The sequence below is a fragment of the Agromyces salentinus genome (genome assembly GCF_009749395.1).
GTDB classification, from domain to species: Bacteria; Actinomycetota; Actinomycetes; order Actinomycetales; family Microbacteriaceae; genus Agromyces; species Agromyces salentinus.
In genome coordinates, this window is record NZ_WBIR01000001.1 from 166967 (window position 1) to 389966 (window position 223000).

The 223000-nt window shown below is 71.7% G+C and carries 222 protein-coding genes (2 of these 222 cut by a window edge); 91 read left to right on the forward strand and 131 right to left on the reverse strand.

Going from position 1 to position 223000, the window contains the following annotated elements; all coding sequences use genetic code 11:
- Both GQQ95_RS00775 and GQQ95_RS00780 read left to right on the forward strand, forming a co-directional pair.
- Positions 1-550: the 3' portion of an aldehyde dehydrogenase (NADP(+)) gene (locus GQQ95_RS00775; protein WP_281352020.1), read on the forward strand. The gene continues 986 nt to the left of window position 1, outside the view; only the last 550 of its 1536 coding nucleotides appear in the window; the start codon falls outside the window, past its left edge; its stop codon occupies positions 548-550.
- A gap of 176 nt (positions 551-726) precedes the next feature.
- A complete protein-coding gene (locus tag GQQ95_RS00780; RefSeq protein ID WP_157425728.1) occupies positions 727-1887 on the forward strand; it encodes an MFS transporter in 1161 nt (386 codons plus the stop codon).
- A gap of 47 nt (positions 1888-1934) precedes the next feature.
- Here the strand turns inward: GQQ95_RS00780 and GQQ95_RS00785 are convergent, their stop codons facing one another.
- Entirely contained in the window at positions 1935-3278 is a 1344-nt protein-coding gene (locus tag GQQ95_RS00785) for a Gfo/Idh/MocA family protein (protein WP_246205120.1), read from the reverse strand.
- Positions 3279-3517: 239 nt separating this feature from the next.
- On the opposite strand from GQQ95_RS00785, the gene GQQ95_RS00790 reads away from it, so the two are divergent.
- The 4 genes from GQQ95_RS00790 to GQQ95_RS00805 all read left to right on the forward strand — a co-directional run bounded on the left by GQQ95_RS00790 (position 3518) and on the right by GQQ95_RS00805 (position 8321).
- Positions 3518-4585 (forward strand): LacI family DNA-binding transcriptional regulator, encoded by a 1068-nt coding sequence (locus tag GQQ95_RS00790; RefSeq protein WP_157425730.1) that lies wholly within the window; start codon positions 3518-3520, stop codon positions 4583-4585.
- Between the two features lie 249 nt (positions 4586-4834).
- The gene (locus tag GQQ95_RS00795) at positions 4835-6097 is read left to right on the forward strand and encodes a Gfo/Idh/MocA family protein (protein WP_157426114.1); all 1263 of its coding nucleotides are present in this window, start codon (positions 4835-4837) and stop codon (positions 6095-6097) included.
- Between the two features lie 2 nt (positions 6098-6099).
- On the forward strand, positions 6100-7446 hold the full coding sequence (locus tag GQQ95_RS00800) for a dihydrodipicolinate synthase family protein (RefSeq protein ID WP_157425731.1): 1347 nt from the start codon (positions 6100-6102) through the stop codon (positions 7444-7446).
- Complete coding sequence (locus GQQ95_RS00805) at positions 7443-8321, forward strand: sugar phosphate isomerase/epimerase family protein (RefSeq protein ID WP_246205121.1); 879 nt, start codon at positions 7443-7445, stop codon at positions 8319-8321. The genes GQQ95_RS00800 and GQQ95_RS00805 overlap by 4 nt, the downstream gene beginning before the upstream one ends.
- 457 nt (positions 8322-8778) lie before the next feature.
- On the opposite strand, the gene GQQ95_RS00810 is transcribed toward GQQ95_RS00805, so the two are convergent.
- The gene (locus GQQ95_RS00810; protein ID WP_157425732.1) at positions 8779-10545 is read right to left on the reverse strand and encodes an ABC transporter ATP-binding protein; all 1767 of its coding nucleotides are present in this window, start codon (positions 10543-10545) and stop codon (positions 8779-8781) included.
- A gap of 45 nt (positions 10546-10590) precedes the next feature.
- On the opposite strand from GQQ95_RS00810, the gene GQQ95_RS00815 reads away from it, so the two are divergent.
- Together GQQ95_RS00815 and GQQ95_RS00820 are read left to right on the forward strand one after the other, a co-directional pair.
- Complete coding sequence (locus tag GQQ95_RS00815) at positions 10591-11949, forward strand: GNAT family N-acetyltransferase (protein WP_170296918.1); 1359 nt, start codon at positions 10591-10593, stop codon at positions 11947-11949.
- Between the two features lie 189 nt (positions 11950-12138).
- Positions 12139-13731, forward strand: a complete 1593-nt coding sequence (locus GQQ95_RS00820; RefSeq protein ID WP_157425734.1) for a peroxidase family protein — start codon at positions 12139-12141, stop codon at positions 13729-13731.
- Positions 13732-13833: 102 nt separating this feature from the next.
- On the opposite strand, the gene GQQ95_RS00825 is transcribed toward GQQ95_RS00820, so the two are convergent.
- Positions 13834-15597 carry a SulP family inorganic anion transporter gene (locus tag GQQ95_RS00825; RefSeq protein ID WP_157425735.1) on the reverse strand — a complete coding sequence of 588 codons (1764 nt, stop codon included), beginning with the start codon at positions 15595-15597 and terminating at the stop codon, positions 13834-13836.
- Positions 15587-16714 carry an AI-2E family transporter gene (locus GQQ95_RS00830; protein ID WP_157425736.1) on the reverse strand — a complete coding sequence of 376 codons (1128 nt, stop codon included), beginning with the start codon at positions 16712-16714 and terminating at the stop codon, positions 15587-15589. Before GQQ95_RS00830 ends, GQQ95_RS00825 begins: the two co-directional genes overlap by 11 nt.
- A gap of 174 nt (positions 16715-16888) precedes the next feature.
- Here GQQ95_RS00830 and GQQ95_RS00835 point away from each other — a divergent pair, with 174 nt between their 5' ends.
- Positions 16889-18331, forward strand: coding sequence for an MDR family MFS transporter (locus tag GQQ95_RS00835; protein ID WP_425482536.1), 1443 nt, complete (start codon positions 16889-16891; stop codon positions 18329-18331).
- A gap of 181 nt (positions 18332-18512) precedes the next feature.
- On the opposite strand, the gene GQQ95_RS00840 is transcribed toward GQQ95_RS00835, so the two are convergent.
- The 3 genes from GQQ95_RS00840 to GQQ95_RS00850 all read right to left on the reverse strand — a co-directional run bounded on the left by GQQ95_RS00840 (position 18513) and on the right by GQQ95_RS00850 (position 22472).
- A complete protein-coding gene (locus GQQ95_RS00840) occupies positions 18513-19994 on the reverse strand; it encodes a lipase maturation factor family protein (RefSeq protein ID WP_157425737.1) in 1482 nt (493 codons plus the stop codon).
- Between the two features lie 252 nt (positions 19995-20246).
- On the reverse strand, positions 20247-21683 hold the full coding sequence (locus GQQ95_RS00845; protein ID WP_157425738.1) for a phytoene desaturase family protein: 1437 nt from the start codon (positions 21681-21683) through the stop codon (positions 20247-20249).
- A gap of 66 nt (positions 21684-21749) precedes the next feature.
- Positions 21750-22472: an NUDIX hydrolase gene (locus GQQ95_RS00850; protein WP_170296919.1), complete on the reverse strand. Its 723-nt coding sequence runs from the start codon at positions 22470-22472 to the stop codon at positions 21750-21752.
- Between the two features lie 77 nt (positions 22473-22549).
- On the opposite strand from GQQ95_RS00850, the gene GQQ95_RS00855 reads away from it, so the two are divergent.
- Positions 22550-23383, forward strand: coding sequence for an MBL fold metallo-hydrolase (locus GQQ95_RS00855; RefSeq protein WP_157425740.1), 834 nt, complete (start codon positions 22550-22552; stop codon positions 23381-23383).
- A gap of 153 nt (positions 23384-23536) precedes the next feature.
- Here GQQ95_RS00855 and GQQ95_RS00860 read toward each other — a convergent pair whose 3' ends face one another.
- Both GQQ95_RS00860 and GQQ95_RS00865 read right to left on the reverse strand, forming a co-directional pair.
- A complete protein-coding gene (locus tag GQQ95_RS00860; RefSeq protein WP_157425741.1) occupies positions 23537-23839 on the reverse strand; it encodes a DUF1540 domain-containing protein in 303 nt (100 codons plus the stop codon).
- A 386-nt stretch (positions 23840-24225) separates the two neighbouring features.
- Positions 24226-24633 (reverse strand): DoxX family protein, encoded by a 408-nt coding sequence (locus tag GQQ95_RS00865; RefSeq protein ID WP_157425742.1) that lies wholly within the window; start codon positions 24631-24633, stop codon positions 24226-24228.
- Between the two features lie 187 nt (positions 24634-24820).
- Here GQQ95_RS00865 and GQQ95_RS00870 point away from each other — a divergent pair, with 187 nt between their 5' ends.
- A complete protein-coding gene (locus GQQ95_RS00870; protein ID WP_157425743.1) occupies positions 24821-25906 on the forward strand; it encodes a trans-sulfuration enzyme family protein in 1086 nt (361 codons plus the stop codon).
- Here GQQ95_RS00870 and GQQ95_RS00875 read toward each other — a convergent pair.
- Both GQQ95_RS00875 and GQQ95_RS00880 read right to left on the reverse strand, forming a co-directional pair.
- Positions 25903-26286, reverse strand: a complete 384-nt coding sequence (locus GQQ95_RS00875; protein WP_157425744.1) for a DUF2834 domain-containing protein — start codon at positions 26284-26286, stop codon at positions 25903-25905. The two genes, GQQ95_RS00870 and GQQ95_RS00875, sit on opposite strands and share 4 nt — an antisense overlap.
- A 31-nt stretch (positions 26287-26317) precedes the next feature.
- Positions 26318-27151, reverse strand: coding sequence for an alpha/beta fold hydrolase (locus GQQ95_RS00880; RefSeq protein ID WP_246205122.1), 834 nt, complete (start codon positions 27149-27151; stop codon positions 26318-26320).
- A gap of 98 nt (positions 27152-27249) precedes the next feature.
- On the opposite strand from GQQ95_RS00880, the gene GQQ95_RS00885 reads away from it, so the two are divergent.
- Positions 27250-28029, forward strand: a complete 780-nt coding sequence (locus GQQ95_RS00885; RefSeq protein ID WP_246205123.1) for an EI24 domain-containing protein — start codon at positions 27250-27252, stop codon at positions 28027-28029.
- Positions 28030-28240: 211 nt separating this feature from the next.
- On the opposite strand, the gene GQQ95_RS19270 is transcribed toward GQQ95_RS00885, so the two are convergent.
- From GQQ95_RS19270 to GQQ95_RS00900, 3 genes are all read right to left on the reverse strand, one after another.
- Entirely contained in the window at positions 28241-28831 is a 591-nt protein-coding gene (locus GQQ95_RS19270; RefSeq protein ID WP_170296920.1) for a class I SAM-dependent methyltransferase, read from the reverse strand.
- A gap of 32 nt (positions 28832-28863) precedes the next feature.
- Entirely contained in the window at positions 28864-29805 is a 942-nt protein-coding gene (locus GQQ95_RS00895) for a cytochrome b/b6 domain-containing protein (protein ID WP_157425746.1), read from the reverse strand.
- 265 nt (positions 29806-30070) lie between these two features.
- Positions 30071-30652: a TetR/AcrR family transcriptional regulator gene (locus tag GQQ95_RS00900; RefSeq protein WP_157425747.1), complete on the reverse strand. Its 582-nt coding sequence runs from the start codon at positions 30650-30652 to the stop codon at positions 30071-30073.
- 115 nt (positions 30653-30767) lie between these two features.
- Here GQQ95_RS00900 and GQQ95_RS00905 point away from each other — a divergent pair, with 115 nt between their 5' ends.
- Positions 30768-31610, forward strand: coding sequence for an alpha/beta hydrolase (locus GQQ95_RS00905; RefSeq protein WP_157425748.1), 843 nt, complete (start codon positions 30768-30770; stop codon positions 31608-31610).
- 223 nt (positions 31611-31833) lie between these two features.
- Here the strand turns inward: GQQ95_RS00905 and GQQ95_RS00910 are convergent, their stop codons facing one another.
- Positions 31834-32520: a ScbR family autoregulator-binding transcription factor gene (locus GQQ95_RS00910; RefSeq protein WP_157425749.1), complete on the reverse strand. Its 687-nt coding sequence runs from the start codon at positions 32518-32520 to the stop codon at positions 31834-31836.
- A gap of 176 nt (positions 32521-32696) precedes the next feature.
- Between GQQ95_RS00910 and GQQ95_RS00915 the strand changes: the two genes are divergently transcribed.
- The 5 genes from GQQ95_RS00915 (at position 32697) to GQQ95_RS00935 (ending at position 37680) form a co-directional block, all read left to right on the forward strand.
- Positions 32697-33671: an epimerase gene (locus GQQ95_RS00915; protein WP_157425750.1), complete on the forward strand. Its 975-nt coding sequence runs from the start codon at positions 32697-32699 to the stop codon at positions 33669-33671.
- Positions 33672-33864: 193 nt separating this feature from the next.
- Positions 33865-34791 carry an ATP-binding cassette domain-containing protein gene (locus GQQ95_RS00920; protein ID WP_157425751.1) on the forward strand — a complete coding sequence of 309 codons (927 nt, stop codon included), beginning with the start codon at positions 33865-33867 and terminating at the stop codon, positions 34789-34791.
- A complete protein-coding gene (locus tag GQQ95_RS00925) occupies positions 34788-35615 on the forward strand; it encodes an ABC transporter permease (RefSeq protein ID WP_157425752.1) in 828 nt (275 codons plus the stop codon). The genes GQQ95_RS00920 and GQQ95_RS00925 overlap by 4 nt, the downstream gene beginning before the upstream one ends.
- Before the next feature lie 125 nt (positions 35616-35740).
- On the forward strand, positions 35741-37012 hold the full coding sequence (locus GQQ95_RS00930) for a sensor histidine kinase (protein WP_157425753.1): 1272 nt from the start codon (positions 35741-35743) through the stop codon (positions 37010-37012).
- A complete protein-coding gene (locus GQQ95_RS00935) occupies positions 37009-37680 on the forward strand; it encodes a response regulator (RefSeq protein ID WP_157425754.1) in 672 nt (223 codons plus the stop codon). Before GQQ95_RS00930 ends, GQQ95_RS00935 begins: the two co-directional genes overlap by 4 nt.
- A 122-nt stretch (positions 37681-37802) precedes the next feature.
- On the opposite strand, the gene GQQ95_RS00940 is transcribed toward GQQ95_RS00935, so the two are convergent.
- From GQQ95_RS00940 to GQQ95_RS00980, 9 genes are all read right to left on the reverse strand, one after another.
- Positions 37803-38522 carry an alpha/beta fold hydrolase gene (locus GQQ95_RS00940; RefSeq protein ID WP_157425755.1) on the reverse strand — a complete coding sequence of 240 codons (720 nt, stop codon included), beginning with the start codon at positions 38520-38522 and terminating at the stop codon, positions 37803-37805.
- A gap of 26 nt (positions 38523-38548) precedes the next feature.
- Entirely contained in the window at positions 38549-39013 is a 465-nt protein-coding gene (locus GQQ95_RS00945) for a RidA family protein (protein ID WP_157425756.1), read from the reverse strand.
- On the reverse strand, positions 39013-39834 hold the full coding sequence (locus tag GQQ95_RS00950) for an alpha/beta fold hydrolase (RefSeq protein ID WP_157425757.1): 822 nt from the start codon (positions 39832-39834) through the stop codon (positions 39013-39015). Before GQQ95_RS00950 ends, GQQ95_RS00945 begins: the two co-directional genes overlap by 1 nt.
- 180 nt (positions 39835-40014) lie before the next feature.
- Positions 40015-40839: an arginase family protein gene (locus GQQ95_RS00955; RefSeq protein WP_157425758.1), complete on the reverse strand. Its 825-nt coding sequence runs from the start codon at positions 40837-40839 to the stop codon at positions 40015-40017.
- Between the two features lie 7 nt (positions 40840-40846).
- A complete protein-coding gene (locus GQQ95_RS00960; protein WP_157425759.1) occupies positions 40847-41386 on the reverse strand; it encodes a hypothetical protein in 540 nt (179 codons plus the stop codon).
- 96 nt (positions 41387-41482) lie between these two features.
- On the reverse strand, positions 41483-42094 hold the full coding sequence (locus GQQ95_RS00965; RefSeq protein ID WP_157425760.1) for a histidine phosphatase family protein: 612 nt from the start codon (positions 42092-42094) through the stop codon (positions 41483-41485).
- 74 nt (positions 42095-42168) lie between these two features.
- Positions 42169-42609 carry a VOC family protein gene (locus GQQ95_RS00970; RefSeq protein ID WP_157425761.1) on the reverse strand — a complete coding sequence of 147 codons (441 nt, stop codon included), beginning with the start codon at positions 42607-42609 and terminating at the stop codon, positions 42169-42171.
- A gap of 145 nt (positions 42610-42754) precedes the next feature.
- Complete coding sequence (locus GQQ95_RS00975) at positions 42755-43156, reverse strand: VOC family protein (protein ID WP_157425762.1); 402 nt, start codon at positions 43154-43156, stop codon at positions 42755-42757.
- On the reverse strand, positions 43153-44700 hold the full coding sequence (locus GQQ95_RS00980; protein WP_157425763.1) for an ATP-dependent DNA ligase: 1548 nt from the start codon (positions 44698-44700) through the stop codon (positions 43153-43155). Before GQQ95_RS00980 ends, GQQ95_RS00975 begins: the two co-directional genes overlap by 4 nt.
- 154 nt (positions 44701-44854) lie before the next feature.
- Between GQQ95_RS00980 and GQQ95_RS00985 the strand changes: the two genes are divergently transcribed.
- Positions 44855-45322, forward strand: coding sequence for a heme-degrading domain-containing protein (locus GQQ95_RS00985; RefSeq protein ID WP_157425764.1), 468 nt, complete (start codon positions 44855-44857; stop codon positions 45320-45322).
- 129 nt (positions 45323-45451) lie between these two features.
- Entirely contained in the window at positions 45452-46060 is a 609-nt protein-coding gene (locus tag GQQ95_RS00990) for a dihydrofolate reductase family protein (protein ID WP_157425765.1), read from the forward strand.
- On the opposite strand, the gene GQQ95_RS00995 is transcribed toward GQQ95_RS00990, so the two are convergent.
- Positions 46042-46206 (reverse strand): hypothetical protein, encoded by a 165-nt coding sequence (locus GQQ95_RS00995; RefSeq protein WP_157425766.1) that lies wholly within the window; start codon positions 46204-46206, stop codon positions 46042-46044. The two genes, GQQ95_RS00990 and GQQ95_RS00995, sit on opposite strands and share 19 nt — an antisense overlap.
- Here GQQ95_RS00995 and GQQ95_RS01000 point away from each other — a divergent pair.
- Positions 46198-46623 carry a GNAT family N-acetyltransferase gene (locus GQQ95_RS01000; protein WP_157425767.1) on the forward strand — a complete coding sequence of 142 codons (426 nt, stop codon included), beginning with the start codon at positions 46198-46200 and terminating at the stop codon, positions 46621-46623. The genes GQQ95_RS00995 and GQQ95_RS01000 overlap by 9 nt on opposite strands.
- A 69-nt stretch (positions 46624-46692) precedes the next feature.
- Here GQQ95_RS01000 and GQQ95_RS01005 read toward each other — a convergent pair whose 3' ends face one another.
- The 3 genes from GQQ95_RS01005 to GQQ95_RS01015 all read right to left on the reverse strand — a co-directional run bounded on the left by GQQ95_RS01005 (position 46693) and on the right by GQQ95_RS01015 (position 49022).
- Positions 46693-47451 carry an SDR family oxidoreductase gene (locus GQQ95_RS01005; RefSeq protein ID WP_157425768.1) on the reverse strand — a complete coding sequence of 253 codons (759 nt, stop codon included), beginning with the start codon at positions 47449-47451 and terminating at the stop codon, positions 46693-46695.
- Between the two features lie 88 nt (positions 47452-47539).
- The gene (locus GQQ95_RS01010; RefSeq protein WP_157425769.1) at positions 47540-48247 is read right to left on the reverse strand and encodes an NUDIX hydrolase; all 708 of its coding nucleotides are present in this window, start codon (positions 48245-48247) and stop codon (positions 47540-47542) included.
- Between the two features lie 70 nt (positions 48248-48317).
- Entirely contained in the window at positions 48318-49022 is a 705-nt protein-coding gene (locus GQQ95_RS01015; protein ID WP_157425770.1) for a helix-turn-helix domain-containing protein, read from the reverse strand.
- An 80-nt stretch (positions 49023-49102) separates the two neighbouring features.
- Here GQQ95_RS01015 and GQQ95_RS01020 point away from each other — a divergent pair, with 80 nt between their 5' ends.
- On the forward strand, positions 49103-50140 hold the full coding sequence (locus tag GQQ95_RS01020) for an NAD(P)/FAD-dependent oxidoreductase (RefSeq protein ID WP_157425771.1): 1038 nt from the start codon (positions 49103-49105) through the stop codon (positions 50138-50140).
- A 51-nt stretch (positions 50141-50191) separates the two neighbouring features.
- On the forward strand, positions 50192-50923 hold the full coding sequence (locus tag GQQ95_RS01025; protein ID WP_157425772.1) for an endonuclease/exonuclease/phosphatase family protein: 732 nt from the start codon (positions 50192-50194) through the stop codon (positions 50921-50923).
- A 19-nt stretch (positions 50924-50942) separates the two neighbouring features.
- On the opposite strand, the gene GQQ95_RS01030 is transcribed toward GQQ95_RS01025, so the two are convergent.
- Positions 50943-51758, reverse strand: a complete 816-nt coding sequence (locus tag GQQ95_RS01030) for a siderophore-interacting protein (protein WP_246205124.1) — start codon at positions 51756-51758, stop codon at positions 50943-50945.
- Positions 51759-51893: 135 nt separating this feature from the next.
- Here GQQ95_RS01030 and GQQ95_RS01035 point away from each other — a divergent pair, with 135 nt between their 5' ends.
- Complete coding sequence (locus GQQ95_RS01035; protein ID WP_157425773.1) at positions 51894-52292, forward strand: iron chaperone; 399 nt, start codon at positions 51894-51896, stop codon at positions 52290-52292.
- 42 nt (positions 52293-52334) lie between these two features.
- Here the strand turns inward: GQQ95_RS01035 and GQQ95_RS01040 are convergent, their stop codons facing one another.
- Positions 52335-52835: an NlpC/P60 family protein gene (locus GQQ95_RS01040; RefSeq protein ID WP_157425774.1), complete on the reverse strand. Its 501-nt coding sequence runs from the start codon at positions 52833-52835 to the stop codon at positions 52335-52337.
- Positions 52836-52941: 106 nt separating this feature from the next.
- On the reverse strand, positions 52942-55608 hold the full coding sequence (locus tag GQQ95_RS01045) for a fibronectin type III domain-containing protein (protein ID WP_246205125.1): 2667 nt from the start codon (positions 55606-55608) through the stop codon (positions 52942-52944).
- Positions 55609-55903: 295 nt separating this feature from the next.
- On the opposite strand from GQQ95_RS01045, the gene GQQ95_RS01050 reads away from it, so the two are divergent.
- Genes GQQ95_RS01050 through GQQ95_RS01060 form a run of 3 tightly spaced genes read left to right on the forward strand, consistent with a single transcriptional unit; the run spans position 55904 to position 58459 of the window.
- Positions 55904-56605, forward strand: a complete 702-nt coding sequence (locus GQQ95_RS01050; RefSeq protein WP_157425775.1) for a DUF2306 domain-containing protein — start codon at positions 55904-55906, stop codon at positions 56603-56605.
- Between the two features lie 4 nt (positions 56606-56609).
- Complete coding sequence (locus tag GQQ95_RS01055) at positions 56610-57773, forward strand: sensor histidine kinase (RefSeq protein WP_157425776.1); 1164 nt, start codon at positions 56610-56612, stop codon at positions 57771-57773.
- On the forward strand, positions 57770-58459 hold the full coding sequence (locus GQQ95_RS01060) for a response regulator (protein ID WP_157425777.1): 690 nt from the start codon (positions 57770-57772) through the stop codon (positions 58457-58459). The genes GQQ95_RS01055 and GQQ95_RS01060 overlap by 4 nt, the downstream gene beginning before the upstream one ends.
- 315 nt (positions 58460-58774) lie before the next feature.
- Here the strand turns inward: GQQ95_RS01060 and GQQ95_RS01065 are convergent, their stop codons facing one another.
- Positions 58775-60136, reverse strand: a complete 1362-nt coding sequence (locus tag GQQ95_RS01065; protein ID WP_157425778.1) for a serine hydrolase domain-containing protein — start codon at positions 60134-60136, stop codon at positions 58775-58777.
- Positions 60137-60367: 231 nt separating this feature from the next.
- Between GQQ95_RS01065 and GQQ95_RS01070 the strand changes: the two genes are divergently transcribed.
- Both GQQ95_RS01070 and GQQ95_RS01075 read left to right on the forward strand, forming a co-directional pair.
- Positions 60368-61675 (forward strand): endonuclease/exonuclease/phosphatase family protein, encoded by a 1308-nt coding sequence (locus GQQ95_RS01070; protein ID WP_157425779.1) that lies wholly within the window; start codon positions 60368-60370, stop codon positions 61673-61675.
- Positions 61676-61785: 110 nt separating this feature from the next.
- Positions 61786-62346, forward strand: coding sequence for a hypothetical protein (locus tag GQQ95_RS01075; protein ID WP_157425780.1), 561 nt, complete (start codon positions 61786-61788; stop codon positions 62344-62346).
- A gap of 194 nt (positions 62347-62540) precedes the next feature.
- Here the strand turns inward: GQQ95_RS01075 and fosX are convergent, their stop codons facing one another.
- The 3 genes from fosX to GQQ95_RS01090 all read right to left on the reverse strand — a co-directional run bounded on the left by fosX (position 62541) and on the right by GQQ95_RS01090 (position 64640).
- Positions 62541-62960 (reverse strand): FosX/FosE/FosI family fosfomycin resistance hydrolase, encoded by a 420-nt coding sequence (gene fosX / locus GQQ95_RS01080; protein WP_281352017.1) that lies wholly within the window; start codon positions 62958-62960, stop codon positions 62541-62543.
- A gap of 184 nt (positions 62961-63144) precedes the next feature.
- Positions 63145-63780 carry a VOC family protein gene (locus tag GQQ95_RS01085; protein WP_246205126.1) on the reverse strand — a complete coding sequence of 212 codons (636 nt, stop codon included), beginning with the start codon at positions 63778-63780 and terminating at the stop codon, positions 63145-63147.
- Positions 63781-63992: 212 nt separating this feature from the next.
- A complete protein-coding gene (locus GQQ95_RS01090) occupies positions 63993-64640 on the reverse strand; it encodes a hypothetical protein (RefSeq protein WP_157425781.1) in 648 nt (215 codons plus the stop codon).
- A gap of 373 nt (positions 64641-65013) precedes the next feature.
- Between GQQ95_RS01090 and GQQ95_RS01095 the strand changes: the two genes are divergently transcribed.
- Both GQQ95_RS01095 and GQQ95_RS01100 read left to right on the forward strand, forming a co-directional pair.
- Positions 65014-65229 carry a DUF2188 domain-containing protein gene (locus tag GQQ95_RS01095; RefSeq protein ID WP_157425782.1) on the forward strand — a complete coding sequence of 72 codons (216 nt, stop codon included), beginning with the start codon at positions 65014-65016 and terminating at the stop codon, positions 65227-65229.
- On the forward strand, positions 65226-65723 hold the full coding sequence (locus GQQ95_RS01100; protein ID WP_157426123.1) for a DUF427 domain-containing protein: 498 nt from the start codon (positions 65226-65228) through the stop codon (positions 65721-65723). Before GQQ95_RS01095 ends, GQQ95_RS01100 begins: the two co-directional genes overlap by 4 nt.
- Here the strand turns inward: GQQ95_RS01100 and GQQ95_RS01105 are convergent.
- The gene (locus GQQ95_RS01105; protein ID WP_157425783.1) at positions 65692-67962 is read right to left on the reverse strand and encodes a catalase; all 2271 of its coding nucleotides are present in this window, start codon (positions 67960-67962) and stop codon (positions 65692-65694) included. The two genes, GQQ95_RS01100 and GQQ95_RS01105, sit on opposite strands and share 32 nt — an antisense overlap.
- Positions 67963-68264: 302 nt before the next feature.
- Here GQQ95_RS01105 and GQQ95_RS01110 point away from each other — a divergent pair, with 302 nt between their 5' ends.
- Both GQQ95_RS01110 and GQQ95_RS01115 read left to right on the forward strand, forming a co-directional pair.
- Positions 68265-68972, forward strand: a complete 708-nt coding sequence (locus tag GQQ95_RS01110) for a class I SAM-dependent methyltransferase (protein WP_157425784.1) — start codon at positions 68265-68267, stop codon at positions 68970-68972.
- Positions 68973-69498: 526 nt separating this feature from the next.
- On the forward strand, positions 69499-69894 hold the full coding sequence (locus GQQ95_RS01115; RefSeq protein WP_157425785.1) for a DUF4440 domain-containing protein: 396 nt from the start codon (positions 69499-69501) through the stop codon (positions 69892-69894).
- A 249-nt stretch (positions 69895-70143) separates the two neighbouring features.
- On the opposite strand, the gene GQQ95_RS01120 is transcribed toward GQQ95_RS01115, so the two are convergent.
- The 5 genes from GQQ95_RS01120 to GQQ95_RS01140 all read right to left on the reverse strand — a co-directional run bounded on the left by GQQ95_RS01120 (position 70144) and on the right by GQQ95_RS01140 (position 76497).
- Entirely contained in the window at positions 70144-70386 is a 243-nt protein-coding gene (locus GQQ95_RS01120; protein WP_157425786.1) for a hypothetical protein, read from the reverse strand.
- 134 nt (positions 70387-70520) lie between these two features.
- Positions 70521-71318, reverse strand: coding sequence for an MBL fold metallo-hydrolase (locus GQQ95_RS01125; protein WP_157425787.1), 798 nt, complete (start codon positions 71316-71318; stop codon positions 70521-70523).
- Between the two features lie 37 nt (positions 71319-71355).
- The gene (locus tag GQQ95_RS01130) at positions 71356-72240 is read right to left on the reverse strand and encodes a hypothetical protein (protein ID WP_157425788.1); all 885 of its coding nucleotides are present in this window, start codon (positions 72238-72240) and stop codon (positions 71356-71358) included.
- 166 nt (positions 72241-72406) lie between these two features.
- Positions 72407-73441: a hypothetical protein gene (locus GQQ95_RS01135; RefSeq protein WP_157425789.1), complete on the reverse strand. Its 1035-nt coding sequence runs from the start codon at positions 73439-73441 to the stop codon at positions 72407-72409.
- Positions 73442-73842: 401 nt separating this feature from the next.
- Complete coding sequence (locus GQQ95_RS01140) at positions 73843-76497, reverse strand: ATP-dependent Clp protease ATP-binding subunit (RefSeq protein WP_157425790.1); 2655 nt, start codon at positions 76495-76497, stop codon at positions 73843-73845.
- A gap of 502 nt (positions 76498-76999) precedes the next feature.
- On the opposite strand from GQQ95_RS01140, the gene GQQ95_RS01145 reads away from it, so the two are divergent.
- The 4 genes from GQQ95_RS01145 to GQQ95_RS01155 all read left to right on the forward strand — a co-directional run bounded on the left by GQQ95_RS01145 (position 77000) and on the right by GQQ95_RS01155 (position 79270).
- Entirely contained in the window at positions 77000-77662 is a 663-nt protein-coding gene (locus tag GQQ95_RS01145; RefSeq protein ID WP_157425791.1) for a PIN domain-containing protein, read from the forward strand.
- A 257-nt stretch (positions 77663-77919) separates the two neighbouring features.
- A complete protein-coding gene (locus GQQ95_RS01150; protein ID WP_157425792.1) occupies positions 77920-78705 on the forward strand; it encodes a DUF6414 family protein in 786 nt (261 codons plus the stop codon).
- A 167-nt stretch (positions 78706-78872) separates the two neighbouring features.
- A complete protein-coding gene (locus tag GQQ95_RS19560; protein ID WP_246205127.1) occupies positions 78873-79010 on the forward strand; it encodes a hypothetical protein in 138 nt (45 codons plus the stop codon).
- The gene (locus GQQ95_RS01155) at positions 79007-79270 is read left to right on the forward strand and encodes an NAD(P)H-binding protein (protein ID WP_246205128.1); all 264 of its coding nucleotides are present in this window, start codon (positions 79007-79009) and stop codon (positions 79268-79270) included. Before GQQ95_RS19560 ends, GQQ95_RS01155 begins: the two co-directional genes overlap by 4 nt.
- 119 nt (positions 79271-79389) lie before the next feature.
- On the opposite strand, the gene GQQ95_RS01160 is transcribed toward GQQ95_RS01155, so the two are convergent.
- The gene (locus GQQ95_RS01160; protein WP_157425793.1) at positions 79390-80550 is read right to left on the reverse strand and encodes a N(5)-(carboxyethyl)ornithine synthase; all 1161 of its coding nucleotides are present in this window, start codon (positions 80548-80550) and stop codon (positions 79390-79392) included.
- 523 nt (positions 80551-81073) lie between these two features.
- On the opposite strand from GQQ95_RS01160, the gene GQQ95_RS01165 reads away from it, so the two are divergent.
- Positions 81074-81634: a hypothetical protein gene (locus GQQ95_RS01165; protein ID WP_157425794.1), complete on the forward strand. Its 561-nt coding sequence runs from the start codon at positions 81074-81076 to the stop codon at positions 81632-81634.
- Between the two features lie 69 nt (positions 81635-81703).
- The gene (locus GQQ95_RS01170; RefSeq protein ID WP_157425795.1) at positions 81704-82294 is read left to right on the forward strand and encodes a hypothetical protein; all 591 of its coding nucleotides are present in this window, start codon (positions 81704-81706) and stop codon (positions 82292-82294) included.
- A gap of 48 nt (positions 82295-82342) precedes the next feature.
- Here GQQ95_RS01170 and GQQ95_RS01175 read toward each other — a convergent pair whose 3' ends face one another.
- Positions 82343-83311, reverse strand: a complete 969-nt coding sequence (locus tag GQQ95_RS01175) for an NAD(P)/FAD-dependent oxidoreductase (RefSeq protein WP_246205129.1) — start codon at positions 83309-83311, stop codon at positions 82343-82345.
- Between the two features lie 83 nt (positions 83312-83394).
- On the opposite strand from GQQ95_RS01175, the gene GQQ95_RS01180 reads away from it, so the two are divergent.
- Complete coding sequence (locus GQQ95_RS01180) at positions 83395-83961, forward strand: helix-turn-helix domain-containing protein (protein WP_157425796.1); 567 nt, start codon at positions 83395-83397, stop codon at positions 83959-83961.
- A 104-nt stretch (positions 83962-84065) separates the two neighbouring features.
- Positions 84066-84812, forward strand: coding sequence for a hypothetical protein (locus GQQ95_RS01185; protein WP_157425797.1), 747 nt, complete (start codon positions 84066-84068; stop codon positions 84810-84812).
- Positions 84813-84821: 9 nt separating this feature from the next.
- Here the strand turns inward: GQQ95_RS01185 and GQQ95_RS01190 are convergent, their stop codons facing one another.
- The 5 genes from GQQ95_RS01190 to GQQ95_RS01210 form a co-directional block, all read right to left on the reverse strand.
- The gene (locus GQQ95_RS01190) at positions 84822-85631 is read right to left on the reverse strand and encodes a hypothetical protein (RefSeq protein WP_157425798.1); all 810 of its coding nucleotides are present in this window, start codon (positions 85629-85631) and stop codon (positions 84822-84824) included.
- Positions 85632-85730: 99 nt separating this feature from the next.
- Positions 85731-86606 (reverse strand): RNA polymerase sigma-70 factor, encoded by an 876-nt coding sequence (locus GQQ95_RS01195; RefSeq protein ID WP_157425799.1) that lies wholly within the window; start codon positions 86604-86606, stop codon positions 85731-85733.
- Positions 86603-87211, reverse strand: coding sequence for a carboxymuconolactone decarboxylase family protein (locus GQQ95_RS01200; RefSeq protein ID WP_157425800.1), 609 nt, complete (start codon positions 87209-87211; stop codon positions 86603-86605). The genes GQQ95_RS01195 and GQQ95_RS01200 overlap by 4 nt, the downstream gene beginning before the upstream one ends.
- 102 nt (positions 87212-87313) lie before the next feature.
- On the reverse strand, positions 87314-88552 hold the full coding sequence (locus GQQ95_RS01205) for an NAD(P)/FAD-dependent oxidoreductase (RefSeq protein WP_157425801.1): 1239 nt from the start codon (positions 88550-88552) through the stop codon (positions 87314-87316).
- A 142-nt stretch (positions 88553-88694) separates the two neighbouring features.
- A complete protein-coding gene (locus tag GQQ95_RS01210; protein WP_157425802.1) occupies positions 88695-90872 on the reverse strand; it encodes a hypothetical protein in 2178 nt (725 codons plus the stop codon).
- Here GQQ95_RS01210 and GQQ95_RS01215 point away from each other — a divergent pair.
- Complete coding sequence (locus tag GQQ95_RS01215; RefSeq protein ID WP_157425803.1) at positions 90871-91023, forward strand: hypothetical protein; 153 nt, start codon at positions 90871-90873, stop codon at positions 91021-91023. The genes GQQ95_RS01210 and GQQ95_RS01215 overlap by 2 nt on opposite strands.
- 197 nt (positions 91024-91220) lie before the next feature.
- Here GQQ95_RS01215 and GQQ95_RS01220 read toward each other — a convergent pair whose 3' ends face one another.
- The gene (locus GQQ95_RS01220; protein ID WP_157425804.1) at positions 91221-91583 is read right to left on the reverse strand and encodes a hypothetical protein; all 363 of its coding nucleotides are present in this window, start codon (positions 91581-91583) and stop codon (positions 91221-91223) included.
- A gap of 244 nt (positions 91584-91827) precedes the next feature.
- A complete protein-coding gene (locus GQQ95_RS01225; protein WP_157425805.1) occupies positions 91828-92769 on the reverse strand; it encodes a LysR family transcriptional regulator in 942 nt (313 codons plus the stop codon).
- Positions 92770-92841: 72 nt separating this feature from the next.
- Here GQQ95_RS01225 and GQQ95_RS01230 point away from each other — a divergent pair, with 72 nt between their 5' ends.
- The 4 genes from GQQ95_RS01230 to GQQ95_RS01245 all read left to right on the forward strand — a co-directional run bounded on the left by GQQ95_RS01230 (position 92842) and on the right by GQQ95_RS01245 (position 96064).
- Positions 92842-93759, forward strand: a complete 918-nt coding sequence (locus GQQ95_RS01230; protein ID WP_157425806.1) for an EamA family transporter — start codon at positions 92842-92844, stop codon at positions 93757-93759.
- 132 nt (positions 93760-93891) lie between these two features.
- Positions 93892-94203: a hypothetical protein gene (locus tag GQQ95_RS01235; protein ID WP_157425807.1), complete on the forward strand. Its 312-nt coding sequence runs from the start codon at positions 93892-93894 to the stop codon at positions 94201-94203.
- Positions 94204-94237: 34 nt separating this feature from the next.
- Positions 94238-94621 carry a hypothetical protein gene (locus GQQ95_RS01240; protein WP_157425808.1) on the forward strand — a complete coding sequence of 128 codons (384 nt, stop codon included), beginning with the start codon at positions 94238-94240 and terminating at the stop codon, positions 94619-94621.
- A gap of 102 nt (positions 94622-94723) precedes the next feature.
- Positions 94724-96064 carry an APC family permease gene (locus GQQ95_RS01245; protein ID WP_157425809.1) on the forward strand — a complete coding sequence of 447 codons (1341 nt, stop codon included), beginning with the start codon at positions 94724-94726 and terminating at the stop codon, positions 96062-96064.
- Between the two features lie 72 nt (positions 96065-96136).
- Here the strand turns inward: GQQ95_RS01245 and GQQ95_RS01250 are convergent, their stop codons facing one another.
- Genes GQQ95_RS01250 through GQQ95_RS01265 form a run of 4 tightly spaced genes read right to left on the reverse strand, consistent with a single transcriptional unit; the run spans position 96137 to position 98546 of the window.
- On the reverse strand, positions 96137-97645 hold the full coding sequence (locus tag GQQ95_RS01250) for a dihydrolipoyl dehydrogenase family protein (RefSeq protein ID WP_157425810.1): 1509 nt from the start codon (positions 97643-97645) through the stop codon (positions 96137-96139).
- 5 nt (positions 97646-97650) lie between these two features.
- Entirely contained in the window at positions 97651-97800 is a 150-nt protein-coding gene (locus tag GQQ95_RS01255) for a hypothetical protein (protein ID WP_157425811.1), read from the reverse strand.
- A gap of 17 nt (positions 97801-97817) precedes the next feature.
- Complete coding sequence (locus GQQ95_RS01260) at positions 97818-98102, reverse strand: hypothetical protein (RefSeq protein WP_157425812.1); 285 nt, start codon at positions 98100-98102, stop codon at positions 97818-97820.
- A 3-nt stretch (positions 98103-98105) separates the two neighbouring features.
- Entirely contained in the window at positions 98106-98546 is a 441-nt protein-coding gene (locus tag GQQ95_RS01265; protein WP_157425813.1) for a VOC family protein, read from the reverse strand.
- Positions 98547-98621: 75 nt separating this feature from the next.
- On the opposite strand from GQQ95_RS01265, the gene GQQ95_RS01270 reads away from it, so the two are divergent.
- Positions 98622-99311 carry a winged helix-turn-helix transcriptional regulator gene (locus GQQ95_RS01270; protein ID WP_157425814.1) on the forward strand — a complete coding sequence of 230 codons (690 nt, stop codon included), beginning with the start codon at positions 98622-98624 and terminating at the stop codon, positions 99309-99311.
- Here the strand turns inward: GQQ95_RS01270 and GQQ95_RS01275 are convergent.
- Complete coding sequence (locus tag GQQ95_RS01275; RefSeq protein WP_157425815.1) at positions 99308-99679, reverse strand: DUF1048 domain-containing protein; 372 nt, start codon at positions 99677-99679, stop codon at positions 99308-99310. The genes GQQ95_RS01270 and GQQ95_RS01275 overlap by 4 nt on opposite strands.
- 145 nt (positions 99680-99824) lie before the next feature.
- Between GQQ95_RS01275 and GQQ95_RS01280 the strand changes: the two genes are divergently transcribed.
- Positions 99825-100421: a TetR/AcrR family transcriptional regulator gene (locus tag GQQ95_RS01280; protein WP_157425816.1), complete on the forward strand. Its 597-nt coding sequence runs from the start codon at positions 99825-99827 to the stop codon at positions 100419-100421.
- A 30-nt stretch (positions 100422-100451) separates the two neighbouring features.
- Here GQQ95_RS01280 and GQQ95_RS19415 read toward each other — a convergent pair whose 3' ends face one another.
- The 3 genes from GQQ95_RS19415 to GQQ95_RS19565 all read right to left on the reverse strand — a co-directional run bounded on the left by GQQ95_RS19415 (position 100452) and on the right by GQQ95_RS19565 (position 101962).
- Entirely contained in the window at positions 100452-101036 is a 585-nt protein-coding gene (locus GQQ95_RS19415) for a DUF6036 family nucleotidyltransferase (protein WP_212275210.1), read from the reverse strand.
- A complete protein-coding gene (locus GQQ95_RS01290; protein WP_157425817.1) occupies positions 101033-101611 on the reverse strand; it encodes a helix-turn-helix domain-containing protein in 579 nt (192 codons plus the stop codon). Before GQQ95_RS01290 ends, GQQ95_RS19415 begins: the two co-directional genes overlap by 4 nt.
- Before the next feature lie 96 nt (positions 101612-101707).
- Positions 101708-101962 carry a metallopeptidase family protein gene (locus GQQ95_RS19565; protein ID WP_343032755.1) on the reverse strand — a complete coding sequence of 85 codons (255 nt, stop codon included), beginning with the start codon at positions 101960-101962 and terminating at the stop codon, positions 101708-101710.
- A gap of 261 nt (positions 101963-102223) precedes the next feature.
- On the opposite strand from GQQ95_RS19565, the gene GQQ95_RS01300 reads away from it, so the two are divergent.
- Complete coding sequence (locus GQQ95_RS01300) at positions 102224-102664, forward strand: VOC family protein (RefSeq protein WP_212275212.1); 441 nt, start codon at positions 102224-102226, stop codon at positions 102662-102664.
- Positions 102665-102740: 76 nt separating this feature from the next.
- Here GQQ95_RS01300 and GQQ95_RS01305 read toward each other — a convergent pair whose 3' ends face one another.
- Positions 102741-103184: a MarR family winged helix-turn-helix transcriptional regulator gene (locus GQQ95_RS01305; protein WP_157425818.1), complete on the reverse strand. Its 444-nt coding sequence runs from the start codon at positions 103182-103184 to the stop codon at positions 102741-102743.
- 84 nt (positions 103185-103268) lie between these two features.
- Here GQQ95_RS01305 and GQQ95_RS01310 point away from each other — a divergent pair, with 84 nt between their 5' ends.
- The 4 genes from GQQ95_RS01310 to GQQ95_RS01325 all read left to right on the forward strand — a co-directional run bounded on the left by GQQ95_RS01310 (position 103269) and on the right by GQQ95_RS01325 (position 107162).
- Complete coding sequence (locus tag GQQ95_RS01310) at positions 103269-104132, forward strand: haloalkane dehalogenase (protein ID WP_157425819.1); 864 nt, start codon at positions 103269-103271, stop codon at positions 104130-104132.
- A 61-nt stretch (positions 104133-104193) separates the two neighbouring features.
- A complete protein-coding gene (locus GQQ95_RS01315) occupies positions 104194-104871 on the forward strand; it encodes a response regulator transcription factor (RefSeq protein WP_157425820.1) in 678 nt (225 codons plus the stop codon).
- Complete coding sequence (locus GQQ95_RS01320; protein ID WP_246205130.1) at positions 104864-106231, forward strand: sensor histidine kinase; 1368 nt, start codon at positions 104864-104866, stop codon at positions 106229-106231. The genes GQQ95_RS01315 and GQQ95_RS01320 overlap by 8 nt, the downstream gene beginning before the upstream one ends.
- Before the next feature lie 97 nt (positions 106232-106328).
- The gene (locus tag GQQ95_RS01325) at positions 106329-107162 is read left to right on the forward strand and encodes a PepSY domain-containing protein (RefSeq protein ID WP_157425821.1); all 834 of its coding nucleotides are present in this window, start codon (positions 106329-106331) and stop codon (positions 107160-107162) included.
- Positions 107163-107266: 104 nt separating this feature from the next.
- Here GQQ95_RS01325 and GQQ95_RS01330 read toward each other — a convergent pair whose 3' ends face one another.
- Positions 107267-108061: an SDR family NAD(P)-dependent oxidoreductase gene (locus GQQ95_RS01330; RefSeq protein WP_157425822.1), complete on the reverse strand. Its 795-nt coding sequence runs from the start codon at positions 108059-108061 to the stop codon at positions 107267-107269.
- A gap of 234 nt (positions 108062-108295) precedes the next feature.
- On the opposite strand from GQQ95_RS01330, the gene GQQ95_RS01335 reads away from it, so the two are divergent.
- Genes GQQ95_RS01335 through GQQ95_RS01345 form a run of 3 tightly spaced genes read left to right on the forward strand, consistent with a single transcriptional unit; the run spans position 108296 to position 110855 of the window.
- Positions 108296-109171 (forward strand): alpha/beta fold hydrolase, encoded by an 876-nt coding sequence (locus GQQ95_RS01335; protein WP_157425823.1) that lies wholly within the window; start codon positions 108296-108298, stop codon positions 109169-109171.
- A 47-nt stretch (positions 109172-109218) separates the two neighbouring features.
- The gene (locus GQQ95_RS01340; protein WP_157426127.1) at positions 109219-110214 is read left to right on the forward strand and encodes an NADP-dependent oxidoreductase; all 996 of its coding nucleotides are present in this window, start codon (positions 109219-109221) and stop codon (positions 110212-110214) included.
- Positions 110215-110249: 35 nt separating this feature from the next.
- Complete coding sequence (locus GQQ95_RS01345; protein WP_246205131.1) at positions 110250-110855, forward strand: TetR/AcrR family transcriptional regulator; 606 nt, start codon at positions 110250-110252, stop codon at positions 110853-110855.
- 25 nt (positions 110856-110880) lie between these two features.
- Here GQQ95_RS01345 and GQQ95_RS01350 read toward each other — a convergent pair whose 3' ends face one another.
- From GQQ95_RS01350 to GQQ95_RS01360, 3 genes are all read right to left on the reverse strand, one after another.
- Complete coding sequence (locus tag GQQ95_RS01350; RefSeq protein ID WP_157425825.1) at positions 110881-111534, reverse strand: dihydrofolate reductase family protein; 654 nt, start codon at positions 111532-111534, stop codon at positions 110881-110883.
- A 171-nt stretch (positions 111535-111705) separates the two neighbouring features.
- Positions 111706-111993 (reverse strand): hypothetical protein, encoded by a 288-nt coding sequence (locus tag GQQ95_RS01355; RefSeq protein ID WP_157425826.1) that lies wholly within the window; start codon positions 111991-111993, stop codon positions 111706-111708.
- 53 nt (positions 111994-112046) lie between these two features.
- Positions 112047-112730 carry an SGNH/GDSL hydrolase family protein gene (locus tag GQQ95_RS01360; RefSeq protein ID WP_157425827.1) on the reverse strand — a complete coding sequence of 228 codons (684 nt, stop codon included), beginning with the start codon at positions 112728-112730 and terminating at the stop codon, positions 112047-112049.
- Between the two features lie 154 nt (positions 112731-112884).
- On the opposite strand from GQQ95_RS01360, the gene GQQ95_RS01365 reads away from it, so the two are divergent.
- Positions 112885-113256 carry a hypothetical protein gene (locus GQQ95_RS01365; RefSeq protein ID WP_246205132.1) on the forward strand — a complete coding sequence of 124 codons (372 nt, stop codon included), beginning with the start codon at positions 112885-112887 and terminating at the stop codon, positions 113254-113256.
- A gap of 57 nt (positions 113257-113313) precedes the next feature.
- On the opposite strand, the gene GQQ95_RS01370 is transcribed toward GQQ95_RS01365, so the two are convergent.
- Positions 113314-113814, reverse strand: a complete 501-nt coding sequence (locus GQQ95_RS01370) for a hypothetical protein (protein WP_212275214.1) — start codon at positions 113812-113814, stop codon at positions 113314-113316.
- A 115-nt stretch (positions 113815-113929) separates the two neighbouring features.
- On the opposite strand from GQQ95_RS01370, the gene GQQ95_RS01375 reads away from it, so the two are divergent.
- A complete protein-coding gene (locus tag GQQ95_RS01375) occupies positions 113930-114505 on the forward strand; it encodes a dienelactone hydrolase family protein (RefSeq protein WP_157425829.1) in 576 nt (191 codons plus the stop codon).
- Between the two features lie 94 nt (positions 114506-114599).
- Here the strand turns inward: GQQ95_RS01375 and budA are convergent, their stop codons facing one another.
- The 4 genes from budA to GQQ95_RS01395 form a co-directional block, all read right to left on the reverse strand.
- The gene (budA, locus tag GQQ95_RS01380; RefSeq protein ID WP_157426129.1) at positions 114600-115337 is read right to left on the reverse strand and encodes an acetolactate decarboxylase; all 738 of its coding nucleotides are present in this window, start codon (positions 115335-115337) and stop codon (positions 114600-114602) included.
- A 91-nt stretch (positions 115338-115428) separates the two neighbouring features.
- Positions 115429-116325, reverse strand: coding sequence for a TerC family protein (locus tag GQQ95_RS01385; protein WP_157425830.1), 897 nt, complete (start codon positions 116323-116325; stop codon positions 115429-115431).
- A 78-nt stretch (positions 116326-116403) separates the two neighbouring features.
- The gene (locus GQQ95_RS01390) at positions 116404-116952 is read right to left on the reverse strand and encodes a dihydrofolate reductase family protein (RefSeq protein ID WP_170296921.1); all 549 of its coding nucleotides are present in this window, start codon (positions 116950-116952) and stop codon (positions 116404-116406) included.
- Positions 116953-117005: 53 nt separating this feature from the next.
- Entirely contained in the window at positions 117006-117890 is an 885-nt protein-coding gene (locus tag GQQ95_RS01395) for an alpha/beta fold hydrolase (RefSeq protein ID WP_170296922.1), read from the reverse strand.
- Between the two features lie 143 nt (positions 117891-118033).
- Between GQQ95_RS01395 and GQQ95_RS01400 the strand changes: the two genes are divergently transcribed.
- Both GQQ95_RS01400 and GQQ95_RS01405 read left to right on the forward strand, forming a co-directional pair.
- Positions 118034-118558: a DUF2243 domain-containing protein gene (locus GQQ95_RS01400; protein ID WP_157425833.1), complete on the forward strand. Its 525-nt coding sequence runs from the start codon at positions 118034-118036 to the stop codon at positions 118556-118558.
- A complete protein-coding gene (locus GQQ95_RS01405; protein ID WP_157425834.1) occupies positions 118558-119403 on the forward strand; it encodes a cytochrome c oxidase assembly protein in 846 nt (281 codons plus the stop codon). Before GQQ95_RS01400 ends, GQQ95_RS01405 begins: the two co-directional genes overlap by 1 nt.
- Here GQQ95_RS01405 and GQQ95_RS01410 read toward each other — a convergent pair.
- On the reverse strand, positions 119387-120451 hold the full coding sequence (locus tag GQQ95_RS01410) for a winged helix DNA-binding domain-containing protein (protein ID WP_157425835.1): 1065 nt from the start codon (positions 120449-120451) through the stop codon (positions 119387-119389). The genes GQQ95_RS01405 and GQQ95_RS01410 overlap by 17 nt on opposite strands.
- 63 nt (positions 120452-120514) lie before the next feature.
- On the opposite strand from GQQ95_RS01410, the gene GQQ95_RS01415 reads away from it, so the two are divergent.
- The 3 genes from GQQ95_RS01415 (at position 120515) to GQQ95_RS01425 (ending at position 121944) form a co-directional block, all read left to right on the forward strand.
- The gene (locus tag GQQ95_RS01415) at positions 120515-120829 is read left to right on the forward strand and encodes a hypothetical protein (RefSeq protein ID WP_157425836.1); all 315 of its coding nucleotides are present in this window, start codon (positions 120515-120517) and stop codon (positions 120827-120829) included.
- Between the two features lie 79 nt (positions 120830-120908).
- A complete protein-coding gene (locus tag GQQ95_RS01420; protein WP_157425837.1) occupies positions 120909-121412 on the forward strand; it encodes a hypothetical protein in 504 nt (167 codons plus the stop codon).
- Positions 121413-121434: 22 nt separating this feature from the next.
- Positions 121435-121944, forward strand: a complete 510-nt coding sequence (locus GQQ95_RS01425; protein WP_157425838.1) for an ASCH domain-containing protein — start codon at positions 121435-121437, stop codon at positions 121942-121944.
- A 76-nt stretch (positions 121945-122020) separates the two neighbouring features.
- Here the strand turns inward: GQQ95_RS01425 and GQQ95_RS01430 are convergent, their stop codons facing one another.
- Positions 122021-122494 (reverse strand): cupin domain-containing protein, encoded by a 474-nt coding sequence (locus tag GQQ95_RS01430; protein WP_157425839.1) that lies wholly within the window; start codon positions 122492-122494, stop codon positions 122021-122023.
- 103 nt (positions 122495-122597) lie between these two features.
- Here GQQ95_RS01430 and GQQ95_RS01435 point away from each other — a divergent pair, with 103 nt between their 5' ends.
- A complete protein-coding gene (locus GQQ95_RS01435; protein ID WP_157425840.1) occupies positions 122598-123056 on the forward strand; it encodes a hypothetical protein in 459 nt (152 codons plus the stop codon).
- On the opposite strand, the gene GQQ95_RS01440 is transcribed toward GQQ95_RS01435, so the two are convergent.
- Together GQQ95_RS01440 and GQQ95_RS01445 are read right to left on the reverse strand one after the other, a co-directional pair.
- The gene (locus tag GQQ95_RS01440; protein WP_157425841.1) at positions 122989-125421 is read right to left on the reverse strand and encodes an HAD-IC family P-type ATPase; all 2433 of its coding nucleotides are present in this window, start codon (positions 125419-125421) and stop codon (positions 122989-122991) included. The two genes, GQQ95_RS01435 and GQQ95_RS01440, sit on opposite strands and share 68 nt — an antisense overlap.
- A gap of 38 nt (positions 125422-125459) precedes the next feature.
- Positions 125460-126632 (reverse strand): ROK family protein, encoded by a 1173-nt coding sequence (locus GQQ95_RS01445; RefSeq protein WP_157425842.1) that lies wholly within the window; start codon positions 126630-126632, stop codon positions 125460-125462.
- Positions 126633-126778: 146 nt separating this feature from the next.
- Between GQQ95_RS01445 and GQQ95_RS01450 the strand changes: the two genes are divergently transcribed.
- Genes GQQ95_RS01450 through GQQ95_RS01460 form a run of 3 tightly spaced genes read left to right on the forward strand, consistent with a single transcriptional unit; the run spans position 126779 to position 130517 of the window.
- Positions 126779-127819 (forward strand): hydroxyacid dehydrogenase, encoded by a 1041-nt coding sequence (locus tag GQQ95_RS01450; protein ID WP_157425843.1) that lies wholly within the window; start codon positions 126779-126781, stop codon positions 127817-127819.
- 2 nt (positions 127820-127821) lie between these two features.
- On the forward strand, positions 127822-129186 hold the full coding sequence (locus GQQ95_RS01455; RefSeq protein ID WP_157425844.1) for a sulfatase family protein: 1365 nt from the start codon (positions 127822-127824) through the stop codon (positions 129184-129186).
- Positions 129187-129245: 59 nt separating this feature from the next.
- Positions 129246-130517: an extracellular solute-binding protein gene (locus tag GQQ95_RS01460; protein ID WP_157425845.1), complete on the forward strand. Its 1272-nt coding sequence runs from the start codon at positions 129246-129248 to the stop codon at positions 130515-130517.
- A 284-nt stretch (positions 130518-130801) separates the two neighbouring features.
- Here the strand turns inward: GQQ95_RS01460 and GQQ95_RS01470 are convergent, their stop codons facing one another.
- The 7 genes from GQQ95_RS01470 to GQQ95_RS01500 form a co-directional block, all read right to left on the reverse strand.
- Positions 130802-131695: a hypothetical protein gene (locus GQQ95_RS01470; protein ID WP_157425846.1), complete on the reverse strand. Its 894-nt coding sequence runs from the start codon at positions 131693-131695 to the stop codon at positions 130802-130804.
- 157 nt (positions 131696-131852) lie between these two features.
- Positions 131853-132329, reverse strand: a complete 477-nt coding sequence (locus GQQ95_RS01475; protein WP_246205133.1) for a GNAT family N-acetyltransferase — start codon at positions 132327-132329, stop codon at positions 131853-131855.
- Positions 132330-132458: 129 nt separating this feature from the next.
- Positions 132459-133256: an MBL fold metallo-hydrolase gene (locus GQQ95_RS01480; RefSeq protein ID WP_157425847.1), complete on the reverse strand. Its 798-nt coding sequence runs from the start codon at positions 133254-133256 to the stop codon at positions 132459-132461.
- A 34-nt stretch (positions 133257-133290) separates the two neighbouring features.
- Positions 133291-134145, reverse strand: a complete 855-nt coding sequence (locus GQQ95_RS01485; protein WP_157425848.1) for an alpha/beta hydrolase — start codon at positions 134143-134145, stop codon at positions 133291-133293.
- 83 nt (positions 134146-134228) lie between these two features.
- Positions 134229-135053, reverse strand: a complete 825-nt coding sequence (locus GQQ95_RS01490; RefSeq protein ID WP_157425849.1) for an alpha/beta fold hydrolase — start codon at positions 135051-135053, stop codon at positions 134229-134231.
- A 108-nt stretch (positions 135054-135161) separates the two neighbouring features.
- Positions 135162-137909 carry a helix-turn-helix transcriptional regulator gene (locus tag GQQ95_RS01495; protein WP_246205134.1) on the reverse strand — a complete coding sequence of 916 codons (2748 nt, stop codon included), beginning with the start codon at positions 137907-137909 and terminating at the stop codon, positions 135162-135164.
- 71 nt (positions 137910-137980) lie between these two features.
- Positions 137981-139573, reverse strand: coding sequence for an ABC-F family ATP-binding cassette domain-containing protein (locus GQQ95_RS01500; protein ID WP_157425850.1), 1593 nt, complete (start codon positions 139571-139573; stop codon positions 137981-137983).
- A gap of 313 nt (positions 139574-139886) precedes the next feature.
- On the opposite strand from GQQ95_RS01500, the gene GQQ95_RS01505 reads away from it, so the two are divergent.
- From GQQ95_RS01505 to GQQ95_RS01515, 3 genes are all read left to right on the forward strand, one after another.
- Positions 139887-143390 (forward strand): glycosyl hydrolase family 95 catalytic domain-containing protein, encoded by a 3504-nt coding sequence (locus tag GQQ95_RS01505; protein ID WP_157425851.1) that lies wholly within the window; start codon positions 139887-139889, stop codon positions 143388-143390.
- A 362-nt stretch (positions 143391-143752) separates the two neighbouring features.
- Positions 143753-145447: a ribosomal protection-like ABC-F family protein gene (abc-f, locus tag GQQ95_RS01510; protein WP_157425852.1), complete on the forward strand. Its 1695-nt coding sequence runs from the start codon at positions 143753-143755 to the stop codon at positions 145445-145447.
- A 52-nt stretch (positions 145448-145499) separates the two neighbouring features.
- Positions 145500-146867: an FAD-binding oxidoreductase gene (locus GQQ95_RS01515; RefSeq protein ID WP_170296923.1), complete on the forward strand. Its 1368-nt coding sequence runs from the start codon at positions 145500-145502 to the stop codon at positions 146865-146867.
- A gap of 13 nt (positions 146868-146880) precedes the next feature.
- Here GQQ95_RS01515 and GQQ95_RS01520 read toward each other — a convergent pair whose 3' ends face one another.
- From GQQ95_RS01520 to GQQ95_RS01540, 5 genes are all read right to left on the reverse strand, one after another.
- Positions 146881-147678 (reverse strand): alpha/beta fold hydrolase, encoded by a 798-nt coding sequence (locus tag GQQ95_RS01520; protein ID WP_157425854.1) that lies wholly within the window; start codon positions 147676-147678, stop codon positions 146881-146883.
- A 213-nt stretch (positions 147679-147891) separates the two neighbouring features.
- Positions 147892-148215 (reverse strand): L-rhamnose mutarotase, encoded by a 324-nt coding sequence (locus GQQ95_RS01525; protein WP_157425855.1) that lies wholly within the window; start codon positions 148213-148215, stop codon positions 147892-147894.
- Positions 148212-148982, reverse strand: coding sequence for an SDR family NAD(P)-dependent oxidoreductase (locus tag GQQ95_RS01530; RefSeq protein WP_157425856.1), 771 nt, complete (start codon positions 148980-148982; stop codon positions 148212-148214). Before GQQ95_RS01530 ends, GQQ95_RS01525 begins: the two co-directional genes overlap by 4 nt.
- The gene (locus GQQ95_RS01535) at positions 148979-149839 is read right to left on the reverse strand and encodes a fumarylacetoacetate hydrolase family protein (protein WP_157425857.1); all 861 of its coding nucleotides are present in this window, start codon (positions 149837-149839) and stop codon (positions 148979-148981) included. Before GQQ95_RS01535 ends, GQQ95_RS01530 begins: the two co-directional genes overlap by 4 nt.
- Entirely contained in the window at positions 149832-150713 is an 882-nt protein-coding gene (locus GQQ95_RS01540) for an amidohydrolase family protein (protein WP_157425858.1), read from the reverse strand. Before GQQ95_RS01540 ends, GQQ95_RS01535 begins: the two co-directional genes overlap by 8 nt.
- A 65-nt stretch (positions 150714-150778) precedes the next feature.
- On the opposite strand from GQQ95_RS01540, the gene GQQ95_RS01545 reads away from it, so the two are divergent.
- A complete protein-coding gene (locus GQQ95_RS01545) occupies positions 150779-151621 on the forward strand; it encodes a FadR/GntR family transcriptional regulator (protein ID WP_157425859.1) in 843 nt (280 codons plus the stop codon).
- A gap of 4 nt (positions 151622-151625) precedes the next feature.
- Here the strand turns inward: GQQ95_RS01545 and GQQ95_RS01550 are convergent, their stop codons facing one another.
- Positions 151626-152600, reverse strand: coding sequence for an aldo/keto reductase (locus GQQ95_RS01550; RefSeq protein ID WP_157425860.1), 975 nt, complete (start codon positions 152598-152600; stop codon positions 151626-151628).
- 135 nt (positions 152601-152735) lie between these two features.
- On the opposite strand from GQQ95_RS01550, the gene GQQ95_RS01555 reads away from it, so the two are divergent.
- Together GQQ95_RS01555 and GQQ95_RS01560 are read left to right on the forward strand one after the other, a co-directional pair.
- A complete protein-coding gene (locus tag GQQ95_RS01555) occupies positions 152736-153770 on the forward strand; it encodes a zinc-dependent alcohol dehydrogenase (RefSeq protein ID WP_157425861.1) in 1035 nt (344 codons plus the stop codon).
- The gene (locus GQQ95_RS01560; RefSeq protein ID WP_157425862.1) at positions 153767-154525 is read left to right on the forward strand and encodes an SDR family oxidoreductase; all 759 of its coding nucleotides are present in this window, start codon (positions 153767-153769) and stop codon (positions 154523-154525) included. The genes GQQ95_RS01555 and GQQ95_RS01560 overlap by 4 nt, the downstream gene beginning before the upstream one ends.
- A gap of 50 nt (positions 154526-154575) precedes the next feature.
- On the opposite strand, the gene GQQ95_RS01565 is transcribed toward GQQ95_RS01560, so the two are convergent.
- The 11 genes from GQQ95_RS01565 to GQQ95_RS01615 form a co-directional block, all read right to left on the reverse strand.
- Positions 154576-156078, reverse strand: a complete 1503-nt coding sequence (locus GQQ95_RS01565) for an aldehyde dehydrogenase (NADP(+)) (protein WP_157425863.1) — start codon at positions 156076-156078, stop codon at positions 154576-154578.
- Between the two features lie 35 nt (positions 156079-156113).
- A complete protein-coding gene (locus GQQ95_RS01570) occupies positions 156114-157364 on the reverse strand; it encodes a fumarylacetoacetate hydrolase family protein (RefSeq protein ID WP_157425864.1) in 1251 nt (416 codons plus the stop codon).
- 112 nt (positions 157365-157476) lie between these two features.
- Complete coding sequence (locus GQQ95_RS01575; RefSeq protein ID WP_157425865.1) at positions 157477-158271, reverse strand: enoyl-CoA hydratase/isomerase family protein; 795 nt, start codon at positions 158269-158271, stop codon at positions 157477-157479.
- Positions 158268-159440, reverse strand: a complete 1173-nt coding sequence (locus GQQ95_RS01580; protein ID WP_157425866.1) for an extracellular solute-binding protein — start codon at positions 159438-159440, stop codon at positions 158268-158270. Before GQQ95_RS01580 ends, GQQ95_RS01575 begins: the two co-directional genes overlap by 4 nt.
- Entirely contained in the window at positions 159437-160672 is a 1236-nt protein-coding gene (locus GQQ95_RS01585; RefSeq protein ID WP_157425867.1) for a CaiB/BaiF CoA transferase family protein, read from the reverse strand. The genes GQQ95_RS01580 and GQQ95_RS01585 overlap by 4 nt, the downstream gene beginning before the upstream one ends.
- On the reverse strand, positions 160669-161742 hold the full coding sequence (locus GQQ95_RS01590; RefSeq protein WP_157425868.1) for a Gfo/Idh/MocA family protein: 1074 nt from the start codon (positions 161740-161742) through the stop codon (positions 160669-160671). The genes GQQ95_RS01585 and GQQ95_RS01590 overlap by 4 nt, the downstream gene beginning before the upstream one ends.
- A complete protein-coding gene (locus GQQ95_RS01595) occupies positions 161739-162701 on the reverse strand; it encodes an MBL fold metallo-hydrolase (protein WP_157425869.1) in 963 nt (320 codons plus the stop codon). The genes GQQ95_RS01590 and GQQ95_RS01595 overlap by 4 nt, the downstream gene beginning before the upstream one ends.
- A gap of 13 nt (positions 162702-162714) precedes the next feature.
- Positions 162715-163866 carry a mandelate racemase/muconate lactonizing enzyme family protein gene (locus GQQ95_RS01600; RefSeq protein WP_157425870.1) on the reverse strand — a complete coding sequence of 384 codons (1152 nt, stop codon included), beginning with the start codon at positions 163864-163866 and terminating at the stop codon, positions 162715-162717.
- 13 nt (positions 163867-163879) lie between these two features.
- Positions 163880-164788 carry a carbohydrate ABC transporter permease gene (locus tag GQQ95_RS01605; protein WP_157425871.1) on the reverse strand — a complete coding sequence of 303 codons (909 nt, stop codon included), beginning with the start codon at positions 164786-164788 and terminating at the stop codon, positions 163880-163882.
- Positions 164781-165644, reverse strand: a complete 864-nt coding sequence (locus tag GQQ95_RS01610) for a carbohydrate ABC transporter permease (RefSeq protein WP_157425872.1) — start codon at positions 165642-165644, stop codon at positions 164781-164783. The genes GQQ95_RS01605 and GQQ95_RS01610 overlap by 8 nt, the downstream gene beginning before the upstream one ends.
- 82 nt (positions 165645-165726) lie before the next feature.
- The gene (locus tag GQQ95_RS01615) at positions 165727-167097 is read right to left on the reverse strand and encodes an ABC transporter substrate-binding protein (protein ID WP_157425873.1); all 1371 of its coding nucleotides are present in this window, start codon (positions 167095-167097) and stop codon (positions 165727-165729) included.
- Positions 167098-167236: 139 nt separating this feature from the next.
- Here GQQ95_RS01615 and GQQ95_RS01620 point away from each other — a divergent pair, with 139 nt between their 5' ends.
- Positions 167237-167986, forward strand: a complete 750-nt coding sequence (locus GQQ95_RS01620; RefSeq protein ID WP_157425874.1) for a FadR/GntR family transcriptional regulator — start codon at positions 167237-167239, stop codon at positions 167984-167986.
- Positions 167987-168088: 102 nt separating this feature from the next.
- On the opposite strand, the gene GQQ95_RS01625 is transcribed toward GQQ95_RS01620, so the two are convergent.
- A complete protein-coding gene (locus tag GQQ95_RS01625) occupies positions 168089-170149 on the reverse strand; it encodes a right-handed parallel beta-helix repeat-containing protein (protein ID WP_157425875.1) in 2061 nt (686 codons plus the stop codon).
- A 195-nt stretch (positions 170150-170344) separates the two neighbouring features.
- On the reverse strand, positions 170345-171334 hold the full coding sequence (locus GQQ95_RS01630) for an ArsR/SmtB family transcription factor (protein ID WP_157425876.1): 990 nt from the start codon (positions 171332-171334) through the stop codon (positions 170345-170347).
- Between the two features lie 78 nt (positions 171335-171412).
- Here GQQ95_RS01630 and GQQ95_RS01635 point away from each other — a divergent pair, with 78 nt between their 5' ends.
- The 8 genes from GQQ95_RS01635 (at position 171413) to ectB (ending at position 177953) form a co-directional block, all read left to right on the forward strand.
- Positions 171413-171814 carry a cupin domain-containing protein gene (locus tag GQQ95_RS01635; protein WP_157425877.1) on the forward strand — a complete coding sequence of 134 codons (402 nt, stop codon included), beginning with the start codon at positions 171413-171415 and terminating at the stop codon, positions 171812-171814.
- A 111-nt stretch (positions 171815-171925) separates the two neighbouring features.
- A complete protein-coding gene (locus GQQ95_RS01640; RefSeq protein WP_157425878.1) occupies positions 171926-172216 on the forward strand; it encodes a DUF4287 domain-containing protein in 291 nt (96 codons plus the stop codon).
- 41 nt (positions 172217-172257) lie between these two features.
- Entirely contained in the window at positions 172258-172833 is a 576-nt protein-coding gene (locus tag GQQ95_RS01645) for a GNAT family N-acetyltransferase (protein WP_157425879.1), read from the forward strand.
- A 47-nt stretch (positions 172834-172880) separates the two neighbouring features.
- A complete protein-coding gene (locus GQQ95_RS01650) occupies positions 172881-173849 on the forward strand; it encodes a prenyltransferase/squalene oxidase repeat-containing protein (protein WP_157425880.1) in 969 nt (322 codons plus the stop codon).
- 44 nt (positions 173850-173893) lie between these two features.
- Positions 173894-174700, forward strand: coding sequence for an SGNH/GDSL hydrolase family protein (locus GQQ95_RS01655; protein ID WP_170296924.1), 807 nt, complete (start codon positions 173894-173896; stop codon positions 174698-174700).
- A gap of 140 nt (positions 174701-174840) precedes the next feature.
- Positions 174841-176130 (forward strand): SufS family cysteine desulfurase, encoded by a 1290-nt coding sequence (locus tag GQQ95_RS01660; RefSeq protein ID WP_157426132.1) that lies wholly within the window; start codon positions 174841-174843, stop codon positions 176128-176130.
- Positions 176127-176642 carry a Fe-S cluster assembly sulfur transfer protein SufU gene (gene sufU, locus GQQ95_RS01665; protein WP_157425882.1) on the forward strand — a complete coding sequence of 172 codons (516 nt, stop codon included), beginning with the start codon at positions 176127-176129 and terminating at the stop codon, positions 176640-176642. The genes GQQ95_RS01660 and sufU overlap by 4 nt, the downstream gene beginning before the upstream one ends.
- 42 nt (positions 176643-176684) lie before the next feature.
- Positions 176685-177953, forward strand: a complete 1269-nt coding sequence (gene ectB / locus GQQ95_RS01670; protein ID WP_157425883.1) for a diaminobutyrate--2-oxoglutarate transaminase — start codon at positions 176685-176687, stop codon at positions 177951-177953.
- A 333-nt stretch (positions 177954-178286) separates the two neighbouring features.
- Here the strand turns inward: ectB and GQQ95_RS01675 are convergent, their stop codons facing one another.
- The 3 genes from GQQ95_RS01675 to GQQ95_RS01685 form a co-directional block, all read right to left on the reverse strand.
- Positions 178287-178763, reverse strand: a complete 477-nt coding sequence (locus GQQ95_RS01675; RefSeq protein WP_157425884.1) for a recombinase family protein — start codon at positions 178761-178763, stop codon at positions 178287-178289.
- Positions 178764-178835: 72 nt separating this feature from the next.
- Positions 178836-179348, reverse strand: a complete 513-nt coding sequence (locus GQQ95_RS01680) for a MarR family winged helix-turn-helix transcriptional regulator (protein ID WP_246205135.1) — start codon at positions 179346-179348, stop codon at positions 178836-178838.
- A 149-nt stretch (positions 179349-179497) separates the two neighbouring features.
- On the reverse strand, positions 179498-180502 hold the full coding sequence (locus GQQ95_RS01685; RefSeq protein ID WP_157425886.1) for an SDR family NAD(P)-dependent oxidoreductase: 1005 nt from the start codon (positions 180500-180502) through the stop codon (positions 179498-179500).
- Positions 180503-180720: 218 nt separating this feature from the next.
- On the opposite strand from GQQ95_RS01685, the gene GQQ95_RS01690 reads away from it, so the two are divergent.
- Positions 180721-181383 (forward strand): TetR/AcrR family transcriptional regulator, encoded by a 663-nt coding sequence (locus tag GQQ95_RS01690; RefSeq protein ID WP_170296925.1) that lies wholly within the window; start codon positions 180721-180723, stop codon positions 181381-181383.
- Here GQQ95_RS01690 and GQQ95_RS01695 read toward each other — a convergent pair.
- From GQQ95_RS01695 to GQQ95_RS01715, 5 genes are all read right to left on the reverse strand, one after another.
- Entirely contained in the window at positions 181368-181880 is a 513-nt protein-coding gene (locus GQQ95_RS01695; RefSeq protein WP_157425888.1) for a DUF3237 domain-containing protein, read from the reverse strand. The two genes, GQQ95_RS01690 and GQQ95_RS01695, sit on opposite strands and share 16 nt — an antisense overlap.
- Positions 181877-182398: a MarR family winged helix-turn-helix transcriptional regulator gene (locus GQQ95_RS01700; RefSeq protein ID WP_157425889.1), complete on the reverse strand. Its 522-nt coding sequence runs from the start codon at positions 182396-182398 to the stop codon at positions 181877-181879. The genes GQQ95_RS01695 and GQQ95_RS01700 overlap by 4 nt, the downstream gene beginning before the upstream one ends.
- Positions 182395-183768: an FAD-dependent monooxygenase gene (locus GQQ95_RS01705; RefSeq protein WP_157425890.1), complete on the reverse strand. Its 1374-nt coding sequence runs from the start codon at positions 183766-183768 to the stop codon at positions 182395-182397. Before GQQ95_RS01705 ends, GQQ95_RS01700 begins: the two co-directional genes overlap by 4 nt.
- A gap of 116 nt (positions 183769-183884) precedes the next feature.
- Positions 183885-185111 (reverse strand): glycosyltransferase, encoded by a 1227-nt coding sequence (locus tag GQQ95_RS01710; protein WP_170296926.1) that lies wholly within the window; start codon positions 185109-185111, stop codon positions 183885-183887.
- Between the two features lie 114 nt (positions 185112-185225).
- On the reverse strand, positions 185226-185747 hold the full coding sequence (locus GQQ95_RS01715; RefSeq protein ID WP_157425892.1) for a MarR family winged helix-turn-helix transcriptional regulator: 522 nt from the start codon (positions 185745-185747) through the stop codon (positions 185226-185228).
- A gap of 109 nt (positions 185748-185856) precedes the next feature.
- On the opposite strand from GQQ95_RS01715, the gene GQQ95_RS01720 reads away from it, so the two are divergent.
- The gene (locus tag GQQ95_RS01720) at positions 185857-186426 is read left to right on the forward strand and encodes an NADPH-dependent F420 reductase (protein WP_157425893.1); all 570 of its coding nucleotides are present in this window, start codon (positions 185857-185859) and stop codon (positions 186424-186426) included.
- A 221-nt stretch (positions 186427-186647) separates the two neighbouring features.
- Positions 186648-187316: a GAP family protein gene (locus GQQ95_RS01725; protein ID WP_157425894.1), complete on the forward strand. Its 669-nt coding sequence runs from the start codon at positions 186648-186650 to the stop codon at positions 187314-187316.
- Between the two features lie 113 nt (positions 187317-187429).
- Here the strand turns inward: GQQ95_RS01725 and GQQ95_RS01730 are convergent, their stop codons facing one another.
- Positions 187430-187639 (reverse strand): three-helix bundle dimerization domain-containing protein, encoded by a 210-nt coding sequence (locus GQQ95_RS01730; RefSeq protein WP_157425895.1) that lies wholly within the window; start codon positions 187637-187639, stop codon positions 187430-187432.
- 90 nt (positions 187640-187729) lie between these two features.
- Positions 187730-188629, reverse strand: a complete 900-nt coding sequence (prpB, locus tag GQQ95_RS01735; RefSeq protein WP_157425896.1) for a methylisocitrate lyase — start codon at positions 188627-188629, stop codon at positions 187730-187732.
- A 99-nt stretch (positions 188630-188728) separates the two neighbouring features.
- On the opposite strand from prpB, the gene GQQ95_RS01740 reads away from it, so the two are divergent.
- Complete coding sequence (locus GQQ95_RS01740; RefSeq protein ID WP_157425897.1) at positions 188729-189739, forward strand: LLM class flavin-dependent oxidoreductase; 1011 nt, start codon at positions 188729-188731, stop codon at positions 189737-189739.
- A gap of 160 nt (positions 189740-189899) precedes the next feature.
- On the opposite strand, the gene GQQ95_RS01745 is transcribed toward GQQ95_RS01740, so the two are convergent.
- The 6 genes from GQQ95_RS01745 to GQQ95_RS01770 form a co-directional block, all read right to left on the reverse strand.
- Entirely contained in the window at positions 189900-190814 is a 915-nt protein-coding gene (locus GQQ95_RS01745) for an aldose 1-epimerase family protein (protein ID WP_157425898.1), read from the reverse strand.
- 2 nt (positions 190815-190816) lie between these two features.
- On the reverse strand, positions 190817-192340 hold the full coding sequence (gene araA, locus GQQ95_RS01750) for an L-arabinose isomerase (RefSeq protein ID WP_157425899.1): 1524 nt from the start codon (positions 192338-192340) through the stop codon (positions 190817-190819).
- A gap of 109 nt (positions 192341-192449) precedes the next feature.
- Positions 192450-194105 (reverse strand): xylulokinase, encoded by a 1656-nt coding sequence (locus tag GQQ95_RS01755; RefSeq protein WP_157425900.1) that lies wholly within the window; start codon positions 194103-194105, stop codon positions 192450-192452.
- Positions 194102-194848: an L-ribulose-5-phosphate 4-epimerase gene (locus GQQ95_RS01760; RefSeq protein ID WP_157425901.1), complete on the reverse strand. Its 747-nt coding sequence runs from the start codon at positions 194846-194848 to the stop codon at positions 194102-194104. Before GQQ95_RS01760 ends, GQQ95_RS01755 begins: the two co-directional genes overlap by 4 nt.
- Positions 194849-195427: 579 nt before the next feature.
- Entirely contained in the window at positions 195428-196546 is a 1119-nt protein-coding gene (locus GQQ95_RS01765) for a LacI family DNA-binding transcriptional regulator (RefSeq protein ID WP_157425902.1), read from the reverse strand.
- Positions 196547-196662: 116 nt separating this feature from the next.
- Positions 196663-197859, reverse strand: a complete 1197-nt coding sequence (locus tag GQQ95_RS01770; protein WP_157425903.1) for an MFS transporter — start codon at positions 197857-197859, stop codon at positions 196663-196665.
- Positions 197860-198039: 180 nt separating this feature from the next.
- On the opposite strand from GQQ95_RS01770, the gene GQQ95_RS01775 reads away from it, so the two are divergent.
- Positions 198040-198729: a DNA alkylation repair protein gene (locus GQQ95_RS01775; RefSeq protein ID WP_281352021.1), complete on the forward strand. Its 690-nt coding sequence runs from the start codon at positions 198040-198042 to the stop codon at positions 198727-198729.
- A gap of 15 nt (positions 198730-198744) precedes the next feature.
- On the opposite strand, the gene GQQ95_RS01780 is transcribed toward GQQ95_RS01775, so the two are convergent.
- From GQQ95_RS01780 to GQQ95_RS01800, 5 genes are all read right to left on the reverse strand, one after another.
- Positions 198745-199503 (reverse strand): hypothetical protein, encoded by a 759-nt coding sequence (locus tag GQQ95_RS01780; protein ID WP_157425904.1) that lies wholly within the window; start codon positions 199501-199503, stop codon positions 198745-198747.
- A gap of 85 nt (positions 199504-199588) precedes the next feature.
- Complete coding sequence (locus GQQ95_RS01785) at positions 199589-200359, reverse strand: PspA/IM30 family protein (RefSeq protein WP_157425905.1); 771 nt, start codon at positions 200357-200359, stop codon at positions 199589-199591.
- Complete coding sequence (locus GQQ95_RS01790; protein ID WP_157425906.1) at positions 200356-200973, reverse strand: hypothetical protein; 618 nt, start codon at positions 200971-200973, stop codon at positions 200356-200358. Before GQQ95_RS01790 ends, GQQ95_RS01785 begins: the two co-directional genes overlap by 4 nt.
- Positions 200974-201119: 146 nt before the next feature.
- A complete protein-coding gene (locus tag GQQ95_RS01795; RefSeq protein WP_157425907.1) occupies positions 201120-201728 on the reverse strand; it encodes a hypothetical protein in 609 nt (202 codons plus the stop codon).
- Between the two features lie 57 nt (positions 201729-201785).
- Entirely contained in the window at positions 201786-202058 is a 273-nt protein-coding gene (locus tag GQQ95_RS01800; RefSeq protein WP_157425908.1) for a hypothetical protein, read from the reverse strand.
- Positions 202059-202301: 243 nt separating this feature from the next.
- On the opposite strand from GQQ95_RS01800, the gene GQQ95_RS01805 reads away from it, so the two are divergent.
- Complete coding sequence (locus tag GQQ95_RS01805; protein WP_246205136.1) at positions 202302-203012, forward strand: DUF2238 domain-containing protein; 711 nt, start codon at positions 202302-202304, stop codon at positions 203010-203012.
- Here the strand turns inward: GQQ95_RS01805 and GQQ95_RS01810 are convergent.
- The 4 genes from GQQ95_RS01810 to GQQ95_RS01825 form a co-directional block, all read right to left on the reverse strand.
- The gene (locus GQQ95_RS01810) at positions 202998-203945 is read right to left on the reverse strand and encodes an oxygenase MpaB family protein (RefSeq protein WP_157425909.1); all 948 of its coding nucleotides are present in this window, start codon (positions 203943-203945) and stop codon (positions 202998-203000) included. The two genes, GQQ95_RS01805 and GQQ95_RS01810, sit on opposite strands and share 15 nt — an antisense overlap.
- A gap of 8 nt (positions 203946-203953) precedes the next feature.
- Complete coding sequence (locus GQQ95_RS01815; protein WP_157425910.1) at positions 203954-204880, reverse strand: lytic transglycosylase domain-containing protein; 927 nt, start codon at positions 204878-204880, stop codon at positions 203954-203956.
- 176 nt (positions 204881-205056) lie between these two features.
- On the reverse strand, positions 205057-205551 hold the full coding sequence (locus tag GQQ95_RS01820; RefSeq protein WP_157425911.1) for a nucleoside deaminase: 495 nt from the start codon (positions 205549-205551) through the stop codon (positions 205057-205059).
- Between the two features lie 54 nt (positions 205552-205605).
- On the reverse strand, positions 205606-207900 hold the full coding sequence (locus GQQ95_RS01825; RefSeq protein WP_157425912.1) for a HelD family protein: 2295 nt from the start codon (positions 207898-207900) through the stop codon (positions 205606-205608).
- A 107-nt stretch (positions 207901-208007) separates the two neighbouring features.
- On the opposite strand from GQQ95_RS01825, the gene GQQ95_RS01830 reads away from it, so the two are divergent.
- The gene (locus GQQ95_RS01830) at positions 208008-208856 is read left to right on the forward strand and encodes a CPBP family intramembrane glutamic endopeptidase (RefSeq protein ID WP_157425913.1); all 849 of its coding nucleotides are present in this window, start codon (positions 208008-208010) and stop codon (positions 208854-208856) included.
- A 171-nt stretch (positions 208857-209027) separates the two neighbouring features.
- Positions 209028-209507, forward strand: coding sequence for a pyridoxamine 5'-phosphate oxidase family protein (locus tag GQQ95_RS01835; RefSeq protein ID WP_157425914.1), 480 nt, complete (start codon positions 209028-209030; stop codon positions 209505-209507).
- 78 nt (positions 209508-209585) lie between these two features.
- Here GQQ95_RS01835 and GQQ95_RS01840 read toward each other — a convergent pair whose 3' ends face one another.
- The 4 genes from GQQ95_RS01840 to GQQ95_RS01855 form a co-directional block, all read right to left on the reverse strand.
- On the reverse strand, positions 209586-210500 hold the full coding sequence (locus GQQ95_RS01840; protein ID WP_157425915.1) for an SDR family oxidoreductase: 915 nt from the start codon (positions 210498-210500) through the stop codon (positions 209586-209588).
- A gap of 97 nt (positions 210501-210597) precedes the next feature.
- The gene (locus tag GQQ95_RS01845; protein WP_157425916.1) at positions 210598-211977 is read right to left on the reverse strand and encodes a class I SAM-dependent methyltransferase; all 1380 of its coding nucleotides are present in this window, start codon (positions 211975-211977) and stop codon (positions 210598-210600) included.
- Positions 211974-213353, reverse strand: coding sequence for an FAD-binding oxidoreductase (locus GQQ95_RS01850; RefSeq protein ID WP_157425917.1), 1380 nt, complete (start codon positions 213351-213353; stop codon positions 211974-211976). The genes GQQ95_RS01845 and GQQ95_RS01850 overlap by 4 nt, the downstream gene beginning before the upstream one ends.
- 53 nt (positions 213354-213406) lie before the next feature.
- Positions 213407-214333 (reverse strand): LysR family transcriptional regulator, encoded by a 927-nt coding sequence (locus GQQ95_RS01855; protein WP_157425918.1) that lies wholly within the window; start codon positions 214331-214333, stop codon positions 213407-213409.
- A gap of 77 nt (positions 214334-214410) precedes the next feature.
- On the opposite strand from GQQ95_RS01855, the gene GQQ95_RS01860 reads away from it, so the two are divergent.
- A complete protein-coding gene (locus GQQ95_RS01860) occupies positions 214411-216156 on the forward strand; it encodes an L-aspartate oxidase (RefSeq protein ID WP_157425919.1) in 1746 nt (581 codons plus the stop codon).
- A gap of 46 nt (positions 216157-216202) precedes the next feature.
- On the opposite strand, the gene GQQ95_RS01865 is transcribed toward GQQ95_RS01860, so the two are convergent.
- The 4 genes in view from GQQ95_RS01865 to GQQ95_RS01880 are tightly spaced (at most 41 nt apart) and all read right to left on the reverse strand, a layout consistent with a single transcriptional unit that may run on beyond the window.
- Entirely contained in the window at positions 216203-217306 is a 1104-nt protein-coding gene (locus GQQ95_RS01865; protein ID WP_157425920.1) for a glycosyl hydrolase, read from the reverse strand.
- A complete protein-coding gene (locus GQQ95_RS01870) occupies positions 217303-220815 on the reverse strand; it encodes a carbohydrate binding domain-containing protein (protein WP_157425921.1) in 3513 nt (1170 codons plus the stop codon). Before GQQ95_RS01870 ends, GQQ95_RS01865 begins: the two co-directional genes overlap by 4 nt.
- Positions 220816-220856: 41 nt before the next feature.
- Positions 220857-221765 carry an ROK family protein gene (locus GQQ95_RS01875; RefSeq protein WP_170296927.1) on the reverse strand — a complete coding sequence of 303 codons (909 nt, stop codon included), beginning with the start codon at positions 221763-221765 and terminating at the stop codon, positions 220857-220859.
- Positions 221762-223000, reverse strand: partial view of a glycoside hydrolase family 2 protein gene (locus GQQ95_RS01880; protein ID WP_157425923.1) — the 3' portion only. The gene runs 1353 nt beyond the window's last position; 1239 of the gene's 2592 nt are visible here — the last part of the coding sequence; its start codon lies off the right edge, out of view — the gene reads right to left on this strand; it ends in the stop codon at positions 221762-221764. The genes GQQ95_RS01875 and GQQ95_RS01880 overlap by 4 nt, the downstream gene beginning before the upstream one ends.

The window sequence follows — 223000 nt, forward strand, 5'->3', positions numbered from 1 at the left end:
CGACGACGTGCGCGTCGTCGCGGGCAGGGCGGGCAACGGCTCGAACGCGGCCTCCGCACCCGGAACCGGGTCGCCCGTCGTGCTCGCGACCACCGCCGCGGCCGTCATCGCCGACCCGCAGGCGCTCTTCGCCGAGTGCTTCGGCCCCTCGACGCTCGTCGTCGAGTACGCCTCGATCGAGGAGGCCCTCACCGCGATCCGCGCCGTCGGCGGCAGCCTCACCGCGACCGTGCACGCCGAACCCGGCGAGGACCTCGCCGACATCCTCGCCGTGCTCACCGAGATCGCCGGGCGCGTGCTCTTCGCCGGCTGGCCCACCGGCGTCGCGGTGAGCTGGGCGCAGCAGCACGGCGGCCCCTGGCCCGCGACGACCACGATCCACACGTCGGTCGGCGTGACCGCGATGCGCCGCTTCCTGCGCCCGGTCGCCTACCAGCAGGCCCCGGATGCCGCGCTGCCCGCCGAGCTCCGCGAGGACAACCCGCTCGGCATCCCCCGCCGGGTCGACGGCGTGCTCGTCGTCCCCGGCGCCGAGGCGCGACCGGCCTGACCCGCACGGGCAACCCGACCGGCCCGGACCGGGACGGCGTGCCCGGATCGTGACGGCGTGCCGAGATCGTGACGGCGTGCCCGGATCGTGACGGCGTGCCCGGCGGGTTCGGGCGCGACGCCGCGAACCCGCGGGTACGCTCGAATCCTCGTGTCCCTTCGCAACCTCCCCACCGCATGAGCACCATCGCCTACCTCGCCGCAGCGACACCCCCGCGCCTCGCGGTCGGCGGCATCACGGTCGCGATCCCGATCCTCGCGGTCGAGCAACTGGGCGACGTCGCGCTCGGCGGGCTCCTCGCGGCCGCGGCCCTCGGGCCGAGCATCGTGGCCGCCCCGATCGTCGGCGCGACGCTCGACCGCACGCGCCGCCCGGGCGCCCTCGTCGCGGGCGCGGGGCTGGTCACGGCCGTGGCGTTCACCGTCGCGGCCTTCCTGGGCCCCCTCTCCCCCGGCCTCGTCGCGATCGCCCTCGTCGTGGGCGGCATCGCCACCCCGTTCGTCATGGGCGGCCTCTCGAGCTTCGTCACCGAGGCCATTCCCGACGAGCGTCGCGCCTACGCGATCGACGCGCTCGCCTACAACCTCGGCTCGGTCATCGGCCCGGCAGCGGTCGCCGCGGCCGCCGCCTTCGGCTCCGCCCGACTCGCCACGCTGCTCATGGCCGGCAGCGCGCTGCTCGGCGCGATCGGGACCATCCCCCTGCGGCTGCGGCCCGTCGCCGCCGAACCGCACGGATCGATGCTGCGCACCATCGCCGCGGGGTTCCGGCACATCGCGACCCACCGGCCGCTCGCCGTCATCACCTCGAGCGGCACCATCAGCCAGTTCGGCGCCGGCGGCCTCGCGGTAGCCGCCGTCGCCCTCTCGGTGCAGCGCGGCGGCGATGCCGGCGGCGGTGCGCTCATCGTCACGGCCTTCGCGATCGGGGGCCTCCTCGGCGCCCTCTGGAACTCGGCGAAGGCGCCAGCCCTTCCTCCCGAGGTCACGATGGGCGCCGGGTTCGCCGCGACCGGGGTGTTCACCGTGCTCGCCGCACTCGACATCGGGACGCCGTGGACGATCGCCATGATCGGTGCGTCCGGACTCTTCACCGCCGCGAGCTCGGCCGCGATGCTCCTCATCCGCAAGCAGCAGAGCCCGCCGCCGCTGCGCTCGCAGGTGTTCACGGTCGGCGCGGGCCTGCGTGCCGCCTCGGCCGCGGCCGGTGCAGCGGTCGCGGGCCTCGCCGCCGGGCTCGGCGCCGAGGCGCTCCTCGTCGCGATCGGCCTCGTCTGGGTCGCCTCCGGGGCGATGCTGTTCGCCTACCCGCGGGCTGCTGCGCCGATCGATCGCTGAACGCACACTTGGGGCGCTCGCGCGCGGCATCCGCTCGGATCGGATCGTCAGATGCCGAGCTCGAGGTCGCGGATCAGCACCGGCTGCCCGGTCTCCAGGGAGCGGTTGCCGGCGATGCCGACCGACACGGCGCGCACGCCGTCGGCGTAGCCGGCCACCCGGCCGAGCGGAGCGTCATCCGTCACGCGCCGGAACAGGTGGTCGAGCAGGTAGGCGTCGCCGCCGCCGTGGCTGCCGATGCCCTCGGGGACCGGCACGACCTCGGCGCCCTCCCAGTGCCGCTGCACGACGAGGCGCTCCGAGTGCGGGCGCACCTCGTCGACGACCGACGCGTCCGGATGCATCGAGGGGTCCACGACGACGCGGCCGTCCTCGCCGATGAGCACGGCGCCGCGCTCGACGACCTCGAGTTCGGCGCGGCCCTCGGTGCCGTTCACCGTCACCCGGTAGCCCTCCCAGGGCGCATGGGCGTTGAGTGAGTAGCTGAGCGTGGCGCCCGAGTCGTAGTCGACGAGGGCCGCCAGGTTGTCCTCGATCGTGATGCCGGCGTCGAAGACGTCGCGGTCGCGGAGGTACCCGTCGTGGTGCTCCTGGTCGAGGTAGAGCTCCTTCATGCGCGGGTCGCCCGCGAGGTCGAGCGCGAACGGGTCGCCGCTCGTGCCGGTGCCCCGCTCGGGGCGGTCGCCGAGTCCGCGCGCCTCGGCGTTCTCGGCGCCGTAGAACCGCAGGCCGCCGCTCGCGAAGACGCGCACGGGCACGGCCTGGATCCACCAGTTCACGAGGTCGAAGTGGTGCGACGCCTTGTGGATGAACAGCCCGCCGGAGTTCTCCTTCTGGCGGTGCCAGCGGCGGAAGTAGTCGGCCCCGTGCACCGTGTCGAGGGCCCACTCGAAGTGCACGCTCGTGACGCGGCCGATGCGCCCGTCGGCGATGACCTGCCGCAGCGTGGAGTTGCGCGGGCTGTAGCGGTAGTTGAACGTCGTGATGACCTCGCGGCCCGTCTCGGCGATCGCCTCGCCGATGCGGCGCACGCTCTCGGCGTCGATCGTGAGCGGCTTCTCGACCACGACATCGGCACCCGCGCGAAGGGCACGCACCACGTACTCCGCGTGCGTGAAGTCGGGGGTCGTGATGACGACGCGGTCGATGCGCTCCTCGGAGATCATCCGCTCGAGGTCGTCGACGCCGTAGCGCACGGGGCCCGGATGTCCCGTCTCGACGACCTCCCGCTCGTAGACGTCGAGGCGACCCGGGTTCACGTCGCACCACGCGACGAGGTCGGCGATGCCGTCGACGTGCTCGGCGCCCAGGACCGTGCCGGACATCGCCGAGATGTACATGCCGGCCCTGCTGCCCGTGCCGATGAGTGCGTACCGTTCGTGCTGCGCCATCCTGTGCTCCATCGCGTCGTCGGTCGGTGCCGGTCTGGTTCCGGGGTGATGGCGGCTGGTGCGTTCGTCGTGTGGGAAAGCGCTATCTCAGCCGTCATCACCTTTGTAGCAGCAACACGTGGCGATGCAAAACGCCGGCGAACGACGCCCGCGGTAGAGTCGAGGCGCTCGGCCGAGACGCGACCTCGCGACGTCCGCGAACTCCACGCGACGCGGCCGACCTGCGACCAGGAGGACCCATGGCTGAGGGCGGCCCCCAGACCCGGCGATCGACGCCGGCCACGCTGCACGACGTCGCCCGCGAGGCCGGCGTGTCGCTCGCCACCGCGTCCCGTTCGCTGAACGGCAGCGTCCGCAAGGTCAACGAGGAGTACCGCGAGCGCGTGCTCGCCGCCGCCGCGAAGCTCGGCTACACCCCCAACCTCTCGGCCCAGGCCGTGGCCCGCGGCACGTCGACGACCGTCGCACTGCTCGTCGCCGACATCGCCGACCCGTACTTCTCCTCGATCGCCGCGGGCGTCGTGGGCGCCGCCGGCGACGACCGCCTCATCGTCACCATGGCCGAGACCAAGCGCGACGCCGAGCGCGAGCTCGAACTCGTCCGGGCGATGCGCGGGCAGCGTCCGCGCGTGATGATCCTCTCGGGGTCCCGGACGATCGGCGATCCGAACGCCGTCGCCCTCGAGGCCGAGCTCACCGCCTACGAGCAGACCGGCGGCCGCGCGGTCTTCATCAGCGAGAGCGACCTGCCGTTCCGCACCCTGCCGCTCGCGAACCGCTCGGGCGCCCGTGACCTCGCGGTCGAGCTGCACGGCCTCGGCTACCGACGGTTCGCCGCCCTGACCGGTCCCGAGACGCTGCGCACGACGCACGACCGCGTCGCCGGCTTCGCCGAGGGCCTCGCCTCCGTCGGCATCCGCGTGCCCGACGACCGGCTCGTGCGCACCGCCTTCACGCGCGACGGCGGCTACGACGGCATGCGCCGCTTCATCGAGGCCGGGCTCGGCGACACCCAGGTCGTGTTCGCGCTGAACGACGTCATGGCCATGGGCGCGATGTCCGCGATGCGCGACGCCGGGCTCGAGCCGGGCCGTGACCTCGCCGTCGCCGGCTTCGACGACATCCCGACCGTGCGCGACGTGACGCCGCGCCTCACGAGCGTGCGCATGCCGCTCGAGCGCATCGGCGAGCAGGCGCTGCGCCTCGCGCTCGATGACGAGGCGGATGCCGCATCCGCCCGTGCCGCGTCGGCGGATGTCTCGACCGAGGTCGTCATCCGCGAGAGCACGCCCCGCGTCGAGGCCTAACCGCTCGACCGCGTCCAGCGCGACCCACGGCCCGCCGACCGACCGGCCCAGTCCGGACCGACTCTTGCGCGAGCCCACACCGTGTGGCACACTCGGGTAAACGCTTTCCCAGCGCAGGGCGCGGCACCGGTCGCCTCCTGCCCCGTCCGAACAGGAACCACCGTGGCAGACACCGTAGACACCACTTCGGCAGGCATCGCCGCCTCCGCCCCGCAGACCGCCCAGGCCCCGCAGACCATCGGCATCATCATGAACGGCGTCTCGGGCCGCATGGGCTACCGCCAGCACCTCGTGCGCTCCATCCTCGCGATCCGCGAGCAGGGCGGCGTGCTCCTCGCCGACGGCGAGACCCGCGTACAGGTCGAGCCGATCCTCGTCGGTCGCAGCGAGAAGAAGCTCGCCGACCTGGCCGCCAAGCACGGCATCGAGCACTACACGACGAACCTCGACGAGGCGCTCGCCGACGACCGCTGGCAGATCTACGCCGACTTCCTCGTCACCAAGGCTCGCGCGGTCGCGATCAAGAAGGCCATCGCGGCCGGCAAGGCGATCTACACCGAGAAGCCCACGGCCGAGAGCTTCGAGGAGGCCCTCGAGCTCGCCCGCCTCGCCGACGAGGCCGGCATCAAGAACGGCGTCGTCCACGACAAGCTCTACCTCCCGGGCCTGCAGAAGCTCAAGCGCCTCATCGACTCGGGCTTCTTCGGCCGCATCCTGAGCGTGCGCGGCGAGTTCGGCTACTGGGTCTTCGAGGGCGACTGGCAGCCCGCGCAGCGCCCGAGCTGGAACTACCGTTCCGAGGACGGCGGCGGCATCATCGTCGACATGTTCCCCCACTGGAACTACGTGCTCGAGAACCTCTTCGGTCGCGTCGAGTCGGTCTACGCCAAGGCGGTCACCGAGATCCCCGAGCGCGTCGACGAGAAGGGCGACCGCTACCCCGCCACCGCCGACGACGCCGCATACGCGATCTTCGAGCTCGAGGGCGGCGTCGTCGCACAGCTCAACTCCAGCTGGACCACGCGCGTCAACCGCGACGAGCTCGTCGAATTCCAGGTCGACGGAACGCACGGCTCGGCCGTGGTGGGCCTCTTCGGCTGCAAGATCCAGCCGCGCAACGCGACTCCGAAGCCCGTCTGGAACCCCGACCTCGCCGACGCGCACGACTACGCCGGCGACTGGATCGAGAGCCCCGGCAACCGCGAGTTCGAGAACGGCTTCAAGACGCAGTGGGAGGAGTTCATCCGCCACGTCGTCGAGGACGCCCCGAACGAGTTCGACTTCCTCGCCGGCGCGCGCGGCGTGCTCCTCGCCGAGCGGGGCCTCGCCTCGAGCCGCGAGGGACGTCGCATCGAGCTCCCCGTCGTGACGCTGGCCTCCGGCGCGCAGGGCCAGGGCACGAGCCCCGCGGATGCCGCAGCAGCCGGCTCCGCGACCGTCGACGCCGCGGCATCCGACGCCAGTGCCGACGGTGCCCAGGCCGACGCCGCCGAGTTCGCGGGAGTCCGCTGACCATGACCACGCTCACCCTCCTCGACGCCGACGGGGCCCTGCGCTCCACGGGCCTCGCCGAGGCGCCGACGTTCGCGAAGCCGCGGCATCCGCTCGCCAGTCGCGTCGCGTACGCGGCCGCGCACGTCGTGCCGAAGTCGCACGCCGACAACACGCCGGGCCGGCCGGCCGAGATCGACTGGGACGCGACGCTCGCGTTCCGGCACCACGTGTGGTCGTGGGGTCTCGGCGTCGCCGACGCCATGGACACCGCCCAGCGCAACATGGGCCTCGACGCCGTCGCGACACGGGAGCTCATCACGCGAAGCGCCGCGGAGGCGGCATCCGTCGGGGGCAAGCTGGTCGTGGGCGTGAACACCGACCACGTCGACGAGGAGCTCATCTCGCTCGAGCAGGTCATCGACGCGTACAAGGAACAGCTGCACCACACCGAGGATGCCGGCGCGGGCGTCGTGCTCATGGCGAGCCGCCACCTCGCGCGGGCCGCGAAGACCGCCGACGACTACCGGCGCGTGTACCGCGAGGTGCTCGCCGCGGCCGGCACGCCGGTCGTGCTGCACTGGCTCGGTACGGCGTTCGACCCGGCGCTCGCCGGCTACTTCGGCTCCGACGACACGGATGCCGCCGCCGAGACGCTCCTGCAGATCATCGGCTACAACGCCGACAAGGTGCAGGGCGTGAAGATGAGCCTGCTCGACGCCGACGCCGAGATCGCCGTGCGCCGCCGCCTGCCAGAGTCGGCGCGCATGTTCACGGGCGACGACTTCCACTACGTCGGGCTCATCGAGGGCGACGAGCAGGGGCACTCCGACGCGCTGCTCGGCGCGTTCTCGTGCCTCGCACCGAACGCGTCGGCCGCGATCCAGGCGCTCGATCGAGGGGATGCCGCCGCGTACCGCGAGATCCTCGCGCCGACCGAGCCGCTCTCGCAGCAGGTCTTCGCCGCGCCCACGTACTACTACAAGACCGGCGTCGCGTTCCTCGCGTGGCTGAACGGGCACCAGGCCGCGTTCCAGATGGTGGGCGGCCTGCACGCGGCCCGCAGCCTGCCGCACCTGTCGCGCATCGTCGAGCTCGCGAACGCGTCGGGCGCCCTCGAACGCCCCGAGCTCGCGGCGGCTCGCTGGCACTCGCTGCTCACGCTGAACGGCGTCGACGTCACGGCAGCGGCGACGACGGATGCCGCGACCGAGGCGGATGCCGCAGCGGGAGCGGATGCCGCCACGGCCGCGCCCGCGGCTCCGGCCGGTCATGCCGCCCATGCCGCCCCCGCGGCCCCCGCCGCAGGGGACTCCGCGTCGACGGACGCCGCCGACGCGGCATCCGCCGACGAGGAGGTGCTCGCGTGAGCGCCCACGCCCGCCTGTCGATGAACCAGGCGACCATCAAGTACGCGAACCTCGACGACGCCCTGCGGGTCACCGCCGAGGGCGGGTACGAGTCGATCGGACTGTGGCGCGAGCCCGTGCTGGAGGTCGGCCTCGACGAGGCCGCCCGCCGCCTCGCGGACTCCGGACTGCGCCTGTCGACGTACTGCCGCGGCGGCTTCTTCACGATGCCCGAGGGCGCCGAGCGGCGGGCGTCGATCGACGACAACCGTCGCGGCATCGACGAGACGGCCACGCTCGCGGCAGCCGGCGCACCGGGCAGCACGCCCGTGTTCGTGCTCGTCGCGGGCGGGCTGCCGGCCGGGTCGACCGACCTCGTGGGCGCGCGCTCGCGCGTGGCCGACGCCCTCGCCGAGCTCGCCCCGCACGCGGCATCCGCCGGGGTCACGCTCGCGATCGAGCCGCTGCATCCGATGTACGCGTCCGACCGCGCGGTGGTCTCGACCCTCGGCCAGGCGCTCGACCTCGCGGAGCCCTTCGAGCCGTCGGTCGTCGGCGTCACGGTCGACACGTTCCACGTCTGGTGGGACCCCGACGTCCTCGCGCAGATCGCGCGCGCCGGGGCATCCGGCCGCATCGCGACGTACCAGGTGTGCGACTGGAGCACGCCGCTCGCGGCCGACGTGCTGCTCTCGCGGCACGAGCCCGGTGACGGCGTCATCGACTTCGCGAGCCTGACGGCGGCCGTCGAGGCGACCGGCTATGACCGCGACATCGAGGTCGAGATCTTCAACCAGGAGATCTGGGATGCCGCGTGGCCCGACGTCGTCGAGCGGACCGCGCGCGCGTTCGAGTCCGCCGTGGCGCCGCACCTGCGCGCCTCGGTGTCGGTCTAGCCGCGCCGCCGGCCGTCGGTCGGCGGTCGCTACCACCACGCACGCGCTCAGGCAACCGGAAGCTGCTCAGGCGGATTCCGGATGTTTCGGCCTGAGCAGCCTCCGAATGCCGGACGCCGATCCCCTTCCGCCAGCTCGGCGGGAGGGGATCGTCGCATCGGGAGGACGTTCTCGCGCCGACCATCCTCCCGATCGCGCGAACTCCTCCCGGCAGGAGGCGGTCGAGCCGCCGGAACGGTCGGCACGCGCGCGGCTCGGGTACGGCGCACGCCGCGCGGGCGCCGCCGCGCACCACCACGCACGCTGCTCAGGCGAACGGACGCGGGTCAGGCCGATCACGGGCATGTCAGCCTGAGCAGCCTGCGAATGCCTGACGCTGATTCGAGACACGGGCGCACCTTGCCCGCGGGCCGCAGGCCGCAGGCCGCGGCGCCGCAGGCCTCAGGGCCGGGCAACCCTACGCCGACTGCACCCGGTCGAGCTCCGCGTAGCGCCCGTTCGCGGCGAGCAGCTCAGCATGCGATCCGATCTCGACGACGCGCCCCTGCTCGAGCACGACGATGCGGTCGGCGGAGCGGATCGTCGAGAGCCGGTGCGCGACCACGAGGGTCGTGCGCCCGCGCATGAGGTGCTCGAGGGCGACCTTGATCTTCGCCTCGGACTCGGGGTCGAGGGCGCTCGTCGCCTCGTCGAGGAGCAGCACGCGCGGGTCGCGCACGAGTGCCCGCGCGATCGAGAGGCGCTGCCGCTGGCCGCCCGAGAGCCGGGCGCCGCGTTCTCCGACGACGGTGTCCCATCCGTCGGGCTGCGCCTCGACGATCTCGAGGGCGTTGGCGTCGCGCAGCGCGGCGAGCACGCGGTCGTCGTCGACCTCGCCGAGGCCGTAGACGATGTTCTCTCGGATGCTGCCCTCGAAGAGGACCGACTCCTGCGGCACGACGGAGACGAAGCTGCGGAAGGTGCGCAGGTCGAGCTGCTCCATGTCGGCGCCGTCGAGCAGCACGCGGCCGCTCGTCGGACGGAGGAACCCGAGCACGAGGTTCAGGAGGGTCGACTTGCCCGACCCCGACGAGCCTACGAAGGCGACCGTCTCCCCTGCACGGATGTCGAGGGTGATGTCCGAGAGCGCCGGCCGGCCCTCGTCGTACCGGTAGCCGACCCGGTCGAGCGCGATCTCCCCGCGCACCTCGGTCACACGGCGCTTGCCCTCGTTGCGCTCGAGGTCGGGCTCCTGCATGACCTCGCCGATCGAGCGGATCGACTCGGTGCCGCGCGCGATGATCGGCAGCAGCATCAGCAGGTTCGTGGCGGCGCCCGTGAGCAGCGCGAAGTAGGAGCTCAGGAGCACGACCTGCCCGGGCGTGATCGGGATGAGCCCGGTGATCGAGACCCAGGCGGCGAGCACGAGGCATCCGACGCCCAGCAGCTGCAGGCTCACCCACGAGAGCGACGCGAAGCGGCCGTTCAGCAGGTCGAGCTGGTACCCGGCCTCGCGCACGCCCTCCGCTCCGCGCGCGACGCGGTTGACCGCCGTCTGCTCGAGGCCGTGAGCCCGCGTGATCGGCAGGAGCGTGGCCATCTCGCCGACGCGGGCGGAGAACTGCTCGACCTCGCGTCGGAAGCTCGCGTTGCGCATGGCGCTCCGGCGGTTCAGGATGGCACGGAGCAGCACGGCGAGCGGGATCGCGAGCGCGTAGACGGGCAGGAAGGCGGGCACGTTGATCGCCGTCATCACCACCGCGCCGAGGAGCACCATGGTCGCCGAGAGCAGCGGATGCGCCGTCTGCTGGAGCATGACCTCGACGTTCTCGACGTCGCGCACGACCTTCGTCTGCACCACGGCCGAGTTCGCCCGGGAGTGGAATCCGATCGAGAGCGACTGCAGGCGAGCGGCGAGCGCGTTGCGGAGGTCGGCGCCGATCGAGCGCACCGCGCCCATGTAGAGGCGCGTGTACTGCACGTGGTTGGGATAGTTCTGCGCGAGGGCGACGACCGCGACGCCCGCCCAGATGGCGAGGGTCGAGAGCGGCCCGCCCGCGACCACGACGTCGATGATGGCGGCCGTGATGACGGGCAGCAGCCAGAGCGGGGTGTCCTTCAGCGTGAAGAACGCCACGGCACCGACCACCCGGCCGCGATGCAGGTCGAGCAGCCGGAACACGGATCGAACCGGATGCCGCCCGTCGATCGCCTGCTCGATTCGGGAAAGCGCTTGCCCACTCATGGTTCCATTCTGCCCGGGATCCGCGCCGATGGGTACGCTGGGATGATGTTCGATCCGCACAGCATCCCGGCAGACCCCACCGCGGTGAACGTCCTCGCCGGACGCGGATTCGAGTACCGTCAGATCGACCCCGCCGACGAAGCCGGCCTGCAGGCGTGGGTCCAGGCCGAGACGCGCGGCTTCCACCACGCGCGGCCCGAGGCCCCCGAGATGCGGCGGGCGCTCCAGGTCGCGCGCCAGCGGAACGTGCGCGGCGTCTACGACCTCTCCGCGCATGACGCGCACCTCCCGGTCGCGACGATCGACGGCTGGCCCTCGGGCCTCAGCGTGCCCGGCGGACGCAGCGTCGATGCGTGGGCGGTGAGTGGCGTCACCGTCTCGCCGACGCACCGGCGCCGCGGCATCGCCCGCGCCCTGCTCGAGGCCCAGCTCCGCTACGCGAAGGAGGCCGGCGCGGCGCTCGCCATGCTCACCGCCACCGAGGCGACGATCTACGGCCGGTTCGGGTTCAGCCCCGCGGCATCCGCTGCGACCGTGCACGTCGACCGGCGCCGCGCGCACTGGATCGGGCCCGAGTCGCCCGGCCGCGTGCAGTTCGTCGAGCCGGCAGACCTCATCGGCAAGGCGCCGGCCATCGCCCGCCGCGCCGTCGCGCGCACGCCCGGCGAGATCGATCGCTGGCCCGGCATGCTCGAGCGCCACCTCGGGCTCGTCGATCCGAGCACCCGCGAGTCCCGGGCCGTTCGCGTGGCGAGGTACGACGACGTCGCCGGGCAGACGCAGGGCTTCGTCGCCTTCCGCGTGGTCCGCCAGCCCGACGAGCCGGGCGCCGTCGAGTGCGACCTGTTCGTCGCCGCCAGCGATGACGCGGAGCGCGCACTCTGGCGCTTCCTCGTCGAGCAGGACTTTGTCACCGAGATCCGCGTGCGGCTCCGCAGCGTCGACGAGCCGCTGCCCTGGCTCCTCGAGGACCCGCGCGCGGTGAGCCTGCACGAGGTCGGCGACCACCTCTGGCTGCGCATCATCGACCCGGTCGCGGCCCTCTCGGCGCGCGAGTACGGTGCGAGCGGCACCCTGACCCTCGAGGTGGGCGACCCGCTCCGGCACGCGGCGGGGACGTTCGTGCTCGATGTCGCGGGCGACGGGCGCGCCGAGGTGCGCCCGGCCGAGGAGACGACGGATGCCGCGGCCGGCCAGTTCCGCAGCGGTCGGCGCTCTCGCCCCCAGGCCGCCCACGGCCTGCGGCTCGACGCGCGCGAGCTCGCCTCGATCTACCTCGGCGGCACCCGCGCATCGGTACTCGCCCGCGCCGGGCGCATCACCGAGCTGGCGCCCGGGTCGCTCGCCCTGGCCGACCGGCTCTTCCACGCGCCGCGCACTCCGCACCTCAGCATCTGGTTCTGATCGCACCGACGCCGGAACATCCGCAACCGGGCGACGCCGGTGCGTGGCATCCGCTCGACCCACGTCAGTGACAGCCCTGATGAGCATTCCTCAGTCGGATCGTACGCTCGCGGTGTCCACCCCGTCACCGCCGCGACGACGACGCCGAGCCGTCACGGCGCGCGGGCCCCACAGCTGGAGGCGAAAGCCATGCAACACGCGACCAAGCACTCGATCGTGCCACTCAACGTCCCGCATTCCCGCAGTCACGAGGGGCGCTTCGGCCGCCTCTTCGGGCGCGGATTCTCCACCTGGTCGCCGCCCGGTGCGGGCGACGCCGAGAAGTCGCTGGCGATCCACGACTTCGCCGTCAACGAGATGTTCTCAGACGACACCCCGCCCGACAGCGCGACGCCCGTCGGCTACACGTACTTCGGGCAGTTCATCGACCACGACATCACGTTCGACCCCCAATCGAGCCTGACGAAGCACAACGATCCCGACGGGCTGCAGAACTTCCGCTCGCCGCGCCTCGACCTCGACAGCCTGTACGGTCGCGGGCCCGACGACCAGCCGTACCTCTACGACAACGCACGCCGGCTGCACGACGGCTTCGCGGGCTTCCTCAGGATCGGCACCGGCGAGAACCCGACGGGGCTCGAGCCCGACCTGCAGCGCAACGACGACGGCGTCGCCATCATTGGGGATCCGCGCAACGACGAGAACATCATCGTCTCCCAACTGCAGCTCGCGGTCGCCCTCGCACACAATGCGACGCTGCAGAAGCTGGCGGATGCCCCGACCGCGTCCGAGCGCAGCGGTCGCGAGCTCTTCGAGGACGCGCAGCGCATCACCGTCTGGTTCTACCAGTACCTGGTCTGGAACGACTTCGTCTCGCGCATCGTCGACCCGAAGGTGTTCGCGAAGGCGATCGCGTTCGACGAGGACGGCGGTGACGAGGGCGGTCCGATCTACGACGTGAAGTACGGGCTCGAGGACGTCTACGACTGGAGCGAGAATCCGTTCATGCCGGTCGAGTTCTCGACCGCCGCCTACCGCTTCGGCCACTCGATGATCCGCGCGGAGTACCAGTTGAACTTCCCACTCCAGGGTGGTGTCGGCATCCAGTTCGGCAAGCCGATCTTCGCGGCCCCTGACGCGGTGCCCGGGCCGGGCGGTCCGCCCGACCTTCGCGGCGGGTCGCGACTCGCGGCGAAGCACTCGCTGCAGTGGGACTGGTTCTTCGACTTCCCGTCCTCGATCAAGCCGATCTTCCCGCAGATGGCGCACAAGATCGACACGCACCTCAGCCGGTCGGTGTTCCACATCCCGGCCGGCCCGAACTCGTCGAATCCGCTCGCGGAGCTCAACATCCGTCGCGGCTGGAAGATGGAGCTGCCGCCCGCCACCGAGGTGGCGCACGCCCTGCACATCCGACCGCTCGAGGGCCTCTCCCCCATGGAGGAGTCGCTCTGGGTCTACATCCTCAAGGAGGCGGGCGAGCAGGCCGACGGCGAGCACCTCGGTGCCGTCGGCTCGACGATCGTCGCGGCGGTGTTCTCCGGGCTGCTGCGCGGCGACCCGTTCTCGTACCTGAACCGGCGCCCGCACTGGACCCCGGCGCACGAGCTCGTCGACGGTCAGCCCCTGTTCGAGAAGGTCTCGGGCGGCGACGCCGACCACTGGGAGATCATCGACCTGCTGACGCACTCGGGCGTGCCGATCGACCTCGACCAGATCCAGGCGATGCTGGCGGACGCCGAGCCGGAGCCCGAACCCGAACCCGAACCCGTGCCGGCCTGAGCGGGCCCGAGCGGCCCGCCCGCCCGCGCGGGCCTGCGCCTGCCCGAGCGGCCCCCCTGCCTGCCCGAATCGAAATCGGCTGAGCGCCCCGAGATGGGGTGCTCAGCCGCGGTCGGGCTCGGCCCGCACCCACTTGCGCGCGTCCCGCACGGCGTCGCGCACCCCGGCGCCGACCCACTCGGTCCCGCGAACGATGCCGTCCTCGCCCAACTCCTCCGCGAGGCCGGCGAGCTCGAGCTGCCGCATGACGCGCTCGCTGGAGACCACCAGCACGAGCCGCGACCGACGCTCGTCGAGGTCGCGTGCGTAGCGCTTCAGCACCTCGATCGCGGCGAACCCGAGCTGGTCGATGCCGCGCAGGCGCATCACGACCACGGCGCGCCGGGTGCGCTCGTCGACGGTCGGCAACTGCGCCTCGAAGTGCGGCGCGCTCGCGAAGAACAGGCTGCCGTAGGGCTGGAGCACGAGCACCCGGTTCGCTCCGACGTGATCGACGGGCGGGAGCTCGCGCATGCGCCCGTCCTCGACGAGTTCGAGCTGGCGCAGCCGCACCGAGTTCGACTGGTCGGCGACGAAGAGCACGATGCCGAGCGCCACGCCCACGAGCACCGCGAACTGGAGCGGGATGATCAGGGTGAGCACGAAGGTGACCGCCATGATCGTCAGCGGGAAGGCCCCGGACCGGGCCACCGAGTACACCTGCGCCGGCTTGATGGTGCCGAAGCCGACCACGATCAGCAGCGCCGCGAGCGCGGGCATCGCGACGTACCCGACGATGCCGGAGAAGAGCAGCAGGGTGATCGCCATCACGGCGCCCGCGATGAAGAGCGACAGCCGGGTCCTCGCGCCACCCGCGACGGCGAGCGCGGAGGCAGACATCGACCCGCCGACGGGCATGCCCTGGAACAGCCCGGCCACGAGGTTGCCGGCGCCCTGCCCGATGAAGTCGCGCGAGGCGGGCACGGGCCGGCCGTCGGGGTTCGGGAACGCGGCCGAGACCGCCGCACCCTGCACGAGCCCGACGAAGGCGAGCGAGAGCGCCGGCACGAGCAGGAACAGCACGTCGTCGAGCACCGGCAGCACCGGTCCGGGCAGCCCGCGGGGCACGTCGACCATCTGCTGGATCGTCATGACCGGTGCATCGAACCAGGCGTCGAACGCCGCGGCGAGCGCCGACCCGATGATGATCGCCGCCACGAGCCCGAGCGACTTGAGCCTCGTGCGCTGGAGCCACAGGATGAGCCCAACCGTCACGAGGCCGACGAGCGTGGTCGGCACGTCGACGCGCCAGATGTGGGTGACGAGGTCGAGCGTTCGCACGACGCGGTTGGCGCCCTGGGCGTCGTACCCCGTGAAGTTCGACAACTGCCCGAGGATGATGTTCACGCCCACGGCGGTGATGAAGCCGGTCATGACCGCCGTCGGCACGAACCTCAGCAGGCGGCCGAGGCGCAGCACCCCGGCGGCCACCATGATGACGCCCGTCAGGATCGCGAGCGTGTAGAGCGCGCGATCGGGGTCGGGCCGGGTGTCGAGGCCGCTGTCCGCGACCACGAGGGACATCGCTCCGGTCGCCTGGACCGCCATGAACGCACTGCCGGTGGCGAACGCGGCGCCCACCATGCCGAACATGTAGCCGTAGAGGCCGGCGAGCGGGTTGACCCCCGCGAGCAGCCCGGAGGCCAGCCCGTCGGGCACGCTCTCGAGTCCGAGCACGAGGCCCGACGAGACATCCGACTTCAGCGTGCGCCGGTCGAACAGCCATCGAGCACGACGGATGCCGCCGGTGAGCGAGTCCCGGATGCCGGACCAGGGCGTTCGGCCCGACCCGGATGACTCGGGCGAGCCGTCGCCGTCAGTGGCCATCCTGCCTGGGGAAGATGACCTTCTCGACGATGATGATGAGCGAGGCGGCCACGGGGATCGCGACGAGCGCGCCGAGCACGCCGCCGAGCGTGCCGCCCGCGACGGCGGCGATGACGACGAGCGCGCCCGGCACCGCGACCGCGCGGTTCATGATGCGCGGGCTCAGCACGTACGCCTCGACCTGCATGTAGACGAGGTAGTAGATCGCGGCGACGAGGGCCGTGAGGGGCGACGCGGCGAGGCAGACGAGCGAGATGATCACCGCGCCGGTGAGCGTTCCGACGAGCGGCACCAGCGAGAAGAGGAAGGCGATGAAGGCGAGCAGGATGGGCGCGGGGGCCCCGATGATCGTCAGGAAGATGAGGCTCAGCACGCCGTTCACCGCCCCGAGCGAGAACTGGCCGATCACGTAGCGCCCGACCGAGCCGGTGATCTCCTCGGTGACCTCGCGGTAGCTGCCGCGCGAGCTCGCCGGGACGAACCGCACCGAGTAGCGCTTCATCGAGTCGAGCGAGGCGAGGAAGTACAGCGTCAGGATCAGCACGATGGTCGCGCCGGTGAACCCGCCCGCGATGCCCGCCCCGACCGCGAGGATGCCACCGCCGAGGGTGCCGAGGTTCGCAGGGTCGGCGAGCCAGTCGCCGGCCGACGCGATCGCGTCGTCGATGGCGTGGTCGCCGCCGCCGAGCTGGTTCAGCCAGGCGACGAAGTCGCTGTTGAGCACGTTCGCGACGATGTCGTCCCAGTTGTCGACGATGATCTTCGTCTGCGAGACCACGATCGGCACGATCGTCGCGATGAGCCCGACGAAGATTCCGATGACGACAGCGATCACGATCAGGATCGCCGCCCACCTCGGGAGGCTCCGCCGCTGCAGCCAGCTGACCACCGGGTCGAGGCCGAGGGCGAGGAAGAGCGCGAGGGCGACGTAGAGGATGACCGTGCCGAGTTCTGCGACGATGCCGCCGAGCAGCAGGGCGAGCAGCACCCCGAGCGCGCCGACGAACCCGATGCGGAAGGAGCGGATCTTCACCTCTGGCGCCTGCACGGTGCTGTCGGTCGTGATCTCGGCAGCCGGCGCCACCTGGCGCGGGCGGGGGCGCGGTCGTCTCCACATGGATGCGACGCTACGCGGTGGCGCGCCCGGGCGGAAGGATGCCGCGCCGTCGACTGGTTCCTCACCTGGTTAGCGATCTCGGGGCCGCGCCCCGACACGCCGATGGAATGAATCCCGCCGGGTCGCGTTGGCCTCTGGTGTGGCGGTCGAACGCGCCCGCACGAGAGGGGGAACGTGACCGAGACGGCTGCCGTTGGATTCCGGTCGGAGCGCGGGCCCGTGCTCATCGCGGTGATGCTCGCGACGGGCCTCATCGCGATCGACTCGACGATCCTCGCCACCGCGGTGCCGTCGATCGTCGCCGACCTCGGCGGGTTCACCCAGTTCCCCTGGCTGTTCTCGATCTACCTGCTGGCGCAGGCCGTGTCCGTGCCCATCTACTCCAAGCTCGCCGACACCGTCGGGCGAAAGCCGATCATGCTCATCGGCATCGGCCTGTTCCTCGTCGGCTCGGTGCTCTGCGGCTTCGCCTGGGACATGACCTCCCTCATCGTCTTCCGCGCGGTGCAGGGGCTCGGCGCCGGTGCCGTGCTCCCCGTGTCGATCACCATCACGGGCGACATCTACACCGTGCGCGAACGCGCGAGGGTGCAGGGCTACGTCGCGAGCGTCTGGGCCGTCTCCTCGGTCGTGGGCCCGACCCTCGGCGGCCTGTTCGCCGAGTTCGCCTCGTGGCGCTGGATCTTCTTCGTCAACATCCCACTCTGCCTCCTGGCCGCGTGGATGCTCCTGCGCGCCTACCACGAGTCGGTCACGCGCGAGCGGCACCGCATCGACTTCGCGGGCGCGAGCGTGCTGACGGTCGCCTCGACCCTGCTGATCCTGGCGGTGCTCGAGGGCGGCCAGGCGTGGGCATGGCTGTCGTGGCAGTCGATCGGCGCCTTCGCGGTCGGCGCGCTGCTCCTCGTGGCGTTCGTGTTCATCGAACGACGGGCCGCCGAGCCGGTGCTGCCGCTGTGGGTGTTCTCCCGACGGCTGATCGTCACGACCTCGCTCATCTCGCTCGGCGTCGGCGCCGTGCTCATCGGGCTGACCTCCTACGTGCCCACGTTCCTCGAGGCGACCGCCGGAGCGAGCCCGCTCGTGTCGGGCCTCGCGGTCGCCGCGCTGACGCTCGGGTGGCCGATCGCCGCGAGCCAGTCGGGCCGGCTGTTCCTGCGCATCGGCTTCCGGCGCACCGCGCTCATCGGCCTCGCCGTGTCCGTCCTCGGGTCGGCGGCGCTCGTCGCGGCCTCCCTGACGCCGAACGTCTGGACCACGGCGATCGCGTGCTTCATCGTCGGGCTCGGGCTGGGCCTCGTGGCCTCCCCCACCCTCATCGCCGCCCAGTCGTCGGTGCCGTGGACCGAGCGCGGCGTGGTGACGGGCGCGAACATGTTCCTCCGCTCCATGGGCAGCGCCATCGGCGTCGCCATCTTCGGCGCCGTCGCGAACGGCGTCATCGCGCGCTCGGGGCTCGGCGAGCAGTCCCCGGTCGCGATCCACGGCGCGTCGACCGCTGTGTTCGTCGCCGTCCTCGTCGCCGCCGTGGCCACGATCGCGGGCGGCATCGCCATGCCGCAGGCGAACGTGGACGACATCGAGCACCGCCCGGTCGACCAGGCCGCGCAGGCCTGAGCGCAGCGCGCGACGGACCCCAGCGGTCGAGAAACCCCCGGACGGAGGAGGCCGCGCAGGCCTGAGCGCAGCGCGCGACGGACCCCAGCGGTCGAGGAGCGCCCGACGGAGGAGGCCGCGTATCGAGACCGGCTGCGCAGGAGGTCTCGATACGCTCGCTGCGCTCGCTCCTCGACCACCGTCAGCGCAGGGCCGCGGGCGGCATGACCTCGCCCTCGAGGGTGCGCATCCATCGCACCCGGTGCTCGCGATACTCCGACCGCGTCGCGAACCGGTAGTGGTACGCGCGCACGCGCACCCTGGCCGGCGCCCGCCCGTCGAACGGATCATGGGCGAGCAGGCGCAGCGTCGCGGCATCCGCCTGCAGCAGCCGCAGCAGGAACATCTCGAACCACGGTTCCCACAGGCGACCGAGCGGCAGGAACCACATGAGCCAGTCGAGGCGCAGGTGGTACGGCGCCCACTGCCGCGGAATCGCCCGCACGTCGCCCGGCTTCCCCTTGAACCCGTACTCGTGCCAGTCCTCGTCGAGCTCGACGCCGCCCTCGCCGCCCGGCACCTCGGTCGCCGTGCCCTCGACGACGATCTCGATGCGGCGCTTGGTCACCGTGCCGAACGCGCCGTAGGCGTTCACGAGCATCCACCGGTTGAAGCTCGCGTTCATGAGCTGCTGCCGCGAGACGAGGTTCACGAGCGGGCGCCAGCTGAGCACGAGGAGCAGGGCGGATGCCCCGAGCACGACGACGACCCACCACAGGGGGCTGCTCGCGGCATCCGCGCCCCCGCCGGCGGCGATCTCGGTCGGGATGACGGGGAGCATCGCGTGCCAGACCGAGTCGGGGATCGCCGCGGCGGCCAGCACCACCGTGATCCAGTTGAGCCACGCGAAGTTGCCCGTGACGATGAGCCACAGCTGCGTGAGGATCACGACGGCCGAGGCGATCGCGCCGACGGGGACCGGCCCGATCCACGGCACGAACTGGAGGAACGGCACGACGAGCTGCGCCACGTGGTTGCCGAGCACCTCGGCGCGGTGGAACCAGGGCGGCAAGAGGTGCGCCTGCCGGCTGAGCGGCCCGGGCATCGGCTGGGTCTCGTGGTGGTACATGAGCGCGGTGAGGTCCCGCCACTCGCGCCCGCCGCGGATCTTGATCATGCCCGCGCCGAACTCGAGGCGGAACACGAGCCACCACACGGCGACGATGATCGTGAGCGGCGGCGGCACCTGCTGCGAGCCGAGCAGCGCGACGGTGAAGAGCGCCTCGCAGAGCAGCATCTCCCAGCCGAAGCCGTAGAAGGTCTGGCCGACGTTCACGATCGAGAGGTACAGGAGCCAGGTCGCGAGCAGCACGACGAGCGGAACCCACGGCGGTCCGAGTTGCGGCAGGCCGAGCACGACGGATGCCGCGAGCACGGCGCCGGTCGCGGCGACGACGATGAGACGGCGATCCGTGTAGCCCCAGCGGAACACGCTCGGGCCGCGCAGGCGCGACGCACGACGGAGCAGGTCGGGCACGGGGAGCAGCCCGTGCTCGCCGAGCAGCGGCCGGAACTGGTTCAGCGTCGAGATGAAGGCCACGAGCGCGAGCGCGGCCACCCCGCGCTGGAGCACCTCGCGGGCGACCTCGTAGTCGCGAGCATCGAACCAGCCGAACCAGTCCACCCGTTCAGGCTACGCCGCCCGGGAACAGGAAGACATGCCGCGCGCGTCGCCAGGACAGGCAGCGGCGCGGCGCGGCGTGCGGCGGTGCCTGTTCTCGCGCAATTTGGGCGCACCGGCACGGGGCCACAGCCCGGGCTGCCTGTTCTCGGGCAACGGTGCGCGCACCGGCACGGCGCCGCACGTACCCGGCGCCGCCGTGACCGACCGCCCGACCGGCCGACCGACCGGGCGGCCGACCCACCGGCCGACCGCTCAGCGGATCCCGAACCGTTCGCGCAGCGCGAGCCTCGCCGCCCACCAGCCGTTCATGCCGTGCACGGCCGGCCCGGGCGGCGTCGCGCTCGAGCAGAGGTAGACCCCTGGCAGCGGCGTGCGCCAGGGCGCGGGCGAGACCACGGGCCGCTTGACGAGCTGCGTCAGCGTGAGCGCCCCGGCGGAGATGTCGCCGCCGACGTGGTTCGCGTTGCGCACCGCCATCTCGGACGCCGACACGGACGCCGACGCGAGCACGAGGTCGCGGAATCCGGGGGCGAACCGCTCGACCTCGGCGGTGATGAGCTCGGTCGCGTCGAACGTCGATCCGGCGGGCACGTGCGTGTAGGCCCAGAGCACGTGCTTGCCCGCGGGCGCGCGGGTCGGATCGAGCACGCTCGGCTGCGTCACGAGCACGTACGGATGCCGCGGCCCGTCGCCGACCCCGGGCTGGACGCCGCGGTGCACGGCGTTCTCGGCGGCCGCGATCTCGGCCCGGGTGCCGCCGAGGTGCACGGTCGGCGCCTCGCCGACCAGCGGGTTCGTCCATGGCACCGGCCCGTCGAGCGCGAAGTCGACCTTGGCGACGCCCGACCCGTACCGGTAGCGTTCGAGCGCCCGCCGGTAGCCGGGCGGGAGGTCGGCCTCGCCGAGCAGCAGCTGCGGCGTCGTGTCGAGCAGCACCACGCGCGCGTCGCGCACCTCGGCGAGTCGCTCGACCGGGGCATCCGTCACGATCTCGGCGCCCCGTTCGCGGAGTTCGTCGAGCAGGGCGTCGGCGATGGCCTGCGACCCGCCGCGCGGGAACCCCCAGCCGGCGCCGTGCGCGTGCATGGCGAGCAGCAGGCCGGCACCCGCCGACGCGAGCGAGGGCATCGGCCCGGCCAGGTGCGCGATGACGCCCGTCAGGAGCGCCGCGGCGCCCTCGGTCTCGAAGCGCCGGTCCCAGAGCAGCGGGACGCCCTGCTCGAGCGACCGCAGGCCGAACCGCATCGCGGCGACGGGGTCGCGCGGCACGCGCAGCAGCTGCGAGCCGGTGAACGCGACGACGCCCCGCTTCCGGTCGAGGAGGGGCTCGATGAGCCGGCGCCAGGCGGGGCCGTCGGCGCCGAGCCCCTCGACGGTGGGATCGAGGTCGCGCCACGCGATGGCCGCGCGCCCGCCGTCGAGCGGATGCGCGTACGAGGCCTCCGGCACGATCCAGTCGACGCGGTCGAGCAGGCCGAGGCGCCGGAACACGGGTGAGGCGAGGCCAGCCGGATGCACCGCCGACCCGACGTCGTGCCGGAATCCGGGGAGCGTGAGCTCGGCCGTGCGCACGCCGCCGCCGAGCGTCGAGGCGGCCTCGAACACCCGCACCGAGAGTCCGGCCCGCGCCGCGACGACCGCCGCGACGAGCCCGTTGGGTCCGCTGCCCACCACCGTGACATCGGTCATGCGCTCACCGCCCGTTCATCGCCCCGCGCGGCAGGAGACCTGCCCGAGCCGCATCTCGTCGTCACCTCAGAACGTCTTCACGTAGACCCACGGCAGCCGGTCGACCGTGAGCCGATGGCGCACGCCCTGCACCTCGGATGCCTCGCTCGACACGGCGGGTGCGCCGTCGGCCTCGACGACGGGCGCGAACGCCTCGTCCTCCTGCCAGAGCACCGCCGTGCGGTCGTCGGTGTACCTCGAGACGAACGGGCGGATCTCCCCGGAGCGCAACTCGTCGAGCGCCTCGTCGACGGATGCCGCGTGCGCGAGTCCGTGCAGCGTGACCCAGGTCGGCGGCCAGAGCGTGAGGTCGCCGGCCGCATGGCGCTCGAGCACCTCGCCCGGGCGGATCCACTGCACCGCGACCACCTCGTCGGGCGCGAGCGTCAGGTCACCCTCGGGCACCCGAGCCGCGAAGAACCACGTGCGCAGGCGCTTCGGCGAACCGGGCGGCGGGGTCCAGTGCGAGAAGGGCACGAGTTCGTCGGCGTCGACGTCGAGGCCGACCTCCTCGCGGGTCTCGCGCACGGCCGCACGTCGCGCGGTCTCCTCACCGTCGAGGGCGTCGCCCGCGACATCCGCCGCATCGACCGCCCCGCCGGGGAACACCCAGGCGTCCGCGAAGGACCCGCGCTGGGGGCGCCGGGCGAGCAGCACCTCGACCCCGAGTTCGCCGTCGCGGAGGAGGACCACGGTGGCGGCGTATCCGTCGACCGGGTCGGCTTCGAGGGCATCCAGCTCGCCGGGCATGTCCTCCACAGTAGAACGGTCACCGCGGATGCGCACCCGCATGGTCGCCCGGGCGGGCGCGCCGTATGCTTCGGAGCATGAGCGATCGGCTTCGGCGTCACCTGCGCGTTCCGACTCCCCCGGCAATCGTCTCGCAGCTCGCCACGTGCGTGCTCGCGCCGAACCCGGGGCCGATGACCCTCGACGGCACGAACTCCTACGTCCTCAGGGCGCCGGATGCCGCGGGCGTCGTCGTCGTCGATCCCGGCCCGGCCGATGAGGAGCACCTCGCCCGCCTGGCGGGCTTCGGTCCCGTCGAGCTCGTCCTGCTCACCCACCACCACGGCGACCACCGCGACGGGCTCGTGCGCTTCGCCGAGCTGGCGTCGGCGCCGGTGCGCGCCGTCGATCCGAGCTACTGCATCGGCGGCGAGCCCCTCCGCGACGGCGAGCGCATCCAGGCCGCGGGCGTCTCGATCGACGTGCTGCGCACCCCCGGCCACACCGCCGACTCCGCCTGCTTCTCGCTGCCCGAGGACGAGCCAGGTGGCTCGGTGCTCACGGGTGACACGATCCTCGGCCGGGGCACGACGATCATCGCCGATCCCGACGGTGCGCTCGGTCCCTACCTCGACTCCCTCGAACGACTCCGCACCCTCGGCCGGTCGACCGGTGGGCACGTCGCGGCACTGCCCGGACACGGCCCCGTGCTGCGGGACCTCGGCGACATCTGCGACGAGTACCTCGCCCATCGCGCCGAGCGCCTCGACCAGGTGCGTGCGGTGCTCGCCGAGCTCGGAACGGATCCGGCCGACCCGGCGACGGTCGGCCGCGTCGTCGACACGGTGTACGCCGGCACGGATGCCGCGGTGCGGCCGGCGGCCGAGGCCTCCGTGCGGGCGCAGCTGGCGTACCTGCTCGAGCGCGGCTGACTGGACGCGACGGCGGACGCACGAAGCCCGGTGCGTGCAGCACCGGGCTCCGGGAGTCCGTGCGGCCGCTCTGGCGGCCGACAGCGGCGATCAGCGGTCAGGCCGTCACGCGGTCACGCCGTCACGCGGTCACGCCGTCACGCGGTCACGCGGTCACGCGGTCTCGTACGTGAGGCAGTCGGCGCTCTCGGCGCCCGGGCCCACGCGCACGGATGCCGCGGTGCACTCGAGCGACTCGTTGTGCACGCACTCTGAGCGCTGGCAGGCGCCGACGTGCGAGACGACCTTGTCGAGGCCTCCGCGGGTGCCGAGCGGGATGAACGTCGCGCACTCGGCGTCGCCGACGACGCCCGCGATCGTGACCGCGGCGGCATGGCAGTGGGAGTGGTCGTTGTACGAACAGCCGCTCACCGAGCACTCGGACACGGCGGGCAGTTCATCGAGGGTCATGCTCATGGGGAACCTCCACGTCGGTTGCGTATCGCGATGGTACGCCCGGCCCCGCGGCATCCGCCATGCGTTCTAGCCGGATTTGCCCAGATCAATCGGCATTTTCTTCTTAGGTGAGGCTCACCTTCAGGCTCGTCGTCGGCGCCCGGAGGCGCGCTGTCCGCGCCGATCCGGCCCGGAACTGGAGCCCGGACGGCGAACCCGGCAGAATGAGGAGACCACCGACGAAAGGGCGCACCATGTCGATCGAGGCCACCATCTGGACGGTCTTCGCCGTCATCGCCACCGTCGGCGGCGTCGGCCTGCTCGCCGCGCTCTGGTCGTTGGTGAAGGCACCCAAGTAGGCCCAGCCACGCAGGCGCCGTCGAGGACGTCGAGCGAGCGGATGCCGCTCAGCGGCGCTTCGGCGAGGTCGCCCAGAGCGCGAGCGCGATGAGCAGCGGCTGGAAGAACAGCCGCACGAAGCGCGCCCGGTCGGTGCTGAGCCCGAAGGCGTCACGGCGTTCGCGCCACTGCGCGATGTTGCCCGGGAAGACGGCCGCGAAGAACGCCGCCACGATCCAGCCGATGCGCCGCCGCTCCTTCGGCAGCACGACGAGCGCGGCGCCGAGGCCGACCTCGACGACGCCCGAGGCGACGACGACGCCGTCGGGGTCCATCGGCGCCCAGGTCGGGACCTGTGCCCGGAACTCCTTGCGCGCGAACGTGAGGTGGCTGACGCCGGCGAACACCAGCGCCGAGGCGAGGAACCAGCGTCCGATCGTGCGGGGAACGGTGGAGGTGCGCGCGTCGTCGGTCATGCTCCGACGCTAGGCGAGCGCGACCGAACTGTCACGACCTTGACCCCCGGGGTCCCGTGCCCTAGGCCCGCCAGGGCTGCGCCGTCATGCCCGGTCACCGAGTCGGGTGCGCCTCGAACTGCGGGTTACGCTGGCTGGGCCCGTGCGTGCGGCACGTGGCATCCGCTCGCCCCCTGGAGGTTCCCCCGTGCCCGATTCGACCACGGCTGCGTCGGAGCTCCACCCCGAGACGCGCCTCATCATCGCCGGTCGCCCGCCGCACGTGCCCGACCAGCCCATGAACGTGCCCGTGCACCTGACCTCGACGTACGTCGCGGGCGGCGACCTCGAGTACGCCCGCTACGGCAACCCGTCGTGGACGGCCTTCGAAGACGCCCTCGGCGGGCTGGAAGGCGGTCGCTGCACCGCCTTCGCGTCGGGCATGGCCGCGATCACCGCGGTGCTCGACCTCGTCCCGGAGGGCGGCACCGTCGTCGCGCCCCGGCATTCCTACACCGGCACCGTCGCGCAGCTCGACCAGCTGGCGGCGAAGGGCCGGCTGCGGGTCGACTACGTCGACATCAGCGACACCGCGGCCGTCGCCGCCGCCATGGCGGGAGCCTCGCTCGTCTGGATCGAGTCGCCCACGAACCCGGCGCTCGAACTCGCCGAGATCCCGGCCCTCGTGGCGGCGGCGCACGAGCACGGCGCCCTCGTGGCGGTCGACAACACGTTCGCGACCCCGCTCCTGCAGCGCCCGCTCGAGTCGGGCGCCGACCTCGTCGTGCACTCGGCCACGAAGTACATCTCGGGCCACAGCGACGTGCTCATGGGCGCCGTGGTCGCGGCCACCGACGAGCTCTCCGCGAAGGTCGTCGCGCACCGCTCGCTGTTCGGCGCGATCCCCGGCCCGTTCGAGACCTACCTCGCCCTGCGCGGACTGCGTACCCTGCCCGTGCGCCTCGAGCGCGCACAGGCCTCGGCGAAGGAGCTGGCCGCGCGACTCGCCGGCCACCCCGCCCTCGAGGAGGTGCGCTACCCGGGCTTCGGCGGCATCATCTCGATCGTGGTGGCCGGCGGCAAGGAGCCCGCCGACCTGCTCGTGCAGCGCACGACCCTGTGGGTGCACGCGACGAGCCTCGGCGGCGTCGAGTCGACGTTCGAGCGCCGACGCCGGTGGCAGCTCGAGCAGCCCACCATCCCCGACGGGCTCGTGCGGCTCTCGGTCGGCCTCGAGCACGTCGACGACCTGCACCGCGACCTCGTGTCGGCGCTGGACTCGCTGGGCGCCTAGGCTCCCTCGCTCCCACGGGCGGAGTCGGGCGCGACGACCGTCGCGGCATCCGTCGCCCGGCCCGCGAGGTGGCGTTCGCGCATCGCGAGGAACAGCGGGAACGTGAACGTGAACGCCGTGACCACGGAGGCGACCACGTAGAGCCAGCCGAAGCGCATGCCGAGGCGCCTGGCCTCCACGATGATCAGGATGCTGCCGGCCACCGCGACGCCGAGCAAGTCGACGGTGAGCGAGGAGACCGCGGGGCCGCCGCCGAACCACGCCGCGAGGTAGTCCTGCATCTGCACGACGGCGAGGACGTTGAAGGCCATCGCGCCGACGAGCCCGGCGATGCTGATGACGAGGTAGGTGATCGCGAGCGGCGTCCATCGGGGTCTCATGGGCCCAGTCTGGTCGAACGCCCGCCCGTCGTCACCGTTCGAGCAGCCAGTCCATCGCGTCGGGCACGACGTCCAGCACCGAGACGTGCCCGTCGTCGAGGCGCATCCAGAGGGTCGCGTCGGGCAGGTGCGCGAGCAACCAGGACGCGTGCGTCCGCGGCACGACCCGGTCGCCCTCGCCCTGCACGACGAGCACGGGCACCCGGACCTCGGCGAGGTCGAATCCCCACGGGTTCACGAAGGCGACGTCGTCGTCGATGAGGCCGTCGTCGCCGAACTCCGCCGAGCGCGCGACATCCGCGCCGAGGCCCGACCACCGTCCTTCGAGCGCCGCGAAGTCCGCCGGGAGGAACTGCTCCGGATCGAACTCGTCGATCTCGGCGAACCGCGCTCGGGCCGCGCGCCCCTGCTGCGCGGCCTGCAGGCCGCCCGGAGCCCGCATGCCATCGAACCAGTCGAACCGGTCGGTGAGTGGTGCGATGCCCGCGAGCGTCACGACCCCGGTGATGCGCTCGGGATGCCGCGCCGCGACGGCCAGCGCGTGCGGTCCGCCGCCCGAGGCGCCCATGGTCGCGAAGCGGTCGACGCCCACGGCATCGGCGACGGCCGCCGCGTCGTCGCCCGCGGCGGCCACGTCCCGACCCGGGTTCGGCGACGAGCCGCCGTACGACGGCCGCCCGTACGAGATGACCCGGATGCCGCGCTCCGCGGCCGCAGACACGACGGGCTCGAGCGGGGCGCCGGTCTGCGGCGAGCCGTGATGCCACATGAGCACCGGGCCCGTCGCGTCATCCGTCACCGGGCCGGTGTCGTGGGCCCGGAGCATCCGGCCGTCGGGCAGGTGCACGTCGAAGGAAGCGGTCACGGGTCTCCTCGAGCATCGAGCTGGACGGCATCGCGCGTCGTCGGGTGCCGGGCGGCAGCGGGCGGCGCCGCCGGAGCCACCAGCCTAGGCTGTGAGGGATGGTTCGACGGTTCTTCCTCGGGGTGCGGATGCTCCTGCGCGGCTTCGGCTTCTGGCGCCGGCAGCCGGGTGCGATGCTGCTCGGGCTCGTGCCCGCCGCGATCGTCTGGGTCGTGGTGCTCGCCGGGCTCGTGGCCCTCGGCGTGAGCCTGCCCGGCCTCACCGTCTGGGCGACGCCCTTCGCCGCAGAGTGGGTCGAGCCGTGGACCACCGTCGTGCGCACCGCCGTCGTGGCGATCGTGCTCGGCGGCGCGATCGTGCTCGCCGCCGTGACGTTCACCGGTCTCACGCTCCTCGTCGGCGATCCCTTCTACGAGCGCATCTGGCGCGCCGTCGAGGCCGACCTCGGCGGCGAGCCGACCGGCGACGGCCTCGGGTTCTGGCGCTCGGCCCGCGATGCGGTCGGCTTCATCGGGCTCGGCATCCTCGTCTCGCTCGGCGTCGGGCTCAGCGGGTTCATCCCGGTCATCGGCGGCGTGCTCGCGCCCGTGCTCGGCGTGGTGCTCTCCGGGCGCCTGCTCGCCTGGGAGCTCACCGGCCGCGCCTTCGAGTCCCGCGGCATCAGCAGCCACGACCGCGCAGCGCTGCTCCGCGGGCATCGGGTGCGGCTGCTCGGCTTCGGCATCGCCACCCAGCTCTGCTTCATGGTGCCCCTCGGCGCGATCTTCACCATGCCGGCCGCCGTCGCCGGGGCGACGATGCTCGCCCGCACCGTGCTCGACGACGTCGCGGCCCGCGCCGCTCGGTCGACGGCGCCGCCGCCGCCCGCCGTCGAGTAGCGCCCCGGCGCACCTCGGCGGACGCGTCCCCCCGGCGCTCCTCGGCGGTCGAGGAGGCGCCCCGGCGCCCCTCGGCGGTCGAGTAGGCGCCCCGGCGCCGTATCGAGACCCCCCGGCGCTCCTCGGCGGTCGAGTAGGCGCCCCTCCTCGGCGGTCGAGTAGGCGCCCCGGCGCCGTACCGAGACCCGGCTCGCGGTCTCGAGACGCTGCGCTACTCGACCGACGACGGCGCGACGCCCTCGTAGAGCAGGACCGGCACGGGGCCGAACGGCATCGATCGCACCCGCAGGCGCCGCACCTCGACCCCCGTGAAGCCGGCCGCCTCGAGCACGGGCTGGGGGTCCCGGTTCCAGTGGCACCCGTGATCGAGCCGCCTCGAGAACGGCGACGCGACATCCTGGATCACGCGCTTCACGGAGCCGCGTGGGGCCGCGACGTGGTCGACGAAGACCACGCGGCCGCCCGGGACGAGCACCCGCCGCACCTCGGCGAGCGCGGCCGCGACATCCGTCACCGAGCAGAGCACGTAGGTGCCGACGACGGCGTCGACCGAGCCGTCGGGCAGCGGGATGTGCTCGGCGGTCGCGCCCAGCGGCGTCGAGGCGTGCCGCCACTCCCGCGCGCGGGTCGCCAGTTCGGCACGGCGAGCGGCGTCGGGTTCGAGGCCCGTCCACGCGACCTCCGGGTGGAACGCGCCGAAGTTCTCGCCGTCGCCGGCGCCGATCTCGAGAACGCGCCCGCGCACCCGGCCGATGAGCTCGCGTTCGAGGTCGTCGAGGTCGTCGTTCGTGATCAGGTCCACCCGCGGCACGATACCCCGAGGGGCCGACGACGTCAGCCGCGGACCGTGCCGCCCTTGGCCGCGATGCGCTTCAGGAGCGGCGGCTTCGCGAGCACCCACGCGACGGCGATGACGACCACGGATGCCGCGAACACGACGAGCCCGATCCAGTCGTCGGCGTCGCGGGCCGTGTACATCTGGTTGAGCTTCCGGAGCGCGCCGGTGGTGAAGACGAGCACCACGTGCACGAACGTGAAGGCGATGAAGAAGAGCATCACGGGGTAGTGCACGGCGCGCGCGAGGCGCTCGGGCACGGCGCGGGCGAGCCGTCCTTCCGGCGGCCACACCGAGGACAGCCGGAGACCGGTGAGGATCGCGAGGGGCGCCGCGATGAAGGTGACCGCGAAGTACGCGAGCTGCTGGAGCGCGTTGTAGACGACCCACGAGTTCTCCGTCGGCCACTCGAGCGACGCGTACTGCAGCGCCGCCGAGATCGCGTTCGGCACGACGACCCAATCGGTGGGGACGATGCGCAGCCACTGGCCGGTCGCGAACAGCAGCACGACGTAGAGCACGCCGTTCAGCACCCAGAAGGCGTCGAGCCAGAGGTGCAGCCACAGGAAGATGCCGAGCCGGCGCGGTGCGCGCTTCGTGCGCGGCCACCGCGAGTTGTCGCGCGTGAAGAAGCCGGGCGGGCGCTGCTTGGACCGCAGCTGAAACCCCGTGCGCACGATGAGCACGAGGAAGAACGTGTTCAGGAAGTGCTGCCAGCCGAGCCAGGCCGGGATGCCGACGGGCGTGCCCTCGGGCGGCGGCACGATGCCCGGGTAGGTCGCGATGAAGTCCTCGCCGGCGGGGCTCTGCCGCAGCCATCGGGCGAGCAGCACCACCACGACCACCGCCACGACGGAGAGGAGCGCGGTCCAGCCGACGAGACGGCGGCGCGCCTTCAGCCACTCCGCGGCGCGCGAGGTCTTCGAGGCGGTCTCGGTCATCGCGCGGCGGGGTCCTTCCGGAGGGCAGAGGCGATCGGCGGGTGCGGCCGGTCGCTGCGGGGGTCATCACGTCGTGCAGCCTCGAGGGCGATGACGACGGATGCCTCGACGATAGCGCCGACACCTGAGCGGTGCGAGTCGGCGCGAAACAGGTCGCCACAGTCAGGCCGGGCGGGGCCACTCCCGATGCAGGAGTCCCGTTCGATCGGGACTCCATCGCGCGAACGGGACTCCGCCCGAGAGGCTCCGCTGCGGCATCCCTCGATCAGCCCGCGAGGCCCGCCGCCCGCCGCGCCGCGGTGACGAACGCGGGTCGCACCCGCTCCCACCCGTCGAGGTACCCGCCGACCATCGCGGCGTCCCGGAGCAGCACGAGCTGACCGGCCGCGATCTCGGCGTCGGGGTTGCCCGCGGCGGTGAGGAGCGCCTCGAGCGTTCCGCGGAACCAGTCCCGGTGCTGTCCGACCGCGACGCGGACGTCGCTGTCGGCGTCGGGATACTCGGCCGCCGCGTTGATGAACGGGCAGCCGCGGGTGTGCAGGCGCGCGACGTCGTCGGCGAGGCCCTCGATCACGAGCTCGAGCAACTGCTGCGGATCGTCGGTCGCCTCGCCCGCCCGCTCGAACGCCCCCCGAATGTTCGCGTCCTCGACGCCGAGGTACGCCTCGACGAGGTCCTCCTTGCCCGGGAAGTGGCGGTAGAACGTGGCGCGCGTGACGCCGGCCTCGCCGATGATGCGGTCGACGCCGACGGCGTGGATGCCCTCTCGATAGAAGAGATCGGATGCCGAGGCGACGAGCTTCTCGCGTGCGACCGAGGTGCCTGCAGGTGTGGTTCGTGTTGCCATGAAGTAAATGATAGAACGATCTTTCTCTTTTTGCTTGACAGAACGAGAACGAGGGGTCTACCTTGAACTCAACAGCAAAACAAGACCAATCGTTCTACTTCAAGGAGACGGCATCATGACCAGCACCGACAAGACCCCCATCGTCCTCGTCCACGGCCTCTGGATGACCCCGAAGAGCTGGAACACCTGGGCCGAGGCCTACCGGGCCCTCGGCCACGAGGTGCTCACCCCCGGGTGGCCCGGCATCGACGACCGCGAGGTCGCCGACATCCGCTCGAACCCCGAAGCGCTCAAGGGCGTCGGCCTGAAGCAGATCGCCGACCACCTCGAATCCGTCATCCGCACCCTGCCCGTGAAGCCCATCATCATGGGCCACTCCTTCGGCGGCGTACTGATCCAGATGCTCGCCGACCGCGACCTCGGCGCCGCCTACGTCGCCGTCACGCCCGGCCAGACGGCCGGCATCACGACGCTCCCGCCGTCGACGCTCCGCACCGGCTTCCCGATCCTCGCCAACCCGTTCGGCAGGAACGGCGCCAAGCCGATCTCGAAGGCCCACTTCCACTTCACGTTCGGCAACGACCTCAGCCGCGAGGCATCCGACGCGATCTGGGAGGAGTACGCGGTGAACTCGTACAACCGGGTCTTCTTCGAGGGCGTCGCCGCCGCCTTCAACGAGAAGGGCGGGGTCACCCACGTGAACTACGCCAAGCCCGACCGCGCTCCCCTGCTCATCATCACCGGCGAGATCGACCACGTCGTGCCGCCGGCCATCGGCAAGGCGATCCTCAAGAAGTACCGGGACTCGGGCAGCTCCGCGCTCGTCGAGTACCGCGAGTACGCGGGCCGTACGCACCGCATCGTCTCGCAGGACGGCTGGGAAGAGGTCGCCGGGTACGCCCTCACCTGGGCGCTCGAGCACGCGGTCGACGCCCCGACCGCCGCACCCCTCGTCTGAGCGGATGCCGCAACAGCACTCGCGCGACGCACCACATGACGCCCGCACCGGCCGAGAGCCGGGGCGGGCGTCGGCGCGTGGAGGACCCCTAGGCGGTGGGCTCGTCCATCGGATCCGGGAGGTAGTCCGCGATGTCGATCAGGCTGGTCGGCGGCAGCGAGATGGCGGCCGGATCGATGGATGCTGCGGTCATGGTGCGTTCCCCTCGGGTCGATGCGGGTGGTCAGTCGTGGAGTTGCCCGGCGGCCGGGACGGGCCAGTTCGATGCGCCCGTGAAGACCACCTCGGCCAGCGCGAGCGCCTCGGTCGTCGCGGCCGACGGCACCGTGGCGCAGATCAGCACCCGCCACATGTCGTGCACCCGCTCGACGACGTCGGCCCGGCTCGTGAACGTATCGGAGACGAGTTGCACGCCGGTGAACGCCGGGATGACGAATCGCGCGAACGTCGCGGCATCGATCGCCGTCGTCATCTCGCCGGCCTCGCCCGCGCGGCGCGCGAGGGCCTCGAAGGTCGCCATCCAGTCCAGGTACGGGGACTGCAGCGGCGACTGGAACGTGGATGAATCCGTCGTGAGGCGGATGCCGGCCTGCACGACGCGATCGTCGCGGATTCGAACGGCGAGGTCGGCGCACAGCCGCATCATGGTCTCGAGCGGCGTCAGCTCGGCCCCGACGATCTCCTCGGCCGCGGTGCGTGCGATCGAATGCTGGGCCTCGACCACCGCGTGGGCGACGTCCTCCTTCGACTGGAAGTGGAAGTAGAGGGCGCCCTTGGTGACGCCGGCCTCCGCGGTGATGTCCGCGAGGGTCGAGCTGCCGTAGCCGACCCGCTCGAACACCTCCGCCGCGCCGGCGACGATCCGCTCGTGCGTGGCCCGTGCCCGCGCCTGCTTCACCTGATCGCCCATCTCGTCTCGGAAGGGACATCGGCGCCGCGGCGCCCCCCAACAACGCCGCGACGCGATGTCACTAGGAATCATACCGTTCGCCCGGTTTTTTTTGCACCTTCGATAGGGTCGACTCGGCCGGAGAACCCGGTCGGAGAGCTCCGGCTGAAGAAGTCAGTTGGAGAGAAGGAGGCGGCATGTCGGACGCAGCGGTCGCGGTCGTCGCCGGGGCGAGCGGGTTCGTGGGCCGCGCCCTCATCCGGTCGCTCGTCGACGAGGGCTATGCCGTGCGGCGCATCGGACGACGGGAAGCCGTCACCTGGCACGATCCCGCCGCGGTCGCCCGGGCCGTGGACGGGGCATCCGTGCTCGTGAACCTGGCCGGCAAGTCCGTGAACTGCCGGTACACCGACGCGAACCGCGACGAGATCCTCCGGTCGAGGATCGAGACGACGCGGGCGCTCGCCGAGGCGGTACGGAGCGCGGCGTCGCCGCCGGCCGTCTGGTTCAACGCATCGACCGCGACCATCTACCGGCACGCCATGGACCGGCCGAACACCGAGGCCGACGGCCGGCTCGGGGCGGGCTTCTCCGTCGACGTGGCGCGCAACTGGGAGCGGGAGTTCTTCGAGCCCGACGTGCCGGGCACCCGGCGCGTGGCGCTCAGGATGGCGATCGTCCTCGGCGACGGCCCCGCGACGAACACGTTGGTGAAGCTCGCGCGCCTGGGGCTCGGGGGCCCGCAGATCGACAGCCCCTGGTTCCCGCACCGTCGCTACCGCGGCATCGGGCCTTCGCCGACGGGCAGCGGCCGATCCGAGTGGCACCGGACCCGGGGTCACCAGAAGTTCAGCTGGATCCACCTCGACGACGTCATCGGCGCCATCCGGTTCCTCCGCGATCGCGACGACCTCTCGGGGCCCGTGAACCTCGCGAGCCCGACCCCGAGCGACAACGCCGAACTGATGCGGACGCTCCGGGAGACGGTCGGCGCGCGCGTCGGGCTGCCGGCCTGGCGCTGGATGCTCGAACCCGCGATGTGGGCGCTCCGCACCGAGCCCGAGCTCATCCTCAAGAGCCGATGGGTGCTGCCCGAGACGCTCACCGCGGCGGGGTTCGCGTTCCGGTACCCCGACCTGCGAGCCGCGATCGAGGACGTGGCGGCCCGCTGAGGCCGGCGGGTCAGGCGCTCGCCACCCGGGGCGTGATGGGCGGCAGGCGGTAGCCGCCGTCTGCCTCATGCTCGAACGTGGTCGACCTCATCACCCAGAGGTATCCCACCCACGCGAGATACCCCGGCCGGAGGGCGAGGGGCGCGGCCCCGCGAATCTACCTTCGAATCACACCCCGACGAAGGAGATCATGATGATCGAGGCACGCGGCCTCACCAAGAGATACGGCGACCGGGTCGCCGTCGACGACATCAGCTTCACCGTGCGGCCGGGGGCGGTCACCGGCTTCCTCGGACCGAACGGCGCCGGCAAGTCGACCACGATGCGGATGATCCTCGGGCTCGCCCGTCCGAGCGCGGGCACCGTGACCATCGACGGCCGCCGCTTCGTCGACGGCCCCTCGCCGCTCACGCAGGCCGGTGCGCTGCTCGACGCGAAGGGCGTGCACCCCGGCCGTTCCGCCTATCACCACCTGGCCGCGCTCGCAGCGACGCACGGCATCCCGAAGCGGCGCATCCTCGAGGTCATCGATCTGACCGGCCTCAGCGCGGTCGCCGACCGGCGCGTCGGCGGGTTCTCGCTGGGCATGGGCCAGCGCCTCGGCATCGCGGCCGCACTGCTCGGCGACCCCCAGGTGCTGATCCTCGATGAGCCCGTCAACGGGCTCGATCCCGAGGGCGTGCGCTGGGTGCGCACCCTCGCCAGGCACTACGCCGGCGAGGGACGCACGGTGTTCCTCTCCAGCCACCTCATGAGCGAGGTCGCCCTGACGGCCGACCACGTGATCGTCATCGGCCGCGGGCGGATCCTCGCCGACGCATCCGTCGCCGAACTCGTGGGCGACCCGAAGGAGGCGACCCGGGTGCGCACAACCAGGCCGGCCGACCTCGCCGCACTGCTCGGCCGTGACGGCGTGAGCATCTCGAGCGAGGCCCCCGGAGTGCTCGAGATCACCGGGGCGGATGCCGCGACCATCGCCGCGGAGGCGGCGTCGGCAGGTATCGTCCTGCTCGAACTGACGCCGCTCGCGTCGACCCTGGAGGATGCGTACCTGGCGCTCACGCGCGATGAGGTCGAGTACCGTAGCGATGCCCGCATGGCAGAGGAGGCCACCCGATGACCGCCGTCACCGAGCAGCGAACCATCGGTTCGCGCCCGCGCCTGACGTACCCCCACCTGGTGCGGTCGGAGTGGATCAAGCTCCGCACCGTGCGCTCGACCGTGTGGATCGGCACGACGACGCTCGGCGTCATGGTCGGCATCGCGGCGCTCCTGGCCTGGGGCATCAAGGGCATCGCGGACACGAGCGAGCAGCCGATCCCGTCGGCGACCATCCTGACGGCTGGCGTCACCCTCGCCCAGCTCGCCCTCGGCGTGCTCGGCGCGATCGCCGTCACCTCCGAGTACGCCAACGGCTCCATGCGCTCGACGCTGGCGGCGGCACCCCGGCGGTCGGGCGTGCTGGGCGCGAAGGCGTTCGTCGTCGGCGTCACCACACTCGCCATCGCGACGGTGTCGACCGTGCTCGCGTTCCTCGTCTCCCAGCCCATCCTCACCTCGGAGGGCACGGCGATCGACCTCGCCGACGGCGAGCAGGTGCGCGCCGTCCTGGGCGGTGCGCTCTACCTGACCCTCGTCGCACTGTTCTCCGTCGGCATCGGCGCGATCGTGCGGCACACGGCCGGTGCGATCTGCGTCGTGGTCGGCGTGTTCTTCGCCCTGCCGGTCCTGTTCCAGATCGTCCAGGCGATCCTCGGGCTCGACTGGCTGGCTCGGATCTACGGGTACCTCCCGAGCGTCGCCGGCCAGCAGGTCATGACGGTCGGCGGCAGCGGCGGCTTCGGCAGCTCCCTCGACCCGTGGGCGGGCCTGGCCGTGCTCGCCGGGTACACGGCGCTCTCGCTCACCGCGGCGTTCATCGTCTTCGGCAGGCGGGACGACTGATCTCCGAGCGGCACGAACCGGCGTCGCCGGGACCCGAACGGGTTCCGGCGGCGCCGTCGCGCGTCCGCGCATCCGCCCGCACGCCCGCCCTCCTCGATCCGACGCCCACAAGTCCCTTCACCGCAGTGGATGCCCGGAGACTGGGGCCCTTCCGCCGGTATCTCGCGCAGCATCCGCGTGCTGCCGACGTCGCGCTCGCGCTGTGCTTCCTCATCCCGTCGCTGACGAACGGCCTGCTCGTCCTGGCCGGCGCGACGCAGGGGCCGGCGTGGCGCGGATGGGGTCTCGTCGCCGTCGCGCTCGCCGGCGGCGCGCTGCTGCTCCGCCGCCGATACGAACCGCTGCTCGTCGCCGCGGGGGTCACCGCCCTCGGCGTCGCGTCGATCGCGCTCTTCCACGACTCGGGCAGCCTCGAGTTGGCCGCCGCATTCACCATCTACGCGGTGGCCGCCACGCGGCCGCCCTGGCTCGCGTGGTCGGTGCTCGGCGCCCAAGCCATGGCGCTGCTCGTCGCGGCGACGTTGTTCCTCTCGGAGGTCCCGGTGCCATCGGCCCGTCCGGCCGAGTTCGACTCCTCCACCTCCGTCGGCCCGCTCAGCTCGGTGCTGATCGTGGGCCAGCTCATCGCCATCGCCCTCGGCACCGGGGTCCGCGGACGGCGCCAGCACATCGCCGACCTCGTCGACCGGGCCAATGCCCTCGCCCGGGATCGGGAACGCCGGTCGCAGCTCGCCGTCGCGGCGGAACGCGAACGGATCGCCCACGAGATGCACGACGTCGTCGCACACTCGCTCACGGTGATGGTCGCCCTCGCCGAGGGGGCCCGCGCGGCGTCGGGCAAGGACCCGGCCCGGTCGGAGGAGGCGCTCAGCGCCCTCACCGAGACCGGCAGGTTTGCACTCGGCGACATGCGCCGGGTGCTCGGCGTGCTCCGGGACCCCGAAGAGGAGGCACCGCTGGCCCCGGCTCGTGCGATCGCGCTCGACGACCTGCTGGGCCGGTTCCGCGCCGCGGGGCTTCCGGTCCGACTCGTCCTGAGCGGCGAGGTGCCACCGCCGTCGGTGCCCGCCCGCTGCACGGCGGATCGCATCGTGCAGGAGGCGCTCACCAACGCCCTGCGCTACGCCCCCGACGCGGCGGTGGTCGTGGTCGAGCTCCGCCGCCGCGACGAACGCGCGCGCGGGGGCCGGGACTGGCTCGACGTGGTGATCGCAGACCAGGGTTCGCCGCGCGGCGGGCCCTCACGGCGCGGGATCGGCACCGGCCGCGGCATCATCGGCATGCGGGAGCGCGCCGCGATCCATGGGGGAAGCCTCACGGCCGGGCCGGACGGTGACGGCTGGCGCGTGCATGCGGCACTGCGCCTCGACGACGACACGGAGGACACGACACGATGACCGACCAGCCGATTCGAGTGCTGCTCGTCGACGACCAGTCGATGCTGCGGCTCGGCTTCCGCCTGGTGCTGGACGCCGAGGACGACATCGAGGTCGTCGGCGAGGCCGGCGACGGTGCCGCCGGCATCTCCATGGCCAAGGCGCTGCAGCCCGACGTCGTGCTCATGGACGTGCGCATGCCGGGACTGGACGGCATCGCGGCCACGCGACGGGTCGTGCAGGAGGCGCCGGCGAGCCGGGTGATCATCCTCACGACCTTCGACCTCGACGAGTACGCCTTCGCCGCGCTGCGCGCCGGAGCGAGCGGGTTCCTGCTGAAGGACGCGAGGGGTGCCGAGCTCGTGGACGCCGTGCGGGCGGTCGCCCGCGGTGATGCGGCGGTGGCGCCGCGGGTCACGCGCCGCATGCTCGAACTCTTCGCGCAGCAGCTCCCCGACGCACGCGAGGCCGAGGATCCCGATGCCCGCCTGGAGGTGCTCACGCCCCGGGAGTCCGACGTGTTCGGCGCGCTCGGCCTCGGGCTCAGCAATGCCGAGATCGCGGCTCGCTTCGTGCTCTCGGAGGCGACCGTGAAGACGCATGTCGCGCACGTCCTGCGCAAGCTGGGGCTGCGCGACCGCGTGCAGGCCGTCGTGCTCGCCTACGAGACCGGGGTCGTCGGACGCTGAGACGCCGGCGTCGCGGCATCCGCCGGGTCCGGAGCATCCGCCGCGTCTGCTGAAAAGCCGACATCCCAGCGCCTCCGAGGAGGGCTGGGATGTCGGCCGGGGTGGTGTCGTCGCGCTGCGACCTAGCGGGCGAGGTGCGCGAGCGCCTCGGTGATGACGGCGACGACCGCATCGGGCTGGGACACCATGATCGAGTGCGAGGCGCCGGGGACCTCGGTGATCGTCAGTCCGCCCGCGCGCTCGGCCATGAACCGAAGGCCCTCGACGGGGATGTTCTTGTCGGCGTCGCCGAAGACGAACCACGAGGGCAGCGTCTTCCACGCGGGCGTCTCGGCCGGCTGCCCCTCGCCCAGGGCGAAGTCGCGGATCGGGCGCTGGGTGCGCGCCTGGACAGCGGCCTCCTCGGGCGCGACGTCGGCGGCGAACTGGTTCGGGAACAGGTCGCGGTCCACGTACAGGTCGTTCGTGCCGTCGCCGAGCGGGTACGCGCGGACGGTCTCGCCGAGGGTGCTGCCCGGGAACTTCCCGGTCAGCTCGAGCGCGTTCTCGCCGTGGTCGGGCGCGAACGCCGCGACGTAGACGAGGCCGACGACCCCGGGGTTCTCGACCGCGGCCTCGGTGATGACCGCGCCGCCGTACGAGTGGCCGACGAGGAGCACGGGGCCCTCGACGCCCTCGACCGCACGGCGCACGTTCTCGGCGTCGGTGGTCACGCTTCGCAGCGGGTTCGGGGTCGCGATGACCGGGACGCCGGCCTCGGTCAGGCGCGGGATGACGCCCGACCAGCTCGCGGACTCGGCGAACGCGCCGTGGACGAGGACGACGGTGATGGCTTCTGACATTGCATGCTCCTTGAGTGTGGTGTGGTTCACGCGAATTCGACGGTGAGCTCGACCTCGACGGGCGAGTCCAAGGGGAGGACGGCCACGCCGACGGCGCTGCGCGCGTGGACGCCGGCATCCCCGAAGATGGCGCCGAGGACCTCCGACGCGCCGTTGAGCACGCCCGGCTGCGCCGTGAACCCGGGATCGGAGGCGACGAAGCCCGTGACCTTGACGATCCGGGTGACCCGGTCGAGCGAGCCGAGCACCTCGGCGACCGCCGAGAGCGCGTTGAGGGCGCTGGTCCGGGCGCACGCGGCGGCATCGTCGAGGGTGACCTCCGCGCCGACCTTGCCGGTGACGGGAAGGACACCGTCGACGAACGGCAGCTGTCCGGCGGTGAAGACGTGGTTGCCACTGATCACGGCGGGAACGTAGGTGCCCGCCGGTGACGGCGAGCGGCGCGGGATGGTGATGCCCAGCTCGGCCAGGCGCGCGTCGATGCCGGCCATCAGCGGGCGATGAAGTCGAGGATGTCGGCGTGCAGCGCCGTGCGGAACGAACCCGAGACGCCGTGCGGGGCGCCGGGATAGACCTTCAGCGTGCCGTGCTTGACGAGTTCGGCCGCCTTGGCGGATGCCGCGCCGATCGGCACGATCTGGTCGTCGTCGCCGTGGGCGAGCATGATCGGCACGTCGAGCGCCTTCAGGTCCTCGGTGAAGTCCGTCTCGGAGAAGGCCTTGATGCAGTCGTAGGCGGCGGCGAGGTTGACCAGCATGCCCTGACGCCAGAAATCGTCCTTCTCGCCCTGCGAGACGGACGAGCCTTCGCGGTTCGCACCGAAGAAGGGCTCGGTGAGGTCCTGGTAGAACTGCGAGGCGTCCTTCAGCACGCCGGCGCGGATCCCGTCGAAGACCTCGATCGGGAGGCCGTCGGGGTTGGCGTCGTTCGCGACCATGACCGGCGGCACGGCGCCGATGGTGATGACCTTCGACACGCGGTCGCCGCCGTGCTGCGCGGCGTAGCGCACGACCTCGCCGCCGCCGGTCGAGTGGCCGATGAGCACGAGGTCGCGGAGGTCGAGCGCCTCGACGAGCTCGGCGAGGTCCCGAGCGTAGGTGTCCATGTCGTTGCCCGTGTAGGTCTTCGACGAACGGCCGTGGCCGCGGCGGTCGTGGGCGATGGCCCGGTACCCGGCGTCGGCGAGCACCTTCAGCTCCACCTGCCAGGCGTCCGAGCTCAGCGGCCAGCCGTGGCTCAGCAGCACCGGCTGCCCGGTCCCCTGCTCGGTGTAGTAGATCTCGGTGCCGTCGGAGGTGGTGATGAAGGGCATGTGTGGAGCTGTCCTGTTCTGAAGGTGGGGGTGATCCTGCGCTCCGAAACTAGTGCGGGGCACCGCCGACCGGCCGCCCCCGTCGGAGGTATCTCCGACGAGGGGCCTACCTCTGAAGGATGAGGCGGGCGGATCCGCTCCCCCGTGCTCCCGGCGGGCGGACAGCTCGTGCTCAGTCCGTCATCGGGCGCTCGAGAGCGCGTTCAGGATCGGCTCCAGCGCCGCGACGATCGACCGAGCGGGACCGAGCGGATCGGCATCGTCGTCGGATGTCTCGAGCTCGCCCACCTCGATGCCGACGACCTCGACCTCGGCGAGCACCTCGGCGCACGCGGTGAGCTGGCCGAGCGACATCCCATGCGGAACCCGGTAGTCGGTCGGTACGGCCCCCGGCTCGAGGACATCGCAGTCGATGTGCAGGTAGACGGGCCGACCGGCGAGCAGGCGGCGAAGCTCCAGGGCCATCTCCGGGCCCACGCCGACGAGTCGGATGGTCCCGTCGTCGACGAGCTCCTGTTCGGCCGGGTCGAGGTCCCGGGTCCCGACGAGGACCGCGTTCGCGGGGTCGAGCCCGCCTCCCAGGCCCGAATCCCAGAGCCCGAGCGGTCCGGACAGCGCCAGGCCGCCGAGGTACCCGGTGCCCGTGTTCTCGGGCGTGTTCAGGTCGGCGTGCGCGTCGAACCAGAGCACGACCGCGTCGGGCCGGTGCGCCGCCACGACCGGAAGTGTCGCGAGCGCGACGGCGCACCGGCTGAGCGCGGTGACGGGCACGTCCCCAGCGCCGAGGATCGCATCGAGGCGGGAGGCGATGTCACGCAGCGCGGGCATGGCGGATGCCAGCTCCCGGTCCCAGTTCGCGGGCTCCGGGGGCTGAGGTTCGCCGATCACGGTCGTGCTCGTCGCGAACCGTTCGCCGAGGACCGTCGCGAGGTGCCCTGATGCGACCATGGCCCGGTCGTTGTGATCGCCGGCGCGCGCGGCGAAGCGGGTGAGTGAGATCGGCATACCGCAACTATGCCGCGGAACCTCCCAGACCGACACGGTCGGGCACCGACATCGGCACGCGCGGCAGCCAGGTCTGCACCTCGGGCCAGGCGCGACCGGTCGGGAGACGGCGCAGCAGTGCGGCCAGCGATGTGTCGGCCGACGGCCACGGGATGACGCGCGTCGGCGACTCCGCGGCGAGGACGCCGAGCCACCAGTGCTTCCACGTGGCCGACAGCTCCTCGGGATGCAACACCACGTAGTAGTCGGGCACGCTCATCTCGTGCCGGGTCGCGGCATCCAGTGCCCGTTCGATCTCGAGCTCGAGCACCCCGAAGGTCGCCTGGTCGTCGAAGAACTCGACCCAGGCGGCGGCCACGTGGGCGAGCGGATCGTGGTCGTGCACGACGTACGGCGCGCTCGTGCCGGTCGACCAGCGGGTGACCTCGTCATCGGATGCGTCCGCGAGGCTCGCGGCCTGCACGTTGGGGAAGCGCTCGAGCGAGCGGATGGCCTGCGACGCCTCGTCGCCGACCACGACCAGGGTGGTGCTGACCGGTGGCTCCATTTTCGGAGTCTACGTCGGTGCCGCGCGGGTTCGACCGGCGGCGCGCGAACCGATTCCGAACCGAAATCGGCGCTCGGCAGCGGGTCGGCGGCGGTGTTACGCGGCGCGCGCGTCCTCCGCGGCACGGGCGTCGATCTCGAGGCGCACCTCGTCGAACGGGCGTCCGCCGATGCTCTGCACGACCCAGGCGGCATCCTGCGCGCGCAGGTGCGAGGCGGACAGGTTGTCGAAGCGCGGGTAGTGCCGGGCGTCGTGACCGGTGAGGCCCGCGAGCGTGTGCCGGATGAGGGTCCCGTGCGCGACGGCGAGCACGGGGGCGCCCTCGTAGTCGGCGGAGATGCGCACGACGCCGGCCGCGCCGCGGCGCGCGACCTCCTCGTCGGGCTCCTTGCCGGGGAAGTCGCGGTCGGGCCAGCGGGTCGCGAGCTCGGACACCGCCACGCCCTCGGCCGCGCCGAAGTCCTGTTCGAGGAGCTCCTCGTACGTTGCGCCGAGCGGCAGCGCAAGCGCATCGGCCAGGATCCGCGCCGTCTCGCGGGCCCGCCCGAGCGGTGAGCTCACGACGGCCTGCCACATGCCCCCGGCATAGGCGGATGCCGCGGCTCGCGCCTGCGCGCGCCCGACGTCGTTCAGCGGGATGTCGGTGCGACCCTGGAGTCGGCCGGCGAAGTTCCAGTCGGTCTGGCCGTGGCGGATGAGGGCGAGCATGACCCCCAGCCTAGGCAGGCGCGGCTGGACGACCGCTGCGCGAGCGGCGGTCGCGGCCTCCGATCGCGCCGCGCTCAGTCGGCGCCGGGACCCATCGCCGTGGTGCCATCGGAGAGCACCGGCGAGAGCACGCCGAAGAGGTTGTTGTCGGGGTCGAGCAGGTAGCCGCCCCGGCCGACGCCCTCCATGTCCTCGAGCGGGGAGGCCTCGACCGCCCCGAGCTCGAGGGCCTTGGCGAAGGCGGCCTCGACGTCGTCGACGCCGACCACGAAGTTCGCCCCCACGACCGGTGCGCCGGCCTCGGGCTTCGGGCCCTGACGCTGCGTGAGCCCGCCGTTGATGCCGTGCCCCGGCTGGCCCTCGACATTGCCGATGGCTCCCTCGCCGGTGTCGATCATCCAGTAGGGCGTGTCGCCGAACTGCACGAAGCTCCAGCCGAACAGGCCGGAGTAGAAGTCGACGAGCTTCTCGGGCTCGGTTGCGTGGATCTCGAAGTGCACGACGAGATTGGCCATCATCTCCCCCTTGATCGGATGCCGCGCGGCAGCGGCCGACGGGCCACGGCGCCCGTCCGCGGCACAGGCTACCGGCCGGGCCGGTCGGCCACCACCCCCGGCCGCGCCCCGCACGGCGACGGCTCGTCACGGGTGGAGGCGCGGCTCAGTCGAGCTCCTCGAACAGGGTGAGCTGCAGTGCGGCGGGCCCGCGGAGGCGCGAGTTCATCGAGCGCCACGGCGTCTCGCGGGCCTCGGCGATGAGCTCCGCGCCGGCGTCGACGAGCCGCGCGGTCACCGTGACGGCGTCGCCGACCTCGAGGGCGACGCGCAGCCGATCGCTGGGCTGCCCCTCGGCCTCGACCCGGTCGATGAAGCGCACCTGGGCGGGGTTCGAGAGCTCGAGGGTCGCGCGGCCCGCGTCGAGGATCACGACCTCCGCCCCGTCGTCGCCGCTGTAGGCCTCCTGCTGCGGCATGCCGAGCACGTCGCGGTAGAACGCCAGCGCCGCCTCGAAGTCCTCTGCCTCCACGACGAGCCGCAGCTGTCGCACCCCGCCCTCGGTCATCTCGTGCCCTCTCTCTCGTCGCGCAGCAGCCCGCGCAGCGTCTGGATCGTGTCGGCCTCGGCGGGCGGCTTGTCGTCGCGGTAGCGCTTCACGCGCGCGAAGCGCAGCGCGACGCCACCGGGGTAGCGGCTCGAGCGCTGCACGCCGTCGATCGCGATCTCGACCACCGTGATCGGTTCGACGAACACCGTGTTGGCGGTGCGCCTCGTCTCGATCTCGGGGAAGCGCTCGGTCTGCCAGCGCAGCAGCTCGTCGGTGAGGCCCTTGAACGTCTTGCCCACCATGACGAACCCGCCCGGTTCGCCGAACTCGCCGGCGGGGTCGAGCGCGCCGAGGTGCAGGTTGGACAGCAGGCCGGTGCGCCGGCCCGACCCCCACTCGCACGCGAGCACGACGAGGTCGTAGGTGTGCACGGGCTTCACCTTGATCCAGCTCGCGCCCCGACGGCCGGCGGCGTACGGTGCGTCGATCGCCTTGACGACGACGCCCTCCTGACCCGCGGCGAGCGCCTCGCGGGACACGCGCTCGGCGACCTCGGGATCATCCGTGACCTCGCCCGGGATGCGGTGATCGGCGGCGATGCGCTCGAGTTCGGCGATGCGCACCCGCAGCGGCTCGTCGAGCAGGTCGCGGCCGTCGACGTGCAGCACGTCGAAGAACCACGGATGCAGCAGCGTCTCGCGCGCGGCATCCGCTCCGAAGCGCGACATCGTCTCCTGGAAGGGGCGCGGGGCGCCGTCTTCATCGAGGGCGAGGGTCTCGCCGTCGAGGATCACGTCGCGCACGGGCAGCCCGCGCACGACCTCGACGACCTCGGGCAGGCGGTGCGTGACGTCGGCGAGGTTGCGGGTGAAGACGCGCACGTCGTCGCCGTTGCGGTGCACCTGGATGCGCGCGCCGTCGAGCTTGTACTCGACGGATGCCTCGCCGGTGGTCTCGAGGGCGGCCGCCGCACTCGACGCGGTCGAGGCGAGCATCGGCTGGACGGGCCGGCCGACGACGAGTCCGACGGCGTCGAGCTCGTCGGCCGTGCCGGTCAGCGCGAGCCGGGCCGTGGCGCCGAGGTCGCCCTGCAGCATCGCCGCGCGGCGGACGCTCGCGACCGGGCGGTCGGCGGCCTTCGCTATCGCGTCGGTGAGCACGCCCTCGAGCGCGCCCGTACGCATCTCGCCGAGCAGGGCCCGCGCGATGAAGTCCTGCTCGCGGGCGGTCGCCGACGCGATGAGGTCGTGCAGCTCACGGCTGCGCTCGAGGCTCGATCCAGCGCCGGATGCCGCGGCCAGCCGGTCGAGCACCGCATCGAGCTCGCCGATGGTGAGCGATGGCTCCGTGGCGGTCTCGGCCGCGGCGAGCACGGTCTGCATGCCGCGCCATCCGACCCCGAGCCGGCCCTGGCGCGGCTTGCCCACGAGGAGCCCGACGGCGGGCTCGACCTCGTCGGGCTCGAGCCGCACGAGCAGCGCGGCGAGCGCCTCGATCTTCGCCAGTCGCGAGCGGGTCGCGGTGACGGCGTCGGTGGTGGTGACGATCTCGTCAAGCAGCACGTGCCAAGTCTGGCATCGACCACCGACCCCGGCCAGGCCGGCGGGCCGGGCCAGGATCGGGCCGGCCGCCGGGCGGAACGTGCACCCTCGACCGGGCGTTCACGGCATTCACCTCGCCCGGTTACTCTGGGCGGACCGCACGTCAGGAGCCGATATGCCAGAACTTCCCGTCTTCACCGTCGCCGATCTCGAGGCGCAGCCCCAGCTCGACGTCCCCTCGTTCGTCAACGACGACGCCGTCGACCTCGGCGTCACGGCGATCGAGGTCATCCGCTCCCGCCGCCTGAACCTCGCCGTGCGCATCGTGCTCCGCGGCGACGTGGTGTTCCTCGCCAAGCTGCGCGACACCGGGGCGGAGAACGATCCGTGGCTGGCCGGCAAGGCCGCCGTCGTCGAGCGCTTCGGCGAGCCGTCGCTGCTCGTGCGCCGCCGCCACGAGGAGGCGGGCACGCCGTTCGACCAGCGCGACGACGTCGACCCCGACGTGTTCCGCGCGCACGGCGGCTCGCTGCCGATCCGCGTCGACGGCGAGCTCGTGGGCACGATCACCGTCTCGGGCGAGCCCGACGTCATCGACCACGAGGTGGCCGCCGAGGCCGTGCGGCGGTTCCTGACCCGCTGACGCCGGACGCGGCATCCGATCGCCTGACGCCGCGTCGCGGCATCCGATCACCTCGACGTGACCGGCCGGTGCGGTTCGCCGAGGTCGTTCCTATGATGGTCGCGCCGGCGGATTGCGAGGGAGCACACCATGGGAATCATCTCGGTCGACCTGTTCATCACGCTCGACGGGGTCTACCAGGGCCCGGGCGGGCCCGACGAGGACGAGTCGGGCGGGTTCGAGCTCGGCGGCTGGCAGGGCCATTACCTCGACGACGAGAACGGCGCGGTCATCGGCGAGGGCATCGAGCGCATGGACGCGCTGCTCCTCGGCCGCCGCACGTACGACATCTTCGCCGCGTTCTGGCCGTACCGGGGCGACGAGCCCATCGCCGTGAAGTTCAACGCGATGCCGAAGTTCGTCGTCTCGCGCACGCTCCGCGAGCCCGCGTGGGCGGGCACGACCGCGTTGTCGGATGTCGCGGACGTGCGCTCGCTCAAGGAGCGCTTCGACGACATCCACGTGGTGGGCAGTGGCGACCTGGCCCGGTCGCTGCTCGAGGCGGGCCTCGTCGACCGCCTGAACCTGTACGTGTATCCGATCGCGCTCGGGCAGGGCAAGCGGCTCTTCGAGGGGCCGACCGGCGTGCCCTCGGCCTTCGCGCTGGCCGAGCCGCCGAGGGTGTTCTCGACCGGGGCGATGCTGCTCGTGTACGAGCCCGCCGGGCGGGCGGTCACGGGCTACGACATGTCGAAGTAGGCGGCGTCGGCGCCGTGCGGCGGCGTCTCCTGCGGCGGAGTCCCGATCTTGCGGTGGAACGCCGTTCGCGCCGGACTCCACCGCAAGATCGGGACTCCGCCGTGCATGAGGCGCTCCTCGTGTCCGAGGATGGAGGGATGCAGCATGGCTTCCGCTTCTCCACCGACCGCGACGAGATCGACCGCGCTCTCGTGCACCGCTGGCTCTCGATCGACGCGTACTGGGCGCTCGGGCGTCCCCGCGAGCGACAGGATGCCGCGATCGACGGATCCCGCAACTACGGCGTCTTCGATGAGGCATCCGGGCAGCAGGTCGCGTACGCCCGCGTCATCACCGACGGCGTCACGTTCGCCTGGCTCTGCGACGTGTACGTCCACCCGTCGGTTCGCGGGCGCGGGGTGGGCGTGGCACTCATCGAGGGCGTCGTTGCCGACCTCGAGCCGCTCGGCCTCCGCCGCACGATGCTCGCGACCGCCGACGCGCACGGCCTGTACGAGCGGTTCGGCTTCGAGCCGCTGGCTGAGCCCGCCCGGTGGATGGTGCGGCTCGCGCCGACGACGTAGCGATCGAGATCACGGCGTAGGGATCGGGATCACGGCGTCGCGCTCGAGATCACGGCGTAGCGCTCGAGATCAGGCCGTGGCGCGCGCCCCGTGCTCGCCCAGCCACTGCTCGAACGTCTGCGAGCCGAGCACGGCGTCGGGGCCGGGCAGTGCTTCGCCACGACGCATGGCGGAGAACTGCTTGCCCGGCAGCGCGACCGGCACGACCGGGCCGCGCAGGCCGCGGGCCCGGACGAGGCGCGCGACCATGTCGGCGATGTCCTCCTGGCGCGGCCCGGCGAAGTCGGCGCTGCGGCCGGCGGGCTCCTGTTCGGCGAGCAGCACGAGCCGCTCCCCGACCTCGCGGGCCGCGACCGGCTGCGACGGGATCCTCGGTGCGAGGTGCAGCCCCGCGAACGAGAGCATGCCGAGCATCTGCTCCGCGAACTCGTGGAACTGGGTCGCCCGCATGATCGTGTACGGCACGGAACTTGCCTCGACGGCCCGCTCCTGCGCCACCTTGCCGGCGTAGTAGCCGTGGGGCGCGCGGTCGACGCCGACGATCGAGAGCACGACGTGGTGGCCGACCCCGGTCGCCCGTTCGGCGTCGAGCAGGGTCTTCGCGACCATCGAGAAGAACGCGGTCGCGGCCCCGGCCGAGGTGGTGTTCGCGTTCGCCGTGTCGATCACGGCGTCAACCCCCGCGAGCGCGGCCGCCACCCCGGTGCCCGAGATCAGGTCGATGCCGTTCGAGCGGGTCAGCACGACGACCTCGTGCCCGCGCTCGCGTGCGGCCTCGACGACGTGGTGTCCGACGGTGCCGGTTCCCCCGGCGACGGCGATCCTCATGTGCTCTCCTCTTCCTCAGCAACTCCGACCGCGGAGCCGCGCGAGATGTGACACGACGGGCCGGCGCGGCCGCCGTCGTCGGTGCGGCTCACTGCGCCAGGTCGTCGCGTTCCACGATGCGATCCTCGTCCCACGGCTCCGACCAGCCGAGCTCGTCGAACATGCGGGCGAGCACGAGCGCGGTGAAGCCCCACACCACGCGGCCCCCGACGGTGAAGGCGGCGCCGCGGTAGACCGTGCCGCCGAAGGTCATCTCGGTGTTGCCCCGGTTGGCGGGGTCGAGCAGGTCGGCGACCGGCACCCGGAACACGTCGACCGACTCGTCGTGGTCGACCGCGGCGACCTTCGACGGCGTGGTCCACCAGGCCGGGACCGGCGTCACGAGGTGGTTGCTCACGGGCACGGGCAGCGGCGGGAGCGTGCCGAGCGGCTCGATGTCGGCCGGGTCGACCCCGGTCTCCTCGGCCGCCTCGCGCAGGGCACCGGCGATGGGGCCGTCGTCGCTCTCCTCGATGCGTCCGCCGGGGAACGCGATCTGCCCGGGGTGGCTGCCGAGCGTCGACGCCCGGCGCAGGAGCAGCACGTCGAGGTCGCGGGCGACCCTCGCGACCGGGGCGGCGTCGCGCTCGCCCCTCGCCTGCGCGGGCAGGTCGTCGAGCACGCCGAAGAGCACGAGCACCGCGGCCGGGCGCCTCGCCTCGGCATCCGTCGCCCACTTCGGCAGGTCGGCATGCCAGGCGAGGCCCCGTTCGCAGAGTGCAGCGAGTTCGGCGCGCGCGTCGGAGGCGGCGGCCATCAGCGGTTCCCGACCTCGCGACGCAGCATGCTGCCATCCTGCCACTCCGGCTGGCGCCCCCGCCAAGACCTCACGAGTCGCCGCTGCCGGCGGTCCCGCGCAGGTGCACCCGCTCGCCCTGCGTGCTCAGCAGGTTCAGCACCTCGGCGGGCTGTGTGCCCGAGGCGCTCGCGTGGCCGTGCAGCGTGCGCGTGTCGAACTCGGCCGCCTCGCCTGCCTCGAGCACGATCTCCTCGTCGCCGAGCGCGAGCCGCACGCGCCCGCTCAGCACGTAGATCCAGTCGTAGCCCTCATGGGCGCTCTGCTCCACCGGCTGCTCGGGCGGATGCCCCGGGAGCACCATCTTGTACGCGTGCACGTCGGGGTTGCTCCGCGTCAGCGGGATGATCGCGCGCCCGTTGCGGAAGAACGGCTTCGGGTGCACGCGAGGATCGGCGATCTGCGGAGCGCCGACCAGGTCGTCGAGGCTCGCGCGGTAGACGGCCGCGAGCCGCACGAGCAGGTCGAGCGTCGGCCGGCGCCCTCCCGACTCGAGCCTCGACAGCGTGCTGACCGAGACACCGGTCTGCTCCGACAGCTCCGACAGGGTGAGCCCGCGCCGTGCCCGCAGGGCGCGGAGCCGGGCGCCGACGCCGTCGAGCAAGCGGTCGAAGCCCGCGTCGAGGTCGGTCGCGGCGGCGCCGGCGGTTCCGGCGGATGCCCGGTCGCCACCGCGTTCAGGAGCAGCGGATGCCGCGGCATCCGTCTCGAACTCCTCCGGGTTCCACCTGGCCATCTCGACTCCTCGCACTCGCGACCTTGCCGTTCCGGCAAACGACGTTGCCATTCCACCATGCCGTCGGCACGATGGGAAGCATGCAGCAGAACTCCTGGGACGTCATCATCGCCGGCGGCGGCAGCGCCGGCCTCAGCGCCGCGCTCATGCTCGGACGGTCGCGACGGCGCGTGCTCGTCGTCGACGAGGGCCGGCCGCGCAACCGCTTCGCCGGGCACATGCACGGCGTCATCGGGCGCGACCACACGTCGCCGCTCGACCTGCTCGCCGATGCCCGCGCCGAGCTCGGCCGCTACGACGGCGTCGAGCTGCGCGAGGGGCGCATCGCCGCGGCATCCGTCATCGAGGACCCTGAGCCGGATGCCGCGGCCGACCGCGCCGACCGCGGCATCGAGATCGTGCTGGGCGACGGAACCCGGCACCTCGCCCGGCGCCTGCTCGTGGCATCCGGCGTCCGGGATGAACTCCCCGCCATCGCTGGACTCGCCGAACAGTGGGGCCGAAGTGCGTTCATCTGCCCGTACTGCGACGGATGGGAGCACCGCGACGAGCGCATCGGCGTGCTCGCGACGAGCGCCATGAACGTGCACCAGGCGCAGCTCATGCGCCAGCTCTCGCCGGACGTGACGTTCTTCGGCCACGGCATCGAGCTGCCCGGCGCCGACCGGGCGGGGCTGGCCGCACGCGGCATCCGGGTCGAGGAGCGGGCCGTCGTCGAGGTGCTCGCCGACGCCGAGGGACGACTCACCGGCATCCGCCTCGAGGACGGCACGGAGGTCGCGATCGACGCGCTCTTCGTGGGGCCGCGCCAGGTGCCGAACGACGACCTGCTGCGCGCCCTCGGCGCCGAGCGCGCCGTACACCCCATGGGCGGGGAGTTCGTCGCCGTCGACCCGATGGGCCGCACGAGCGTGCCCGGCGTCTGGGGTGCGGGCAACGTCACCGACCCGCGCTCCTCGGTGCCGTTCGCGATGAGCGCGGGCAACGCCGCGGGCGCCGCGATCAACGCGGACCTGGTCGCGGCCGAAGTCGCGGCGGCGGTTGCGATGGCGAGCTCGGCGGGCCGACCGGGCCGCCGACGCGGGGACGGACGCGGCAGAACCGTGAACACGCAGTGAAACCCCGCGCAAGCCCCGCATGAAGACGCGCCGTGGCCGTATTCTGAACGGATGCTGGTGATCAGCTACAACCTCCGCAAGCATCGCGCGATCTCCGAACTCGCGGCGCTCGATGAGCGCTACTCGCCGGACGTCGTCTGCCTGCAGGAGTGCGACACCCTCGACCTCGCCGAGCACGTCGGCCGCCTGCGCCTCGCGCATTCGACGGTGGGCAGCCGGCTCGGCCTCGCGGTGTACTACCGACCCGATCGCATCCACGTGCGCAGCCTCCGTACGGTGGCGCTCAAGAAGTCGATGCACGACCGCGTGCTGCGCCCGGCGCACGAGCGCCTGCTCGGCGCCCGCGTGCACGACCTCGAGCACGACCGCGAGGCCATCGTCGCGTCCTTCCACGCCGCGCCGCTGACCGCGCTCAACTCGCTGCGCCGCCACCAGATCAAGGCCGCCCTCGGCGAGCTGCAACTGCTCGGACCGAACCTGCCGACGCTCATGGTCGGCGATTACAACTACCCGATCTTCAAGGACAACCTGGCCGAGAAGGTGCGCGAGGCCGGGTACGACCTGACGCTGAGCGACAGCCGCACCTACACGCGGTACAAGTTCTTCCGCGGGCACTTCGACCTCGCGACCTCGGCCGGCTTCGACATCCGCAAGGTCGAGACCCTGCCCCGCGGGTCGAGCGACCACCTGCCGATCCTCGTCGACGCGGTGTACTCCGACACCCAGGCCGGGCACGCATCCGCACACGACGAGCCGCTCGGCGGCACGCCGATCGTCGCCTGAGCAGTCGCGCCGCCGGCCGTCAGTGCCCGGGCTTGGCGGCCTTCCAGTAGCCGCAGAACACGACGTGCGTCTTCGGCACGCCACGCTCGTTGACGAGGTGACGGCGAGCGCCGGTCGCGAGCGCCGACTCCCCCGCGGCGAACGCGGTGACGGTGCCGGCCGGGAACTCGAGGCCCTTCACGAACTCGAGGGCCGCGACGCCGGCCTGCTCGCCGTGGTCACGGACGATCCAGTGCACCGTCACACCGGCGGGCTCGCCGCAGGGCTGGCGGTCCGCGGCATCCGGGATCTCGATGACCGCGTGGCCCCGAGCGTCGCGCGGCAGGTCCCGCAGGATCCCGGCGACGGCGGGCAGGGCGCTCTCGTCGCCGATGAGCAGGTTCCAGTCGGCGTCGACGGCCTTGTAGCCGCAGCCCTGGTCGATGAGGCCCACCGAGATGCCGACCGGGAGGGTCTCGGCCCACGGACCGGCGACGCCCTCGTCGCCGTGGACCACGAAGTCGATGTCGAGCTCGGCCGAGGCGTCGAGCGTGGCGGCACGGAACTCGCGCACCGTGTAGTTGCGGATCACGGGCCGCGTGGCCTTCGGGAGCGTGAGGTACTTGAGGTACCCGCCCATGTCGTACTTGTCCGAGAGGTTGTCGAAGCGCGTGTGGTCGGAGGTCGGCACCGCGAGGCGGAACCACTGGTCGAAGCCGATGTGACGCCAGTCGTCGAGCTCGGGCCCGCTCAGCGTGAGGCGCACGAAGTGCGGGGAGATGCGCTCGGCACGAACGACCTCGGCGGTGACGACGCCGGTGTCGGCGTGGGTGATCTCGAGGTTGCTGATGGCCACGGGGCCTCCGTTGTCGTCGCGATAAGGGCAGCCTCACCTTACCTGATCGAGGCGCACGTTGCCGGACCGAGGCATCCGCCCGGCCATCGACCCGGCCGCCGTCGCCCGATATCGTGACCACCGGAGGGGGAACCGATGCCAGCAGAGAAGCCGACCACCGTCGACGAGTACCTCGCGACCTTCGAGGGCGAGCCCGCCGAGCGCCTCGCCGCCGTGCGCGCGGCGATCCACGAGGTGCTTCCGGATGCCGAGGAGCGGCTCCGCTACGACATCCCGGGCATCGCGATCCGAGGCCGCTACTGGCTGCACTTCGCCGGCTGGAAGAAGCACATCGGCCTCTACCCCGTGCCGCACGCCGCCGACGAGGAGCTCGAGGCGCGCATCGCGCCGTGGCGCGCCGCCAAGGACACCGTGAACCTGCCGTACACCAAGCCGCTGCCGCTCGATCTGGTGCGCGACATCGCGCGGCTCGTGCTCGAGTTGCACGGCGGGGATGACGACGGCGGGGACGTCGCGCGCGTCGCGCACGGCTGAGCCCGCGCCGTCGGCCGGCGCCGAGCAAGGATCAGATCCGGGTCACGAGCCGGAGAATCGGTCGGCCTGCTGACGCACGGCTTCCGAGACGGCGTCGGTGGACCAGGCCCTCACCCGACTGCCCTCGAGCACGCGCGCGAGCGGCACCCGGCCGAGGAGACGGAGCGGTTCCCAGCCTGCGGCGGGAGCGAGCGCCCCGAGACTCCGATAGTCGTCGATGCGGACCTCGTCCCACGCATGGATGACCTCCCCACCGCCGAGACCGAGACCCACATGGCCCCAGTCCCGTCTCGAGCCGAACAGTTCCCCGACGCTCTCGTAGAACACCAGGTCGCCGGGCCCGGGCTCGCCCGAGGTCCTCCCGGCGTCGTAGAGGCGAGCCGATTCCGCGGCGTCGTCGCCCCCGAAGATCTCAATCCCGTTCCCGCGCTCGATCGCGTCCTCGACGAACGCCAGACAGCGGGTCGAGTATGCGGAGGAACCCAGGTGCTGCCTCGCCCAGTGGATCGCGTTCCCGGCGATCGCCACGGTGTCGTCATTCATCGATGCGAGCCTATCCAGCCGTGACCCCGGGGAGGGAACGGCGGATGCCGCGACAGCTGGGTGCTGCCGCGGCATCCGCGGTGCCCTGGCGGGCGCATGCGCCGACCTAGCCGAGCGTGAAGGTCCTCGTCGTGGTGTTGCCCGCGACGTCGTGGACGACGAGCGTGTTGACGCCCGCGACCGCGCCGAACATGCCGGGCCTGACGAAGTTCAGGTCGGACCAGGCGTTGTTCGAGAGGTCCTTGACCGTGCCGTTGAGCTCGATGCGATCGATCCTGCCCGCGTCGTACAGCTTGAAGCTGACGAGCGAGAACGCCTCGCCCTTCGCGACCGTGTACGCCGCACCGTCCTTGACGGTCACGGTCGGCTTGACCGAGTCGACGGTGAACGCGAAGGTGCTCGTCCTGGAGATGTTGCCGGCGACGTCCTGCGCGTTGTACTTGACCGTGTACTCGCCCGACGCGAGGGCCACGGTCGCCGTGTGCGATCCGGCCTTCGCGCCGCCCTCGACCTTGGACTGCGTGCTCTTGACGAGCTTGCCGTCCCGGTAGACGTTCGCGACGATGCGGGCCAGGCCGCGGTCATCGGTCGCGTCGACCTGCACCGAGAGCTCGCGGAACGGGCCGGATGCCGCGGGCGAGACGAGGGCGACCTCGGGGCGGGTCGTGTCGGGCTCTTCGACGGGCGGCTCGACGCCGGCCTCGGTGACCCACTTCTCGCCGGCATCCGTCTTGGTGACCGTGAACTCGTCGTAGACCGCGCCCACGGGAAGGTCGGTCGTGACATCCGCCGTCTTCTCCGCGAGGTAGGAGCGGTAGCGGAGCTGGTCGTTCGAGACGTCGATGACCTGGTAGGTCGTGACGCCGGCACCGCGCAGCACCTGGGTGGCGCCGTTGTTCGTCCAGACGTTCTTCTCGTCGGTCTCGAGCTCGTAGTGCTTGGCGCCGGAGTTGGAGACGATGTAGACCGGGCCGTCGGTGACGCCGGGCGTCTCGGTGACGTCGTCATCGTTGTAGCCGCGTGCGTAGGTGTGGTCGTGGCCCATCATGACGAGGTCGATGTCGTGCTTCTGGAACACGGGCACCCAGAACTCGCGCAACACGGGCTCATTGCGACCGGCCGACGTGGAGTACACCGGCTGGTGGAAGGTCACGACGTTCCACTTCGACGGGCTCTGCTCGAGCACGTGGTCGAGCCAGGCGGCCTGGAACTGGGTCCAGAGCGAGGCGACCTTCGTCGACGGGCAGTCGGCCGTCCCGCAGGCCGGGAGGCCGTCGGGCGTGAGGAACGTGGTGTCGCGCGTCGCGTTCAGCGTGATGAAGCGCACGCCCTGGTAGTCGGTGAAGTACACCGTCTCCGAGGCGAACTGGGTCCAGTGGGCGAAGTACGCGGCGTACTGCCTCGCAGCGTCGGTGTCGCCGTCGGCGAGGTCGGCGAGGGCACCGACGGTCTCGGTCGTCGGGTTGTTGTGCGGGTACTCGAAGTTCGCCTTCCACGACTTCAGGAGCTTGTCGCCCGAGTACTCGTGGTTGCCGGGCGCAGCCATCACGTTCGTCGTGGCCGCCGACGTCTGCATCCCCTTGAACCAGTTGACCCACTGCGTCTCGTTGCTCGCCGTGTCGATGAGGTCGCCGGCGTGGACCGAGCCGATCGAGTCCGGAGCGGATGCCTCGGCCATGGCCACGACCTTCGGCCACGTGGTGTCCAAGCCGATCTGCGCGTCGCCGTAGTACACGAACTGGAACTCGTCGTCGGCCGGGTCGGCGGTGGTGAACTCGGTCCACGGGCTCCAGCCCGTGTCCGTGCCGACGCGGTAGGTGTACGCGGTGCCCGCGGTGAGGCCGTCGACGGTGGCCGAGAAGTGCTGGAGCGGATTCCCGTTCACGGCACCGGCCGCGTACGCGTCGATCGAGCGGATGTCGCCGCCCGCGGTCGGGCGGATCTCGACGCGCCCCGTGGTCTGCGAGGCGTCGCCCGCGAGCCACGAGAACGACTGCGACGTCTCGGGCGTCGCGGTGGGCGTGAGGATCACGCGCGACGGCGGTGCGTCGACGGGCTGACCCGGGTCGGTCGCCTCGACGAGGCGGATGGAGGGGATGTCGAGGTAGATGTCGCTGCTCGTGGCGCGGTCCTGGTAGAGCGCGACGGCGACCGTGTTGACGCCGTCGACGAGCACGTCGCCGGCGGCCTCGAAGCTCGCCGAGGCGGGGTCGGAGGCGCCGGACCCGGCGTACTGCACGTTCGTCGTGCCGGTGACCCGCTCGTCGCTGAGCCCGGCGACCTTCTCGCCGTTGATCCAGACGATGGCGCCGTCGTCGTAGACGACGTCGCCGAGCACCTGGCCGACCTGGTCGGCGACGCCGGCCTCGAGCGTGAAGCTCGTGCGGAAGAAGAAGGTGGGCACGTCGGGCGCGGCCACGCCGTCAAGGTACTGGTTCAGCAGGGTCTGCGGCATGCGCGGGCCGACGGCGGCGAGCTTGCCGGCCTTGGCGCCGAAGCTGCCGGCGGCGGACTTCCACGCCGAGTCGTCGAATGCCCCCGTCGTCCACGCCCGGAGGTTCGCGTCGCCCTTCACGGGATCGGTGCCGTCGTCGAGGTAGCGCCAGGTGGTCGCGCTGGTCACGACCGGCGCGGTGGGCACCTCGGCTGCGGCGTCGTCGACCGCGAACGCCGCCGCGGGTGCCGCGATCGCGCCGCCGACGAGGGCGAGCATGAGCGCGGATGCCGCGGCTCGCCTCCCCCGTCGCGTCGGTGTCGTCTTCGTCATCGTCATCGTCATTCCTTCGTCGCTGCGGAGGGCGCGCGTGCGGCGTCGCCCGCTCGTCCGCGAGGAGCACCACCTGCCGCCGGAGGCCGTGCTCCATCTCATCCGGGACGGATGACCTTCCCCTTGCCCCGTCGTGGCGGCCCGGTGAACCTGCGGTGACGCCGCTCGTCACGTCGGGCTGCTACGCTCCGGACCCGCCCGAGGCGAGGCCGGTGCCGGCTCGGCACCTCGGCCGATCGGCCGATGCGGTTCGGCCCCGACGGCCGATGTCCGGGAACGCGCCGCCCGCGAGCATCGAGTCATGACCCAGATCGAACGCCCGTCCCGGCGCGGAGTCGGCGCCAACCGCCCCGCCTCACGACCGTCCCGCCGCACCGGATGGCTCGCCCCGGTCGGCCTCATCGCGCTCTCCCTCGTGCCGATGGCCGCGGGCGCGAGCCGGCTCGCCCAGCTCGGGACCGGCGCGAGCGTCACCGCCGAGAACGCCCGGTTCTTCGACTCGCCCGTACCGGTCATCGCGCACATCGTCGGCTCGTCGGCGTTCCTCCTGCTCGGCGCACTGCAGTTCGCCCCCTCACTGCGCCGGTACGCCTGGCATCGCCGGTCGGGTCGCATCGTCGCGATCGCCGGGCTCGTGTCCGCGGCATCCGGACTCTGGATGGCGGTCGCGTACGACCTGCCCGCGAACAGCGGGCTCGGGCTCATGGTCATCCGCGTGGTGCTCGCACCCGCGATGGCGGCGGCCATCGTCGCCGCGTTCCTGGCGATCCGGCGAGGGGATGTCGCCACGCACAGCGCGTGGATGACGCGCGCCTACGCGATCGGCCTCGCCGCCGGGACGCAGGTGCTCACGCTCATGCCGTGGGTGCTCCTCGTGGGCGAGCCCGGCGAGCTGGAGTACACCGTGCTCATGGCGCTCGGCTGGGCGATCAACCTCGTGGTCGCGGAGCTCGTCATCCGGCGACGGGCCCGGCGGAGCGGCCGCGGCCGAGCCCTATCATGAGGGCATGACGAGCCCCGTGCGGTCGCTGTGGGATTCGCCGCCCGCGGTGCCGCCGCCCCCGCGACGGGTCTGGCGCGACTGGGCACTCATCGGCGTCCTCGCCCCGCTCGCCCTTTTCGAGGCGGCCCTGCGGATCGACGTGCCGTGGCGCTGGCTCTGGGCGGTCGTGCTCGTCGCGCTCCTGCCGACGCTCCTGTGGCGACGCATCCGCCCGTTCACGATGCTGGCCATCGCGTTCACGACCGGCACGGTGCTCGGCCTCGCACTCGGCGGCGATCCGCAGCTGTTCACGACCGGGTACTTCCTCGTGCTCGTGTACGCGGTGACGCGGTGGGGCTCGGGGCGGGCGATGCTCGGCGGCGTCGCGCTGGTCATCGCGGGCACGCTCCTCCCGCTCGCGGTCGAGACGCCCACGCTCGGCGACGTGATCGGCGGCATCGCGGTGGTGATCACGACGTTCACGCTCGGGCTCGCCTTCCGGTGGCGGGCCGGCGCCCGGGCTCGTGAGCTCGAACGGCTGCGACTCGTCGAACGCGAGCAGTTCGCCCGCGACCTCCACGACACGGTCGCGCACCACGTCTCCGCGATCGCCATCCAGGCGCAGGCCGGGTCCGCGGTCATCGAGGCGAATCCGGATGCCGCGGCCGACGTGCTCCGCACGATCGAGGTCGAGGCGTCCCGCACGCTCGACGAGATGCGCGCGATGGTGCGGGTGCTGCGACGCGACGAGGATCCTGCGAGCCTGAGCCCGGCGCCCGGGCTCGCCGATCTCGGCCGGCTCGCGACCTCCGGCGATCCCGCCTCCGCGGGCGATCGGCGCCCGACGGTCGCGATCGACGCGGCCGGCGACCTCGAGTCCGTGCCGCCGGCGGTCGCCGCCGCCGCGTACCGGATCGCGCAGGAGGCCGTGACGAACGCGCGGCGGCACGCGACGGGCGCGACGCGCATCGACGTGCGGCTGCGGGTCGACGCGTCGGGCGTGCGACTCGAGGTTCGCGACGACGGCACGCCCGCGGCATCCGCTCGACCGGGGTACGGCGTCAGGGGCATGGTCGAGCGCGCGACGCTCGTCGGAGGCACGTGCGAGGCGGGCCCCGCCGCGGGCGCCGGCTGGACCGTCACCGCGGTGCTGCCGCGAACGGGGTGGACGAGGGGAGGCGCGGCATGACCGTGCGCGTGCTGATCGCCGATGACCAGGAGCTCGTACGGGCGGGGCTGCGGATGATCCTCGACGCCCAGCCCGACCTCGAGGTGGCCGGCGAAGCCGCCGACGGCGTCGAGGCCGTCGCGATGGCGCGCGCGCTGCGGCCCGACGTGTGCCTCTTCGACATCCGGATGCCCCGGGCCGACGGGCTCGCCGCGACCCGCGAGCTCGCCGGGCCGGGCGTCGCCGACCCGATGGCCGTCGTCGTGATCACGACGTTCGACCTCGACGAGTACGTGTACGAGGCGCTGCGCTCGGGCGCGCGCGGCTTTCTGCTGAAGAACGCCGGGCCAGTCCTGCTCCGCGAGGCGGTGCTCGCCGCCGCCCGCGGCGACGCGCTCATCGACCCGAACGTGACCGTACGGCTCATCGAGGCGTTCGCCGGGTCGGCGCCCCACCGCGGAGCAGAGCCCTCGACCCCGCTGACCGACCGTGAGGAGGATGTCCTCGACGCCGTCGCACGAGGGCTCGGCAACGCCGAGGTCGGCCGTGAGCTGCACATCTCGCTCAGCACGGTGAAGACGCACATCGCGAGCATCATGGCCAAGATCGGGGCGCGCAACCGCGTGGAGATGGCGATCTGGGCCGTCGAGGCACGAGCGGCGCGGGAGCCGCGGGAGCCGCGGCGCGACGGTCGCCGACCGAGCTGAGAGGGACGCCCGGCTCCACGCGATTGGGGGGTGCGTCGAAACCGGGCGTCCGATCGGCCGGGATGAGACCCGAACCTGTCACGCGACCGGGGGGCTGGTCGCGAGGTACAGCGACGCTACGCCGCCCGACCGACAACCGCGAGGGAACTCGGCGCTCTGGAAGCGAAGTCCCAGCGGGCTGTCGGGATCGGCCGCCGGGCGGGTCCGCGGCGGATGCTGCGCCGCGCTGCGGGAGCCGTCAACCGGCACCGGTCAGCCGTCAGCCGGCGCCCGTCATCCGTCAGCCGCCACCCGTCAGCCGTTCGCAATCAGCCGTCAGCCGAGCGCGGCGATCGCGTCCTCGACGAGCTGCACCTCCGACGCCTCGTCATTGTAGGCGGGCGTGAAGCCCATGCGCACGACGACGAGCCCTTCGGAGGGCACCATGATGACCTTCTGGCCGTCGTGTCCGCTCATGTGGAAGGTGTCCGCGGGCAGGTCCGGCCAGCGCAGGCTGCCGTCGGGCAGCTCGTTGACGCGGAAGCCCATGCCATAGCCGGGGTCGTCGGTCTTCTCGACGTCGGTGACGGTGAGGCTCTCGTCCATCCAGCCCTCCGGCAGCAGCTGCTCGCCGTTCCACTCGCCGTCCTGGAGGGCGAACTGGCCGATCGCGGCCCAGTCGCGGGGCGTCGCCCAGAGGTACGAGGAGCAGACGGGCGTGCCCGCGGCATCCGCCTCGAAGACTGCCGAGGAGATGCCGAGCGGCCCGAGCAGGGACTGACGCGGCAGGTCGGCACCGAGCCCGGTGCGCTCGGTCAGGACCGAGCAGAGCAGGGTCGTGCTGCCGCTGGAGTACTGCTGGACGGTTCCGGGCTCGTGCAGCAGCGGCAGGCTCGCCACGTACGCGCCCATGTCGGGCTCGAGGTAGAGCATGCGCGTGATGGGCGTGCCGAGGTCGTAGGTCTCGTCCCATTCGAGGCCGCTCTGCATGCGCAGCAGGTCCTCGACGGTGATGTCGGCGCGCTCATCGGACCACTCGGGCCGCAGGTGGTCGTCGTCGAGCGCGACGACGCCCTGCTGCACGAGCACGCCGGTCATGAGGTCGGTGACGCTCTTGGACATCGACCAGCCGAGCTGCGGCGTGGTCGCGTCGAAGCCGTCGGCGTAGCGCTCGGCGACGAGTTCGCCGTCCTTCGCGATGACGACCGCACGCGTGCCGAGGGCCTCGGTCTCGGATGCCGCGAGGTCGTCGCCGAACGCGCCGGCCATCGCCTGCTCGAGCGCCGCATCGGCCTCGGGCGAGGGTGCCTCGGGTGCCGCCGTGCCCGCGAACGGGTTGCCCGCGTCGTCGATCGGCGTGGGGTCGCCGAGTTCGGGACGCTGGTCGGCGAGCGTGCAGCCGAAGCCCTCGGTGAACCAGGCGCGCTGGTGCGCGATGAGGCCGAGCACGGACCCCGTGGTCTCGCCCGCCTGCTCGTCGGAGGCGACCTCCAGGTACGGCACGAGCGGGTTCGGCGGCAGGTCGGTGGCGGGGTCGTCGCGACCGGCGACCTCCGTGACCGCGCAGGCGTTGTGGGCGGCGTACCCGGTCCCGGTGAGCAGGATCGGCTTCTGCCAGAGGTAGACCCCGGTGAACGCGGCGATGAGGACGAGGGCGGTGACGGCGACGATGACGATCACCCGACGGAGGATGTGCACCAGCGGATGCTAGCAAGCGGCGCACCCGCCACCGAATCGTGCTCGGTTTCGGCGAGCGCGGACACACCTCGGCCTGGGCCGGTGGGTTGGCGAGCCGAGCGGATGCCGCGTGCGGGCGACATCCGGACGCCCCGATGAACTCGGGACGAACGTCCGATGAAGCCCCCCGAACGGGGGCCGGTCGTCGTAGCGTGGGAGCATCCGACCCACCCTCCGATGAAGGAGCTGCGCATGCTCGCGAGACGCCGCCACACCCTCACCCTCGCCGCCACGGCACTCGGCGCCGTCGCCGCCCTCGGCCTGGGGGCCTCCCCGGCGGCGGCGGTCGTCGCCACCGGAGACCCCTCCGACGACCGGCACTCCCGCATCGGGCAGTTGCTGCAGCGCGGTTCCACGGACCTCCGGGTCGCCACATACAACCTCTCGTTGAACCGCGCGGTCGCCGGCGAGCTCGAGGCCGACCTCTCGAACGGCGACGACGTGCAGGCGCAGACCGTGGCCGAGGTGATCCAGCGGGCGGATCCCGACATCGTGCTGCTGAACGAGTTCGACTACGTGCCCGACGGGCGGGCCGCGGACCTGTTCCGCGAGAACTACCTCGAGGTGTCGCAGGGCGGCGCCGACCCCGTCGAGTACCCGTACGCCTTCGTCGCCCCCTCGAACACCGGCATCCCGAGCGGGTTCGACCTGAACAACAACGGCGTCGTGTCCGGTGGCGACGACGCGTTCGGCTTCGGCCTCTTCGAGGGGCAGTACGGCATGCTCGTGCTCTCGAAGTTCCCGATCGTGACCGACGAGGTGCGCACCTTCCAGAACTTCCTCTGGAAGGACATGCCCGGCGCGCTGCTTCCCGACGACCCCGCCACGCCGGCGGCCGCCGACTGGTACAGCCCCGAGGAGCTCGAGGTCGTGCGGCTGTCGAGCAAGTCGCACTGGGACGTGCCGATCGAGGTCGGGCGTTCGACGGTGCACGTGCTGGCGTCGCATCCGACCCCGCCGACCTTCGACGGCCCCGAGGACCGCAACGGCCTGCGCAACCACGACGAGATCCGGTTCTGGGCCGACTACGTCTCGCCCGGCAAGGGCCGGTACATCGTCGACGACGAGGGCGGCCGGGGCGGACTGCACCCCACCGAGCCGTTCGTCATCATGGGCGACCAGAACGCCGACCCGCTCGACGGCGACTCCGTCGACCAGGCGATCGACCAGCTGCTCGACCACCGTCGCATCACCGACCCGCTGCCCACCTCGGAGGGTGCCGTCGAGGCCGCCGCGCTGCAGGGCGGCGCGAGCGCCGCGCACGTCGGCGACCCGGCCTACGACACCGCCGACTTCGCCGACACGGCGCCCGGCAACCTGCGGGCCGACTACGTGCTGCCCTCCCGCGTGCTGCTGAAGGTGAGGGATGCCGGCGTGTTCTGGCCCGAGCAGGCCGACCCGCTCTCGCGGCTCACCGGGGTCTTCCCCTTCCCGAGCAGCGACCACCGTCTCACCTGGGTCGACCTGCGCGTGCCCGGCTGGACCGGCTGGATCAGCTGAGTCGTGCTTCGCGCGACGCCGCCGGGTGGGCACTCCTGCCCGTCGCCCACCCGACGGAGGCCGCGGTAGCCTGACCGGCGAGCCGGGAGTTCCGGCCGAGAGGAGCTCCCTTGTCCACGAACACCGCATCCCGTCGGCGACGCCTCGTCGGCACCTCCACGGCGATCGCCGCCTCGATCGCGCTCGTGCTCGGCACGCCGTCGATCGCCCAGGCCGCACCGCTCGCGCAGGGGCTGTACAAGGCACCGTGGGAGTCGTGCGTCTTCGAGGTTGACGCGGCCTCCAATGGCGGAGGCGTGAGCTACGTCTCGGCAGACCGGTGGAAGGCGCTCGGGTATCCGGCGGTCACCGCGAGCCAGCAGTTCGCCCTCGAGAAGTCGTACATCTTCAAGAACGGCACGTCGTCGCACGAGATCTTCGCCGATACGTCGCGGTTCACGAGCACCCCGTGCGGCGTGCACAAGCTCACGTTCGCCGAGTGGCAGGCGATGGGTTCGCCGACTCCCGTCGCGATGAACCCGCAGTTCTACAAGCTCAACGGCAGCGCGACGATCTACGGCCGCATGTTCACGCTCGGTTCGACCTACGTGCCCTCGCTGCGCGCGATCACCTACGCCGAATGGACCGAGCTCGGGTTCCCGACACCGCAGGTCGTCTCGAAGCTGCCCTGATCGAGTACCCACTGACTGGGAGCGAGCGGATGACGCGGCCGCTCGCCGCGCCGATCGGCGATCGGCGATCGGCGATCGGCGATCGGCGAAGGCCCGGCCTCTCTCGGGGCCGGGCCTTCGCTCCGAAATCCAGCGCTACATCGCCACATCGCCACATCGCCACATCGCCACATCGCCACAGGATTCTGGCAGCGTCACCCCTGCGCGTACGCCACGAGTCGTTCGCGCAGCGAGCCGGCGTGCAGCTCGAAGAGGTGCCCGTCGTCATCATGGAAGTAGATCGACTCCCCCTCGCCCGCGACCCGTGACCGCGGCGGCCGGATGTCGAGGCCGAGCCCGGTGATCGTCTCGCGGAGCCGTGGCAGGTCTGCCTGCTCGACCTGGAAGGCGACATGGTTGTAGCTGCGCGGCAGTCCGCCGTCGCCGAGCATGATCGCCACCCAGGTCCCCCCCGTCCCCTCGCCGACGAGGAAGAACCGCTCCTCCGAGAGCGAGAAGGTGTCGCGGCCGCTGTCGTACACCCGGACGGCACCGAGCACGCTCGTGAGCATGTCCTCCATGCGGTCGAGGTCCCGCACGACGAAGGTCACATGGCTGAGTCCGCTGCTGGTCACCGGGACAGGGTACCGGGCTGTGTCGGGCGGTACCCGGCACGACCGGGCGGTACCGGGCACGACCGGGCACGACCTGGCGGGACGGGGCACGACCGGGCACGACCTGGCGGGACGGGGCACGACCGGGCACGACCTGGCGGGACGGGGCACGACCGGGCGGGACGGGCGGGGGCGGGTCTGTGCGTCAGCGCGCCGACGGCTCCCAGGCGAACCCGTCGGGGTCCGTGAAGACCCCGCCGTCCGAGTTGATCCGGATGCGGTGCGAGCCCGTGCCCTCGGGCGCGACGCCGGCCTGCTTGGCCAGGGCCCGGCGCTTGTAGAGGCCGAGGCCGATGGGGCTCGATCCGGTCGCGAAGTCGACGTAGCTGCCGAAGCTCTTGCCGACCGCGAGCCCGCGGTCCGTGTAGAACCGCTTGCTCGCCGACACGTCCTCGGCGCCGAGCAGCAGCACGAGGTTCTCGTACTCGCGCGTGGCCGGACCGGTGTCCTTCCTGGCCGAGGTCGCGAGGGTCCAGATCGAGCCGTCGGGCGCCTGCACGACGCCGCCGATGCCCCAGAGGGACTTCTCGACGGGCTTCAGCACCGTCGCTCCCGCGGCGATCGCGGCCTGGTACAGCGCGTGCACGTTCGCCGGCTGCGCGACCACGATCGACATCGTGAATCCGCGGAAGCCGCTCGTCGCGGCATCCGCTGCGGTGGTGCGCACCTGGCGGTCGAGGCTGAACGCCTCCCGGTAGAACCGGGCGGCGGCCTCGGGGTCTGCGGCCTCGATCGTGATCGAGTCGATGGTCGTGATGGTGGTGAGGTCTGTGGTTTCCATGACTGAGAAAGTACGCCCGGGCGTGCGGGGGCGGCTTCTCGATTCCTGCTCGATCGGCGTCGCCCGACCCGGCCGGGTCACGAACACAGGAAGACACGCCGCCCCGTGCCCGAAAACAGGCAGCGGGACGGCGTGGCGGCTCCGACGTTCCTGCGCTCGAGCGAGCGAGCGCGCGCGGCGGGCGCACGTCGCTGCGCCCGCCGCGGCCCCGGTCACTCGAAGAGCGAGAGGGTGAGCGTCGAGGTGTAGCTTCCGGGCGCGACGTCGCTCGGGGTGCGGAGGAACAGGTCGGCGTCGGCGGTCCAGGCGCCGTCGGGCGCGACATCCTCGGAGTCCCACGCGGAGGCGAAGAGCTCCTGGTCGACGAGGCCGACGTTGTTGCCTCCCTGCGTGGGCGCGTCGATCACGGTCACGACCTCGTCGCCGACCGCGACGAGGCCGGAGTCGCCCCCGTCGATGAGGTTCGGCCGCCAGCCGAGGTGGCCGGCACCGATCGGCTCCTGGCCGGCGTCGCCGACGAAGTCGCTCGTCGTGCCGAGCACGTACCAGGCCGCCGCGTCGCCGATCTCGTCGGACGTGCGCGTGTCGGTGACGGTCACCGTCGGCAGTTGCCCGGTGAACTCGCGCACGGTGGGCTCGCCCGACTCGCCCTCGGTCAGCGCGACACCGGAGCCGGCGACGCTCATCGCGAGCACGCCGGGCTCGGTCACGGGCGCGACCTCGACGCTGACGTCGACGGTGCTGTCGGCGCCGATCGACTCGTCCGCGTTGGCGGCGGCCGCGGCACCGACCGCGAGCAGCATCGCGCCGACGGTCACCGCCGTCGCGCGGGCCGCAGCGGTCTTCGTGATGCTCTTCATCTGGGTTCTCTCTTCTGTCTCGTGGGCGAGCCGTTCCGGTTCCGGCGCACAGGGCGGCCGAAGCTCGCGATGCGGTGCCGGCGCAACGCTCGCGACGCTACGCACGGGCCTGCTCGCCTCGGCCGACGGTTCCTCGCCGACTGGCGAACGTCGCGTGAACTCCGGCAGCAGTCGTTCGGACAAGGCGGGCGGGTTCGAATGGTGAACGATGGCCGAGAGTCCGCTCGACCCCCCTGACAGGGGCTTCCGAGGGGCGTACCGTGAATGGTCACGACCGGCTGGTCATGGCATGGGCGCGATTCCGTACGCGGCACGCGAGACATGCGAACCGGCACGACCGACCATCGAGACGAACGAGATGTGAGGGCCGCACATGGCTGAGGGCGACGTCGAGACCCACTCGAACCGTGGGCAGTGGGAGAACCGGGTCGAGGGGCATCCGGAGCTCTCGCAGAGCTACGCGAGCCGCGACGAGGCGATCGAGGCCGGCCGCAGGTTCGCCGAGGAACGCGGCACGGCGCACACCGTCGTCGACAGCGACCCGACCGGCGTCATCACCGATCCAGCGCCGACGGACGTGCCCGACTGATGCAGCCGACCCCGCTGCCGGCCGCGCCCGGCCAGGAGTCCGTCTGGGACTACCCGCGCCCGCCGCGCCTCGAGGTCGTCGACGCCCGGGTCACCATCACCCTGGACGGGCAGGTCATCGCGAGCACGCGCGACGTGATGCGCGTGCTGGAGACGAGTCATCCGCCCGTCTACTACGTGCCCATCGAGGAGTTCGTGCCGGGCACGGTCGTGCCGACCGGCGGTTCCTCGTTCTGCGAGTTCAAGGGCAGCGCGAGGTACTACGACCTGCTCTCGGGGCCCACGAGGGCGGCCCGCGCGGCGTGGGAGTATCCATCGCCCGCGCCGGGCTACGAGCCGCTCGCCGGACGCGTCGCGGTCTACGCGGGCCTCGTCGATGCGTGCACCGTCGACGGCGAACGGGTCGAACCGCAGCCCGGCGGCTTCTACGGCGGCTGGATCACGTCGAACGTCGTCGGCCCGTTCAAGGGCGGTCCGGGCTCGATGGGCTGGTAGGCCGGGCGGGCGCGGGCGTCACGGCGGGTTCGCCGCCGAGTTCGAGTCGCTCCCAGACGCGGTGCCGCGGCAGCAGGCCGAGCAGGCCGGCCGCGACGACCTGCAGTGCGCCGGTCAGCACGCCGGGCGCCTGCGTGTCGAGCCCGGAAGCCTCGACCCCGGCCACCGCCTCGTCGACGACGCCGATCGCCTTGCCGTGCCGGAACGCCTCGGCCAGCAGTTGCGCCGAGCGAGGATCAGCGGATGCCGCGAGCACGAGCACCCCGTCGAGCTCGACGCTCGTCGCGGTGTGGAAGCTGCGCTGCACCGGGATCTCGCCGAGGCGCCCGCCCGTCGGTGCGATCACGATCGGCAGCGCGCCGGCGTCGGCGATCGCCTCGCGAACGCCCTCGAGCGCCGCGACGTCGGTCGCGGCATCCGCCACGATGCCGACCATGCGACCGGCGATCGGCCACTCCTCGCCGACCATGCGCAGCGCCGGGCTCGGGTCGAGGTCGAGCACCTCGACGTCGGCATCGGCGTCGGGCACTGGCACGCCGAGCGCGGCGGCGACCGTCGCGCACAGGTCGGCGTCGATGCTCGCGAGGGCACGCAGCTGGCGCAGCTTGATGTTCTCCTCGAAGCACTTGCCGAGCTCGAACGCGTAGGCGTCGGCGACGTGCTGCTGCTCGATCGGGGTCAGCGAGCGGTAGAAGAGCCGCACCTGCGAGAAGTGGTCGTCGAAGCTCGCAGGCTTCGCCCGCTCCTTGACGGACTCGGCGACGGGCGCGGGCACCTCGATGAAGGCTCCCTCTGCGGCACCGGCCTCGAAGGGGCATCCGCCGTCGAGCGAGTTCGGGTGGTACGGCGCGACGCCGGAGTGCACCGCGGTCTGGTGCATGCCGTCGCGGAGCATGTCGTTCACGTCGGCGTGCGGCCGGTTGATCGGCAGTTGCGCGAAGTTCGGCCCGCCGAGCCGCGAGATCTGGGTGTCGAGGTACGAGAACAGGCGGCCCTGCAGCAGCGGGTCGTTCGTGACGTCGATGCCGGGCACGAGGTGGCCCGGGTGGAAGGCCACCTGCTCGGTCTCGGCGAAGTAGTTCGACGGGTTGGCGTCGAGCGTCATCGTGCCGATGACCTGCAGCGGGCAGAGCTCCTCGGGCACGATCTTCGTCGGGTCGAGCAGGTCGATGCCCTCGAAGGTCTCGTCCGGGGTGTCCGGCATGACCTGCAGCGCGAGGTCCCACTGCGGGTGCGCGCCGGCCTCGATCGCGTCCGCGAGGTCGCGGCGGTGGAAGTCGGGGTCCTTGCCGCCGAGCAGCTGCGCCTCCTCCCACGTGAGCCCGTGCGTGCCGAGCCTCGGCCGCCAGTGGATCTTCACGAGCGAGGTCTCCCCCGCCTCGTTCTCGAAGCGGAACGTGTGTACCCCGAAGCCCTGCATCATGCGGTACGAGCGGGGGATGCCGCGGTCGGACATGTTCCAGATCGTGTGGTGCTGCGCCTCGGTGTGCAGCGACACGAAGTCCCAGAAGGTGTCGTGCGCGGACTGCGCCTGAGGGATCTCGCGGTCGGGATGCGGCTTGCCGGCGTGGATGACGTCGGGGAACTTGATCGCGTCCTGGATGAAGAACACCGGGATGTTGTTCGCGACGAGGTCGTAGACGCCCTCCTGCGTGTAGAACTTCGTGGCGAAGCCTCGCGTGTCGCGCACGGTGTCGGCCGAGCCGCGCGATCCGAGCACGGTCGAGAACCGCGTGAACACGCGCGTGCGCACCCCCGCCCGCAGGAATGCGGCCTTCGTGATGCCCTCGGCCGCGCCGTTCGCCTCGAAGACGCCGTGCGCGGCCGCGCCGCGGGCGTGCACGACGCGCTCGGGGATGCGTTCGTGGTCGAAGTGCGTGATCTTCTCGCGCAGGTGGTGGTCCTGGAGCAGCACGGGTCCGCGCGGACCCGCCTTCAGCGAGTGGTCGGTGTCGGGCAGGCGAGCGCCCTGCGCGGTGGTGAGGTACTGCCCCTGCTGGGCGACGGCCTGCGGGGGCAGGTCGGTGGCCGCGCCGGTCGGCGTGCGGCGGTCGGGCCCGGTCTGGTCCGGCTTCGGCGGCAGCGGATGCCGCGGGGTCGTCGGTTCCTCGAGTGCGGGCGGCTCGGGCGCCGGGGCACCCGGAAGGAAGACCTCCCCCGAGGCCTGCGTCCCGCCGGTGCGGTTCTCGTCGGTGCGGTTCTTCGTGCGCTTCTCGTCGGAATCTCGCGTGTCGCCCATGTCGGCCTCCCCGTCGCTCAACGTCGTCGTCGTGGTGTGCTTGGCAGGCTAGGGGCTGGGCGCGCGCCCGGGGAACGGGCTTGACTCCGCCCCGCGGTTCGACCAGACTCGCGCCTCCCGCGCTCCGGCGGCGATCGGCCGGCGGTCGAGTCCAGCCGGCGGTCGAGCTCAGCCGGCGGTCGAGTAGGGAGCGCCAGCGACCGTATCGAGACCCCGGCACCCACCCGAACTTGCCGGAACGGCAAGCGGGCATGCCATTCGCGCGCGGCATCCGTACGCTCTGATGCAGCGAAAGGAACCCCATGAACGCACCCGAGCACGGCTCTGGCCACGATCACGAGCACAGCGATCGAGCCCCCGACGACCGGGGCCACGACGATCGAGGCCACGATGCAGGCGAGATGTTCGAGGCGCCCAGCTGGGAGGAGCGCTACTCCGGCGAGCAGACCGTGTGGAGCGGCAACCCCAACGCGCAGCTCGTCGCCGAGGCGTCGGCGCTGACGCCGGGCACGGCGCTCGATGTCGGATGCGGCGAGGGCGGCGACGTGATCTGGCTGGCCCAGCGGGGCTGGCGGGTGACCGGCGCTGACTTCTCGGCGAACGGCCTCGCCCGAGCCGCCGGCCACGCCGAGGCTGCCGGCGTCGCCGACCGGACGGCCTGGTGGCAGGTCGACGCCCGCGAGTTCACGGCCGAGGGCCGGTCGTACGACCTCGTCACGACGCACTTCCTGCATCCGCCGGACCACGGCATGGTCGAGGTGACGCGGCGCCTGGCCGAGGCGGTCACGCCCGGCGGCCACCTGCTGGTCGTCGGCCACGCGCCTGATGCGACCTTCACGCACCTGGCCGAGAGCCACCGGTCGGCGATGTTCCTGGCCGAGGAGCTGCTGCCCGCCCTGCCCGAGGACTTCGACGCGCTCGTCGTCGAGCAGCGGCCGCGCACGATGACGCGCGACGGCGTCACGATGGACGTGCACGACTCGACGCTGCTGGCTCGCCGCCGCGCCTGAACTCGCCCTGGGTCGGCGGTCGCCGGTCGGCCGTCGCCTGTCGGCGGCCGGCGGTCGGCGGTCGCCGGTTGGCGGTCGGACGGTTGGCGGATGAGCGGTCCCCCGCCGGCGCTCGGTCAGGCCGGCAGGTCGGCCCTGTCGGCTCGGGAGCTCGATCGGCCGTCGCGCGCCACTTCGCCACTTCACCACTTCGCGACTTCGCCACTTCGCTACTTCGCGACTTCGCTACTTCGCGACTTCGCCACTTCGCGACTTCGCCACTTCGCTACTTCGCCACTTCGCGACTTCGCCACTTCGCCACTTCGCTACTTCGCCACTTCGCTACTTCGCCACTTCGCGACTTCGCTACTTCGCTACTTCGCCACCGGATCCTGAGACGGAACTCTCCCTCCCCGAGCGCGCCCGCCGGACCGGGCCGCCGAGCCGTCGGGAAGCCGGGCAGCCGGCCGCCGCAACACCGGCTTTCCGGCGCGACCCGGCGCATCTCGTGATTGTGCCCGGCCGCCGACCGGAGGATCCTGAACCCATGAGCGACCGCGAAGAGTTCCTGGTGTGGCTGCAGAGCGAGTTCGTGCGTGCCGAGCGGGCGATGTTCGACGGCGACGACGGCCCGCGCCGTGCGATCTGGTCTGCCGACGAGCCCGTGAGCGTGCTCGGCGCGTGGCGCAACGCCACGAACCGCGCCGAACTCGTCGAGGCGTTCGAGGTGCTCTCGACGACGTTCTCGAACTGCACCGACTACGCCTTCGACCTGATCGCGTTCGACGTGCGCGGGTCGATGGCCTACACCGTCGGCTACGAGCGCGTGGCCACCTCGATCAACGGCCAGCCGCGCGCGTTCTCGCTGCGCGCGACGCAGGTGTACCGCCTCGAGGCCGACGGATGGCGCGTGGTGCACCGCCACGCCGACCACGTCGGGTAGCTCGCGCGCCGACCCGCCCTCCGTCGGCGATCACCATCCGGCGGTCGAGTAGGCGCGCCAGCGCCGTATCGAGACCCTGGCGGGTGCGGGGTCTCGATACGCTCCGCTACTCGACCGCCGAGAGGTTCCGGCGGTCGAGTAGGCGCGCCAGCGCCGTATCGAGGCCCTGGCGGGTGCGGGGTCTCGATACGCTCCGCTACTCGACCACCGAGGGGGGCTCCGCTACTCGACCACCCGGACGGTCTGGGCTCAGGCGGCGTGGCGGCCGCGCGGGGCTCGCACGGCCAGCGACCGCATCGAGACCGCACGGCGGCGGTGCCCGGTCGCGTGCCCGGCACCAGCGCCGGCCCCGACCCCGAGCTCCAGCCCAGCGGATGCCGCGGCGAGCCCCGTCGACCCGAGACGCGGGTGGTCGGCGACCCGCGCGCACGCGCAGGGCAGCGCGGCGAGCTCGCCGAGCGATCCGGTCACGAATTCCAGGTGCGTGGTCATGGCACGGGTCCCTCCTCGGTCGTGAACGGGCGATCGCCCCTCACCCCTAGAGATGCAGGATGCCCCGGATCATGACGCCGCGGCATCCGGATCAACCCTGAAACCGCGAAGATCCGGCGACGCGGGCCCGGATCTCACCAGGGGGCGCCCGCCTGCCGAGCGGCTTCGGCCGCCGCGCGTGCCGGGCCGATCCACGCCTCGCCGTGCCCGGGCAGCACGACGCGGGCGGTCGACCAGCCGATGGCGCCGACCGATTCGCGCGCGCGCTCGGCGTCGCTGTGGAACATCGAGGGCAGCAGGTGCGGCCCGAGCAGGCGCGTGGTGCGGTGGCGGGTGACGAGCGCATCGCCGACGACGAGCACGCCCTCATCGTCGAACTCGAACACGGCGTGCCCGGTGGTGTGGCCGTCGACGAGTCGCATGCGCGGGCGTCCGGGCACGTCGACGCGCTCACCGCGCAGGGGTGCGGCCGTCGCGGCCGGAACCCCGAGGCCGGCTCGGCCGTCGAGGAGCGGCAGGATCGCGAGCGCCCAGGCGAGGACGCCGGGCCGCCAGGCGTTGCGCAGCACCCCTCCGGGCCCGGCCTGCTCGAGCACGTCGCGCCGCACGTTCGCGAGCTCGAGCGGGTGCGTGTGCACGGGCGTGCCGAACTCGGCGGCGAGCCACGCGGCACCGCCGAGGTGGTCGGCGTGGCCGTGCGTGATGAGGACCGCTGCGACATCCGCGGGCCTGGTACCGACCGCGTCGAGGGATGCCTCGAGCTGCGCGCGCTGCCCGATGTAGCCGGAGTCGACGAGCGTGACGCCGTCGGGGCCCGAGTAGATGACCCAGTTGACGTGCTCGGTGTGGGCGAAGTGGATGCGCTCGCTCACGCGGTCGACGCGCACGTGCGCGCCGTCGCGCTCCCCGCTGCCGCCAGCCGTGCCGACCATGCGCCCTCCCCGGGCCCAACCGTACGCCCGCGGGGCGCTATCCGCCGATGCAGTTCGGATCCCCCTCGCCCATGCAGCCTCCGCCGCCGCGCTCTGTGGGCGCGGGAGGCGGGGCGGGAGCGAACCGGTCGGAGGGAACCGGCACGGCGAACGCGATGATCAGGCCGAGGCATCCGACGATGCAGGAGGCGACGATGAGCCCGCGCCGCCGGCTGATCGCGGCGAACACGATGGCGCCGGCGAGCGCGCCGAGCGTGATCGAGGCGGTGACGACGTAGCGGTCGCCGTCGGCGGCGGTGACGACCGGCACGACGCCGAAGAGCGTGAAGTACGTCTCGAACGCCTGCCAGACGAGCACCATCGTGAGCAGCCCGCCGAGCGCGAGCAGCGTGCCCGCGATCCGTGCGGAGGTGCGCCGTTCCCGGCCGAGCGCCGCCGTGGTGAACGCGATGCCGAGCGCGACGACGAGGGTGAGGATGCCGGCGTCGATCCACGCGATGCCGCTGCCGAGGAACGCGCCGAGGCTCGCGCTCGCGAGGCTCGGCAGGGTCCGCACGGCGGTCGCGACGAGGGCCGCGACGGGCGCGGCGAGGAGGATCAGCGCCCACCGCCCGGGCCGGGGCATCGTGCGGAAGCCGAACTGCACGGCGACCGTGAGTGCGACCCAGACGAGCAGGTTCGGGTCCGCGACCATGGCGACGAGCGGACCGAACGCGTCGAACGAACCGAGCCCGTACGACGAAGACACGAGCAGCAGCAGGCCCAACAGCCGCAGCACCAGCACGGATGCCACGAGCACGACCGTCTCGACGACGCGCGCCCGCACGTCGAACGTCGGCCGGCGGGGCGCGACCTCCGCGGACGCGCCGGGGTCGTCGTGGGCGTCATGGGAGTCGTGGGCGTCGGTCGGGGCTCCGCTCATCGGGTCAGTCTCCCCCGGATCCGACGCCCGCACTTCAGTGACATCCCTGAATGCGACGACGTTGGGGGTCTCGATACGCTGCGCTACTCGACCGCCGAGGCGGAGAGTTCGGTGGTCGAGTAGGCGCGTCAGCGCCGTATCGAGACCCGGCTGCGAGGGCGACTGCCTAGGAGTTGCACGCGAGGACGTTGATGCGGTCGCTGAGCCACTCGTGGCTCCACGGGCTCGACATGCCCGATTCGAGTCCGTTGCCGAAGTCGTACGTGGGGAACGACTTCACCACGCGCGGGGTGCCGCACTGGTCGATCGGCCGCCAGTACTCGTTCCAGAGGAGGGGCCAGACGTCACTCACGGGCGGCGAGTTCACGATCGGGTCCTCGGGTGGCGGACTGCTCGGCGGGCCCACGACGGCGATCGGGATGTCGGCCATCCAGTCGGGCGCCGGGCTCTCCGTGGCGGTCCAGCCCGTCTCGACATCCTCGTACTCGAGGGCTCGCTCGGCCTCCTGCTGCTCGAGGGCGAGGCGGGCAGCGGCCTCGGCCGTCGACGCTTCGAGCGCGGCGACCGCGGCGATCCAGTCCCGAAGGCCGTCTGCGGTCCACTCCTCGCCGAGGCCGGCCACGACGGTACGGACTCGATCCGAGGTCTCGACAGATGCGACGGCGTTCGCGACGAGCAGGGTCTCGGTGCTGCCGATCACCCCGTCGACCAGCGTCTTCGCCGAGGTGCGAGCCGCGGTCACCGCGTCGGCGAGGCCGGTCTGCAGACCGGCGAACTCCGCAGCCCGGTCGTCCAGTGCGTCGATCGCGTCGGCCAGGTTCTTCTTGGCGGATCGCAACTCGTCGGCCGTGGCCTCGTCACTCACCACCGGTACGGTCGTCGCAGTCGACACAGGGAGCGGCGACGAGGTCTCGAGCTGCTCGAGCGATCGCTGGACCTCCGTCCAGGCGGACGCGTCGAATCGCTGCGACGGCAGCTCCAACGCGGCGGAGAGTTCGGCGGCCAACTCGTCGGCCTCCGCGAGATCTGCTTCGTACCCGGCTTCGGCCGCGCTGACGGCAGCCAGCTCCGATTCGTAGGCGGTTGCCGCCGCTTCGACGTCTGCGAGCAGCGCCAGCCGCTGCTGTTCCTGAGCACCGAGTACGGCACCGACCGATGCCCCGGCGCCGAGGACGACGATGGCCGTCACGCCGATCACCATCGCTCGTCTGTTCGCGACCCTGCGCAGCATCACCGAGAGGCGTGCGGGCACGCCCGTCACGAAGGGGTCACACGGGCGCGCGGGTCGAACCCGTGGGCGATCATCATGGCTCGAAGGTAGCAAATGCACGACGAAGGCCCGGCCCCTGGGGAGGGACCGGGCCTTCAGCGGGGTCTCGATACGCTTCGCTACTCGACCACCGGAAGTTCGGCGGTCGAGTAGGCGCTCCAGCGCCGTATCGAGACCCGGCAGTGTGGGGTCTCGATACGCTTCGCTACTCGACCACCAGATCGGGCTGCGCTACTCGACCGCCGGGGAGCGTCGGTGGTCGAGTCGGCGCTCCAGCGCCGTATCGAGACCGGCAGGGGTCTCGATACGCTTCGCTACTCGACCACCGGCGGCTACGCCGCCTGCGGCAGCACGACCGTCGCGCGGGGTACCGGCGTGACGACGAACTCGCCGTCTGCGGCATCCACTCGCACGCCCTCGCCGTCGCCGAGCGCGCCCGAGACGAAGAGGTCCGCGATGCGGTCGTCGACCTCGCGCTGGATCACGCGACGCAGCGGGCGGGCACCGTACTCGGGCTCGTACCCGCGCTCGGCGAGCAGCGCGACCGCGGCATCCGTCACCTCGAAGGCGACCTCGCGGGCCTCCAGTCGAGCGGACGTCGCGCCGAGCATGAGGCGAACGATCTGCGACAGCTCCGAGGCGCCGAGCTTCTGGAACAGCACGATCTCGTCGATGCGGTTCAGGAACTCGGGGCGCATGGCCTCGCGCACCTTGCCCATGACGCGGTTGCGCACGTCGGCGGCGGAACTGAAGCCCGAGCCATCGGTCGACGCGACGAACCCGAGCGCACCCGAGCGCGACGCGAGGAACTCCGAACCGAGGTTCGAGGTCATCACGATCACCGTGTTGCGGAAGTCGACCGTGCGACCCTGGCCGTCGGTCAGGCGTCCGTCGTCGAGCACCTGCAGCAGCAGGTTGAACACGTCGGGGTGCGCCTTCTCGATCTCGTCGAACAGCACGATCGAGTACGGGTTGCGCCGCACGCGTTCGGTGAGCTGTCCGGCCTCGTCGTAGCCGACGTATCCGGGAGGGGCGCCGACGAGGCGCGACACGGTGTGCCGCTCGCCGAACTCGCTCATGTCGAAGCGGATGATCGCGCCCTCGTCGTCGAACAGCCGGTCGGCCAGCGCACGCGCCAGCTCCGTCTTGCCGACGCCCGTGGGGCCGAGGAAGAGGAACGACCCGACCGGTCGACGGGCGTCGCCCATGCCGGTGCGGCTGCGGCGCACGGCCTTCGCGACCGCGGTGACCGCGTCGTCCTGGCCGATGACGCGCGCGTGCAGCTCGCCCTCGAGATCGCCGAGACGCTCGCGCTCGGTCTCGGTGAGGCGGTTCACCGGGATGCCGGTGGCCCGCGAGATCACCGCGGCGATCTCGGCCTCGTCGATGAAGGTGCTCCCGGCGGTCGAGTAGGGCGCCCCAGCGCCCGTATCGAGACCTTCGGGGGTGGTGGTCTCGATACGCTCCGCTACTCGACCACCGGGGGCGGAGGTGGCCGCATCCAGTCGGGCCTGCACCTTCGAGATCTCGTCGCGGATGCGCGAGGCCTCCTCGTAGTGCTCGGCGCTCACGGCCGCGTTCTTGTCGGCCTCGAGCGAGCCGAGGCGCGCGATGAGCGCGGAGACATCCGTCTTCATGCCGAGCTTGAGGCGCAGCCGCGCCCCGGCCTGGTCGATGAGGTCGATGGCCTTGTCGGGCAGCACGCGGTCGGTGAGGTACCTGGCCGAGAGCTCGACGGAGGCGCGCAGCGCGGCATCCGTGTACTCGACGCCGTGGTGCTCCTCGTATGCCGGGCGCAGGCCCTGCAGGATCAGCACCGCGTCTTCGATCGAGGGCTCGCCGACGCGAACCGGCTGGAACCGGCGCTCGAGGGCGGGGTCCTTCTCAATGGTGCGGTACTCCTTGAGCGTGGTCGCGCCCACGAGGTGCAGGTCGCCGCGCGCGAGGCGGGGCTTCAGGATGTTGCCCGCGTCGGTGCCGCCGTCGCCGGAGCCGCCCGCGCCGACCACGGTGTGGATCTCATCGATGAAGATGATGAGCTCGCCCTTGTGCGCGGCGATCTCGTCCATGGTCTTGGTGAGGCGCTCCTCGAAGTCGCCGCGGTAGCGGGTGCCGGCGAGCATGCCGGGCAGGTCGAGCGAGATGACGCGCTTCTCGAGCAGCGCCTCGGGCACCGACTCCTCGACGATCGCGCGGGCCAAGCCCTCGACGATCGCCGTCTTGCCGACGCCGGCCTCGCCGATCAGCACGGGGTTGTTCTTCGTGCGGCGGCTGAGGATCTCGATGGTCTGCTCGATCTCGTCGGCGCGCCCGATCACGGGGTCGAGCTCGCCGTTCTCGGCGAGGGCCGTGAGGTCGGTGCCGAACTTGTCGAGCATCGGGGTCGCGGATGCCTCGGAGCCGGCGCCGTTCGCACCGTATCGAGACCCGTCGCCGTCCTCGTCGGTCTCGAACCCGCCGTCGACGGTCTCGCGCATGCCCTGCGTGAGGGCCTCGGCGGTGACGCCGGCGCGCGCCAGCACCTGGCCGGCGGGGGCGTCCTGCCCCAGCACGAGGGCGAAGAAGAGGTGCTCGGGGTCGATGTAGGTCGAGCCGGCCGAGCGCGCCACCTGGTAGCTGTGGAACAGCGCGCGGGAAGCGCTCGGCGTGATCGTGGCCGCGTTGATGTCAGCAGCATCGGATGCCGCGGGCAGGCGCGCCTCGGTCGCCGTGATGAGTCGCTCGGGGGCGACCCCGATGCGGGCGACGGCCTGCTTCACGCTGTCGTCCTCGACGATCACGCGCAGGATGTGCAGGGCGTCGAGCTCGGTCTGGCCGCGCTCGAGCGCGAAGCGTCCTGCGCGCTGCAGGATGCCTTGCGTGCGGGCGGTCAGGAACCGGCTGAGGTCGATCGACCGAGCCTGGCGAGCCTGCTCACCCGCGAGGTACCGGCTGAGGAACTCGTCGAACGAGCTCGCACCGGCTTCGGGGTTGAAGTCTTCGGGCACCAATCCTCCTGGGAACTTGAGTGGCGTACGCTCAAGTTCAACGCGGAGGGGGCTGGGGTATTCCCGCGCGTCCAGCATGCGATTACGGAAGGGCGTGCATCACATCTGCGAGCGGCAACCGACGTCACCGCGGGGAATCGTCGTCGTAGCGTTGAGGCCTCGACTCGACCCATAAGCCAGCCTCGGCGGCGATAGATTTAGTCCCTTCATCGAAGCCCCTTCGACGTGATCATTGCCAGGGACTTGGTCTCCGAGAGGCAGCGCGCACAACGAACGCGAACTAGGCGCTGGACCCGGTCCGCACGCTTGATCCCATGGTTCGCGACAAGATTCTCGGAGCCGCAGATATCGAGGCATGCAAAGCCTGTCAATCCCCCGGAATGGGGCGGTCTGCCAGAGGGAATGAGTTTGCGATCGATGCGTCAGCGTGCAAGTATGAGACACATAACTCCCCACCGTCCTCCGGGACTGGTGGGGCTTTTTTTACCCATTTGGAGCGCCGATGCCCGACCTCAGAGCTGCTGTGATCATCGACTATCAGAATGTGCATCTCACCGGCAGGGGGCTTTTCGAGCCATTTCAGCCTCCACATGAGCACCTTGTGCACCCCCTCCACTTCGCAAACCAACTAGTTTCCCGGCGCAACGCGAATCAACGAGCGGGAATGGCGCACGCTGTCCTCACCAAGGTCCTCGTCTATCGCGGGTTGCCGTCCGTAGATGTGGACCCCAAGGCCTACGCACGAAACCTCGCCCAGAAAGCAAACTGGGAACTGGACCCCCGGGTGAACGTGACGCTGAGACCGCTCAAGTACCGTTACCAACGCACGGCGGATGGGCGAAAAGCAACCGATGCGCGCGGGCATTTCATGATCGACGGCAAGCCGCAGGAGAAAGGCGTAGACGTACTCTGTGCACTAGCACTCGTGCGTGAAGCAAGCGATCCGAACGTCGATCTCGTAGTCCTCGCCTCGCAGGATTCTGACTTGGAGCCCGCGCTCGATGAGGCGTGCGCGCTGGGAAGTGCAAAAGTTGAGACAGTCTCCTGGTTTGACCATGGTCAATGGCACAGCCGCGAAATACGCCCTGCGACACAAAAGATCTGGAATACGCGGCTGAATGCTAACGCCTTCTCCGCCTGCCGGGATGTTGAGGACTACAGCTAACGAACCGTGGCGCCATCTGGCCCAACAGCAGGGGCGAGCGATCCGTCATCATCTCGCGCCGCACCGGCGTCGACCAGTGACGTCGACGCTCTGGCGCGAGTGTCCTAGTCTTTGGCCGCGATCGAACATCGGAACCTCGAGCGGAATGCGGTGGTGTCAGAGAAACACGAGGGAGGTGTGCCCGTGAACTGGGGGTTCCATGTCCGGTGCGCACAGTACGTTCGAAGGAACTGTCTCCTAGGTCGAATGGATTAATCTTGCTCCGCAATTTCCTGTATCTGAACGAACCGCAGCTCGACCAGTACATCGCCCAAGTGGAGGACGGGCTGCGCAAGGCGATGAGTCGTTCTGAGAAGGATGGGACTCGCGCAGGTGGGGCCCTTGGAACGAAGGTCCTCGGGGTGAGCGGTGAGAAATCTGGCGAGCAGACCGTCACTGAGGAACTTGCCGACACTAGTCCGGCGAAATTCGAACGACTGCAGCAACTCGTTGATGGCGCAGAGGAGCAGTTCGGGTGGGTCACGATTCTGCAGGAGGCGGATCTCGAAGGGGTCCGTCTCGGCAACCTCGTCGATGTCACATGCGAGCTCTACGAAGCAGATGCTTCCAAGATCGCGAGCCCTGGGGGCCTGCTCGACGCCATTCCGCTGATGAAGATGATGGCGAAACTTTCAAAAGGGCAGGGAATGAACCCGCTCGCCGGGATGCCGGACAACGAGTCATTGGACACTATGGCGGCATTCGGCGCGGCCATGCCGACCAGCATCGTCTTGGGCGATGTCGTGGATTCTGCTTGGCGCATCGTGGGCTCGTTGAAGGGCGAGCCTCTCGACGAGATCGACGGAGACGCTCGAGTTGTCGGCAAGGTCTCGAAACTGTGGGGAGCGTCGGCATGGCGTCCGCTGCCTGGGCTGCCAATCATTTCTCAGATGCCCCGTGATCAGCGTCGGGAGTTCGAGCGGAAGGGGCCGACGCCCGGGCAGGAGATGTTCTGGGTTGAAGGTCCCGCGCTCCAACTAGATGTCCTTGCGATCTACCGCTAAGCAGCGTCCGGCCGAAATGACGAAACCCCTCTCGCCGGTGTGGTCCTGGTCTTGGTCAGCATCCATACCGAGGTCGGATGCGCGCTCGATGTCGGCCAAAGTGAGTCGCCAAGGCCGACGAGGTACCGCTCCGATCCGCTGAGCCGCCCGCATCCTATGGTCGCCACATGACCCACCACCCACGCACCGCGATCACCGGCGGCACCGGCTTCGTCGGACGACGCCGTGGCCCACAGCTCAGGCCCGAGGCATCCGTCACCACCTCGGAGCGCACTGGCGTCGACGCCAGTGGGTCGAAGGGTTGACGCGAGCGTTCGAGGGGTGCGAGGTCGTCGCGCACTGCGGGGGCATCAAGCGCGAGATCGACGACCAGATCTACAAGCGCGTGCACATAGAGGGCACCGCGAACGTGATCGAGGCAGCCAAGCGCGCCGGGGTGCGCAAGGTCATCGTGCTGACCTTCCTGCGGGCGCGCCCGGACTGCGGGTCCGCGTACCACGCGTCGAAGTGGGCGGCCGGGTCTCGATATGCGTCGCTTCGCGGCGCTACTCGACCACCGGGGTAGCGACTCGGGCCTCGACTTCACGATCCTCAAGGCCGGCATGCCGCTGCCACGGCGCCGCCGTGCACGCCACGAGAATGGCCAACGCCAACCAAGTGGGTGCCGCCATCACCCGGTGACGCTCACACGAGCGCGGGATACGGGTACTCGGCCGAGCGCCCCTGGAACTGCAGGATCGCCTCGTTGCGGACGCGACCGCCCTCGATCTCGATCGCACGGCTGATGGTGTCCGATTCGGCCCACGCCCCAGGGCCCTCCATCACGGTGCGGAGGAACGGCATCAGGGCTTCGCTGATCTCCCACGTGGCCGAGTTCCACAGGAACGACGGGCTGTGGTCGACCGCGTAGTAGTTGGTCGAATCACCGACCATGAACATCGGGTCGGCGAACGAGGTGGGCCGCGCCCACTCGAATCCCATGCCCTCGTCGATCGAGACGTCGACGATGAGGCTGCCGGGGCGGAAGGCCCCGAGGTCCTCGGTGCGCAGGTAGGTGAGCGGTGCGTTCGGATCCTGCAGGGTGCAGTTGACGACGATGTCGTGCGCGGCGAGGAACGGGGCGAGTGCGACGGGGCCGTCCTCCGTGTTCACGGTGCTCGCGAACGGCGCCTCCGGGTCGTGTTCGAACTGGATGATGTCGACGGACGGGATCGGGGAGCCGACGGCAGCCGTGTCGCGGTTGGTCAGTACGCGCACGTCGTGGATGCCGTGCGCGTTCAACACGGTGACGGCGCCGCGCGCGGTCGCGCCGAAGCCGATGACCACCGCGTTGAGCCGCCGCCCGTAGTCCCCCGTCGAGCCGCACAGTTGCAGGGCGTGCAGCACGCAGCAGTACCCCGCGATCTCGTTGTTCTTGTGGAACACGTGCAGCCCGAACCCGCCGTCGGCCTTCCAGTGGTTCATGGCTTCCCACGCGATGAGCGTGAGGCCCTTGTCGATGGCATATTGGGTCATGTCCCGGTCCTGGACGCAGTGCGGCCAGCCCCACAGCACCTGTCCGTCTCGGAATTCGGCGAGGTCGGATGCGAGCGGCTTCGGCAGGGCGATGACGTCGGCCTCGGCGATGATGGCCTCGCGGCTGGCCATCGCGCCCACCAGCGGAGCGAGCTGTTCGTCCGAGAATCCGAAACGCTCGCCGTAGCCGTGCTCGAGGATCATGTTCGCCCGTAGGTCAGCGGGGATCCGCTCGAGGTGCGAGGGATGGATCGGCAGTCGCCGCTCGTCGGTCTTGCGCGAGGTGACCAACACCCCGAGTGTGAGGAGAGCGGATGTCGGCGTGTTCATGTGAGCTCCAGTTGTGCGGCTGCCGGTGTCGGCTCGAGCTCGCTCACCGGCATCCGTCATGGCAGGTGTAGACCACGGGTGAACCGCCGTCCGTCGAACCGGCGTCCTTCCCTGAGGGTACGTCACGGATGTTCGCCCGATCGCTGATCGCGGCGCAGGCTCACGGCCGAGCAGATCCGCGGGAGCCTGCCGAGCCGGGCGGGTTCGGGCGGAAGGACCTGCGGGTCAGCGGCTGAGCGCCGCATCAGTGGAAGCCCTGAACTGCCGGAGCACAGATCGGCAGTAGTGTGTGGCGATCAGTTTCGCTCATCGCCCGAAGTGGAGCCCCATGAACGTCGCTACTCGCCGCTCCACCATCCTCGTGTCCGTTGCGGCTGCGCTCGCACTTTCGGGGTGCACGATCGGCGCCGCTCCGGCGGCGGCGCCGACGCCGTCGGCTGAGGTGAGCGCATCATCGGCTCCGACGCCGACGCCGACACCCGAGCCGATCGAGTCGACCGAGCCCGCCGACCCGCTCACCACGGTGGCGGCGATCGTGGTTCGCCCAGAGCACCTCGATCTGGTCGACTCGGCGGGCGCCGTCGTGACGACGCTCTCCTACGACGCCGAAAGTGCCGAGTTCATCGACACCCTTTCGACGGTGCTCGGCGCAGAACCCACCCCCAGCGAGCACGGTGGCAGCTTGGAGACCCCGCCGAGAACCGAGTACGACTGGGATGGCGTGCGCGTCACCGACGACCTCGACGCCAAGGTTCCGACGGAGAACGGGCCGATCTACGGCGAAATCGATATGAACCTGAGCGTGCTGTTCACAGCACCGACCGTGGGCGATGGCGTGGCCGTACGCACGGTGAACGGATTCCAGCCCGGCGGTGATGCGCATGCGCTCGCCATCGAACTGGGTGAGCCGTGGTACGGCAACGGATACGACCAGGTGCGGGTCGAAACCGGCGAGCCGATCGGTGAGCAGCAGCCGTACAACGAGTACGAGAACGCCTATTCGGTCGCGGTCAACACCTGGGAGTGGCAGGGCGCGTCGAACACGGTGTTCGCGCCGTGGAACTTCGGCGTCGGACACGTGTAGCGGCGCTCCACGGTCACGGGATCTCGACCTCGTCACCTGCGGGTCAGCGCTCGATCGTAGGCTGGAACGGTGCCCCGACTCCACGCCGAACCCGATCGCACCACGTGGGTGCCCGTCACCGACTCGCTCGGGTTCCGCGGCCGCCGTGCCCGCAAGACGGCGATCGCGATGCTGCTCTCACAGCTCAAGGGACCGGGTGCAGCTCCCTCGAAGCCCGGTGGTGGCGTCAGCGCCTGGGCCATGAGCCAAGCCGTCCCGTTCCTGATGCGCAAGGCCGCAGGCCGAGTGCTCGCCTGGGTCTGGAAGGCCGAGCCCGACCTGCTCGTCGTGCTGGCGCAGGTGCAGGCGGCGACCCCGGAGATGCGCATTGCCCGGGCGTCGATGCCGATCGAGTACGACGACACCGAGGAGTTCCGCGGCACCTACCTCGGCGTCGGCGAGAAGCTCGTCATGCCGCTCCCGCCCGGCGGCCGGCCGCCGTTCGCGACGTACACGTGGGTTCTCGGCACGCATCTGGTGAGCGTGACCGCGGTGTGCAGCGATCGCGAGCGGTTCGGCACCGTCATCGCGGACGTCGACGAACTCGCCCGCGGCATCCGCGTGATCGACGATCTGACGGTCGGCGAGTCGGAGCCGGTACTGCGGATCGACCCGGCCTGATCGGCGGGCCGGGCGTTCTCAGCGCGGTCCGGCCAATGCATTGCCGTCTCACGCGTCAACCAGCGCGTCGATGTCGTCGGCCACGAGGTCGGCGTTCAGCGCACCGGCCACGAGCGAGCCGAGGCCGAGCGAGACGGAGACGTTGGCGCGCACGTTCACGACGTTGCCGACCGCCCACACCCCGGGCACCGAGGTGCGACCGTCGTCGTCGATGTCGACCCACGAGCCGAGTTCGCTCTCGGTCGTCGTCGCGCCGAGCGAGCGCAACAGGGCATCGCGTGGGCGCAGCGTCGGGCCGGTGAAGACCACCTCCACGTCGACCACGCGCCCATCGACCTCGACGCCCGTGACCCGTTCCCCTTCAACGCGCAAAGAGGTCACCGCACCGGATTCCACGCGGATGCCACGGCGCGCGAGCCGGTCGAGGTCGGCAGCGGATGCCTCGCCGACGACGTTCTCGAAGTAGACGACGCGATCCGACCACTGCCGGAGCAACTGCGCCTGCTCGACGCTGCGTGCGGAGGTCGCCACGACGCCGATGACGTTATTGCGGTGCTCCCACCCGTCGCAGTAGGGGCAGACGACGACGCCTCGGCCCCACTGCTCGCGGAAGCCGGGGATATCCGGCAGTACATCTTCGAGGCCGGACGCGACCAAGAGCCGGCGCGTTCGGAGGGTGCCGTGCGCGGTGTCGACCTCGATGACGCCATCCTCGACCCGTGCAGACGCGACCTCACCCTGGAGGAACCGCACGCCGTACCCATTGGCCTCCGCGCGCCCCCGCTCGAGCAGCACGAGCGGCGACAGCCCATCGTGGCCGAGTACCCCGTGCATGTGCGCTGCCGTCCGGTTGCGGGGTTCGCCCGAGTCGATGACGGTCACGCGTCGACGTGCCCGACCGAGAGAGAGAGCCGCGCTGAGGCCGGCCGGGCCGCCGCCGACGATCACGACGTCCATCGGCGCTGCGGCATCAGCTCGCGCTGCGGCATCCGCTCGCGCTTCTGCGCTCTCCACCATGCGCCTCATGCTGGCGCTGGCCGCTCCACGCGGCAATACTTGTTGCCACCTCAGCAACAGGAGCCTCAGCAACGAGGAGCAGGATGGAGCAGCGCGACGAACTGGCCGGCATCGGCGATCGGCTGCGTGCCATCCGCGAGTCCCGGGGCATGACCCTGCGGGCCGTCAGCGAGGCCAGCGGCATCTCGACGAGCACGCTGTCGCGGCTCGAATCGGGTTCGCGGCGCGCACAGCTCGACCTGCTCATGCCGCTCGCGCGGCTGTACCGCCTGCCGCTCGACGACCTCGTCGGGGCGCCGCCGCTCGGCGATCCGCGCATCCACCCCCGGCCGCGGCTGAGGAACGGCGTCGTGACGGTGCCGCTCTCGGGCGGACCCGGCGCGTGGGAGGCGTTCAAGCAGGTGCATCCGCCGTCGCCCGAGAAGCCGATCACGCAGTTCGTGCACCCCGGCTGGGACTGGATCTACGTGATCGCGGGGCGGATGCGGCTGCTCCTCGCCGACGACGACCTCATCATCGAGGCGGGCGAGGCCGCCGAGTTCGACACCCGCGTGCCGCACGGGTTCGGCAACCCCGGCCCCGACGTGCTCGAGGTGCTCTGCCTGTTCAACGCGCAGGGCGCGAAGGTGCACACGCGGGCGTCGGTCTGAGGCTGAGTCCAGGCTCTGGCCACGCGATCGTCGGCCGAGGCACCTGCGGTGTCGGTCTGGTTGGATTGGGCAGCATGAGTGGAGAAGCCCCGAGCGGTCGACTGATGCATCGCCTGGTGCGGGCGGGCGTGCTGCTCAGTGCCGGGGCGGGCATCGTCCTGTTGGTGCTCATGGCCTCCGGGATCTCACGCATCGACGTGGACCAGGGCATTCCCGCGATGGTGGGAATCGGCTTCATCGGCGGTGCCATGTCGAGCGTCCGGTTCTTCACCGTACGCCTCCCTGTCGGCGACGATGCGACCTCGATCGCGGTGGCGAGCACCACCTGGGGTCAGCTCCGCGGCCTGTTCGGTGATATCGGGTTCTCGGCTCTCCTCGGGACTGCCGGCTGGATCATCGCAAGCATCGTCGGCGCCGTCGCGTCGGGTCCTGCGCAGTCGACGTGGGGCAACGTGCTGGCGTTCTTCGCGATCGGGGCCCTGTGGTCGGCGGGCTGGCTGCTGGTGACGATAGCCGTGTTCCTGGTGTGGATGCCGGCGGCCATCTTCGTCGCGACCTTCTCCGCGCGTCGGCATGGCCGCATCGTGGAAGGCAGTTGGCCGGTGCTGGCGTGGTGCCTGATCGGCCTCGACGCGTTCATCCTGCTCATGGTCGCCACCGCCGTGTTCGTTCCCACTGGGCCTGCCCATGAGGAGTGGGCGCCGTGGCAGACGGCGCTGTTCGTCGTCAACAGCTCCGTGCTGGTGCTCATCTCGTTCGCCGTCGCCGGCGAGCTGGTCTCGAGACTCCTGCCCCGGAAGTGGCGGCGGCGGCGTGTGAGCAGTGCACAGCGTGCCGACCATCATCGGTGAGGGTCGTCACTACCAGGGCACGATCTCGGGGACCGCCATGCACACCGCGTGGTACGTCAGCTCGTGCGTTCCGCGCGTCGGCACGTGGGGTGCGACCATGATCTCCGTGTACGAGTCCTCGAGCGGCACGCCCGTGATGTACGTGGTCCCCTTGGAGTCCGTGATCGGGTCGTAGCCCTCGGCCCGCCAGAACGACAGGGCCAACCGTGGAAGATCCTCAGCCCGGACGCCCCCTGCCTCCGCCTGGATGGTGACGACGGGCGCCACGCCCCGTACTCCGCCGGTGCGGATGCAGGACTCGTGCCTGACCTCCGGTTCGCCGAGTGGGATGAGCTGGAGCCGCTCCGTCATCCACTCGAGGTGGGCGATGCCGTCGGCTTCGACGGCCGTGACATCGAGCGACTCCTCGAAGGCGGTGACGGCATCCTGCTCGACGATCTTGACGACATTCGCGACGGAGTACATCGATGGCGAGCCGATTACCAGGCACACCAGCGCGGTCACGAGCGGAGCCCGGCGAAGCCTTCGGCCCGTCTTGGCGAGCTGGCGTCGGCGGATGATCCAGCCGACGATCACCGCGATCGGCACGCCCACCGCGAAGCACATCGCGGCGATCATGCCCGCGAGGTACGCCGAGGAGTCCAAGCCCTGGAAGATGTAGCGTCCCGCGGTGCTCACGAAGATCACGCAGCCCACGAGCAGCGACGCCACGACCCCGAGCGAGATCCACAGCGCGGCGGCTCCTCCGCCCTTCGGCGGCGGGGTGCGGTCGTCGTGCTGCTCCGATGCCTCGCTCGACTCGACGCGGTGGTCCGTCACGGCGCTCCCTCTCGACGCCGAGCCCGGCGCCCGTGCGGTGGCTCGACGGTAGCAGTCGGCGCGGTCCCGCGGTGCGACTCTCCTGTCGCCGCGCGGCGCCTACCGCACCAGCTGCGCCGCCTCGTCGAGCCGCCCGAGCTTGTTCGGGTTGGCGATCGAGAAGATGCGCGTGATGCGCCCGCCCTCGACCTCGAAGCAGATCGCACCGGCGAGTTCGCCGTCGACCTCGCCGCGGATCGCGGGATGTCCGTTCACCCAGGTCGGCCTCGCCTCGAACGGCAGCCCGAGCTTCGCGAGACCGCCGAGCAGGTAGCGGGCGATCTTGTCGGCGCCGTGGATCGGCCGGAGCGCGGCGCCCTTCACGAGGCCACCACCGTCGGCGACGGAGACCACGTCGGGCGCGAGCACGTCCATCAGCCCCTGCAGGTCGCCGGAGTTGACCGCCGCGAGGAACCTCCCGACGACCGCCTCCTGCTCGGCCCGGTCGACCGTGATGCGCGGGCGCCGGGCGGCGACGTGCTCCTTCGCCCGGTGGGCGATCTGCCGCACCGCGGCCGGAGACTTGTCGACCGCCGCCGCGATCTCGTCGTACGGCACGTCGAACACCTCTCGCAGCACGAAGACCGCGCGCTCGGTCGGCCCGAGCGTCTCGAGCACGGTCAGCATCGCGATCGACACGCTCTCGGCGAGCTCGACGTCGTCCGCGACATCCGGAGTCGTGAGCAGCGGCTCGGGCAGCCACTCCCCCACGTAGGACTCGCGCCGCCGCGACATCGTGCGCAGGTGGTTCAACGCCTGCCTGGTCACGATGCGCACCAGGTACGCGCGCTCGTCGCGCACCTCGCTGCGGTCGACCTGGTCCCACCGGAGCCAGGACTCCTGCAGCACGTCCTCGGCGTCGGCCGCGGAGCCGAGCATCTCGTACGCGACGGTGAAGAGCAGGCCCCGATGGGTGACGAATGGATCGTCGGTCATGACGCCGAGCCTAGAACGGCGGCCGTGGCATCCGCCCGGGTGGCGAGCGGCGGCATCTCGCAGGCATCCGCGTAGCCCTCGGAGTGGATGCCGAGCGCCACGTTCATGCGCGAGCTCATGTTCATGAACGCGACCTTGGCGGTGAGCTCGATGAGCGCGGCCGGGCCGAGCGCGTCGAGCAGCGCGGCCGAGAGTTCGTCGGTGACGGCGGGCGGGGTCTGGCTCATCGCCTCCGAATACTCCATGACCTGCCGTTCGAGGGGCGTGAAGACGGATGCCTCGCGCCAGACCGGCACCTGCCGCGCCTTCTCCTCGTCGAGGCCCTTGTTGCGCGTCTTGTAGTAGTTGAAGTCGAGGCACCAGCTGCACCCGATGTAGGCGGCCGTCGCCATCACGGCGTAGCTCGCGAGGTTCTCGTCGAGCTCGTCGAGCGCCTCGATCTTGCGGCCCATGCCCATCGAGGCGCGCATCAGCGCGGGGTGGTGCGCGAGCACGCCCATCGAGTCGGGCACCCGGCCGATCATGCGCTTCGCGGCGACCTTCACGACGGCTCCGAAGACACCCGTGAGCTCGGTCGGCGGGATGCGGGTCTGGGTGGTGGTCATCATGTCCTCCTGTGGGTCGACGGCCCCGGTTCGGTTCCGGGATGATCCGTCGACATGAAGACACCGGATGTCGCGTGGGTGTGACATCCGACCGGATCGCGATCAGGCGCGCCCCTTGAGGATCATGTGCCAGTACACCCAGGGCAGGATGTGCCGGTCGAAGAGCCATGAGAGGCGACGCTCCCGCGACAGGGACGTCCAGAACGGGATCGTGGGCTTCAGCCGGTACGCGTCGTCGAACTCGGCGAAGACGACCGTCGAGCGCGAGACCGTGAACGGGCACACGGTGTAGCCGTCGTAGCGGGTCGCGGGCTCCCTGCCGTCGAGCAGGGTCAGCACGTTCTCGGCGACGACCTTGGTCTGCTTGCGCAGCGCACCGCCCGACTTGGAATTGCGGGTCGCCGCGGCATCACCGAGCGCCCAGACATTGTCGTAGCGCACGTGGCGCAGCGTCTCTGGGTCGACCTCGACGAACCCTCCGGAATCCCCGGCGGCCGGGAGGCTCGTCGACTTCAGCCAATCGGGCGCCGATTGGGGCGGCACGACGTTCAGCACGTCGTAGTGCAGCTGCTCGACGGAGCCGGAGCCGGAGCCGGCGCTGAAGCCGGCGCCCGCGCCCGGGCCGCCACTCACGGGGCCGATCTCGACCGTGTTGTTCGCGCCGTCGACCGAGCGCAGCTCAATTCCGTACCGGACCTCGATGCCGTACTCGGCGATCTTGCGCTCGAGCTCCCGATCGATCTCGGGGATCCCGAAGATGGTCGGGTCGGGCACGACCATCACGACGCGGATGTCGCCCAGCACGCCCGTCGCACGCCAGTAGTCGCAGGCGAGGTACATCGGCTTCTGCGACGCACCGGCGCATTTCGCCGGCCCCGGCGGCTGGGTGAAGACCACGGTTCCGCTGCGCAGGTCGCGGAGGAGGCGAGACGCCTTCGGCACCAGATCGAACTCGTAGTGCGAGGCGACCGACGGGGTGCCGAGCGCGGCGGTGAGGCCGGGCACCGCGTCCCAGTCGAGTTGCATGCCCGGGCAGACGATCAGCTGGTCGTACGTGACGCGCGCGCCCGACGCGAGCACGACGGCGTCGGCGTCGGGTTCGAGATCCATGACGGTCTCCTGGAGCCATCCGACGCCCTCGGGCATCACGGAGGCCTGCGGTCGCACGGCCATGCTCGCGCGGGCGACGCCACCGGCCACATGCGAGAACAACGGCTGGAAACGATGCTGTCCACGTGGTTCGATGACCACCACGTCGTCGATGCCCTTCCGTTGCAGTCGTCCGGCGACCGAGAGTCCCGCGTTGCCTCCGCCGATGATCACGATGCGGTGATGCGTCATGGCTCGCCTCCTTGGCACGTCGATGGGCAGCTTGCAGCCGAACCTACGTGCCGCCTCGCGGCGACGCGACGGCTTGACGCGACGGGCTTCGAGTGCATCGCGCGGCAGCCCCGGAGTGACGCGGGACGGCCATGCGAGGCCGTTACCGGCCGGCGTCCGACCCGGCGTCGGACCCGGTGTCGCGCGTCGCGATCCAGTACACGGTGTAGCTGTACCCCGCGACCAGCACCGTGCCGACCACGATCTCGGCACCGAGCTGCGCGGCCTGGGCGACGGTCGACACCTTCAGGTAGCCGTTCTTGATCGGGAACATGATGCCGGTGGGAATGCCCTTGATCCCGTTCACGCGAAGTTGCGCGACCGTCTCGGCCAGCGCCTCCTCGATCCCGCGCATGAGGTACGACTTCTGGTAGAGCGTCAGGCCGACGTTCGCCCGGAAGTTGCGCAACGCCATCAGCTTCGGGCTCAGGATCGAGTGGACCTGCTCGTGGAACTTGGCGAGGTTCTGCTCAGCGGCCGTGCCCTGGGTGGAGTACCAGTAGTCGCCGAACTTCCCGGTGCCGCCGGTTCCGGCGCGTTTCGCCGAATCGCCGGTGACCGAGGGCTTGTGGAACCGGGCGCGCTCCCCCGCCGAGGCGGCATCGCCTGCGGCATTCGCCGCCGTGCTGTCAGCGGATGCCGCGGCATCCGTCGCGACGCCGAAGCGGGTCGCGGCCTTGCGGCTGAGCTCACCCGCCGCCTCTTCGCCGACCTCGGCGACCGCGCGGGCCCGAAAGGCCGCGAGCGCCTCAGGACTGCGGAGCGCCGCGAGCGCTCGAGCGCTCGGACGAACGGCTCGCGCGAGGGGACCGAGCTCGAGGCCGAGTGCCAGTGCGTCGATCATCACCCACGCGAGCGTCGGCTCCTTCAGGGAGATGTCGGCCTCGGATTCCTCGAGCGCGACGTTCTCGGCGGCCGTCTCGGTGCGGTACTCCGAGATGCTGCCCGCGAGGTTGCCGACGCCCCACGCCGCGGCGACGGCCATGCCCGCCGCGGGAGTGAAGACGAGGCCCGCGACCACGGAGGTCACGATCGCGAGCGCGACCTTCACCCAGCTGAGGAACGTCTCGTCGGACTCGATCTCCGTGATGCGGCGCTGCACGGCCGCGATGAGCACCGGGTCGTCGACGTTCAGTCGCTGCAACGTGATCTGCAGCACGTTGAGGAGGTTCCAGACCTTGAGTTCGTCGTCGGCGATCGCGCCGCGCACCCTCGTGATGTTCTCGAGGATGTCGGCCACCGGTCCGCGCACGACCTCGCCGAGCTGGTCGTAGGAGGCCATCGAGAACATGCCCGGTCGATAGGTGGAGTTCAGCAGGATCGGGTACTCCCGCCCGAAGCCGAACCGGGCCGCGTCGTAGACCGCGCGCTGCTTCGGTGCGAGGCTGCGATTCCTGTCGAGGTTCGCGATGTCGACCATCACGCTCTGCTCGTGCTCCGGGATCATCGCCGCGAACTCTTCGGGCGTCGGCACGCCGGCTGCGGGCGCGAACCGGCGCAGCGCCTCCTCCGCGACCCGGACCGAGAGCTCGGTGGGGTGGGGATCGACCTGGGCGAGCGTGCGGTCGGCCTCGAGCAGCCCCTCGATGTCGGGGCTGCAGACGTTCTGCGAGTACCGCTGCTGCTCCGCCCGCGCCTCCTGCTCATTGGCCGTCAGCATGCCGTCGGCCACGAGCCGTGCCTCCCGGAGGAACATTCGCGGGAACTCGTCGTTCACCAGCCGCAGCAGCGCCTCCTCGTCGGCGACGCCGAGTTGCGCGAGCCGCTCGCCGATGCGTCGGGTGAGGTCCTCCTCGTAGCTGTGGGCCGCGGCGTACTCCTCGAACAGGCCGCCCTGGTCGCCGCCGGCCGTACGACCCCGCGCCTCCATGTCGGCGAGCGACCGGCGTGCGGCGTCGCGCTGCTCGATCATGCCGACGAGGCTGCTGCCGCCGGTCGCGCGGCGGAGCCGGTCGGCATCCGCGTCGCTGAGCGCCGGACGCAGCAGTGACGAATACCGGGTGGGAAGCGGCCGGCCGTCGGCGCCCACGGGCACCGGCTTCGGTGCGGCATCGCCACCCGTCACCGCCCATGGCGCCATGCTCATGTTCGGATTCGGCGGCGTCGTCGGCTTGAGCGTGAGCTCTGGTGGCACGGTGACAGCTTGGCGAGCGATGACGAGCGGTGCGACGCCGCCCATTGCTCCCTGAGCGGATGCCCCGACCGCGGATGCCGCGACCAGCGATGCGGTGGCGGCGTTTCCGGCCGTGCGCTGGAGCGCCATCAGGTCGAGGCCGGGCATGCGCCCGACTCCGGATGCCCCGCTCGCGAAGAGCCTCGGCGCCGCCGGCATGGTGGCGCGCGCGGTCGCCGGTGCCGCACGGCCTCGACCCTTCGCCGTGGGCAGCGCCGAAGACGCCCTCGGCGATCGCAGCATGCCGGGGCCGCTCTGAATCCTGCCAGGGGCCGGTGGTGCCGCACCTCGCATGTTCGGACACTACCCACGCGAGGTCCGCTGCATTCGTCCGCCGCCCCTTCAGGCATGCGATGTGCCCGAAGGGGCAGTGCTGCTCAGCGCCTCACTGCTCGACGATCGGGTGCCCCACGACCTCGGCAGCCGCGAGGCGACCGTCGGATGGTTCCCGCTCGATCAGGCGACGCGGCCACGAGCCGCGAGGATCGCCTCGGCGAAGCGCGCCGCGCCGTAGCAGCGCACCTTCAGCACCGACTCGGGCGTCGTGATCGCCACGATCTTCGTGAAGAACCCCCAGAGCACGCTCACGTCGGTGATCTGCATAAGCGGGACGCTGACGTCGAGCGCCCCCGACTGCATGACGCGGTTGAGCCCGTTCGGCGAGAACCTCACGGCCTCCGTGGTGAGGGTCACCCAGCCGCCCACCCACAATCCGCCCATCGCCGCGCAGAGCATCGGAATCGACGGGATCGTCATATTGACGCTCACGTCTTCGATGAGCGCGTTGGCGATCTTCCTCTCGAGCACTTCCTCGTGCATATGGCCATTGTCATGTCGGGCGGCGGCCGGGTCCAGCGCGAGACCGGTCGGCGGCGGTGATCTCCACACGGCCACGACCACCTCGCCCCGGGCTCGGGATTCGGTTGCTCGGATCGGCGTATGCCAGTTCCCCCTCAACCGATGAGGGGGAACTGGCATATCGCGATCGCGAACCCGGCCGGTCGCCGACCAGGGTGCGAGCTTCGCGAGCCGAGTGAGCCGGACGAGCGTCAGGCGGCGCGCGTCAGGATGTACGGCCGGACGTCGCCTCGCGCACCGCGTCGAGCACCGCCTGCAGTGCGGGCGAGTCCGCCTGGCTGCGGCGATGCACCGCCGAGATGTCGCGGGTCGACGCCGGGCGCACCGTCGGGATCGCCATGAGGTCGGGATGCAGCGGCGGCCGCCCCATCCGCGGTACGAGCGCGACCCCGAGGCCCGCGCGCACGAGCTCGAGGTGGTTCTCGAACTCCATCGACTCGTGCACGATGCGCGGCGCGTTCGAGACGCCGTCGAACAGTCGTCGCAGCCACTGCCGGCAGATCGTCGAGTCGAAGGTCGCGATCCACTCCTCCTGGGCGAGATCGAGCGGCGTCAGTTCGGGCCGACGGGCCAGGGCGTGGTCACGACGCAGGACGACGTCCGCGACATCCGTGAAGAGAGGTGTCTCGACGACATGCTCGGGCATCGCGAGGGCGAGCCCGCCCCAGCGGTGCACGATGCCGAGGTCGCGCTGACCGGATGCGACGAGCGCGACGGTCTCCCACGGCTCACTCTCGCGGAGGGGCACGCGCAGCTCCGGATGCCGGGCGCGCAGGCCGGGCAGCACGTCGACGAGGATGCCGCGCACGGCGGTCGAGAACGCGCCGATGCGCACCTCTCCGGTGACCTGACGTGCAGGGCCGCCGTCGCCGGTCGCGGCGGGGCCGCCGGTGAGGTGCAGGTCGGCCTCGATGCGCTCGAGGTCGGCGAGCACCGTCGCCGAGGAGGTCACCAGCTGGCGGCCGGCATCCGTCAGCACGACACCGCGACCCACGCGTTCGAGCAGCGCGACGCGGGTGCCGCGCTCGAGGCGCTTGATCTGCTGCGACACCGCCGAGGGCGTGAAGCCGAGCGCGTCGGCCGCCGCGGCGACGCTGCCGCTGGTGGCCACCGCCCGCAGTGCGAGGACCGCTTCGAGATCGATCATGCAGCGATGCTACCGAATCAGGCAAGCAAATGGTCGCTGGTGTTTCCGGATGCCGCGCGCCATCGTTGATCCATGACGAGACGCGACATGCTGCTGGCCGCCATGGTGGCAACCCTGTGGGGCTTCAACTTCGTCGTGATCGACTGGGGCATGGAGGGCATCCCACCGCTCTTCTTCGTCGCGGTGCGCTTCGCCGTCGTCGCTCTCGCTGTCGTCGTGGTGCCGCGCCCGCTCGCGAGCTGGAAGACCGTCGTCGGCGTCGGGCTGTTCATGAGCCTCGGCCAGTTCGCCCTGCTCTACACGTCGATCGCGCTCGGGCTCCAGCCCGGCGTCGCAGCCCTGCTGCTGCAGGCGCAGGTCGTGCTGACGATCGTGGTCGCGGCGCTCGCGCTGCGCGAGCGGCCGAGCCGCCTGCAGACGGTCGGCGTGCTGGTCGGCACGATCGGCCTCGGGGTCGTGGCGCTCGGTCGCGGCGGCGACGCCCCGGCGCTCGCGGTCGTGCTATGCCTGCTCGCCGCCCTCTCGTGGGCGATCGGCAATGTCATCTCGCGCCGCGCCGGGATCGTCGCGCCGGCCAAGCGGCTCGGGGCGCTCTCCCTCACGGTGTGGTCGTCGCTCGTCGTGCCGCTCCCAGCCCTCGCACTGTCGGCCCTCATCGAGGGGCCGGATGCGATCGCCGCCGGCATCGAGGCGTTCGGCTGGCGCCCGATCGTCTCGACGCTGTACACGGCGGGCCTCTGCACGCTGGTCGGCTATGCCATCTTCAACGCGCTGCTCGCGCGCAACCGCTCAGCCTCGGTCGTGCCGTGGGTGCTGCTCGCCCCCGTCGTGGCGATGGCATCCGCCGCCCTGCTGCTCGGCCAGGTGCCGAACCTCTGGGAGACGATCGGCGGAGCGGTGCTCGTCGGCGGCGTCTTCATCGCGAACGCCCCGGCACGCACGCGCGCCCGGCCCGCGGCATCCGTGGTCGAACCGGTACCTCAGCGATAACCGGGATGGGGGAACCCCACCAGCCCTTTAGATCCACCTCATCTCCCGCTATTAGCAGGGGACGGGTACGGATGCCGCGACGTGGCGGCATCCGGGCCCGCGATCACTCGGCGCATCGCGAGGACGACGGGGATGAGCGAGACTGAATCGATGCTGACCCTCGACGACGCCCGCGCTACGTTCACGCAGTACCTCGCGGTTCACCCGCTCCCCATCGTCGGCACCTTCCATATCGACGGTTGGTACGAGGACGACGACGACTACCTTCCGGTGTGGGGCGCGCGCGAGTTCCACGTCAACCACCAGCGCGAGTTCGGGCGCACGGACAGCCTCGTCGTGTTCATCGACAAGCGCACCGGCGAGGTGCGACGTGACCACCGATCGGGACACGTCGAGAAGCTTCGTGCGATGACCCCCGTCGAACGTGGCGACGTCGTCCGGTGAGGCGCACCCCGACAACGCCGCAAGGAGGGCGAACGTGACCACTACCCCGAATGCCGACGTCCAGGCCTTCCTGGCCTCGGTGCAGACGTTGTCAGCCGAACAGTTCGCGAAGGTCGGTGCGGCAGCACTCGAGATCGGTGCGTCGGCGCGGGTCGCAGCCCGCAAGACGGCGAAGTCGTCCGCGGCCGACGCCCGTGCGCTCGAGAAGGCCGTCCGCGACGCGCTGGAGCCGGCGCATGACCGACTCTCGACCCTCGAGCCGGGTTCGATTCGAAACGCGGTGACCGACACCCTCTCCGCGGCACGCGCGATCACGCACCGCGCCGACCTGACCGCGGTCCAGTACGACGCGCTCGTCGGACCCTTCGTCGGAGTCGGCGTCGCGGTCCCACCGCACCCGAACGCCGGAAGGCGCTGACCGCGCAGGCTCTGACCGCGCACGCACGGACCCCGCTGGCACAGGCACTCGCGCGCTCGCAAGGGGTTGCACCGCCCGTGCGAAACGCGGTCCAGTAGTGCGATGACGAAGAACCTCGAGGTGACGGAGCCGGCCCCCGGAGTCGGGCTCAAGCGAGCGGTCGGAACCTGGCTGCTGTTCGCGTTCATCGTGGGCGACACGCTCGGAGCGGGCATCTACACGCTCGTCGGCACGATGGCGGCCGACGTGGGCGGCGTCATCTGGCTGCCGCTGCTCATCGCGCTGGTCGTCGCCCTGCTCACCGCCGGAACCTACGCCGAGCTCATCACGAAGTACCCGCACGCCGGCGGCGCGGCCAGGTACGTCGACAAGGCGTTCAACATCCCGTACCTGTCGTTCCTCGTCGGGTTCCTGATGATGGCCTCGGGCATCACGACGGCCGCGGCACTCGCGAACGCCTTCGCCGGCGACTACCTTGGCGCGCTCATCGAGGTGCCGCCGGGCATCACCGCCGTGGTCTTCATCGTCCTGCTGACGCTCATCAACCTCCGCGGCGTCCGCGAGTCGCTCACCGCGAACCTCATCGCATCGGTCATCGAGGTGACCGGGCTCGTCATCGTCATCGTGCTCGCGGCCGTCGTCTTCGGCAGCGGCGGCGGCGACCCCGGCCGCATCTTCGAGTTCGCACCCGACGTGCCGCCACTGCAGGGCGCGTTCGCGGCATCCATCGTCGCCTTCTTCTCGTTCCTCGGGTTCGAGGCCGCCGCCAACATGGCCGAGGAGGTCAAGGACCCCTCGCGCGCCTACCCCCGCGCGCTCTTCGGCGCGATCGGCGTCGCCGCGGCGGTCTACCTCCTCATCGCGATCGGCGCGGTCATCGTCGTTCCGCCGACCGAGCTCGCCGAGTCGAGTGGGCCGCTCCTCGACGTCGTGACCGCCAGCGGCGCCGGCATCCCGCCGTGGCTGTTCAGCCTGATCGCCCTGGTCGCGATCGCCAACGGCGCGCTGCTGTTCATGGTCATGGCGAGCCGAGTCGGCTACGGCCTCGCCGAGGCGCGCCTGCTCCCCCGCGCCTTCGGCCGGGTGCTGCCGAACCGCCGCACGCCGTGGGTGTCGATCGTCGTCGTCGCCGCGGTCACCATCGGCCTGGCCCTGCTCGGCGATGTCGCGACCCTCGCCGAGACCACCGTCCTGCTGCTCCTCCTGGTCTTCCTCTCGGCGAACGTCAGCGTGCTCGTGCTCAAGAAGGACAAGGTCGACCACGACCACTTCACGGTGCCGCGCATCGTGCCGGTGCTCGCGATCATCGCCAGCATCGTCCTGCTCGCCCAGCAGTCGGGCATCGTCTGGCTCGGGGCGGCGGCCTACGTCGTGGTGGGGTCGGTGCTCTTCCTCATCGCCCGCATCGGCATCAAGCGCGAGGACCGCGCCACGACGCACTAGTGCTGCGGCGCACGAACGGCCGTCGCCGCGCTGGGTCTCCCCCTGCGCGGCGACGGCCGTTCGACTCACTGATCAGATGACGGATGCCACGTCCAGCCACGGGTACTCGACCGTGCGACGAGGTGCGGGCTCGGCGCTCTCGCGACCGTAGGTCTCGAGCAGCCGCAGCCAGATCTCGCTGATCGTCGGGTAGGCGGGTACGGCGTGCCAGAGGCGGTCGAGCGGCACCTCGCCGACGATCGCGATCGTGGCGGCCTGCACCAGCTCCGCGACATCCGGCCCGACGAAGGTCGCCCCGACGATGACCGAGCGGTCCTCGTCGACGACCATGCGTGCACGGCCCTGATAGCCCTCGGCGTGCAGGGTCGCGCCGGCGACCCAGCCGATCTCGTAGTCGACGGCGCGGGTGCGGATGCCGGCGGCGCGAGCCGCGGCCTCCGTGAGCCCGACCGAGGCGACCTCGGGGTCGGTGAAGGTCACCTGCGGCACCGCGCGGTGGTCGGCGGTCGCGACGTGGGATCCCCACGCGGCATCCGACACCGGCTGCCCGTTGGCGCGGGCGGCGATCACGTCGCCCGCGGCACGCGCCTGGTACTTGCCCTGGTGCGTGAGAAGGGCACGGCCGTTGACGTCGCCGACGGCATAGAGCCAGTCGAAGCCCGGCACGCGCAGCGTGTCGTCGGTCTCGATCCACGAGCCCGGTTCGAGCCCGATCGTCTCGAGGCCGATACCCGTGCTGCGCGGCACCCGCCCGGCGGCGACGAGCACCTCGTCGGCGAGGATGAGCTCGCCGGTCGAGGTCTCGAGCGTGACGCCGGAGTCGTCGCGGTCGACCCGCGTCGTGCCGGTGTGCAGGAGCAGCCGGACGCCGCGTTCGCGGAGCGAATCGGCCACCTGCTCACCGGCGAAGGGCTCCATGCCGTCGAGGAGGCCGCCGCGGGCGACGAGCGTGACCGCGCTGCCGAACCCCGCGTAGGCGGTCGCCATCTCGGCCGCGACGACGCCGCCGCCGATGATCACGAGGCGCCCGGGCACGTGCTTCGCGCTCGTGGCCTCGCGGCTCGCCCACGGTGCGGCCTCGCGGAGGCCCGGGATGTCGGGCATGCGCGGGTCGGATCCGGTGGCGATCGCGACGGCACGACGGGCGATGAGCAGCGTCGTCGAGCCGTCAGCATCCGTCACCGTCACCTGGCGGATGCCGCTGAGCCGGCCGTGCCCGCGGACCAGGTCGATGCCCGCCCCGCGAACCCACTCGGCCTGACCGGCATCCGACCAGTCGTTGACGACCCGATCGCGGCGCGCGAGCACCGCATCGACGTCGAGCTCGCCGGCGACGGCCTGGGCGGCACCGGGGACCCGGCGCGCGGCGGTCAGCACGGCCTGCGAGCGGAGCAGCGCCTTCGAGGGCATGCACGCCCAGTACGAGCACTCGCCGCCGACCAACTCGTGCTCGACGATGACGGCGCTGAGCCCGCCGCGCACGGCCCGGTCGGCGATGTTCTCGCCGACCGCTCCGCCGCCGAGGACGATGAGGTCGTAGGTCTCGACCAGGGTGGTGCCGGTTTCGGGGATGCTGCTCATGTCGATCAGTGCTCCTTCGAGGAGGTGGCCGCCGAGGGCGACCGGTGGGTCGCTTCGGGAAGGCCCGACGGGGTCGTGCGAGCACGACGCGAGGCGGATTCCCGGAGCAGGGCGAGTTCGGGGCGTTGCCCCGCGAGGTACCAGAGGAGCTGCATGACGTTCATCGGATGCCTCACGCGAACTCGTGGACCAGGCGGTAGCCCTCGGCGAGGAACGCGTCGGTCATGTGCGACGAGTACCAATCGGGCCATTCGTTGTCGAACTCGCCGCCGAGCACGTCGGCCTCGAAGGCGCCGTGCGCCGCCGCGGCCCCCAGCAGGAGGTGCAGGAACACCTCGCGCGTGGTCGGGCCGTCGCCGGGCTCGGATGCCGCGGGCTCGGATGCCGCGGAGCCGGAGGGTGCGGCCGTGGTGCCCTGATCTGCCGGGCGTTCGGGTCGTGCGGTCGTGGCGCTCATGGTTCAGCGCCCCGGGAGGCGGTTCGTGATCTCCTGCAGCAGCCACCCGTTGCCGTCGGGGTCGCTGAAGGAGGCGAACGACGCGTAGTCGGCCCGCTCGGGATGTGCTCCGCTGAGGCGGTGGTCGGTGCCGGGGTGCACGAAGATGCCGGCCTCGTGGAAGACCTCCGACACGTCGACGCCGCGCTCGACGAGCTCGGCGCGCGTCTGCACGACATCGCGGACGACGAGGATCATGCGGTCGACCGAACCCGCGGGTGCGGTCGTGAGCCCGGTGCCGAAGATGATCGACGCCTGCGACCCGGGCGGGGTGAGCTGCACGACCCGGAACCCGTCGTCGACCGAGAAGTCGGCGTCGAGGCGGAAGTCGAGTCGCTCGTAGAAGGCCTTCGCGCGGTCCACGTCGGTGACGGGGAGAACGATGACCTCGAGCTTGAGTTCCATGATGACTTACTCCTTAGTTAGGACTGGATCGTCCTGATGTGAGAGTAAAGCGTGCGAAGGGCGTACTCTATTCCCGTGGCAGCGAGAACATATGAAGATGCCTGCGGCATCGCCAGGTCCCTCGACGTGATCGGCGAGCGATGGGCCCTGCTCGTCGTGCGCGAGCTCGTGTTCGGACCCAAACGCTTCACCGACCTGCGGGCCGGCCTGCACGGCATCAGCCAGAACGTGCTCAGCCAGCGCCTGCGCGACCTCGAGGCATCCGGCATCGTGCGCCGCATCCTCCTCGGCCCGCCCGCCAGCACGCACGCCTATGAGCTGACCGACCTCGGCCGCCAGCTCGAGCCCGTGCTCATCGCGATGTCGCGGTGGGGCGCGCTCACCCCGCCACCACCCGAGGCGGAGATGAGCAACGACGCGTTCGCGCTCGCCCTGAAGGCGCTGTTCACGCCGTCGACCGACGGATTCGTAGGGCGCGCACGGCTGGAGCTCGTGCGCGACGCGTTCGACGTCGAGCTCGGGCATGACACGATCGAGGTCGCGCGCGCCGCGGGCGGCTCGGGCGCCGCGGGCGGCCCGGGGGGCTCGGGCGGCCCGGGCTCCGGCCCCGAGCTCGTCATCGAGGGAGCGGAGTCGGCACTGCGGTCGGTCATCTTCGGGCGGCGCACGTTGCCGGCGGCAGCGCGCGCTGGCGACATCCGCCTCGAAGGGAGCGCCGACGCGGCATCCGCCTTCCTGGGGCGGTTCCGCCGCCCCGGGTCCTAGTCCGTCGCGCTCAAGATTCCGGCGATCGCCTGGTCAAGGCGGCGCCGCTCCTTCGCGATCCACTGCCCCTCGGCGTGGTTGTCCAGCAGCGACTCCGCGAAGGCCACCGGCTCATCGCCGACGATCGCCCGCACGGGGGTGCCGTCGGCGGCACACTCCTCGAAGAGGATCATGAGGTCGTCGAGCAGGGTGAGCAGGATGTCGCCGCTCGTGATGACGCCTCGGTAGACGAGGTACCGCTCGACGGCATCGACCGCCGCTCGGTGCTCCTGGGGCAACTGCTGCTTGCGCAGCTTGTACTGCTGGTATCGCTGCTTCTCCTCGGATGATGCGGCGATCACGTCGATCCAGGTCGCGACGACGGTCATGGTGGTCCTCCTGCTCTTGGCCGCCGCATCGGGAGAATCTGGGCGGCTCGACTGGTAACGACACGCTACGTGTCGTGTTGATCGGCAAGCTAGCACTGCCCGGCCGACCTGCGCAACACGACACGTATCGTGTAGCCTTGTGCGAATGAATGCAGCGCCCGATCCAAGCCGCCGCAGCGAGCGCGCTCGCGTGGCCGTCCTCGAGGCGGCCATGGCGCTCTGCCGTGAAACGGGGTTCGCCGGACTCACCATCGAGGCGATCGCCGAGCGGGCCGGCGTCAGCAAGAAGACCATCTACCGCTGGTGGCCGTCGAAGGGTGCCGTGCTCCTGGAGGCCGTCTTCGACGCCGCGGCATCCATAGCGCCGCACGGAGACACCGGCGACCTGGCTCGAGACATGACCGCCCAGATGATGGGCGTCGTCGCGTTGCTGACCCCGCAAGACGCCTCCCCCGTCGCCGCGATCATCGTCGAGGCCCAGCGCGACGCCGCCATCGCGGACGCCCTGCGCGAGCAGGTGATCGAGCCCAACATCGCGCACTTCGAGGAGCGCATGCGCTCGGCGCAGCGGGCCGGAGAGATCCCCGAGGACGCCGACCTCGGCGCCGCGCTCGACCTCTTCTACGGTCCGATCTACCACCGTCTCGTGTTCCACCTCGGCCTGCCCGACGGCGACGAGATGCGCGCACGGGTCGACCTCGTGATCGCCGCGCTACGGGCGATGGGTTCGGCGCAGGGCTGAGCTGGCTCGGCTCCGACGAAGCCGGCCCCGTTACGGCCGAGGCGTCAGGTCGGCCGGGGGCGGTGACGCCGGAGGCTCGAGCCGGCCGTCGGCGAGGAGCCGCTCGACCGTCGCCCAGGTCCGGTCGGTGATCGCGTCTCCGGGATAGAACTCGCCGAACAGCTCGTCTGCGGCCTCAACCGACTCGATTCCGCACAGCGCCAGCAGTTGACGGATGTCGTCGGTGTCACGGCCCGGTCGACCCGCCTTCAGCTTCATGGCGAGCAGTCCGTCGGCGGGCGCGACCTCGATCGTCACGAGGTCGTCGTCGTGGATCGACGCCCATCGGATGTCGCGTCCCCACCACGGTGCGAGCTGGGCGGCCTTGAAGTTGAGCCAATCGAGCTGCCACCCGCGCCGCTCGGCCACGCGCTCGGCAGCCGCGACCACCTCCGACTCGTCGCCCGGGCTCACCTGCACCGCATCAACGTCGACCGTGGTGCGGCGGTCGAAGTATCGAAGCGCGAGCGCTCCGCCGCCGATGATGCGCAGCCCCACCGGATGACCGGCCTCGTGGAGTTCCGCGACGAGGTCTCGGAGCCCGTCGATCAGGTCGTCTCGACCGAGGAGGATCACACGCTCTCCAGGGAGTCCCGCCAGACGAGCACGCCGTGCTCGAGGAACTCATCGGGCACGGCCGAACGCGGCGGCACCGGATCGGCGGCATCGACGAACAGCGGTCGGGCTCGCCCGAGATGCCGCTCGGGCGAGCCGGTCCACTCGGGCGTCGGAACGCTCACTTGACCGAGGCGATAGTCGACGAGGGCGGCGATGGCGGCGTCCCAGGTCTTCGAGCCCGTGGATTCCGGCTCGGCGATTGCGAGCACCCCCCGCAGCAGCCCCTGCTCGGCGGTGAGGTTGTCGTTCATCTGGATGAAGGCACGAAAGGCAGAACCGAGGTCGTCCCGCGCGAGCGCATGCCGGATGTCAGCCGCGACCGTTGCGACGTCGTCGCGCGTCGTGGGTGCCGAGTACAAGCGGTGGCCGGCGCCGGCGAGCAGCCGCGTCGCGGTATCGAACCGCGGATCTTCGCCAGCCCCCTCAGCAACCGCCACCCGACTCTGCGAGAGCCCGGCGCGCCGGGCGAGTTCTCGCTGCGTATAGCGGCGAGCGCGCCGCGCGGAACGCACCAAGGTAGCGATGTCAGCCATGTTCACCTCACGCATAAGTCGGTTAACCCGATCATAGTACGGATATCGCCCGCTGTGCCGACGAAGGCGACCCGCCGCCGCCCGTGCGGAGCGCCCCTACGCCCAGCCGAGCTCCCCGAGCCGCGCGTCGTCAAGCCCGAAGTAGTGCCCGATCTCGTGCACGAGCGTGATGCGCACCCGCGCGCGCAGCGCCTCGAGGTCCGCGCTGTGCTCGGCCATCGTGTTCTTGAAGAGCGTGATGCGATCGGGCAGTTCGCCGTAGCCGTAGACGCCCCGCGTCTTCAGCGGTCGGCCGCTGTAGAGCCCGTACAGCCGAGGCCGCTCCCCCGCCGGCTGGTTCGCGGTGAGGATCGCGACGTTCTCGAGGCCCGCACCATCTCGTCGGGCAGTTCGTCGAACGCGTCGGCGACCATGCGCTCGAAGTCATCATCCGAGATCTCGACCATGGGCCCAGTCTGCGCCCTCGAGGAGCGCCCGCAGCCGCCCATCGCTGAGGGCGAACGCCGGCCGGCGGCAGGTCAGTCGGCGAGCCAGCCGGTCGCCGACGGACCCGCGGCGTCAGCGCAGGTCCGCCCTGCGGGCATGTGGGCGGTGCGGCGTAGGGTCGGCGCCATGAGCATCCAGCGCATGGACAACGTGGCCATCGTCGTCGACGACCTCGACGCGGCCGTCGCCTTCTACACGGCGCTCGGCATGGAGGTCGAGGGTCGCGCCAGCATCGAGGGCGGCTTCGCCGACCAGACCGTCGGCCTCGACGGCGTGCGGAGCGAGATCGCGATGATGCGCACCCCCGACGGCCACGGCCGGCTCGAGCTGACGAAGTACGTCGCGCCCGAGGCATCCGCTCCCGTGCCGGCAGTGCCACCACCCAACACCCTCGGGCTGCACCGGGTCATGTTCGCGGTCGATGACCTCGACGACACCCTCACCCGGCTCCGCCCGCTCGGCGGCGAGATCCTGCGCGAGGTCGCGAACTACGAGGACGTGTACCGGCTCTGCTATCTGCGCGGCCCTGGCGGCATCATCCTCGCGTTGGCCGAGGAGGTCGGCTGACGCGGTCGGGCGGTGGGGTCGCGATGAGCGGATGCCGCGGCCGGCCCGCGCGCGCAGGCGGCGCCGTGCGCCCGGTTCACCGCCCGTCGGAGGCGTCGGCCAGCGTGTCCAACATCTCGGCGAGACGTTCCCGCTGCACCACGCTGAGCGGCGACAGCAGCGCGGCCTCTGCCTCGTCGATCGCGGCGTCGAGCTCGCCGAGCGTCGCTCGGCCGGCCGCGGTGATCGCGATGACCATGCGTCGTCGGTCCTCGTCGCTCGCGCGGCGGACGACGTCGCCCGCCGCCTCCAGGTCGCGCACCGTCTGGGTCACGTCGCTCGGGTCGAGGCCGGTATGGCGGCCCACCGCCGCCTGATGCAGGTCGCCGAACTCGTCGAGCGCGGCGAGCACGCGGGCGTCGTACCCACGCCGACCGCGCTCGGCGAATGCCGCGGCGAGCAGTCGATGCGAGCGTTGCGCCACCGTCGAGAGCTGCCAGGTGGCCCGCCGCGCGAAGCGGGGAGCGAGTTCGTCGATCATCCGCACACCCTACCAATTCGTTGACACGGCCAACGTTTCGGTTTATCGTTGGCCGCGCCAACGTTATTGTGAACAGGAGTCCCCATGCCGACGATCCAGGTCCTCGACTCGACCGTCCACCACGAAGCGCATGGGGAGGGCGACGGCCCGACCTTCGTGTTCCTGCACGGCAACCCCGGGTCGTCCCACCAGTGGCGCGGCGTCATCGAGCGCTTCGGCGGCGGGCGCCTGCTCGCGCCCGACCTCATCGGCATGGGCCGGTCCGGCAAACCGGACCTCGCCTACGACTTCGCCGACCACGCCCGCTACCTCGACGCGTGGTTCGACGCCGTCGGGGTCGAGCGCGTCGTGCTCGTCGGCCACGACTGGGGCGGTGCGCTCGCGTTCGACTGGGCCTCGCGACATCCGGAGCGGGTGCTCGGCATCGCGTTCTTCGAGAGCATCGTGAAGCCCATGGAGTGGGGCGACCTGTCGCCCCAGGCGCGTGAGCGGTCCGAGCTCGTGCGCACGCCGGGCCCCGGCGAGGAGCGGGTGCTCACCACCGACGCGTTCATCCGCCAGGCCTATACCGGTGGCGTGCTTACGCCGGTCGAGGGGGCCGACCTCGACGCGTACCTGGCGCCGTTCCCGACGCCCGCGAGCCGTCGGCCCGTGCTCGCCTGGGCCAGGCAGATGCCGCTCGGCGGCGAGCCGAGGGCGCTCGTCGACCGCATCGAGGCCTACGACCGCTGGCTCGCGACGAGCGACGGGGTGCCCAAGCTGCTGCTGACGTTCACGGGATCACCGACGCTGCTCATCGACGAGGCCATGGCGGCCTGGTGCGCGGCCTCGATCGCCGCCCTCGAGATCGTCGACGGCGGCCCGGCCGGACACCACGCGCAGGAGGACCGGCCCGACGCGATCGCCGCCGAGATCGGGCGCTGGGCCGACCGGCACGCGCTGCGCTGACGGGGCGCCGCGCGGCGCGCGCTTCAGCCCCGCTTCAGCATCCGCGACGAGAATGGCGTGGATGCGAATCCTGGTGGTCGACGACGAGGTGCGCCTCGCTGACGGCGTTCGACGCGGCCTCGAGGCCGAGGGCTTCGCCGTCGACGTCGCGCACAACGGCATCGACGGGCTGTGGCGGGCACGCGAGAACAGGTACGACGCCATCGTGCTCGACCTGATGATGCCCGGCATGAGCGGCTGGAAGGTCTGCGAGGCGCTGCGCGCCGAGGAGAACTGGACCCCCGTCCTCATGCTCACCGCGAAGGACGGCGAGTGGGACCAGGTCGAGGCCCTCGAGACCGGCGCCGACGACTACGTCACGAAGCCGTTCTCGTTCGCGGTGCTCGTCGCGCGGCTGCGCGCCCTCATCCGGCGCGGCGGCGTCGAGCGACCGGTCGTGCTCGAGGCCGGCGACCTCCGCCTCGACCCGGCCGGCAGGAAGGTCTGGCGCGGCGACGAGCAGGTCGCGCTCACCGCTCGCGAGTTCGCGGTGCTCGAGCACCTGATGCGCCACCGCGGCCAGGTGATCTCCAAGCGCGACCTCATCGCGGGCGTCTGGAACGACGACTTCGAGGGCGACCCGAACATCGTCGAGGTGTACGTCGGCCACCTGCGCCGCAAGCTCGACCGCCCGTACGGGCGCGAGGCCATCGAGACCGTGCGCGGCGCCGGATACCGGCTGGCGGCCGACGGTGGCTGAGCGTCGGCAGCGGCCGCGGCCGACGGGGTCGGTGGGGTCGGCGCGGTCGGCGCGGTCGGCGCGGTCTCGGTGGCGGTCGGTCCGGGCTCGCGCGACCCTCGGCGCGACCCTCGTCATCGCGGTCGTGCTGCTCGTCGGCGCCTTCGCCTTCCTCGAGATCCTGCGCGGCACCGTGCTCGGGGCCTCGACTCGCGCCGGCGAGCTGCGCGCCGAGGAGCTCGCCACCCAGGTCGCCGACCGGGGTCCGGCCGCGATCGACGGGCTCGAGGACGAGCTCGTGCAGCTCCGGTCGCCGGGCGGTGACGTCGTCGCGGCATCCGACGAGGCTCCGGATGCCCCGCTGCCGGTCGCCGACGAACCGGAGCTGCGCACCGTCGACGGCGAACCGGTGCTGATGTTCGCCGAGGAGCTCGAGAGCGGCGACACCCTCGTGCTCGGCGTGCCCGTCGAGGACGACCTCGAGACGCTCGGCACCGTGGCGCTGCTCCTCGCCGTGTCGGTCCCCCTCGTCGTGCTGCTCGTCGCGGGCATCACGTGGGTCGTGATGGGGAGGGCGCTCCGCCCGGTCGCCCGCATCACGGCGGAGGTCGAGGACATCACCGCCGACCGCCTCGACCGGCGCGTGCCCGTGCCCGACTCGGGCGACGAGATCGCCGCCCTGGCCGAGACCATGAACGCGATGCTCGGCCGCCTCGACGCCGCGGCGAGCGCGCAACGGCGCTTCGTCTCCGACGCGTCGCACGAGCTGCGGTCGCCGCTGGCCACGATCCGCCAGCACGCCGAGCTCGCGCAGGCGCATCCCGAGGTCACCTCGCTGGAGGAGCTGTCGGATGTCGCGCTCGGCGAGGGCCTCCGCCTGCAGGGCCTCGTCGACTCGCTGCTGCTGCTCGCACGGCTCGACGAGGGCGCGCCGAACGCCGACGAGTCGGTGGACCTCGACGACCTCGCCTTCGCCGAGGCCTCGCGCCTGCGTGCCGGCGGCATCGCGGTCGACGAGTCGGGCATCGGCCCCGCGCGCGTGCACGGCAGCCCGCAACTGCTCGGCCAGTTGCTGCGCAACCTGGCCGACAACGCCGCACGTCATTCCCGAGGCCGTGTGGCCATCGGCCTCGCCGAACGCGACGGGCGGGCGATCCTCGTGGTGGACGACGACGGCGACGGCATCCCCGAGGCCGAACGCGAGCGCGTGTTCGACCGCTTCGTTCGCCTCGACGACGCCCGCGACCGAGACGCAGGCGGCAGCGGCCTCGGGCTCGCCATCGTGCAGGGCGTCGCACGTGCCGCGCACGGCGTCGTGCGCATCGAGGACTCCCCGCTCGGCGGGGCCCGGTTCGTCGTGAGCCTGCCCGCGGCATCCTGAGCCGGGTTCTCGGCCGCGGCGGCACTCGTCCCGCTTCCTGAACGCCGCTTCAGGAAGCTTCAGGGTCGCTTCAGCGCCCTTTCGACACCATCGAGGCATGAGCGAAACGACGAACACCCCGAACCTGCCCGACCCGAAGAAGGCGGATGCCGCGACGCCCGACCACTCGACCACCGAGCGCCTCTCGACGACGCCGGTCACGCCGACGCACGCAGCAACGGCCGCCCCCGCCGCGACCGCTCCGGCGCCGGTCGAGCCGACCTCGCGCAAGCGCAAGGCGCTCGTCGCCGGCGGCTCGGTGCTCGCCGCCCTGCTCCTCGCCGGAGGCGGCATCGCCGTGGGCGCGGCGATCGCCGACGAGAACGACGACGACTCCGACGAGGTCTCGGCCGCGTCGGTCTCCGACCAGGACGACGCGAACGACGCCGCTGACACCGACGACGGCGACGACACCACCGACGCCGACGACGCCACGAGCGGCAGCGCCGGCGGCGCGAGCGCCGTCGACCTCGGCGCCACGTCGGCCGATGAGCTCACCGAGATCGTCGCGACCGCGTCGTCCGAGGCCGAGGGCACGCCCGTGAGCATGGACGCCGGTGCCGACGGCAGCTGGGACGTCGAGTTCCGGACCGACGCCGGCGACGAGACCGAGGTCCGCGTGGCATCCGATGGGACCGCGAAGGCGATCTCCACCGAGCCCGCCGACGCGAACGACGCGGATGCCGCACCGCTGGGCGCCCTCGACGCGAAGACGCTGGACGCACTGGTCGCCGCCGCGCTCGGCGAGGCCGACGGCCGGATCGTCGACGCGGAGGTCGACGACGACACCACCTCGCCGTACGACGTGTCGGTGCTCACCGGCGAGGGCACCACGGTCGATGTCTCGCTCGACGCCGACTTCACCGTGGTCGCCTCGGGCGGCGACGACTGATCGGCGCGCACGACTCGACCTGCTCGAGCTGACGGCCCGGACGGCATCGCCGTCCGGGCCTTCGTGTCGCGCACCGGCAGCCCGCCCACCGGGGAGCCGGCGGCTCAGTCGACAAGCGCCCCCGCCGTGAGGTTCGCGATCGCCCCGGTCATCGAGCGCGCACGATCGGATGCCGCGAACGCGAGGTACTCCGCGACCTCGTCGAGCACGGGGAGCCGGCCGAGCAGGGTCATGTCGGCGAGGCCCGCGAACCACTCGTCGAACGGGACGCCGCCGGCCTCGGCCGAGCGGCCGAACATCGCCCGCGTGTACGACGTCGCGAGCGCGTCGGGCATGGCGTGCGGGCGCACGCACACGACCCGCACCCCGTCAGGTCCGAGCTCTCCGGCGAGCGCGCGCGAGAACCCCTCGAGCGCCGCCGATTGGGCCGCGTTGCCGAGGAGCCCGCGGCCGGTCAGGCGCGCTCCGGGCGTCGAGACGGTGAGGATCACGCCGCTCCCCTGCGCGATCATGTGCCGCGACACCGCCTTCGCGGTCACGAAGTTCGTCCGCAGGTAGCCGACGACGGGGTGGAGGTAGTCCTCGAGGCTCGTCTCGCCGATGGCGAGGCCCTGCACGTGGTCGAAGCCGACGGCGTTCAGGGCGATGTCGATGCGGCCCACGGCATCCGCCACCTCGTCGACGTGGCGCGCGACCGCCGTCTCGTCCATCGCGTCGACCAGCGCGACCGAGACGTCGGCGCCCTCGGCCCGAGCCGCGTCGGCTGCGGCCTCGAGCCGTGGCCGACTGCGGCCGACGAGGAAGAGCCTCGCTCCCTCCCGAGCGAACACCCGCGCTGCTGCGCCCCCGATCGAACCGCCTCCGCCGTGGATCACGGCCACCTTGTCCTTGAGCAGCATGTCGCCGCCTGCCTTTCGCGTCGGAATGAGTGCAACCCTATGGTTGCATCTGAGCCTCACAAACGCAACCGATAAGTTGCACTTGCAGGTGACCAGGACGTGCATGCGAAGCTCGTTCAGAGTTTCTGAACGAACTCATTCTTGAGTTCGCTCAGTTTTCACGTACACTGGTCCCAGGTGCACCGAGACGGCTCCTCCCGAGACCGCGAGAGCGCACCGATATGGAGACATCCCATGCACAGCACCACCACGGACCATCCCGGCTCTTCCGCCGCCGCCGTCTCGTTCGCGACCACGCCGACCCGCACGGTCACCGCGAATGGCGTCGACTACGCCTACCGCGAGCTCGGCCCGTCGGTCGGCGTGCCGCTGGTCCTGCTCACCCACCTCGCCGCGACCCTCGACAACTGGGACCCGCGCGTCGTCGACGGCCTCGCCGCCAACCGCCGCGTCATCGTGTTCGACAACCGCGGCGTCGGCGCGAGCACCGGCACGCCGTCATCGAGCATCGAGGACATGGCGCGTGACGCCGTGTCGTTCATCGCCGCGCTCGGGTTCGACCGCGTCGACCTGCTCGGCCTCTCGATGGGCGGCATGGTGGCCCAGGTCATCGCCGTCACGAATCCGGCCCTCGTTCGCAAGATCGTCCTCGCGGGCACCGGCCCGGCCGGCGGCGTGGGCATCGACCGGGTCAGCCGCGTCTCGAACGCGGCGGTGCTCCGCGGCATCCTGACGTTCAGCGACCCGAAGACCACCCTCTTCTTCACCCGCACCGCGAACGGCAAGCGGGCGGCCCGCGAGTTCCTCGCCCGCATCGCCGAGCGCACCGTCGACCGCGACGCGAAGATCTCGACGCGCGCGTATCGCGCCCAGCTGGCCGCGGTGCACGACTGGGGCACCCGCTCGCCCGCCGACCTGTCGAAGATCACCCAGCCCGTACTCGTCGCCAACGGCGAGCACGACACGATGGTCCCGACCGAGAACTCGGTCGACCTGGTCGAGCGCCTGCCAGACGCCGAACTCGTGCTCTACCCCGACGCCGGCCACGCCGGGATCTTCCAGTTCCACGCGCAGTTCGTCGCCACGACCCTCGAATTCCTCGCCCGATGAGCGCGCAGCAGAACGGGCAGGCCGGCTCGCAGCCGGGGCCGGGCACCATGAAGGCGTTCCTCATCGACGCCTACAAGCAGCCCCTGCACGAGGCGGATGTCCCGGTGCCGACCGTCGGCGACCACGACGTGCTCGTGCGCGTGAAGGCCGCCGGCGTCAACCAGCTCGACGCCGGCATCCGCGATGCGGGGTTCCGGCAGATCCTCCCGTACCGCCTGCCGCTGATCCTCGGCAACGACGTCGCCGGCATCGTCGAGCGCGTGGGCACGGGCGTCGACCGCTTCTCGCCCGGCGACGAGGTCTACGCCCGGCCCGACAAGGACCGCATCGGCACCTTCGCCGAGTTCATCGCCGTCGACCAGCAGGACCTCGCGCTGAAGCCGGCGTCGATCACCATGGAGGAGGCGGCCTCGCTGCCCCTGGTCGCCCTGACCGCCTGGCAGGCGCTCGTCGAGCGCGGAAACGTGCAACCGGGCCAGACGGTGCTCATCCACGGCGGAGCCGGTGGCGTCGGCTCGATCGCCATCCAGCTCGCGAAGCACCTCGGCGCGGTCGTCGCGACCACCGCGAGCGCGGCGAACGCCGACTACGTGCGCGCCCTCGGCGCCGACCGGGTGATCGACTACAAAACCCAGGACTTCGAGCGGGAGCTGCACGACGTGGACTTCGTGCTCGACAGCCTCAGCGGCGAGAACCTCGAGAAGTCCATCCGCGTCACCCGCCCCGGCGGACGCGTCGTCGGCATCTTCGGCCCGCCCGACCCTGCCTTCGCCCGCGAGCTCGGCGCAGGCCTGCCGCTCCGCGTCGCGATGCGGGCGCTGAGCAGCGGCGTGCGACGACGTGCCCGCCGCCGTGACGTCGACTACTCGTTCCTGTTCATGCGGGCCGACGGCGCCCAGCTCGAGCGCATCACCGAACTCGTCGAGGCCGGGGTCCTGACCCCGCAGGTCGACCGCGTGCTCCCGTTCGCGCGGACCCCCGAGGCACTGGCCCTGCTCGAACGCGGCGGCATCCGCGGCAAGGTGGTGGTCAGCCTCGCATGACCCTCCCGTACCATCGGAGCGGAGAGGACCGACCCGTGCACCCTGACGCACCGCCCATCGGCCGCCGTGAGCGCAACAAGCAGCAGAAGCTCGAACGCATCACGGCCGCCGCGACCGAGCTCTTCAGCGCGCACGGCGTCGACGAGGTCACCACGCAGCAGATCGCCGACCGCGCCGACGTGGGAGCCGGCACCCTCTTCCTCTACGCCCGCTCGAAGGCCGAACTGCTGCTGCTCGTGCACAACGTCAAGTTCGCCGACGCCATCGAGACCGGCGTCGCCGCGGCATCCGGCCTCTCCGACCCGATCGACGCGCTCATGGCCATCGTGCGGCCGATCGTCGAGTGCAACCGCGTGCAGATCGAGAACGGGCGCACCTACCTGCGCGAACTCGTCTTCGGCGATCCGGAGGAGCCGCACCGCCGTGAGGGCCTCGCCCTGAGCCTGCGGGTCGAGGCCGCCTTCGTCGACGTGCTGCGACGCGACGGGCTCAGCGAAGCGGATGCCGCGGAGCTGGCCCGTGCGATCTCGGCGGTCATGTTCATCAGCATCACCGCGACGATCCATCGCGACCTCAGCGACGACGGCGTCGTCGACGTCATCCGGCGCCAGGTCGCGGTGATGCTCGCTCGGCGGGCCTGACCGGCCGGCCGCGCCGGGCCGTCACTCAGCCCGAGGCGGCGGAGCCGGTGGAGTCCGTCGAGTCCTCGCCCAGCATCCAGCTGCCGTGCCGCACCGGCCCCGCCGGCCGGTAGAGGCAGAGCACCACACCCGAGGGCGACGTGGAGCCCTCGACGAGCTCGAGCCCGGTCGGCACCGTGCCGTCGCCGAAGAGCCGCTTGCCGCTGCCGAGCAGCACCGGCGCGACCGCGAGGCGGAGTTCGTCGACCAGGTCGGCCGAGAGCAGCGTCTGGATCAGCCCCGGCGACCCCTGCACGAGCAGGTCGCGCCCGGGCATCTCCTTCAGGCGCCGCACCTCGTCGACCGCATCGCCGTCGAGGACCGTCGTGCCCGCCCACTCGACCGGCTTCGAGGGCGTGCCGACGACGTAGCGCGGCAGCGAGTTCATGAGCACCGAGCCCGGGTCCTCCTCGGGCGTGAGCTTCGGCCAGTGGTCGGCGAGCAGGTCGAACGTGCCGCGCCCGACCAGCAGGGCGTCGGCCGTGGCGAAGCCGGCGCCGATGAAGGCTCCGACCTCGTCGTCGAAGACCGGCACGAGCCATCCGCCTTCGCCGAAGCCGTTCGACCGGTCCTCGCCCGGCCCGGCCGGACTCTGGACGACTCCGTCGAGCGACATCGAGACGGCGACGACGAGCTTCATGATGCGACCTCCTCCGAGCACGGTCGTGCCCTCACCATGACGTCGAATGCGAACGACCGGAATCGACACCCGCACCGGAAGGCCAATCGCGAGCGTAACCCAGAGAGGCGGTCGGCCGCAGGCATCCTCCGGTTCCGCGCCTCTCCGCCCGGCCCGGGGCGTGCGGCCACCTCAGGACTCGCGGCCGGCACGCTCCCGCCGGGCCATGGCGACGCCGAGCATGATGAGCAGGATCCCGAGCCCCGTGAGCAGGGCGGACCCGATGATGAGCCCCGACTGCAGCAGCCCGTCGGCGGTGCCCTCGCCCTCCGCGGGCGTGTTCCGCGGCATGAGCGCGTAGGTCAGGACGCCGATCAACCCGATCACGGTCAGCGCGATGCCGAGGCCGAATCGAAGGCCCCGACGTGCGGGCGTGGGTGCCGGGGCGTCGCGGTCCACCCGTTCGTCATGATGTTCCATGCCGGCGACGTTAGGCGCGCGGCGGAATGCCGGGCAGGGGCTTGACCATTCGCTCACTCCTCCCCCAGTTCCTCGGCGATCGCCTCCCCGAGCACCTTCGCTCCCGCCTCCGAGGGGTGCAGGCCGTCGGAGGACATGCCCTCCCGGAACGTGCCGTCGCCGGTGCGCAGCCCCGCCGAGCCGTCGACGAATCGCCAGCCCCGATCGCGGGCCACGGCCTCCAGCCGATCGTTGAAGGCGTCGGCGCCATCGGGATCCGCATCGATCGGCGGGATCGACACGACGACCACCTCCGTGATGCCGGCCGTGTCGACGATGCGCTCGAGGTTCGACGTCGTCTCCGCGAACGGCACGCCGAAGGCGACGTCGTTCGTGCCCGCGAGCACCACGAGCACGTCGGCCTCGTACGCAGCCACCTCATCGAGCATGCGGGCCGTCGTCGCGCCCCACTCGGCCCAACCGCCGGCGAATCCGAAGCCCGCGTCGCGCACGTACGTCGCCCAGGATGCCGCGCCGAGGTCGCCGGCCATGAAGTCGGGGCTGTCCGCGTCGGTGATCGAGTCCCCCACCGCCGCGAACGTGAGCCCGCCGGATGCGTCGGGCACGGCCGGTTCGGCGGCGGAGGTCTCGGACGGCCGGGGCTGCTCCGCGGCACCGGGCACGGAGCAGCCGGCGAGCACGGCGCACACGGCCGCGACCGCGGCGAGTCCGAGCGTCGACGCCCCGCGCAGTCCCATGCCTCCAGCATCGCCCGAACCGGTCGCGATGTCACCGCCATGCGGCGGTCACGGCCGTTCACACCGGTCGAACGGCGGACGCGGCATCCGCTCGGACGCCTCGTCAGGCCATGCGGCGGACGGGGCCGGCGCGGCCGCCGCTATGCTGGCGCCCGTGCTCGCCGCCATCGCCCTCACCGTCGTCCTCGGGGTCCTCGCCCTGTTCCAGCTCGCCCTGGCCCTCGGAGCGCCGATCGGGCGATTCGCCTGGGGCGGGGCGCACCGCGTACTGCCCGCGCGGCTCCGCATCGGCAGCGTCGTCTCCATCCTGATCTACGCGGTGATCGCCCTCCTCGCACTCGACTGCGCGGGCGTCATCGACGTCGTCCCCGACGTGGTCTCGACCGTCGGCATGTGGGTGGTCTTCGGCTACTTCGTGCTCGGCATCGGCCTGAACGCGATCTCGCGCAGCAAACCCGAGCGGTACACCATGGCCCCGCTCTCGGCGGTGCTCGCCGTGCTCAGCCTGCTCGTCGTGCTCGGCTGACGCGCGAGCCCCCGGCGCGGCCCGTGCCCGCGCACCGACGACCGCTGGAGATCCGGTTCACCTGGCCCCCACGGCGCCGTGGAGGTCCTGCACGAGCCTCGGCGTGCGCCACTCGCGCACCGTCGCGAACCAGCGGCTGAACGGGTACGACAGCCGAACCCAGAAGTAGTTCACGTACTCGATCACGCCGAACAGCCACACCGTGAGCACGAGCAGCACCGAGCCGAAGGAGTCGGGCCACCACGCGATCACGCCCGCGAGGCCCGCCGCCAGCAGCGCGACATCCGCGATCCTGAAGACCCGGTACGTGCCCGCCCAGCCGGCCGGCATCGGCCGCAGCTCCACCCAGGTGCGGGCGCCGAGCCAGTAGGCGCCGGCCTGCACGAGCACGACGAGCAGTGGGATGAGGGCCGACCAGAGCGCGGCGGCCGCCGATGCGGTGCCGAGGCGCGGGACGAGCGTCCAGGCGATGAGGGCGAAGACCAGTGCGGCCACGAGCTCGCCCGCGCCGAGGCTCAGGTACTTCCGGCGCAGGATCGATCGGCGCTCCGCAGACATCAGGCCAGCGTATCGAGACGCGCGAGGCGGGCATCGCGAATGGGTCGACGCCGTCGGAGGGAGCGAGTATCGTCCCGTGCGATCGCACCGGATCCACCGTCGGACGGGAGTCGCCATGTCAGAGGTCCTGCTCTTCCACCACGCCCTCGGCCCGACCGCGGGCCTGCACGCCTTCGCGGAGGAACTCCGCCGAGCGGGGCACACCGTGCACGAACCCGACCTCTTCGAGGGGCGCACCTTCGGCTCCATCGAGGAGGGCGTCGGCTACGCCAAGGAGGTCGGCTGGGACGAGATCATGGCGAGGGGCGAGCGCGCGGCCGAGGCTCTGCCCGACGGGCTCGTCTACGCCGGGTTCTCGCTGGGCGTCGTGCCCGCGCAGATGCTCGCGCAGACCCGCCCCGGCGCGAACGGCGCGCTGTTCTTCTACTCCTGCCTTCCGCCCTCGGAGTTCGGAAGCTGGCCCGGGGGTGTCCCCGTCCAGATCCACGGGGCCGACGCCGACCCCTTCTTCATGGAGGAGGGCGACGTGGACGCCGCCCGCGAGCTCGTCGCGACGGCCGACGACGCCGAGCTCTTCCTCTACCCGAGCGACCAGCACTACTTCGCCGACTCGAGCCTCCCGAGCTACGACGCCGAGGCGACCGCACTGCTCATGGAACGGGTCCTCGCCTTCCTCGCGAAGCGGCCCTGAGGTCTGCGCGAGCCCGGTCGCAACCGGCGCGGCATCCGCATCCGCATCCGCATCCGCATCCGCATCCGCATCCTGAGCGACTGCGCGCCGGACGTCAGGCCGCGCCGGCACCACCGCCCTCGACCGCGACGATGCGGTGATCGTCGGCGTGCGTGAGCTCGGTGCGGAGGAACAGGTCGTCGGTGGGCAGCCGCAGCTCGAAGCGGGCGAAGGGCGCCACGCGCAGGTCGCCGTGCTCGACGGCGAGGTCGAGCACGTGCCCGCCGACGCTGCGGTCCTCGCTCAGGAAGTGCAGATGCAGGCCCGCGACCGCGATGCCCTGGTAGATGGCGGGCGTCCAGAACCCGACGAGGGTTCCGCGGATGTCGCGCACGTGCGTCTCCACCTGGTGGTCGGTCACGACGCTCAGGGGAGGCAGCGGATGGTGCTGCCGCGGCGTCACACGCACGAGCACTCGCGAGAGCACGCCGTCGAACCGCACCGCGTGGAACAGGTTGCGGCTCACGAGCCCGGCCTCGACGGATGCCGCGAAGCCGGTGAGATCCCGGTCGCGCACGGTGGTGCCCGCGAGCACCGGGAAGCGGCAGGCGATGGCGAAGGGCAGCACCTCGTCGTCGAGCATTGACGCCGGCGCGTCGTCGACGGTGCACTCGACGACCGCGCCGTCGAGGATGACGACCTCGCCGCCCAGGTGGTCGACGCAGCCGAGACCGAAGTCGCCGAGCCGGCGGACCTCCGAGACCCGGATGCCGGATTCGTAGGCCCCGGCGAGCAACGCGTCGAGCACCGCGAACTGCGTCACGGCTGAACCAGGCACGAGCGACGGAGTCATCACGCTCGGAGCGTACTCCCCGGCATCACGCGCGGCGGGGACCTCCGGTCGGTGACGCCGCGCCGCATCGGATGCGGCCGACGACCGAAGCTCAACCGAGCCCGGCACGCTCCTCCGCGGCATCCGCGTCGCCCTGCACCGGTCGGCTCGACAGGCCGACCGAGCCCGCGCCCGCCTCGCCCTTCGAGAGCGCCGCGGAGACCGCGATCGACTCGTCGGCGTCGGGGTACTGCGGGCGCAGCTGCACCGCCTGCTGACGACGGTGCTCGCGCTTGGCCTTGCGGCCGGACGCGATGAGGTTCAGTGCCTCGACGAGGATGGCGAACGCCATCGGCGCGTAGATGAGCGCCTTGTCGATCTTGATGCCGAAGCCCTCGGCGATGAGGAAGACGCCGATGAGCAGGAGGAACGAGAGCGCGAGCATCTTCACCGTGGGGTGGCGGTTGACGAACGTGAAGATGTACCGCGACGCGAAGAGCATGATGCCGAACGAGAGCACCACGACGGTGACGATGACGACGAGGTTCTCGGTCATGCCGACGGCCGTGATGACCGAGTCGAGCGAGAAGACGATGTCGAGCAAGAGGATCTGGATGAGCACCGAGCTGAACGTGATGCGCTTGGGTGCGGCGCCGTGCTCCTCCTCGGCCCCCTCGAGCTTGTGGTGGATCTCGGTGACGGCCTTGTAGACGAGGAAGAGTCCACCGGCGATCAGGATGAAGTCCTTCACCGAGAAGCCCATGCCGAACCAGACGACGACATCCTCCTTCAGGGTGATGATCCAGCCGGCGAAGAACACGAGCACGACGCGGATCACCATGGCCAGGGTGAGGCCGAGGTTGCGCGCGCGGGCCTGCTGCTCCTTCGGCAGCTTGGACGCCAGGATCGAGATGAAGATGACGTTGTCGACACCCAGCACGATCTCGAGCACGAACAGGGTCACGAAGACGGCGATGAGGTCGGGGGTGAAGGCGAAGGAGAAGTCCACCCGCCCATCGTACGGGCGACCGGCGGCGGGCGGATGTCGCGTGGCCGGCCGAACGGCGCGGCTGTCGGTGGGTGACGCCTAGGTCGACGGATGTCGCGGGGCCGGCGCGTACCGGGCGGCGATGATGCCCGACTCGTATGCCTCGACGCCGAGCAGGGTGAACCCGACCGGGTGCGGCGAGCGCAGCCGGATCTCGCTCCCGTCCCCGCCGACCATGAACGGGTGGATGCCGGCGTGTACCTCGTCGACGAGGCCGGCGTCGACGAATTCGGCGGCGAGACCGCCGTACCCGTGCGAGATGATCGAGTCGTACCGGTCGCGAAGGCCGCGCACCGCCTCGGCGACGTCGCCCTCGATGAGCGTCGCATTCCAGTCGAGCGGCCCCGTCAGCGTCGTCGACGCGACGTACTTCGGCAGCGCGTTGTAGTGCGCCGCGAAGCCGCGGTCATCGGTCTGCTTCGGCCAGTACTCGCGGAAGAACTCGTAGCTCTCCCGGCCGAGCAGCACGGCGTCGGCGCCGAACACGAGCCGGTCGCTCGCCCGCTGCAGGCCCGGGTCGTTCTCGTCGAACCAGTGCTCCATCTGGTCGAACACCCCGTCGAGCGTCATCTCGAATGAGATCGTCACGGTTCCCATGCCTTCCAGCATGCGCCTCAGGAAGGCCGGATGTCACGCATCCCTTACTCCGTCGACGCGATGGCCTCGACGACCCTGCCCCAGGCCGCAGGCGGCAGCTCGTGCCCGCCACCGGGGATCGAGACGAACGAGGACCCGCGGATGTCGCGCGCGAGCGCCTCCCCGTTGGGCATCGGGAACACGGGGTCCGCGGTGCCGTGCACGACGGTGGTCGGCACGTCGATGTCACCCAGTCGCTCGCGCCAGCGGGGGCCGGGATCGACGGTGTCCGGGCCGCCCTCGTCGCGGTGCATGTCGGGTGAGCGGCGCACGGTGTCGTCCCAGATTGCGCGATCGTGCTCCTCGTCGAACTCGTCGCCGGCGTAGTCGCGATCGACGGCGACGTGGTACTCGACGATCGCGGACGGATCGCCCCAGTCGGGCTCGGGCAGCGGGTTCGCCCAAGCCTCCTGCATGCGGTCGACCGCGCCGGGCAGGTCGGGATCGGCCTCGAACATCGTGGGGCTCGTCGAGACGAGCGTGAGCGCCCGGACCCGGTCGGGGTGGTCGAGGGCCGCCAGCTGGCAGACCCACCCGCCGGCCGAGAAGCCGACCCAGTGCGCATCGCGGGCGCCGTCATCGGCGGCATGGGCAGCGTCGAGCACCGCGATCGCGTCGTCGAGGGCGACCGGCAACCCGTCGCGCCGCGGTGGCGGGCCCAACGTGGTCTCCCCCATGCCGCGCTGGTCGTAGCGCACCACCCGGAACCCGCGAGCGACGATCAGGTCGCAGAACCCGGGCCGCCACCAGTCCATCGACGACTCCCCGCCGGCGACGAGCAGCACGAGCGGATGCCCCGCCTCGCCGATCACCTCGGCGGCGAGCACGGCCCCGTCGGGTCGTGCGACCCGCAACGGGCGCACGTCGGGTCGCGACATCCGATCGGCCATGCGTCCAGCATGCCCCCGGATGGAACCCTCGCCAAAGGCCCTGTGGCCCCGGGACGGGCCGGAGCCACTCGCCGCGGGTAGCAGATGTCGTCGCGGCAGTCCACTCCATTCACGGATGCCGCGGAGACGGCGAGACTCCCGCCATGGCTTCCATCGAGTCCCGCGCATCCGTGTCCGTCGTGCATCCGTCATGGTCGGCGCGCGCCGATCGGTCCGCCGTGAACGCGTGGTCGGGCGTGCTCTTCGGGGTGGGCGCCGTCGCGTTCATCGACGAGACCGTGTTCCACCAACTGCTGCACTGGCATCACTTCTACGACCTCGGCACGCCCGACCTCGGACTGGTCTCCGACGGGTTCTTCCACGCCCTCAGCTGGTTCGCGACGATCGGCGGCCTGTTCCTCCTCGCCGACCTCCGGCGGCGGCGCGCCCTCTGGTGGACGCGATGGGCGGGCGGGGTGCTGCTCGGCGCCGGCGCGTTCCAGCTCTACGACGGCACCGTGCAGCACAAGCTGCTCGGCATCCACCAGATCCGGTACGTGGAGGACCTGCTCCCCTACGACGTGACCTGGAACCTGCTCGCCGTCGCCATTATCGTCGCCGGCGCAGCGATGCTGGTCGCCACCCGTGCGAGCCGAGCGCGCGCCCGAGACAACGCGAGCGAGGCCTGATGCTCGTGCCGGCCGAGGCGGTCGCCCCCGTCACGCCGCACGACCTGCACGGCTCCGGCGGCGGCCCGACCCTCGAGCTCATCGTCGTCATCGCGGCCGCCGCGGCGATCGCGGCCTATGCCGGCGCGGTCGTGGTCTCCCGCCGGCGCGGGCGCCCGTGGCCCCTGTCGCGGATGGTGCTCTGGTCGGCCGGTGTCGTGGCGGCCACGGTCGCCGTCGTCGGCCCGCTGGCGTCGGCCACCCACGAGAGCTTCGTCGCGCACATGTGGTCGCACCTGCTGGGCGGCATGCTCGCTCCACTGCTCCTCGTGCTCGCGGCCCCGGTCACGCTCGCCCTCCGCACCCTCGACGTCACGCCGGCGCGGCGTCTCTCCCGGCTGCTGCGCAGCCTTCCCGCGAGGTTCGTCGCGCATCCGGTGACCGCGCTCGCGCTCAGCGCCGGGGGCCTGTGGCTGCTCTACGTCACGCCGCTGTTCGAGGCGATGCGAGCCGACCCGCTGCTGCACCTCATCGTGCACGCGCACCTGCTCGCGGCCGGAGCGATCTTCACGGCGGCGATCGTGGGACTCGATCCCCGGCCGCATCCGTACGGCCCGGTGCTCCTCGCGGTCGTGCTCGCCGCATCCCTCGCCTCGCACGGGATCCTCGCCAAGTTCCTGGCCGCGCACCCTCCCGGCTCGGTCACGCCGGCCGAGGCCCAGGCGGGTGCGCAGCTCATGTTCACCGCGGGCGCCTGGATCGAGGCCGCGATCATCGTGATCTTCTGCGCCCGCTGGTACCGCGCCGCCGCCCCGGACCGGTCGCCACGGCGCGTACGACCCTCGTCGCTCAGCCGTCGAACGTGACCTTCGCCTCGAGGCCGAGGAACTCGCCGTAGCGATCCGCCGCATCGCGGATCGCGCCGGTCTCCCGAGCGGTCAGGGAGCGGTACGGCCGCACCGAGAACCTGACCGAGGCCGCCGTGAGCGACCGCTTCATTGCGGCGACGAGCTGCGCGTCGACGAGGGCCATGCCGATCGCCGTCTCGCGCGCCCTCGGCACCACGCCGTCGGCGTCGAGGACCCAGCGGGAATCCTGGTAGCCCCGATACATCTCGTCGAGCACCTGCAGCAGGTGTCCTTCTGGCTCGGCGGATGCCGTTACCTCGCCGCCCGCGTGCCAGTAGGTGCGCCCGTCGTGCTCGAAGGACTCGAGACGGTCTTCGACCGCCGCGATGCCGCGACGCACGTCGGTCACGGTCAGGGTGGCCCAGTACGCGAGGTCGCGATCGGTCGCCGGCCCGTGCGAGGTGAAGTACCGCAGGGCGATCTCGGCGAGCGCCTCGTCCCGCTCGGGACGTCGTGGTTTCGGCACGCGATCCGCGAACAGGGCATAGGTGTGCTCGCCGTCGCGCGGGGCGCCGCTGCACACGATGCCGAGCACCTCGAGCCGGCCGAGCACCAGCATGAGCTGGTGGCCGGTGAGCTCCTCCCCGCGCTCGGCGAGCGCCGCGGCCAGGTCCGAACGCGTGCGGTCGGGCGATTCGGCGAGCGTCGACGCGACCACGTCTCCGAGCGCGCCCAGCCGATCGGCGATGGGCTGGAGCTGCTGCTCGAACACCGGCATCACGCGGGGCCCCGTGAGGTCCTGCAGCCACTGCACGTCATCGGCGCCGACGTAGTGCCAGGTCGAACGCAGCACGTGGGTGCGCAGCACCCGACCCTCGGCGAGCGCCTGCGCGAGATCGTCGGGTCCGGGCACGGCGCTCCGCGTCGCGACGGCCCATGCCGACTGCGACGGGTTCTCGGCCTGGACGGCCGTGAGCGCGCGAACGACCTGCTCGGCGGAGCCGGTGGGCGCGGCGAGCCGTTGCGAGTGCAGGCGCCAGCGGGCGACGTCGCGATCGGTGATCATGCCTCGAGCGTATGACGGCGGGCACTAGCCTTGGCCGAGGCGAATCACGAGAGGCAGTGCTGAGTGAGTGGAGATCGGGCGACGCGTCGCATCGAGCTGACCCTGCATCGACCGTGGTACGCGCTCCACTGGGGCGTGCGGCCCACGCTCGTGATCGCCGAACGCGGCCAGCCGGCGCAATGGGGCATCGGCACCTGGCAGGTGCCGGCCGACGAGCCGGTGCGCGTCGGCGTGTACCTGTTCAACCGGGTCTGGCGCTTCGGGCAGGCGGAGTTCGACCTCGAGCCGCAGCATCCGCCCGCGCTCGTCTACCGAGCCCCCGCGCTGCCCTTCCTGCCCGGCCGGCTTCGCACGCCGCAGGCTCCGACGGCGCCGTAGGGCGGCTCACTCCGGTCGACTCTTGTGTCCGACCCGCGCGGGCTGGCACCATGGCGGCATCCCTACGCCTGGAGGCCGCATGTCCGAGACCCTCGACCGCGCACCGGGCACGGAGCTCGCGACGCTTCCGGGCGCGGCCGTGATCCGGCGCATCCGCCGCCTGCTGATCTGGGCGGGCGTCACCGCGCTGGTCTACGGCACGGTGGTGACGGCGTCGAAGGGCGGATGCCCCGGTGGCGTGACGAGCGACGGCGGATACCTCGACGGCAACGGCGAGCCGACGAGTGTCGTGCCGCAGTGCGTGACCATGACGCTCAAGCCCACGGGGCTCGTCTTCGTCTTCATCGGGCTCATGGTGATCTGGTCGATCACGCGGGTGCTCCGCACGTCCGAGCAGGCGGCGGCGATCAGGATCCTCGATCGTGCGGCAGTCGTCATCGTGGCGGTGACGGTGGCGTGGGCCGTCATCAGCATGGTGTCGTTCCTGTCGGTCCCGCTCCAGCAGTGGGACGGCACTGAGCCGTTCACTCCCGGCTTCATCTTCGGGAACGTCGAGATCGTGCGCACGCCGCTGCAGCCGTAGTCACTCCTGCGAGACTTGCTCCATGGAGAATCCCGCCGCCGAGAACGCCCCCGTCGATCGTGCTGCGGCCGAGCAACTCTGGGAGGCGTACCGCGCAGCGCACCCCGATCGAGCGACCGACGCCGAGCCGCCGTCGATCGAGCAGTTCGGCGACCATCCCGAGCTCACCGATGAACTCCTCGACCTCGTGGTCGCGGGCACCAAGCGGGCGACCGCCGGGCTCGTCGCCGAGTTCGAGGCGGAGGCGCAACCCCTGCCGCGCGTCGGAAGCCACTGGATCGCCTGCGACTCGACCGGCCGCCCTCGCGCGATCCTCCGCAGCACCGAGCTCCGCATTGCGGTGCTCGACGAGGTCGACGAGTCGTTCGCCTACGACGAGGGCGAGGACGACCGCACGCTCAGCTCATGGCGCGACGGCCACACCCGCTACTGGATGCGGTCCGCCGCGCGACTCGGCTTCGAGTGGACGCCGGAGCACGAGATCGTGCTGGAGCGATTCGCCGTGGTCTGGCCCGCGGAGGTCGCCGACTGAGCCCCCGCGACCCCGTGGGCGGGAGGCGCGCCGTCCACAGGGCGGTCCTGAACCGCAGCGGCCTCCAGGGCACGGCTCAGGCGTGCTGGTCGGGCTGCCCCTCTTCGGGCTCGACCGCCCAGGCGGGCGGCTCGTCGACGCCCGACTCCTCGTCGCGGTCGGCGTCCTCCTTCGTGGCCTGCACGATGCCGGCCGCGTGGTGCACGGGCGCGTAGACGACGTAGAGCCGCATCGGCTCATCACCGATGTTCTCCACGTCGTGCCACGTGCCGGCGGGCACCTGGATGCTCCAGCCGTCGGAGACCTCCTGCTGGATGGGGAGGTCGTCCTCCGACGGCCCCATCTTCACCCGGCCGCGGCCGGCATCGAGACGCAGGAACTGGTCGGTCTCGGGGTGCGCCTCGAGCCCGATCGACTCGCCCACGGGAATCGACATGAGCGTCACCTGCAGGTACTTGCCGCTCCATGCGACGGTGCGGTACGTGTCGTTCTGCTTCGTGGCCGACTCGAGGTCGAACACGTTCGGCTTGGGTCCGTTGTCGATGCTCATGCCTTGAAACTATGCCCGGATGCCACGCGGCGGCCAGCCCTTGCGCACCCCGAACGCCTCATGCAATGCCCTGCCCGGCATCACCTCGGCTAGGGTCGCCGGTATGAGCGACGCGTCCGACGCCACAGCCCCGGAGCCCGGGGGAACCCGCCGCGGAACGCGCCGTCCCCCGCCGGAACTCGTCGTCGCCGTCGTGCTCGGGTACCTCAACGGCGTCGCGTTGATCCTGTCGGGCATCGTGCTGATGTTCAGCCGCTACCTGCCCGACGCGACCGAGACCGAGCGGTTCGTCATCACCATCATCGGCGCCTGCATCGTGCTGCTCGGCCTGTTCATGATCACCATCGCCGCCGGGCTGACCCGCGCCCGGCGCGACGCTCGGGTGCTCGTCACCGTGCTGCTCGGCATCGCGATCGCGCTCGACGCCGCGGCGCTGGTCGCCTCGCCCGATCAGTGGTTCGTCATCGCACAGGTCGTGCTCGCGGCATCCGCCGTCACGGTGTTGTGGACGGGTCGAACCGCGCGGTTCTTCTCACATACCGAAGGTGCACGAACCGGATGACCTCGATCGCCGCGATGCTCACGACCGAGACGACGAGCACGAGCGCGGCAGTGACGATCGACGGGTCGACGAACACCAGGAACTGCGTCGCTATGGGCACGGAGTAGACGAGGATCAGGCCGAGCATCATCGAGCCGATGATGAGGATCTTCCACCCGTCGATCGGGCGCGAGAGCACCGTGAGGATCCAGAGGCCGATGATCGTCAGCAGCAGGGTCGACCCGGTTCGCAGCTCGTCCTCTCCGATGCCCGCCTGCGTCGCGAGCCAGCTGTAGGCGAACACCGCGAGCGCAACGACCACGCCGGCGGGGATCGCGAAGCTCAGCGAGCGACGCAGGAACCCGGGCACGTAGCGCCGGGCATTCGGCATGAGGGCGAGGAAGAAGGCGGGCAGGCCGATCGTGAGGCCGTCGACGATCGAGAGCTGGCGCGGCAGGAATGGGAACTCGAGCACGAACGCCCCGAACAGGACCGCGAGTCCGGTGGCCCAGACGGTCTTCGTGAGGAACAGCATCGAGACGCGTTCGATGTTCGCGATGACCTGGCGCCCCTCGGCGACGACGCGCGGCAGGTGCGAGAACCGTCCGTCGAGCAGCACGATGCGGGCGACCGCCTTCGTCGCCGCGGCACCCGACTCCATCGCGATGCCGATGTCGGCCTCCTTGATCGCGAGCGCGTCGTTGACGCCGTCGCCGGTCATCGCGACGGTGCGCCCGGCCTCCTTCAGCGCGATGACGATGGCCTTCTTCTGCTGCGGCGTCACGCGGCCGAACACGAGATGCCGCTCGAGGACCTCGGCGAGCGCGGCCGGATCCTCGGGCAGCTGCCTCGCGTCGAATCCGGTAGGCGCGTCGAGGCCGACGCTGCGCGCGATCGCCGCGACGGTGTCGGGGTTGTCCCCCGAGATGATGCGCACCGCGACGCCCTGGGCGGCGAAGTACGCGAGCGTCTCGGCGGCATCCGATCGGATGCGCTCGCGGAAGGTCACGAGCGCGACCGGCTCGAGGTCGCCGGGCAGGGATTCGGCGTCCTCGTCGAGCGGCTCGCGACCGTGCGCGAGCACGAGGGTCCGCAGTCCGGATGCCGCGAGCGCGCGAACCTCGCCCGCGAGCCGGTCGTCGGGGAAGACCATCTCGGGCCCGCCGAGCACCCAGCTGCCCGCGGCATCCGTGCCCGCGGCATCCGTGCCCTCGGCGAAGGCGACGGCGCTCCACTTGCGTGCCGACGAGAACGGGATGCGCGCGACGGGCGCCGCGGACGGCGTCTCGTCGTAGGGCTCGGCGAGGCAGCGGGCGGTGGCGTTCGCGTCGGGATCGCTGCCGTACCAAGCCAGGACGCGGCGCCATCCGGCCGGCCCGCCGTCGATCGCGGCCGCAGCGCCGAGCGGATGCTCCGCGTCGAAGACGATGCTGCCCTCGGTCAGCGTGCCCGTCTTGTCGAGGCAGATGAGGTCGACACGGGCGAGGCCCTCGACCGCCGCGAGTTCCTGCACGAGCACCTGCTGGCGGGCGAGCTTCACCGCGCCGACGGCGAACGCGATGCTCGTCATGAGCACGAGCCCGAGCGGGATCATCGCGACGAGCGCCGCGATCGTGTTGACCGCCGCCTGGCGCCAATCGCCCGACTCGATGGCCTGCTCCCACCCGCCGAACACGAACATCTGCGCGTTGAATACGAGCAGCGCGATCGGGCCGACGATCCAGCTCACGACCTTCAGCACCTTGTCGATCGAGGAGCGCAGCTCGCTCGCCACGAGCGAGAACTTCTTCGCCTCGACGGCCAGCTTGTTCGCGAAGGAGTCGGCGCCGACCCGCACGACGACCGCATCCGCCTCGCCGGCCATGACCACCGACCCCGAGAGCACCTCGTCGCCCGCCAGCTTGTCGACCGCGTCGGACTCGCCGGTGAGCATCGACTCGTCGAGCTGCAGGTGAGCGGATGCCACGACGCGCGCGTCCGCCGGAACCTGGTCGCCCGCGCGGAGCACGAGCACGTCGTCGAGCACGACCTCGGCGACCGCGATCTCCGACACGTCGCCGTCGCGACGGACCCTGGCGCGCGGCGCATGCAGGAGGGCCAGCTTGTCCAGCGCCGCCTTCGCCCGGAACTCCTGCACCGACCCGATGATCGTGTTCGCGACGGCGCTGATGCCGAAGAGGGCGTCCTGCCAGCGGCCGAGCAGCAGCAGCACGAGGAAGCAGGCCGCGATGATGCCGTTGAACAGCGTGAGCACGTTGGCCCGCACGATGCTCGACACGCTGCGGCTGGACTGCTGGACGAAGGCGTTCGAGCGGCCGTCGGCGGCGCGCTCGGCCACCTCGGCGCTCGTGAGTCCGGTGGGGGTCGCGAGATCCGTGGCCGTCATGTCGGGAGACTACCGCGCGCGCCCGGGTGAGCAGGCGATCAGGCGAGCGCGATCTCGAGGTCGGCTTCGCCGGGCTGCGCGACCTCGGCGGCGAACATCGGCGCCAGGACCTCGTACGCGGCTCCCTTGGCCACCTCCGCCTCGCTGGCCACGACCACGTCGAGCACGGGTGCGGCCGTGTTGCCGTGCTCGAACTCGGATCGGTAGGCGTCGACGACGCCCGTGGAGAGCGCCGGCAGGTCGAGCTCGGGCGCGAACGCGATGATGACCCCCTCCGGGCCGAAGAGCTTGCTCGCATTCGCCACCGCGATGCCGAGTTCTCGCGCGGCATCGTCGAGGACCTGACCGACGATCGCGGAGTCACCGGCGAGCCCCGGCACGCCCCTCCGGGACAGCTCGCGCTCGATGCCCCAGCGGCTTCCCCAGGTCTCCAGGCAGCCGCGGGCTCCGCAGTGACATGGCCGCTCCTCGCCGCCTGCGGCATGCCAGTGGGCGAAGCCTCCGGCCGAGCCGCTGAAGCCGCGGTGGATGCGCCCCTGCACGACCACGGACGCACCGAGGCTCTGCCCGAAGCTGAAGACGACGAGGTCGCGACCCTCGAGCCGTCCGTCGTAAAGCAGGCCCGCCGACGCGAACGCGTTGACGTGGCTGTCGATCACCACGCGGGCGCCGAGCGCGCGAGCGAGCTCCGACCTCAGCGCGACGTCCTCCCACCCGAGGGTGCCGCTATGTCGCACCACGCCGCCGGACTGGTCGACCACGCCGGACACGGCGACGCCGACCCCGACGACCTCGCCGGTGGAATGGCGCTCGGTGACGGCCTCGACGGACCGCACGACGGCGGCGACGGCATCCGGCAGCGCAGTGGAGGCGAGCGGCTCCCGGTGGTCGGCGACGATCTCGCCGGCGAGGTCCACGAGCGCGACGTACGCCTGGCGGGCCGTGAGCCGGACGCCGATGGCGAAGACGGCCGTCCGGCCGAGCGCCAACAGTCGCGCCGGGCGACCCCCGGTACCACGGACGACATCGGTCTCGACGAGCAGTCCGGCCTGGAGGAGTCGCCCGGCGATGCCGGTGATGGTCGCGGCGCTCAGCCCGGTCTGCGCCGCGATGAGGGCCCGGGCGACCGGTCCTCGGGCGCGGACGACGTCGAGCACCAGCGCCTCGTTGATCTCGCGGATCAGCGCCTTGCTTCCCGCACGCAGCTTCATCGCCGTGGTCCTGTCGTATGCCGGGTCATCGTCGCACCCCATTCTGTCGAGTCTGTCGCCCTGTACGGCGAACCCGTCCGTCGGATCACCACATCCTATTACTTCGGTCATTGACAAAACACATTTCTCCGACCTACGCTGCTCGCATGACCGACGACGAAGGCGTTGCCGCCACCGCGCAACCCGTTTCCACCGAACGCGTGCGCATCCTGCTCAGCGTGCCGACGCTCGAGCAGGAGGCCATGTTCCCGGCCGAGACCCGCGCCGCGCTCGCCGACCTCGGCGAGGTCGTCGAACACCAGCCGGGGGAACTCCTCGACCCGTCCCGGTTCCGCGCCGCGCTCGCGGGTGTCGACATCGCCGTCACCGCCTGGGGATTCCCGACCCTGGGCGCCGGTCGGCTCGCCGACGCCCCCGAGCTCCGGTTCGTCATGCACGCGGCATCCTCGATCCGCACCCTGACTTGCGACGACTTCTGGGCCGCCGGCATCCCCGTCTCCCAGGCCGGAGCGGCGATGGCGCCCGCGGTCGCCGAACTGTCGCTCGCCTTCACGATGGCACTTCTTCGTCGCACGCAACGCACCGACCACGCCCTGCGCGGCGGAGGCGACTGGTCGACGGCCCGAAGCATCCCCCGTGCCCGCGAGATCCGGGGAAGCCGAATCGGCGTCATCGGCGCGAGTCGCACCGGTCGCGAGTACATCCGACTCGTCACGGCCCTCGGCGCCGAGGTCCTCGTGCACGACCCGTACCTCCCCGAAGGCGATCCGCTCCGGGCCGCCCAGCGCGACCTCCACGTACTCCTCCGGGAATGCGAAGTGCTCGCCTTGCACGCCCCGGCTACGGCCGAGACCAGGGGCATGCTCGGCGCGGCCGAGTTCGCGCTCATTCGCGACGGAGCGCTCGTGGTCAACACGGCCCGGGCCGAGCTGCTCGACGCCGACGCCCTCTACGAGGAGGTCGCCTCGGGAAGGCTCGACGCCGCGCTCGACGTCTTCGAGGTCGAGCCGCTCGCGGACCGGTGGCGGGCGCTGCCCAACGTCCTCGTCACGCCGCACCTCGGCGGTGCCACGGTCGAGTCGCGCGCCCGGGCAGGCCGGATCGTCGTCGACGAGATCCGCCGGTTCCTCGACGGCGCTCCCCTCCAGTACGCGCTCACGCGAGCCGACCTCGAGCGGATGGGCTGAGCATGCACCGCAACGTCCTGATCATCCACTGCCACGACCTCGGCCGCTTCCTCGGGACCTACGGGGTCGAAACGGTCTCGACCCCGAACCTGGACGCGCTCGCCGCCGAGTCCACCGTGTTCGAGCAGGCCTTCTCGACCGCACCGCACTGCAGTCCCGCGCGGGCGTCGTTGTTCACCGGCACCTACCCGCAGCAGAACGGCGTGCTCGGACTGACCCACGAGCCCTTCGGATGGGATCTCCACGACCCCTCCACCCATGTCGCCCACCGGCTGCGCACGGTCGGATACCGCACCGAACTCGTCGGCGTGCATCACGAATCCAGGACCCTGCCCGATCACGAGGTCGCCGCACGACTCGGCTTCGACCGGGTCCGCACCGGCGGTGACCGCGACATCGTCGCCGAACGGGCCGTCGACGCCCTCGAGGCAGCGGCCGCCGCAGGAACGCCGTTCTACCTGCAGGTCGGCTTCACCGAACCGCACCGCTCGCCGTCGGAGCGCGACCCCGTCGGCGTCATGGGTTTCCTCGGAGACCACGTCGAACCCGACCGCAGCCGCGGCATCACCGTGCCGCCCTTCCTCAGGGACGACGAGGGTGCGCGAACGGAGATCGCCGAACTCCAGGGCGCGGTCCGCGCCATGGACGAGGGGGTCGGCCGCGTGCTCCGCCGGCTCACCGCACTCGGCCTCGACGACAGCACCGTGGTCGTCTTCACCACCGACCACGGGCTCGCCCTTCCGCGTGCCAAGTGCACGCTCTACGACGCGGGAACGGGCGTCGCCCTGCTCGTCCGGGTGCCTGGACGCGAGGGATGGGCCGCACGCCGGATCGATGAACTCGTGAGCCATGTCGACGTCCTGCCCACGCTCTTCGAACTGCTCGGCCTTCCGGACCAGGCCTCCGTCGCCGGCAACAGCCTCGTGCCGGTCGTCGAGACCGGAGCGCATGCCAGGGCGCACGCGTTCGGCCAGCTCAGCTATCACACCTACTACGACCCGAAACGGTCGGTACGATCCCGGACGCACAAGCTGATCGTGAACTTCTCGAACGCTCCTCGGGCGATGGATCCGACGCAGTCGTGGGTGCACCGGAGCCTGCCCGCGGATCTCACCGGACCGACGATCGGCACGAGTGCGGTCGTCGAGCTCTACGACCTCCGTACCGATCCCGAGGAAACGGCCAATGTCGTCGACGACGCGGCGCAACGTGCGGCCTTCTCCGCGCTGGCCGCGGCCCTGCTGGGCTGGATGCGCGACACCCGCGATCCGCTGCTCGACCCGACCCCCGAACCCAGCCGCCACCGGCTCGCGATCGCCACGCTCGAGGAGGCCGCCGCGATCGAGCTGGAACCCGTACTCCCCTGACCCACGAACCCGACCCGGAACCGACGAGGCTTCCGGACCACCAAGAAAGCGAGAACAGCATGACCAGACGACACCTCCGGCTCGCGGCGGTCGCCGCCGCCGGCGCGCTCGCGCTCACCGCCTGCTCCTCGGGCAACGCCTCGACCGCCCCTGCCGCCGACGGCGAGGTCACCGGCGAGGTGACGATGTGGATGTACCCCGTGATCAAGGACGAGGCCGCCAGCAAGGCGTTCTGGGCCGACGCCGAGAAGGACTTCGAGGCCGAGAACCCGGGTGTCGACCTCACGATCGAACTGCAGCCGTTCGCCAAGCGGGACGAGCAGATCTCCGCGGCACTCGCCGCGAACTCTGGCCCCGACATCGCCCTCGTCACCCCCGACATGGCCGCCACCTACCTCAACGTGGGCGGCGTGCTGCCGGTCGACGACGCGATCGAGGACGCCGACGTCTTCTACCCGTCGACGATCGAGGCCGGCACCTTCGACGGCGAGGTCTACGGCGTCCCGATCTTCCAGAACATCGCCACCAACGTCGTCAACACGAAGGTGTTCGCCGACGCCGGACTCGATATCCCCACGACGTGGGACCAGGTGCTCGATGCGGCACCCGTGCTGGCCGAGCAGGGCATCGCCGTGATGGACTACGCCGGCACGACCGAGCAGACGTTGAACCTCTCGTTCTACCCCTTCCTGTGGCAGGCCGGCGGCACCGTCTTCACCGAGGACGGCACCGACGTCGCCTTCGACTCGAAGGAGGGCGTGAACGCGCTCGAGTTCCTCGTCGACCTGCAGGAGATGGGCGGCCTGCCCGCCGACTCGGCGACCGCGTCGATCACGATCGAGGGCTCGCCGTGGGCCGCCGGGAAGGTCGGCATCCACACCAACGGCCTGCCCGCCGAGATCGAGCCCCTGCGCACCGCAGTCGGTGGCGAGGGCGTCGAGGTCGCGCTCCCGTTCGAGGACGAGATCCAGGCGACGTTCGGCAACCCCGGCCTGATGGCACTCACGTCGATCAACAAGCAGGAGAACCGCGAGGCCGCCTACGCCGTGCTGTCGTATCTCTCCTCCAAGGCGTTCCAGACGGAGCTCAGCGTTGCGTCGGGCAACTTCTCGAGCCGCACCGACGTGCCGGCCCCGGGTGAGGGCGCCGACTACGAGACGCTCGAAGCGGCGCTCGAGTTCGCCATCCCGGGCGAGCCGAACCCCGCGGCACGACAGGTCATGGCCGCGCTCGCGCCGTACGTCCAGTCGGCGCTGCGCGGCGAACTCTCCGCCGAGGAGGCCCTCTCGAAGGCGGCCGACGAAGCCCGCGGCATCCTCGACCGGAACTGACACATCCTGGGTCGGGGGGGGGGGCCCCCCGGCCCCCCCCCCCCCCCCCCCCCCCCGGCCCCCCCCCCACCCCCCCCCCCCCCCCCCCCCCCCCCCCCCCCCGCCGCCGGCCCCGGGCGCCCCCCCCCCCCCCCCGGCCCCCCCCCCCCCCCCCCCCCCTCGGTGGTGCGCCCACGGCGCGTCGCCTCGGCGGGGCGGCGCCGCGCGGGCGACGCGTCGCCCCGGCGGGGTAGAACAGCGCAGGTCGGGGCAGGACGAGGCGGGCGCGACGCCGACAGCACCCGTCAGGCGAACAGCAGCGGCAGCAGCTGGATGCCGATGGCGCTCGCCATGAGGCGGTTCCGGCGGTCGCTCGTGAGCTGCCCGACCCAGTCGAAGCGGCCGAGATCGACGAGTTCGACGAACGTGGCCGAATCACCGCCGCGGCGGTGCACGCCGTACCCGACGCGAAGGCCGTCGTAGTAGGCGGCGTTCGCGAGGGCCTCGCGCACGATCTCGACCCCCGGCCAGGCAGCTGCGATCGCGGCGGCCACCCGATCGCCGAGCACGGCGTGTCCGTCGTCGGCGCGCACGATCGCCCGCGGCCGATCGCCGGCGCCGAGACCCGCTGCGGCCGCCGCCTCGAGCAGCCGCCGGTAGGCACCGAGCTGGCGCATGACGGCCGCGACCTCGAAGCCGTCGTCGGCACGCGCGCGGCCGGCGTCGGCCATCGCGAACATCCGGAAGTGGCGCGTTCGGGCACGGCCGGCCGGCGCCGGCTGCATCCGCAGCGTCTGGTGCACGGTGCAGAGGCGCACCTCCTCGTCGGGCGAGCGCCGAATCCGTGCCGCCGCCTCGAGCGCCAGGACGTTCGTGGGATCCGACACCACCTCGACCGGCCGGATCGTCGACAGCACGCGGTCCTGCGAGGTCGGCCCCAGCACGGAGGTCGCCCCGAGCGGCGCGACCGGCGAGAGGAGCAGCGCCTCGTGGTCGGATGCCGCGGCGAGCGCGAGCGCGTCGAGCGCCACGCTCGTGCGCAGGTCCACGGCCGACGGGACGACGAGCGAGTCGTCCGCCCACTGCGCGAGCAGCTGCGCCGGGCGGCGGCGGGACGCGGCATCCCTCGCCTCGACGAGCAGCTCTCCTCGTCGGTCGTGCACGGGAGGGTCGGATGCCGCGGAACGGTCGTCGTCCATCGCCCCATCATGCCGCGCGTCGGGCTCGCCATCTCGCCCGGATCGGCGCCCGAGTGCCGAATCGGCCGCCACGTGCCGAATCGGCGCTCGGGAATCCGCACTCCGGCGCCGAATCGGCACTCAGGGGCCGACGCGAACGCCCGCACGCGACGACAGCTCAGTCGCGCGCGGCGAGCTCCAGCGTGTAGAAGACGCTGTTCGGATCGAGCGCGTAGTCGCCGAAGGGCGGGCACTCGACGAAGCCGGCCTTCTCGTAGAGCGAGCGGGCGGGAGCGAAGAACGGCTCGGTGCCCGTCTCGAGGCTGATGCGCGCGTACCCTCGGGCTCTCGCTTCGTCGAGCACGTGCTCGAGCAGGCGTCGTCCGAGGCCACGACCGCGGGCCGCGGCATCCGCTCGCATCGACTTGAGCTCGCCGTGGTCGGGCGCGAGCTCCTTGAGCGCGACGCAGCCGAGCACGTCCTCACCGTCGGACACCGCCCAGAACGTGACGGCGGAGTCCGACAGGCCCGACACGTCGAGGGCGTGCACGCTCTCGGCGGGCGAGGTGGCGTGCATGTCCGCGAGGTGGTCCTCGAGCAGGCGCAGCACGCGCGGGTCGGCGAGGTCTCCGGGGGCGATCACGAGTTCGGGCACCGGAGAATTCTCACAGCCGGATGAGTCGGCCAGGTTACGCCTCGCCTGCGAGCGCACTCCTCCGCTCCAATGACGGAGCCGACGCCCCGCCCGCCGCCACCGCCGCCACCACCGCCGCCGCCGCCGAGCTCACACCTCGACGGCCACCCCGTCGGTGAGCCACCTGGCTCGATCGTGCACGGATGCCTCGGCCCCATCGATCGCGTCGCGGAGCCCCTGCTCGCCGTCGACGAAGTGCGACCACCCGTCGTAGTGCGCGAACACGGCGACCCGAGGGGCCGCGACGCCGACGAGCTCGACGGCCTCGCGACCGGTCATCGTGAAGCGCAGCGGGCCGGTGATGCCGAATCGCACGCCGCCGACGTTCGCGAGCAGCACGTCGACGTCGAGTTCCTCCGCCGTGCGGTGCAGCGCTGCGAAGGGCACGGTGTCCCCCGTGATCCAGAGCGCCACGCGCTCCTCTCCCTGCCGGCGCACGGCGAACCCGACGACGTCGCCGACGATCGCGCGGGTCAGCGGCGGACCGTGCCGGCACGGCGTCGCCGAGATCACGAGCGTGGGCAGGCCCGGCCGAGGCGGCGGGAGGGTCACCGACTCCCCCGGCACGAGGCCGTGCAGCCGCGCGGCCTCCAGCGAGGGGGCCAGCCGGCCGGCGCCGCTCTTCGTGGTGAGCACGGCGCCGGCCGACGGCAGCATGGCCCGACCGGCGTCGTCGAGGTTGTCGGCATGATGGTCGTGGCTGACGAGGGCCACGTCGATCGGCCCCAGCTCGTCGACGGTGAGCGCGGGGTCGCCGGTCTTCGTGGAGCCCGTGCCCCAGCCGAACTCGTAGTGACGCCCGGCGCGGTCGAAGGTCGGGTCGACGAGCAGCCGCCACCCATCGAGGTCCACGAGCACAGTCGGCCCGCCGATGCGCGTCAGCTTCATGGTCGCGAGACTATGCCCCGCCCGGCTCGCCCCGCTACGCTCCGGCCGCGACGGAGGATCGCGCGTGGGCGAGCGCCCAGTCGAGGGCGTGGTCGGCGACCTCCTCCCAGCCGGGCTCGGCGCAGATCCAGTGCGAGCGGCCCGGGAACTCGACGTACTCGGTGAGCGCGGGCGACTTCGCGTAGTGCTTGGCGTTCGACCTGTTCACCGACGGCGGCATGATGTGGTCCTTCTCGCCGCCGATGAACAGCAGCGGCGCGCGGTCGGCGGCGTAGTCCACCCAGGTCTCCTGCTTGCCCGGCGTGAAGTTCGCGAGCAGTCCGTAGGCCCAGATCCAATTGCCCGGGGCGGGGATCGTGAACTCCTGCCACGCGGCATCCGAGTCCTCGCGCGAGAGCGTGTTCGCGAACGCGTAGTGGAACTCCTCCGGGGTGAAGGCGACGGCCCGGTGGAGGTTCGCGGGGTTCTTCAATGCCGGGAACAGCGACTTCGCCTGCGAGAGCGGCGTGACCCGCACCCCCTCCGTCGGCGCCGAGTCGACGACCACGCCCGCCGCGCCGAGCCCGCGGGCGAGCAGCAGCTGGGTGAGCGTGCCGCCGAACGAGTGCCCCATGATGATGGGCGGCGTCGGCAGCGCCTCGATCTGCGCGGCGAGGTGGTCGACGGTCTCGGGTACGGTGAGCTTCGCGATGACGTCTGGGTCCTCGCGCAGCGCCTCCACCTCGACCTCGAAGCCCGGGTAGGCGGGCGTGAGCACGGTGTAGCCCTGCGCCTCGAAGCGCTCCTTCCAGCCCCGCCAGCTGCGCGGGGTCATCCAGAGGCCGTGCACGAGCACGATCGTGTCGGGGGCGGCGGGGTCGGGCGCAGGGGGTGGTGTCTGGTCGGTCATGGCGTGGTCCTTTCGTCGAGGTGGGCGGTGCGAACGAGCAGGGCGAGCGGATGCGGCGAGGCGGGCCCGCGGCATCCGCTCGGTCAGGAATCGATGAACGCGAGCAGGTCGGCGTGGAGTCGCTCGCGGTCGGTGTCGGGCAGGCCGTGGGCCCCGCCCTCGTAGACGAGCAGCGTGGCCCCGTCGATGAGGTCGGCCGAGCGCTCCCCGCCCACCGCGAAGGGGACGATCTGGTCGTCGTCGCCATGGATCACGAGCGTCGGCACGTCGATCTTCGCGAGGTCGGGCCGGAAGTCGGTGGCCGAGAAGGCGGCGATGCACTCGTAAGCCGCTCGGTGCCCGCACGCCATGCTCTGCAGCCAGAACGCGTCGCGCACGCCCTGCGAGATGTCGTTGTTGCGGTTGTGGCCGAAGAACGGCCCGTCGGCGAGGTCGCGGTAGAGCTGTGAGCGGTCGGATGCCTCGCCGGCACGGATGCCGTCGAACACGGCGATCGGCAGCCCGCCCGGGTTGTCCTCGGTCGCGAGCATCAGCGGCGGCACCGCCGAGACGAGCACGAGCCTCGCGACGCGGGCGGAACCGTGGCGGCCCACGTAGTGCGCGATCTCGCCGCCGCCGGTGGAGTGGCCGACGAGCGTGAGCTCGGTGAGGTCGAGGTGGTCGATGAGGCACGCGAGGTCGTCGGCGTAGGTGTCCATCTCGTTGCCGTTCCACGTCTGGCTCGATCGGCCGTGGCCGCGCCGGTCATGGGCGATCGCGCGGTGGCCCTGCTCGGCGAGGAAGAGCGCCGCGGCCTCCCAGGCGTCGGCGTTCAGCGGCCAGCCGTGGCTCAGCAGCACGGGCGTGCCGCTCGTGCCCCAGTCCTTGTAGAAGATCTGCGCGCCGTCATCGGCGGTGACGTAGGGCATGGGCGCCTCCCGGGAGCGGGCGAGTCGCGCGGTTCGCGATTCGCGGATGCCTCGATGCTCGCGCCAGGCGCCCCCGAGCCGAACCACGTGGTGCGCGTAGTCGCGAGGTCAGCCCTCGGAGGTGTGCTCGGCGAGCTGCCGTCGGGAGGTGATGCCGAGCTTCCGGAACACCTTGCGCAGGTGGTAGTCGACGGTGTTCGCACTGATGAACAGCTCGGCGCCGATCTCGGCGTTGGTGCGGCCCGCGGCGGCGAGCCGGGCGACCGTCTCCTCCTGCGGGGTGAGGCCGTCGTCGGCCGCGCCGCCCGGCTGGCGGGGCGCGACGCGCTCACCGGTCGCCTCGAGTTCACGGCGGGCCCTGGCGGCGAACGCGGGGGCGGCCACGCGCTCGAAGATGTCCAGCGCGGCACGGAGCTCCTGGCGTGCCTCCCGCCGTCGCTTCATGCGCCGCAACCACTCGCCGTAGAGGAGGTGGGCGCGCCCGAGTTCGCCGATCACGGTGGACTCCGCGAGGTGCCCGATCGATTCGACGTAGAGGGCTTCCGCCTCCTCGTCGGCTGCCAGCAGTGCTGAGCCACGCGCGGCCAGGCCGCGGATCCAAGGCGTGCCCGAGTGGGCGGCGAACTCCGCCAGCCGCGCGTGCGAGGCCCTCACGTCGTCGGCCCTTCCGCTGCGGACCCCCGCTTCGATGTACTCGGGCATCTGCTGGTACGTCACCTGGAGGAACGGTCGCTCGATCATCGGTCGCAGGCGTTCGAAGGCATCGCGGTAGTGCCCGTCCGCGATCGCGCGGACGCTCAGGCCCATCATCGCGATCGTCCAGGCCCCCGCGAACCCGGTGCCGAGCACGGCCTCGGCGATCGCCTCCACCTGCGGGACGGGCGCGCCGGCCCACGCGAGGTAGGAGCCGTTCACGACCTGCTCGGCGTCGTAGCCGATGGCGTGCCGCAGTTCCCGGACGTCGTCGATGTACCGACCGGATGCCGCAGGGTCGCCCCTGACCAGTTCGATGAGCCCGAGCAGCCACAGCACCGTGTCGAGGTCGCGCAGACGTCCTCGCGAACGGGCCGCCCCGGCGATGCGTTCGAGGAGCCTCACGCACGCCTGTTCGTCCCAGAGCGCCATGCTCAATGCGACGCCGAAGGTGCCGATCTCCAGCAGCGCCTCCTCGTCGAGCTCGAACAGCATGTCCAGGGCGTCGCGCATGACGGGCACGGCCTGCTCGTAGGGCAGGAGGATGTGAGCGCTGAGTCCGCGGAGGGCGATGGAGAGCGGACCGCCGGCCACGTCGACGCCGGCCGCGAGACGCTGCCCGAGTTCCGGAAGCGTGACCCCCTCGATCGCCCACTCGACCGTCAGCGTGAGGTCGAACGCCCAGACGAGGGCCCGCTGCTCGAGCGCGGGCACGATGCCGTGGAAGAGCTCGGCCGCCCGGAGCATCGTCGAGGGTCCGGTGAGGATGCGCTCCCGATCGGCGACGAAGATGGCGATGAGCGCTCGGAGCTGGGCGACCCGCCCGGCGCTGACGGGGTCGAGGGCGTCGCCTTCGAGGCGATCCAGGAGCTCGCGCGCCAGTTGGGCGGCGCCCGCGCTCGCCGCGGCCTCGGCCGCCGCGAGGAGTCGCCCCGAGCGGACGGGACCGGCCGGTGACAGCTCGGCCGCCCTGGCGAGGAGGCGCGCACGGGACGCGGTGCCGCCGCGCCCGCCCGCGGCATCCGCCACCGCTTCCAACCGGTCGGCGACCTCGCCGTCGATGCCGACCGTGGCCTCCGCGGCATGCCAGACGGCGAGGTCATGGCGGCCCGCGGCATCGGCGACGCCGCCGAGCGCCGCGTGCACGGCCCGGCGCTCCCCGGCGGGGATGGCGTTGTAGACGGCGGCGCGAACGAGCGGATGCCGGAAGCGCACGCGGTCCCGCACCGTGGCGAGGCCCGCCCGCTCCGCGGGCCCCGGGGCGTCGACCGTGACCCCGAGCACACGGGCGGCACCGTCGATCAGCGTCGGATCGCCGGTGGACTCCGCGGCGGCGATGTCGAGCCAGCGCCGCGTCTCGGTCGGCAGCGCGTCGACGGCCCGGAGGTACACGGACTCCAGCCGCAGCCCGATGGGCACCGGGCCGACGGCGAGCGAGTGGTCGGTGAGCTGTTGCGCCGAGAACTCGAGGGCGAGGTCGATCAGTGCGAGCGGGTTGCCGCCGGTCTCCTCGGCGAACCGGGTGGCGAGGTACGGGTCGACCGGGTCGGCGGCCGAACGGTTGAGCAGGGCGACGGCGGTCGGCGCGTCGAGCCCGGCGAGGTCGAGCACGGGCACGCCGGCGGCCGCCACATCGGCTCTCGGCTCCGGCCGCATGCCGAGCAGGAGCGCGACGGACTCGGCCTCGAGGCGACGTGCGACGAACGCGAGGACCTCGAGCGACTCCGGGTCGAGGAGGTGCGCGTCGTCCACCACGCAGACGACGGGCTCGCGTTCGGCCGCCGCGGCGAGGAGCGAGAGCATGCCGAGGCCGACCAGGTAGCGGTCGGGCGGCGGCCCCGCATCGAGTCCCGCAGCGATGCGCAGGGCGGAGGCCTGCGGGCCGGGCAGGTCGCGGATGAGCGCGGCGAACGGGGTGCCGAGCCGTTGCAGGGCCGCGTACGGCATCGCCGACTCCGCCTCGAAGCCGTCGGCACGGACGACCCTCACCCCGGCGGCCGCGCGCGTTGCCTCGTCGAGCAGCGCCGTCTTGCCGATGCCGGGCTCGCCGCGCACCACGAGCGCGGCGCCCCTGCGGTTGCGCGCACCGCCGACGAGCTCGGCGAGACGTTCGAGTTCGCCGGCACGGCCGAGGAGTGCGGAGGGCGACGTGTCGATGGACAACACGGTAGTGGAGCGCTCTCACGCGGCGCTATGCCCACGTTCGGGTCAGTCTCCCGCCGACGATCCCAGGGTCAGAGCGCTCCGGTCGCCGGCGTCTCGCGCACGCGTCCGCCGCCCTCGAAGACGAGCAGCCGGTCGGCGAGCTTGTCGACGAAGAAGCGGTCGTGGCTGACGACGATGACGGCGCCAGGGAAGTGGGTCAGCGCCCGCTCCATGACCTGCGTCGAGGTGATGTCGAGGTGGTTCGTGGGCTCGTCGAGCACGATCACGGCGGCGCCCGACAGCAGGCACTGCGCGATCGCGACCCTCGCCCGCTGGCCGCCCGAGAGTGTTCCGATCTTCTGCTTCAGGTCGGCCTCGGAGAACTGCAGCATCGCGAGGAACCGGTTCACGCTCTTCTTCGTCGCGGTGAAGGCGAGGGAGTCGGGGTAGGCGTTCACCGCGTGCCCCACGGTGTCCTCGAGGTCGAGCTCGGCGTAGACCCGGTTGTACGAGACGTACCGCGCCCCCTTCGCCCAGCGCACGCTCCCGGCATCCGCCTCGGTCTCCTCGGTGAGCACGTCGAGCAGCGTCGACTTGCCGGAGCCGTTCGAGCCGAGCACGGCGACCCGGTCGCCGCGGTGCACGTCGAAGGTCAGGTTCTCGAACAGCGGCGAGCCGCCGAACCCCTTCGAGAGCCCGGTGACGGTGAGCAGGTCGTTGCTGACCCGCAGCCCCTCGTAGATGCCCGTGATGATCTGGTCGATCGGCCGCGGCGCCTGCCGCTTCTTGATGTCGGCGAGCCGGCGGGCGACGGCGTTCGAGGGATTGCGTGCGGCCTCCCGACGGGCGGCCGAGGCGGCCTGCTCGTAGGCCAGCAGCTCCTCCTCATGGGCGAACTGCTTCTCGAGCATCTTCAGCCGCGACTGCTTCGCGTGCACGTAGGCCGAGTAGTCGCCCTCGTACTCCTGGAGGCGGTAGTTCTCGATCTCGACGATGCGGGTGACGACCCCGTCGAGGAACTGCCGGTCGTGGGAGACGACGAGCACCGCGCCGGCGAACGAGGCGAGCCAGTTCTCGACCCACTTCACGCCGTCGAGGTCGAGGAAGTTCGTCGGCTCGTCGAGCAGGAGCACGTCGGGCGCCTGCACGAGGATCTGCGCGAGCGCGGCGCGGTTGCGCCATCCGCCCGACAACCGGCCGACCGGCAGGGTGCGACGCTCCTCGTCGAAGCCGAGGCGCGTGAGCACGGTGTCGATCGTGGTCTCGTAGGTCCAGCCGCCGACGTGGTCCATGCGCTCGAAGAGCTCGCCCTGCTCGGTGAGCAGGCGGGTCATCTCGGCCTCGTCCACGGGTTCGGCGAGCGCCGTCCCGATCTCGTCGAGGCGGGCCTGCGTCTCGTGGACGTCGGTGAAGTGCGCGCTCAGCGTCTCCTGGATGCTCTGCTCGCCGTCGAGCTCGGAGAACTGCGAGAAGTACCCGATGGTCGTGCCGAGGGTGACGTCGCGGGTGCCGGCGCTCGGGTCGCGGCGGCCGAGCACGACCTCGAGGAAGCTGGTCTTGCCGGTGCCGTTCTTGCCGATGAGTCCGACGCGGTCGCCCTGCTTGAGCTTGAGGAAGGCCTCCTTCAGCACCGTGCGCCCGTCGAACTCGATGCTCACGTCGTTCAGGCGGATCAGGCTCACGGGGGTCCTCTCGGGCGACGACGAGCGGATGCCGCGCGTCGGGGATCTGGCGCCCCAAGCGTACGTGGCTCGCCTGAGCCCGCTCGCCGCGCGAGCCGCCGAGCAACCGCCGGACCGGCCGCCCTGCGGGCCGCCGCGTCCGTCGGCGCCGACGTCGTGAGCGGATGCCGCACGCGCACGCCGACCCGAGCAACGAGGTCTATACATCCGATGTTTAATGCGGCAGGATGGCACCGAATCGGCGAATACCGGCAAACCTACCGTCCGGAGACCCGAGACACCAGACCAAAGACGTCCTGGAGGTTCTTGTCAGATGCTCGATCACCAACTCGACCGGCGCAGTGTGCTGCAACTGGGCAGCGTCGCCGCCCTCGCCCCATTCGTGCCAGGCCTGCTGGGCGGAGCCTCGCCCGCCGCGGCCGCGCCCCTGCGTGCCGGCGGCCTCCGCACCGCGGCCGGCACGCTCGCCCTGCCGGAGATCTCGCGCAAGGCGCTCTGGTACGGGATCCCGGCCACGAACTGGGAGACGCAGGCCCTGCCGATCGGCAATGCGCGCATGGGCGCGATGCTCTTCGGCAACCCCGACCAGGAGGTCGTGCAGTTCAGCGAGATCAGCTTCTGGGGCGGCATCAACGACTACGACAACGCGCTCGCGGGTCAGGGCGACGGCGCCTACGACACGAGCGAGACCGGCTTCGGCTCGTTCCGGGACTTCGGCACGCTGAAGATCACCTTCGCCGCCGGACCGCAGGTGGGTTCGCCCGGCGGCCCGTACACGATCTCGGGCGGCGAGGGCGTGCAGAACACGGTCGACGGCCGGTCGAACACGAAGTGGTGCATCATCGGGCCGCCGTCGCATGTGCTCTGGCAGGCCGACCTCACCGCGCCCGTCGCCCTGACGAGCTACAGCATCACGAGCGCGAACGACGTGCCGGACCGCGACCCGCAGCAGTGGGTGCTCCAGGGCTCGAACGACGGCTCGACCTGGGTCGCGCTCGACACCCGCTCCGGCCCGCCGTTCGAGCAGCGCCAGCAGACGAAGACGTACACGTTCGCGAACACCGCCGCCTTCACGCACTACCGCTTCGACTTCGTGCCGAAGGCGGGCATCAGCCACTTCCAGCTCTCGGAGATCTCGCTCGGCGGGGTCGACCTCGTACAGGGCGACCTCGTCTACGTCACCTCGCCGAGCGGGCACTCGGGCGACGACGACCGCGACCTCGCCCGCAGCATCGACGGCGACCCCGCGACCGCATGGCACGTCAGCGGCGCCGGTGCGGGGTCCGGTGCCCGCTGGCAACTGCAGCTCCCGGCGAAGCGCGCGCTCACGGGATACGTGATCACGAGCGCCGCCGACGGCGCAACCGCCGATCCGCGCGACTGGGTGCTCGAGGGCTCGAACGACGGCGCGACGTGGCAGCAGCTCGACGCCCGCAGCGGCACGGCGTTCGCCGCGCGAGGCGAGGCCAAGACGTTCTCCTTCGCGAACGCCGTCGAGTACACGAGGTACCGGCTCACCTTCACGGCGCCCGGCGACTTCCACCTGGCCGGCATCGCGTTCACCGGCGCGGGCTTCGACACCCGCACGCGCCGCATCGCCGCCGACTACCGCCGCTCGCTCGACACCGCGGTCGGCCTGCACCACACCAGGTACGCCCTGCGCACCGGTCGCGTGCTCCGGGAGGCGTTCGCGAGCCGTGGGGCCGACCTCGTCGTGCTCCGCTACACGACCGACGACCCCGCCGGCTTCAGCGGGACCATCGGCATCGCGTCCGGGCAGGCGAACATCCCCGTCGTCGCGAGCGCCGGCGAGCGCCGCATCGGCTTCGAGGGAGCGCTGCTGAACGGGCTGCGCTACGCCGCGGTCGCCCAGGTCGCCGACACCGACGGTCGGGTCACCGGGGATGCGACGACGCTGCGCGTCACCGGGGCGACGACCCTCACGCTCCTGCTCGATGCGCGGACCGACTACAAGATGAGCGCAGCCGACGGATGGCGCGGCGACGCGCCACGACCCCGCATCGACGCGGCCCTCGCCGCGGCATCCGCCCGCTCCTTCGACGACCTGCACGACGAGCACACCGCGCAGGTCGCGGAGCTCATGTCGGCCGCCGTCGTGACCTGGGGCGACACGGATGTCTCGGTGCTCGAGCTCTCGACCGTCGAGCGGCTGAGCCGCTACAAGGCGGGCGCCGCCGACCCGACGCTCGAGCAGGCGATGTTCGACTACGGCCGCTACCTGCTCCTGAGCGCCTCGAAGTCCGACGGACTTCCCGCAAACCTGCAGGGGCTCTGGAACAACCAGAACCAGCCGGCGTGGGCGTCGGACTACCACACGAACATCAACATCCAGATGAACTACTGGGCCGCCGAGACGGGCAACCTGAGCGACTCGCACCTCGGCCTCGCGCGGTTCATCGAGCAGGTCGCCGTGCCGAGCCGGGTGGCCACCCGCAACGCCTTCGGACAGGACACGCCAGGCTGGACCGCCCGCACCTCGCAGTCGCCGTTCGGCGGCAACGCCTGGGAGTGGAACACGGTGGCCAGCGCCTGGTACGCCCTCCACCTCTACGAGCACTGGGCGTTCACGCAGGACCGCGACTACCTCGAGAACCTCGCGTACCCGATGATCAAGGAGATCTGCCAGTTCTGGGAGCACGAGCTCAAGGAACTCGCCGACGGCACCCTCGTGGCCCCGAACGGCTGGTCGCCCGAGCACGGCCCCCGTGAGGACGGCGTCATGCACGACCAGCAGATGGTGTGGGACCTCTTCGAGAACTACCGGGAGTGCGCGGCGGCCCTCGACGTCGACGCCGAGTACCGGGCTCGCGTCACCGACATGCAGTCGCGCCTCGCGCCGAACAAGATCGGCAGCTGGGGGCAGCTGCAGGAATGGCAGGCCGACCGCGACAGCCCGACGGACCTGCACCGGCACACGTCGCACCTCTTCGCGGTGTACCCGGGGCGCCAGATCACCCCCGAGACACCCGAGTTCGCCGCGGCGGCGCTCGTCTCCCTGAAGGCACGATGCGGCGAGCAGGAGGGCGTCCCGTTCACGGCGGGCACCGTCTCGGGCGACAGCCGGCGGTCGTGGACGTGGGCCTGGCGCACCGCGCTGTTCGCGCGCCTCGGCGACGCGACCCGGGCCCAGGTCATGCTCCGCGGGCTGCTCACCTACAACACGCTCGAGAACCTGTTCTGCAACCACCCTCCCTTCCAGCTCGACGGCAACTTCGGCATCCCGGGCGGCATCATCGAGATGGTCCTCCAGAGCCACGGCCGCATCATCTCGCTGCTGCCGGCGACGCCCGAGGACTGGGCGACCGGGTCGTTCACCGGCCTCCGCGCCCGCGGCGGCTACGGGGTGAGCGCCACCTGGGCCGACGGCGTGGTCACCTCGTACGACATCGTCGCCGACCGTGCGCCGAACGCGGAGCCCGTCATCGTGCGGGTGAACGGAGAGGATCGCCGCGTCCGCCCGGCGAACCCCGCCACCGGCCAGCCGATGAAGGACCTCGGCCCGGCCGTGGCGCTGGAGTTCGAGCCGCTCGTGACGACCCGCGTGGTCGCGGGCAAGGTGCAGCTCGGCGTCAAGGCGACGAACGAGGCCGACGCGCCGGTCTCGTTCGAGTTCGAGACGCCGTACGGCATCACCACGGTCGCGGCGGTGAAGCCCGGGAAGAACGCGTTCCACTCGTTCTCGACCCGGCTCGCGTCGATGCCCGCCGGCAGCGTCAGGATCACTGCGACGGGCCTGGTCGGCGGCGAGCCCGTCACGACCGTGCGCGACGTGGCGTACGACGCCGCGGGCGCCTGACCGCTCGTCCTGTTCCGGCCGGGTGCCCGACGAGGGTGCCCGGCCGGACCGATGTCCGGGCCTGCCACGGGCGACCGCCCCGGCGCGGCATGTCCTGCACTGCGGGCGTCCGACCATTGCGCCCCGCACCGGCACTCGGGTAACCTCCTCGGCATGGGTACCCTGATCTTCCAGTAGGTGGCGACCGCGTCGAGCTCCGCTCCACGGTCATCTCTCGCGATTCCCTCGCGCAATCCACCTCCGTGGCCCACGCCACCAGATCATCGACCCGTCGCCGCATCGGCGCACCCGGGGCGCCCACCACCGGCGCATCCGTCCCGGCGTGCCGACCCAGCCGGCGACAGGCGGGAAGGCCGGTCCCCTTGACCACCGCACAACTGACCCTTCGATCCGTCACGCGACGCTTCGCCGACCACGTCGTGCTCGATCGCGTCGACCTCACCGCGCGACCGGGCGAGCGCATCGGCCTCATCGGCGACAACGGCGCCGGCAAGTCGACCCTGCTTCGCCTCATCGCGGGTGAACTCGAGCCCGACGACGGCGAGGCGCTCGTCGTCTCGCCCGGTGGTCGCAGCGTGCTTCCGCAGTCCGTCGAACTCCCCGACGGGGCGACCGTCCAGGACGCCGTCGACCTGTGCTGGCGCGAGTTGCGCGCCCTCGAGCACGAGCTCCACGACGCCGAGCTCGCCCTCGGCACGCTCGCGACGACGCCCGACCCGAGTCCCGCGGAGGCCGCCGCGCTCGACGCCGGCCTCGAGCACTACGCGGAACTGCGGGACCGCTACGACGCCCGCGACGGCTTCGGCGCGCCTGCACGCCTGGATGCCGCGCTCCACGAGCTCGGCGTCGGGCACCTCGGGCGCGAGCGGACGTGGACGTCGCTGTCGGGCGGTGAGCGGAGCCGCACGGCGCTGGCCGCGATCCTCGCCGCCGACGCCGAACTCCTGCTCCTCGACGAGCCGACGAACGACCTCGACGACGACGCGTGGGACTGGCTCCTGGGCCAGCTCCGCGGCCACCGCGGCACGGTCGTCGCCGTCACGCACGACCGCGCCTTCCTCGAGGCGTTCACGCAGACGATCTGGGAAGTCGATGCCGGCTCGGTCGCCCGATACGGCGACGGCTACGCCGGGTACCGCGCCGCCAAGGCAGCCGAGCGCGAGCGGCGCAGGCTCGCCCACGAGGAGTGGGCGGCGGAACTGGCACGACATCGCTCGCTCGTCGAATCGAATGCCGGGCGGCTCGACGCGATTCCGCGCAAGCTCGACAAGGCGGGCATGGGTGCGGGGCAGTTCCGGGCGCGCGGACGCGACCACGGCGCGATGGGCCGCATCCGCAATGCGAAGGAGCGCATCGCCCGACTCGAGGATCATCCGGTCGCGCCTCCGCCGGAGCCGCTGACGTTCGTGCACGAGTTCGAGCGCGGAGCCCCCACCTCCGTCCCGCTCGAGGCGTCCTCCGCGACGCCGGATGCCGCGATGCCACCGCTCGTCGCCCTCCTCGACGTCCGGGTCGCCGCGGTGCGCGTGGAGCGCCTCGAACTGCGCGCCGGCGAGCGGCTGCTGATCACCGGCCCGAACGGCGTCGGCAAGACGAGCCTGCTCCGCACGATCGCCGGCGAGGCCGCGCCCGACTCGGGGTCGGTGCGCGTCCACGGCCGGGTCGGCCACCTTCGGCAGCAGGCCCCGAGCACCGATCGGCGGCGTTCCCTGCTCGAGGCGTACGCCCGCGGCATCCGCACCGACGAGGCGAGCGCGGCGGACCGCCTGATGGGGCTGGGGCTGTTCCACGGGCGCGAACTGGGGGTTCCGGTCGGTGGCCTCTCGTACGGGCAGCGCCGGCGGCTCGAACTCGCGCTCCTCGTGAGCTCACCGCACGACGTGCTGCTGCTCGACGAACCGACGAACCACCTCGCACCCGAACTCGTCGACGAACTCGAGCAGGCGCTCGCGGGCTTCGAGGGTGCGGTCGTCCTGGTCACCCACGACCGGCTGATGCGCGAGCGCTTCGCCGGCCGGCGCCTCGAGGTCGGGCAGGAGGCGGCCCTGACCACGTGACCATGTCGGATGCCGCGAGTAGCGTGGTCGACGGATGAGAGGGGCTCCACCCATGACCGATGCTCGCGCAACCGTGCTCGACGGCCTTCGACCGAACCTCACCGGCACGATCGTGCTGCCGGGCGACGCCGAGTACGACGCCGCACGCGCACCGTGGAACCTCAGCATCGACCAGCGTCCGGCTGCGGTCGCGGTGCCGGCGGATGTCGCGGACGTGCAGGCGATCCTCGCGGCGGCCGCAGCCGCCGGGCTCGGCGTCACGACCCAGCCCAACGGGCACGGCGCCGCCGACGACCTCGAGGGGGTCATCGTGATCCGCCCGTCGGCCTTCGACGAGCTCGAGGTCGACGTCGAGAATCGGGTGCTGCGGGTCGGCGCCGGCGTCAACTGGGGCCCCGTGCTGCAGGCGCTCGACGGCACCGGCCTCGTCGGCCTCGCCGGGTCGAACCCCGAGGTCAACGTCGTCGGCCTCGCACTGAACGGCGGTCACTCGCTGTTCAGCCGGCGTCATGGGCTGACGGCCCGGTCGATCCTCGCGGTCGAGTTCGTCGACGCGTCCGGCGAGCTGCAGCGCGTGTCCGACGTCGACGACGACGTGTCGCTCATCTGGGCCCTGCGCGGCGGCGGCGGCCTCTTCGGGGTGGTCACGGCGATCGAGCTCGCGCTGCATCCGGCGGACACCCTTTTCGGCGGCAGCCTGGTCTACGCCGAAGAGGCCGCCGTACCCGTCATCTCCGCGGCGTTCGCACTCGCGCGCGACGAGCCGGAATTGGGACTCGACATCGGCATGATGCGCTTCCCCGACCTCCCCGTCATGCCGCCGCACCTGCGGGGCCGCACCGTGGCATCGGTCATGCTCGTGCACGTGGGCGACGAGGCGAGCGGCTCGGCCATCGCCGAGCGACTGCTCTCGGTGGCCGAGCCCATCACGAACGCACTCACGACGTTCACCGTCGGCCAATTGGCGGCCGTCGCCGGCGAACCCGTCGAGCCGATGCCGACGGCCGACTTCGGCGCGACCATCGGCACCGACGACGACGCGTTCGCGGCGGAGTTCGTCGAGGCGTTCCTGGCGGGCGCCGAGCACGGGCTCATGCGCTGCGGGCTCCGTGCGATGGGCGGCGCGACCGCCGACCAGCACGAGGCCGAGCGTGCCGCCGTCGGTGCGATCACTGCGCCGCTGCTGCTCAACGCCGGAGTGCTGCTCATGAACCCGGCCATCGACCCCGTCGCGGCGCTGCAGCCGCTGCGCGAGCTCGCCGATCGCCACGGCGTCGTCGGCGGCGTGCCCTCGATGCTCGGCGCCGGGCCGCTCGCCGACGCGTACCCGCCCGCCGTGCTCGAGCGCCTCGCCGCCGTGAAGCGACGCGTCGACCCGAACGGCCTCATCCGGAGCAACCGGACCATCCACGCCGTCTGAGCGGTCGGCGGGCTCAGGCGTCGCCGAGGAACTCCAGGGCGCCGTGCCGGAACTCGCGCGAGACCGGGGCGTTGAAGTGGTGCCGCCCCGGCAGCTCGATGAAGCGGCTGCCGGGCGTCGCCTCCGCCAGGGCGCGTGAGCGCTCGAGGATCGCGTCCTCGCTGCCCGTGGCGAACAGCACGGGCTGCGTCGGCGGGTTCGCGACATCCGGATCCGCATCGCCCAGCCGCATGCCCTCGGCGAGGGCGATGAGCGCCCTGAGGTCGTTGCCCGGCACGCGCTCGGTGAGCGTCACGTAGTTCTGCGTGACCTTGTCCTCGACGGGTGTTCCGTGGTCGGCGTACGCGCGAGCCTGGTCGATCTGCAGGCGTGCGAGCGGCCGACCGTCGGGGATGCCGCCGAGCACGGCCCGCTGCACGCGCTCGGGGTGGGCGACGGCGACCTGCCAGCCCACGCGGGCGCCGAGCGAGTACCCGACGTAGTGCGCGCTGTCGAGCAGGTAGGTGTCGAGCACGGTGACGATGTCCTCGACGAAGAGGTCCATGGCGTAGGCCAGGTCGAGGTACGGCTTGTCGCTCGCCCCGTGGCCGCGTTGGTCGATCGCGAGCACCCGGTAGCCGGCCCGCGAGAGGTCGCGCACCCAGCCGGTGTTGACCCAGTTGTCGCGCGCGCTCGAGGCGAAGCCGTGCACGAGCAGCACGGGCGTCGCATCGTCCGCGCCCCACGAGTAGGTCGCGATGCGCCGCCCGTTGGTGCTCATGACGAACTGGGGGGCGGGCATCACGGTCATGCCGGGGATGTCGGTGGCCATACCCACATCATGCCGTGCCGGCCGCCCGGGCCGGCCCCCTCCGGAGAGCGGTATTCCGGAGATCACGCGCGACACGCCGCGAGAGCGCCGACGAACGCGGCGCGTCGCCGCGAGTCTCCGGAATTCGGCCGACCGCGCACGCGGCGCGACCTCGGGCACTTCCTGCCCGCGAGCGCCGCACCGATGCGTCGCCACGGGCGCAGAGGCATCCGCTCAGTCGAGGTGGAAGACCTCGGGGAGCTCCATCCACCACTCGCCTGCGGCCCGTTCGGCGAAGGGCCGCTGCAGCGGCTCGCACACCGACCACCAGCGCTGCGTCTCGGGGTCCGCGGCGATCGCCGCCATGTCGGCCTCGAGGTCGTCGCCGACGTACTCCATGTACGAGAACAGCACCTCGCCGTGCCGGTAGATCGAGTAGTTGCGGACGTTGCTGGCGGTGAGGCGCTCGAGCACCGCCGGCCACACCTCGGCGTGCAGGCGCTCGTACTCCTCGCGGTGCTCGGCAGGCAGGCCGATGACCGAGGCGAGCCGCTTCACGAGCGCGCTCCCGCGGGTCGCGGACGCAGGTGCGAGACGCCGCCGTCGACGTCGAGCGCTGTGCCCGTCGTGGAGACCGAGCGCGGGCTCGCGAGGTAGGCGATCGCCGCCGCGACCTCCTCGGGCGCGACCATCCGGCCGGTGGCCTGACGGGCGTCGAGCGCCGCCCGCTCGGCGACGGGATCGGCGAAGCCCTGCAGCATCCGGTCGACGAAGGGGGTGTGCACCGTACCCGGGCACACGCAGTTGACGCGGATGCCCTCGGCGACGTGGTCGGTGGCCATCGCGTAGGTCAACGCGAGCACCGCGCCCTTCGACGCCGAGTACAGGGCCCGCTGGGGCAGCCCGTTCAACGCCGCGATCGAGCTGACGTTGACGACGGATGCCGCCTCCGAGCGTCGCAGCCACGGGAGTGCCGCGGCCGTCACGCGCGCCATGCCGATGACGTTGACGTCGAGCACGCGCGCCCACTCGGCGTCGTCGTTCTCGGCGACGGTGCCGACCGCGCTGATGCCCGCGTTGTTCACGACGACGTCGATGCCGCCCAGGCGTTCGGCGACCTCGGCAACGGCCCGCTCGATCGAGGCCCGGTCCGTGACATCCGCCGTGAATCCGTGCAGCGGCTCGGGCAGTCCGTCGAGAGTGCGGTCGAGCACGGCCACGGTGGCGCCGCGCTCGACGAACTCCTTCGCCGTCGCGAGGCCGATGCCGGATGCCCCGCCCGTCACGATCGCGACGAGGCCGTCGAACTCGGCGGCGGCGCTCATGCCTGCACCATGGACTGGCTCGCCCGGCCGAGGCCGTCGATCTCGAGCTCGACCGTATCGCCGGCTCGCAGGTACGGGTTGCCCTCGATGCCGAGCGCGACGCCCGCGGGCGTGCCGGTGTTGATGAGGTCGCCCGGGCGCAGCACCATGAACTGGCTGAGGTACCAGATCACGTGCGCGACGGAGAAGAGCATGTCGGCGCTCGTGCCGTTCTGCCGGATCTCGCCGTTGACCCAGAGGCGCAGGCCGAGCGCCTGCGGGTCGGCGACGTCGGAAGCGGGCACCAGCACGGGGCCGAGCGGGTTGAACGTCTCGCAGCTCTTGCCCTTGTCCCACTGGCCGCCGCGCTCGAGCTGGAACTCGCGCTCCGACACGTCGTGCGAGACCGCATAGCCGGCGACATGGGCGAGCGCCTCGTCGGGCGATGCGAGGTAGCGCGCCGTCGTGCCGATGACGACGCCGAGCTCGACCTCCCAGTCGGTCTTCGTCGAGTTGCGCGGAATCAGCACGTCGTCGAAGGGGCCGACCACGGTCGACGGGTCCTTCATGAAGACGACCGGCTCGGCCGGCAGCGCGGCACCGGTCTCCTCGGCGTGGTCGCGGTAGTTCAGCCCGATGCAGACGACCTTGCCCGGCGCCGCGATGGGGGCGCCGACGCGCAGGCCGGTCGCATCGCCGTCGAGGTCGGGCAGCGAGTCGAGCGCGGCCGCGATGCGGGCGACACCGTCGGCGGCGAAGAACGCGCCGTCGAAGTCGGCCGTGAGCGATCGCGCGTCGAGGGTGCGTGCACCGACGCGGACGACGGGGACCTCGTGGCCCGCGTCGCCCAGTCGAGCCAACGTGAACTGGTCAGTCATCGAGGGGCTCCGATTCTGGGAGGGTGTAGAACCTGCGGGCGGTTCCCGCGAGGATGGCGTCGCGCTCGGCGACGGTGAGGTCGGCGAGGAGCTCGGAGAGCCCCTGCCAGACGTGGGCGTACCCGCCCGCGATGAGCGAGACGGGCCAGTCGCCGCCGTACATGAGCCGGTCGGGGCCGAAGGCCTCGAGCGCGTGGTCGAGGACCGGTCGCACCTGCTCGACCGTCCAGGAGGCTGGGTCCCCGGTGGCGGCGTAGAGCCCCGACACCTTGCCGTGCACCCGCGGGTTCTCGGCAACCCGTGCGATGAGGGAGGCCCAGGGCTCCCACGCGTCATCGCCCGGCACGGCCAGGCCGATGGGCGGCTTGTTGAGGTGGTCGAGGACGAGGTCGAGCTCCGGATGCCGCTCGGAGATCCCGAGCACCGCCTCGAGGTGCTCGGGCAGCACGCCGACGACGTCGAAGGGCACGCCCGCCGCCGCGAGCAGGCCCAGCGTCTCGTCGACGTCGGGCCGGCGGAGCCAGTTCGGGTCGGGCCGGTCGTGGATCAGGTTGCGCACCCCGCGGAAGAGCGGCCGCCGTCGGAGCTCCTCGAGGCGTTCCGCGGCGCGGGCCGGATCGTGCAGCGGCACGTAGCCGACGATGCCGTGCACGACGGGGTGGCGGCCCGCGACCTCGAACATGTGCTCGGTGTCCTCGTCGTTGTCGGCCGACTGCACGAGCACGGTTCCGACGACGCCCGCGGCCGTGAACTCCGGCATCACCTCGTCCATCTCGATCGTGCGGTGCAGCACCCCGGCCTCAGGGGTGAGCCAGGCGTAGTCGGCCCGCTCGAGGTTCCACACGTGCTGGTGCGCGTCGATGACCCCGGTCATGCGGCCTCCTCCAAAGATCTGATGAATTCGAGGGCGGATGTCGCCCGTTCGCCTAGGCTGTGGCCATGACGAGCGAGAAGACCTCCGACGGCGGCCCGGCGCGCTCGCGCGCCCAGGTCGTGATCGACGGCATCCGTCAGATGATCACGAGTGGCGAGCTGGTCGCAGGGTCCCGGCTGCCCGTGGAGCGTGACCTCGGCGAGCGGCTCGGCGTCTCGCGCGGACCACTGCGCGAGGGCGTTCGGGCGCTCGTGATCCTCGGCATCCTCGAGACCAGGCAGGGCGACGGCACCTACGTGACCTCGCTCGAGCCCGGCCGGCTCTTCGAGCCGCTCGGCATGCTCGCCGAACTGCAGAGCCCCGAGAACAACGTGCACCTGCTCGGCGTGCGCCGCGTGCTCGAGCCCGAGGCGGCGGCGCACGCGGCGCTGCGCATCAGCGATGACGACCTGGCCGAGGCCGGCCGCATCCTCGACCGCGGCGAGTCGCTGCTCACCGACGAGCGCATCGACCTCGAGGCCACCATCGACGTCGACACCGACTTCCACCGGCTCATCGCGACCGCCAGCGGCAATCCCGCGTTCGCCGCGATCATCGATGCGCTCGTGAGCCGCACCGCGCGGGCCCGCCTCTGGCGCGCGATCCACCAGCACGACGCCGTGCACTCGACGCAGCAGGAGCACCGGGCGATCCTCGCCGCGCTCGCGGCGCACGACCCCGACCGGGCCCGCATCCGCATGATGGTGCACGTGCTCGGCGTCGAGGAGTACACGGCCGCCCACCTCGACGAGTCCGCGCCCGAGATCGTCGACGGCGGAGAGCCCGGTGCGGCGCTGCGTGACCGAGGCGATGCGCAGTCGGGCGAGGCCGCCGGGGGCGCCGACTCCGGCGAGGCCGCCGGCTCCTGAGCCGTCAGGCATCGCGCAGCAGCCCGCGCTCGGCCAGCGTCGACCACAGCTCGTCGGGCACCTCGGCACCGACCCGCTCGACGGCCTGCTCGACCTGGTCGGCCGTGCGCATGCCCACCACCACGGAGACGACGCTCGGATGCCGCAGCGGGAAGGCCAGCGCGGCCTCGGGCAGGGTCACCCCGAACGACTCGCACACGTCGGCGATCTCGTTGGCCCTCGCGATGACCTCGGCAGGCGCCTGGGCGTAGTCGTAGCGTGCGTCGGCGGGCGGTCGCGGTCGTGAGAGCAGCCCCGAGTTGTAGACGCCGGCCGCCACGATGGCGACCCCGCGCTCGCTCGCAGCGGGCAGCAGGTCCTCGAGGGCGCCCTGCTCGAGCAGCGTGTAGCGCCCGGCCAGCATGATCAGGTCGACGTCATGGCGGAGCACGAACTCGGTGGGCATGGCCGACTGGTTCATGCCCGCACCGACGGCTCGCACGACGCCCTCGTCGCGCAGCTCGATGAGGGCGGGGATCGCCTCGGCATGCGCCTCCGGGCCGTAGTCGTCGGGGTCGTGGAGGTAGGCGATGTCGATGCGGTCGAGGCCGAGCCGCTCGAGGCTCTCGTCGATCGAGCGGCGGATGCCGTCGCGGCTGAGGTCGAACCGACGGCGGAGGTCGGCCGGAACGTCGAAGCCCTGATCGTCCCGGGCGCGGCCGTCGTACTCCTCGTTCGGGACGATGAGCCGTCCGGCCTTGGTGGAGAGCACGTAGTCGTCGCGGGGGTAGGCGGCCAGCGCCGCCCCGAGCCGCCGTTCGGAGAGCCCGAGCCCGTAGTGCGGCGCCGTGTCGAAGTACCGGATGCCGCGGTCGTACGCCGCCGCGACGGCACCCGCCGCCTCGTCGTCGGTGGTGACGCGGGCGAGGTTGCCGAGTTGCGCGGCACCGAAGCCGAGCTCGGTCAGCGACAGGCCGGATCGCAACGTGCGACTCTTCATCGAGTTCCTCCAGGCATGAGAACGGGGTGAGTAAAGGTTAGATGATTTCGCAGCGTCACGCCATTCCTCTGGCATAATCGAACCGATGTGGGCGAATAGGTCTCCTCAATCCGCCCCGAACGAGCTGGAGGATCAATGCTGACCGCCACGTATGCGGGCGACCGCACCATCGCCATCGCCGAAGCGACCGAGGAGCCGCCGGCTCCCGGGCAGGTGCGCCTTCAGGTCGCCTACGTCGGCCTGTGCGGTACCGACCTGCACATCCTGCACGGGAACATGGACGCGAGGGTGCGGACCCCGCTCGTCTTCGGTCACGAGATGAGCGGCACGATCGACGCCATCGGCGACGGCGTCGAGGGGTGGCACGAGGGACAGCAGGTCACCGTGATGCCCCTCGCATGGGACGGGACCTGCCCGGCATGCCTCGCCGGCAACGAGCACATCTGCCAGAACCTCGACTTCATCGGCATCGACTCCCCCGGCGCCCTGCAGGCGACCTGGAACGTCCCCGCCGAGGTGCTCGTGCCCCTGCCCGACGACATGGCGCTCGATGCCGCCGCGCTCGTCGAGCCGGTCGCCGTCGCCGTGCACGACGTCCGCCGAGCGGAGATCAGGGGCGGCGAGCGCGCCGTCGTGATCGGCGGCGGCCCCATCGGCGTGCTCATCGCGACGGTGGCCCGCGCGTTCGGCGCCGAGGTCGCCGTGGTCGAGCTCGACGCGACACGTCGCGCACAGGTCGCCGCACTCGGCTTCGAGGCCCTCGATCCCCGCGAGGTCGATCAGGTCGGCTGGGTCGAGGAATGGACGGATGGCGCCGGCGCGGACGTCGTCTTCGAGGTCTCGGGCGCGGCCCAGGCCGTGCTCGGCGCGACCGCCCTCGCCAAGGTGCGCGGCACGCTCGTCGTCGTCGCGATCCACCCCACCCCGCGCGAGATCGACCTGCAGCGCGTGTTCTGGCGCGAACTGCGCATCCTCGGCGCGCGCGTCTACGAGCGCACCGACTTCGAGCGTGCCGTCGAGCTGATCGCCGACGGCACGATCCCGACCGACGTGCTCATCACGAAGATCGTGCCGCTCGCCGAGACCGGTGCCGCGTTCGAGGACCTCGAGGCGGGCCGCGCCATGAAGGTGCTCGTCGACGTGCAGGCCGGGCAGGAGGCGAGCGCATGAGCGTGTCGTTCGACCTCACCGGAACGACGGCCGTCGTCACCGGCGCCAAGCGCGGCATCGGCTACGCGATGGCCGAGGCCCTCGCCGAGGCCGGTGCCGACATCATCGGCGTGAGCGCCACCATCGAGGCCGAGGGCAGCGCGATCGCCGCCGCGGTCGAGGCGCACGGACGCCGCTTCGAGGCGCGCGCGGTCGACTTCGCCGACCGGGAGGCCGTGCTCGCCCTCGCCGGGGAACTGCGCGACCGGGAGATCGACATCCTCGTGAACAACGCGGGCACGATCGAGCGGGCGCCCGCCGCGGAGCATCCGCTCGAGTGGTGGGACCGCGTCGTCGAGGTCAACCTGTCGAGCCAGTTCGTGCTCACCCAGGCCGTCGGCGCCGGCATGCTCGCCCGCGGCCGCGGCAAGGTCATCTTCACCGCCAGCCTGCTGAGCTTCCAGGGCGGCATCAACGTCCCCGGCTACGCGGCCGCGAAGTCGGGCATCTCCGGACTCGTGAAGGCCCTCGCCAATGAGTGGACCGCCCGCGGCGTGACCGTGAACGGCATCGCCCCCGGCTACATCGCGACCGACAACACGCAGAACCTGCGCGACGACCCCGACCGCTCGAAGGCGATCCTGGACCGCATCCCGGCCGGGCGCTGGGGCCGCCCCGACGACATCGCCGGCCCGACGGTGTTCCTCGCCTCGCCGGCATCGGACTACGTCTCGGGCGTCATCCTCCCGGTCGACGGCGGGTGGCTCGGGCGCTGAGTCGGCGCGGGGCGCGCGAGCGCGGGGCGCACGCGGCGCGCGAGCCGGGCTCAGTCGAGCTGCAGCCGGCCGTCGACGCGCCGTGGGATCCCGCGGTAGCCGTCGCGCAGCTCGGCGGGCAGCACGGCCTCCGGCGCGTCCTGGTACGCGAGCGGGCGGAGGAACCGGCGGATCGCGCTCACGCCCACCGACGTGTGCTGCGAGTTCGTCGAGGGCCACGGGCCACCGTGGTGCTGGGCCCACGACACGCGCACCCCGGTCGGGTAGCCGTCGAACACGAGGCGCCCGACGCGCGGCGCGAGCTCGCCGACGAGCGCGGCGACGGCATCCGACTCGGCGGGCTCGCTGTGCACCGTGGCCGTGAGCGAATCGGGCACGGCATCGAGCGCGGCGAGGATGTCGCGGTCGTCGCCGTACCGCGCGACGACGATGAGCGGCCCGAACGCCTCCTCGGCGATCTCGGCCGTGAGCGCGGTCGCCTCGACCCCGAGCACGGTGGGCGCGGCGGTGAAGCCCTCGCCCCGGTCGGTGCCACGGGCGAGCAACTGCACCGCACCCTCCCCCACGAGCCGGCCGCGGATCTCGTCGAACGAGGTCGCGATGCGCTCGTTGAGGAGCACGGATGCCGCGGCATCCGTCGCCCGTTCGACCAGGCGCGCGACGAGTGCATCGCCATCGGCGCCGTACGGCACGAACGCGACCCCGGGCTTCGTGCAGAACTGCCCGGAGCCGAGGGTGAAGGAGCCGTACAGGCCGTCGGCGATCTCGGTCGCGCGGGCGGCCGCCGCGCCGGGCGTGATCACGAGCGGGTTGAGGCTCGAGAGCTCGCCGTAGAAGGGGATGGGCTCGTCGCGGCCGGCGATGATGTCCATCAACGCCTGCCCGCCCGTGAGCGAGCCGGTGAAGCCGACGGCCCGCACGAGCGGGTGCGCCACGAGCGCGGCCCCGGCGGCGGTGCCGTAGACGATTCCGAGCAAGCCGTCGGGTGCGCCGTACGCGCGTGCGGCGTCGGAGAGCACGGCGTACGACCGCGCCGACGTCTCGAGGTGCGACGAGTGGGCCTTCAGCACCACGGCGTTGCCGCCGGCCAGCGCCGAGGCGGTGTCGCCGCCCGCCACGGAGAACGCGAAGGGGAAGTTGCTCGAGCCGAACACGGCGACCGGTCCGATCGGGACGAGCAGGCGCCGCAGCTCGGGCGCGGGCCCGAGCGCCGTCTGCCCCGCGTGGTCGATCGCGACCTCGAGGTAGCCGCCCTCGCGGACGGCCTCGGCGAAGAGCCGGAACTGGAACGCGCTCCGCGAGACCTCGCCGTCGAGGCGTGCCGTGCCGAGGCCGGTCTCGCGGTCGGCGACGGCGACGAGCTCGACGCGGTCCGCCTCGAGCGCGTCCGCGAGGGCGTCGAGGAGGCCGGCGCGCCAGGCGCGGTCGTGCCCGGCGACGGCGGCGAAGGCGGCCTGCGCGGCGCGCACGATGGCATCGGCCTGCTCAGCGGTGGTCGCTTCGAGTCCGGTCGGGGCGACGGCGCGAGTGCGCGGGTCGGTGGTGGTCAGCATGGTGGTCTCCTGGGTCGGCGCAGCAGTCGTTCGCGTCAGCGCAGCAGTCCGCGCGCGGCGAGGGATCGGTAGAGGGCGTCGATGCCGAAGGTCCACGGCTCGGCGTCGGCGGTCGATCGCACCCGATTGACGAGGGCGCCGAGGCGCGGCTCGGCGATGCGCACGAGGTCCCCGTCGTGGTGGGTGAAGCCGCGGCCGGGCACGTCCCGGTCCTCGACCGGCGCGAACATCGTGCCGAGGTAGAGCACGAAGCCGTCCGGGTACCGGTGGTGCTCGCCGACCACCTGGTCGACGAGGTCGGCCGGGTCGCGGCTGATGCGGGCGAGCTCGCTCGTGCCCTCGAGGCGGAAGCCGTCGGTGCCGTCGATGGTGAGCGAAACGACCGCGGCGCGGAGGTCCTCGAGGGAGTACCCGTCGTCGAAGAGCCGGATGAACGGGCCCACCGAGGCGGAGGCATTGTTGTCCTTCGCCTTGCCGAGCAGCAGCGCGCTGCGGCCCTCGACGTCGCGGAGGTTCACGTCGTTGCCGAGGCTCGCCCCGACGATGCGGCCGTCGGAGCTCACGACGAGCACGACCTCGGGCTCGGGGTTGTTCCACTGCGACGCCGGGTGCACGCCGACGTCGACCGAGGTGCCGACGGTCGCGAGCACGGGCGCCTTGGTGAACACCTCGGCGTCGGGCCCGATGCCGACCTCGAGGTACTGGCTCCACCAGCCGCGCTCGAGGAGCATCGCCTTGAGCGCGGCCGCCTCCTCCGAGCCAGGCTTCAGCTCGTCGAGGCTCCCGCCGATGGTGGCGAGGATGTCGCGGCGGATCACGGCGGCCGCGTCCTGGTCGCCGCGCGCCCGCTCCTCGATGACGCGCTCGAGCATCGAGACCGGGAAGGTCACGCCGGCGGCCTTGACCACGTGCAGGTCGATCGGCGAGAGGAGCCACGGCCTCGCGGCATCCCGGGACTCCGGCGGGGTGTTCGCGACGATCTCGGCGAGGCTCCCGATGCGCTGGCCGGTGCCGGACCCGAGCGCCGCGAGGAGCGCACCGGTGGGGTCGGCCTGCTCGGTGAGGGCGCGCATCGTCGGGAATGCGATCGACACGTCGAACAGGTCGTCGCCGCGCAGGGCGACGACCGCGGGGCCGGCGGCATCGAGGCCGGCGGCATCACGGCCGGCGTCCTCGCCCGCGTCACCGGCGGCATCCGCCCCGGTCGCGGGGAGCCAGGCGCGCCCGACGAGGGTCGCTCGGTCGGCGTCGACGGGCAGCAGGTCTCGTGCATCGGGCCAGGTCATGGGTGGTGCTCCTCGGTGTGTCGGCGGGCGGGAGGGGGCGGGACGGGTCGAGCGGCGCCAAGTGGCGGAGGTCGGCGGGCATCCGCGGGCGTCCGCGGGACGAAGGACCGCCTCAGCGGCGATGGAACGTGCCGGCCCGCTTCTCGGCGAACGCGGCCCGCCCCTCGTCGGCGTCGGCCGTCGCGAAGGTGATGGCCTGCAGGTCTCGCTCGTAGCGGATGGACTCATCCTGCGACATGTTCGCCGCGGCGCGCAGGTTCGCCTTGGCGGTCTCGGCCGCGATCGGCGGACGCGTGGCGATGACCGCGGCGAGTTCCTTCGCCCGGGCCACGAGCGCCGCCGGTTCGACGAGTTCGCTCACCAGCCCCCAGCGGAGCCCCGTCTCGGCGTCGATCGGGTCGCCGGTCATGAGCATGACCGCGGCGTTCGAGGGCCCCACCGAGCGGGTGAGGAACGTGCTCATGCCGCCGCCGCCGATCCAGCCGAGCTTGATCTCGGGAGCGGCGAAGCTCGCCGTCGTCGAGGCGAGGCGGATGTCGCAGCTGAGCGCCGTCTCGAGGCCGCCTCCGAAGGCGTAGCCGTTCACGGCCGCGATCACGGGCTTGCGGGCGGCGCGGATCGCGTCGCAGTAGTCCGCGCGGTTGCGGAACTCCCACGGCGTCGCGTAGCCGTCGAGCGTGCGGATGTCCGAGCCGGCGCAGAACGCGCGCTCGCCCGCCCCGGTGAGCACGATCGCGCGGACCTCGTGCGCGGCATCCGCCCACTCGATGACCTGCACGAGCGCCTTCGACATCTCGGGCGTGACCGAGTTGAGCTTCTCCGGGCGAGCGAGGGTGATGGTGACGACCGCACCATCGACCTCGACGCGCAGGTTCTCGTGGTCGAGCGGGTATCCCGGGTCGGTCATGCGTGGCTCCGTTCGGTGAGGGACAGGGACGCGAGCGCGTCGAAGCGGGTGTTGACGGCGTCGACGACCTCGAGGGCCGCGCGCCGCGTGAGCGAGGTGCGATCGGCGAGCATCGCGTCGCGCAGCATCGCGGATGCCGCGGACTGGAAGGCCGTGTACCCGGGCACCCGGGGGCGCACGGAGGCGTGCTCGATCGTCGTGAGCGTGCCGCGGTAGAAGTCACCGGATGCCGCGTTCACGACGTCGTTGGTCCAGGCGCTGCGGAGGCTCGGCTGGCCGTCGTGCTCGGGGATGAACCCGGCCTGCACGGCGGGGTCGAAGAGACGCGCGAGGTGGTCGAGGAGCGCGCGGTCGGGAGTGCTGCGGACGGTGATCGCGATGCCGGTGCCGCCGATCGTGGATCCGGGCCGCCCGCCGGCGACCTGGGCCGGGGCGTCGCCGAAGACGAGGGCGCCCGGGCCCGAGGCGTAGTTCACGTACCCGTAGACGAGCGGAACGAACGCGATGTCGCGCACCCTCCGCATGCGCTCGAGCAGGTCGATCGGGTTGAGCCGGGCGCTGCCGGCCGGTGCCCGGCGCGCGAGGTCGGCCAGCAACTCGAGCGCGGCCGCCCCGTTCCTTGCGTCGACGAGGCCGTGGCCGGGGGTGGTCGCGGGTTCGGCGCCGAAGGCCGCGCAGACCGAAAGGAGGCTGAGCAGCGCATGCGGGCCGGCGAGGCTCAGTGCGACCGGGACGTCGCCGCCCTCGGCGAGCGCTGCCACCTCGCGCCACGTGGCCGGTGCGGCGTCCAGCACTTCGGGCAGCCGCACCGACACCTGCGTCGCGGCGTCGAGGGGCAGCGCCCAGAGCGCGCCGTCGACGGTGTACGACGCGGCGCTCGGCCCGACCGTGTCGCGCCGCAGGCGGTCGACGAGCTCCGCCGGGAACAGCTCGTCGATCGGGCGCAGCACCCCCGCGGCGAGCGCGTCACCGAGATGCGGGTGGTCGAGGACGATCACGTCGTAGCGCTCGGCGAGTTCGCCGATGGGCGCGGACTCGAAGCCCTCGAGCGAGTGCACGCCCCACTCGATGAGGGGCCGGCCCGCGGCATCCGCCGTCGCCGCTGCCGCAGCCTCGAGCGCGTGGCGCCCCCGCGGGTGATCCCACGTGAGGCCCCGGTAGCCGGTCATCGGGCGCCGGCGACGGCGGGAGCGGCATCCGTCGCATCCGTCGCCCTGGCCGCGCCCGAGGCGAGCAGCGCGTCGATCGCGGCGTCGTCGAAGCCGGCCTCGACGAGCACCTCGCGCGTGTGCTCCCCGACGAGCGGCGCACCGCGGTGGAGCTGCGGGGGCGTCACGGAGAAGCGGTACGGGAAGCCGGGCGTCTTGACGAGCCCCTCGGTGGGGTGCTCGTACTCGATGAAGGTGCCGTTGTGCAGGATCTGCGGGTCCTCGACGAGCCGGGCGTAGTCGTTCACTGGCCCGATCCACATGCCGGCGGCGCCGAGCGTCTCGATCCAGTGCGCGGCCGTGGCCTCCCGCAGCTTCGCGGCCGTGCGCGAGTGGATCTCGTCGCGCCGGGTCCAGCCCTCGACCTCGCTCGACCAGCCCTCGAAGGCCGGCTCGCCGATGAGGCGGCCGAGCACGTCCAGGTCGGCGAACGCGAGTGCGACGTACCCGTCACTCGTCTCGAACACGCCGTACGGTGCGCGGATGTAGACGTGGGCGTGCGGTTCGGCCGACCGCTGCTGGGCCTTTCGCCCGACCGTGAAGACCGAGAGCTCCTGCATCTGCAGCGTGGTGAGGGCGTCGAGCATGTTGACCGTCACGAGCTGCCCCTCGCCGGTGCGCTCGCGGTGCAGGAGCGCGGCCAGCACGCCCTCGAAGGCGGTCGACGCGGTGATCGCGTCGGCGAGGTACTGGCCCGCGGGGGACGGCTCGTCTCCGTCGCGTCCGGCCGAGTACATCGCGCCCGACATCGCCTGGAGCAGCAGGTCCTGCCCTGGTCGGTCGCGGTACGGGCCGTCCTCGCCGTACCCCGAGATGGAGACGTAGACGATCGACGGGTTCACGGCGCGCAACGACTCGTAGTCGACGCCGAGCCGTGCGGCGACGCCCGGTCGGTAGTTCTGCAGGAAGACGTCGGCACCCGCGACGAGGTCGCGAAGCGCGGCCTTGCCGTCCTCGGCCTTCAGGTCGAGCGCGACCGACCTCTTGTTGCGGTTCAGCGAGAGGAACGAGACGTTGATCTCGTTGCCGGCGGCCCCGCCCGCGGCGGCGTGGCGCTGCCACTCCCCCGTCGTCGGCTCGACCTTGATGACATCGGCCCCGAGATCGCCGAGGCGCTGCGCCGCGAACGGCCCTGCCATCGCGATCGAGCAGTCGATGACGCGGTATCCGGTGAGCACTCCCCGTGCGGTCATGCGGCCTGCTCCTCGTCGTGCACGTTCACGTCGGTCCCTCCCGCAGCGGCGCTGCGCAGCATGGCGTCGATCAGTTCCACCGAGCGGGCCGCCACCTCGACGTCGGAGTTGTTCTCGGTGCTCGCACCCGTGACGAGGTCGATGAACCGGTTCGGCGGCACGATGCACTCGTACGCGCCGGCGCCCGGCTCGACCTGGATGTCGAAGCGCGTCCCGTCGTACCGGTGCACCCAGGCGCGCTCGCGCTCGGTGTCGAGCATGAGCACTCCCTCGGTGCCGAAGATGCGGATGTCCACCTGGTACGGGTCGCCGTCGGGAACGGTCGCGGCCCCCGAGAGCGAGCCGAGCGCACCGCCGTCGAACGTGATGACGGCCGCGTTGAAGAGGTCGACCGCGGCACCGCCGTTCGAGACCTTCGCCATGACGGATGCCGCGCGCAGGTCGCTCAGCCAGAAGAGCAGCGCGCTCGAGTGCGTGACCTGCCCGTGGGCGTAGCCGCCGCCGCGCGCGGGCGACTGCCACGTGCTCGGCTCGGGCCCGCTCGTCTCGGAGTCCCAGAGCGCGCGGATGTGGTTCGTGTCGCCGGCGAAGAGGCCCCGCGTCGGCGAGGCCATGTTGCACGTCACGTGCTGGATCTCGCCGAGGTGGCCGGCGTCGACGAGGCGCTTGGCCTCGACGATGAACGGCTTGTAGTTCCATCCGTATGGCGCGAGGAAGTGCACGCCGTGCTCGCGCACCTTGGCCGCGAGGTCCCAGCCCTGCGCCGCGTGCAGCGTGACGGGCTTCTCGACGAGCACGTGCAGGCCCCGCTCGATGGCGGCGACGGCCTGCGGGTGGTGCAGGTCGTGCGGCGTCGAGACGACCATCGCGTCGAGGTCCTGGTCGAGGAGCTCCGCGTAGTCGGTCGTCGCCATGCCGAACCCGAACTGCTCGCGCACGGCCTCCAGCTCGGGGCCGATGCCGCAGACGCCGACGAGGTCGACGTCCTCGCGAGCCGCGAAGATCGGGAAGTGGTTGCTCGTCGCCCACCAGCCGGCGCCGACCGCGCCGAGCCGAACCCTGGCGCTCATCGCACCCACCGCCACGTGCGTCGGCCGTCGGCGTCGGTGGCGGATGCCGCGAGCCCGCGTCGCTCCATGCGCTCGAGGTTGCCCGTCACGGGGAACACGGCGTAGTCGAGCGCGTCAGGGCCCCACGGGCCGAGCTCAGACCCCGCGGCGCGCACGAGCTCGAGCGTCGTGGCCGGATCCTCGCGCGCGGCGAGGATCGCCGAGACGACCTCGTCGATGCGCTCGGTGTAGGCCTCGCTCTCGTCGAGGAAGGCCCCGACGTCGTCGCCCTCGAAGACCGGGTAGTGCGCGGTCAGCAGCAGCTCGGCATCGAGCGCACGGAACGCGCGCAGGCTCTCCACGTACGGGTCGACGTCGCGGTAGGTCGGCGGGAATGCGGCGCGCCCGTCGGCGAACGGCACGGTCGTCCCGAGTGTCGCGTCGCCGATGAGCAGCGCGCGATTCGCCTCGTCGTGGACGGCCACGTGACCGGGGCTGTGTCCGGGCACGTGCAGCACGCGTACGGTGCGGCCGCCGAGGTCGAAGCCTTCGCCGCCCGCGACCCGCAGGTCCACGGGCACGAGGTCGGAGACGCTCCGCAGGTACGCGGTCGTCTCGGGCGGGTCGTCGAACCCGTCGGTCTCGCGGAACTCGCCGTAGCGCTCGTCGATGAGCCGCTGCACGTCCTCGACGAGCGGGGCGTCGAGGTCGTGCGCGACGATCCGGACGCCGGGGATCGCGGCCTTCAGCGCGCCGTTGCCGCCCGTGTGGTCGAAGTCGCAATGCGTGTTCACGGCCCAGCGCAGCTTCTCGCGCGGGATCCCGGCGGCATCGAGGTAGGGCAGGAGCGTCTCGGTGACGCTCTCGCGCACGCCCGTGTCCACGAGGAGCGCGGCGTCCTCGCCCACGAGGAGGTAGAGCGCGACGAAGCGCTCGCCGAGCGGCGCCTGGACGCGGTGCAGTCCGGGTCGGAGTTCCATCGTCCTCGTCCTCTCAGCGCTCGACGCCGTCGAGCACGACGCGGAGGCCCGCCCGCATGGGGCGCATGTGCGGTCCGGCCGGGTCGGCCCAGCCGCCGCCGTCGCGCTGCTCGGTGATCAGGGCCTCGTCGATGCGGATGCCGGCTCCCGGCTCGTCGCTCAGGACGATGCCGCCGTCGGCGAACTCATGGTCGACGAGCAGCCCGTCGGCGAAGCGCACGTCCTGCACCTCGGTCGTCAGGTGGTTCGGCACGGCCGTCATGACGTGTGCGACGGCCGGGTTGGCGTTGTAGCCGACCGGGCTGATCGGGAGGTCGCGCGCGGCCGCGGCGAGCGCGAGCCGGTGGAGATGCGACACGCCCCAGATCGCGCCGGCCTGCACGACGTCGGGCGCCCCGGCGTCGAACAGGGGTCGGAACTGGTCGACGCCCGTGAGGTTCTCGCCCGTCGCGACGGCCGCCCTGATGCCGTTGCTGAGCCGGGCGTGCCCGGTGGCATCCCATCGCCGCAGCGGCTCCTCGACCCAGAGCAGGTCGACGTGCTCCTCGAGCGCGGTCACGTAGCGGACCGCCTGCTTGACCTGCCAGGACTCGTTCGCGTCGAGCATCAGGCCCGGCCGCGTCGTATTGCCCCGGAGCGCATCGGCGAGGATGCCGAGGCGCCGCAGGTCGGCGTCGAAGTCGATGCCGCCCTTGAGCTTGCCGGCCACGAAGCCGCGCTCGGCGAACTCCGCGTAGAACCCGACGAGCTCGTCGTCGTCGAGGGCGATGTCCAGGCCCGAGGCGTAGCCGGGCACGAAGCGGTCGCGTCCGCCGAGCAGGCGCCAGAGCGGCTCCCCCGCGGCCTTGGCCTTGAGATCCCAGACGGCGGCATCGAAGGTGGCCAGCCCGCCGTAGGTCGCACCCGCGTGCCCGCTCTTGAAGACCTGTGCGAGCATGCGGTCGAAGAGGGCGGCCGCTCCCCGCGGGTCTTCCCCCTCGAGCGCGGGGAACAGCCGCTCGAGATCGGCGTGCGAGCCGATCCCGACGCCCTCGAGGCCGATGTCGGTCTCGAGGATGACGATGGGCACCTCGGTGACCGCCTCGGGGATGTGCCCGTTGGCGTCGCCGATCGATCGCTTCCAGTGGTGCTGCGCGGTCAGGGTGCGGTATCCGGTGATCTTCATGACGTCCTCGCGCTCATTCCTTGGTTCCGCCGGCGGTCATGCCCTCGACGAGGAACCGCTGCGCGAACAGGAAGATCAACAGGATGGGGGCCACCGAGAGCAGGGTCGCGAGGGCCAGCGTCGGGAGCTGGATCACGATGCTCGAGGCGGTCGTGGGGTTGAAGGCGGGGACGTTCGCCAACATGTTGGCCAGGCCCACCTGGACCGGGATCTTCGTTCCGCCGACCACGAGGAACGGGAGGAAGTAGTTGTTCCAGTTCGCGACGAAGCTGAAGAAGCCGACGAGCGCGATGACGGGCGTCGCGAGCGGCATGGCCACCTGCGCGAACACGCGCAGCTCGCCGGCGCCGTCGATGCGCGCCGCGTTCAGCAGGTCGCGGGAGACCGCGGTCGAGAAGTAGATGTAGGTGAGGTACACCCCGAACGGGAAGAACGAGAACGGCAGGATGACCGCGAGCGGATTGCCGATGAGCTTCGCCGCACTGAGCTCGAGGAAGATCGGGAGCACGAGCGCCGTGTTCGGGATGAGCATCACGATGAGCGTGGTCACCAGCAGCAGCCGCCGGCCCTTGAACTCGATGAGCGCGAGCGCGTACCCGGCCGGGATGCTCACGACCAGCGTGATGGCGAGCGCCGCGAACGAGTAGAAGGCGGAGTTGCCGAGCCACGTCGAGAAGATGCCGCTGCCGAAGGCGAACAGCTCGTTCCAGTTCGCGGCGAGCTGGTCGAACGAGCCGAACGAGAACGGACCGTCGAGCAGGAGCTGGCTGTTCGTCTTGGTCGGCGCGAGCACCATCCAGATGATCGGCAGCACGAAGAAGGCGGCGAACACGAGCAGGACGAGGATGACCGCGGCGCGGCCGACCCACTGTCCGGGGGTGAGGGCGGGGCGCTGCCTGCGCCGGGTGGTCACGTCAGTCACGTTCGAACAGCTTTCCGCGGAAGATGAAGATCGCCGAGAGCCCCAGCGCGACCACGAGCAGCACGACCGAGATCGCGGCGGATCCCGAGAAGTCGTTCTGGCGGAAGGCGTAGAGGTAGGCGAGCTGGTTGAGGGAGTAGTCCTCGGGGACGACGTTCTTCGTCGCCTGCGCGAGGATCTTCGGTTCGACGAAGAGCTGGGTTCCGGCGGCCAACGACATGACGCCCATGTAGCTGATCCACTTCTTCAGCATCGGGAGCTGGATGTGCCACGCCGTCTGCACGGGGCCGGCGCCGTCGATGCGGGCGGCCTCCATGACCTCGACGGGGATGTTGTTGAGTGCCCCGTACATGATCACGATCCAGGAACCGGCACCCGCCCAGAACGCGATGACGGTGAACACGACCGGGAGGTTGCCCACGGCCACCACGTTGACGAGCGACTCGTAGCCCATGGCGTGCAGGAGGCCGGAGACCGGGCTGACCGAGGGGTCGAGCACGAACAGCCAGAGCAGCACGCTCGAGGCCCCGGCGATGGCGCCCGGCACGTAGAAGAGGAAGCGGGCGGCGTTGCCGAGCCAGCGGACCCGGATGCCGTGCACGATGACGGCGAGCAGGACCACGAAGACGATGAGGCTGACGAGCCAGAAGAGCACGTAGAGCGCCACGTGCAGGACCGCCGGGAGGAACCGGTAGTCGGCGAAGACCCTGGCGAAGTTGTCGACGCCCACGAAGGCGCCGTTGCGGGTGAACGACAGGTAGAGCGCGTAGAGCGTCGGCAGCAGTCCGAAGGCCAGCAGCAGCAGCGTGTAGCCGCTGACGAAGACGTAGCCGTAGCGCAACTGGCCGGCGTTCATGCGAGAGGCGCGGCGGCCCCCCGGCCGACGCCGCCCCGAGGGGACGACGTCGACCGGGACCGGAGGTGCGGTGACGGTCACGTTACTCGACCGAGTACCCGTTGACGGTGGCCTCGTTCTCGAGCTCCTCCTGCCATGCCGGCAGCAGCGACTCGATGGTCTCGCCCTCGGCGATGCCGGGGATGACGATCTTCGCCCAGGCCGACTCGGGGCTCCACGAGGTGACGTTCCAGCCGGACCAGACCTGGCCCGCGGCATCCGACATCACGGTCTTGAAGTCGTCGTTGACGAAGTACGACGCCTCCGCCTGCTTGTCGAGCCACTTCTCGGCGGCCTCCGTGTAGGCGGGGTAGCCCGACGACGCGTCGACCTGGAACTCCTCGGCGCTCGTCACGAACTCCAGGAAGGTCTCGACGGCCTCGAGGTTCTTCGAGTGGCTCGAGGCGTACCAGACGCCGCCGCCCACGTTGCCGGCCGCGACGTCGCCGCCCTCCCACTTCAGCGGGGCGCTGACGCTGATCTCGCCGGCGGGGGTGGCGAGACCGCCCTGGAAGATGGCGCCCGTGTACCAGACCGGCCCCGGCACGCCGACGAGCTTGTCGGCGTACTTCGACGCGAAGTCGGCGCTGAAGAAGCTGTCCTGCACGAGCGTGCCGTTCGCGAGCATCCCGTCGAGGATCTTCGAGATCTTCTCGGCGTTCGCGTCGGAGGTGTCGGAGTGGAACACGCCCTGCTCGGGCGACTGGAAGACCGGCGACTCGGAGCCGCCGTAGTAGACGTACGTCATGAAGCTGTCGCCGAGGCTGCCGAGGATGTACCCCGGGTGCTCCGCGGCGAGCTTGTCGCCGAGCTCCGCGTACTCCTCCCAGGTCGTGGGCGCCTCGTAGCCGAACTCGTCGAGGAGCCTCTGGTTCGAGAAGAACACCGTCTGGGCCAGGTCGTTGCGGAGGCCGTACACGGTGCCGTCGATGGTCGTGTAGTCGAGCGAGCCCTCGGCGAAGCCGTCGAGGAACTCCTCGTCGAGGAAGCCCTTGTTCAGCGGCGCCGCGAAGCCCTGCTCGCCGCTCGTGGTCTGCTTCGACGCCCAGATCGCGTCATTCTGCTGGGTGGAGAAGACCACGTCGGGCCAGCCCTCGCCGGCCTGGTCCATGAGGGCGATCTTGCTCTGGAACGAACCGCTGCCGCCGGCCGAGCCGTCGTACGTCTCGAAGGCGATCTCGATGTCCGGGTACGCCTCCTGGAAGGCCGTGACGGCCGGCTCGCGGGAGGCATCGACCCAGACGGTGATCGGGCTGTCGGCCACCTGCTCCGCCTGCGTGAAGCCGAGCGAGGTGTCACCGCCGCCCGAGGCATCCGCGGAGCAAGAGCTGAGGGCGAGGAGCCCCGCAGCGGCCGCGGCGGCCACCGTGAGGAACCGGGCCGCTCGACGGCGGGAGGACGAGTGCTGTGACATTTCGCATCCTGTTCTGGTCGGCGTCTCTGACGACAGTGCACACCCAGGGGCGGGGGCAGAAGTGATTACATCATACGTCTTATCTCGTCCGCAAGGGACATCATAGGTATTACGAATATTGGTCGGTATGCTGTGACGCATGTCCGATCCGATCACCGCGTCGACCGCGACCGAGTACCCCACGATCGCCGCGCGCGCCCGTGCGCCGCGACTCGGCGTGACGGTCGTCGGCGCCCTCGTGGACGCCATCGTGCGGGGCGACCTGCTCCCCGGTTCCTCCCTCCCGCCCGAGGCCGTCCTCTGCGAGCAGTTCGGCGTCAGCCGCACCGTGATCCGCGAGTCGGTCAAGCGCCTCGAGGAGAAGGGCCTCGTCACGGTCGCCCAGGGGCGCGGCACGCAGGTGCTGCCGCCCACCTCCTGGAGCATGATCGACGCCACCGTGCTCTCGGCGCTCGTCGCCAACGACGCGACGCTCGGCATCCTCGACGAGCTGAGCGTCGTGCGCGCGGCCCTCGAGGCCGTCATCGCGCGCGACGCCGCCCTCCGCCGCACCGAGGACCAGCTCGAGCGCCTTCGCGAGGCACTGATGCTGATGCGCGAGACCATCGCCGACGAGCCGCGGTTCAACGAGGCCGACGTCGTCTTCCACGCGGTCGTCGGCGAGATCACCTCGAATCGGCTCGCCGACAGCCTCGTGCGCACCCTGTTCGCGCAGGCCCGCGAGAGCGCCCGTTTCCACCTGCACAGCCAGCTCGACCTCACCCTTCAAGAGCACGAGGCGGTCTTCGCGGCCATCGAGGCGGGCGATCCCGAGGCGGCCGAGTCCGCCATGCGCGCCCACATCATCGACGCCTGGGAGCGCCGGCGGCCGCCGAGCCCCAAGCGCTGAGCGGCGGAACGACGAACGACGAACGGCCCGGGAGTCTCCTCCCGGGCCGTTCGTCGTGCCGGCCACATGCGACGCGCCTCGCGCGTCACCGACGGGCACGCGTCAGCCGCGCGCGCCCGCCTCGGCCATCACCTGCTTCGCGGCATCCGGCCACTGCTCCTGCGGCACGCCGTTCAGCTCGACGTTGTCGGTCCACGTGGTGAAGTACTCGGGGAACCGCACGTAGCGCTCGCGGCCGCCGGTCCACCAGTTGCTCGTGAACGTCAGGTCGAGCGTGTTGAAGATCTCGGGACCGTTCGTGTCGGCGTTCACGTAGATGTAGCGGCTCGAGTCGAGGATCACGTTCTCGCGCACCTCGATGTAGCGCGACCCCTGGTCGATGAGCATGCCGAAGGTCTCGCGGCTGTCGTAGATGTAGTTGCGCTCGATGACCGTGCCAGGGGCCGCCGACAGCGTGTAGATGCTGCCGCCGTCGTGCATCTCGTTCTTCGTGTCGTAGATGAGGTTGTACGCCACGTGGTTGTCGCGGAACGTGGTGGGCGTCTCGTACACGGGCTGGTACTCGAAGAGCCCGGCGTCCTTGTAGTACTGGTTGCCGCCCGGGTCGTTGATGCCCCAGCCCCAGCCGATGTCGATGCCGTCGTACGGCAGGTCGGTCAGCGTGTTGTGCGAGATCTCCGCACGCGTCACGTAGGTCGAGAGCACGCCAGCGCTGTCGCGGTAGCCCTGGCCGATGCGGGTGATCGTGTTGTCCTCGATCGTGATGTCCTGCACCGTCATGCGAGGGTCGCTCGGGTGGTGGGCGTCCGGCTGGATGCCGCCGACGACGATGCCCGATCCGGCGAGGTCGCTGAACGTGTTGCCCAGGACCTCGATGTCGGATGCCCCGTAGCCGACGCCCGTCTCGTGCGCATTCGGGTCCATGCCGATGCCGAGGCCGACCGAGCCGAGCTGCTCGAACTCGTTGCCCTCGAAGGCGACATCGGATGCCGCGGAGACCTGGACCGCCGCGGGGATCTGCCACCACTCGTTGCGGGACTCCTCGAACTCGGGGCATCCGTCCTGGCAGGTCTCGAGGTAGTCGGCGGGCGGCTCGTACTGCCCGACCATGTGCGCGCCGCTCTGCTGGTCGGCGTAGCCCTGCTCGCTGCTCGGACGCATCCAGGTCGTGTCGGTGAACCGGATGCCGGTGAAGTCGAGTCCGGTGACCGGCCGGTCGTAGGTGCCGCCGATCTCGACGAGCGTCTCGAGACGCGGCAGGCGCACGTCGAGACCCTCCATGCTCGCGCCTGGCTCGGCCTGGTAGAAGACCTTGCCGGCCGGGGAGTCGAGGTACCACTCACCGGGGTTCGCGAAGAACTCGTAGGCGTTGGCGAGGTAGATCGCGCCGCGGTTGTACGGCGACTTCAGGGTGTCGTACCCGAAGTTGTTGTTCTGCCAGGCCGGCTGCACCATCGCGATCTCGTTGCCGGTGATCGACTCGACGGGCGAGATGCGGTCGGTGAACGAGCCCATGCTCACGACCTCGAGGTCGGACTGGTTGCCCAGCGCGCTGAGGTCGCCGAAGCGGTCGTCGTTCAGGGTCAGCCCCTGCTCGGTCCAGGTGAGGTGGGCGCGATCCTTCTTGTCGACGCCGAGCTGCAGCTGGGTGCGCTTGGCGGGGGTGCCGTCGACGTAGAGCTGACGGGACTGGGTGCCGGGCGCAACGTCGGCGACCCAGATGTTCTGCTCGGCGTCATGGAGGGTCCAGCCCGTCACGGCACTGCCGCCCGAGAGCACGGCCTGCTCGCCCGGCGCGCTCGTCCACGTGACGGTGTGCCCGTTCTGCCCGCCGTCCTTCGGGCCGAACTCGAGCGGCTGCTCGAGCTCGTACACGCCGCCGTCGAGCAGCACCGTGACGTCCTGCTTCTTGCCCTTGTTCTTCACGACGCTCTTCGCCGCATCGATGGACGTCACGACGATGTCGCCCGCGGGCGCGCCCTGCGTGCCGTTCGGTGCGACGACCACGGTGAGCGAGCGGTCCTTGCCGCCTTGGTTCCCGTCGCCGCCCTGGCCCGGCCCGTTGCCACCGGCGGCGTGCGCCGGTGCGGCCACGGCGACCATCCCGACGATCGCGACCGCCGCGGTGACGGCGCCCAGACGTCGCTGAGTGAGTATCCTCATTGATTTCTCCTCGATCATGTGTCGAATGACATCATACGAATGACGAGGGTATGAGCCCCGTTCGAGGGACGTCAAGCCGGTGTGCAGCATCTGCAACGCAGGATTCATCAGACGAGCCGCGATGTTCGCGTGGCCATCCGCGCGGCCGCGGGCGACACGCCGTCGCCCTCGCAGGGGCGAAATCCGGCGCGCCCGTCAGAGCGTCGCGCCCGCGATCGCCTCCCCGAGCGGCGTTCGCAGGTGCAGCATCCGGGCGCCGTCGCGGCGGCTCGCAACGAGCCCGCTCTCGCGCAGCACGCTCAGGTGATGCGAGGCCGTGGAGATCGCCAGGCCGGCGTCGGAGGCCACCTGCGAGGTCGTGCGCTCGGCATGCGCGTCGAGCAGGATCCCGGCGCGAGCGGGGCCGAGCAGCGCTCCGAGCGCCTCGGCGGCGGATCCCGCGTCCCTGGCCCAGGTCTCGGTCACGCCCTGCGCCGGATAGAAGATCGTCGGCTGCGCGGGCGGTTCGGTCAGCACCGTGCAGCCCTGGGCGGTGAACACCGACGGCACGAGCACGAGCCCGCTCCCCCGGCAGTCGAGCTCCTCGCGATGCATGCGCAGCTCGACCCGCACGACGTCGTCGCTCCAGGCCAGGGTGCGGTGCAGCGACCCGACCATGCCCGCGAGCCCGTCGGTGGCGATGCGCCGCGCCCGCACCGCGATGTCGGCCCGGAGGATGCGCTCGAGCTGCACCCAGACCGGCGCGAGCACGGCCTCCCACATCGACTCGACGGCGTCGGCGAGCATGGCGCGGGCGCGCAACGGATCGTCGAGCATGCGCTGGATCGCGTGCTGCCTGGCCCCCGTCGACCGCAGCACCATCTTGCGCAGGTCCACGCGCATGAGCTCGGGCGAGACCGTTCGCAGCCGCTCGAACTCGTCGGCGGGCTGCATGTCCCACGTCGGCGTCGCGGTGAAGAAGTCGGGGAAGTACCCCTCGGCCCCGATCACCGTCGCCAGCAGCTCGAAGGCCGGTCGCGGCATCCGGGATCGCGCCCCGCGGAGCCAGCCCCACTGCAGGGGGTACTCCTCGGGCCGCTGCAGCACGCGCACCGCGTTGCAGAGCTCGTGACCGGGCGAGACGCCGAACCTGATCGCCGAGATGTCGTCGGGCGCAAGGCGGAAGTCCACGAAGTTTCGATCCACGTCGAAACTCTAACGCGAGCGGATGCCGCGGGTGGAGCCTGTTCACGACACAGACCACCCACCGACCCGGAGGACCCCATGATCACGTCATCGACGCCGGCCGAGATCCTGCTCGCGCCCACGACCGACCCCTCGGACGCGCCGGACCTCGTGCACGCCGCCGACCTGCTCATCACCTCGACGAGCCGCACCCGCCGCTTCGTCGGCGCCGAGCACGGGTCGGGCGTCTCCTACTTCTTCGTCGACTACGAGCTCGGCCAGGGCACCGACCTGCACTGGCACCCGTACCCCGAGACGTGGATCGTGCTCGAGGGCGAGGCCGAGCTCACGATCGGCGACCGGCAGCTCACGGCACGCGTCGGCGACACCGCGACCGTGCCCACCGGGGTCTGGCACCGGTTCGCCAACCGAAGCGAGGCCCGGCTCAAGATGCTCTGCATCCACGCCTCGCCGGTCATCATCCAGACGTGGGCCGATTGAGCCACGCGGCCCGAACTCCGAACGCCGAACTCCCGAACTCCGCACTCCGAACTCCGAACTCCGACCTCCGAACTCCGAACTCCGAACTCCGAACTCCGAAGGGAAACGAACATGACGTTCCAGGCATATCTCGACAACATCGAGGCGAAGACCGGCATCACGCCGCGCGAGTTCATCGAACTGGCGCACGAGCAGGGCTTCGACGAGACGACGAAGTCCACGCCCATCGTCGCGTGGCTGAAGGCCGACTACGGCCTCGGGCAGGGGCACGCGATGGCGCTCGTGCACGTCATCACGAAGGGCCCGCAGATCAGCGACAAGCACGTGGGCACCGGCACCGCGCACAGCGACCCGAGCAACATGCTCTGGCTCGACGGCGCGGCGACGAATCCGAACCGATAGCACTGGTTCCGGATGTCGGTGGCCGGTGGCATCGTGGCGCCATGGGGATCGAGGTGCGACCGGCGTCCGTCTTCGAGGACGTGGCGACGATGGTGGGGCCCAAGCGGCCCGACGCGAACGTCTGCTTCTGCCTGAGCTACCGCGTGGGGTCCAAGGAGAACCTGGCCCTCACGGGCCCGGCACGCGGCGAGCGCGTACGCGAGCTCTGCGCCGAGGATCCGCCGCCGGGCGTGCTCGCCTACGCGGGCGACGAGGTCGTCGGCTGGGCCGGCGTGCATCCTCGGGCCGACACGAGCTTCGCGCGCAACCGCAAGATCCCGCACGTCGACGACCTCGACGTCTGGTCGGTGTGGTGCATCCGCGTGCGTCCGGGCCACCGGGGCGAGGGCATCTCGCACCGGCTCCTCGAGGGTGCCGTCGCGTTCGCCCGCGACCATGGCGCCCCGGCCATCGAGGGCTACCCCGTCGACAACCGGGGCGCGAAGGTCGACCTGACGATGGCCTACGTCGGAACGCGTGCGCTCTTCGAGAAGGCCGGGTTCCGCAAGGCGGCAGACACCACGTCGGTGATCAACGGGTTCCCGCGGGTGCTCATGCGCCTGGGACTCGGTACGTGAACGCAAGCCCCTTGGCAGCGGCATCCGCACCCGACAGCATGGAACGCATGCAACGCGTCGACGTCATCGAATGGCTGCTCGAATCCGATCCCTCCGTGCGCTGGCAGGTGATGCGCGATCTCACCGACCAGCCGCCCGAGCGGGTCGCGACCGAGCGTGCCCGCATCGCGACCGAGGGCCACGGTGCCGGGCTACTCGACCTGCAGACCGCCGACGGGTACTGGGGCGGCCAGGCGTACGGCGTCGACGGCGATCGCCGCAGCGTCATGTGGACCCTGCAGGCGTTGCGCCGCCTCGGCATCGATCCGGATGTCGCGCCCACGCGCCGCGCGATCGAGCGTGTCCGATCGGGCGTGCGCTTCAGCGAGGACGACGGGGGCCTGCCGTTCTTCGCGGGCGAGGTCGAGGCGTGCGTCAACGGCGGCGTGCTCGCGGCATCCGCGTACTTCGGCGTGCTCGGCGACGGCGCCGATCGCATGATCGGCCTGCTCCTCGAGGGGCAGCTCGAGGACGGCGGCTGGAACTGCGAACCTCGGGAGGAATCCGATCGCTCGTCCTTCGACTCAACGCTGTGCGTGCTCGAGGGGCTTCTCGAATTCCAGCGCGCCGTCGGCGATGGCGCGACGCCGCCCGAGGTGATCGCGGCCCGCCATCACGGCGAGGAGTACCTGCTCGAACGCAACCTCTACCGGCGCAAGTCGACGGGCGGCATCGTGCGCGAGCGCTACGAGAACTTCATCTTCCCGCCGTACTGGGTGTACGACGTGCTGCGTGCGCTCGACCACTTCCGCGAGGCCTCGATCATCGACGGCACCGCGCCCGACGAACGACTCGAGCCGGCCGTCGAGCTGCTCCGCTCGCATCGCCGCGACGACGGCCGCTGGGCCGCGGGCGACCCGTGGAACGGCGAGGTGTTCTTCGCGATCGACGAGCCGGCCGGGACCCCGAGCCCGTGGAACACGCTGCGCGCGCTGCGGGTGCTCGACTGGGCCGATTCGGGCCGATCGGCCGCATGACGCGCCGCACGAGTCAGCGCACGTCCCGGCAGGCAGGTCGCCGGATGCCCCGGGGCCGGAGCGCCGAGCCGCGCTCCACCGATCGACGGTCTCGAACGCGCCCGATCGTCGTCGGCCTCCTGCTCGGGGCGACCGCCGCAGGGGTGGCGTTCCAGTGGCGCTGGCTCGCCCGCCGCCAGCACCACTGGCGCACCGCGCTCGCGGAGGCGATCCCCGTGAACTCGGCGTACTGGCGGGAGCAGCGCGCGGGGGCCGGCGAGCTGCTCTACGTCGCCGTCGGCGACTCGGCTGCCCAAGGCATCGGCGCGAGCCGGCCGGGACACAGTTACGTCGGATTCGTCGCGCGCACGCTGGCCGCGGCATCCACCCGCGAGATCCGCACCGTGAACCTCGGCATCTCGGGTGCGACGCTGCGCATCGCGCTCGACTCCGAGCTGCCCGTGCTCGAGCGACTCGACCCCGACGTGCTCACGGTCTGCATCGGCGCCAACGACATCGCGGACTTCGACCCCGTGCGATTCGACCGCGAACTGCGCGAGCTGTTCGCGCGGCTGCCCGATCACGCGATCGTGGCCGACCTGCCGAGCTTCTACTTCCCGCCCGCGCAGGGCCGGGTGCGCACGGCGAACCGCCTGCTCCGGGCCGCCGCCGCTGAGCGAGGCCTGGTCGTGGTGCCGCTCTTCTCCCGCACGAACCGGCAGGGACTCTGGGGCGTGTCGACGCAGTTCGCGGGAGACCTGTTCCACCCCAACGACCGCGGGTACCGCATCTGGGCCGAGGCGTTCCGCCCGGCGGTCGAGGCGCGCCTGGCGCAGCTCGACGCCGCCGCCCCCGCGTCGCGCGCCCCGTGATCGGCACCTCGGCGCGGCCGGGCACCGTTGTGGCGGGATCCGGCCGCCACCCAGCCGAAGTGCGAGACAATTGAGGAGCACCGCGCGCGCGAACCGTCGCGACCGATCGGGTGCAGGAGACCCACGTGACCTTCGAATCCATGACGACGTCCCAGCCCCTCGATCTCGCGAGCATCCGACGGGACTTCCCGTACCTCGCGCAGGAGCTGAACGGCTTCCCGCTCGCCTACCTCGACTCGGGTGCCACCGCGCAGCGCCCGGTGCAGGTGCTCGACGCCGAACGCGCGTTCCTCGAGCACGCGAACGCGGCCGTGCACCGCGGCGCCTCGACGCTCGTCGGCACGTCCACGACCGCCTTCGAGGATGCGCGCGCGACCGTGGCCCGCTTCGTCGGCGCCGGCGAGCGCGAGATCGTCTGGGCCGAGAACGCGACCGACGCGATCAACATCGTCGCCCTGGGCATGGCGGATGCCGCAGCGGGCCTGGGCGGCGCCGAGGCCGACGTGTTCCGGCTCGGCCCCGGCGACGAGATCGTCGTGACCGAGGCCGAGCACCACGCGAACCTCATCCCGTGGCAGCGCCTCGCGGCGAAGACCGGCGCGACCCTGCGCTGGATCCCCGTCGACGACGACGGCACGTGGAACATCGACCACGCGGCATCCGTCATCGGCGAGAAGACCAGGCTCGTCGCGTTCGCGCACGTCTCGAACGTGACCGGCCACGTCGCCCCGGTGACCGACGTGGTCGAGCTCGCACACCGCCACGCGGCGCTCGTGGTGCTCGACGCCTGCCAGTCGGTGCCGCACCGCCCCACCGACTTCGCGGCGCTCGGCGTCGACTTCGCCGCCTTCTCGGCGCACAAGATGCTCGGTCCGAACGGCATCGGCGTGCTCTACGGCCGCGCGCACCTGCTCGACGCGCTGCCCCCGGCCCGCACGGGCGGCTCGACCATCACGACCGTGACCATGGAGGCGGCCGAGTTCCTGCCGTCACCGCAGCGATTCGAGGCCGGCACCCAGCCCGTCTCGCAGGCTGTCGGCCTCGCCGAGGCCGTGCGGTACCTCGAGCGCCTCGACATGCACCGGGTGCACGAGCACGAGGTCGAACTCGCCGCGCTGATGGTCGACGAGGTCTCGCGCATCCCCGGCGTCCGACTGGTGGGCAGCGGGGCCGGCGTCGAGCGCGGCGCCCTCGCGAGCGTCGACGTCCCCGGCGTGCATGCGCACGACGTCGGGCAGTTCCTCGACTCGCGGGGCATCGCCGTGCGAGTCGGGCACCACTGCGCGCAGCCGCTGCACCGCCGCCTGGGCCTGCGCGCCACGACGCGCGCCAGCGCCTACGTCTACACGACGGCCGACGAGGTGCGCCGCTTCACGGCCGCCCTCGGCGAGGTCCGCGCGTTCTTCGGCGTGACGGGGGCGAGCGCATGAGCGACCTGTCGGGGCTCTACCAGGAGCTCATCCTCGACCACTCGAAGCGCCGCGTCGGCGACGGCGCGCTCGCCGATCCGCACGCCTCGCACCACGAGCTGAACCCCACGTGCGGCGACGAGATCACCCTCGGCCTCCGGCTCGACGCATCCGGCACGAAGGTCGAGGCCGTCGGCTGGCAGGGCGATGGATGCAGCATCTCGATGGCCTCCGCATCGGCCCTGACGGAGCTCGTCGTCGGTTCCGACGTGGCGCACGTGCGAGAGCTCATCGACGGGTTCCGGTCGATGCTGCGCTCGCAGGGCGCCGGCGAGCCCGATGAAGACCTGCTCGGCGACGCGATCGCGTTCCACGGCGTCTCCAAGTACGTGATGCGCGTCAAGTGCGCCATGCTCTCCTGGGTCGCCCTCGAAGCCTGCCTGAACGCGGCCGTCGCTGCTGCCGGCGCCGCACACGCCGTGCCGGCCGGGGTGACGGATGCCTCGGCGCCGACGCCCAGCGAACAGGCTTAGGCTCGTACCACCGCCGCCGTACAGAAAGAGGAAACGCCTGCCATGAGCGACGCCCTTGACGTCTTCGACCGCCGTGAGTCGGAGGTGCGCGGCTACGTGCGCGCCTTCCCGACCGTGTTCGATCGGGCGGTCGGCTCGACGCTGATCGGCGAAGACGGCCGCGAGTACCTCGACTTCTTCGCCGGTGCCGGCGTGCTGAACTACGGGCACAACAACCCGCTCTTCACCCGCGCACTCATCGAGTACCTCGAGCACGACGGCATCATCCACGGCCTCGACATGGCGACCTCGGCCAAGAAGGCCTTCATCGAGGCGTTCGAGCGTCTCGTGCTCGAGCCACGCGGGCTCGACCACAAGCTGCAGTTCACCGGGCCCACCGGCGCCAACGCCGTCGAGGCAGCCCTCAAGGTCGCCCGCCAGGCGACCGGCCGCACCAACGTCATCGCGTTCACGAACGCCTTCCACGGCCTGAGCATCGGCGCGCTCGCCGCGACCGGCAACAGCCACTACCGCGGCGCCGCAGGCATCACGCTCGACAACATCACTCGCCTGCCCTACGACGGCTACCTCGGCACCGAGGTCGACACGCTCGACCTCCTCGAGAAGATGCTCGACGACCCGGGCTCGGGCGTCGACCTGCCCGCGGCGGTCATCGTGGAGGCCGTGCAGGGCGAGGGCGGCATCAACGTCGCGAGCGTCCCGTGGCTGCAGCGCCTGCGGACGATCACCGCCGAGCGCGGCATCCTGCTCATCCTCGACGAGATCCAGGCCGGGGTCGGTCGCACGGGTGCGTTCTTCGCGTTCGAGCAGTCGGGCATCGTGCCCGACATCGTGACCGTCTCGAAGTCGATCTCGGGCTCCGGCCTGCCGATGTCGCTCGTGCTGCTGCGCCCCGAGGTCGACGTGTGGAAGCCCGGCGCCCACACCGGCACCTTCCGCGGCAACAACCTCGCCTTCGTCTCCGCCCGCGCGGCCCTCGAGAACTACTGGGCCGACACCGCGTTCGTCGACGGCGTCGCCTCGAAGTCGGCGCTGCTCGCGTCGGAGCTCGAGAAGATCGCCGCCGAGTACACCGACCTCGGGTTCGTCGTGCGCGGTCGCGGCCTCATGTACGGCCTCGCGTGCGACGCCGACCGCGGCCTCGCCGGCCGCATCTCGAAGGAGGCGTTCTCGCGCGGGCTCGTCATCGAGACCTCCGGCGCTCACGACGAGGTGCTGAAGTTCCTGCCGGCGCTGACGATCAGCGAAGACGAATTGCTGCGCGGCCTCTCGATCGTGCGCGAGAGCCTCGCCGCCGCCCTGGCCGAGTAGCGGCGTCGGGGAGCGCCGAGCCCGGCTCCGGCCCGCGCCGTCCTTTCCCGCGTTCCGAGAACAGGCGGATCCGGCCCAGTCGAGCCGGAAACAGGCACGACCGCGGCGTGTCGTCCGCCGTTGCCTGTTTCCGATCACGACGGCGAGCGGCTCAACGGGCCCGGCTCCGGCCGGCGCCGTCCTTTGCCGCGTTCCGAGAACAGGCGGATCCGGCCCAGCCGAGCCGGGAACAGGCACGACCGCGGCGTGTCGTCCGCCGTTGCCTGTTTCGGATCACGGCGGCGAGCGGCCGAAGGCGCCCGCGCCCGGCGCCCGGCGCGCGCGGCGAGCGAACTACGCGACCGGCTCGGCGTCGGCGAGGTGGCGTGCGCCGTGGCTCAGCACCTTGACGACGATGCCGCGTCGGCGAAGCGCCGCGATGGTTCGGGTCTCCTCGTCGACGCTGCGGCCCATGGCATGGCGGTTCGCCACGACGAGCACGTCACCCGCGCGAAGGGTTCCGAAGAAGCGCTCGAGCCGCTCCTCCCAGGTGTCGTCGTTCTCGGGCGCCGGGAACCTGAAGTCGGGGATCGCGACGCCGAACGCGGTGAGGTCGCGACGCTGCTCGACGATCGGCGGCATGTCGTCGCGGGCCACGACCAACCCGACGAGGCGTGAGCCCTCGGGCTTGGCCTTCCACCAGTCGGAGTCGCGCTGCAGCTCGACGAAGCACTCGGGGCAGTCGTTCGCGACGTGCACGTGCGTCGCCGTCGCCGCGCGCTTCGCGGAATCCGCGTGCCCGCTCGGTGCCGCGCTCGTCACATCGCCCATGATCAGCCTTTCTGGTTTGGGTCCATTGTCCCAGTTCCGGCCGACATCCGGGAGACGGCCTCACTCGGAAGCTCAGGCAGGCGGCTGCTCCTGCGAGAGCAGCCGGAGCAGGCGCGCGAGTGCGGCCTGATCGTCGCGGCTGAGCGCCGCCAGTTCGACGCCCTCGCGAGCGACGAGTCCGCGCATGGCCTCGTCGACGCGCTCGACGCCCTCGGGCCTGAGGCGCACCAGGATGCTGCGCCCGTCGCGAGGGTTGGGCCGTCGCTCGACCAGCCCCCGGACGACGAGGTTCTCGAGCCGGTTCGTCATCGCCGCACTGCCGATCATCGTCGCGGCGATGAGCTGCGCGGGGCTGAGCTCATGCGGCTCCTCCTGGCGGCGCAGCGCCGCGAGGACGTCGAACTCCCACGACGCGAGACCGGCGTCCTTGAACGCGGCGGCCCGCAGCTTCGCGAGCCGGTTCGCTGCCCGGCGCAGTCGCGACATCACGTCGAGCGGTGAGAGGTCGGTCTCGGGCAACCGCCGGGACCACGCGTCGATCAGCAGGTCGACCTCGTCGTCGCGTTCGCTCGGCCTGGGGTTCACGCTCTCGACGGTAGCGCGATCACGCGGCATCCGGAGCACTCGATGCCGGCTCCGCGAGCGGACAGAACGCCGCACCCGCGGCCCGGATACGAAACGAGCGGACCGGATGCCGAGGCATCGGACCCGCTCGTCGATCGTGCAAGCGGCGACTACTGCACCGACCAGCCGCCGTCGGAGGCGAGGATCGCGCCGTTGATGTTGACGCCGTCCTCGCTCAGGAGGAACGTGATCGAGGCGGCGAGCGCCTCGGCCGTCGCGACGGTCGGGATGGCCCCCTGGAACGGCGCGAGGCGGGCGGAGCCGACCTCGGACACGTGCGGGGGGAACGGGATGCCGGTCGCGACGCCGCCAGGGGCGACGGCGTTCACGCGCACGCCCTGCAGCGCGTACATGAAGGCGGCCGACTTCGTCATGCCGACGACGGCGTGCTTGGACGCCGTGTAGGCGTTGCCCGACGCGTTGCCGCGAAGGCCGGCCTCGCTCGCGACGTTCACGATCGAGCCCTTGCCGGCCTCGAGCATGAACGGCACGACGGCGCGCGTGAGCTTGAAGGTGCCCGTCACGTTGACGGCCATGACCTTGTCCCAGATGGCGTCGGGCGTCTCGTGGATCGGCGAGAAGTCGTCGTTGATGCCCGCGACATTGGCGAGTCCGTAGATCGAGTCACCGGCGGCGGCGACGATCGCGTCGATCGACTCCTGCTTCGTGATGTCGCCCGCGACGGGCACGATCTCGGCGCCGGGGATCGAGGCGGCGAACTCGTCGAGCTTGTCGGCGGAGATGTCGACGGCGACGACGCGGCCGCCCTCGCGTGCGATGCGGCTCGCCGTCGCGCGACCGATGCCGGACGCGGCGCCGGTGACGATGACGGTCTTGCCGGCGAAGCGGCCCGAGGTGATCTTCTCGGCCCAGACCTTGGAGTCGCCCTCGTCCTCGGGGATGACGCCGCCGTTGACCGCCTTGACGAGCTCGTCCACGGCCGACTGCGGCATCTGGCCCTGGCTCATGACGACGAGCTGCTGCAGGGGAAGGCTCGCGATCGGGGCGAGCTGGTCGGTCGAGCCGCCGCCCTGGCCCACGAGGCCCTGGAGCGCGGCCTTGCCGGCGGGGTCGGCGAGCCATTCGGCGATGGTGGAGTTGGCGGTGAGCGCCATGATGCTTCCTTCTTTCTGTCCGGCCGGATCGGTCGAAGCGGGGTGCGCCGGATGTCTCGGGGCTGCGGCATCCGTCGGTCCGTCGGTCCGTCGGGATGCTGCACCACACCGTGCGACTCCGGACGGGACACCTCCAGCCTAAACAACATCTGTCGGATATCCGACAATTGTCGGCGAACTCACGGCCAGCTCGCCTCGAGGACTGCGAGAATGCGGGCATGGGCGAACCCGGTGGTGAGCGCGACGAGCACGGCGGCCGCAATGAGCGCGACGACGACCGCGAGGAGCGCGTCGACGCGCGCGTCGAGCGCACGCGGCGTGCCCTTCAGCGCGCCGCCCTCGTCCTCGCCCGCGAGGGCCGGTTCGACGACGCGACCGTCGCGGAACTGACCGAGGCGGCGGGCGTGAACCGCTCGAGCTTCTACCAGCACTACGACGACCGCCAGGTGCTGCTCGCCGACGCGATCGAGGCCGCCGAGATCGAGGCGGTCTCCGAGCTCGGCACCCCGACCGACATCCCCGACCGGCTCCCCGAGTCGATGGTCGCCTTCATCGCCCACTTCGAGGCTGACGCCGACCTCTACCGGCGCCTCCTCGGCGAGCGCGGCTCCCCCATCGTCGCCGCCCGCATCCGCGCCCGCTTCGAGGCTCAGGCCCGCGCGGGCGTCATCTCCTCGGGCACGACGGCGTTCGAGGGCCTGCCGATCGACGTCGTGGCCGCCGGCATCGCGGGTTCGTGCCTGGCCGTGATCCAGGCATGGCTCGAACTCGACCCTCGGCCCGACATCGAGACCGCCGCCGAGTGGGTCTGGCGCGTGCTCGTCGGCCCGGGCGTGCCGATCGCCTCGCCCATGCGCGATCGGCCTCAGTCGACGGCGTAGGCGTCGTAGACGACCCGGTCGGGCCCGCGCGCGGCGACCCCGATGATGAAGCGGCGCTGGAGGGCCGCGAATGCGGGGGCGGATGTCTCGACCTCCACGTGCAGCCGGAACGCATACCGGTCGGACGGCACGGCCTCTCCGCGCCCGAGCGCCGCCAGCACGTCGGGCTCTCCGGAGCGAAGGCCGTGCGTGCGCACGTGGAGCAATTCGCCCCCCGCGGTGCGGGCGGTGTAGCGCGTGTCGATCTCGATCGTGCCGTCGGAGCGCACGACCTGCCAGTCGGCCCCGCCCGGCAGCACCTCGGCGTCGACGCCGTCACCCAGTCGTCCCCCGAGGATCGGCACGACCCGGCGATGGCCCCGACTCGTCACGCCGTGGTCCTCCACGTCGCCCACGAGCACGTCGGCCCGGAACACCTTCACGAGCCGGGCGGGCGGCGGCTCGACGGCCGCCGCGCCTGCGGAACCGGCCGGAGCTGCGGCATCCGCGGGGCTCATGCGTCCGGCTCCCCGGGTGCGACGGCGGGCGTCGAGCGGAGGTCGCGCCGCGTCCGGGATACGTCCTGCAGGGCGTCGCGCAACCGCTCGAGTGCGGGCACGGCGGCGGCGAGCGCGCGGGCGTCGCCGGCATCGAGGGCGTCGACCGCCTCGCCGAGCAGGGAGGCGCTGGCCTCGTCGAATCGGCCGAGCAGGCGCTCGGATCGTTCGGAGGCGCGAACGCCGAGACGCCGGCGGTCGGCCGGGTCGGGCTCCCGCGTGACGAGCCCCGCGGCCGCCATGGACTTCAGCAAGTTGCTCACCGTCGTGCGGTTGAGGCTGAGGTCGTCGGCGAGCTCGACCGGACTCCGCGTCGTGCCCGCCGGAAGCGCTCGAAGCACCTCGATCTGCGTGTCGGGGATGTCGGGCAGGTCTTCGGCCTCGCGGGCGGCGCGCAGCAGGCTGCGGCGCAGCGGCGAGATGACCCCGCTGAGCCGGGCCACGTCGACGCGGTCGGCCGCGCGCTCGGCGCCGCTCATGCCCGGACCGCCGGCGGCGTCAGCGACGACCGCTCGTTGAGCAGGTCGGCGTGGAACCCGGCCGCGACCTTGTACGCCTCGGCGATCTCCCGGAGCTCGGCCTCGGGGATCACGTCGTGGACGTCGGCGAAGCCCTGCGGCGCGCGCTCGTATGCGAGCTGCATGACCCGCTCGGGGCCGAGCTGCCGGGTCATCGCGTTCAGGCGCGTCGTCACGGGACGGCGATCGGCCTCGTAGGCGGCGAGCGCGGCGTCGATGCCGGAGGCGGCCGTGCCGGTGGTGGCCGTGCCGGCCGTGGCTGTGCCGGAGGCGACTGTATCGGCGGCAGCCGTGCCGGCAGCAGCCGCTTCGGCGGCAGCCAGGTGGAAGGCGAGCGCGCGAGCGTCGAGGATCGCCTGCGAGGCCCCGTTCGAGCCGTTGGGGTACAGCGCGTGGGCGGCGTCCCCGAGCAACGTCGTCCGCCCGACGGTCCAGCGCTCGAGCGGGTCGCGGTCGACCATCGGGTACTCGAGGATCTCGTCGGCGGCGACGATCACGCCGGGTACGTCGAGCCAGTCGAAGCGCCAGTCGGCGAAGAGCTCGGCGATCGGCGCCGGGTCGACGGCACGGTTCCAGTCGGCGGACTCCTTGACGCCCGCGGGGGCACGCCGCTCGGCGATGAAGTTGAGGCGGGTCATGCCGTCGTCGGAGCCCGATGCGACGAGCGGGTACGCCACGAACTTCTGCTCGGCGTCGCCGGCCATGATCATCGTGCGACCGTCGAGGAAGGTCGGTGCGAGGGCCGTGCCGCGCCAGAGCAGGAGCCGGTTCCACAGGGGCGCCCCCTCGGCCGGGTGGGCCTGCGCCCGGAGGGCGGAGTGGATGCCGTCGGCCCCGACCACGACGTCGGCGTCGACGACGAGCTCGTCGCCCGCGGCATCCGTGAACCGCGCACGCTCGACGACGCCGCCGCCGTCGGAGCCCGCGACGCCGTGCTCGACGCCGGTCGCGCGCCACCCGAGCCGGATCGCGTCGGCGCCGAGGCGACGCCGGACCTCGTCGGCGAGCAGCAGTTGGAACTCACCCCGGTGCACCGAGAGCTGCGGCCAGTGGTATCCCGCTTCGAGGCCCCGGGGTTCGCTCCAGACGGGCTGCCCGAAGCGGGTGAAGTACGAGAGCCGCGCGGGGGCGGTGCCGATCGCGGCCACCTCGTCGACGAGCCCGAGTTCGGTGAGCTCGCGCACGGCGTGCGGCAGCAGGTTCATGCCGACCCCGAGCGGCCGGAGCTCCCGGGCCCGCTCGACGACGGTCACGTCGCGGAACCCCGCCGCTTCCAGGCTCAGTGCCGTTGCGAGCCCGCCGATGCCGGCTCCGACGATGACGATCTTCACGCTGCCTCCTTGCAGGTCGTGAATTGAGTTTGGAACAAACGCAATTCCCTGTCAAGGGTCCGCCGGCGGACTCCGCGCCAGACGCGCCTCGCGCTGGACTCCGCGTCAGACGCGCCTCACGAGCTGATGCGGGCCTCGATGAGCCGCGCCGCGGCCGAAGGCCCGTCCTGCCCTGCGAAGACCTCCTGCACCCCGGTTGCGGCCTCGCGGATCCCCGGATCGGTGAGCACGCGGCGCACTGCGTCGATGAACTCCGGTCGCCCGACGTGCTTCGGCGGCACGCGAAGGGCGTTGCCGCGGCCGACGCACACCTCCACGTTCCACACCTGCTCGGGTTGCAGGCCGAGGCCGACGAAGGGGATTCCGGTGGCGCATGCCGTCTGCACGGTGCCCTGGCCGCCGTGCAGCACGGCCGCGTCGACGAGTCCGCCCAACAGGTGGGCGGGCAGCAGTCCGGTGACGTGCACGTTCGGGGGCACCTCGTCGCCGGGCTCCAGATAGTGCCCGATCGGCGCGACCACGTTGACGGGCAGCGTGCCCAGCTGGGCGGCCGCGGCGAGCGCGAGCCGCCGGTCGGCCGAGGATCCGAGCCCGAGGTAGACGAGCGGTTCGGATGCCGCGGCCAGGTCATCCACGATCGGAGGCATCGGCGCGTCCAACCGCGCGAAGATCGGCCCGACGCGGCGGTAGCCGTCGGGCAGGTCGTACCCGTCCAGTTCCCACGGCATGACCGTCAGCAGGTTCTCGTCGGCCTCGAGCATCGACGCGACGGTCCGGAGCGGCGGCACCCCGTTCGCCTCGGCGACGGAGGCGAAGGCGCGCGGCGCGACGGGGGCACGGGTGTACACCCAGCGGAACGCCGTCGTCGCGACCCGATCGGCGGTTCGTGCGAGCCACCCGCGACCCTGCACGAAGTGCATGCGACGGGTCTGCGCGACCTGCGGCCCGGTGAGCGCGAAGGGCACCGGATAGAAGAGCGGCACGCCCTCGGCGCGTGCGGAGATGAGCGACGTGATGTTCGAGCCGATCACGACCGCCGCGGCATCCGTCTCGCGGATGATGCGACGTTCCACGTCGACGCGCGCCGACACGAGGTCGCGGGTGAACGGACTCCGCAGCGCCCGCCCCTGGTCGAAGTCGAGGGCCTGCTTCCGCTCCGCCGCGGACCAGGCCGGTTCGCAGGCGCGGTACTCGAAGCCGGCGTCCGCGATGAGCTGCACGAAGTCGTGCTCGTAGCCCATGAACACCGCCCGGTGCGAGTCGTCGAGGGCGCGGGCGACCTCGATCATGCGGGTGGTCTCGGCGAGGTTGAAGGTCACCGGGCAGAAGACGACGGTCGCCATGGGTCGATCATCGCACCGCCGGGCCCGGTCGGTCCGATGCGCCGGCATCCCGACGGGCGCCACCGGGGCGGACCGCGGAGCCGGAAGCCGGCCCTCACGGCGCGGACCTGAAGCCTAGGGGCGAGCGGATGCCTCGGGCCGGTCCTTCGCCGCATCGCACTGCGTCGCCGACAGCCGGCCCTCGGGGTCGAGCTTCGAGAGGATGCTCGCGGTGATGGCGGCGAGCTGGTCGAGCTCTCCGGGGGCGAGCGCGTCGAGCACGTTCGACCGCACGGTCGCGACGTGGCCCGGCGCGGCGCGGTCGAGGACGGCGAGCCCCTCGTCCGTGATGCGGGCGTTCGTCGCGCGCTTGTCCTGGGGGCAGGGGAACCTGGCCAGGAGGCCCTTCTCCTCGAGGCGGCGGGCGACGTGCGAGAGGCGCGGGAGCGTGGCGTTGGTCTGCGATGCGAGCCGGGTCATGCGGCTCGTGCGATCGGGCGAGGACGCGAGCACGCTGAGCACGAGGTATTCGAAGTGGGTCAGCTCGACGTCTCGCTGGAGCTGCGCGTCGAGCATCGTGGGCAGCAGTTCGCTCACGGCGACGAGCCTGGCCCAGGCGGTCGCCTCGGCCGAGGAGAAGGGCTGGGTCGCGGTCATGCGCCCAGTCTACCGCATTAGTTGTCATGACAACTAAGTCGTGCTACGTTTGATTGTATCAACAAGTAATTGCGACGACTCGAGCCGTCGCGTCAGAAGGAGTCGCACAATGACCACGGTCAGCATCATCGGCAACGGCAACATGGGCACCGCCATCGGCGCCCTCGTCACCGAGGGCGGCAACGCCGTCGAGCACCTCGGCCGCGGGGCCGCGCCCATCTCCGGCGAGATCGTCGTGCTCGCGGTGCCGCATCCCGCCCTCGCCGAGGTCGTCGCCGTGCACGGCCCGCAGCTCGCGGGCAAGGTCGTCATCGACATCACCAACCCGCTCGACTTCGCCACCTTCGACGGACTCGTGGTCGACGCCGACGGCTCCGCCGCCGCCGACCTGGCCGCCGCGCTCCCCGAGTCGCGCGTCCTCAAGGCGTTCAACACCAACTTCGCCGCGACGCTCGCCGCGAAGCGGGTCGGCGAGGCGCAGACGACCGTGCTCGTCTCCGGCGATGACGACGAGGCCAAGCAGCTCGTCGCCGACGTCTTCACCGCGGGCGGCGTCAAGGTCATCGATGCGGGCGCGCTCAAGCGGGCCCGTGAACTCGAGGCGATCGGCTTCCTCCAGCTCACGCTCGCCGTCCAGGAGAAGACCTCCTGGACGGGCGGATTCTCGCTCAGCGCTTAACCTCGGTCGAGCCGGTTCGAACGGGCGGCGCCCCTCGCGGGGCTGCCGCCCGTTCGCCTTCCCCCCGCGCAATCCCCGCGCAATCCCTCCGCGCCATCGCCGGTATCTCGCGGCCGAAGCACTAGCCTGACCTAGACGCGCTGCGCTCCCGGTCGCGGCACCGCCGTCGGCCGCTCGCGACACCACCCGCGAGCGGGCCCTGAGCAGGAAGGACGACGACGATGATCGCCGCCATCGGCCACCTGCTCCCGATCGCGATCGCGGCCGCCGTCAGCTCCGTGCCGATCATGGCGACCATCGTGCTGCTGCTCTCGCCGAATCGCACCCGCACGGCACTGCCGTTCCTCATCGGCTGGGTCACCGGTCTCCTGCTCGTGGTCTCCATCTGCACCCTCGGCGCGCAACTCATCCCCACGCCGAAGCTGGGCCTGCGCCCGAACACGGCGATCGGCATCTGGGAGTCGATCATCGGCGTGGCCCTGATCGTGCTCGCCGTGGTCTCGTGGCGGCGCAGCCGTCACGAGACCCGCACAGAGCTGCCGAAGTGGCTCCGCTCGATCGACAAGATCGGAGCATGGTCGGCGGTCGGACTCGCCCTCGTGCTGAACGTACGACCCAAGGCGATCCTGCTCGCGATCGCCGCCGGCCTGGCCATCCGCGGAGAGAACCTCGACCTCGGGGAATCGGCCGTCTCCATCGGGTTCTACGTGGTGATCGCGGCCTCGACGGTCGCCGTGCCGATCATCGTCACGCTCGCCGCGCCGAAGCGCATGGAACCGCGGCTCGTCATCTGGCAGGACTGGCTCATCCGCAACAGCGACGTCGTCACCTCGCTCATCGTGCTGATGGTCGGCGTCGTCGTGCTCGGCAGCGGCATCAGCCGGTTCTGACCAGCCGGGTCCGAGAGCCCGGGGCGCGGCATCCGCCGGTCCTGGCCGACCGGGTCCGAGGCGCCGGCTCGCGGCATCCGCGGGTCAGGAGACCCGAGCGGACGTCCGCGACGTCAGGCCGACTGCAGGGCCTTGACCCGCTTCTTCGCACTCTTCTCGACGAGGACGGGCACGAAGTCGCGCACGTTGCGCCCATCGAACTCGTGGTGCTCCTCGTCGACGATCCTCGCGATCTCGGCCCGATCGACACTCGGGTACTTCACGGCGAGACGATCGACGACTTCTCCGACGCTGCGCAGTTCGGCGGCTTCGCGTTCTTCCATAGTGCGAGTCTGAGCCCACCCGGCACGGTGCGTCAACGACGCGCCGTGCAGTCCCAGCGTGCGCCCAGCCGCGCGGCGCGGCCGTCGAGGTCAGCGGGTGATCTCGAAGTTGAAGACGTCCTGGTCGAAGTGGTTGTACCCCTCGTAGTCGACGAGGTCGTAGAGGTCGGCGCGGTGCTGCATCTCGCCGAGCTTCGACGTGAGGTGGCCCTCGTCGATGATGGTGTCGAGCGCCCGGTCGGCGGCTCCCATCGCGATGCGGAGCAGCGACACCGGCCAGATGACGATGTTCACGCCGGCGTCGCGCAGCTGGTCCACCGAGAAGAGGTCGCTCTTGCCGAACTCGGTCATGTTGGCGAGGATCGGCACGTCGAGCGCGGTGCGCATCGCCTCGAACTCGGCGAGGTCGCGCATCGCTTCGGGGAAGATCGCATCGGCGCCGGCATCGACGAGCGCCTTGGCGCGGTCGATCGCGGCATCGAGACCCTCCACGGCACGGATGTCGGTCCGGGCCATGATGAGGAAGTTCGGGTCGCGCCGGGCGTCTGCGGCCGCGCGGATGCGCTTGAGCGCGGTGCCCTCGTCGACGACCTGCTTGCCGTCGAGGTGCCCGCACCGCTTCGGGTTGACCTGGTCCTCGATGTGCGCGCCGGCGATGCCGGCGTCCTCGAGGGTCTGGATGGTGCGCGCGACGTTCATCGGCTCGCCGAACCCGGTGTCGGCGTCGATGATGGCCGGAAGTTCGGTCATGCGGGCGATCTGCTGCCCGCGCCCTGCGACCTCGGTCAGCGTCGTGAGGCCGATGTCGGGCAGCCCGAGGTCGGCTGCGAGCACGGCGCCCGAGATGTAGACGCCCTCGAAGCCCTTGCGCTCGATGAGCCGCGCCGAGAGCGGGTTGAACGCTCCCGGGAAGCGGAGCAGCTCGCCCGACGCCAGCCGCTCGCGGAACAGTCGGCGCTTCTCGGCGGCGGGAGTCTGTGAATACAGCATCGGGTGTCCTCTCGTGGCCGCACCGGGCGTGGTTCGTCGAGCCGGCGGGTCCGCTTCTCAGGCTACCCGCCCCCGGAAGGGGTCTGGGAGGATGCTCCCGTGCCTGAAACCTCCTCCGCGCGTATCGGCGTGCTCCTCCCCCGCGATCTGCCCATCGACCAACTGCTGCCGTACGCGCGCCGGGCCGACGAGCTCGGCTTCGACGAGCTCTGGCTCGTCGAGGACCTCGGGTTCCGCAGCGGCATCGCCCAGGCCGGCGCGGTGCTCGCGGCGACCGAGCGCATCACGGTCGGCGTGGGCATCCTGCCCGCGGGCGCCCGTAACGCGGCCTTCTCGGCGATGGAGATCGGCACCCTCGGCCAGCTCTTCCCGAACCGCTTCATCGCCGGCATCGGCCACGGCATGCCCGTCTGGATGCGACAGATCGGCGCGTGGCCCGCGAGCCCCCTGACCCTCCTCGCCGAGTACACGACAGCCGTGCGCGCACTGCTGCGCGGGGAGGCGGGTCCGGCTGCCGGGCGGTACGTGAACGTGGAGGGCGTCGTGCTCGACGAGCTCCCGGCGAGCGTCCCGCCGGTGCTGCTCGGCGTGCGCGGACCGAAGTCGCTCGCGGTCGCCGGGGCGGTCGCCGACGGCGTCGTGCTCGCCGAGCCCGCGGCGCCTCCGTACATCGCCGCCGCGCGCGGGCACGTCCGCGCGGGGGCAGCGGGCCACGCCGGCACGGCGGCGGCCGTCGCGGCCGGGACGACCGGGCCCAACGTCACGACCTACGACGTCGCGGCCGTGCGCGAGGATGCCGCCACCGCCATCGCCCGCGTGCGCCCCGGGCTCGCTTGGATCGGCGAGCCCGACTGGGCGCCGCACCTGGTCGGCCTGCCCTTCGCGGAAGAGCTCGCGCGCCTCCGCCAGCAGTGCAGCGGACCCGACGAGTTCGCCACCCGGCTGCCCGACGAGTGGGTCGCCGAGCTCGCCCTGGCCGGGACATCCGCCCAGGTGCGCGAGCGCATCGCCGACCGGCACGAGGCGGGTGCGACGACCGTGGTGCTCACGCCCGTCGGCGACGACCGGCTCGGCGAGCTCGAGCGACTCGCGGAGGTGCTGCCCGGCTGAGGCCGGGTCGACCGCCGCCCTCGTCGAAGGGCGGAGGCCGGCCGGGCCCAGCCGGGCCTCGTGTCTGCCGGATTCGGAGATCTCGGCGACACGCCGCACCACGAGGTGCTGGCGACGGCGTGTCGGCAGGAACTCCGAATCCGGCAGACGGGCGAGGGCGTCAGATCGCGAAGATCGTCCACCCCGCGGATGCCGCGGCGCCGGGCTCCAGCACGATGAGGTCGGTGCCCGAGTTGAACGCATCCGGCGGGCAGGTCATCGGTTCGACCGCGAGGCCCGAACGACCGCTGCCGTCAGCCGTGTGGATCTGCACCCACGGGCAGTCGGCCGCCCACGACATGCCGACGCCGCGTCCGTCCGTATCCGTGAGCCGGGCCCGCACGAGGCCGTCCTCACCGAAGGCGAGCCCCGTGAAGGCGTGGTCGATCTCGGTGGATCCGATGCGTCGCGGCATCCGGTAGTCGAACGAGTCGCCGTCCCGTGCCTCGGCGACCGGCGTCGCGCCGGTCGGGACGAGCCGGTCGGGCGTCACCTCGAGCACGACCTCGGCGGGCAGCTCGAGGGCCCAGTCGTCGACCGAGCCCGCGCCCGCCACGAGGTACGGGTGCGGGCCGGTGCCGAAGGGCGCGGCATCCGGGCCGGTGTTCGTGGCCGTGACGTTCGTGTGCAGCCCCGACTCGTCGAGGCGGAACTCGACCTCGACGAGGATGCGGTGCGGGTAGCCCGTCTGCGCCTCGATGGTCGCCGCGAGCACGACCCGTGCGCTCTCGCGGAGCACCGGCTCGAAGTCGAGCCACGCCGCGAGGCCGTGCAGGGCATGGCCTCGCGCGGGCTCGGTGAGCGGCAGCTGCTGCTCGACGCCGCCGAAGTGGTACCGGCCGTCGACCACGCGGTTGGGCCACGGCGCGAGCGTGACCCCGCGGTACGCCGGACGCACCTCGTCGGCCTCGAACGGGACGACGAGGTCGCGGCCCTCGTACGTCAGCGACCGGAGCGAGGCTCCGATGCTCGCGATGGTCGCCGCGTACCCGTGCGCGGCGATCTCGTGCTGGTATCCCGACAGCGCGTTGCCCACGGCTAGAGTCCCTGCGCGAGGCGGTAGTACGCCTGGTTCCAGCGCACCTCGCGCTGGAAGTCGGGCAGCGTCGTCGACTCGTCGATGACGAGCAGCTCGACGCCGGCCATCTCGGCGAAGTCGCGGAACACCTCGATGCCGACCGCGGTCGACATGACGGTGTGGTGGGCGGCACCGGCCGTGAGCCACGCCGCGGCGCTCGTGCGGAAGTCGGGGGCCGGCTTCCAGACGGCCCGGCCCACGGGCAGCTTCGGCAGCGACTCGCGCGGCGCGACGTTCTCGACGACGTTCGCGGTGAGGCGGAAGCGGTCGCGCATGTCGCTCATGGCGACCACGACGGCGGGCCCGGCGTCGGCCGTGAAGACCAGGCGCACGGGGTCGTCCTTGCCGCCGATGCCGAGCGGGTGCACCTCGAGCGTGGGCTTCGCGGTCGTGAGCGAGGGCGAGACCTCGAGCATGTGCGCGCCGAGGATGAGCTCGTCGCCGGGCGTCATGTCGTAGGTGTAGTCCTCCATGAGGCTCGCGCCGCCGGGCAGGCCCGCACCCATGACGTTCGCGATGCGCACGAGCACGGCCGTCTTCCAGTCACCCTCGGCGCCGAAGCCGTAACCCTCGGCCATGAGGCGCTGCACGGCGAGGCCGGGCAGCTGCTTCAGGGCACCGAGGTCCTCGAAGGACGTCGTGAACGCGCCGAACCCGCCCTCCTCGAGGAACGAGCGGAGGCCGAGCTCGATCGCGGCGCCGTCGCGCAGCGACTGGTGGCGCTCGCCGCCCTGCCGCAGTTCGGGCACGACGTCGTACTCGTTCTCGTAGACGGCGACGAGCTCGTCGATCTCGGCCTCGGATGCCGCGGCCACCGCCTCGGCGAGCTCGTTGACGCCCCACGTGTTGACCTGCACGCCGAAGCGCAGCTCCGCCTCGGTCTTGTCGCCCTCGGTCACGGCGACGTAGCGCATGTTGTCGCCGAAGCGCGCGAGCTTGAGGTCGCGGGATGCCGCGAGGCCGGCCGCGGCACGCTGCCAGGTGCCGAGCTGCTGCTGCACGACCGGGTCGCTCGCGTGGCCGACGATGGTCTTGCGGGGCACGCCGAGGCGGGTCTGGATGTACCCGAACTCGCGGTCGCCGTGCGCCGCCTGGTTCAGGTTCATGAAGTCGAAGTCGATGTCCGCCCAGGGCAGCTCGACGTTGGCCTGCGTGTGCAGGTGCGCGAGCGGCTTCTGCAGCGCGTCGAGGCCCGCGATCCACATCTTCGCGGGGCTGAACGTATGCATCCAGGCGACGACGCCGATGACGTTCTGGGCGGCGTTGGCCTCGAGCATGACCTTCTTGATCGCGGCCGAGTCGGTGAGCACGGGCAGCCAGACCACCTTCACCGGCACGTCGGATGCCGCGTCGAGCGTCTCGGCGATCGCCTGCGACTGCTCGGCGACCTGCGCGAGCGTCTCGGGGCCGTAGAGGTGCTGGCTGCCCGTGAGGAACCAGACCTCGTACTGGTCGAGCGAGGTCGTGAGCGGCGTGGGGGTCATGCGGGTCTCCTTCGGTGCGGGTCGTGCTGGGTTCGTGTGGTCTTGTGCGGCGTCGTGCTGCGAGGGGTGCGGTGCGAGCGGATGCCGCGTGCGCGGCGCTCCCCTCGGGTCAGAGCGCCTCGACGGCCGCGGCCTCGGCGGCGAGGCCGGCCCGGTAGCGCTCGAGGTAGGCGGCGAAGCCGGCGACATCCGCGGGGTCGGGGGTGACGGTCTCGACCTCGGCGTCCGCGAAGACGCTGTCGCGCAGGTAGGTGTCGAGGTCGGTGCCCGCGGGCGCCGAGAGGTAGGAGGCGAGCACCGCAATGCCCCAGGCTCCACCCTCGGACGCGGTCTCGCCGACGGCCACGGGCGCGTCGAGCGAGCCGGCGAGGAAGCGCTGCGCGACGCCCGCCGTGCGGAACATGCCGCCGTGCGCGAACATGCGGTCGAGCTCGACGCCCTCGCCCGCGAGCACCCGCATGCCGAGCGCGAGCGTGCCGAACACGCCGTACAGCTGGGCGCGCATGAAGTTCGGCAGCGTGAGCCGGCTGTCGGGCGTGCGGACGACGAGCGGGCGACCTTCACTGAGGCCCGCGATCGGCTCGCCCGCGAGGTGGTTGTAGGCGAGCAGTCCGCCGGCGTCGGGCTCACCCTCGAGCGCGGCACGGAACAGCACGTCGAAGGCCGTGTCGGTGTCGACCGGGCTGCCCGAGGCGGCACCGAACTGCGCGAAGAGCCCGACCCACGCGGCCAGTTCGCTCGCACCGTTGTTGCAGTGCACCATCGCGACGGGGTCGCCCGCGGGCGTCGTCACGAGGTCGAGCTCGTGATGCGCGTGCTCGAGCGGGCGCTCGAGCACGACCATCGCGAAGATGCTCGTCCCGGCGCTGACGTTGCCGGTGCGCGGGGCGACCGAGTTCGTCGCGACCATGCCCGTGCCGGCGTCGCCCTCGGGCGGGCAGAACGGGGCGCCGGGCTGCAGGCCGCCGGTCGGATCGAGCAGGGCCGCGCCGGCCGCCGTGAGGACGCCGGCGGGCACGCCCGCGTCGAGCACCTCGGGCAGCAGGTCGAGCAGCGGGCGCGGCGCGCGGTCGCCGACGAGCGAGTCGTAGGAGTCGACCAGGCCCGCGTCGTAGCCGTGGGTGGCGGCGTCGATCGGGTCCGTGCTGATCGGGAACATGCCCGACGCGTCGCCCACGCCCAGCACCTTGCGGTCGGTGAGGCGCCAGTGCACGTACCCGGCGAGGGTCGTCACGAAGCGGATGTCGGGGACGTGCGCCTCCCCGTCGAGGATCGCCTGGTGCAGGTGCGCGATCGACCAGCGCAGCGGGATGTTGACGCCGAAGCGCTCGCTGAGCTCTGCGGATGCCGCGCCCGTGGAGGTGTTGCGCCAGGTGCGGAACGGCACGAGCAGCTCGTCGGCCGCGTCGAACGCGAGGTAGCCGTGCATCATCGCCGAGACGCCGATCGCGCCGAAGGTCTGCGGCGTCGCGTCGTGGCGGCGCCGCACGTCGGCGATGAGGTCCGCGTACGCGGCCTGCAGGCCCGACCAGACGTCCTCGAGGGAGTAGGTCCAGACGCGGTCCTCGAACCGGTTCTCCCACTCGTGGCTGCCGACGGCAAGCACGTTCGTGGGGTCGGCCGAGTCGACGAGGCAGGCCTTGATGCGGGTCGAGCCGAGCTCGATGCCGAGCGACGTGCGACCCTCGAGGATCGCCGTGCGCGCGGCATCCGTCGTCGCATGCGCCTGTGCGTCGTCCGTCTGCTGGGTGGTGGGCTCGCTCATGCGGTGGCTTCCTTCCGGCGGGTGTCGTTCGCCTGTCCGTAGACGTTCTGGTAGCGGTCGTACAACCAGTCGATCGCGTCCTGCGGGATCGGGACCAACGGGCCCGCCTCACGAGCCAGGTGCACCGTGCGGGCGACATCCTCGACCATCACCGCAGCCTTGACCGCGTCCTTGGCCGACGCGCCGATCGTGAACGGCCCATGATTGGCCATCAACACCGCACGGCTGCGGTGCCCGCTCAAGGTCTCCACGATGCCCCGACCGATCGAGTCATCCCCGATGATCGCGAACGGACCCACCGGGATCGGACCGCCGAACTCATCGGCCATCGCCGTGATCACGCACGGGATCTCCTCGTTGCGTGCCGCCCACGCCACCGCATACGTCGAATGCGTGTGCACCACACCACCGACCTCCGGCATGTTCCGGTACACGTACGCATGCGCCGCGGTATCCGAGGACGGCGCCCGGTCAGCACCAGGCGTACCCGGGATCACATTGCCATCCAGATCGCACAGGATCATGTTCTCCGGCGCGAGATCGTCATACGACACCCCCGACGGCTTGATCACGAACAACTCCGCACCCGGCACCCGACCAGACACGTTCCCGCCGGTCCAGACCACCAGGCCATACCGCGTCAACTCGCCATGCAACTTCGCAACCTCGGTCCGCACACGCGCGATCGCCGCCTCGACGTCGGGGGTGAAACCCTGCCGGACGCCGTCGTTCGTGCCGCTCATGCCGCCACCACGCCAGCCACGGTACTGCGATCCGGGATGGGCCGGAAGCGGGTGCCGCCTGCGATTCGGTCAGGCCTCGATGCCTGGGGTGCTGCACTCACGGGTTCGTCCTCCATCGCGACCGGCCGCGGGTTCCGCGACTGTGACCGGTCACATTCTGACTCAGCAGCGTCGGCGTGTCAATTGCGGGGGCCGGACACCGCCGCTCATGTGCCGCTGCTCATCGCTGCTGCTCATGTGCCGCTGCTCGTCGCTCGCTGGTCATGTGCCGCTGCTCATCGCTCGCTGGTCATGTGCCGCTGCTCATCTCCGCTGCACCTCTGCTGGTTGCCGCTGTTGTTCATATGCCGCTGCTCATCGCTGCTCATGTGCCGAATTCCGGAGTTCCTGCGCGACACGCGCACGCGCGACCCGATATGCCCGGCGTGTCGCGCGAATCTCCGGAATACGGTCGGCCTCGGCGGGGACGCGATCACGTCGTTGCTCTGCGCTCTGCGCTCTGAGCTCTCAGATGACGCGGCGCCGGGCGGTGCGCCGCGCCGGGCGGGCTCCGCGCCACTCCCGGGCTCCGGGCGCAGCTCAGCGCGGCGCGGTCGACGCGCGCACGATGAGCTCGGGCACGAGCATCGGGCGACCCGCCGGCCCAGCATCAGCAGCGCCAGCACTCCCGGCACCGTCACCGCCGCCAGCAACACCGGCACCACCGCCAGCACGCCCGGCACCGGCACCGCTGCCGGCATCGCGAGCACCCGCGCCGCCGGCATCGCCACCACCGTCCAGCAGCGCGGCGACGGCGCGCCGCGCAAGCTCGTCGAAGTCCTGCCGGACAGTCGTGAGCGGCGGCCAGAAGTACTCCGCGTCGGGGATGTCGTCGAAGCCGACCACGCTCACCGCCTCGGGCACCGCAGCACCCTGCTCGCGCAGGTACCGCATGAGGCCGAGCGCCATCTGGTCGTTCGCCGCGAAGACGGCGGTCGGGGCATCCGCCATCAGCGCCTCACCCGCGGCGTAGCCCGACCGTGCCGACCAGTCGCCGCCGACGACCGCGACGGGCGCGAGCCCATGGGCCTCGAGCTCGAGCGCGAATCCGTGCTGGCGCGAACTCGCCTCGAGCCAGTCGGACGGTCCGGCGAGGTGCGCGATGCGCGTGTGCCCCAGGCCGACCAGGTGCCGCGTCGCGATGCGGGCGCCCTCGACCTGGTCGACGGCAGGACTGCGATCGTCGCGTCCGCCGGCGAGCAGGGTCACGACCGGCACGTCGAGCCGAAGGCCGTCGAGCGCCTCGAGCACGTGCACGTGCGGGGCGACCACGACGATGCCGTCGACCGCTTGACCGCGTAGGTGCGCGATGCCCGCCGACACCGACCCGAGGTCCTCGGAATCGACGTACGCGGTGCTCACCCAGTGGCCGGCCGCCCGAGCCGCCGCCTCGAGTGCCGCGATGCTCGTCGAGGGGCCGTAGTGCCGCGAGTCCGACGCGAGCACGCCGATCGTGCGCGAGCGCTTCGTGCCGAGCGCCCTGGCGGCGAAGTTCGGCGTGTACTCGAGTTCGGCGATCGCGTCCATGACCCGGCGCCGCGTCGACTCCTTGATCTGCGGATGCTCGTTCAGCACCCGCGAGACCGTCTGCCGCGACACCCCGGCGAGCGCCGCCACGTCACGGACGCCGGCTGCACGGGCGGGACCGGATGCCTGCATGGATTGGCCGCCCCTCATCACTCGCCCGATCGGTCGAACGCCCGACGTCGGATCGAGCATAGACGGATGCCGCGCGGCGACGCCGCCCAGCGGCATCCGCTCGCGGCATCCGCTCGCTAGGCCGGCGTCGCCGGGAAGGCCCGCCGCGCGACCACCACGACGACGATGCCCGCGAGCACGAGCGCCGCACCGACGTAGGGCACCCAGCCGAGCCCGACGCCCGCGAGCACGAGGCCGCCGAGGGCGGCTCCCCCGCCGATGCCCAGGTTCGCGGTGGCGTTGACGAGGGCGCCGATGACGTCGGGCGTCGCGCCTCGCGTGCGGATCGCGGCCGTCTGGAAGCTCGACGCGACCGCGCCGAAGCCCATGCCCCAGACGGCGGTCGCGGCGATCACCCAGCCGAGCGCGGGGAACGCCGCGCCGATGGCCAGCAATCCGACGACCATGACGGCGAGCACGAGGATGAGGCTCGACCTGGGACGCCGGTCGAGCGTGACGCCGGCGTACCAGGTGCCCACGAGGCTCACCGTGCCGACACCGAGCAGGACGGGGCCGACCCCGGCCGCGCCGAGGCCCGCCGCGAGCAGGATCACCGCCACGTACGTGTAGACGGTGTACTGCCCGAGGTAGACGAGGGCGTTGGTGGCCGTCACCGCGGCGAGACGCCCGCGACGCGTGCGGCGTTCGGTGCGGCTGTCATCTGCCGGCGCCTCGATCGGCACGGCGGGCAGGAGCACCGCGACGAGCAGCAGCGTGAGCGCGCACCCGGCGGCCAGGACGCCGAAGGCGACCCGCCAGCCGACGGCGGTGCCGAGCGCGGTCGACAGCGGTACGCCCAGCACGAAGCCGGCCGAAGCACCGGCGGTGACGATCGCGAGCGCACGCCCGGTGAAGGCGGGCGCCACGAGCCGCGAACCGTAGGCGATGCTCAGCGAGAAGAAGAGCGCATGCGCGACGCCGCCGATGGCACGGCCGGCTGCGACCACGGCGAACGTCGGGGCGACCGCGACCACCAAGTTGGCGGCCGTGTACGCCGCGAGCGTGCCGAGCAGCAGTCCCTTGCGCGGCAGCCGGCGGGTCCACAACGTCAAGGGCAGGGCGAGCGCCGCCACCATGAAGGCGTAGACGGTGACGAGCAGGCCGGCGATCGACTCCGTGACGCCCAGTTCATCGCTCATCGCCGGGAGCACGCCGACCGGGAGCATCTCGGTCGTCAGCGCAAGGAAGGTCGCGATCGTGAGCGCCGCGATGCCGCCGGCCGCGTCGCGCACGGTCCCGGGCTGCCAGGCTTCGGTGTCGTGGACGCTCGTCATACGGTGAGGCTACCGATGGCCCACGACCTCGTGGGACGGAACCACGGATGCCGCGGCATCCGCACGTGCGTCCCGTCGATCCCGACCCCGCGCCGACGTACCGCGACGCAGCCGCCCGACGTAGGCTGGAACCGGACCGCAGAGACGAAGGAGACCCTCGTGACGACCCAGACGTCGACCATCGAGGCGGACCTCGAGCCGGGCACCGACGACGAGGTCGGCCGCGTGCTCGCCGAGCTCGCGAGCCTCGAGGATCCGAAGATGCGCGCGGTGAACGAGCGCCACGGCGACGACCACGGCGTGAACCTCACGAAGTTGCGCGCCGTCGCCAAGCGGCTGAAGACCCAGCACGACCTGGCCATCCGCCTCTGGGAGACCGGCGAGACCCCGGCTCGCCTGGTCGCACTCCTGATCTGCCGCCCGAAGGCGTACAGCGCGGCCGAGCTCGACGCGATGCTCCGCGAGGCACGTGCCCCCAAGGTGCAGGACTGGCTCGTCAACTACGTGGTCAAGAAGAGCCCGCACGTCGAGGAGCTGCGCGTGGCGTGGTTCGACGACGCGGACCCGACCGTCGCGAGCGCAGGCTGGGCGCTCACGAGCACGCGCGTGCAGAAGTCGCCCGAGGGGCTCGACCTGCCCGGACTGCTCGACCTCATCGAGGCCGACATGAAGCGGGCCCCCGACCGCCTGCAGTGGGCGATGAATGAGTGCCTCGCCCACATCGGCATCAGCCATCCCGAGTACCGCGCGCGCGCCCTCGCGATCGGCGAGCGCCTCGAGGTGCTGAAGGACTACCCGACCGCGCCCGGCTGCACGTCACCGTTCGCGCCGATCTGGATCACCGAGATCGTTCGCCGCCAGAGCGCGTGAATCGCGTGCTCGCGGTCACGTGATGTCGGCCTGGTCGTCGAGTTGATGCTGCGACACGGCCACCGTGTCGGCGCTGTTGATCGGGAACGGCGTTCCCTCCATGAGGGCGCCGACCCACGTCTTGAGCTCCCCCGCAGTGCTCCGCCCACTGGTGCCCTCGGCGAAGGTCGCCATCGGCTTGGGGTCGAAGTCCCAATAGTCGTAGTACGTGGCGGTCCCGGCGAATTCGGCGATGACCCCCGTGCTCCCCTTCGTCAGCGTCAGCGTGCCGTCCAGCGTCACGGTGAAGTTGCCGAGGGTCTGGTTCTTCTGCGCGACGCCTCGTCCACGCGCACCGCTGATGGCTGCCGTGAACTGCTTGTACTCGGTCGGCGGGGCCGGGTCCGCCTCCGCGACGGTGATGAGGCGGTTGCGTTCGGCGGCCACCGCGGGAAACCAGGAGAAGACGTTCGTGATCGCATCGACCTCGATCATCTCGGCCCTGGTGAGGTCGTATGCGGCCCCGCCGCCCGACATGTAGTGGTTGATGAACGAGCGAGGGAGTCCCGGGTCCGCCTGGGCCAGCATCGAGCCGTCGAAGATCCCGCGGCTCCAGACGTCGTCGATCCAGCTGCGCTGAACGAACGCCGCCGTCGCCTGATTGCCCGCCGCACGCTGGAGGGCCAGCAGCGACTGCGGCATCGATGACGCCGAGGCGGCTCCCGCCGAGGCGGACGTCATCGACGGCGATGCCTCCCGGCCGGCCTCACCCTGCTCTCGCGTCGTACGCTGCACGCGGATACCGTACGTCGTCGGCCGCACCACCGCGCCGCCCTCGAGGCCGGCGTCGGGGCATCGGGATGGCGCGATCGGGCAGTCGTTACGAGCTCGAGCTCCCGATGCCCATCCAACCGCCCGAACCCGATCGGTCGGAGCTGCTCGGCGCTGCGCCGCCCTTCAGGGCCTGCAGCTGGCGCTCGATCTCGGCCTGCGCGGACACCGCCGCGAGCTGACGCTCGATGTCGGCATCCGGCGCTGCGGCGAGGTCGGTGAGGGCCCCGCTCGCGAGCAGCTCGTCGGTCGCGGCGGCGCGCGCCTGCATCTGCGCGACACGGTCGCGGGCGCGATCGAGGCTGGACCCGACATCCGTGATGCTGTTGCTGATGCCGGAGACGGCCTCGTTCGCCCGGACCTGCGCCTCGGAGGCGGTGTAGGTCGCCTTGATCGTCTCCTTCTCGATGCGGAACGCCGCGACCTGGTCGGTGAGGCGACGCTCGCGCTCCTGCAGCTGCGCGGTCTGGCGCTCGAGGGAGCTGTACTGGTTCTGCAGCTGGGCGACCTGCCCCTCGAGCATCGCGCGACGCTCCAGCGCGGCGCGCGCGAGGTCTTCGCGTCCCTGCGCGAGCGCTTCGGATGCCTGGGAGCCGAGGCGCTGGTAGCGCGCGCCCATCTCCTCGCCCTGCAGCTCGATGCGCTTCTTCGCGGTCGCGACATCGGCCACCGCGATGCGAACCTGCTGGAGCAGTTTCACCTGCTGGTCGTAACTGTCGTCGAGGGTCTCGCGGGGATCCTCCATGCGGTCGAGGGCCTTCGACGTCTTGCTGCGGAAGATCGTCTTCACCCTGGACGTGTTGCTGTTGGCGTTGCTCATGGTCGGTTCCCCTCATCTCGTACGGTGGAAGTCGTGGGGCGCGTCATCGTGACGCGGCCGTCGCGGCGGTTGAGCGCCTGGAGCTCCTCGATACCCGCGTGGAGGGCCGCGACCTCGCGGTCGACCTCGGAGCCGAGCGTCGAGAGCGCGTCATCGGTCGTGCCGGAGAGGGCGGATGCCACGGCCGAGCGCACCTGCTTCACGAGGCCCTCGACCTGCTCGACCCGCTGGCGCGCAGCGGGGAGCTCGTCGGCGAGCGCCGCGGTGTCGGTCTCGGACTCCATCAGTCGCAGCTGCAGGTCGAGCACCGCGCCCTCGTCGCCGATGCGGCGGAACAGGCGGGGCAGCTCGCTGCGCGCACCGCCCCCCGCGAGCTCGACGGCGGAACGCCCGCTGCGAAGGCTCTCGTCGAGGCGGACGCGCAGGGCGAGCACGTTGCGCTGCGGCCCCCGCGCGAGGCGGGCCCTGGTGCGGAGGGTCGTGCCGTTCACCGCTCGACTGCGGCGCACGCGGCGGAAGAGCGAACGCACCACCAGGACGAACGTCACCATGACGCCGATCGAGAGGAGCACGATCACTCCGAGCCCGATCAGCACCGCTTCGATGCCGGTCACGAGCACCACCCCCTGCGCAATTCGACGGCCGCGTCAACACGCGATATAACGCGTGTTGCGAGAATACCCCGGAATCCTCCCGACCGGGAGCGTCGTGATCGGATTCGCAGGCGGCGTGCAGGCCGCACAGCGCAGCTGCGCGGAAGTCAGTCCCAGAACGGGCGGGGATGGAGGGCGCCGGCGAGCATGTCGGCGGACACGACGAACCTCGATTCGGGCACTCCGAGCGCCGCCCAGGCGATCACGAGTTCGAACGACCGCGGCAGCGCGCCCGGCGACCACAGCCACACCTCGACGTTCTGCTCGTGGAGGTCGAGACCGCCCCCGCCACCGCCGCCGTACATGGAGATGGTCGGCGGCGTCGGTTCACCGGGTCCGGCCTCCTGGCCCGGTCCTCCGCCTCCCGCGATCAGTTTGCGGCCGCCGGGGAGCTGGACGCCCAATCGGAGTTCATCGCCCTCCGCGCCGCCGAGGCCCCATCCCATGCGAGCGTGCACGAAGGAGTTCCAGTCGCGCATGGACTCGCCGGGTCGCCGCCTGCGCGCCCATCGGAGCGAGATCGAGACGCCCTCCTCGTACCTGGCCACCTCTCGGACCCAGATGAGCAGGGCATCGTCGCGATGGACGATCCCGTCGACCAGGACCCGACCCGGCAGCACCGCGGGCGGCGGCTGGTGCCACGCGGGCTGCACGTACGTCTCGGGCTCCGGCTCGGGTGCGTCGACCGGTCGCAGGTCGAAGAAGGGCTCGCTCATCCGCTCAGGCTAGCCAGAGGCACCCGGCGGCGACAGTGCCGCCGAATGCCGCCGACGTCACTCCCAGCTGAGTTCGTGCGCCCAGCCGGCGATGTACGCGCGCTCGTCGAGGTCGAGGCGCACCGTGCGGTGCGGGAGCCGCTCGTGCTCGCGATCGCAGAGATCGAGGATGCGGCGCACGATGTACGGCCGCAGCGGGGCATCGAGGTTCTCGAGCAACTCGCGCTTGAGCGGATGCTCGAGCATGGGCCACCAGCTCCCGATCGGCGGGAGGCCGTGCTGGCGGACGCGCCGCCCATCGCGGGCCGGCGGATCGACGATGGTGCTCATGAGATCACCGCCGTGAACCGGTCGATTCCAGTTGAGGGTCTGTGAGGGCCTGGATCGGTCATCGGATGACTCCTTGTTCGCGTCGGCCCGACTGATGGGCCCGACAGTATTGACCGTAGGCCGCGGTTCGACCGAGCGGCAGGGGTTGACTCCTGGGGCGAGATGCGTATGGGCCATATCGGGCCGGCGGCCTCGTGTCAATGGACTCTCGGATGCCTCGCACGCGAACGTACGGTGAAGGACATGGGGCGGCCGGATGGGACGAGACGGAGGCCGCACGACTCCGCGGCACCCGAGGACGCGGCACCGGACGAGCGGAGCACCGGGGCCGAACGCCTGCTCGCGGACCTCCGCCGCCCGCCGCGCGGGCCCGGCCTGATCGCCGCGGACGCGCTCCGCCTGGCCGGCGGCATCGGCGTCATCGTCGCCGCCCTCTGGTGGAGCGCGACGGATGCCGGCGTGCTCGCGTTCGTGCTTCCCGGGCTGCTGCTCCCGCGGATGCTCGGCGCCCGGCCCGCCTTCGACCTCGCGGCCTGCGCGATCCTGCTCATCGCCGGGTGGAGCAACGTGATCGGCCTGTACGCGTCCGTCGCGTGGTGGGACCTCGTCGTGCACTTCGCGTGCACGGGCGTGCTCGCGGCGCTGCTCGCCATCCTGCTCGCGCGGTTCGGTGCCGTCTCGAGCCCCGACGACGATCGCGGGTCGGTCGCCGGGACCGCGGTCGTGACGACGCTGGTCGGGCTCGCCCTCGGGGCGCTGTGGGAGATGGTCGAGTGGTTCGGCCACGCCTTCATCAGCGACCGGATCTTCGTGGCGTACGAGGACACCATCGCCGACCTCGCGCTCGGCGGCCTCGGTGCGGTCGCCGCCGGATTCGCGGTGGCCCGGCTGCCACTCACGTCCACGTCCGCGGTCGGGGCGGATGACGCCGGCACGGACTCACTCGAGCGGTGAGGCCTCGGCCCGTTCGCCCCGTGACGCCTCACCACGTGACGCCTCGCTTCGCAGCCGCGCCACCCGCGCCCGCGCGTTGCGCTCGCTCGGCGACGTGGCGCCGAGCGCCCGCCGCGCGACGAGGAGTAGGGCACGCGTCAGCGTGATCGCCGGCCACCACGGTCGTCGGAGGCCCAGGAGGTCCCGCTGCCCGGGGTCGAGCGAGGCCACGGCGCCGCCGAAGAGGATCGGGTAGAGCCGCCCGGTGAGCCCCGGCAACCCCGGACGCCGGAGGAAGCCGACCGTCTCGACGACGCGCTCGTCGCGCTTCGCGTCGGCGAGGAACGCCGCCATCTCGGCCCGCAACGCGTCGACGGTCGTCGGCGGGTCGACGACGCCCATGAGGCGCCCGGCCTGCGCCCACTCCCGGACGTAGGCGTCGGCGCCGCCGGGGATCGGCCCGCCCCAGATCTCGTGGGCGCCGAGGAACGCCTCGGTGAAGGCGTCGTGCACCCAGCGCAGCAGCTCTGCGTCGTTCGCCGCGTACTCGCGTTCGACGCCCTTCGCATCGACGTAGGTGCCGGTCACGTGCTCGTGCAGCCGCGAGACGAAGGCGGATGCCGCGGCGGCGCTCCGCCGGTCGCCGAAGGTCGTCACGGCCACCCACCGCACGGTGCCGTCGAGCCGCGCGAGCGGGTCCTCCCGGTATCGCGACCAGTCGTGGACCCCGGCCATCGCCCCGGGATGCAGCGTCTGCAGGAGCAGTGCCCGGATGCCGGCGACGAGCGTGGGCAGTGCGCCGTTGACGGCCCACACGGCACTGCCGGGTCCGAAGAACCCGGCGTCCTCCCCCTCGGCGAGCGCGGCGGTCCACGCCGGAGGATCGGGTCGGCGGCTCCGCAGCGGATGCCAGCGCGCGGCGCCGATCGACGATCCGGCGGTGGACCGAGGCATCCGCGGCCCTATCCTGCGGATTCGGCGAATCCGCGCGCGACCTTCGCGACCTTGTCGACGTAGTCGTTGTCGTGGTTGTACGAGAACACGGCCGCGCGCCATCCGTCGGCGGTCGTCATCGCGCCGGAGGCGCACAGGTACCCGGCCGTCGCGAGTGCGGCGTCGTCGATCTGGTTCGGGTCGGCGACACCGTCGCCGTTCGCGTCGCTGCCCCACTTCTCCCAGGTCGAGGGGATGAACTGCATCGGCCCGACCGCACGGTCCCACGTCGCGTCGCCGTCGAGCAGGCCGCCGTCGGTGTCGGTGATCTTCGCGACGCCGTCGCCGTCGAGCGCCCGCCCGATGATCGGCGGCTGGGCGTCGCCGTTCTCGTCGAGCGTCGTCGAGCCATGGCTCGCGTGCCCGGACTCGATCTCGCCGATCGCGGCGATGGTGGCCCAGTCGAGGCCGCACTCGGGATCGTCGGCGGCGGAGAGCACATGCGCGGACGCATAGGCGGAGAGGGCCCGCTCGGGGATGCCGGTCTCGCCGGAGACCCGGGCGATCCATTCACCGTCGATGACCTCCATGAGCGAGGACTCGAAGCCCGACACGTCGATCGGCTCCTCGAGGACGGTCGCGTCGCCGTCGCCCTCCGGCTCGCCCTCGGCGTCGGCGTCTGCCTCGATGCGCTGGTCGTCGGACTCGGGTTGGATCACGGTCGGCGGCAGGGCGACATTCGACCCGGCGGCCGCGGGCGCCGCGAACCCTCCCGGGTTCGTCGCCGTTCCGATGACGTTGACGGCGACGACCGTGCCGATCACGAGCCCGACGGCGCCGACGACGATGCCGGTGTAGGCCGCGGTCAGGCGTGCGACGCGCCATCCGGTGACCGGCGCTCGCTCGGGGCGACGCTCGCCGCGCTCGTCGGCGTCGAAGTCGTCTTCCCAAGGCATCGCAGCTCGTTCCGTTCCGGGCGTCGGTTCAGGGTGTGCCCGCGGGGATCGCGCTCGGCGGCTCCTCGGAGGCGACGGCGGTGACCCGTCCGTCAAGACTACGCGCGTCGTGCGAGCCGTGCACGGGAATTCCCCATGGTGCAGGGCGGCGTACCCGCGCTCCGCGACCGCGGCTCCTACGACGTCGGGGCCCCTCCGGCCGCAGCCTCGATGAGGGCCCGCACCTCGGGCACGAGCTCGTCGACCGGCCCCTCGACGACCAGGTTCGGCGCGACCGCGGTGATCGGCAGCGGTGCCACCGCCGAGGGTCCGCTGCCCGCCTGCCTGCGCCATCCGGAGACCTGCGCCGCCGACGCGACGTACACGATGCGTCCGAGCCCCGCCCACGCGTGCGCGGCCGCGCACATCGGGCAGTGCTCGCCCGAGGTGTAGACGGTCGCGCGCTCGCGCTCGACCGGCGTCAGGTTCGCGACGGCCCAGTGGACCAGGTCGAGTTCCGGATGCCGCGTCGGATCGCCCGTGCTCGCCTCGCGGTTGCGTTCGGCGAACCGCTCCACGCCCGCGCCGTCGACGAGAACCGACCCGAACGGCTCGTCGCCCGCCTCCGCGGCCTCGCGGGCGAGGTCGACCGCACGGCGCAGGTGGCTGAGGTCGCTGTCGGAGATGGCCATGATCCCAGTGTGCCGCCGCGAGCGAGGTCACGCGAGTCCCGACGGCTGGGCGGCTCAGCCGATCGCGTCCCCGGCCTGGACCACCGTGAGCCGCTTCGTCGGCCTCGTCAGCGCGACGTACAGCCGCTTCCACGTCGCCGAAGACACCGCCTCGTGAGCCGGCATCGGCGGCACGGCGACCACGACGGCATCGAACTCGAGGCCCTTCGCGTCGTCGGGGGTGCCCACCCAGAGCCGATCGGATGCCGCGTCGCCGGCCGCCGCCTTCGCGGCCTCGTCCGCCCGAAGCTCGCGGAGCGCGCCGTGCACGCCGAGCGGCGCGATGACGCCGACCGTGCCCTCGCTCTCGGCGAGCGCCTCGGCGGCCGCACGGGCCGCCGCCTCGCCGAGACGGGCGGCATCGACCCGGACGACCCGCGGTTCGTGGTCTCCGTCGCGGGCCGAGGTCGGCTCGGGCGCACCGGGGTCGACGCGGCGCAGCACGCCGGTCGCGAGGCGCATGATGCGCCCGGGCGTGCGGTAGTTGACGGTGAGGTCCGTTCGGCTCCACCTCGGCACCTGGGGGTCGAGCAGCCCCGCCCACGTGAAGGCGGCGTCGGTCGCGGTGTACTGGTTGGCATCGCCCACGAGCGTCATCGACCGCGTCGGGCAGCGCCGGATGAGGGCCCGCAGCAGCATCGGGCTCGTCTCCTGCGCCTCGTCGACGATGACGTGGCCGTAGACCCACTCGCGGTCGGACATCGCCCGCTCGGCCGGGGTGCGTCCATCGCCGGCGGCCTGCCGGTCGGCGAGGGCCGAGGCGCTGACGATCGAGACGGGGGCGCTGACATGGTCGGCATCGGCATCGGCGTCGGTGACCATGTCGAGCACGTTCTGCGCGTACTCGAGATCGGTCGCGCGGTCGGACCGGGCGCGCGCCGCGGCCGCCGCCGCCGGGCGCGGGTCCTCGCCGAGCAGCTCGGCGAGTTCGTCGACGAGCGGGATGTCGGCGGGCGTCAGGCCGTGCTCCCGGGGCCGCAGCAGCGCGGCGCGCAACACGGGCTCGAGCCTCGGGAACGCGGCGTCGAACTGCGCCGGGTCGCTGAACAGGCCCCGCACCACGTCGACGGGGTCGAGGAGCGGCCAGAGCTCGTCGAAGAGCTCCTGCACCGCGGGGTCCTCGGCCCAGTCGGCGCGGCGCTCCCAGTCCTCCATGGAGGAGGAACCGTGCTCCTCGTCCTCGAGCCGGAGGATCTCGGTGAGCAGCGCCTTCTCGAACTTCGGCCTCGCGGCGTTGTGCGGCGTGCTGCCGGAGCGGCCCCGGGTGCGCACGCGCTGGAGCATCCGGCCGTCGAGCGTCATCGGCTTGAGGCCGGCCGGGCGCAGCATCCGCGTGCCCTCGTTCGGGACCTCGAACGCGCGCACCGCCTGCTTGAGCGCGGCGACGATGTCGAGTCGGCCCTTGAACTCGGCGGCGAGCGGCGCCTCGGTCGCGGTGGCCGTGACTCCCGGCACGAGCGTGCTCGGCGTGACGAGCACGGCCGAGTCCTCGCCGAGCGAGGGCAGCACCTGCGAGATGTACTCGAGGAAGCGGACGTTCGGCCCGACGATGAGCACGACCGACTTGGACAGGCGGTTGCGGTGCTCGTAGAGCAGGTAGGCGGCGCGCTGGAGGGCGACCGCGGTCTTGCCGGTGCCCGGCCCGCCCTGCACGACGAGGGTGCCCGCGAGCGGCCCGCGGATGATCGCGTCCTGCTCGCGCTGGATCGTGCCGACGATGTCGCTCATGTGCTGCGAGCGCGGACGGTCGAGGGCCGCCATGAGCGCGGCATCGCGGCTGTCGGCGTCGCCCAGGTCGTCGAGGTCGTCGACGAGGAGCGGCTCGTCGTAGACCGCCGTGACGGTGCGGTCGGTCGACGTGATGCGCCGCCTCGCCTTGAGCCCCTCGCGGTGCAGCGGCGTCGCCGTGTAGAACGCCCGAGCCACGGGGGCCCGCCAGTCGATGAGCAGCCGCTCCCCGTCGTCGGGGTCGCTGAGGCCGAGGCGTCCGATCCGGAACCGCCCGCCCTCGTCGGTCTCGACCCCGCCGAACAGCAGCCCGTACTGCGCCGTCTGCAGCCCCTGGACGCGCTGGGCGTGGTGCGCCACGAGCGCGTCGCGCTCGGTGAGGTTCAGGCCCTCACTGGGTTGCCCGAGCGTCGCCCGAAGGTACGCGGTCTCCTGCTCGAGGAGCTCGGCGACGACGTCGCGGATGCGGTCGAGCGCCGCCTGCTCCTCGGCGACGGGCGTGGTCGGAAGGCTGCTGCTGATGTCGATTCCCCTCGTGCGGCGGACCGTCGATTCTACCCGGCCCGGATGCCCCGTCGGCACGGTGCCACTCCCGGGGCGGCACGCGGCGCCGCCCCTCCCCTCGACTGAAGTACGCTCGCGTTCGGAGGCAGTCGCCTCCCACTCGCGAACCCAGCCGGGAGGCAACCGTGCCCGATCAGTCGACGTCACCCTGGAAGCGGTTCTGGGAGCACGGCGGATTCTGGCGGGCGCTCCTGCTCGCCGTCGTCTACTACGGGCTCTACCAGCTCATGGGCCTCCTCGTCGGCTGGGTCTTCGGCGACGTCGGCAGCCCCGCCCGCGGCGAGGAGGGCGGCCCGATGGACGTGCTCATCGCCACGGCGCTGCCGATCGCGCTCGCCTGCATCCTCCTGGTGCTCTTCGCGGTCTCGCTCGGCTGGCTGAAGGAGCTGTTCGGCCCCCAGCCGGTGCGCGGCCGCGGCTGGATGTGGGTCGCGATCGCCGTGGTGCTCTCGATCAACGTCTCGGCGCTCCTCAGCGTCGACTACGACAAGGCGGGCGGGGCCCTCGTGGCCGCCTGGCTGATCACCGGACTCTTCGTCGGCTTCGCCGAGGAGGTGCTGACCCGCGGCTTCGTGGTGAACCTCATGCGCAAGGCCGGGCACGGCGAGATCGCCGTGGCGATGGCCTCGGCCGGCATCTTCGCGGCGCTCCACATCGGCAACGTGTTCACGAGCGACCAGGGCCTCGCGACGACGCTCCAGCAGGTCGTCTACACGTTCTTCTTCGGCCTCTGCATGTACCTCGCACTGCGGGTGACCGGCAACCTGGTCTGGCCGATCCTGCTGCACGCGACCACCGATCCCACCCTGTTCCTGCACGGCGGCGACCCCGTCTCGAACGTCTTCGGCATCTGGGCGACCCTCAGCACCTACCTCATCGTCGTGACGGGCATCGTGCTCCTCATCGTGCTCATCGTGAGCGAACGCCGACGCGCGAAGCGCGATGGCCTGACCGAGACGCCGGTCTCCGTCTGACGCAGGGGCTGACGCCCTGGGTCTGGCGCACGAGGCCTGACGCCCTGGGCTGACGCACACGGCCTGACGCACGGGCGTGACGCACCCGGGATGCGAAGTCAATCCCCTCCGGCCCGCCCGGCCCAGCGCCTAGCGTCGGTACGAGCACGCACTCGCATCGAAGGAGGAGCCATGGCCGACACCGAGAAGCAGCGGATCATCGAACTCGCACGGGACATCCCCTACGGATGGCTCACGACCGTGACCGCCGACGGCAAGCTGGTCTCCCGGCCGATGTCCCCCCGCGAGGTGACCGATGCCGGCGAGATCTGGTACTTCGCCGAGCGCGACTCGCGGGATGCGAGCGAGATCGCGGCCAACGCGAACGTCGGCGTGACGCTGAACTCTGGATCGACCTTCGTCTCTTTCGCGGGCATCGCCGAGATCGTCGACGACCCCGCTCGCAAGGAGGAGCTGTGGGATGCCGCGGTCGAGGCCTGGCTCCCCGACGGCCCGCAGAGCCCGAACGCGATCCTCATCAAGGTCACCGCCGAGTCGGGCGAGTACTGGGACAGCCCGGGCGGGCGCATCGCCACGCTCGTGAGCTTCGTGAAGGCGAAGCTGACCGGCGAGCGCTACGACGGCGGCGAGAACGAGACGGTCACCCTGTAGGGCCCATGGCGTCTGAAGGGCCGACCGGGAGGGGCGGATGCCGCGGCATCCGCCCCTCCCGCGTCTCCGGGCGACGGGTCAGGGCGTCGGCTTGCCACCGGTCACGCCGAGGGTCTCGCCGACGACGTAGCTCGACTCCGCGGACGCGAGGAAGACGAATGCCGGTGCGAGTTCGGCGGGCTGGCCCATGCGCCCGAGCGGCGTGCTCTCGCCGAACTCCTCGAGCTTCTCCGGCGGCTGGCCGTCGGTCACCTGGAGCACCGTCCAGATGGGGCCGGGCGCGACGGCGTTCACCCGGATGCCCTTGGGGGCGAGCTGCTGCGCGAGGGCCTTCGTGAACGCGTTGATGGTCGCCTTGGTCGAGGCGTAGTCCACGAGGACCGGTGAGGGCTCGTAGGCCTGGATCGACGTCGTGTTGATGATCGTCGAGCCGGGGGTGAGATGCGGCACGGCCGCCTTCGTGATCCAGAACATCGCGTACACGTTCGTCTTGAACGTGTCGTCGAACTGGTCGTCGGACAGGTCGGTGATGCTCTCGGCGTACACCTGCTTGCCGCCGTTGTTCACGAGCAGGTCGAGGCCGCCGAGCGAGTCGACCGCGCGATCCACGAGCTCGCGGCAGTACGCGTCGTCGCGGAGGTCGCCCGGGATCGTGAACACCTGCACGCCGGCGTCCTGCGCGATCGACGCGACGCGCTGCGCATCGGCCTCCTCCTCGGGGAGGTAGGACATGACGACGTCGGCGCCCTCGCGTGCGAAGGCGATCACCGTGGCGGCGCCGATGCCCGAGTCGGCCCCGGTGACGAGCGCCTTGCGGCCCGTCAGGCGACCGGTGCCGCGATAGGTGTGCTCGCCGAGGTCGGGCTTGGGCTCGAGCTCCGCCTCGAGGCCGGGCTCCGGCTGATGCTGTCGCTTCGGGTCGAACTCCGCGTAGAGCGCGGACGGGTCGGTGAACGTGTACTGGTCTCGTGAGTCTCGTGTGCGGTCGTCCATGCAGCGAACCTAGGCGGGCGACCGGATTCCCGGCAGGGACTTGCGCAGCCCGGGCGTCGCCGCTACCGGATCGCAGCGTCCGATCCCGCGCGAACCGCTACGGCGTCCACCAGGGCCGCAGGGGCAGGTCGCCGTCGCTGCCCCGTTCGTCGGGCCGGACGGCGAGCACCTGGTGCAGCTGGATGCCGCCGACCTCGAACGCGAGCCGGGAGCCGGCCATGTAGAGGCCCCACACCTTCGCGGTCGGCAGGCCGACCTCGGCGACGGCCTCGTCCCAGTGCGCGACGAGGTTCGCGCACCAGTCGCGGAGGGTCAGCGCGTAGTGCCGGCGCAGGTTCTCCTCGTGCAGCACCTCGAGGCCGACGTCCTGGGCCTCGCGGATGATGCGGCCCGAGCCGGTGAGTTCCCCGTCGGGGAACACGTAGCGGTCGATGAACCCTCGCGCTGACGGCTGCGACGTGTTGTCGGGCCGGGTGATGCAGTGGTTGAGCAGCAGGCCGCCGGGGCGGAGCCTGGACTGCAGGAAGCGGAAGTACGACGCGTAGTTCTTCACCCCGATGTGCTCGAGCAACCCGATCGAGGAGACGGCGTCGAAGCCGGTCTCCCGGATGTCGCGGTAGTCGCCGTACCGCACCTCGGCGAGCTCGCCGAGACCCTCCTCGTGGATGGCGTGCTTCGCCCATGCGGTCTGCTGCTCCGAGAGGGTGACGCCGACGGCCCGCACCCCGCGCCTGGCGGCGTAGCGCACCATGCCGCCCCAGCCGCAGCCGACGTCGAGCAGGCGGTCTCCGGGCTTCAGCCGCAGCTTCTCGAAGACGAGCCGGTACTTGTTCTCCTGCGCCTGGTCGAGCGAGGCATCCGCATCCGGGTAGCAGGCGCACGTGTACGTCATCGAGCGCCCGAGCACCCACTCGTAGAACGTGTTCGACACGTCGTAGTGGTGGTGGATCGCCTCGGCGTCGCGCGATTTGCTGTGCCGCAGTCCCTCGGCCACCCGGCGCCACCTCGGCGGCACCTCCTGCGGCGGCGGCGCGATCGGACGCAGGTGCTCGACCCCGATCGAGCGCACGACCTGCGCCATGACCTTGGGCGGGGGCAGCTTGAAGACGAGGTCGTCGGCCAGCGCCTTCAGCAGGTCGTACGGATCTCCGGGATGCACGCCGTGCACGTCGAGGTCGCCGGCGATGTACGCACGCGCGAGTCCGAGGTCGCCGCGTCCGGTGGCCAGGTAGGTCGTGCCCCGCGGCGTCTTCAGCTCGATGCCGAGTGCCGCGTCCGGCGGGCCGGCCGAGCTCCCGTCGTAGGCGGTGAAGCGCAGCGGCAGCCGCCCGCCGGCGAGGATCTCGAGGATCTGGGCGAGCGTCAGGCGAGGGGTCGACGTCGACTCGCCCCCTCCGGCGCCGCCCGCGACATCCGCTCGCTCCGATGGTTCGGGCGCCCCAGTCGTGCCGGTCGTCGGACCCTTCGTCGTGGTCATCGTCGTTGCACCGCCTTCGCGTAGAGATCGAGCAGACGTGAGTCGGGGTCGTAGCGCTCCTTGACGAGCCGGTAGGCGTCGCCGCCGTAGAGCGCGTCGAACTCCTCCCGCGGGTAGAAGCTGTCGGAGTAGAGCGACTTGTGGCCGTCGAGGGCGGAGACCTCGCGCTCGATGCGGCGGTTCGTCTCGCCCTCGGCCCGGCCGACGGGCACGGTCGACCAGAAGCCGACGTTGACGTAGGTGCGATGCGGCTCGAGCGGGTACAGGGGCCAGGCGCCCTCGCCCCGCAGTCGCAGCGGGCACAACCAGATCGGCTCGATCGGCACGTGCTCGAGGAACCAGCCGAGGAACTCCGCGGTGCGTTCGATCGGCAGCTCGACGTCCTGGATGACGCGTTCGCGCGGCGGCCGTCCGTGCAGCCGCTCGAGCCGGTCGCCGATGTCGTAGCGGCGTTCGAGGCGCATGAGCCGCGCGTACGAACTGCTGCGCCGGAGTCGCCGAGGCCAGAGCCGGCGGACGAGCGGATGCTGCGCCCCGAACGCCTCGGAGCACCAGAACCAGTCGGCGTCCCACCGCCACAGGTAGTCGTGGGCGGTGAGCCGGTCGCGCGTCGTGCCCTCGTCGTGCTGCATGGACCGGTAGTACACCCGCTGTCCCGTGTAGTCGCTGACGGGCCCGGGCTCGACCGTCTTCGCGCCGAGGCACAGGTAGGCCTCGTCGGCCCCGAACACCACGCCGTCGAGGAAGTCGACCGGCTCGCCGTCGTGCGCGCCCGTCCGGACGATGCCGTCCATGGCGGCGACGAGATCGTCGAGGTCGTGGAAGCGCACGTGCCGGAGGGCGACGAACGGCAGCACCGGCTCGAGCTCGATGCGCAGCCGCACGGCGTAGCCGAGCGTGCCGTACGAGTTCGGGAAGGCGTGGAACAGGTCGGCGTGCTCGCGCGGTGACGCCGTGACGACCTCGCCCGCCCCCGTCAGCACGTCCAGTTCGAGCACCGACTCGTGCGGCAGGCCGTTGCGGAACGACGTGGACTCGATGCCGAGCCCCGTGACGGCGCCGCCGAGCGTGATGGTCTTCAACTGCGGCACGACGAGCGGCGCGAAGCCGTGCGGCAGGGTCGCCGCCACGAGGTCGTCGTACGTGCACATGCCCGCGACGTCGGCCGTGCGGTGCTCGGCGTCGACCGCGATCACGTGCGTCAGTCCCGAGGTGTCCAGGCCCGGGGCATCGGCCTTCTCGCGCGTCCGGAAGAGGTTCGAGGTGCGCTTGGCCAGCCGGATCGCGGATGCCGCGGGCACGGCCCGGTAGCTCTCGAGCAGGCGCTCCACGCCGGCATCGTGAGCGGCTCGTGCGTCGATCGCAGGAGCGGACACGACTTCACGCTAGTCCTCGGGGAGCGCCGCGACCACTGCCGAAACGGGCGTGCTCAGCCGGCGACCCGCATGGTGGCCCCCGCGCGGGCGGCGAAGGCCGTCGCGCTCGCGGTGATGGTGCGGCGCATGACCTCGGCCGCGGCGGTCGGGGCGACGTCGGCGGGCCGCGCGAAGCTGATCGTGCGCTCGAGCGAGGACGTCCCGAGCCGCACCGAACGCAGCCCCGGGCGGTCGATGAGGACCATCGCCGGGACGATCGCGACCCCGAGCCCGCGCTCGACGAACCGCAGCACGGCGTCCATCTCGGCGCCCTCGAGCACGACCTCCGGCGCGAGGCCGGCGGCCAGGAACGCGGCATCCGTCGCCGCCCGCAGGTCGTAGCTCGAGCTGAAGACGATCTGCGGCAGCCGCGCCACCTCGGGGAGCGTGATCGTGTCGCGCTCGGTGATCGGGGGCCGGCTCGACGACGAGACGACCACGAGCTCCTCGACGAGCAGCGGCGTCACCGTGAAGCGATCGGCCGACGAGGCATCCGTCGTCGTGATGAGGGCGAGGTCGAGCTCACCGGCCGAGAGCTGGTCGAGCAGCCGGCGGGAGCCGTGCTCCGACAGGTACAGCTCGATCGCCGGGTGCGCCGCGTGGAATGCGCTCAGCACCTCCGCGACGAGGCTGATGCAGAGGGTCGGCGTCGCCCCGAGGCGGACCCGGCCGCGCTCGAGGCCGGCGAGCTCGGCGAGCTCGCGGCGCACCGCCTCGGCGTCGGCGAGCATGCGCCTCGCGAGCGGCAGGAGCGATTCACCGGCCGACGTCAGCGTGCTGCCACCGCGGGCGCGGTGGAACAGCTCGGCGCCGAGGTCCTGCTCGAGCGCGGCGATCTGGCGGCTCAGGGAGGGCTGGGCGAGGTAGAGCTCCTCGGCGGCCCGGGTGAAGTTGCCGAATCGGGCCACCTCGACGAAGCTCCGGAGTTGCTCGAGGTTCATGTCGATAGCGTACGCGCATGGGGATCAGCAGTCATATGCATTGGACTCATCGAACTGTGCTTCCTAGCGTTGAATCCATGAGCACCACCACACCTCAGGAACGCCAGATCTCGACCACCGTCCTCGTCATCGGCACGGGCGGATCGGGGCTGCGCGCCGCCATCGAGCTCGCCGAGGCGGGCGTCGACGTCCTCGCGCTCGGGAAGCGGGCCAAGTCCGACGCGCACACCTCCCTCGCCGCCGGCGGCATCAATGCGGCGCTGTCGACGATGGACGCCGAGGACAGCTGGCAGCAGCACGCCGCCGACACCCTCAAGGAGAGCTACCTGCTCGCCGACCCGCGCACCGTCGTCACGGTGACCGAGGGCGGCGCCCGCGGCATCGACGACCTCGAGCGCTACGGCATGCCGTTCGCCCGCGAGGCGGACGGCCGCATCTCGCAGCGCTTCTTCGGCGCGCACACCTACCGCCGCACGGCCTTCGCGGGCGACTACACGGGCCTGGAGATCCAGCGGACGCTCGTCAATCGCGCGGCGCAGCTGCACGTGCCGATCCTCGACACGGCCTACGTCACGCGGATCCTCGTCAACGAGGACGGCGCGGTCTTCGGCGCCTACGGCTTCGACCTCGAGGACGGCACGCGCTACCTCATCCACGCGGATGCCGTCATCCTCGCCGCCGGAGGGCACAACCGCATCTGGCGGCGCACCTCGTCCCGCCGCGACGAGAACACGGGCGACTCGTGGCGCCTCGCCGTCGAGGCGGGCGGACGCGTGCGCGACCCCGAACTCGTGCAGTTCCACCCGTCGGGCATCATCGAGCCCGAGAACGCGGCGGGCACCCTCATCTCCGAGGCGGCCCGCGGCGAGGGCGGCATCCTCACGAACGGCCTCGGCGAGCGCTTCATGGCGAAGTACGACCCCGAACGCATGGAACTCTCGACCCGCGATCGGGTGGCGCTCGCGGCGTACACCGAGATCAAGGAGGGCCGGGGAACCCCGAACGGCGGGGTCTGGCTGGACGTCTCGCACCTGCCGCGCGAGACGATCATGACCCGGCTCCCCCGCGTCTACCAGACGATGCTCGAGCTCCAGATGCTCGACATCACGAAGGAGCCGATCGAGATCGCGCCCACCGCGCACTACTCGATGGGCGGCGTCTGGGTGCGTCCAGAGGACCACGGCACGGATGTCCCCGGGCTCTACGCGATCGGGGAGGCATCCTCCGGGCTGCACGGCGCGAACCGCCTGGGCGGCAACTCGCTCATCGAGCTGCTCGTCTTCGGGCGCATCGTGGGGCAGGCGGCCGCCTCGTACTCGCGCGGGCTCACGGCGCAGCAGCGCTCGAAGGCCGCCGTGCAGACCGCTCGCGACGAGATCGCCGGGCTGCTCGCCGCGGAGGGCAGCGAGAACGTGCGCGCCCTCCAGCGCGCCATCCGCAACACCATGACCGAGCACGCCGGGGTGGTGCGCGACGAGCAGGGCCTGCTGGCCGGCCTCGCCGAGCTCGACGCGATCGAGGCCCGCATGGCCGACATCGGCGTGCACCCCGACATCGCCGGCTACCAGGACCTCGCCCACGCGTTCGACCTGAAGTCGGCGGTACTCGCCGCCCGCGCCACCCTCTCGGCGGCGCTCGAGCGACGCGAGACCCGCGGATGCCACAACCGCAGCGACCACCCCGAGACGGATGCCGCGCTGCAGGTCAACCTCGTCTGGTCGCCGTCCACCGGCGTGACGCGCGAGTCGATCCCGCCCGTCCCAGAGGAGATCGCGGCGCTCATGCGCGAGGAGGTCTCGGTGGCGGGCAAGCTCGTCGAGTAGCGAGGTCGAGCCGGAGGGGGCGGATGCCGCGAGGCATCCGCCCCCTTCAGCGCCCGGCAGGCCCGGAGGCGACGAACCGGGGCAGGTCGGCGGCCCCGATGCTGCCGCGGTAGAACGCCGCCATCGCGTCGGGGGTGTTGTGGAGCCAGGTCCGCTCACCCCACGGCATCGCGAGCGCCCAGGCCGGCTGGGTGCGGAGCACGTCCGGGCCGGGCAGCACGAAGGTCTCCCCGATGATCATCGGCTTGCCGTCGCGCTCGGCGATGCGGCGCGCCTGCTCGTACCGCCTCGGCGAGTACCCCTCGTCGTCGTAGAAGTCCACCGAGAGCACGTCGTACGCGTCGGCGCCGGGATTGAATGAGTCCCAGTCGTTCGCGTCGTACTCGGGGATGCCGCCCGCGAGCCCGCGGTACCTCGCGAACTTCTCGTCGCCGTCCAGGTGTCCGTAGTCGTCGGGCAGGTCCTGGATGTTCCAGACCCAGACGATGTCGTGCAGGCCCCATTCCTCCTCGAGGTGCCGGCGGAACATCCGGAAGAGGCCGGCGGTTCCCCCGGGCCCCGGCCGGCCGCCCCACCAGAAGACGTGCTGGTTCATCTCGTGGAAGGGGCGGAGCAGCACCGTGACGCCTGCGTCGTCGAGCCGCTTCAGGTGCCCGGCGTACTCGTCCATGCGGCGGCGCCAGTTGGCGTTCAGCTCGGTGCCGTCGCGCAGGAGCTCGGCCCAGCGATCCTCCGGCAGGTGGCTGTAGACGCGGTTGGGCCCGGGCAGGGCGTCGGCCGCCGCATCCGTGCCCCATCCGCCCTCGACCTCCTGCTCGACCGTGTACTGCGGCGGCGAGACGTGGAACATGATCTGGACGAGGCGTCCGTTCCTCCACTGGCGGATGACCTCGTCGATCATGTTCGCCCGGAACGGCACGGTGCGACCGGTGAGGAAGTCCGCACTGTAGAGCGCCGGATACACCCCGGTCTCGGCGGCGACGCGCCGGTGGAGGTCGTCGGCCTCCGCCGGATCCTCGTACGGGTGGTCGTGGTGCATCGCCGAGATGATCCGGCCGCCGTGGTCGCCGGCGAGGTATTCGAGCACGCCGACGCCGGGGGCGGTCTCCGAGGTGTCGAGGCCCGCGTCGCCGCTCACCGGACCCGTCACAGCAGGATCACCAGGACGCGCTTCGTGCTCGTGGCGGCGATGGTCGCGTCCCCCGCGAACGTCGCGACCACCGAGTGGACGCCGCGCTTGAGCTTGGGCAGCGTGAGCGTCGCCCGGCCGTTCCCGTCGAGCGTCGCGGTGACCGTCTTGCCGCCCACCGTGACCGTGACGGTCCGGCCGGCCGTCGGGGCCGCGGTGTCGAGCTGCACGGTGGCCTTGACCGTGAGGAACGACAGCGAGACGGGCGACGAGAGCCGGAGTCCGAGCGAGCTCGCGTACACGACCGTGACGGCCTCGCTCGAGGCCGAGGCCGAGGCAGTCCCCCGGTGCGCCGTGACGACGACGACGATCTCCGCGCCCTGGTCTGCGGCGGTGACCGTGTAGGTCTGCTCCTCGGCGCCCGCGACGTCGATCCCGTCGCGCTGCCACTGGTAGCTGAACGTGAGGTCGGCGCCGTCCCAGGCGCCCGGGTCGGCGGTCAGGGTGCCGCCGACGACGGCAGCGCCGGCCACCGACGGTGCTGCGGTGTTCACCGGAACCTGCGGCCCGGCATCCACGAGCGTCGTCGCGACGTCGTCGATGACGAGCGTGCCGGCTCCGGAGCCGCCGAGGTAGAACGCGAACTGGCTCACCTTCGTGAGGTCCAGCTGCCCTTCGCCGGCCCAGGCGGGCGGCGCGAACTCGTCGAACGCGACCTCGTAGTGGGTCCAGTCACCGGTCGTGACCGGCACCGCGGCCTCCCAGTAGGCACCGGCCGCGACGAACTGCACGCTCAGGGTCTGGCCCGGCGTGGCCTGCGCGTCGAACTCGACGCCGTCGTAGCCCCACCACGACTGCGCCGCGGGCAGGGTGCGGATGACGCCGGCGTAGCCGGGCCCGGAGAGGTCGTAGGCGAACGAGGCGGCCGTGGTCCCGGTGACCGGGTTCGCGATCCTCGTGGCCGTCACGGGCCCGCCGCCGCCGTTGCGCGGGTACGCCGCGGCGAGCGCCGCATCATCGGCGTAGGACTCGAAGTCCTCGACCGTGAGCGCGGTCGTCGGCAGCTCCGCCGTGGCGAAGGTGGCCACCTCCGGGCTGGCGATCGTCTGCCCGTAGCCGTTGAACGCGGTGACCTGCCAGTGGTAGGTCGTGCCCGGGGCGAGTTCCTCGGTGACCGTGTGCCGCGGCGCGCTGAGGGCGGCCGACTGCTCGACGACGTCGGTGAGTCCCGCATCACGGGCGAGGGTGACCCGGTAGTACGCGGCATCCGCCGCGCTCGACCACGTCAACTGCGGCGATGCGGTGATGCCCGTGGCGCCGTCGGCCGGAGCGGTGAGGGCGAAGGCCCCGGGCGCCGCCGGTTCCGGTGCGTTCGGGGAGAACAGCGTGAGCTCCCCGATCTGCGGCGTCCACGGCTCGCCCTGCGCGCCGTCCCACGAGATCCTGAGGAAGTCCGTGTCCTCCAGGCCCCGCAGGCGGTAGTCGAACCGCTTCCAGTTGCCGGCTCCGCCGGTGACCTGCGGCTCGAGCGGCGTCCACTCGGAACCGTCGGCCGATGCCGAGACGGCCACGGGGATGACGGGCTGGTCGGGCCAGTACCACGCCGTGAAGTCGGCGCCCGAGATGTCGTCGTAGGTCCACACGAGGCTTGCGGGGTCGGCGCTGTCACGCTTGGCCCGGCCGGCGTCCCCACCGAACTGCCCCGGGTTCCCGCCGTCGATGGAGAGTGCTCCGGTGTGCTCGGCGGTCAGCGAGAAGTCGTCGAGGGGGTCGACGAGGGCCGGACGATCGGCGACGCCGGTGATGGTCGCCCTCGAGAGGCGCACGCCGGAGTCTGCTGCCCACGAGACCCGCACCTGCTCGCCCGAGAGTCCACTCGCCGTGACGAGCACCCCGCCGTCGACGGTGCTGCTCTCGAGCACGGCGTCGGTCCAGTCCGAGCCGTCACTGCTCGATGCGACGCGAAGGTCGTCGGCCGACCCGGCGTCGAGGCGGAACGACGCGGTGCTCGCGCCGGCCACGTTCCAGGTGATGGCGGCATCGCCTCCGTCGGCGACCGCCTGGGCATGGACCGGCGTCGCCACCACGCGGACGTGCTCAGAGGACGACGCGAGGCCGAGCGTCTCGAGCGGGTCGACGAGCACGGCCGAGCCGGCAGGGACGTCCACGGTGTCGGAGACGGCGGTTCCGGCCGCGTCCGCCTTCGCCGCGGTGACCCGGTACCGCACGTCGCCCGCGGGCTCGAGGTCGAGGACCGGCGACCCCTCGGCGGGGACCTCGGCGACCGTGCTCCAGGCGGCACCGTCGACCGAGCGTTCGACGAGGTAGGTCGCCGCCGCCGCGGTTCCGCGCCACGCGACGGAGTTGATGCCGTTCGTGGTGGTGACCTCGGTGATGAGCGGCCGGTCGAGCTCGACCGTGCCGGTGGCCGAGCCGATCGCCTCGGAGTAGGCCTCGATGGCCTCGACCTGCGAGCGCATCTTCTCGGTCGTTCCCGGATGGTGCAGGGTGAAGCCGTCGTCGTGCTCGACGTAGCCGCCGCGGTCGTGGTGGCCGAACAGGGACCAGAGCATCATCCCCGTGACGTCGGGGTTCTCGACGAGGGGGCCGAGCAGGTCGGCGGATGCCGAGTTGGAGCCGTACTCGCCGGCGATGTAGACCTTGCCCGCGTCGGTGATGGTGGCCGCGTCCGCCGCCACCTTGGCCGCGGTCGGCGGGTAGTAGTGCACGTCCACGATGTCGACGTCGGCCGCGACGAGGGTGTCGGGGTCGATGTCGAAGCGTCGTCCGGCGGAGAGGAGCTGGTGCGGGGCGCGCTCCTTGATGAACGCGGCCTGGCTCGCGATCCAGTCGGGCGTCATGCCCTCGAGCTCGTTGCCGAGCTCCCACGCCAGGACCGTGGGGTCGTCGACGTACCGGACGCCGGTCAGGGCGTTGGTGCGCGACAGGACGTGCTCGACGTAATCGTCGAAGGCGGCGATGGCCGCGGCATCCGTGTAGAAATCGCCGGGCTGGAGCCCGAGCGGCGTCGTGAAGTCGCGGTGACCGCCGTGGTAGTACGCCCATTCGTCGGTCAGCGGGAGGATGAAGCGGAGGCCGATCGAGCCGGCGTAGGCGATCGCGAAATCGATCGTGGCGAACGCCTCGTCGTTGTACTCGCCGAGCGCCGGCATCAGTGCCAGCGGGTTCGCGTCGTCCTGGCCGGTGGAGGTCATCATGTGGGACCTCACCACCGTGATGCCCATCTCCTTGGCGGTGTCGAGGGCGTTCTTGATGCGGAAGAAGGTCGGGTAGTCGACGCCGCCGACGTTCTCGTCCAGGCCCAGCCAGTAGGCGTTCGCGCCGTTGAACCGGAACGTGTCGCCGCCCAGCACGAGTCGGCTGCCGTCGCGGGTGACGAATTCGGTGTTCACGGAGCTCCAGTCGGACTCGGCGGCGGCCGCCGCCGGGGTGGCGACCAGGACTCCGGCGACGAGCGCACCGGCAGCGAGCAGGCTACCGAGTGCGCGGATCGGGTGTGGGGTGTGCATGTTCGTCTCCTTCGACGGTGCGCCCGGTGGGCGGTGACGGTTCAGCCGGCGGCTGCGAGCGAGTCGGTGCGCGCGAATGCCCCGTTGCGCGCGAGGTGGAGGGCGCCCAGCACGCCCGAGTGGTCGCCGAGGGCGGGCGCGACGACGAACGCGTCGACCTCGGTCGACGGGTGCCCGGCACCCAGGGCTCCGTTGACCTCCCGGCGCATCGCGGCGCGTGCGCCGGTGAGCATCCCCTCGATCTTCAGGACCCCGCCGCCGAGCACGATGCGCTGGGGCACGAGCGAGTACAGCACCGTGGCGAGCAGCTGGCCGAGGTAGGACGACTCGATCTGCACGGCCCGGGCGTGGTCGGCGCCGAGCGCTCGGGTGGACCGACTCCACCGCGCGGCCATCGCCGGGCCGGACGCCAGTCCCTCGACGCAGTCGCCGTGGAACGGGCAGACGCCGGGGAAGTCGTCATCGGGATGGCGCCGAACGGGAAGGTGCCCCATCTCGGGATGCCCGACACCGGACACGGGGGTGCCCGACAGGATCGCGCCGACGCCGATGCCGGTGCCCACCGTCACGTACGCGACATCCGACACGCCGCTCGCGGCGCCGTAGGCGGACTCGCCGATCGCCGCACCCGTGACGTCGGACACCAGGGTCATCGACCGATGCGGTCCGATCAACTCGGCGAGGGAGGTGCCCGCCCACCCCGGCTTCGTGGTCGCCGTGATGCGGCCGCGGCCTGGCGAGGACGGGTCCAGGTCCAGCGGACCGAACGAGGCGACGCCGACGGCGTCGACACGGCGCCCCCGTTCGCCGAGGAACGCACGGATGCGTTCCCCCGCGCCATCCGGTGCGCCCGTCGGGAACTCGATGACCTCCACGAGCCGGCTCGGCGTCGCCTCCTCGGCGACCGCGCAGATGATCTTCGTGCCACCGGTCTCGATGCCGGCGATCACCCCCGACGCTCCGGAGCGGTGTCGTTCGCCGCACGCAGCATGGCGCCGCCCGGGGCGAGGACCGACGCGTCCACGGCCGGGACGCCGCCACCGGCGCGCGCGCGCACGGTGAAGACATGCTCCTCCCCCGGCAGCAGGGTGACCAGCTGGTCGTCGGCGATCAGGGCATCGCCCGGGAGGCCGGCGAGGTCGGCGAGGCGGTCGGTGAACAGGCACAGGTCGAGCAGCAGCGTCTCGGCCCGCACGGTCACGGCGACGGAATCGCCGCGCCGCTCGACGCTCGCGGACCATCGCGCCCGAGGCAGCGCGGCAACGCGGTCGGGCACGAACAGCCAGCTCGCGCGGTGCCCGTCGGAGTCGGCCACGAGGATCGAGTCGGTCGGGTCCTCGGGGCTCGCGAGCGCGGCACCGAACCGGGCGCGGGCGTTCAGGCCCGGCTCAGCCCGCAGCTCGAGGACCTCGGATGCCATCTCGCGGCCGTCGAGGGCGAGTCGGCGAACGCGCACCGAGGCGTTCCAGGGCTCGGCGGCGTCGTTCACCGCGACCAGGTCGAGCCCGCCGTCGCCCGTCGGGTCCTGCGTGCCGCCCGGGCGGACCGGCTGGATCGTGAGCAGCCGCGGCGCGAAGGACCGGCGGAGCGCGAACCACAGCGGCTTCTCGATGCCGTCGGAATCGACGGCCGACCAGCTGAGCACGGGCCAGCAGTCATTGAGCTGCCAGATGATCACGCCCGCACCGCGGTCACGGCTGCGGAGCCATTCCGTGCCGACCCGCTCGGCGCGCGCCTGCACGAGCTGGGTGTGGAACAGCCAGTCGTCCTCGCCGTCGGGCGTGGGGAAGTGCGGCTGCACGCCACGCGCGAGCTTGTGCATGCCCTCGGATGCACGCATGTGATGCGCCACCTGGGGGTTGGCGGGCAGCAGCGGCCCCTCGGTCACGGCCTTGCGCAACGTGGTGGCGGCCGGCGGGGCGCACCAGCCCATCTCCGAGACGAAGGCGGGATCGCTCGCACGGTACTCCGTGAAGTCGCGGTTGTTCCAGATGTCCCACAGGTGGCTGGGCCCCGAGGCGTGGTCGTTCGCGTTCGCTCCCGGGATCGTCGACCACGGGCTGTTCGGGAGGTACGGGCGCGTGGGGTCGAGCTCGGCGACGATCGCGGGCAGGAGATCGGTGTAGAAGCCCTCGCCCCAGGTGCGGTGCTCGCCGAGGAGGTCCTCCCAGCCCCACTCCTCATG

Coding starts and splice junctions, on each gene's coding strand:
- GQQ95_RS01335 (WP_157425823.1), top strand. CDS start 108,296: ATGCACAGCACCACCACGGACCATCCCGGCTCTTCCGCCGCCGCCGTC.
- GQQ95_RS01135 (WP_157425789.1), bottom strand. CDS start 73,441: ATGGTGATCGGCGTGACGGCCATCGTCGTCCTCGGCGCCGGGGCATCG.
- GQQ95_RS01375 (WP_157425829.1), top strand. CDS start 113,930: ATGTCAGAGGTCCTGCTCTTCCACCACGCCCTCGGCCCGACCGCGGGC.
- sufU (WP_157425882.1), top strand. CDS start 176,127: ATGAGCGACCTGTCGGGGCTCTACCAGGAGCTCATCCTCGACCACTCG.
- GQQ95_RS01535 (WP_157425857.1), bottom strand. CDS start 149,839: ATGACTGACCAGTTCACGTTGGCTCGACTGGGCGACGCGGGCCACGAG.
- GQQ95_RS01125 (WP_157425787.1), bottom strand. CDS start 71,318: ATGGTCGGCACGGCTGGCGGCAGCGGGGAGCGCGACGGCGCGCACGTG.
- GQQ95_RS01715 (WP_157425892.1), bottom strand. CDS start 185,747: ATGACCGCGACCCAGCCCTTCTCCTCGGCCGAGGCGACCGCCTGGGCC.
- GQQ95_RS01305 (WP_157425818.1), bottom strand. CDS start 103,184: ATGATCGACGAACTCGCTCCCCGCTTCGCGCGGCGGGCCACCTGGCAG.
- GQQ95_RS01585 (WP_157425867.1), bottom strand. CDS start 160,672: ATGACCGCACGGGGAGTGCTCACCGGATACCGCGTCATCGACTGCTCG.
- GQQ95_RS01290 (WP_157425817.1), bottom strand. CDS start 101,611: ATGGCTGACATCGCTACCTTGGTGCGTTCCGCGCGGCGCGCTCGCCGC.
- GQQ95_RS00925 (WP_157425752.1), top strand. CDS start 34,788: ATGACCGCCGTCACCGAGCAGCGAACCATCGGTTCGCGCCCGCGCCTG.
- GQQ95_RS01180 (WP_157425796.1), top strand. CDS start 83,395: ATGGAGCAGCGCGACGAACTGGCCGGCATCGGCGATCGGCTGCGTGCC.
- GQQ95_RS01560 (WP_157425862.1), top strand. CDS start 153,767: ATGAGCGTGTCGTTCGACCTCACCGGAACGACGGCCGTCGTCACCGGC.
- GQQ95_RS00965 (WP_157425760.1), bottom strand. CDS start 42,094: ATGCTCGCCCTCATCCGCCACGGCCAGACCGACTGGAACTTCGCCGGC.
- GQQ95_RS01200 (WP_157425800.1), bottom strand. CDS start 87,211: ATGACCACCACCCAGACCCGCATCCCGCCGACCGAGCTCACGGGTGTC.
- budA (WP_157426129.1), bottom strand. CDS start 115,337: ATGACTCCGTCGCTCGTGCCTGGTTCAGCCGTGACGCAGTTCGCGGTG.
- GQQ95_RS00955 (WP_157425758.1), bottom strand. CDS start 40,839: ATGCCGATCTCACTCACCCGCTTCGCCGCGCGCGCCGGCGATCACAAC.
- GQQ95_RS00970 (WP_157425761.1), bottom strand. CDS start 42,609: ATGGCCAATCTCGTCGTGCACTTCGAGATCCACGCAACCGAGCCCGAG.
- GQQ95_RS01055 (WP_157425776.1), top strand. CDS start 56,610: ATGACGAGCCCCGTGCGGTCGCTGTGGGATTCGCCGCCCGCGGTGCCG.
- GQQ95_RS01325 (WP_157425821.1), top strand. CDS start 106,329: ATGAGCGAAACGACGAACACCCCGAACCTGCCCGACCCGAAGAAGGCG.
- GQQ95_RS01265 (WP_157425813.1), bottom strand. CDS start 98,546: ATGGAACTCAAGCTCGAGGTCATCGTTCTCCCCGTCACCGACGTGGAC.
- GQQ95_RS01570 (WP_157425864.1), bottom strand. CDS start 157,364: ATGACCTGGCCCGATGCACGAGACCTGCTGCCCGTCGACGCCGACCGA.
- GQQ95_RS00795 (WP_157426114.1), top strand. CDS start 4,835: ATGAACGGCGTCTCGGGCCGCATGGGCTACCGCCAGCACCTCGTGCGC.
- GQQ95_RS01545 (WP_157425859.1), top strand. CDS start 150,779: ATGACGAGCGAGAAGACCTCCGACGGCGGCCCGGCGCGCTCGCGCGCC.
- GQQ95_RS00845 (WP_157425738.1), bottom strand. CDS start 21,683: ATGACCGATGTCACGGTGGTGGGCAGCGGACCCAACGGGCTCGTCGCG.
- GQQ95_RS00940 (WP_157425755.1), bottom strand. CDS start 38,522: ATGTCAGAAGCCATCACCGTCGTCCTCGTCCACGGCGCGTTCGCCGAG.
- GQQ95_RS01215 (WP_157425803.1), top strand. CDS start 90,871: ATGCGCCCGACTCCGGATGCCCCGCTCGCGAAGAGCCTCGGCGCCGCC.
- GQQ95_RS01635 (WP_157425877.1), top strand. CDS start 171,413: ATGATCACGTCATCGACGCCGGCCGAGATCCTGCTCGCGCCCACGACC.
- GQQ95_RS00875 (WP_157425744.1), bottom strand. CDS start 26,286: ATGAGACCCCGATGGACGCCGCTCGCGATCACCTACCTCGTCATCAGC.
- GQQ95_RS01480 (WP_157425847.1), bottom strand. CDS start 133,256: ATGAAGCTGACGCGCATCGGCGGGCCGACTGTGCTCGTGGACCTCGAT.
- GQQ95_RS01260 (WP_157425812.1), bottom strand. CDS start 98,102: ATGAGCGCCACGACCGCACGACCCGAACGCCCGGCAGATCAGGGCACC.
- GQQ95_RS01565 (WP_157425863.1), bottom strand. CDS start 156,078: ATGCTGACCACCACCGACCCGCGCACTCGCGCCGTCGCCCCGACCGGA.
- GQQ95_RS01175 (WP_246205129.1), bottom strand. CDS start 83,311: ATGGTGGAGAGCGCAGAAGCGCGAGCGGATGCCGCAGCGCGAGCTGAT.
- GQQ95_RS01045 (WP_246205125.1), bottom strand. CDS start 55,608: ATGACGATGACGAAGACGACACCGACGCGACGGGGGAGGCGAGCCGCG.
- GQQ95_RS01870 (WP_157425921.1), bottom strand. CDS start 220,815: ATGCACACCCCACACCCGATCCGCGCACTCGGTAGCCTGCTCGCTGCC.
- GQQ95_RS01095 (WP_157425782.1), top strand. CDS start 65,014: ATGGCTGAGGGCGACGTCGAGACCCACTCGAACCGTGGGCAGTGGGAG.
- GQQ95_RS01610 (WP_157425872.1), bottom strand. CDS start 165,644: ATGAACGCCGGCCAGTTGCGCTACGGCTACGTCTTCGTCAGCGGCTAC.
- GQQ95_RS01620 (WP_157425874.1), top strand. CDS start 167,237: ATGTCCGATCCGATCACCGCGTCGACCGCGACCGAGTACCCCACGATC.
- GQQ95_RS01470 (WP_157425846.1), bottom strand. CDS start 131,695: ATGGACGACGACCGTTCCGCGGCATCCGACCCTCCCGTGCACGACCGA.
- GQQ95_RS01770 (WP_157425903.1), bottom strand. CDS start 197,859: ATGACGAGCGTCCACGACACCGAAGCCTGGCAGCCCGGGACCGTGCGC.
- GQQ95_RS00910 (WP_157425749.1), bottom strand. CDS start 32,520: ATGGGCGATCAGGTGAAGCAGGCGCGGGCACGGGCCACGCACGAGCGG.
- GQQ95_RS01315 (WP_157425820.1), top strand. CDS start 104,194: ATGCGAATCCTGGTGGTCGACGACGAGGTGCGCCTCGCTGACGGCGTT.
- GQQ95_RS01460 (WP_157425845.1), top strand. CDS start 129,246: ATGACCAGACGACACCTCCGGCTCGCGGCGGTCGCCGCCGCCGGCGCG.
- GQQ95_RS01040 (WP_157425774.1), bottom strand. CDS start 52,835: ATGAATGACGACACCGTGGCGATCGCCGGGAACGCGATCCACTGGGCG.
- GQQ95_RS01435 (WP_157425840.1), top strand. CDS start 122,598: ATGAGCGACGCGTCCGACGCCACAGCCCCGGAGCCCGGGGGAACCCGC.
- GQQ95_RS01035 (WP_157425773.1), top strand. CDS start 51,894: ATGCCAGCAGAGAAGCCGACCACCGTCGACGAGTACCTCGCGACCTTC.
- GQQ95_RS01340 (WP_157426127.1), top strand. CDS start 109,219: ATGAAGGCGTTCCTCATCGACGCCTACAAGCAGCCCCTGCACGAGGCG.
- GQQ95_RS01280 (WP_157425816.1), top strand. CDS start 99,825: ATGAATGCAGCGCCCGATCCAAGCCGCCGCAGCGAGCGCGCTCGCGTG.
- GQQ95_RS00900 (WP_157425747.1), bottom strand. CDS start 30,652: ATGGCAACACGAACCACACCTGCAGGCACCTCGGTCGCACGCGAGAAG.
- GQQ95_RS01070 (WP_157425779.1), top strand. CDS start 60,368: ATGCTCGCGAGACGCCGCCACACCCTCACCCTCGCCGCCACGGCACTC.
- GQQ95_RS01275 (WP_157425815.1), bottom strand. CDS start 99,679: ATGACCGTCGTCGCGACCTGGATCGACGTGATCGCCGCATCATCCGAG.
- GQQ95_RS00905 (WP_157425748.1), top strand. CDS start 30,768: ATGACCAGCACCGACAAGACCCCCATCGTCCTCGTCCACGGCCTCTGG.
- GQQ95_RS01575 (WP_157425865.1), bottom strand. CDS start 158,271: ATGACCGACCCGGGATACCCGCTCGACCACGAGAACCTGCGCGTCGAG.
- GQQ95_RS01110 (WP_157425784.1), top strand. CDS start 68,265: ATGAACGCACCCGAGCACGGCTCTGGCCACGATCACGAGCACAGCGAT.
- GQQ95_RS00950 (WP_157425757.1), bottom strand. CDS start 39,834: ATGCCCTTCATCACCACCTCCGACGGCACCGAGATCTACTACACCGAG.
- GQQ95_RS01800 (WP_157425908.1), bottom strand. CDS start 202,058: ATGAGCACCATCGTCGATCCGCCGGCCCGCGATGGGCGGCGCGTCCGC.
- GQQ95_RS01060 (WP_157425777.1), top strand. CDS start 57,770: ATGACCGTGCGCGTGCTGATCGCCGATGACCAGGAGCTCGTACGGGCG.
- GQQ95_RS01685 (WP_157425886.1), bottom strand. CDS start 180,502: ATGGCGCTCACCGCCAACTCCACCATCGCCGAATGGCTCGCCGACCCC.
- GQQ95_RS01430 (WP_157425839.1), bottom strand. CDS start 122,494: ATGAGCATCGACAACGGACCCAAGCCGAACGTGTTCGACCTCGAGTCG.
- GQQ95_RS00935 (WP_157425754.1), top strand. CDS start 37,009: ATGACCGACCAGCCGATTCGAGTGCTGCTCGTCGACGACCAGTCGATG.
- GQQ95_RS01370 (WP_212275214.1), bottom strand. CDS start 113,814: ATGTCTGCGGAGCGCCGATCGATCCTGCGCCGGAAGTACCTGAGCCTC.
- GQQ95_RS00850 (WP_170296919.1), bottom strand. CDS start 22,472: ATGCCCGGCGAGCTGGATGCCCTCGAAGCCGACCCGGTCGACGGATAC.
- GQQ95_RS01310 (WP_157425819.1), top strand. CDS start 103,269: ATGCCGACGATCCAGGTCCTCGACTCGACCGTCCACCACGAAGCGCAT.
- GQQ95_RS01520 (WP_157425854.1), bottom strand. CDS start 147,678: ATGGCCACCGACATCCCCGGCATGACCGTGATGCCCGCCCCCCAGTTC.
- GQQ95_RS01420 (WP_157425837.1), top strand. CDS start 120,909: ATGTCCGAGACCCTCGACCGCGCACCGGGCACGGAGCTCGCGACGCTT.
- GQQ95_RS01595 (WP_157425869.1), bottom strand. CDS start 162,701: ATGGAACTCCGACCCGGACTGCACCGCGTCCAGGCGCCGCTCGGCGAG.
- GQQ95_RS01225 (WP_157425805.1), bottom strand. CDS start 92,769: ATGATCGATCTCGAAGCGGTCCTCGCACTGCGGGCGGTGGCCACCAGC.
- GQQ95_RS01695 (WP_157425888.1), bottom strand. CDS start 181,880: ATGAGCCCCGCGGATGCCGCAGCTCCGGCCGGTTCCGCAGGCGCGGCG.
- GQQ95_RS01550 (WP_157425860.1), bottom strand. CDS start 152,600: ATGAAGAGTCGCACGTTGCGATCCGGCCTGTCGCTGACCGAGCTCGGC.
- GQQ95_RS01820 (WP_157425911.1), bottom strand. CDS start 205,551: ATGGCCATCTCCGACAGCGACCTCAGCCACCTGCGCCGTGCGGTCGAC.
- GQQ95_RS00810 (WP_157425732.1), bottom strand. CDS start 10,545: ATGAGTGGGCAAGCGCTTTCCCGAATCGAGCAGGCGATCGACGGGCGG.
- GQQ95_RS00780 (WP_157425728.1), top strand. CDS start 727: ATGAGCACCATCGCCTACCTCGCCGCAGCGACACCCCCGCGCCTCGCG.
- GQQ95_RS01085 (WP_246205126.1), bottom strand. CDS start 63,780: ATGGAAACCACAGACCTCACCACCATCACGACCATCGACTCGATCACG.
- GQQ95_RS00860 (WP_157425741.1), bottom strand. CDS start 23,839: ATGAGCATGACCCTCGATGAACTGCCCGCCGTGTCCGAGTGCTCGGTG.
- GQQ95_RS01015 (WP_157425770.1), bottom strand. CDS start 49,022: ATGGCCAGGTGGAACCCGGAGGAGTTCGAGACGGATGCCGCGGCATCC.
- GQQ95_RS01725 (WP_157425894.1), top strand. CDS start 186,648: ATGATCGCCGCCATCGGCCACCTGCTCCCGATCGCGATCGCGGCCGCC.
- ectB (WP_157425883.1), top strand. CDS start 176,685: ATGAGCGACGCCCTTGACGTCTTCGACCGCCGTGAGTCGGAGGTGCGC.
- GQQ95_RS01805 (WP_246205136.1), top strand. CDS start 202,302: ATGGGGCGGCCGGATGGGACGAGACGGAGGCCGCACGACTCCGCGGCA.
- GQQ95_RS00945 (WP_157425756.1), bottom strand. CDS start 39,013: ATGGCCGGCATCGACGCGCGCCTGGCCGAGCTGGGCATCACCATCCCG.
- GQQ95_RS01765 (WP_157425902.1), bottom strand. CDS start 196,546: ATGCAGGCATCCGGTCCCGCCCGTGCAGCCGGCGTCCGTGACGTGGCG.
- GQQ95_RS01350 (WP_157425825.1), bottom strand. CDS start 111,534: ATGAAGCTCGTCGTCGCCGTCTCGATGTCGCTCGACGGAGTCGTCCAG.
- GQQ95_RS01410 (WP_157425835.1), bottom strand. CDS start 120,451: ATGATCACCGATCGCGACGTCGCCCGCTGGCGCCTGCACTCGCAACGG.
- GQQ95_RS00915 (WP_157425750.1), top strand. CDS start 32,697: ATGTCGGACGCAGCGGTCGCGGTCGTCGCCGGGGCGAGCGGGTTCGTG.
- GQQ95_RS01730 (WP_157425895.1), bottom strand. CDS start 187,639: ATGGAAGAACGCGAAGCCGCCGAACTGCGCAGCGTCGGAGAAGTCGTC.
- araA (WP_157425899.1), bottom strand. CDS start 192,340: ATGACCCCCACGCCGCTCACGACCTCGCTCGACCAGTACGAGGTCTGG.
- GQQ95_RS00895 (WP_157425746.1), bottom strand. CDS start 29,805: ATGACCGAGACCGCCTCGAAGACCTCGCGCGCCGCGGAGTGGCTGAAG.
- GQQ95_RS01860 (WP_157425919.1), top strand. CDS start 214,411: ATGAGCACCACCACACCTCAGGAACGCCAGATCTCGACCACCGTCCTC.
- GQQ95_RS01195 (WP_157425799.1), bottom strand. CDS start 86,606: ATGACCGACGATCCATTCGTCACCCATCGGGGCCTGCTCTTCACCGTC.
- GQQ95_RS00985 (WP_157425764.1), top strand. CDS start 44,855: ATGCCAGAACTTCCCGTCTTCACCGTCGCCGATCTCGAGGCGCAGCCC.
- GQQ95_RS01185 (WP_157425797.1), top strand. CDS start 84,066: ATGCATCGCCTGGTGCGGGCGGGCGTGCTGCTCAGTGCCGGGGCGGGC.
- GQQ95_RS00790 (WP_157425730.1), top strand. CDS start 3,518: ATGGCTGAGGGCGGCCCCCAGACCCGGCGATCGACGCCGGCCACGCTG.
- GQQ95_RS01490 (WP_157425849.1), bottom strand. CDS start 135,053: ATGCCCTACGTCACCGCCGATGACGGCGCGCAGATCTTCTACAAGGAC.
- GQQ95_RS00855 (WP_157425740.1), top strand. CDS start 22,550: ATGAGCGATCGGCTTCGGCGTCACCTGCGCGTTCCGACTCCCCCGGCA.
- GQQ95_RS01810 (WP_157425909.1), bottom strand. CDS start 203,945: ATGCCTCGGTCCACCGCCGGATCGTCGATCGGCGCCGCGCGCTGGCAT.
- GQQ95_RS01395 (WP_170296922.1), bottom strand. CDS start 117,890: ATGGCCGATCGGATGTCGCGACCCGACGTGCGCCCGTTGCGGGTCGCA.
- GQQ95_RS01625 (WP_157425875.1), bottom strand. CDS start 170,149: ATGAGGATACTCACTCAGCGACGTCTGGGCGCCGTCACCGCGGCGGTC.
- GQQ95_RS01515 (WP_170296923.1), top strand. CDS start 145,500: ATGACCGATGCTCGCGCAACCGTGCTCGACGGCCTTCGACCGAACCTC.
- GQQ95_RS00885 (WP_246205123.1), top strand. CDS start 27,250: ATGGTTCGACGGTTCTTCCTCGGGGTGCGGATGCTCCTGCGCGGCTTC.
- GQQ95_RS01000 (WP_157425767.1), top strand. CDS start 46,198: ATGCAGCATGGCTTCCGCTTCTCCACCGACCGCGACGAGATCGACCGC.
- GQQ95_RS01785 (WP_157425905.1), bottom strand. CDS start 200,359: ATGAGCAACGCCAACAGCAACACGTCCAGGGTGAAGACGATCTTCCGC.
- GQQ95_RS01835 (WP_157425914.1), top strand. CDS start 209,028: ATGGCCGACACCGAGAAGCAGCGGATCATCGAACTCGCACGGGACATC.
- GQQ95_RS01120 (WP_157425786.1), bottom strand. CDS start 70,386: ATGACCACGCACCTGGAATTCGTGACCGGATCGCTCGGCGAGCTCGCC.
- GQQ95_RS01590 (WP_157425868.1), bottom strand. CDS start 161,742: ATGAGCGCCAGGGTTCGGCTCGGCGCGGTCGGCGCCGGCTGGTGGGCG.
- GQQ95_RS01720 (WP_157425893.1), top strand. CDS start 185,857: ATGACCACGGTCAGCATCATCGGCAACGGCAACATGGGCACCGCCATC.
- GQQ95_RS01675 (WP_157425884.1), bottom strand. CDS start 178,763: ATGGGCGATGTGACGAGCGCGGCACCGAGCGGGCACGCGGATTCCGCG.
- GQQ95_RS01160 (WP_157425793.1), bottom strand. CDS start 80,550: ATGAACACGCCGACATCCGCTCTCCTCACACTCGGGGTGTTGGTCACC.
- GQQ95_RS00825 (WP_157425735.1), bottom strand. CDS start 15,597: ATGGCCACTGACGGCGACGGCTCGCCCGAGTCATCCGGGTCGGGCCGA.
- GQQ95_RS00830 (WP_157425736.1), bottom strand. CDS start 16,714: ATGTGGAGACGACCGCGCCCCCGCCCGCGCCAGGTGGCGCCGGCTGCC.
- GQQ95_RS01360 (WP_157425827.1), bottom strand. CDS start 112,730: ATGGGACTGCGCGGGGCGTCGACGCTCGGACTCGCCGCGGTCGCGGCC.
- GQQ95_RS00815 (WP_170296918.1), top strand. CDS start 10,591: ATGTTCGATCCGCACAGCATCCCGGCAGACCCCACCGCGGTGAACGTC.
- GQQ95_RS01105 (WP_157425783.1), bottom strand. CDS start 67,962: ATGGGCGACACGCGAGATTCCGACGAGAAGCGCACGAAGAACCGCACC.
- GQQ95_RS01250 (WP_157425810.1), bottom strand. CDS start 97,645: ATGAGCAGCATCCCCGAAACCGGCACCACCCTGGTCGAGACCTACGAC.
- GQQ95_RS01130 (WP_157425788.1), bottom strand. CDS start 72,240: ATGAGCGGAGCCCCGACCGACGCCCACGACTCCCATGACGCCCACGAC.
- GQQ95_RS01640 (WP_157425878.1), top strand. CDS start 171,926: ATGACGTTCCAGGCATATCTCGACAACATCGAGGCGAAGACCGGCATC.
- GQQ95_RS01145 (WP_157425791.1), top strand. CDS start 77,000: ATGCCCGACCTCAGAGCTGCTGTGATCATCGACTATCAGAATGTGCAT.
- GQQ95_RS01530 (WP_157425856.1), bottom strand. CDS start 148,982: ATGAGCGCCGCCGCCGAGTTCGACGGCCTCGTCGCGATCGTGACGGGC.
- GQQ95_RS01400 (WP_157425833.1), top strand. CDS start 118,034: ATGGCTTCCATCGAGTCCCGCGCATCCGTGTCCGTCGTGCATCCGTCA.
- GQQ95_RS01450 (WP_157425843.1), top strand. CDS start 126,779: ATGACCGACGACGAAGGCGTTGCCGCCACCGCGCAACCCGTTTCCACC.
- GQQ95_RS01330 (WP_157425822.1), bottom strand. CDS start 108,061: ATGCTGCTCAAGGACAAGGTGGCCGTGATCCACGGCGGAGGCGGTTCG.
- GQQ95_RS00990 (WP_157425765.1), top strand. CDS start 45,452: ATGGGAATCATCTCGGTCGACCTGTTCATCACGCTCGACGGGGTCTAC.
- GQQ95_RS00800 (WP_157425731.1), top strand. CDS start 6,100: ATGACCACGCTCACCCTCCTCGACGCCGACGGGGCCCTGCGCTCCACG.
- GQQ95_RS01485 (WP_157425848.1), bottom strand. CDS start 134,145: ATGACCGACCAGACACCACCCCCTGCGCCCGACCCCGCCGCCCCCGAC.
- GQQ95_RS01425 (WP_157425838.1), top strand. CDS start 121,435: ATGGAGAATCCCGCCGCCGAGAACGCCCCCGTCGATCGTGCTGCGGCC.
- GQQ95_RS01855 (WP_157425918.1), bottom strand. CDS start 214,333: ATGAACCTCGAGCAACTCCGGAGCTTCGTCGAGGTGGCCCGATTCGGC.
- GQQ95_RS01235 (WP_157425807.1), top strand. CDS start 93,892: ATGAGCGAGACTGAATCGATGCTGACCCTCGACGACGCCCGCGCTACG.
- GQQ95_RS01540 (WP_157425858.1), bottom strand. CDS start 150,713: ATGACCGGGGTCATCGACGCGCACCAGCACGTGTGGAACCTCGAGCGG.
- GQQ95_RS01650 (WP_157425880.1), top strand. CDS start 172,881: ATGCAACGCGTCGACGTCATCGAATGGCTGCTCGAATCCGATCCCTCC.
- GQQ95_RS01760 (WP_157425901.1), bottom strand. CDS start 194,848: ATGAGCGGCACGAACGACGGCGTCCGGCAGGGTTTCACCCCCGACGTC.
- GQQ95_RS01020 (WP_157425771.1), top strand. CDS start 49,103: ATGCAGCAGAACTCCTGGGACGTCATCATCGCCGGCGGCGGCAGCGCC.
- GQQ95_RS01600 (WP_157425870.1), bottom strand. CDS start 163,866: ATGAAGATCACCGGATACCGCACCCTGACCGCGCAGCACCACTGGAAG.
- GQQ95_RS01300 (WP_212275212.1), top strand. CDS start 102,224: ATGAGCATCCAGCGCATGGACAACGTGGCCATCGTCGTCGACGACCTC.
- GQQ95_RS01615 (WP_157425873.1), bottom strand. CDS start 167,097: ATGTCACAGCACTCGTCCTCCCGCCGTCGAGCGGCCCGGTTCCTCACG.
- GQQ95_RS01840 (WP_157425915.1), bottom strand. CDS start 210,500: ATGGACGACCGCACACGAGACTCACGAGACCAGTACACGTTCACCGAC.
- GQQ95_RS01230 (WP_157425806.1), top strand. CDS start 92,842: ATGACGAGACGCGACATGCTGCTGGCCGCCATGGTGGCAACCCTGTGG.
- GQQ95_RS01555 (WP_157425861.1), top strand. CDS start 152,736: ATGCTGACCGCCACGTATGCGGGCGACCGCACCATCGCCATCGCCGAA.
- GQQ95_RS00820 (WP_157425734.1), top strand. CDS start 12,139: ATGCAACACGCGACCAAGCACTCGATCGTGCCACTCAACGTCCCGCAT.
- GQQ95_RS01815 (WP_157425910.1), bottom strand. CDS start 204,880: ATGCCTTGGGAAGACGACTTCGACGCCGACGAGCGCGGCGAGCGTCGC.
- GQQ95_RS01115 (WP_157425785.1), top strand. CDS start 69,499: ATGAGCGACCGCGAAGAGTTCCTGGTGTGGCTGCAGAGCGAGTTCGTG.
- GQQ95_RS01660 (WP_157426132.1), top strand. CDS start 174,841: ATGACGACGTCCCAGCCCCTCGATCTCGCGAGCATCCGACGGGACTTC.
- GQQ95_RS19560 (WP_246205127.1), top strand. CDS start 78,873: ATGACCCACCACCCACGCACCGCGATCACCGGCGGCACCGGCTTCGTC.
- GQQ95_RS01050 (WP_157425775.1), top strand. CDS start 55,904: ATGACCCAGATCGAACGCCCGTCCCGGCGCGGAGTCGGCGCCAACCGC.
- GQQ95_RS01025 (WP_157425772.1), top strand. CDS start 50,192: ATGCTGGTGATCAGCTACAACCTCCGCAAGCATCGCGCGATCTCCGAA.
- GQQ95_RS01220 (WP_157425804.1), bottom strand. CDS start 91,583: ATGCACGAGGAAGTGCTCGAGAGGAAGATCGCCAACGCGCTCATCGAA.
- prpB (WP_157425896.1), bottom strand. CDS start 188,629: ATGCTGTATTCACAGACTCCCGCCGCCGAGAAGCGCCGACTGTTCCGC.
- GQQ95_RS01440 (WP_157425841.1), bottom strand. CDS start 125,421: ATGACGGCCACGGATCTCGCGACCCCCACCGGACTCACGAGCGCCGAG.
- GQQ95_RS00960 (WP_157425759.1), bottom strand. CDS start 41,386: ATGGAGCCACCGGTCAGCACCACCCTGGTCGTGGTCGGCGACGAGGCG.
- GQQ95_RS00865 (WP_157425742.1), bottom strand. CDS start 24,633: ATGACCGACGACGCGCGCACCTCCACCGTTCCCCGCACGATCGGACGC.
- GQQ95_RS01710 (WP_170296926.1), bottom strand. CDS start 185,111: ATGGCGACCGTCGTCTTCTGCCCGGTGACCTTCAACCTCGCCGAGACC.
- GQQ95_RS01700 (WP_157425889.1), bottom strand. CDS start 182,398: ATGAGCGGCGCCGAGCGCGCGGCCGACCGCGTCGACGTGGCCCGGCTC.
- GQQ95_RS01010 (WP_157425769.1), bottom strand. CDS start 48,247: ATGGCCGCCGCCTCCGACGCGCGCGCCGAACTCGCTGCACTCTGCGAA.
- GQQ95_RS01795 (WP_157425907.1), bottom strand. CDS start 201,728: ATGAGCGAGCCCTTCTTCGACCTGCGACCGGTCGACGCACCCGAGCCG.
- GQQ95_RS01580 (WP_157425866.1), bottom strand. CDS start 159,440: ATGACCGGCTACCGGGGCCTCACGTGGGATCACCCGCGGGGGCGCCAC.
- GQQ95_RS00975 (WP_157425762.1), bottom strand. CDS start 43,156: ATGACCGAGGGCGGGGTGCGACAGCTGCGGCTCGTCGTGGAGGCAGAG.
- GQQ95_RS00995 (WP_157425766.1), bottom strand. CDS start 46,206: ATGCTGCATCCCTCCATCCTCGGACACGAGGAGCGCCTCATGCACGGC.
- GQQ95_RS01405 (WP_157425834.1), top strand. CDS start 118,558: ATGCTCGTGCCGGCCGAGGCGGTCGCCCCCGTCACGCCGCACGACCTG.
- GQQ95_RS01445 (WP_157425842.1), bottom strand. CDS start 126,632: ATGAAGCTGCGTGCGGGAAGCAAGGCGCTGATCCGCGAGATCAACGAG.
- GQQ95_RS01090 (WP_157425781.1), bottom strand. CDS start 64,640: ATGAAGAGCATCACGAAGACCGCTGCGGCCCGCGCGACGGCGGTGACC.
- GQQ95_RS01205 (WP_157425801.1), bottom strand. CDS start 88,552: ATGACGCATCACCGCATCGTGATCATCGGCGGAGGCAACGCGGGACTC.
- GQQ95_RS00785 (WP_246205120.1), bottom strand. CDS start 3,278: ATGGCGCAGCACGAACGGTACGCACTCATCGGCACGGGCAGCAGGGCC.
- GQQ95_RS01455 (WP_157425844.1), top strand. CDS start 127,822: ATGCACCGCAACGTCCTGATCATCCACTGCCACGACCTCGGCCGCTTC.
- GQQ95_RS01005 (WP_157425768.1), bottom strand. CDS start 47,451: ATGAGGATCGCCGTCGCCGGGGGAACCGGCACCGTCGGACACCACGTC.
- GQQ95_RS01255 (WP_157425811.1), bottom strand. CDS start 97,800: ATGCAGCTCCTCTGGTACCTCGCGGGGCAACGCCCCGAACTCGCCCTG.
- GQQ95_RS01210 (WP_157425802.1), bottom strand. CDS start 90,872: ATGCCCGGCCTCGACCTGATGGCGCTCCAGCGCACGGCCGGAAACGCC.
- GQQ95_RS01245 (WP_157425809.1), top strand. CDS start 94,724: ATGACGAAGAACCTCGAGGTGACGGAGCCGGCCCCCGGAGTCGGGCTC.
- GQQ95_RS01845 (WP_157425916.1), bottom strand. CDS start 211,977: ATGACCACGACGAAGGGTCCGACGACCGGCACGACTGGGGCGCCCGAA.
- GQQ95_RS00920 (WP_157425751.1), top strand. CDS start 33,865: ATGATCGAGGCACGCGGCCTCACCAAGAGATACGGCGACCGGGTCGCC.
- GQQ95_RS01355 (WP_157425826.1), bottom strand. CDS start 111,993: ATGGAACATCATGACGAACGGGTGGACCGCGACGCCCCGGCACCCACG.
- GQQ95_RS01505 (WP_157425851.1), top strand. CDS start 139,887: ATGCTCGATCACCAACTCGACCGGCGCAGTGTGCTGCAACTGGGCAGC.
- GQQ95_RS01755 (WP_157425900.1), bottom strand. CDS start 194,105: ATGAGCGAGCCCACCACCCAGCAGACGGACGACGCACAGGCGCATGCG.
- GQQ95_RS01655 (WP_170296924.1), top strand. CDS start 173,894: ATGCCCCGGGGCCGGAGCGCCGAGCCGCGCTCCACCGATCGACGGTCT.
- GQQ95_RS01690 (WP_170296925.1), top strand. CDS start 180,721: ATGGGCGAACCCGGTGGTGAGCGCGACGAGCACGGCGGCCGCAATGAG.
- GQQ95_RS01645 (WP_157425879.1), top strand. CDS start 172,258: ATGGGGATCGAGGTGCGACCGGCGTCCGTCTTCGAGGACGTGGCGACG.